We start from the raw sequence: 230,686 nt of genomic DNA on the forward strand, positions 1-230,686 counted from the left end.
TATATCCATTAAAACTATGTCTACATGTGTTTTTGAGATAAATAAAGCTCCCTTTTCACCATCACTTGCCTCATAAATATTATCTATTTCTAAGTCACTTAATTCTAATGTTTTAATAACACTTTTTCTTATCAAATCTTCATCATCGATTACTAATATATCCATTTTCCCCTCTTATTTAATTGTTGCCATTACTTGTTTAATAAAGCTTTCACTAAGAGCTCCTGGTACTACTTTTTCTATTTCTCCATCGCTATTGATAAATACATTTGTTGGGTAAGCTCTAACTCTTACTTTTCTTGCTATATATGCATGATTATCTAATAAAACAGTCATATTAGAATATTCATTTTCTAGACCTTCCCACCAAGTCTTAAACCTTTCCTTATTTAATTCTCCTAAATATGATGGAGATACAATAGTTAATACATTAAAATCTAAATTTTTCTCTCCTGATAACTCATTTACGTCTTTTAATGTATTTAAACAAATAGGACACCAAGAAGCCCACATTTTAATATATGTTTTTTTACCTTTTAATTTATCTATACTTACTATTTCATTAGTTTTTACATTTTGTAGTATAGAAGAATCTATCTTTGTTCCCGCTAATGATATTATAGCAAAAAAACTCATTATTATTAATATTATTTTTTTCATTTTATCACCCACTTATGCTATTAAAAAATGCTACGATTAGTGCTAATTTATCAAATATTAAAGCTACCCCCATTAGAATAACTAGTATAGCACTTAATTTCTTTATTGTTTCTAAATTTCTTTTTATAAAGTTTAATCTATGTTTTACTTTATCATAAAAAATAGTAAACGCTAAAAATGGTGTTACAAAACCTAATACAAAGATAGCTAATAAGAAGGCTCCATAAGTAGCTAACGCACTATCTGTTGCTGTTAATATTATTGCAGCTAGTATTGGTCCTATACACGGTGTCCACCCTAAAGAAAAACTTAATCCTAAAACAAACGATTCTAATGCTGGACTTTCAAATTTTCTTTTTATATTTATTACTTTTGATTTGTTTAAACTCTTTATTTCAAATACTCCATATTGTTGCAATCCTAGTAGAATTATTATTATCCCTGATATAAATCTAAGCTTTGGTGAATATATTAAGGATCCCAATGTCCCTAAGCTAAATCCTAAAGCTATAAATGTTAATGATAATCCTAGAATAAATAAGAAAGTATTTAATACTTTCTTACCATCTTTTTCTAGTATTGCTAAATAAACTGGGAGTATTGGAAATATACATGGTGAAAAAAACATAAACATTCCACCTAAATATGCTGAAATTAACATATATACTCTCCTTCTCTTTTTTATTTTACAAGTTTTTTAAGATATGAATATCCTCTTTGATCCATTTTATCATATGGTATAAATTCAAGCGCTGCACTATTTATACAGTATCTTAGCCCACCTCTATCAACTGGTCCATCATCAAATACATGTCCTAAATGTGCTTTTGCTGATCTACTTATTACTTCTATTCTTTTCATATTAAAACTTAAATCTTCTTTATACTCTACAACATCTGCTACGATAGGTTTTGTAAAGCTAGGCCAACCACAAAAAGATCTAAATTTATCTTTTGAAGAAAATAAAGGTTCTCCGCTTGTAATATCTACATATATTCCATCTTCAAAAAAGTCCCAATATTCATTTCCAAAAGCTAATTCTGTATCCTTATTTTGTGTTACTGAATACTGTTTTTTCGATAATGTTTTTAATTTTTCTTCGCTATACTTAGGATAATCGTCTTTATTTACAATAACCTCATCTGCTAACGAAATATCAATATGACAATATCCGTTTGGATTTTTCTTTAAATAATCTTGATGGTATTCTTCAGCTACTACAAAATTTCTTAGTTTTTCAAATTCTATTTGAATTTTTTCACCTTCATATTTTTTTTGTAATTCATTTAATGAATTTTCAATTATACTAATATCATTAGAATCAGTATAATATATTCCTGTTCTATACTGTCTTCCTACGTCATGACCTTGTTTGTTAATGCTTAATGGATTTATTATTCTGTAATAGTAATCTAGTAATCTAGCTAAACTTATTTCTTTTGGATTATAGCTTATCTTTACTGTCTCAGCATGATCTGTTAATGATAATACACCATATCTTGTCTTTTCAGTTTTACCATTAGCATATCCTGAAATTACATCTTTTACACCATCTACTCTCTCAAAATATGCCTCAACTCCCCAAAAACATCCTCCAGCTAAATATATTTCTTTAAGCTCGGTACTACTATTATTATCAACTACTTTTACCCTGTCTTCACCATAACAAGCAACACTTAAAAGTGACATAAAAAGTGTTAATATTATTTTTTTCATAAATAACCCCTATTTTTTCATCATGTCCTTTTCTTTTTCCATCATTTCTTTTCCTTGTTCCATCATCATGTGAGCTTTTTCCATCATCATATCATGAGCCTCTTTATCGATTTTTTTACTCATCATCATATCATGAGCTTTTTCCATCATTTCTTTTCCCTGTTCCATCATCATGTGAGCTTTTTCCATCATCATGTCCTTTTCTTTTTCCATCATTTCTTTTCCTTGTTCCATCATCATGTGTTCTTTTGGCATATTATTTTTTTCCATCATTCCCATTTTTGACCCACTTGCACATGACACTGCTACTATTGCAAATAAACTTGATAATACTAATTTTTTTAACATAAATTTTACCTCTTTCCTTTTTCTTATGTATACATTCTAACTTTTTTTAAAATATTTTAAAATTTATTATTATTATGAAAAAATATATTTTAATTATGTTTAAAAAAAAATACCACCTTATTTAGTGGTACATGCATTCTTTATATTTTTGCTCTAAATTTGTTGCTTAGGACATTTTCCTTTTAAAATATACACTTAAATCATATTAAGATTCTTTACTAGTATCTATATTAAGATAAATTATACTAATTACTAACACTATTGAGAAAAATATTTGTATTGGTAGTAATAATCTTTTGTACACAATAGCTTCAATTACAACCGAACCTAAGGGATACATAAGCTCTGATATAGTAGCTCTTGTTGCTGTTGTTGTTTTCATACCTATATAGTATAGCGAAAGTGATGTTAAACTAAATAGTGCTATTATTATAGTTAATTTATATAGATTGCTATTTGATATATATAAATTAAGGGATTTAATACTATCTTTTGTAAATATTAGTATCACTAAAGTTATTATACTTGTGAAGAAGTATCTATAAAATATTGTTGTTAAAAACGAATGATTCGATACTATCTTTTTTCCAAATACTGTCGAGCTTCCAAATGAAAAAGCTGCTATTAAAGAGTACATTGCTGCTCTTAAGTTATTTTCTTCCAATAATTTAGGACTGTTAAGACCAAAGATTATAAAGTATAATGAAACTAGAGATATAATAAGAACCGCATAAAATTTCTTTTTAGGCTTTTCATGCAGTATTATATATGCAAGTATTACTGCAAATATAGGTTGCATTTTTTGTATAACTGTTATTAAACTTAAACTAAATTTACTTAACATTAAAGCCTTAACAATAGCTAGAGTTCCTATTGTCCCTCCAAATAAAGAAATTAAAAAGTAATATATATAGTCTTCCTTTTTAAAAGTCTTTATTATCTTATACTGTCCAAAAAATAGTATTGATAGTATTATAAGTGGCAATAGATGCGATATAAAAACGATAAACTTAACATCATAAAATCCGTTAGAAAAATATTGCGGAGTTAGCAATACACCATCTAATCCCCAAATAAATGCTGCTATTGAAATTAATATCCATCCATTTTTATTTTGCTTCATCATCTTGCTCCTTGTCTATCATATTTGCTATTCCATAGAATTTTTTTGTTATTTTTTCACTTGTTGTATCTAACTCCTTAAAATCTTTTTCTAAATTTTTAAAATCTGTTTTTAATTTTTCCCATCTTTTACTGAATCTTTCAAATTCAACTGAAAAATCATTTAAATTTTTTAATATTATTTCAGAATTTTTATTCTTTCTATAATTTAAAGTTGTTAAATTTAAGGTTGTAATATATATCATTAAACTTTTAGGCGATACTATCCATACCTTTTTATCGTAAGCATAGTTTAATATATCCTCATAAAACTCGCTATATATTTCCATATAGATAGACTCACTAGGTATAAACATTAGAGCAACATTTAAAGTAACCCCTTTTATTATATATTTATTTGATATATCATCTATATGCTTTTTTATATCTTGTATAAAGCTTTTTCTATTTATTTCATTTGGATCTTCAACAAATTTCAAATAATTTTCAAGCGGAAATTTAGAATCTATACATAATATATTTTCCTTATCATTTATATGAACTACAGCATCAACGATTTTACCATTTCCAAATTTATATTGTCTTTCATATACCGAAGAATCTCCATAAACTCTATTTAAAACTTGCTCTAATATCATCTCCCCAAATGATCCACGAGCCTTTTTATCTTTAAAAATTTCTTTAAATGATTCTATTTTTTCTGATAAAACCATTATATTTTTTTGTGCTTCATCTACAACTACTAATTTATTTAACAATTCCTTATATGTTCTTTCAGTTTTTTCAAAACCATCATTTAATCTTTGATTTACAATCTCACTTAGATCAAGAACTTTTTTATTTATTCCATTTAATACATTTTCTTTAAATTCAGATAAAGTTTCAACGGTCTTTTTATCTAACATGTTACTTTCTCTTAGCTTTTCTTCAACTTTTAAAACTAGATTTTCAACATCTTTATTTATACTACTTTTTATACCATCTTTAAATTCCTGTATATTTTTACCATTTAACTTAAAGTTATCGTCTAAATTTTTTATAATATTAGATATATTTTCATTTGCTGTTTTTGTTATACTTTCTTTAAAATTAACTAAATTTTCGTTACCTTCATTGTAAATCTTATTAGATTGTATAAGTTTTTCATCTAATTTTAAAACTAACTTATCTATATCGCTATTTAAACTACCTTTTATTCCCTCTTTAAATGTATTTAATTCAGAGATAATACTAGAACTTGTTTTAAAATTTTCATCTTTCACTATATTATTTAATTCAAACTTAAAATTTTCATCTTTTTTATTATTCTTTAAATCTCTTACTGTATAAATTAAAAACAAAACTAATATAATTAAAATAGATAAAAGTATATATACTAAACTGTTCATTTTTTCCTCCTTTTTTTTATTAAAAAAGTGATATGTTCTATCACTTTAATATATATCGACCTTGTTCGCCTTTTTCAATTTTATCTATTAAAAAATAGTAAATTTTTTTTATATTTTCTGTATCTGTATCATTGTTTATGTATATATATTCAATATTTACTGTATTTTTTAATCTTCTTTCAATTGATGTTTTTTCCTCCATTATTTCAATATTTCCAAATATTAAGCTTCTTCCATTTTTACTCTTTATATCGAAACTTGTAGAAAATATATTATTATTTTTTACAATTATATCCATAACATAAATTTTATTATTTTCATTAAGAGTAGCTCTATAATTTCCATCATAAAGTGTCTCGCTAAAAATTATTAAACTAAATAATATAGATATAGCAACTAATAACTTTTTCATATCCTATCCCTTTTATTTCTTAGAATCCTTATTTTTCATTTCTTCTAATACTTCGTTTATAATATCATTATCTTTTTTCATTTCTTTTTTTACAACAAAGTACATGTATATACTTGCTAATATATATAGAATACTTCCTAAAATTAATATTGTACCTAGTATTAAATTTAATCTTGTTGTTTCACTGAAATAAATAAGTTTTGCTATATAAATATCAACTATGATATTTATTGCAAGAACAACTAATTTTTGATACATTTGTACCCCCCTTATAAGTATTTTAGTGGGTCAACTAAATTAACACCACTCCTTGTTTCAAAATAAAGATTTGTTTCTTTTGTTGATGAATCTCTTCCTAATGTACCTATAACTTCACCTTTTTTTACATTTTGACCTTTTTTTACACGACGAGTAGCTAAGTTTCCATACACTGTTATTATACCACTATGATTAATTATTACAATACCACCTAGGGAACCTAAATTCCCTGAGTGTATTACAGTACCAGTGTCCGCTGCTTTTACATCTTGCCCTAGTCTTCCTCTAATTTCTATACCATTACTTTTTAATCCTTCAACTTTTTCTTGATTAAACGTAACTACAACAGGCCCTTTTATTGGCATAGCCAAAATTCCTGTTCCTTTAATTACAACAATAGGTTTTTGATTTTTATCAAGTTTTTTTCTATTTTCTTCAGCTATAATTCTTGAAATTTGTGCTTCTAATTTATTCTTTTCTCTTATTAACTGACTCGTTTTATCTTGAATCTTTTTATTTTGTTGTCCTAAAGTTCTTTGTAAATTTTTTAATTCACTTACCTTTTTATCTTTTTGTTTTTTAAAATTATTTAGCTCTGTTTTTTTCTTTGCTAATTCTAGTCTTGCTCTTTTAATATTTACAGCTTCATTTAAATTTCTTTCTTTAATTTTTTCAACATTATGTTTGCTTTCTTCCACTGTTTTTTTATAGTATTTAATACTATTTATATTAACTTCCTGTAATTCTAATAATTTTTTTGCATCATATTTTTTCTTTGTTTCAAAAACAGTCTCAAATAAGTTAGTCTTTTTTATTAGTCTTGATCTTCTTAGTTGATCTAGAAGTTTTACTCTATTTGCGTATTGTTCTTCTCTTTCTTCTATAATATCATTACTATTTTCTATTTTTTTAATACTGCTTCTTATTTCTGCTTCATTTCTACCTATACTTTTTTCTAAGGCTATGTATTTTCTTTCTAGAGAGTTATACTCTTTTTGTAAAGAATAAATCTTATCATTTAAAACTCTTATTTCTGTTTCTACTTTTTTTTCATCTTTTTTTGCACTAGAAATCTTATTTGAATTTGTAATTATCTTCTTTTTATTAGAATTCAATTCTTTATTTATTTCTGTTATTCTATTTTTATTTTCATCTATTTTTGAACTTGCATATGCATTAAACGCTAAAGAAAAAGCTAATAATATGCTTATAATTTTCTTATTCGCTAACATTAGAATCTCCTATTGTTTTTTTGAAATATCTATGCATAGATATATAGTTTATAAAGGCTGCTAAAACTATACTTATTACATATATCAATATGATAACCATAACTTCTTTAAATTGTGAAACCTGTAAATTATATGTAGGTATAATTAAATTTATATTATCAATTACTCTTAATTTTATGTTTCCATATAGGACTATTGCAAGAATAAAAGATATTGTAATTTGTATAAATTCCTCTATAAAGAAAAATCTTTTTAATGTACTTACCTTTGTATTCGAATTTATTGCTTTTATTATCTCATCGTTTTTAGATTTAATAGAAAATTTAATTATATTATATATCATAAGTATCGTAAATAAAGCCATTACTATAGTAGCATTTCTCACAAAGCTACTCATATCTTCATTAAACTTAAGACCATTTTGTATAGCATTTGTTCTAAAATCAAAAGCACTAATTTCAGTCATATTAACTAAACTTTCTTTTAAATGATCTAAATTAACATCTTTTTTTAAATACACATAAAACGCATCATTTAAAGGGTTCTCATTTTCTGATAAATTAATTCCTAATTCTAATATTAAAGCTTTTATAGCTAATTCTTTTGATTCATAACGAATTGATGAAATACCAGGTAACTCTAATAGTTTCTTACTAAAATCTTTTTTTTCATTTGCATCTAAATCATTTAAATAAATGATTATTTGATTTCTGTTTTCTGCCTGTGTATTATATTCTTTTAAACTTAATATACCAAAAACAGATGCAAATGTTAAAGTAAAGACAATTGTTAATGTAATTAAAGCTGATATTAAGGTGCTAAAATTACTTATTAAGTTTGTATATCTAAATTTATTTTGCATCTTTTTCTCCTATTTATAGTTATCAAGAACTAGTTTTGCAATATCATTTGCTCTTAAATGATATTCATCTAACATAGTATCACCATCTGCACTTTGTCCAAACACATCATTTATTCCATGTTTTATAACTAATGTTGGTCTAACTGATGATAAAAAGTCAGATACAGCACTTCCAAGACCACCAATTACTGAGTGTTCTTCACTTGTAACTATGAATTTACATTCATTAGCTGCTTTTAAAACTGCATCATTATCTAATGGTTTTATAGTAGACATATTTATAACTCTTGCTGATATTCCTTTTTCTTTTAATATTTCAGAGGCTTTTATAGCTTCTGCTACCATTAATCCTGTTGCAATTATAGCTACATCATTACCTTCTTTTAATTCTACTGCTTTTCCTATTTTAAATTCATAAGATTCATCAAATAAAATAGGTACATTTAATCTTCCTAGTCTAATATACATAGGTCCTTCATATTTTGCAGCTTCTAGTATCATTTGTCTAGTTTCAGTAGCATCTGCTGGACTTAATACAACCATTCCTGGTATAGTTCTCATTAGTGCTATATCTTCTATTGATTGATGTGATCCTCCATCTTCTCCTACTGATATTCCAGCATGTGTTGGACATATTTTAACATTTAATTTTGGATAAGCAATACTATTTCTTATTTGTTCAAAAGCACGTCCTGCTGCAAATATTGCAAATGTTGATACAAAAGGAATTTTCCCTGTTGAAGCTATACCTGCTGCTGTTGCCATCATATTTGCTTCTGCTATTCCCATGTTTAAATGTCTATTTGGAAATTCTTTTTGAAAGAATGTTGTCATTGTAGATTTTGTTAAATCAGCATCTAATACAACTACATTTTCATTTATCTTACCTAATTCTACTAAACTTTCTCCGAATGCTAGTCTTGTTGCCTTTTTTTCCATCATTTTCCTCCTACATTAACTCTTCCATTGCTTTTTCATATTCTTCTTTATTTGGTGCTTTACCATGCCATCCTGGATTATTTTCCATGAATGATACACCTTTACCTTTTACTGTATTACATATAACTGCTGTTGGTTTACCTTTTGTTTCTTTTGCATTAGCTAATGAAGCTTTTATTTCATCAACATCATGCCCGTTAATTTCTAATACATTAAATCCAAAGGCTGTAAATTTATCTTTAAGCATTCCTAAACTCATTACTTTTTCTACTTCACCATCTATTTGTAATCCATTTTTATCTATAAACACAGTTAAATTATCTAATTTATAATGATTTGCGGCCATAAATGCTTCATAACATTGACCTTCTTGTAATTCTCCATCTCCCATTATAGAGTATACTCTATAAGAGTCATTTGATATTTTAGCTGATATTGCCATTCCAACAGCAGCACTTATACCTTGTCCAAGTGATCCTGTTGACATATCTATACCAGGTAATTTTTTCATATCTGGGTGACCTTGTAATGGGCTTTTAAATTTTCTAAGAGTTGTTATTAAGTTTTTATCAACAATTCCTTTTTCCATTAAAGCTGCATATAAAGCTGGAACTGCGTGTCCTTTACTTAATACCAATCTATCTCTATTTTCCATTCTAGGATTTTTAGGATCTATATTCATTTCATCAAAATATAGAACTGTTAATATGTCTGCTATAGATAATGATCCACCTGGATGTCCTGATTTTGCATGATATATCATTTCAATAATATCTTTTCTAATTTCTTTAGAAATTAATTCTAATTCTTTTTTTTCCATTTGTGTCCTCCATATATTTTTACTTTGTTATTTATTAATTAATTTAATTATACAATAGACTTATTTATTTGTCTATATTTAAGACTTTCCTATTCTTTTTTTAAGCTATAAAATACAACTGATAAAACAAATAGAATTATAGCACATAATAAAGTTAATATTACCCCACTAGGAGTTGCAGATTGTGTCCCATTCTCTCCTAAGTTAGATTTATATACTATTGTATTTATTGATATAATAGCTTTAGTCATGAATGCTAACTTTAAGAAAAATCCTTGTATTCCAAATAATAATCCCTCAACAGCTACCTTGCTTTCATTTGATACTTTTGTAGCAATTTCTGATAGCATTGCTGGTGGGAATATAAATCCAGCTCCACTAATACCTGCCCCTATTATTGCTATAGCTAAATAAACCATATATATTATATAGTTATACTCACTAGTAAAGTTAGTTAAACTATGCAATTTAAGACCAAAGAATATCATTATTAAAATTCCTATAATTATAGATACTAAATCTATTATCATTACTTTTTTAAATCCTAATTTTTTAGTAGCTATGCTTGTTACTGGGAAAAATACAGCTGAAGCTATAAACAGTAGTGTTGATAATCTTGACACCATAGCTCCCCCATTATATGCTTCTGGCATAAGTAAAGTTACGAAATACGATAATACCATTTGTATTATATTAAATCCTGTAAAGAATAAGAAAAGTCCAATAAAGTATAGTATAACTTCTCTATTCATAATATATTTAATTGTCTTTCTAAAACTAGCACCTTTTATTTTTGTTTCATTTCTTGTTATCTTTGTTTCATTTAAGAAAAATACACAGAAATATATACCAATAGCTGCTATTATAGAAAATATTATAACCATTTTTCTAAAACCTTCTACTGAATACTTAGACCCTACTGGACTAAATTTTGCTATTAAAAGTCCTGATAATATCATAGGAAGTGCAGAAAAAATTAATCTAAATACTGACTGTACAGTTGATATATTTATCCTCTCTTCTTTTGTATGAGTTAAATCAGCTACTAGTGCATTATATGGTCCCCCAACTAAAGTATATGATACAAAAAATATTGATCCTACAATTACAAAGTATATAAAGGTCGCTGTTTGACTAGTAGTTATTGGGTAGAAAAATAGTACCATTGATAAACATAGTGGAATTCCACCTATCATCATAAAAAATGACCTTTTTCCATATCTACTCTTACTATGATCTGATAGATAGCCTACAACTGGATCTGCTATTGCATCTACTAATCTTATTAAAACAAAACCTAAGGTTAATAATCTTACTGTTAAAAGAGCATTAAGCCCTGAATTTTCAGGTGGTAAATAGAAATAATTTAACCACTGAACAAAAATTCTATCTAAGATGAAATATGAAACTCCCATACCATAAATATAGTAAGTTTTTTTACTTAACTTATTCATTTTCTTCTCCTTCTAAAAAATCTTTTATTTCTTTAGTATATTCTTCCTTATATTGAAGATATATCCTTACATGTTGTCCTTTTCTAAAAGCTTTAAATTTAGTTTTACTTTTACTATACTCATCTAATTTATTATATTCGTAAATTAACATTTCATACGGTGTTACTTCATCTTTTTCAGATTGAATAATTAAAGTATCTACCCTCCCTAAAGTTTTAGATAATCTTAAAATTTCTAACTTGTTATCAATAAATCTATTAAATTGGTTAATAGCTGCAATTATTAAAAAATACGGTAACCTAATTTTCCCTATATACGAATTTTTTATTATTAATTTTCTAACATTTGATACAGGGCTATCTAATATCATTTTTTCTATTATTATTTTTTCTTCCTCTAATTCATTTTCAAATAGGGTTGGGACTAAACTAGCCCCCATAGCTCCTTGTGAAAAACCATACAGTGTAAAATTATTATATCCATATTCATCCTTTAAATATTTTAAACTAGAATAGATATCATATGAGAAAAAATAACCAAGAGCTGTTTTTGAAACTTCTGACATACCGGAATTTCTTAAATCAGGCAATAAAATATTATATTTTTCATTTAATTTTGTTTCAACAAAAATTCTTAAAAATTTAAGTAAAAATATTCTATTATTAAATCTACCATGACATAAAACTATCGTTTTCTTTGCATTCTCATTTTTTATTAACCATGCATAAAGTTTCTTACCATCTATACTTTTGTATTCTACTTCTTCATAATCTAGTGAAAATACTGCTGGTGAATAAATTCCTGCTATCATTCTATTTTTACTTTTCATTACATCACGAAGAGATTTTTTTAAACTTACTCTAGTATAATTTACTATTCTTTTTATTAATATCATAAGTCCTCCCTATATATACTGTTTCTTAAAGTTTTTTTTACTTTAAGGTAATTTAAAAACTCCTCGTATTTCACATCTTCTTTTATATGTTTATAGTTAACATAACAAAAATCCAAATTTTTAATATATTTTGCCCCTTTTTTATTTATTCCTAAAACTTTTATGTATTCTATTTCTTTTACGCTCACATCTTTTATATTTAATATTACATTTAACATTATTCTTTTTATTCTATTTATAGATATATTTCTATTTTTTGATATTTCTAGAAACTCTTCATAGTTTTTTGCTTTTCTTATTCTATTTGATATATAGTTTTTAAGTTCATCTGACAAGTCATAAATACTATCTATATCCCCTCTTAAAAAGATATATTTAAATAAGTCAAATATCATATCCTCTTTTTCCAGAATATATGTTAGCTTACTGCTTTTATATGGAACTAAGTTTTCGTAATTTTTGCCATTTTTTATTAAATTTCTAATATTAGTTGCAGAGGATATATTATTTGAAATAGTTTCATCATTATACCCACTAGCTACTCTTTTTATTATTTTTTGTGATAGATCTAAGTTGTATTTTTTCTTTGCTCTTATATATTCTAATGCTAGAATATTATTTGATGTATAGTATTTAGATAAACCATATTTTTCTAGCACCATAAAACAGGCTTTATTGTATGAATGACCAAGACTTGTATATTTTTTTATATCTTCATCTTTTAACTTATCTATTAAATCATCTAATATATTAATATCCTCTGTTTCTGCACCAAAGACTTGTATATTACAACCTATTTTATCTAAAATTCTAACTGAATTTTCACAATACACTTCTGCATTTTGTATTGAAATTTGTGGTGGTATTTCTATTACTATATCATAGCCCATACTAAGAGCTATATTTACTTTATCTTCTTCATTTAAAATAGATAGTTCTGCTCTTTGAACAAAATTATTTGATATTAGAGCTATTAAAATATCCGGATTATATAGTTTTTTTATCATTTCTACTTGGTACTTATGTCCATTATGAAAAGGATTAAATTCTGCAACTACTCCTATTACATTCATTATATTTTCTCTAATTCTATAATATTTTTATATCTTTCTTTTGTACGCATTATTACACTGCCTTTAATTTTATTAATCCCTTTTATTTGTATTAAATCATCATAACTTGCACTTAAAATACTATTTATGTTTGTAAATCTTTGTATTATATTTTCAACATCTCTTTTATTTAATTTATTTATTCCATTTAATAATCTATATCCCTTTGCAATTAAAACATCTTCTAGGTTATCTTGCTTAGGATCATATCCTAATAGTTTTATTATATTATTTTCATCGGTAATATCTATATTTGATATTTTTTCAACTATTTTTTCAGGATTTGTTTTCTTTTCATTTGCATCGTTATAATAATCTCTTATTAAATTCAAGAAATTATTTCTTTGACCTAACATAACTTCCGCTCTTTGAACTTGAAGCGTTGTTGCTTCAGTTCCAAGTTCACGAATATAGTATTCAACATTATCATCTGTTTTAAATAAAAGAGTAAATATTCTAATTCCTGCTATTATATCTTCTAATGTAACTAATTTTTCATATTCTAAATAGTTTAAATTTGTTAAATAACTTGTTGTAAGGCTCGCATATTTTTCTAAACTCATTACTGATTGAGATGATTTTATAAGTAAATCTGCTATAGAATCTAGGGTATATTTAAAATCCCCTTTATATACTGTTACCTTATTTCTTCTTTCTGAAATTGTAATTACCATATTAGCCGTTTGTTTTGCTATTCTATGAGCTGTTCTATGTCTTGTTCCACTTTCATCTGTTTGAATATTATGGTTAGGTTGTAAGTGTAAATTTGCACCATAAATTTTAGTGACTTCTCTATTTACTATTATTCCACCATCCATTTTAGCTAATTCATATAGTTTTTGTGGAGAAAATTCTGTATCTAATTTAAATCCACCTTCCATAAGATAAGTTATTTCTTCTGGTTCAGTTAAAATTATTAAAGCACCTAGACTTGCTTCTCTTATTCTATCAACAGCATTTCTTAAAGGTTTACCTGGTGCTAATACGGCAAATATTTCATCTAATATCTTATTTTGGTCCTTTTCCACCATTAATTTATCCTTTCTACTAATTCCTCTATATTATTTATATAGTTTAGTTTAATATTTAATTTTTCATTTTCCAATTCTTCTTTATTTGCATAAGGTAAATATACTCCTGTAAATCCTAGTTTTACTAATTCATTTACCCTTTTTTTAATAAAAGGTGTTGCTCTTAGTTCTCCACGAAGACCTATTTCTCCAATTACTGCTATTTTTGCACTTATTGGTATTTTTTTTATTGAAGATATTAGAGAAAATATTAACGCAAGATCACTCGATCTTTCTTTTATCTCAACTCCACCAGGTATATTTACATATATGTCACTTAAGTTTAAGTCCATTTTCATAAATTTAGATAAAATAGCTAATAGTATTTCAATTCTATTTTTATCATAACCTTCTATTATTCTTTTAGGATACCCATAAGAAGTTTTAGAAACAAGCGTTTGTATTTCAAAAAGTATCACACGACTTCCTTCTATACTAGGCACTATTATACTCCCAACATTTTTTTCAGATCTTGTTGATATGAAAAATTCTGATGGATTTTTAACTTCTTCTATGCCGTCTTCTTTCATGCTAAATATTGAAATTTCATTTGTTGATCCATATCTATTTTTAGTACTTCTTACTATTCTGAAATAGTTATTCTCATCACCTTCAAAAGAGATTACACAGTCTACCATATGTTCTAGTAACTTAGGTCCTGCTAATTTACCATCTTTTGTTACGTGACCGACTATAAAAAAGCAAATATCTTTTTGCTTCGCAAGTTCTATTAGCTTTAAACTACATTCCCTTATTTGAGATACACTAGCTGGTAAACTAGCAATATTACTTGAAAAAATTGTTTGAATAGAGTCAATAACTACAACTTCTGGTTTTTTTTCTTCTATATTTGCAAGTATCTGCTCTAGTCTTGTTTCGTTTAGTATAAATAGATTTTCAGAATTTACTTTTATTCTTGTTGCTCTTTCTTTGATTTGTCTTTTTGATTCTTCTCCAGATATATATAAGCAAGTATCTTTTTGACTGTATTCATTTAATAAACTAAGTAAAAATGTTGATTTTCCTATACCAGGAGATCCTGTTATTAAAACAACTGATGCTTTTGCAAGTCCTCCACCTAATACTCTATCAAATTCTTTATATGATGTTTGTAATCTAAATTCTTTTTCTATCTCTATATCTTTTAATAAACTTGCTTTGGTTAAATTTTCATCTTTTGTTAGTATAATACTGTCCATTTTAACTTCTTCATCCATAGTTCCCCAAGAACTACAGTTAGGACATCTTCCTAGCCATTTTGTTTGTGTGAACCCACATTCACTACAAATATATCTATTATTTAGCTTTGCCATTAATTTTTCTTACTCTATCCTCCATTTTTTTTCTAACATTATCTGTGACAAAAAATTTAAGCTCTCCATTATTTATGCAAACTTCTTTAACTACGCTAGAACTTAAATAAAGGTATTTTCTTGAAGCATTTAAAAATATTGTTTCAAACTTTTTCTTCGCTAATAATTCATTAGTTAAATTCAGTTGTACTTCATATTCATAATCACTAACAGCTCTTAATCCTCTTATTAGTAAATCTATGTTTTCTTTTTCGATTAAATCTACCAAAAGACCATTAAAAGATATAATTTTTATGTTTTCTAAACTTATTCCTGCTTCTATTAAACTTTCTTTTATTAATTCAATTCTTTCTTCTACACTAAACCAATAATTTGATTTATTAGCGTTGTATAAGACACCAATTACGAGTTCTTTTGTTAAATTTTTTGCTCTTTTTATTATATCTATATGACCTAGTGTTATAGGGTCAAAACTTCCTGGGTATATTGCTTTATTTATCATAATAACCTAATTTCTCTAAAGCTTCTTTAGCTGCTTTTTTTTCTGCTCTTTTTTTAGATTTTGCAATTCCTATTGCTAAAACCTTGTCATTTACTACAACATTTACCTTAAATATCTTATCATGGTCAGGCCCTTTTGTTTCTAATAAATTATATACTGGAGTAACTTTATACATTGCTTGTATATATTCTTGTAATTTTGTTTTGTAATCTCCTACGCCTTCTATTTCATCTAAGTGATTAATCTTCTTTATTAAAAATGATAAAGCAATATCTTTTACTGTATAATAATCTGAATCTAAATAAATTGCTCCCATTAACGCTTCAAAAGCATCACCTAGTATTGATTGTCTATATTTTCCACCAGATAAATGTTCTCCTTTACTTAGATAAAGGTAATTACCTAATCCTATATCATTTGATATTGATGAAAATACCGTTTCGCTTATTATTTGACTTTTTATTTTAGATAGTTCCCCTTCTTTTAATTTAGAAAACTTATCTACTATATATGAAGTTGTAACTAAATTAAGTACAGAATCTCCTAAAAATTCTAATTTTTCATTGTCTTTTTTATTAAGGTCTGGATTTTCATTTACAAATGATCTATGCATAAGCGCTGTTAGTATTAGATTTTTATCTTTAAATGTATATTTAATTTTTTCCTCTAATTTCTGTATTTTTATAAGTTCATCTTTACTTATCATTTTTTCTTCTTTCCACATATTCCTTTATTTCTTTTATCGTATGTAGTTTTACTACGTCTTCTTTTAATATTTCTATATCATACTTATTTTCAATAGCATTTAATATTTCAACAACATCTAATGAATCTGCTCCTAAATCATCAACTATTCTTGAATTTTCATTTAATTCTTCTTCATTTACATCTAATTGTTCTAATATTATTTCTTTTATTTCTTCTAACATTTTTTCCTCCATTATTTAAACATATACCCAACTTGTCTATACCATAAAATTAAATCTAATCTATCCATTGGTATAGATACAAAATTAGAGTACTTTCTCATTTTTTCTTCTATTTCTAAATATATCTTATAACTTAATGTTTTTGGTATTTCACTAATTACATTAAGTTCTTTTAAAACTCTTAAGATATGTCTATCTAATATTGCTATATTTTCTCCAAATCCAACATTACGAAGAAAATGACTGGCCTCTTTTAGTCCCATTCCATTAACATTTTCTACTAACCATCTTCTTATTTCAAAAATATCATCTGTAAAAAATATTACTTTTTTAGGTTCTAATCCAACTAACTCTCTTAATAAAACTAATCTTTTAGCTTTTGTATTTTTAAATCTAATTGTATTTAAATAGTCTACTAACTCTAACTCATCACCAGTATACAAAAGTCTATTTTCACTTATTTTTTCTATTATATCCCACGCATTTAAAGCTTTTGATTGTGGAGTTAATATACAAAAAGCTAGTTCTTTAAAAAACTTCTCATCATCAAAATGATATGCTTCTTTATATGATTTTATCTTTAAATCTAATTCGTCTTTTAATTTTTTGTTTAATTCTAAAATTTCGTTATTTAATTTCTCATTTATTTTCACACAAATCACCATTATTATTATACCACATTTAAAAGTAAAATTTCTATTCTCTTTATGTTTTTTTCGAGGTATAATTTAATATATCTTTAAAGAAGGTGAATATAATGAAAAAGTTAATTATCTTAAGTGTTTTAACTACTTGTTTATCTTGCACAAATACACAAAAATTAGATAACTTAATTACAGCGAGAATAAACAACGACAAATCTTTTATTTTAAATTTTGATAAAACAACAAATTACAAAATTAAAAAAATTGATGAACTTTTTTTAGATGTTCTAAAAACAGATAAGCAATTAATACCAAAATATTGTAATTACTTAGTTATTACCGGTGTTAAAAATGCGGAATTTGATTTAGCAAAAAATGATATTAGACTATCAATACTCGCTAATTCTACTGTTAATCCAAACTTTTACATATATATTGATAATAAGCAAGAAGCATTTGATAAAATTACTAATTTATTAAAAAATGAAAAAAATGTAATAACATATTCTAATGAATCTGAACTTATTCAAAATATTTATGAAAAGAAAAATAATAATGATAAGTTAAATTATAGGAGAATATTGCTTTTAACATCATCTACAAATATGAGGATATATTATTCGAAATTAATAAATGTATTAGAAGACAATAAGCAAGATATGATAATAGATAACTTTGCATATTTATATAACACAACGCGGGAAGAATACGAACATCCTTCAAAAGAGGAGATAAAAAATTCATATAGTCAAATAAAAAATAATTAATATTCAGGAGGAATTATGAAAAAATCACTATTTTTAGCTATACTGCCTTTTTTAGCGTCAGTAAGCTTTTCAAGTAAACCACTAGATCTTAATATACTACATATTAACGATCACCATTCACATTTAGAACCTATTGAACTAGATTTCAAAATTGAGGGTAAGAAAACAAGAGTTAAAATCGGAGGTTACCCTGAAGTTGTTAGTATTATTAAAAATCTTAAAAAAGAACATAAAAACACTCTAGTTCTTCACGCTGGAGATGCTATAACTGGTACTTTATACTTCACTTTATTTAGAGGTTCTGCAGATGCTAAACTTATGAATTTAACTGGTTTTGATTACTTCACACTAGGAAATCATGAATTTGATGCAGGAAATGAAGGATTAAAAAAATTCCTAGATTATTTAGATGTCCCTGTTTTATCAGCAAACGTATTACCACAAAAAGGTAGTATCCTAGAAAATTATTGGAAGCCTTACGCAATAAAAGAAATAGACGGTGAAAAAGTGGGAATAATAGGTCTTGATGTAGTTAAAAAGACTAAAGAGTCATCAAGTCCTGGAAAAGACATTGTATTTACTGATGAAATAGAAACTTCGCAAAAATATGCCGATATTTTAAAAGAAAAAGGAGTTAATAAGATTATTCTATTATCTCATGGTGGGGCTTATAAAAATTTTGAGATAGCTCAAAAAGTTTCTGGAATAGATGTAATAATAACTGGGGATACTCACCATCTATTTGGGAACGATGAAATGAGAAACTTTAATTTACCAGTTGTATCTGAATATCCAACTAAATTTACATCTTTATCAGGTGAACCTGTTTATGTTGTAGAAGCTTGGGAATACTCTAAATTAGTAGGAGATTTATTTGTTAAATTTAATAAAGATGGTATAGTTGAAAAAGTAGAAGCTAAGCCTGTTATTCCTTATCACTTAGATTCTTCATTTAGAAGAAAAGATGAAAATGGTAAAAAATATATACCAGAAGGTGCTGAAAGAGAAAATATATTAAAAATTTTAAATAGCACAAAAACATTTAAAGTAGCTAAGGCTGATAAAGAAGCTAAAGAAATTCTTGAAAAATACCAAAAAGAAAAAGAAGTTTTAGGTGGACAAGTTGTTGGAGTTATAAAAGGAAGTGTTATGCCAGGAGGATCTGCTAACAGAATACCAAATTCTGCAAACGAAAAAGGATCTGTTGCTACTAGATTTGTTGCTGAAACTATGTTAACTCAAATGAGAAGTTTTGGTGAAAACGCTAAAATAGATTTAACTATACAAAATTCTGGTGGAGTTAGACAAGATATAACGCCAGGTGAAATGACATTTAATGATGCATACACACTATTACCATTTGGAAATACTTTATTTATGTTTGACATGAGTGGAGAAGAAGTTAAACAAGTTCTAGAAGACGCGTTAGAATTTGCTTTAGTTGGTGGATCTACTGGAGCATTCCCATATGGAGCTGGTATTAGATATGAAGCTAATCAATATAAAGATAAAAATGGTAAAAGATTAGTTAAAGTTGAAGTACAAGATGCTAAAACTGGTGTATGGAATGAAATAGTTGACAACAAAATGTATAAAGTGGGTACAAATGCTTATGTAGCAGGAGGAAAAGACGGTTATACTACATTTGGAAGAATACAAAAAGAACGTGGTGGAGAAGATACTTACTTACCAGATGCTGAAAGCTTAATTAAATTCATACAACTTAATAAAGATTTCAAAACATATACTGATTCAAATGTAATATTCCACTTTGATATAAATAACGAAGTTAAGAAAAAATAGAATATTATCAAGACTTTTACACAAAAGAAAAAATGCCTAGACCCCTTATTTTAAAGGGCTAGGCTTTATTTATTTTAATTTAAACTGCTAATAACTTTTTTATTAAAGTCAATTAATTAAACTATATCATATTTTCTATAATTTCAAATATTATTTCACACCTTATTTCCAATTATTTCTTATGTAAAAGGTCAAAATTATTGACACCTTTTTTAGAAATAATATCTTGGCTTTTTTCATTATTGATATTTAATAAAAACTTCATTAAGATTAGATGGTTCTTTTTAATATACATAAGGTAAAAGAATATGACTAAAGATGTTATGAAGATTACAAACCTTAATATTTTGGTGAGATTGTTGAAACTGATGCTTCAATACATCTTTTAGTTCAATGGCTATTATACAGCATTTAAACAGGTACTCATTAACTACGGCATACCTTATCAATTAAAAACTGTATTTAAGTACAATGAAGATTCTGAAAAGAAAACTAATTTTGCAATTATGTGTAATTTCTTAGGAATTGATTTAGTTACTACTTCAGTAGCACAAGCAAAAGGAACTGTAGAAAGATGCTTTAAAACATTGCAATCTAGACTAGCATCAGAACTTAATTTTTATGGAATTAAGACTATTGATGAAGCTAATAATTATCTTGCCGGATTTTTAAAAGATTACAATTCAAAGCTTCTTTCTAAATTAGATGATATAGGAAAAAGGTTTATTAGTCAAGAATATGATGAGGTTGAATTAAATAAAATATTATCTGTATTTAATAAAAGAATAGTATCAGGTCATTGTATATCTTATGAAAAAAAGAAATATATACCCTTAAATCATAAAGGTGAGAATATGTATTTACATAACAAAACAAAGGTTGTGGTGATAAAATCACTAGTAAATACGCTACATATACTGATAGAAAATCAAATATATGACTTAGTTGAAGTTAAAGATTATGAAGAGTTTTCTGAAAACTTTAATATATACCTCCATTAGATCATCCGTGGAGAAAATTCTTTAAATTTTTATTTTTTGAATTAACAAGTCGTAAAAAAATGAGTCATAATCATGGCTCATTTTTAATAATATTTTCTTCAAAAAGGTGTCATAATTTTGACCTTTCACATAAAAATACGATTTTTTTATTAAATTTTATAAAATTTGACTTCTAATGAATTTAATATATAATAAAAGTGCTATAATATCATAAGATAGGAGGAAATATGAATTATATAAATGATTTAAATTTTAATTTTTCAAAAGTGACAATAAAAAAGGATTTATTAACTGATATTGAGAATATGCTTAAAAACTCTAAAAGCTATATATATATTAACTCACCGTACATTTCAATTTCAACGACTGAAAAGCTTCTTAATATATTAGAAAAAAACAAATTAGATAAAGAAAATGTGAAACTAATATTTCACGATACATATAATACAAAAAATACAGTTGTTGATGATAACTTAAAAAGCATACTAAAAGAATTAATTGACTTAGAGTGGAAAATCGACTCTGAAAAAGAAAAAGAAGTAAATGATAAAATAGAATCAAAAAAAGCAGAGAAAACAATTGTTATTGGTAAAATAAAGAAAACTTTTGCTATATTACTGATGTTTTTAATATTTGTTTTTTTATCTTTTTATAATCAATGGTTTATAATTTCAACATTACCTCTTTTTATTAGTTTTATCATACTAGTTAAGCTTATATTAAAAAATACAAATATAAATAAAGAGATCCGTAAGTTTGGAAATGAGTGCATTTACTACCCTGTAATTTCAAAAAAATTAAACTTTAAAATTATTAATAGTCAAAACAATCCACTTCACCATTTTAAATTATACCTTTTTGATACTAATAATAATTACCCAGCTTCAATTTTAGGTTCGATGAATTTTACCTACAATGGTACCAAAGAAAATTTTGAATCAATCATAGTATCAACAGATTCGAATGCTCATAATACTCTAAAGGATTTTTTCGAAAAAAATTTTGAAAAAAATAAAAATGAGAAAAATAGTTATGTTTATCATAATTTAGAGTGGATTGCAAGTTTGGTTTTTAAAGATGAATATAGACAAAAAAACTATATCTATAAATTTAAAAGCATTTAAATAAAAAAAATGTAAAAGGTCAAAATTATTGACACCTTTTTTAGAAATAATATCTTGGCTTTTTTCATTATTGATATTTAATAAAAACTTCATTAAGATTAAATTTATGAACCATTAATAATATATGGTTCTTTTTAATATACAGGAGGTAAAAGAATATGACTAAAGATGTTATGAAGATTACAAACCTTCATAAATCTACAGTAATGAGGATTAATGCTAGTGTAAATAAAGATATAGTTTCAGAAGAAAAAGTTGGTAGGAAAAGAAAGTTAGCAATAGATGAAGAAAATACTATTATTGATTTCTATCTTAAAGAGGCTTACTATTTTAACTTTAAGCACTTGAACAAATGTGGTTTAATATACCCTATTCTACTCTTAAAAGATTATTTAGAGAAAGAAATATACCTAGCCCTTTATCAAGAGCATACAAGAAAAAAGGTGATAATAAAGTTAAGGCAGTAACTGAAGATGAATGTAGTAATTTTGATATAAAATTAAAATATACTATAGCTCAAAATTATGCTCACCCATATATACCAGAACCTAAATATTTTGGTGAGATTGTTGAAACTGATGCTTCAATACATCTTTTAGTTCAATGGCTATTATACAGCATTTAAACAGGTACTCATTAACTACGGCATACCTTATCAATTAAAAACTGTATTTAAGTACAATGAAGATTCTGAAAAGAAAACTAATTTTGCAATTATGTGTAATTTCTTAGGAATTGATTTAGTTACTACTTCAGTAGCACAAGCAAAAGGAACTGTAGAAAGATGCTTTAAAACATTGCAATCTAGACTAGCATCAGAACTTAATTTTTATGGAATTAAGACTATTCTTGAGTTTAGCAGTTTAAATTAAAATAAATAAAGCCTAGCCCTTTAAAAATAAGGGGTCTAGGCATTTTTTCTTTTGTGTAAAAGTCTGGACAATATCAAAATATTTTAAATTTTTTTAATATTTCCTATTAAGCTTCTTAAATCATTTCCATCGTATAATGTGTTATTTATTTTTAAGTTTAATGCTAATTGTATTTCAGCTATGACATTAGTTATTTTACTTATTTGGTAATAATTATTATTTCTTAGTTTATGTAGTTTAAAGTCTAATAAATTTTCTTGTATTTTTTCTATTGAGTATTTTCTTTTCAATAATAATTGTATTATTCTTAAAAATGACAATGCTAGAAAGCCAATTAAAAAATGTCCTTCTATTCTACAATCTTTTTTTAAATAAATATTATCAATATCTAAGTCTGTTTTTAAATGTCTGAATGATTCTTCTATTAAATACTGTTGTCTGTAGTTTTCTATTATTTCATCATCTTTTGTATTTAATTTATTTGTGATTAATAATGAATAACCTGAAGTAGTTTCGTACTTATCTAGTTTTTTCTCATCTAATTTTGCTTTTGCTTCTTTAGTGTCAGTTTTAACAAGTCCTGATGCAATGTTTTTGAATAAGTCTTTAAGTTTTTTTGGCTCTTTTATATACTTTTCAGCATTTTCTAATTCTTCCATTCTAATATGTTTTGAACGTTCATCATATTTCTTTGAGTACATAAATATATATTTTTGAGTTATAGATACTTTTGTGTTTTCTCCTTTAGTGTTTTTAACTGTTAAAGTTATATCTAATGGAATACTGAAGTAGCATCCTTTTAGATTTTCATTTGCTTTCATTATTTTTTCAATTTCAGGTTTAACAATTTTTTCAAATGTAGAATAAACATCTTTATTTACACGAAGAAGACTTTCTTTAAAGATGTAATTATTTTTGCTAAGTAATATCTTAACAATATTATCATTTGATACAAGTCCAGCATCAGCTACAATAGTAGTCTTTTTAATATTGAATTTTTTCTTTTGATCATCTAAAAACTCAACTAAAGTAGAAACATCATTTCTATTTCCACTAAAAAGCTTGTAATTAATAGGTAGACCCTTAGAATCAGTTAAAAGAGCCATTTGTATTGTAGGAAGACCATTCTTAACTTTACTATATCCTGGATTTATCAGTACAGTAGTATCATCTGTATATACAAAGTAATTAGTTAAATCATAATGAGTGCATGATAAATCATAGGGTATTAGTTTTTTTATATTTTTGTTTAAGTTTACAATTAATTCATCTTTATTTTTATTTAATAATTCTAACCCTCTATAAATATCATCTTTAGTTAAACTAAAAACGTCAGCAAGTTTATCTTGATGATTAAAATCAGATAATTTTGAAGAAGGATAAAGTATTCTACAAATTATTGATAGTTGAAGTAGTTTAGTAAGATTAATTTTACTTCTTTGACCTGCAGATATTTTTTTTGATAACTTATCAAATCCAAGTTGGTGATAAATACTTTGAATAATTAAACTACCTATATTTTTTTCTAACTTTTCATCAACTAAAGATAATGAGGATAAATCAGTAAGATTTATTTCTTCGTCAATAAAATCTAAAGATAAGACATTTTTCTTTTTATTAGTGAGTTTTTGAGTTCTATCCTTTTCAAATTCTTCTTTGTAGTATGCTATAGGATCAGCGTGTATTTTTTTTAGTTCTTCAAGTGTACCTAAAAGTTCTCTAACTTTTTTATATTTATTTTTCCCAACTCTAACATTTTCAGTTTTATATAGATAAGTAGCATAAGGTAATTTCCTAATATCAAGATACATGTTCAACACCTCTTTTTTATTTACATTATATCATATTTATTAAATATTGTCTATACTCTTTTTGAAAAAACTTGACAAAAAAAGCTAATATTTTCATAGCTTACATATCATTTTATGATTTTTAAACTGCTAAACTCCCGGTATTTAAATTTATTAATTAAATTATTGAAAATTATACTTTAAAATGCTACTATTACTATTATGAATATGATTAACGATGATATGCTTAAAAGGGTAGAAAAAGAAAAAGATAGAGCTGCAAATGCCCTGGCTGAAAAGAATAGTTTTCTTGGTATATATAGAGAGAGGGTAATCCTTGTTTTAACTAAAGAAGAAGTTGAAGAAAAAATAATATACGAAGAAGTAATAAATGCTATTAAAGATAAAAGAGCTAGTTTAATGTCTATGTCAAGAAGTGTAGATCTTAAATTTTTAAAAAAATATATGAAACTAGCTGAAGATAACGGTATAAACTGTAAATTAGTTGACGCTATTTCTTTTGTTGGTGATGTTGGACTTGTAATATCTGCTGATGATGCTATAAATGATAATAGCGATGTTGTAATTCCAAGTATTAAAGAAAGATTAAAAGAAGCTAATTTAAGTGATAGTTTTTATGATGCAATAAATACAAAGATTTCTAAAAAACACTATAAAGAAATACAAGAAAAATGTCCTAGTATTTTAAGATATTATAGCGAAATGAGTTCTATTGCACGATTTTTTGGTGTAAAAGATATTATTGATGAAAAAGGGGATAAATAATGGTAGATGGTTTCGTTATAACTGGTGGAAAAGAATTAAATGGTGAAATAAAGGTTAGTGGTGCTAAAAATGCAGCCCTTCCAATAATTATTGCTTGTTTAATTGAAAAAGGAAAATACACATTAAAAAATGTTCCTAATTTATCTGATATTCGTGTCTTATTTACCCTACTAGAAGATTTAGGTTTAAAGGTTAATAAAATAGAAGACGAGGCATATGAGATCATAAATGATGGGATAAAAAAAAATAAGGCAGAATATGATATTGTAAAAAAAATGAGAGCATCATTTTTAGTAATGGGTCCTATGATAGCTAATTTAGATGAAGCTATAGTATCACTGCCTGGTGGTTGTTCTATTGGTAGTAGACCAGTAGATTTACATCTACTTGGTTTTGAAAAACTAGGTGTTCAAATTTCACAAAGTCAAGGATACATATATGCAAAATCAAGTGATTTAAAAGGTAATGATATAAACTTAAGTTTTCCTAGTGTTGGGGCTACTCAGAATCTTTTAATTGCTAGTACAAAGATAAAAGGAACTACTAGAATAATAAATGCAGCAAAAGAACCTGAAGTAGTTGATTTAGGTAAGTTTTTAATTAAAATGGGAGCTAAAATCAAAGGACTTGGAACTGATATAATAGAAATAGAAGGTGTTAGTAAATTAAATCCTTGTGAATATAGTGTAATGCCAGATAGAATAGAATCTGGAACTTATGTAATAGCATCAATTCTTGCAAAAGGTAAATTTAGTATAGTTGATTCTAACATAGAAGAACTTGGGAACTTTAAAGAAACACTAGAATTTATGGGAGTTAAGTTTGAATATGACAAAAACAGATTAAATGTAATAGCTGATATAGAAAAATTAAAACCAGTTGATATTAAAACTATGCCACATCCAGGATTCCCTACAGATATGCAAGCACAAATGACTCTTTTATTATCGCTAGTAAAAGGTAAAAGTAGCATAGAAGAAACTGTTTTTGAAAACAGGTTTATGCATGTTCAAGAACTTAACAGAATGGGAGCAAACATTTCTATTAAGCACTCACATGCTGAAATTAATGGAGTTAGCTTTTTAGATGGTGCAGAAGTTATGGCATCTGATCTAAGAGCAGGTGCTTGTTTAGTAATAGCAGGCCTTATTGCAAAAGGTGAAACTAGACTTAGTAGAGTTTATCATATTGATAGAGGATATGATAAATTAGAAGAAAAATTAATAAAATTAGGTGCTAATATTAAAAGAGAAAAATTCGAGGTATAAGATGGCTAAAATAATAGGAATAAATCCAGTATATGAAGCAATAAAAAGTGGTAAAGAAATAGAAAAATTAGAAATATTTAAAGGTATAAGAAAAGAAAATATAAAAGAAATATTAAGACTTGCAACAGTTCGTAATATTAAGGTTATATATAAAGATAAAAGAGAAGATAATAATCAAGGGGTTAGTGCTATAGTTTCTGATTATGATGATAACTATATAACACTTGATGAATTATTAGAAAAAGAGTTAGTTAAAAAATATTCAACTATAGTAATTTTAGATCAAGTTCAAGATCCAAGAAATTTTGGAGCTATTATTAGATCTAGCGAATGTTTTGGCGTAAAAGGAATAATAATTCAAGATAGAAATAATGCTAAATTAAGTGAAACTGTTTATAAGACAGCTGCTGGTGCATTAGAATATGTTGATATAGTAAAAGTTACAAACATTTCTGATACTATAGATAAACTTAAAAAATATGGATACTTTGTTTACGGTTCTTCATCTCACTTAACTACTACGCTATATGATGAAGTTAGTTATCCTGAAAAAGTTGCCTTAGTTGTTGGTAATGAAGGTAATGGAATGAGAAAAAAAGTTAGTGAACATTGCGACATGAATGTAAAGATTAATTTACATGGTGAAATAAATTCATTAAATGTTTCAGTAGCTACTGGAATATTATTGGCAGAAATAAGTAAAAATAGAAAATAATAGAAAAATCCTCTTTATAGGGGATTTTTATTTTTCAATATATTAATTTACATATATTTCAAAGTATTGTATTATTTGTATGTAATAAAAAAAGGAGCAAATTAAAATGAAAGATATATGTTCGTGGGCATTAGAAAGTGATGAATTATTAAATTATCATAATAAAGAATGGTGTAATATAGTTAAAGATGATACTAAGATTTTTGAATTATTAGTATTAGAATTTATGCAAGCAGGACTTAGTTGGAATATTATATTAAAAAAAAGAGAATTTATGAGAAAAGAATTTGATAACTTTGATTATATGAAAATTTCTGAATATAGCGAAGATAAAATAATTGAAATGCTAAGTAATAAAAATATTATAAGAAATAGATTAAAAATAAAAGCTCTAATAAATAATGCGAAAAAATTTATGGAAATTCAAAAAAAATATCATTCATTCTATAACTATATCTGGACTTATACAGATTTTAAAGTTATAAAAAACACATATAATTTAGATGAAGAAAGAAAAAGTGAAAGTTATTTATCAAAAATGATTAGTAAAGATTTAAAGAAAAGAGGGTTTAAATTTTTAGGAAGTAAAGTAGTCTATTCATTTTTAGAAGCAATTGGTGTATATAATAGTCATATGCAGTATTGCAAATATTCTAAAATTTCTAATCTTAATTGATACATGCTCTTAGATGATTTTTTAAGCCCACTTTTTATTTACTCTAATTAACATTTTATGATATAATAAAAATAGTATATAAAAAGAAGTGAAAGGAATAAATATGTTTCAAAAATTAGACGATGTTGTTAAAAAACATGAAGAATTAAATCAACTACTAATGACTGAAGAAGTTATATCTAACCCAACAAAATTAATGGAATACAATAAAGCTTTAGCAAGTATAAATGAAATAGTTGAAAAATATAAAGAATATCAAGAAATAAAGGGAGAATATGAAACTCTAAAAGAGGATTTAAAATCAGAAAAAGAACACGAATTAAAAGAAATGATGTTAGAAGAAATTTCTGAATTAGAAGAAAAAATACCACACCTTGAAGAAGAACTTAAAATATTACTTCTTCCAAAAGATCCAAATGATGAAAAAAATGTAATAGTAGAAATTAGAGCTGCTGCTGGTGGAGATGAAGCTGCACTTTTTGCTGCTGACGTATTTAGAATGTATACAAGATATGCTGAAAGAAGTAAGTATAAGGTTGAAATCATAGATAAAAACGAAACTGGTATAAACGGATTAAAAGAAATAACTTTCTTAATAAAAGGTAATGGTGCTTACTCAAGACTTAAATACGAAAGTGGAGTTCACCGTGTACAAAGAGTTCCTGATACAGAATCAAGTGGAAGAATACATACTTCTACTATAACTGTTGCAGTTTTACCAGAGTTAGAAGATATAGCACAAGTTGAAATTAACCAAAGTGACTTAAAAATAGATACATATAGATCAAGTGGTGCAGGTGGTCAGCACGTTAATACAACAGATTCAGCAGTTAGAATTACACATAAACCAACTGGAATTGTAGTAACCAGTCAAGATGGAAGATCACAATTAAAAAATAAAGAAGCTGCTATGAAGGTTTTAGCATCTAAACTATATGAAATGGAATTAGAAGCTCAAAGATCATCAGTTGAAAGTGAAAGAAAATCTCAAGTAGGAATGGGAGATAGATCAGAAAAAATTAGAACATATAACTTCCCACAAGGTAGAATAACAGATCACAGAATAAAACTTACATTACATAAATTAGAAACTTACTTAGATGGTGACTTAGATGAAATGATAGATGCACTAATTGCATATAACCAAGCAGAATTACTTAAAAATGTTGGAGATGAAATATAATAATGGAAAAACTTATTGATCTTTTAAATAAGACAGTAAAATTTTTTGAGAAAAAAAATTATGATAAGCCTAGACTAGAAGCAGAGAAACTATTTTCAAAAGCGCTTAATATGGATAGGCTTATGCTTTATACAAATCATGATAAAATTTTAACTGATTCTGAAAAAGAAAAAATCAGAAATCTTTTATCTTATGATAAAGATGAAATTAAAGAAGATAATTTAAAAAGCTTTTTAGATTCCTCTATTGTATATTTAAATAAACATAATATAAAAGAAGCAAGACTAATATCCGAATTAGTTTTTTCTAAGATTTTAAATATAAATCAAATGATGCTTTTTTTAGAGTACTCTAGAAAACTTAATGAGGATGAAATAGCTAAAATTAGAAACTCTTTAAAAAAGATTGCTATTGATAAGCTTCCTTACCAGTATATATTTAATGAACAAAACTTTTACGGTAGAAATTTCTTTGTTGATAAAAGCGTTTTAATCCCAAGATATGATACAGAAAATCTTGTAGAAAAAGTTATAGAAATTTCAAAAGAAAAAGATATAATTTTAGATATAGGTACAGGTAGTGGAGCAATTGCAATAACTCTTGCAATTGAAATAAAAGATTCTAAAGTATTGGCAATTGATATATCTGATGCTGCAATAAATATAGCTAATAAAAATATAGAACTTCTTAATGCTAAAAATGTAAAAGTTATTAAATCAGACCTATTTCAAAATGTAAGCTATAATAAATTTAATATAATTGTGTCAAACCCTCCATATATTTCAAATAATGAAATAGTTGAAATGGGGCTTGATACGTACATACATGAACCTCATGAAGCTTTATTTGCAGAGTCAAATGGACTATACTTCTACTATGAAATCGCAAAAAAAGCAAAAGATTATTTACTACCTGGAGGGTATTTAGCTTTTGAAATTGGATATAAGCAAAAAAATGCTATAAATAAAATATTAGAAGAATTTTCTTATGTAGATATTAAAAACTACAAAGACTTAAATGGATTAGATAGAGTAATTATTGCAAGAAAGGATATAAATGAACATAAATGAATTTGACTTTGATTTGCCAGAAAGACTAATAGCTCAAAGTGCAATAGAACCACGTGATCACTCAAAACTACTAGCAGTTAATAAAACAAACTCAAATATATCACATAAAAAATTCTATGATATATTAGATTACCTTAATGAGAGTGATATTTTAGTATTAAATAGAACAAAAGTTATACCTGCTAGACTTTTTGGACATAAAAAAAATGGGGTTGTAATAGAATGTTTACTTTTAAAAAGATTGAGCTTAAATACTTGGGAAGTTTTATTAAAACCAGCTAAAAGACTAAAAATAGGGGATGAGTTAATTTTCCTTGAGGATAAGTTAAAACTAAGATTATTAGAAATTAAAGAAGATGGAAATAGAATTGTTGAATTTATATATGACGGAGTATTTGAAGAAATATTAGATGAACTAGGTGAACTACCACTTCCACCATATATACATGAAAAATTAGAAGACAAGAATAGATACCAGACAGTTTATGCTAAAAGTGGTGAATCTGTTGCAGCACCTACTGCAGGGCTTCACTTTACTAATGAATTATTAGAAAAAATTAAAGCTAAAGGAGTTACTATAGTAGATGTTTATTTAACTGTTGGACTTGGAACATTTAGACCTGTTAAAGTAGATGATATTAAAGATCATATAATGCACAAGGAAGAATATTTTATTCCAGATGAAACTGCTAGGATTATAAACAAAGCAAAAAAAGAAGGTCGTAGAATTGTAGCTGTTGGAACAACTTCAGTTAGAACTCTTGAATCAAGCGTTGATGAAAATGGTAATTTATTAGCAAAAAAAGATGAAACTGCTATATTTATATATGGTGACTATAAGTTTAAAATAGTAGATGCACTAATTACAAACTTTCACTTACCAAAATCTACTTTAGTAATGTTAGTATCTTCATTTATGGGTTCTACTAAAAAAGCACTAGATAGCTATAAAATAGCAATAGATAATGATTATAGATTTTTCTCATTAGGAGATAGTATGTATATAGGTGATAATGTATGAGAATAACAGCAGGAAAATTAAAAAATAGAGTAATATTATCAAGAGAAGGCCAAAAAACAAGACCTACACAAGAAAGAATAAAAGAATCTATTTTCAGTATAATTTATGATAAAATTGATGATGCTAAATTTTTAGATCTTTTTGCAGGAACTGGTAATATGAGCTTTGAAGCCTTAAGTCGTGGTGCTAAAAGAGCTATCATGATAGAAAGCGACCATGAAGCATTAAATGTAATTATAGACAATGTTGAGAAATTAGATTTATCTAAGTATTGTCGTGCATATAAAAATGAGGTATTAAGGGCTATAAAAATATTAAAGAACAAAAATGAAAAATTTGATATAATATTTATGGACCCGCCATATAAAGAAAATCACACAGAAAAAACTTTACTTGAATTATCTAAGTTTGACATATTAGATGATAATGGTATAATAATTTGTGAACACGCTAATTATGAAAAATTAGATAATGTTATTGGAATTTTTACAAAATTTGATGAAAGAGAATATAAAAAAAAGGTAATCTCGTTCTTTAAAAAAGGAGAAAACAATGAGTGAAAATAGTTTTGAATCAAAATTAGAAAAAATAAAAGAATATATAGCTATTCTTGAAAAAGATGAAATTAGTTTAGATGAAGCAATAAAAATATATGAAAGCTGTCAAAAATTAATAAAAGAAGCGACAATTACATTAGATGAAGCAGACTCTAAGGTAAGAAAAATTATAGAAAAAATGGGTAATATAGAAATTACAGAATTAGAGGATTAATGTTATCATATTTTGAATCTGAACTACAAAAGTATATAAAGTCTTATGATAAAAATAAGTTTTCTGAAGCTATAGACTATATACTATCTAATGGTGGAAAAAGAATAAGACCACAACTAATCCTAAATCTTGCAAAAAGCCTTAATAAAAACTATAAAGAAGTTATAGATTTAGCAATAGCAATTGAGCTTATACATACTTATTCTTTAATACATGACGATTTACCTTGTATGGATAATGATGATTATAGAAGAGGTAAATTAACTCTTCATAAAAAGTATAATGAATATACAGCTCTTTTAGTTGGTTGTGCCTTATTAACAGATGCTTTTAATGTTATAGCAAAGTCTAAAACATTAAAAAATAAAGATAAGATAATATCATTTATTAGTGAAAAAATAGGTGCTAAGGGTATGATAATGGGTCAATTTCTTGATATGGAATATGAAAATAAAGAAATTGATGAAAAAACACTTAAAATTATACATAAAAAAAAGACAGCTGAGCTAATTAAAGCTTCACTTATTGCGACTCTAATAAACTTTGATATTTATAATGAAAAATATGAAAAAATTGCAGAAAATCTAGGTCTTATTTACCAAATACAAGATGATATATTTGATTATGATACATTTGATAACTCAAATTATGCTAGAATAATTGGACTAGATAAGGCAAAAAAAGAAATTTTAGATTTAAAAGAGGAAATATACTATTTATTAAGTGATAATAAAGAATTTTTAGAATATATAGATAAAATAATAAATCGTTCATATTAATACCTACCTTGCTTCAAGAGGAGGTAAAATGAATATATTAGAAAATTATGAAAATCTTGATTTTCAAAATTTGGATGAAAAAGATATTTTAAAGCTACTTATCTACATTTCTGGATATAAAAATGTTGATAAAAAATTAAAAGAATTACTTGAATACTATGATAATTATGAAAATATTTTTAAATTAAAAATTAACTTAAATAAAAAAGTTAATAAAAGATTTATATATCTATTAAAACTCTTAAATGATGTTAGCTATAACTATATTCACGATAAAATAAAAATTGAAAAAAATATTTTAAATGAATCTAGGTTAGTTGCTGAATTTTTTAGAAGGAAAATAGGAACTAATGCAAGTGAGGAATTTAATATTTTACTTTTAAATAATAGCTATCAATACTTAAATTCCTTCGTTTTAGCAAAAGGGAGCATAGATAGAACTCACATATATATAAGAGATGTAATATACCCAATACTTGAATGTAATGCTAAATATGTTATTATTTGTCATAATCACCCTTCTGGTAATTTAAATCCATCAGAGGAAGATGAGTATGTAACAAGAAGAGTTTCAAAATTATTAAAGTCCATAGATGTTAGTTTAATAGACCACATAATAGTTACAAAGGATAACTATTACAGTTTTGCTGAAAGGAGAAAAATTTGAAAATACTAAGTATTAGATTTAGAAAAACAAAAAAAGTTTATCCTTTCGTCATAAAAGACGAAGAAAAATATAAAATAGGTGATACTGTTATTGTTGAAACAATAAGAGGAGCACAAATAGGTACAGTTATTCATAAAAAAGAAATTAGTGAAGAAAATGAAGATAATAATGATATAAAAATCAGAGAAATTTCTCGTAAATTAACAGAAGAAGAAATAGAATCTCTTATTGAATTAGATAAAAAGGCAGATGAAGCATATTTTAAATGTAAAAAGATCATTAAAAGGGTTTTACCTAAAATGAATCTGGTAATTGGAGAATATACATTTAACGAAGAAAAATTAATTTTCTACTTTACTGCTAGCGATAGACTAGATTTTAGAGAATTAGTAAGAGAAGTTAATAAAGAATTCAATAGACGTGTTGAATTTTATCAAATAAAACCAAATGATGAGGGTAAAATTTTAAATGTCTTTGGTAAATATGGAAAAGAAATATATTGGTAGGAAAAATGACAAAAAAAGAATTTATAACTGAATATGAAAAATATTTAAATTCTATTTTTATGATAGATGATGATATTAAATTTACAATATTAAAACAAGATTTAGATAATCTTGTAGATGATAATAATGCTCAATTTATAGATATGATACTTAAAAGCCTTGATAGATGCTTTATGAAAAAAAATCCTGAAGCTGGTTTTTGCTTTATAGTATTTGATTTTGGACACTTAAACTACGTTCTTGAATTAAGTCTTAAAGATGATAAACTTTATCATTTTACAGATTTTTTTGTAGATTATAAAAAGGAATAAGATGTATATTGAAAAAATTGATGATTTAGATATCTTAATTGATAGATGCTTTCCTATAACATTTGATGCTATAAGTCTAGTTGAATATATTTTAAATGATAATCTTAGTGAGAATCTTTCTATGTGCGAGATAGGTACAGGTAGTGGCTATATATCACTAAAATTAAAAAATTTTTTTAATAATATTGTAGCTGTTGATATAAATAAAGAAGCTATTACTATTCTAAATGAAAATTTAAAAAATAATAATATAGAAAATATTAAAGCAATAAATTCTGATATTACTAAATTTAATGGTTCTTTTGATGTAATTGTATCAAATCCTCCTTTTTTTAAAATGAATGAAGGAAAATTACCAAGTGATGAAATTAAGCTTATTTCTAAATTTGAGTATAAGCTAAATCTAGGTCAGTTAATAGAAAAAACATTTAACTTACTAAAAAAAGAAGGTATCTTTTATTTTATATACCCTCTTTCACGTAAGGAAGAATTGATATCTAATATTTCTAATTATGATGTAGAAATACTAGACATTAAGTTATTTAATAAACGAATTATATTGAAAGCAAAGAAGAATTAATCATTCTTCTTTTTTTCATATTCATTTAATTTATTTATTGACTCATTTGATAATGGTAAGATTAATAATATGTTTAAAATTGTCATTAGTCCTAATCCAAAGTCAGCTAGTGACCAAATAAATTCATTTTTTATCATAGCACCCATATATACCATTAATACGATAAATATTCCATAAAAAATTTCTATTTTTTTACTTTCTTTAATAAAATATAGTGCATTTTTACCATAATATGCTACCGCTAGTATTGTACTTAGCGAGAAGAAAAACATTAGTATCACACCAACTATTTCTCCTATAGTTCCTAAGTGGTATCTCATTACATGATTAAATAATTCCATTCCAGAAAGTTCTGTTTTTGGCGCTAATAAAATGATGAATGCAGTAGCAGAACAAATAACAAGGGTATCAATAAAAACTCCTATTACTTGTATAAATCCTTGTTTTACAGGGTCTGTGTTTGTTACTATACTAGCTGCATAATTTGCATTTCCCGATCCTGCTTCATTTGAAAATAATCCTCTTCTAATACCATACATTAAGGCTGTCCCAAATGTCCCACCAAATACTTCTCTTACTCCAAATGCACCTTCAATAATTTCTTTAAATACAGGAATAATACTTTTGTAGTTATATACTAAAATAAATATAACTATAGCTGTATAAAGTATTGCCATAAAAGGAACTATCTTATTTATAGCACTTATTATACTATCTTTTTTCTTATTCTTTGAAAATAATATTAAAGCTACTAGAATAACTAAAGCTATACTTATATATCTTTTAAAATTTGCTAAATCGTACATATCAGTAATAGAACCTACAATTGAATAAGACATTACTTGTGTAACTCCTAAATAGCAAATTATAGAAAATATAGCGTACATTAGTCCAATGGATTTTAAATTTAACCTATTTTTGTATATATATGGCGTTCCTCCTATATATGTATTGTCATTTTTTTTCTCTCTATACATAACTGCTAAACTTGATTCTACAAAGGCTGTTGCTGAACCAAGTATTGCTATTATCCACATCCAAAATATTGAACCAGCTCCACCGACTGATATTGCACCTATAACACCTACAATATTTCCAGCACCTACTCTACTTGCGGTAGATAAAAACAAACTTTCAATAGAACTTATCCCACCTTTTTTAGATTTTTCATTCTCTGTTAAACTTCTAATCATTGAAGGAAATAATCTTATTTGTGCAAACCTTGTCCTTATTGTTAAATATATTGCTGCTACTAATAGAAGAAAAACTAAAATATTTTTCCCCCATAAAAATTCATTTACAATATTTATTGTTATATATATTATATCCATTTATTTCCCCTTAAAAAATTTGTTAATTAATAATACCATATATAGATAAAATGGTAAAATATATTTTACTTATGTAAGCATTAATATTATTAATATTAAAAATTTTAATAAAATATACCCATTTTTTATAATTTGACCACTGAAATTTAGGAGGTATTCAACATGAAATTTTTAAAAAAATTTTTTACAATTTTTATTTTATTTACAGTCATTGTTTCTTGTACTCATGATAAAGATTATTATAAATCTCACCCCAAAAAAGCTAAAGCAAAGTTACAACAATGCGCTACTTTAGGATTAACTCAAATTTTAAGCGAAAGTGAGTATATAGAATGTCGTGATGCGCTTGATGGATTATACGAATATACGTATGAGAAAAATATGAAAAAATCCCTTGATGAATTAGATGAAGCTATTAAAACTAGTAGAGGTTCTGGTTTATTCAATCCTGAGATTAGTGCTTTATATAATTTGAGATCACAAAAATTCAAAGAAATTAAACCTTTAATAGAAAAAGAAGCCCTTGATTATTTTAACGCTCTAAAAGCTAAAGGATATATGGCTATAGAAGAAGATGCTAGAAAAAATAGCTATGAAACTTGCTTTGATGAAGATTCTGACAAAACTTGCTTATTTACTTCTAGATACAAGGAAATTCTTGAAAAAAATATAGATTCTCTTATAAAAGCTGAATATTCTAATAAATCTTATACTTATTTAAAAAATGAGCTAAAGAAAAAGGAAAATAGCTATGACTATTGGCTTAAAGAAGACGGTAATGGAAATAAATTAAATAATTTAACTATTGAATTATTAAAATCAAAAACTAAAATTATAGAGGACTTAATTATAGAAAAATTTCCTCAAGAAAAAAGAGCAAGCTATAATAAGACTAACTATTAAAAGTCAATAATAAAATTTAAATAATTATCTTAAAATTTATGCACAACAAAAATAACTATACTAATATAGAATTTTTTGAAATATTTATTTTAGTTCTACATAAGGTTCATTCTTTTTTAGAACAGCATAAATAATATGGCACATTTTACGAGCAACAGCATTAACAGCTACTAAATGATGTTTACCTTCAGAACGTTTTTTATCATAAAACTCTTTGAAAACAGTATCGTTAGTACATGCAATAAATGCAGCTTGAAATAAGGCTTTTCTTAGGTGTGTTGAGCCACGTTTACTTAAATGTCCATTTGTACCGTTAGATTCTCCTGATTGGGTAACAGTTGAATCTAAACCAGCATAAGCAACAATTTTCTTATCACTAGAAAATTTGTTAATATCACCTAATTCTGCAAGTATGGTAGCACCTGTTACAGGTCCTATACCAGGAATTGTTAGAATTGGAGTATTTAGGTCTTTGACTATTGACTCTATTTCAGATTCAAGAAGATCAATTTGTTCTTCAATAACTTTAATTTGTTCAATTAAACATTTAATTTGAATAGAGTAAGAATCAAGAGCAAAATTAATACCAAAGGAAGTTTTAGCTGCTTTTTTTAGATTGTTTAATTTTACTTTCGCAGAATTTTTAAGAGTAACATTTTTCAATACTTTTTTAAAATCGTTTGCTTTAAGTTTTTTAAAGTCTTCTGCAGTATTAAAATTAAGAAGTATTTCTTTAGAAGTTTGTCCAAAAATATCACTAAAATGTGATGAATATTCAGGGAATACTTGATCTAAGTTAGCTATAATTTTTCTTTTTAAATCACTTGTTTGCTCAATTAAATAATGTCTAAATCTAGTCATATTACGTAGATTTAAGTATTTTTCATCAGCAAGTGAAGTTGTTTCAAAATTGCCGTATCTAATAAAATCAGCAATCATAATAGAATCGATAATATCTGTTTTACGTTTTCTGATTTCAGTAGCACGACGCCAACCATCAGTTTGAATAGGGTTAATTACAATAATATTAAAACCTTTTTCTATTAGATATGAATATACTGATAGCCAATAATGACCAGTAGCTTCCATACCTACTAGAATATCATTTATTGAATATTTTTCTAATTTTTCAATTAAAGAATCAGTACCTTTAATAGAATTGGAAAAAGAATGAGCTTTAAAGATTGTATTACCATTATCATCAAGCAATGAAGCAACATGAGTATTTTTAGCAATATCAATACCTAAATAAAACATAAAATCACCTACCATTAATATATTTATAGATAGAAGTCCTCAAAGGCTGATAAAAGTCACTACCTTGTTCTAAATGCGAAGTACACTAATATGTCAACATCTAACTAATTCGTAAACACTTTATCAGAAGAGGCATCACTCTTAATAAACGAAGTCAAGCTACAAGGAGTAAACGATGTCACTCTATCTAATTAAGTATATTATATATATAAAACAATATATAAACAATATTATATAAATAAAATTTAACATATAGATTATCTAATTTTAGATAACTATATTATACAAGGGAGTAAGTGACTTTATTAATAAAGACGACGCTGAAATAAAAAAATATCTAGAAAATAATACTTACAAAGATAACTATTTAGGTGAAACTTGTTACAAAGTAGATGGCGAATCATTTTATGGAGAAGATTGCTCAATTAAAATACAATACATTAAAGGGGTTGAAAAAATTTATTTGGATAGATTAGATGAAAGCTATAAGAAAAAATATGCAAATTATACTTTTGAACAATTAAGAAAAGTATTCAAAGCATTTTCAGATAAACACCGTATTGAAAGAAGAGAAAATGACGAAAAAAAAGAAATTTTAGTTTGTGATTATTTTGCAGAAAAAAAATGTGATGAATCTATTTATGAAATGAATTTTATTTATAACAAGTTACAAGATGAAGCTAGTAAACTTACAGATAAACACTATAAAGAACTAAGCGAAAAATATAAGGATAAAAGTTGGCAAGTATATTTATCTCAATATTTATCACTTGTGCCAGATAAATATTTCTATGATTACCGTCACATGAAAATGAATCGTGTTTCTTCATCAAAATATTACGAGTACTTATTTAATCCTTTAGTAAGAGCAGCTACAATATTATATATTGAAAAAAGAACTTTAGCAGAAAATGAGCTAAAAAATCTTAACGCATTAGATTTATATAATAAATTTAAAGAAATTAACCGTGACAAAAGAGAATATACAGCTTATAGTGTATTTTCAGCTGAGTTTGAATCTAGAAGATACGATAACGAAAAGACAAAAGAAGAATTAAAAGATGTATCTATAGAAAAGCTTTATGAAATGGCTGACATTGTATTTCCAAATAAATGGTTACATGAAACAATTTCTGACAGATTGCTAGAAATTTCAAAAGATTATGATGCTAAACAAATTTATGATTTCTATAGTGAAAAATGTCGTAAGAGTTCTTTTTATGAAATTTCTTCAGTTTGTAAAAAATTAAAAAAAGCTAAAGATAGAAAATTTGACGAGGCTGTACTAACTTATGTAAATAACTTTGACTTATTAAAAAAAGAAGCAAATACTTGTATAAAGAAAGCTAAAAATGGTAAAAGATGTAATATTAACAATTTTCCATATAATTTAATAAGTAGGGCATTACGTGATCTTGGTTCATATAACTATTACCAAATTGAATTATCTAGTAATGCAGAATATATAAAATGATAAAAAAATTGAGTAAGGACTAAATGCCTTACTCTTTTTATAATTGATATCCTAAATATACATTAAACATTAAATTTACTGATTTTGACATATCACCTTTTACTTTAAGTTCTGGATTAATCATGAATTTATCCACTTTATATTTAGCACCTAATTTTAAAGCATAATCAAAATAACTTCTTTTAACTGGCTTCTCTTTTTTTTCTTTTACTATTTTTTGATCATTATATGCAAATATAAATACTGGTGTTGCATATATGTCTAAATTACTAAGTGCTTTATATGATAATTTAGTTGCTATTGTAAAATCAATTCCAAATCTATGATTTAAGTATACATTTTCTCCTAGATTTACTTTACTTGAATATGTACCGTAAGCTGATACTATTGGTTCTACATTAAATTTATCAAAGTTAAATACATATGAATATTTAGCGTATATATCTAAGTTGTGATTTTTATATAAAACATTATCAAATTTTTTGAACGCAAATCTATATCTAACAAATCCTAAAAAGTTATCATACATAGTTGTAAATCCTAAAGCTATATTATGTGCATTTGATTTATCATATTGAATAAATCCTCCAAGATTTAATTTAATATCTTCTAACATATAGCTTCCACCTAATGTTAATCCACCTAGAGTATTTTTACCTTTATTTAGTTCTTGATCTAATTTAACATCTACAAACATATTATCTTTTAACTTATCAAATACATTATCATTTTTGTAGTAGAATGCATCTGCATATTTAGAATAGTCTTCTAGTTTCTCATCTTTAGTTGGTTTATCTATACGTATATTAAGTTCTTCTAGCATAAAACTTTTAGTATTTTCTAAATCAACAGTTTCAAATGTCTCAGTTGAAATATTTTCTAAATTTTCATCATATATATCTACGTAATTTTTTTTTAATTCCTCTTTTTTACTATTATCAATATCTAGATTTTCTATAAACTTTAATAATTCTTTTTTTGTATTTCTATTTGTATTTATTATATTTAAATTTTCTTCTATTTGTTTTAACTCTAATATATTTTTACTGCTTTGTGTTTTATCTTTTATTATTTCTTTGTCTTCTGCTTTTATTTTTTCATACTCTTTTATTTTTTCAATAATTTGTTCTCTTTTTCTAGCTTTTTTTTCTTCAGTATTTTCTTTTTCATATTTTTCTTCTAATTGATTTTTAAAATTTTCATATGATAATTTCAACTCATCAACTCTATTTAAATCTAATTCACTATATACTCTAATTTTATTAGGTAATTTTACATACTCAGATTGTTTTAATTCTATATTTTTAATAGCATCTTCACCTAAATCCTTATATATTAACCTATATCTAGATTTTGAATTTTCAAGTTCTGTATATTTTTTTTCTACTTCACTCATTTTTTCATCTAAGGATTTTATGAGTTCTTCTATGTTCTTAAAACCTTCTTTACTAGTTTCATTTTCAATTTTTTTGCTAATTAACTTTTTTTGATTATCAGTTAATTTTTGTGAATTAGCTAGATTAGTTTGTTGATACGCTCTATGTTCTTCTATTGTCTGCGGTTCACGAGTTGCTATACCAAAACCAGATTCTGCTCCTGGTGCTACACCTTCTATTGAATAAGCAACAAAATTAATTGTAAAAACAAGCAGTAATATTTTTATAACTTTCTTCATTATTCTTCACCTTCCAATATATGCTAACATACTTTATGTGAAAAATAAATGATTATTAATTTACTTTATTTATATACTTTTTGTAGAATTCATCTACATATATAGCAATTGCATTATCTCCAGACACATTTATAGCTGTACCAAAACTATCTTGTGTTATATATAGAGCAATTAATAATGTAGAGAGTGCTCCATTTGAACTAATTCCTACCATATATAGAAATGGTAATGCACTCATAACAGCTCCTCCTGGTGCTCCTGGTGCTGCAACCATAGCTATTCCTAGCATGCATATAAATGGTATTATTATACCAAATGAATGTGGCATACCCATCATAAGAAGTATTCCCATTATACAACTTGTAAGAGTTATCATACTACCTGATAAATGAATTGTAGCACATAGTGGTATAACAAAATTTGCAACTTCTTTTGAAACGCCATTTTTAAGTGCAACTTCCGCATTTACTGGAATTGTTGCTGCTGATGATTGTGTTCCAACAGCTGTTAAGTATGCTGGTATTTGATTTTTCATAAGTTTAAAAGGATTTTTCTTACTAACAGATCCTGCTATAAAGTACATAACTAACATATAGATGTAGTGGATTATAAATATACATAGATATATTTTTATAAATATAGATATAATACTAAATACTTGTCCTGTATAAGCTAATTCTGAGAATATCCCCAGTATATGAATTGGAAGTAGTGGAATTATAAACTTAGATAATACTAATTTTATAACTTTTTCATATTCATCAAAGACATTAAATAAACTACTTTCCTTATTTTTAGATTTAATGTAGCTTATTGTAAGCCCTAACATAAACGCTAATACTATAGCCGCTGTTACATCCATAAAAGCTTTTAAAGGTATCGTGAAATAAGGATTTACTAAAACTTTACCATCAGATATTTTAGATTGTAATACTTCAACTAATGATGAGTTTATTAATCTTGGGTATACATTTGCAGCTACTGTATAAGAGAATAATCCTGCAATTATTGTTGAAATATATGATATACCAGTTGTTAATCCTAATAACTTTCCTGCTCCACTAGATAGTCTTGCTATACCCATTACAACAAATCCAACTATCATAAGTGGTATAAAAAATGATAAGAAACTTCCAAAAAATACACTGAAAGTTTTAAATAGTCTAACTACATACAATGGTGTATATTTTCCGATTAAAATACCCAGTACTATAGCTACTAATAATTTTGATACTAGTCCAAGTTTTAACTTCATAAGTCCCTCCAAATATTTATATTTACAACCATTGTAGCATAATACAAATAAAAAAAGTAGGTGTTTTCCTACTTTAATATTTTTCCTCCGCCAATTAACTCTTCGTTTAAGTAAAAAACTATATGTTGCCCTTTAGCATTTTCATGGTTTTTATCTTCATATTTAAATATTAACTCATTATTTTTTTGTTTTAATATTCCATATCTTCCTTTAGAGCTTGACCTTGGTCTTGCAAAAAGTCTTTTTTCTAATATATCTTCTAATTTTTTATGAAAAATATAGTCTGAAATTTCTACTTCATCTACCATTAATTCTTCAAAATCTCCTAAGTATATTATATTTTTTTCTTCATCTATTTTAGTTATAAAGACTGGGTGAGGTAATTTTACATTAAGACCTCTTCTTTGCCCTATAGTATATAAAGCATATCCTTCATGTTGTGCAATTACTTTGTCTTTATATATAAAATCGCCCTTTTTTAAATTTAAATTTTCTTTTAAAAATTTATCATAGCCATCTGGTGCAAAACAAATTCCTTGGCTATCTAATTTATCATGGGTTTGAATTCCATTTTCTTTAGCAATTTCTCTAACTAAGCTTTTTTTCATATCGCTTAACGGAAATAGCATCATATCTAAATCTTCTTTGGTAAGTCTATATAACATATAGCTTTGATCTTTACTATAGTTGGTATAAAGTAGATATCCATCTTCACTTTTTCTTGCATAATGCCCTGTTGCAACATATGAAAAGCCAAGGTTTTTAGCCATATCAATTAAAGTTTTAATTTTTACCTTTTCATTACAAATTACACAAGGATTTGGTGTTAATCCCTTTTTATAGTCACTTATAAATTCTTTTATTATTTCTTTTTTAAATTCTTTTTCTACATTTATAACATAATGAGGTATACCTAACTTATAGCATACTATTTTAGCATCATTTATATCATCTAACGAACAGCAAGTTTTATTATTATTTCTATTAAATTCGTCAGATAAATGCTTTATACTTACACCAATAACCTCATATCCTTCATTTTTTAGTAATAGCGCTGTAACTGAGCTATCTATTCCTCCACTCATTCCTACTATTACCTTTTTATTTTTTATCATACTAAAAACCTAATAGCAATTGGTGCTATAAATATTACAAATACTCCTGTAATTACAATTGAAAGCCCTGCTATTGCTCCTGCTCTTTCACTATATTCAATTGCTCTTGATGTACCTATTGCATGTGATGAACTCCCCAGTGCTACACCTATTGAAACTTCATCATCTACTCTTAATAGTTTTAATATAAACGGACCAAATATTGCTCCTGATATTCCAGTTAAAATAACTAAAACAACAGTTATTGGTAATATTCCTCCTAAACTTTTTGTTACTCCTACTGCTATTGCTGTTGTGATGGCTTTTGGTAAAAATGAAATTGTCATCTCTGTACTATATGATAACGCTTTTGTTAAAAATATTATATTAAGTATATTTATTGTGTTTCCAATTATAATTCCAGCTAATATTGACACATAATTTTTTATAAGTAAATCAAAATTTTTATATAATGGTATAGCTAATGCCACAGTTGCTGGACCTATTAAAGCATTTAATATACTTCCTCCAATATAGTAAGTGCTATACTCTATTCTTAAAACCTTTAATATTATTATAATTGCAATAACTGATGTTAATAGTGGATTAAATAAGGCAAAATTAATTTTTCCTCTTATATTTTTTGCTATACTAAATATTATAATTGTTAAAACTATTCCAAAAAAAGGATCTGTTGCTATATTACTTTGCATTTTTTTTTGCCTCTTTTCTTGCTTCTCTTTTTCTTTTAATAACTTGTGTTGTTTTTCCTATTATGGCTATTGATATAATTGTTGAAATTACACAGATAAGTAAAAAACTTACTATCTTATCTTCAATCAAATCATATTTAGTCATAATTCCTACTCCCGCCGCAACAAATAAAATAGGTAAATTATTTACTAAAAAATTTCCTACTGTTTCTATTTTTTCTAGCTTTAAAAAATTAAATTGTAGTGATAAAAATAGTAATATCATTCCTATAACACTACCTGGTATAGGTAAGCCAAAAGCTTTACTTATACTATCTCCTGCTAATGAAAATGCCATTAAATACATAAGTTGTATAAAAATTTCCATGTTATTCTCCCAATAAAACTTCATTTACTGAATTTATAAACTCACTTACAGTAAAAGGTTTACATATACAAGCCTTTGCTCCTCTTTGTATACCTTCTGCTATATATACATCTAAAAACATCATTGAGCTACATATTAATATTTTAGCGTCCTTATCATATTCTAAAATACTTTTTATAGCACCAAAACCATCTAATAAAGGCATATTTATGTCCATAGTTACTAATGTTGGTTTTACCCTTTTATATTCATATATTGCTTCTAGACCATTTTTTGCTTCAACTACTTCAAAATTATACTCTTCTAAAATATTTTTTATTGAACTTCTAAAATAATTACTATCATCTACAACTAAAGCTAACTTTTTCATAAATTAAATACCTCTTTTACTTTTCTTGCTACACTATCCGTATGTGAATTTTCAATTACCTCTTTATTAGGTAATTTCTCTTTTAACTCCACTAACGCATTGTCCATCACAAAGGATTTTTCAAATCCATTTAACATTTCATAATCATTTAATCCATCTCCAAAAGAAATAACTTCTGATTCTTTTATATTATCTCTTTTTAAAAGATACTTTGCTGCATTTAACTTTGTTGCACTTTTATCATAAACTTCTAAACTTCTTTTACTTACAAAAGCAATATTAGCTGTATCTGATATTCTTTCTTCTAAATAAGTTCTTAATTTTTTTAAATTTTCAAATTCCCCTACAAAATATATTTTATTATATCTTTTAGACTTAAATTCTTTCTCGCTTATTAAATCTGGATAATATTTTTTGTCTATTCTCCTTTTAAAATATTCATCTAGTTTAGAATCATCAACAACATACCAATTATCTGCTTCATAACCGTTTATAAATATTTCTTCTCCAAAGCTTCTATAATCTACACTTGTTAAAATGTCATTTGTTTTTTTATCTAAAAATATTGAAAATAGTTCCTCATTATTTTCATCTAAAACTCTTGCACCATTTGTCGTTATAATTGGTATATTTTTACTTATCTTATCTGCAACAAATCTTGCTCCTTTTTCATTTCTTCCAGTTGCAATATATAGCTTATATCCTTTTTCTAAAAACTTTTGCATCATTTCTTTAGTATATTCACTTAAAAAATGATCTTTATCTAGTAAAGTTCCATCTAAATCCGTAACTACTGCCTTATACATTAAATCTCCTATCTACCATACATGAAAAACACTATCATCTTGCATCTTCTCCACATATATTTCTACTTTATTATCTAAATAATCCTTTATTAAATCAATACTAGGACTTTCACTTTCATGATGACCAAAATCTATTAAGCTAATTCCTTTTTCCATAGTATCTAGTGCTATATGATGAGTTAAATCTGCTGTTATTATTAAATCCACTTTATTTATAAATAAAGGAATAAAACTAGACCCACTTCCAGTTACTATTGCTATTTTTTTTATATATTCATCATTATAGTACGAATTATATGTAACTTTCAATCTTTTTATATTAAGCCCTTTTTTTACACTCTCAACTATATCAAATATGCTAGTCCTTTTATTTAGTTCTATCATTCTATATGGTTTATTTAGTGTTTCTTCATAAGATAAATATCTAAAATCTAAATTCATCTTATCTAAAACATATTCATTTAAACCTTCCTTTGCACTATCTAAATTTGTATGCATTGCTATTATATTTACATTATTTTGTATAGCTTCTATTATTTTATAACCCAAAACATCTTCTTTTTCTATTCTTTTTAGTGGGTGAAATATCATTGGGTGATGAGTTATAATTAGATCAAAATTATTATTTACAGCATAATCTATCACCTTATATGTTACCTCTAATGCAACTAATATTTTTTCAACATTTGCATCTTTTTCACCAACTAATAAGCCTACATTATCCCAAGGTTCAGCTATATTAAAAGGGTATTTTTCATTTAATATATCTAGTATTTCTTCTACTTTCATAATACTCCTATATTTCGAATTCAGAAATTCTTTTTAATAAATTTATTATTTCTTTTTCATCACCTTTTAAATTTGATTTAACTCCTGATAATTCTAAGTAATCTATTAAAAGTGCACTATCTATATAGTCAAATAAGAACGAGTTATATAAAAATTCAAATTCTTTACTTATTTCACTAGCTTTTTTTTCATAATCTTGATCTAAATCAATTTCATAATTTTCATAATGATTTTCTAGTAAGTTATAGTACTCTTTTGATATGTTTTTTTCACTTAAAATAGTATCTAAACTCTTTTTTAAAGCTAACTCTTTTTGTATCATTGCATAAAGTAAAATACCCATAGAATTATAATATTCTTCTTTTATTTTCTTATTTTGTACTTGAAGTTGCATAATACTAACATATACATCAAATACACTAAATACATATTTTTTATCTATTGTGTTAAAGAATTTATTATAAAATTCAATAACTATTAAGTTAGTTTCTGCTATTAAATCACTTAAAGAAAATTCTACTTTAATATTTTCTATTGCCTTTGATATTCCTCTATTTATTAATTGAACTAAGTTAATATCTTCTATTCCTTCAATATTCCTTTTTTCCTTAATTTCTTCTAAAGTAAATAATAAATTTTCACTTATTTCTCTTTCTTCTCCAATATTTTGAACCTCATATGCTTCTCTTATTATAGACTTTGAATTTTCTACTATATATCTTGATATAAATAAAGCATTATTTTCATCTAATGATATATCTTTAATTTCTTTATTTAAATCAATACTGTCTTTTTTATCTAATTTTTTTAATAATTCTAACATATTTTAGCCTTTTATTAATATTTCTAATACTATATCATTTTGCTTTATACTATCTACAACTTCTTGATCAATTTCATTTTCTACTTCTCCAAAAATTGTGTGATGGTAATTAAGCCATGGTGTTTTAACGTGTGTTATAAAGAATTGTGATCCGTTTGTATTAGGTCCTGCATTTGCCATAGCTAGTAAACCCTTTCTATCAAAAATAACACCTTCTACAAATTCATCTTCAAAAGTATAACCAGGTCCTCCCATACCAGTCCCTGTTGGATCTCCACCTTGTATCATAAAATCTTCTATAACCCTGTGAAATTTTGTATTGTTATAAAATTTCTTATTTGCTAAATCTACAAAGTTTTTTACTGTTTTTGGAGCAATATCATTAAATAAATTTAAATTTATATCTCCTTTATTTGTTTTAATTACCGCTTTTATCATTTTTTTCTCCTATCATTTCTATAAAATATTTGTGTACTTCTAACTCATCTGTTAATTCTGGATGAAAAGATGTAACTAACATATTTTTTTCTCTTGCAGCCACTATCTTATTATCCACTAATGATAATATTGAAACATCTTTTCCTACATTATCTATATATGGACCACGAATAAATACCATATCAATCATTTTATTATTAAATTTTTCTTTTGTTATAAAGCTTCCTAATTGTCTTCCATATGCATTTCTTTTAACTACTATATCCATTAAACCCATATTATGATTATCTTTTCCAATAATTTCTTTTGCTAGTAAAATAAGTCCTGCACAAGTACCAAAAACAAAAAGACCATTTTTTATTCTTCCATATATAGTATCATACATATCAAACTCTTTTAAAAGTTTTGATATAACCGTTGATTCTCCTCCAGGTATTATCAATCCATCAATTTCTATTTTTAAATCTTCCTTATTTCTTAACTCGACATATTCTACATTTAGTTTTTCTAACTTCTTTTCATGCTCTATAAATGCACCTTGCAGAGCTAACACACCTATTTTCATATTTCTATTATCCTTTTTACTAATTTGTCATTTTCATAAATTGTCTTTATCATAAAAGGTGAATAGTCATTATTAACTATTTTTTCGAGAAAATATCTATCTCCTTCCCAAATATTAAGACTCATTATTTTATCTTTTTTTACCCATTCTAATGTTCCTTCGTTACAAACTATTTCATTCCCACTAAAATCACTACTTGTAAAAATAAATATATATTGTATATCATCATTATTAGATATGAAAGATAAAAGCCCTCTGTACTCTAAACTATTTACAGTATATCCTGTTTCTTCTTTTACTTCTCTTATTGCTCCTTCATAAGGTGTTTCTGTTTTTTCAATTTTTCCACCAACACCTATATATTTACCTTCATTTATATCGTTTTTCTTTTTATTTCTTAATAACATTAAAACTTCATCATTTTTTTCTAAGTAAACTACAGTATCACATCTTATCATAATTACCTCTTTATACTAAATATAGGAGGTATAAAACCTCCTATTTTCTATTGTATTTTTTCTATTTTTTCTTTCAAATAGTCAATTTTTTCCTTTAAACCATCATCTGACTTATCTAATTCATATGCTGCTAAATATTCTTTATACGCCTTTTTATGTCTTCCCATATGTTCGTATTTTCTACCAAAATCAATATGTGCTGTTAAAATATCAAAATCTAAAAATATTGCCTTTTCATAATAGTTTATTGCATCTATAATTTTACCTTGTCTACTTACAGTATTTCCTAGTAAAAATAGTACAAATGGTTCTTTTTCATAAAGCTCTAAGGCTTTTAATAGATATTTTTTGGCATTGTCTAAATCGTTGTTTTCGTAATATAAATAACCTAAAAACGCTAAAACTTCGTTATCGTTATAAAGAATTTTAGATAATTTTTCATACATTAAAACTGCTTCACTATTTTTTTTATGTGCATGATAAATGTTAGCTAGTTCTTTTAATGACTCAATATCATTTTCATTTTGATTTATATTTTCTTTTAATTTTTCAATACGATTATCAATATTTTTATCATATCTGTATTCTCTAAATACTAAAGTTTGTAACATCTTCTTTTCCCCTTTTTTTATATATTCCAATTATATCATAGCACTAAATATTTTTCAATAAAAAGTAAACTTTGAATCATATATTTGTGAAAAAATAGGCTTTAGAACAGATTATAAATTAATTGATAATAAAAAATTAAAAAAAATTTTTAAAATTTCTAAAAGCTAAAACATTACGAAAGAGTGAAAAGGTTACAACCCTAATATTTTAAATGGCTGTAAAACTTATGTTTATATCTCTTTCCTATGTCCTATTTCAAGGATAACTATTATTAATTTATAATCTTGAATTTCACTTCCTTTTATTGACATTTATAATATATTCCTAATTCTTCAAACACCGATTCTGCTGAATATTTTTTTGATTTTTACTATCTTGCCAAACTTTATAAATTCTCTTTTCTTTCATCGTATATTTTATCTAAAATCAAACTTCTGACGAACGATATATTATTTATTATAGTATATTCTTTTACTAATAAAAAATAGTATCTATTGATACTACTTTTCATATATATATTTTTTATCATCGCTATAATAAATTTCAATTTCCTTTTCTTTAAAGAAATTATTAATTATTTCTATAACTTCCTTATTATCCCTAGCTTCATTTTCAATAACCGTTGCATTACAAGCATCTCTATAATGTAATTTTGTAGGGATTAAACTTTGTAATTCTAAAAACATGTCTATCGTAATTTTACTTCTTCTTGCCATTTTCCCTCCTTGTATATAAAAAAATGGCGTCCTTGGTTGGATTCGAACCAACGACCCTCTGGTTAACAGCCAGATGCTCTAACCGACTGAGCTACAAAGACATCCAATTTTAATTTGGCAACTACCTATTTTCCCGCTTACGAAGTATCTTCGGCGTTCACGTGCTTAACTGCTAGGTTCGATATGTTACTAGGTGTATCCACGTGGCTATTATCACCAAATTTATTGTTCTAGGACAATTAGAAATAAATAGTAGTAGTAAAATATTACAGTAGTAAAGCTTTCGATATATTAGTACTAGTCAGCTAAATGTATTACTACACTTACACCCCTAGCCTATCTCCTCCTAGTCTCGAAGGTATCTTTGAATACTTATCTTGAAGTCGGCTTCTCACTTAGATGCTTTCAGCGATTATCCGTTCCAAACGTGACTACTCTGCCATGCCACTGGCGTGACAACAGATACATCAGCGGTTTGTCCATCCCGGTCCTCTCGTACTAAGGACAGATCTTCTCAATATTCTACGCCTGCAGTGGATAGGGACCGAACTGTCTCACGACGTTCTGAACCCAGCTCGCGTGCCTCTTTAATGGGCGAACAGCCCAACCCTTGGGACCTTCTCCAGCCCCAGGATGAGACGAGCCGACATCGAGGTGCCAAACACTTCCGTCGATATGGACTCTTGGGAAGTATCAGCCTGTTATCCCCGGGGTAGCTTTTATCCGTTGAGCGATGGCCTTTCCATTCAGTACCACCGGATCACTAAGTCCTACTTTCGTACCTGCTCGATCCGTCAATCTCGCAGTCAAGCTCCCTTTTGCCTTTACACTCTTTGGTTGATTTCCATCCAACCTGAGGGAACCTTTGAACACCTCCGTTACTCTTTTGGAGGTGACCGCCCCAGTCAAACTGCCCATCTAGCACTGTCTCATTTTATTGATTAGAATTTCAACAATATATGGTTGGTATTCCAACATTGACTCCATATTTACTAGCGTAATTACTTCTTAGTCTCCCAACTATCCTATACACACATTGCCAAAACCCAATGCCAAACTACAGTAAAGCTCCACGGGGTCTTTCCGTCCTACTGCAGGTAAGCGGTATCTTCACCGCTATTACAACTTCACCAGGTCTCCAGCCAAGACAGCTCCCAAATCATTGCACCATTCGTGCAGGTCAGAACTTACCTGACAAGGAATTTCGCTACCTTAGGACCGTTATAGTTACGGCCGCCGTTCACCGGGGCTTCAATTCGAATCTCTCAATCCTCCTCTTAACCTTCCGGCACTGGGCAGGTGTCAGCCCATATACGTCGCCTTCCGGCTTAGCATAGACCTGTGTTTTTGGTAAACAGTTGCTTGGGACTCTTCACTGCGGCCTATCTCAGCTTCGAAGTACTTATCTTCTCACTTACCATAGGCACCCCTTCTCCCGAAGTTACGGGGCTATTTTGCAGAGTTCCTTAGCTAGAGTTATCCTGTCGGCCTTAGGTTTCTCACCCTGTCCACCTGTGTCGGTTTACGGTACGGGCACTTAATCTCCTCAGTAGAAGTTTTTCTCGGCAGTGTAGGATCTGTGACTTACACTTATTGTGCTTACCCATCACCTTTCACGTTTAATTATACGGATTTGCCTATATAATCACGCTATTGGCTTAGAATAACTATTCCGTCAGTTATCTCACATACCTTCCTGCGTCACTCCATCCCTTCAATCGTTGATTTAGTGGTATAGGAATATTAACCTATTTTCCATTCGCTATGACATCCCTGTCTTCACTTAGGTCCCGACTCCCCCACGGCTGACAAACATTGCCGTGGAATCCTTGGACTTCCGGCCAGTATGATTCTCACATACTTTCTCGCTACTCATTCCTGCATTCTCACTTCTGATACCTCCAGATCGTCTTTCAACTCTCCTTCTACAGCTTACAGAACGCTCTCCTACCAACATATTTACATATGTTCCAAAGCTTCGGTTTATGTCTTAGCCCCGTTAAATCTTCGGCGCAGATACTCTCGACCAGTGAGCTGTTACGCACTCTTTCAAGGTATGGCTGCTTCTAAGCCAACCTCCTGGTTGTTTCTGAATATCCACCTCCTTTCCCACTTAGACATAATTTGGGACCTTAGCTGTTGGTCTGGGCTTTTCCCCTCTCGACCATGGACCTTATCATCCATAGTCTCACTCCTAATTATTAATATATGGTATTCGTAGTTTGCATGACTTCACTAAGCTATACGCCCGCTAGGTCAAACAGTGCTCTACCCCCACATATCTTCTATTAAGGCTGCACCTAAATGCATTTCGGAGAGAACGAGCTATCTCCTAGTTCGATTGGCTTTTCACCCCTATACCTAACTCATCTCCCATCATTTCAACGGCGGTGAGTTCAGTCCTCCACAAAGTCTTACCTTTGCTTCAACTTGGTCAGGCATAGATCACTAGGTTTCGCGTCTATAACATACGACTATCGCCCTTTTAAGACTCGGTTTCCCTTCGGCTCCGCTTTACTTAACCTCGCCATATATCATAACTCGCAGGATGATTAACCAAAATCCACGCAGTCACCCCTTAGGGCTCCTACCGCTTGTAAGCGTACGGTTTCAAATTCTATTTCACTCCCTTACTCAGGGTTCTTTTCACCTTTCCCTCACGGTACTCTCCACTATCGCTTAGTAAAAGTATTTAGCCTTATGTGATATGGTCCACACTGATTCACACCAAATTCCTCGTGCTTGATGCTACTCGGGTTATATATATACTCATATACTATTTACGCCCTACAGGACTATCACCTTCTTTGGTCTAACTTTCCAGTTATGTTCTGCTTCGTAGTATACTCATACTGTCTTATGGTAATTGACTAATATATACCCTCTACCCCATAATAGCAACGATACCCTCTTGGCACTACTATGGTTTAGGCTCTTTCCCGTTCGCTCGCCGCTACTTAGAAAATCGTTTTTACTTTCTTTTCCTCCTGTTACTTAGATGTTTCAGTTCACAGGCTTACCTCTTTCGTGTATATTCTTCTAATATACAGGTTCTCCCATTCGGATATCTTAGGATCTATGTCTATATGCGACTCCCCTAAGCTTTTCGCAGCTTATCACGTCCTTCTTCGGCTTTTACTAGCTAGGCATCCTCCGTACGCCCTTATTTAGCTTTCTCTTTCTCTTTTTAACTCTATCTATCTCTTTTGTTAAAGTTGTAATATTTTACCTACTATTCATTTCTCATTGTCCTAATAATTTTATGGTGGAGATAAGCAGGATCGAACTGCTGACCTCCGCAGTGCAAGTGCGGCGCTCTCCCAGCTGAGCTATATCCCCATAATTTTCTTTTTTGGTGGGCATGAGTGGACTCGAACCACTGACCCCTGCGTTATCAGCACAGTGCTCTAACCGCCTGAGCTACACGCCCTTATTCAAAGATAATTTGCAAACAAGATAAGAAGTCTTTTCATTTCTCCTTAGAAAGGAGGTGATCCATCCGCACCTTCCGGTACGGATACCTTGTTACGACTTCACCCCAATCACTATTCACACCTTAGGTACTTCCCTCTTTACAGTTAGGCCAGTAACTTCAGGTGCAAACAACTCTCGTGGTGTGACGGGCGGTGTGTACAAGGCCCGAGAACGTATTCACCGTGATATTGCTGATTCACGATTACTAGTGATTCCAACTTCATGGAGTCGAGTTGCAGACTCCAATCCGAACTAAGAGTAGCTTTTGAGTTTTGCTTAATGTCGCCATCTTGCTTCTCATTGTACTACCCATTGTAGCACGTGTGTAGCCCAGATCATAAGGGGCATGATGACTTGACGTCATCCCCACCTTCCTCTAGCTCTTCGCTAGCAGTTTCATTAGAGTCCCCAACTTAATGATGGCAACTAATGATAGGGGTTTCGCTCGTTGCGGGACTTAACCCAACATCTCACAACACGAGCTGTCGACAGCCATGCACCACCTGTCTTACGGTTCCTATAAGGCACAACAAAGTCTCCTTTGTCTTCCGTAGATGTCAAGATCTGGTAAGGTTCCTCGCGTAGCGTCGAATTAAACCACATGCTCCACCACTTGTGCGGGCCCCCGTCAATTCCTTTGAGTTTCATTCTTGCGAACGTACTCCCCAGGCGGATCACTTATCGCTTTTGCTTCGGCACAGAGATTTGACTCCCCACACCCAGTGATCATCGTTTACAGCTAGGACTACCAGGGTATCTAATCCTGTTTGCTCCCCTAGCTTTCGCACTTCAGCGTCAGTTTCTGTCCAGTGAGTTATCTTCATCATCGGCATTCCTACACATATCTACGAATTTCACCTCTACTCGTGTAGTTCCACCCACCTTTCCAGTACTCTAGCATTACAGTTTTGTAGGCAAGACTATGGTTGAGCCACAGCTTTTCACCTTCAACTTGTTTTGCCGCCTAGATGCCCTTTAAGCCCAATAATTCCGGATAACGCTAGCGACATACGTATTACCGCGGCTGCTGGCACGTATTTAGCCGTCGCTTCTTCTGTTGGTACCGTCATTTTTTTCTTCCCAACTAAAAGTGCTTTACAATCCGAAGACCGTCATCGCACACACAGAATTGCTGGATCAGAGTTACCTCCATTGTCCAATATTCCCCACTGCTGCCTCCCGTAGGAGTAAGGGCCGTATCTCAGTCCCCTTGTGGCCGTTCACCCTCTCAGGCCGGCTACCTATCATCGCCTTGGTAGGCCTTTACCCCACCAACTAGCTAATAGGACGCAAAGCTCTCCACTAGTAATCTCTTTTTCATTTGCAGTAGATGCCTACTACTAACTTATCCGGTTTTATCAGAAATTTCTCTCTGTTATCCCAGTCTAGTGGGTAAGTTCTTTACGCGTTACTCACCCGTCCGCCATGTGCCTTGTAAGCAAGCTTACTTAGCTCATCGACTTGCATGTGTTAAGCATTCTGTCAGCGTTTATCCTGAGCCAGGATCAAACTCTTCATTCAATTTATTTTTCCTTGTTTTTTTTCACCTTATTGTCTTTTATCTTAACTTGTTTGCATTTGTTTTTATTATCTTTTCATTGTTCTTATCAAGCTTTCTTTCCCGCTTGACAAGATATATACTAACAAATTTTTAGGTACCTTGTCAAGAAAAATTTGATTTTTTTTTGAAATTTTTTCAAACCCTTTATTTTTTAAGCTTTTCTTAATTTATACATATCTAATTTTAAAAAACTAGGGCTCTTATTTTACCCTAGTGTTATTTAGATTAATTTTTAAAAAAGACAATATTTTTTTACTTTATTTCATCAAACCTACTCCATTTAGTAGTTTTCCCAAACCAACCAAGTGGATCTATGTAACCTTTAACAGACAATATATTTTCATTTTCTAGCCACATATATACATAGTAAGTTTTTCCATCTTTTGGGTTATATATATTTCCTTTATCGTAGTAATCTCTATCTTTATTATAGTATAAATCATCAACTATCTTAAGACCTACTAACTTTCTAGTTCTTAAACTTTTGTCTTCGTTATATAAATCCATTTTATCCTTACCTTTATTTTCTCCTTCTTCATATGTAGGATTTTTCATTTCTATAATATAGACACTATATTTTTCATTTTCATCTTTTTTTATTTCAAGTATTGCGTCATAGTCATTCTTATCTACGGCATTATACCATTTCCCAACTATATCACTAGAAAAACTAAAAAAAGACATTAAAATACTGATTAATAAAATTTTTCTCACGTTCCCTCCTTTTGTTTACTAAGTAAACTAATTCTAGCACAACAAAAAGTTTTTTGTCAAGGTTTTTATATTCTTAATTTTGTTGTATTATTGAATAAAGTATAATATAATATTTCTATAAATATATTGTGTTCTGTAATTGAAAATTTAATATTCTTATGTTATCATAAAAGTAAGAAAAAAATATATCAATGAAAGGAAATTTAAGTGATAGAAAATTTTACAAATTCTACAAATTATGCAAGGAAATTTTTTAAAGATGATAAAAATTTGTTAGAAATAAAAGATTATGCAATAAGTAATAAGGTACCTATAATAACAGATGAAGTTTTATCTTTTATGCTTTTTTTGGCTAACAATAAAGACTATAAAAAAGGATTAGAAATAGGTACAGCCATTGGTTATAGTACACTTTATCTTTCTAAATTTTTAGAAATGACTACTATTGAAATAGATGAAAATAGGTATTTAGTAGCAAAAGAAAATTTTGAAAAATATAATAAAAATATTAACTTAATAAATGACGATGCATTAAACGTAATAGAAAATTTAAATGATAATTTTGATTTTATATTTATCGATGCAGCAAAAGGTCAATATAAAAGATTTTTTGATCTTTGCTATGGCAAATTAAATAAAGGTGGGTTAATATTTATAGATAATATTTTATTTAGATCTTATGTCGGATCAAATGAGTATCCTAAAAAATTTAAAACAATTGTAAATAGGTTAGATGAATTTATAACTTATCTAAGTGATAACTATAATTTTACTCTTATACCTTTTGGTGACGGAGTAGGGCTAGTTAAAAGGGAGGAAAAATGAAAATAAGAAATATTTTAGCTGGTATTGGGCTTTTAGCTTTTATAGCTTCTTGTACTAATACTCATAAATTAGTTGAATATGATAAAAATAGTTATACAAGAACTGAAATAACAACAAAAACAAATGATGAAATTTTAGAAAATAACGAATTTAAAGAAACTGTTTTTAATAGAACTCATAGAAAAGTAAATAAAGATATGAAAGGTGTTTGGATAGCAACAGCTTGGTCTATTGATTTTCCTAAAACAAGAAATGAATTTTCTCAAAAGAAAGAAATTGATGAAATTATAAAAAATGTTAAAAATTGGGGATTCAATAGCATTTTCTTCCAAGTAAAACCTGATGCAGGAGTATTTTTTAAATCAAATAGACTTCCTTGGTCTAGTTACTTAACTGGTAAAGAAGATAGAACTCCTTCATATGATCCACTAAAATACTTTATAGAAGAGGCTCATAGAAATGGTTTAGAATTTCATGCTTGGATTAATCCATATAGAGTTTCTCTAAAAGATAATTTATCAGGGGCTTCTGAGAGAAATATCGGGGTGATTCACCCAGAATGGTTATTTAGATACAAGGGACAACTTTATTTAGATCCTAGTAAAATAGGGGTTGTTGAATACCTATATAGAACAATCGAAGAAATTGTATATAATTACGATGTAGATGGTATTCATTTAGATGATTACTTCTATCCTTATCCTGATAAAGAAAATAGAGTTAAGTTATCTGAATTTGATAAAGAAGCATACAATAAAGAAAAATATAAATATAGCAATATTGGAGATTTTAGAAGAGCAAAAGTTAATGAACTTATTAAAAACTTATCTGTTTCTATACATAAAATAAAACCAAATATTTCATTTGGTGTTGCTCCTTTTGGAATATGGAGAAATATATCATCTGATTATCGTGGTTCTAAAACATACGGAACAGAGTCTTATGATAAACTTTATGCAGATACTTTAACTTGGATGCAAGAAAAATGGATTGACTATGTAGCTCCCCAAGTTTATTGGAAAATATCTAGACAAGAGGCTCCATATAAAACTCTTGTTGAATGGTGGAACCAAAAAGCAAAAGAAACAAATACACCATTATACATAGGAGAAGGCGTTTACAAAATGGATGATAAGAAAACTTGGAATTGGCCAGATAACGAAGTTAGACTCCACTCTATAATTAGAAGAGTTAACTCTAATGTTAATGGATATATCATATATGGTTACCAAACTTTATTAAAAAATCCTAGTTTAGTAAATGATATAAAATAATGAAATTTAAATTAGAATCAAAATTTAAGCCAACAGGTGATCAACCTAAAGCTATTAAAACTATAGTAGAAAATATAAAAAACAATGTAGCTAATCAAATCTTATTAGGTGTTACAGGTAGTGGTAAAACTTTTACCGTTGCTAATATAATAAACGAAGTAAATAGACCTAGCTTAATTATAGCTCCTAATAAGACTTTAGCTGCTCAGCTATACAATGAATATAAGAATTTTTTCCCAAATAATGCTGTCGAGTATTTTGTTTCATACTATGATTATTACCAACCAGAGGCATACATACCAGCAACTGACACATATATAGAAAAAGATTCTAGCATAAATGATGAAATAGATAAATTAAGACACGCGGCAACAGCCGCTCTTTTAACAAGAAAAGATGTAATAATAATAGCATCTGTTTCTGCTATTTATGGTCTTGGGAGTAAAAAAGCATACAGCGAAAATGCATTAGCTATTGATATAGACTACCCTATAACCCGAAAAGAGCTTTTAAAAAAGCTAATTGATCTTAGATATGAAAGAAATGATATTGAATTTTCTCGTGGAAAATTTAGAATTAAAGGGGACATAATAGATGTAAGGCCTACATATATGGAAAATGCGTATAGATTCAAATTTTGGGATGAAGATTTAGAAGAAATTGTTGAAATTGACTCACTTAGTTCAAAAAAAATAAGATCTATCAAAAGAACATCTATTCTACCAGCTACACACTATTTATCAACCCAAACAAATTTAAAAATGTTTGAAGATATAAAAAAAGAGATGATTGAATCTATTAAATCTTTTGAAGCTAATGAAAAATTAATAGAAGCCCAAAGAATAAAGCAAAGAACAGAATATGATATAGAAATGATAAGAGAAATTGGGTATTGTAAAGGTATAGAAAACTATTCTAGATATTTATCCGGTAAAAAAGAAGGAGAGGCTCCTGATACTTTACTTGATTACTTTCCAGATGATATGTTAGTTTTTATAGATGAATCTCATATAACTGTATCACAAATAGCAGGAATGTATAATGGAGACCATGCAAGAAAAAAAACTCTAATTGAAAATGGCTTTAGGCTACCTAGCGCTTATGATAATAGACCTTTAAAAAGAGAAGAGTTTTTTTCAAAAGTTAATCAAGTTGTGTATATAAGTGCAACTCCTAGTGATTTTGAATTAACTGTTTCTAATGACTATATAGTTGAACAACTTATCCGTCCAACAGGTATTTTAGAACCAGAAATTATTATCAAGAAAACTTCTAATCAAATAGAAGATCTATTAAAAGAAATTAAAATTCGCGTAGAAAATAAAGAAAGAGTTTTAATTACAACCTTAACTAAAAAAATGGCAGAAGAGTTAACTGATTACTATCTTGATTTTGGAGTTAAAATAAAATATATGCATTCAGATATTGATACAATAAAAAGAGTAGAAATAATAAAAGAATTAAGAGCTGGTGTTTTTGATGTATTAGTAGGAATAAACTTACTAAGAGAAGGTCTTGATATACCAGAAGTCAGTTTAGTTGCTATATTAGAAGCTGATAAAGAAGGATTTTTAAGATCAAGAAGATCTTTAATACAAACAATGGGGCGTGCTGCTAGAAATATAAATGGTAAGGTAATACTTTATGCAGATAAAAAAACTAATGCAATAGAAGAATCTATAAACGAGGTTAATAGACGTAGAATTTATCAAGAAAAATATAACCTTGAAAATAACATTGTTCCTAAAAATACATATAATAATAAGGTTGACTCTTTAGTTTCATTTGACCTTGAAAATGATGAAAACAGTACTCTTAATTTTAATTCTACTAAAGAATTAAACGATAAAATAACAAAGCTAGAAAAAAAACTTTCAATTGCTGTTTCAAATCTAGATTTTGAAAAAGCAATTACACTAAGAGATGAAATTAAGGCACTTAAAAAAGTGCTTATGGAGGTATTATAATGCAAATATTAAAAATTGCCGAATTAAATACAATGATAAAAGAGTATCTCGAATCAAATTCTCTTTTGAGATTCATTTGTGTTGAAGGAGAAGCAAGTAATGTAAAATATCAACAAAGACATCTTTATTTTACTCTAAAAGATAAAGATGCTAGCATTAACTGTGCTGCTTTTAATTACTCTATAAATAATATTCCTTTAGATATAAAAGAAGGAGATAAAATAAAAGTTTTCGGTAATGTAAATGTATATAAAGCAAATGCAAGTGTTCAAATAGTTTCAAATAAAATAGAAAAAGCAAATAAGTTAGGAGATCTTTATGTTAAAAGAGAAGAACTTATAAAACTTTATGAAAAAAAAGGCTACTTTGATAAAAGTATTAAAAAAACTTTACCTTTATTACCACAAACAATAGGAATAGTTAGTTCTCATACAGGTGCAGCTATACATGATATAATAAATACAACTCATAAAAGAAATCCAAATGTAACAATTTATATTTATTCAGCAAAAGTGCAAGGCGATGGTGCTAGCACTGAAATTGCTAACGGTATTAGATACTTTAATAGTTCTAACTTAAATATAGACTGTATTATAGTTGGTCGTGGTGGAGGAAGTATCGAAGATTTATGGGCTTTTAATGAAGTTGAGGTTATTGAAGCTATACATGAATCTAATATACCCATTATTTCTGCTGTTGGACATGAGGTTGATATACTAATTTCTGATTATGTAGCAGATGTTAGAGCTTCTACTCCAACACAGGCTGCAGAGATTTTAGTACCTCTTAAATCAAGTTTAATCGATAATTTAAATAATTTAAAAAGTAAGTGCAATAAAGCTCTTTTAAATACTGTAGATAAAAATAAATACAAGCTTAACTTACTTAAAGAAAATTATCAATTAAAGCAATTTTATTCTATACAAATACTTGAAAAAATTAATTTGTTAGAAAAATTAAAACTGGATTTAAAAAAGGAGTTAGTTCATAAATTAAGCACCAAAGATAAGAGAATGGAATTGGCTTTATTAAATAATAAATTTAATACTTTTATTAATTTAAAACTTCAAAATTCAAAAAATACACTTAATAACCTAGCTACTAAACTAGAAAAATTTGATAATTCAGATATATTAAATAGAGGATATACTATTACATTAAAAGATGGTAAAATAATTAAAAATGCCGATATAAAAAAAGGAGATAAGTTAAAAACTATTTACTCGGGTAATAAAACTATTGAAAGCGTGGTAGAATAATGGAAAAAAGATTAGAATACATTTCTTGGGAAGAATATTTTATGGGAGTTGCTTTTTTATCAGCTCAAAGAAGTAAAGATCCAACAACACAAGTTGGAGCTTGTATTGTAAAAGATAACAAAGTTATTGGCATGGGCTATAACGGATTTCCTAAAGGCTCTGATGATGATTTTATGTCTTGGGAAAGAGAAGGAGATATATTAAATACAAAATATCCTTATGTTGTTCATGCAGAATTAAATGCTATTTTAAACTCTATAAAATCACTAGATAATTCTACTATTTATGTAACTCATTTCCCTTGCAATGAATGCTCAAAAGCAATTATTCAATCAGGAATTAGTGAAATTATATATTTTTCTGATAAACATAAAGGCTCTGACTCTACTAAAGCGTCTGAACTTATTTTAAAAAATGCTAATGTATCTTATAGAAAATATGAGGGTAATAAGCTAAAATTAGAAGTCTTATTTAAAGACTAAATCTTGAGTTAGTAGCCTAAAGGAGAGGCGGCAGTCTTCGAAACTGTTTAATGTAGGTTCGATTCCTATCTAACTCGCCATTTAAAATAAAATTATTTATATACATAAGAAAAAAGGATGACATCAAAATCATCCTTTTTTATCCAATTATTTCTATATAGTTTTCTATATCTTCTTTTTTTAAATTTTTATCAGGAACTTCTATAACTTTTACTTTTATACTCTTATCGTATATTTTTGTTTCTATTATATCTCCTTTTTTTACACTATATGATGGCTTTTTCTCTATATTATTTACCAAAACTCTTCCAGCATCGCTAACTTCATTAGCAACCGTTCTTCTTTTTATTATTCTGCAAACCTTTAAAAATTTATCTAATCTCATTATCTTAACTTTCTATTTTTTGCTACTCTATCTATAGCTATAATAAATGATCTTGTTCTTAATTCTTTAATCATTTCATGAATTTCTTGCAATACCTTTGTAGAACTTATACCTGGTTCTTGTTCTTTTCTTATAATATAGATTAACTCTTTTGTTTTTAACTCCATTATTTCATATGATTCTAAAGTCTCATAATGTTTTTTTATTAAATTAAGAATTTTTTTATCACTAGATGTTAATCTTATACTTTCATAATCTTCTCTTGTATATTTAGGTAAAATCTTTTCGCTTTCAACTACAACTTCTTGTAATTTTTTCTCTACTTTTTTAACTACTGGTTTTACTACTTTTTTCTCTTCTACTACAACCGGTATTATCTTTACTTTTTCTTCTACCCTTACTTTTGGTTTTTCGCTAGATATTACTACTTCACCAGATTTTATTTCTATATTTTTATAATTACTAGGATTTGTTTCCTTTGGTTTTTCTAATAAAACTTCACTATTAGGTCCATATAATCTATAATATTCTTCTCTTTCTTCTTTAGTTAAAGTAGATAAAAAATCATCTATTTTTTCATCTTCCTTTTTTGAATCTTTTATTTCAACAATTTCAACTTCTTGCTTAGTATATGTTTTTTCTTCGTAAGTATTTTTTAAATTTTCTTTTTTTTCTGTTTCTATAATTTCTCTACTTATATAACTTCTACCATATGGATCAGTATGTGTTGTGCTACAAGAGATTATAAACATAGAAAATGTAGCTGCTATTATTACTTTATTTTTCATTCTTCCACCTTCTTTAAAAATTCCTCTTTATTTAATTCTAGCATAGTTTCATTATTTTTTAAATGATTTTTATGCCTTTTTATAATTACCTTATTCTTTTTTTCATAAATTCTTTCTATGAAATTTTCTTTTGCGAATATTTTTATTTTAACATAAGAAAATAGTTCCTTAGTCTTTATTGGCATCTTACCAAATCTATCCATTAACTCTTTTTCTATTTCTTTTATTTCTTCTATTGATTCAGCATTGTATATTCTTTTATATATTCTTATTCTTTCATTTTCTTTTATATATTCATTTGGAATATATCCATTATTATATATTTCAACACTTACATTTTCTAGAACTTCTTTTTTATTTTCTTTAGTTTTTGCTATTTCCTCTTTTAACATTTTTAAATAAAGGTCATAGCCAAAACTTTCTATTACACCACTTTGTTTTTCCCCTAGAATCTCTCCTGCTCCTCTTATATTCATATCTTCTACTGCAATTTGATAACCACCTTGAGTTATATCCTCTATTGTTTTCATACTAAGTTCTTTGTCTTTTGCCTTACTTGATATATTAGAATCTCTTAGTAAATAGCAGTATGCTTTTTTCTCTGCTCTTCCTACTCTTCCTCTTAACTGATAAATTTGTGATAAACCTAGTTTTGTAAAATTATCTATTATTATCGTATTAGCATTTGGTATATCAATTCCATTTTCGATAATAGTTGATGCTATTAAAACTTCAAATTTTTCATCTTCAAAGTCCTTTATTTTTTTTCTTATTTCTTTTGGATTTAATTGACCATTTATATACTCAACTTTAATATAACTAGGAAGTATTCTTTTTATTTCTTTTTTTAGCTCTTCCATTTTTTTTACATCATTTGAAACATAATATACTTGGCCTTCTCTTGCTATTTCTTTTAAAATAATCTCTCTTAATCTTTCACTTGTGATATTTTCAATAACTTCTGTTTTTATAGGCTGTTTTTTTTCAGGAGGTGTTGCAATTATTGAAATATCTCTTATACCTAACAAAGCTAAATTTAATGTTCTTGGTATCGGGGTTGCTGTTAATGTTAAAACTTCTAATTTTTCTTTTTTCTGTTTTAATTTCTCTTTATGTTTTACACCAAATTTTTGTTCCTCATCTATTATTAATAAACCTAAGTTTAAAAATTCAAGCTTATCACTTAATATTTTATGAGTTCCTATTAAAATATTTGTTTTTCCGTTTTCTACGTTTTCTAATATTTTTTTATTTGAATTTAGTCTTGAATATACTTCAACTTCTAATGGATAATCTTCAAATCTTTTTTTAAAGTTTTTGTAATGTTGCATAGCAAGTATAGTAGTTGGTGCTAAAACTGCTACTTGATACCCATTCATAGCCGCTATGAAAGCTGCTCTTATTGCAACCTCTGTTTTACCATATCCAACATCTCCACAAATTATTCTATCCATCATTTTAGGGCTTCTCATGTCTTCTTTCACATCATTTATAGCCTTTAATTGGTCTATTGTTTCTATGTATTCAAATTTTTCTTCAAACTCATTTATAAATACATCCTCTGTAGAAAAAATTATACCTTTATTTTCATTTCTTTTTGCTTGAACTTCTATTAATTTTTTAGCAACTTTTTCTATATCTTCTTTGTATTTTAATTTTCTTTTTTCAAATCCTCTTGTACCTAATTTATACAAAGATGGTTCTTCGTTAGATAGATTTATATATTTTTCAAGTCTTGAAATACTTTCAATAGGTATATATAGTTTATCTCTATCTTTATAGCTTACACTTAATACTTCTTTATTATTTATTATTTCTAAACCATTATATTTACCTACTCCATGAACTATATGTATAACATAATCTCCTTTATTTAACTCATTTACATCTTTATATTTTGTTACCCTTCTTCTTTTGTTCGAGTAAAGTTTATCATATTCTGTTTTATAGTTTCTATTTTCACTTATACTTACATTTAATAATTTTGATTTACTAAGTAATTCTTTATATCTTTGTATGAATACATCTTTATTTTCTGGCTCTACTAAACATAGAGTTTCTACGTGATAAGAAATTAGTTCTTCATTTTCTAGTAATATTTCAACATCATTTTTTAGATATTTTTCTAAAAGTGTTGTCATTAAAATAGCGTCCCCTTGTAATTTTGTAGAAAATATTCTAATTGAATCTCGATTTTCAAATGATTTTTGAGTTTCTAAATCAAAATACTTAATTTTTTCTAGTTCTATATCAAAAAAATCAAGTCTTATAGGGAAATCTTGCCCGTAAGAAAATATATCTATTATATCTCCTCTTACTGAATATTTTCCTATTTCATCAATTATATATTCTTTTTCATAAGAAAATTCTAGTAATTTTTCTTCTATTTTTTTTAAACTATACTCTTTACCTTTTTCTAGGATAAAATAATCTAATTTATCAAAAAAAACTTTCATAGCTAAATTTATATCACAAAAAATATACTTTTTCTCATCTTTTTCTAAACACTCTATCAATTTTATGTTAAAATCTAGACTTTCTTTTTCATCTGAATTTTCTATTTTAAATAAATATGCGTTTTTATTCTCCAATATTGCCTTGTTATAATAATACTCTAAATTTTTTATTGATGAACTTATGTATATTTTATTATTTTTATTTATCTTTTCTAAATATTCTATTACATTTTCTTTTAATAAGTTAGTCATTTTTTCTCCGATTAATAAACATCCACTGTTTTTTCATATATTTTTTTTATATTTTCTTTAATTCTAGCTTTTGCTCTTTTTTTAAATGAATCCTTTATATCTTCATCATCTGAATTGATATAGTATGATGCATATTTATCTAATTCAGAATCTAAATTAATTTCTGTTTTTCTCTCAATTCTTATTGTCTCATCTATTTTAATATATATCATTTGCATTAATTCATCTAGTATTTCTGCTTTTGCTTTTTCATAAGATGTTTCACTTATATTATATATTTTTTTTGCATATTCTTTAGTTAAAAGATTATCTTTATATATTTTAGACTTTATATATGAGAGTTCTTCTTTGTACCTTCTATTTTCACATAAAATACATTCTTTTTCATCTTCTACTGGTAAAAAGTATTCACTACAGACATTACATAGAATTGCATTTTTTGATTTCATTATATATTTAGTTATCTTAGCCTGTGTTTTATATGCTACATATATATTTTTTAAATTTTCATCTTCTATTTTTTCATACTCTTTTAAAGATTCTTCGTAAAACTTTAAAATTTTTAATTTATCTATTTTATTTTCTGAGTTTTTTTTAATTTCTTTTTTAAAATCCTCTGGCTTTTTTATTTTTTCTCTTACTTTTACTATTTCAAGTTCTCTTATATCTGGTATCTCTTTTTTTATGCTATCTAATAAAATTGATTTATACTCTATTAGTACATTTTCTATTGTATTATCATTTACATAAACTATTATCTTACTATCTTGTAATTTTATATTTGTATTTTTATATATTATTGGCTTTTTTTCATTTATTTTTTTCCATACTTTATCTACGCTATAGATTTCAGCGTATTCATTTATTTTTTTTATTCCATCCATTAAATATCCCTATCTAAGATTATATACTTTGCATTTTTCACATCGATTTTTTCTGTAGATGTAAAAAAACATTGTGTATTTTCTTTATTTAAATAATCTAACACACTATATTTTCTAAATTCATCAAAATATGCACTTATATCATCAAATAAATATATTGCCTTTTTGTTATATTTTCTTTTTATATATTCCCCTTGTGCTAATTTTATTGCCAGTAGTATTGATTTTTTCTCTCCTGTTGAAGCGTATGATTTTGAAAGTTTATTATCTAGTAAAATACTAAAATCATCTTTTTGAGGACCACTTATTGAATATCCATAAATTCTTTCTTTTTCTTCTCTTTGTAATAAATAGTTTTTGAAAAATTTTTTCATTTCATTTTTATCTTCAATAAATGCCATAAATGAGTTATATACTATCTCAACACTTTTTTCTCCAAGAAATAGATTTTGATATATTTCATTTACAATTTTAGATAATTCTTTTATATACCTATATTTTATTACCATTAATTCTACTGATAAATCTATAAATTTTTCTGTATATACTAAAAAAATTTCTGAATTCATATTATTTTCTTTTATTAACTTGTTTCTAATTTTTAAAATTTTTTGAAAATCTAGTAAAAGCTTTAAATAGTTCGCATCTACTTGTGAAATTTCGTAGTTAAAAACTCTTCTTCTAACATCAGGACTTCCTGCTATTAGTTCTACATCTTCTGGAGAAAAAGATATGGCTAAAATATTTCCTAAATATTCTTTATACTGTATTTTTTCACCATTTTTATAGAATTCTCTTTTTTCTTTATTAAGTCTTATACTATATTTTTCACCGTCTTTTATTCCAAAAACTATAGCTTCTGTTTCCTTATTTTTTATTTGTTCTATTACTTTTCTTGTTCTAAAACTTTTACCACTTGCTAAAAAATACACAGATTCTATCAAACTAGTTTTCCCCTGTGCATTTTTTCCGTATATTAAATTAAAGTTTTTACTAAATTCATATTCTTTATTTTCTAAGTTTCTAAAATTGCTAAGTAATATTTTTTCTATATACATTATTTTACTACTATAGTCTCCCCATTAAATTCAACTTTATCGTTTTCTCTTATTTTTTTCCCTCTTCTTAGCTCAACTTCTCCATTTACTTTAACAAGTCCTTCATTTATTACTATCTTAGCTTCTCCGCCACTTTCAACAAGATTAGTAAACTTTAAAAGTTGTTCTAATTTTATATATTCATCTCTTATTTTTACTTCCATTTTTAATCCTTTATGTTTCTATTTAATTCTTCTAATTCTTTAACAAAATCTCTGTCAATTTCTAATTGAGTTTCTATTTTTTTTATAGCATTCATTACTGTTGTATGATCACGATCAAATATTTTACCTATAGCATCATAAGTTATCATTAAATTTGTTTTTATTAGATACATCGCTATTTGTCTTGGCATTAGTATAGTTTTTTGTCTTTTTTGTGACTTTATTTCTTCAACGGATATTTCATAATTCTTAGCTATCTTTTTAACTATACTTTCTGCTGTCATTTTTGATTTAATAATAGTTTTTCTTCTTTCTAAAACTTCTTTTACTAAATCAATATCTATAGGTTTATCCAATAACTCCGATGATACTATAACTCCTTTTAATGTTCCTTGTAGTTCACGAACTGAATCGTCAACATGAGTTGCTATATATTCCAATGCTCTATCATTTACTTTTTTATTATTTTCCTCACAGTATTTTTTTAGTATTGCTATTCTTGTTGAAAAATCCGGTCTTTGCATTTCTACAATAACACCTTCACCTATTCTTGTTTTTATACGCTCTTGCATATTTTTAATATCTGCTGGATTTCTATCACTTATAAATACTATTTGTTTTTTTTCTAAATAGAGTGTATTAAATGTATTGAAAAACTCTTCTTCGACACTTCCTGTTCCTCTATTAAAAACTCTTTCAAAAAACTGTATATCATCTATTATTATTAAATCTAATTGCCTATATTTTTGTCTAAAGCTACCACTTCTATCTCTACTATCACTATCTTTAAAATTTCCTCTTCTAATAGCTTCTAAAAATTCATTATTAAAATCTTCTGCTGTTAAATACTTAACCTTTTTATCTGGTCTTTTTGCAAGTACTGCATTTCCTATAGCTTGACCTAAATGTGTTTTTCCAAGTCCAGATGCACCATATATTAAATAAGGAGTTATAACATTTTTTTTGTCATTTACTATTATATCGATTACTTGATTAGCCACAATATATGCAAACTCTGGATCTTTTCCAGCTACAAAGTTTTCCATTGTAAATTCTTCTTTTAATCCAGTATCAAAGCTTTCTTCTTCAATATATTCATTGTTATTATCTATGTATCTTATCTCGTAATCTTTTTCTTCTCTTGTTATTACAATGTCCTCTATTTTTATATCCGAAATTAAAAGAACGTTATTTAAAATTGCTAAAAATTTTTCTTTTACTTCTTCAAATTCATTTGCTACAACTACATTTTTAGTATGTAAATAGCAAATATTATTTTTTATTTCCTCTATACTTAATTGATTTAACATCGTTTCATAACTATTTCCATAGCTTGATTTAAACATCATAGACACTATACTAAAAATATTAGCTAGTTTTTCCTTATTCATAACACACCTACTTTTAAAACTTATATACACCAATTATACATATAAAAGGGGGAATTAGCAAATTTTTGATTTTTCCACTTTTCCACATTTTAAAAGCTTTATAAAGCCTTTAGTTTATTTGAAAAACGGTGTTTTCCACAATTTTTATTACTTTTGCACATTTGCCTATAATAACTGATTTAATTATGCAAAATTTTCTTTTTCCACAATGAAAAAATTTTTTTATCCACAAAATATTTTAAAGTCTATACCTTGAATTTATTGACTTTTTTCTATTTTTCAACAAGATCATTCTATTTTCCACAAATTATAAATTAGCATTCCTTATTTTTTTATCCATTTTTGTTCTTTTAATTTTTCAACAAAATTTTATTCTATTTTTATCACTAAAACCATATATTTTTTGCAGTTTTCAACAAAATTCAAAAGTTTTACACATTCTCTGTATCCCTTTATTTTCAACACTTTTATTTATTTTTGCACATTCAATATTTTTCAATATGTGGAAAAGTTTTCAACATTTAATAAACATGGTATTAAGGTAGTTTTCAACAAAGATTTTATACTTTTTCCCTTTATTTTACTGCCTTTACACTTTTACACATCACTTAATATTACTATTACTTAAATTAATGAATATATATATATATATGTACCTATCTCTACTTTTTTTTGATTCTAACTCAAATTATATCTTTTAATTTTATCTACTAATAAATTCTAAATAAATATTTTATATCTAGCTTATATATATAATTTATAAATTAATTTTCCCTATAATTGAATCAGTTATACAGTCAGTTATTTATTTTTTTGTTCAATTTCATGTTGATTTTACTAGGTTTATAACTTTTTTTAGTTTCAGTTACAAATTCAGTTGTTGACAACTTATATTTTTTGTGGTAATATTGGTTATAAAGAAAAAACGAAACAATTAGGAGGAATTATTATGAAAAAGAATTGTACTTGTAAAAAATCTGTTTGTTGTAAAGATAAAGGTTGTAACTGTACTTGTTGCGAATAAGAAATTTATTTAAAGATACTGTAAAAGGTATCTTTTTTTGTATATAACAACTCTAATAAAATAGCTATAAAAAGCCCCACAAGCCTTATAGAACGTTTTTATAGTGTTTAGGCTAACCTTTATTGCTTTATTTTGATTTTGAGGTAAAATTTAGTGAATAAAGAGAAAAGGAGATATTGGTTATGAATATTTTAGTTTTAAATAGTGGAAGTTCATCAATTAAATATCAATTGATAGATACTGCTAAAAAAGAAGTTTTAATAAAAGGAAAATTTGAAAAAATTGGATACTGTGATTCTATGTATTCTATTAAAGATAAAATAACAGGAGAAAATGTAAAAGAAGAAAAAAAAGAATTTTTAACACATAAACTAGCACTAGAATTTATATTATCTAAAATAGATCTTAATTTAATTGATGCAATAGGTCACAGAGTTGTTCATGGGGGAGAAAAATTTTGTAAAGCCACTGTAATGACAAAAGAATTAGTATCAGAATTAGAAAAAATAAATGATTTAGCACCACTACATAATCCAGCAAATATAAAAGGAATAAAGCTTTGTATGGAACTAATGCCTGATAAAAAAAATGTAGCGGTTTTTGATACAAGTTTTCATAATACAATAGAAAAGCCTAAATATATATATCCAATACCATATAAATTTTATGAAAAATATGGAATTAGAAAATATGGTTTTCATGGAACTAGTGTTAAATATGTAAGTCAAGTTGTAAATGGTTTATTAAATAAAGAAGATAGTAAAATAATAGTATGCCACCTAGGAAATGGTGCTAGTATAACTGCTGTTAGAAATAATAAGTCAGTAGATACTTCAATGGGATTTACACCATTATCAGGAATTCCTATGGGGACTCGTTGTGGAAGTATAGATCCATCTATAGTTAAGTATTTATTTGAAAAGGGATATAATACACAAGAATTATTTGAAATTTTAAATGAAGAATCAGGAATGAAGGGAATTTGTGGAATATCAGATAATAGAGAAATGACAGAAGCTATGCAAAATAAAGATAAAATGGCTGAACTTGCTTTTAATGTTTATTCTAATAGAGTTTCTACTTTTATAGGTTCATATTTTGTAGAATTAGAAGGAGTAGATGCAATTGTATTTACCGGAGGAATTGGAGAAAATTCTAAAGAAACAAGAAAAAGAATTTGTTCTAAATTAAAAGCATTAAATATTCATTTAGATGAAGAAAAAAACAATAGTATAAAAGAAGATGGACTTATATCTTGCGAAGATTCAAGCGTTAAGTTATATATGATAAAAACTGATGAAGAAATGATGATAGCAAAAGATACAGAAGAAATATTAATATAAAAAGAGCTACCTCAATTGTGAGGTAGCTTAAATTTTAATTTTCAAATTTATATATATCTGAACTATATAGTTTAAATACTTTAGTAAATAAGAAATGTGTTATTATTGCAACTCCAAATGGAACTATTAAGTAAGCAATTACTAATCTTACTAATGCTAAACTTGTTCCCATAGATACAAATTGGTTATATGCTTCAATTGGACCAACTAATCCAACTATACCAAATCCTGCAGATGCTTTATTACCTAGTATACCTACTACTCTAACAGTGATACCACTTGCAATTGAAGTTACAATTATAGGTAAGTACATAATAGGGTTTTCAACTATATTTGGGAAAAACATTTTCATGGCTCCAAATAATGCAGCTAATGTTATACCTGATTTATTTTTAGCAGCAATTGAACCTACAACTAATACAGCTGCAGTTACAGTAACTCCCATATTAGCAGCTCCTGATGATAATCCAGTTAAACCTATTGCATAAGCTATTGCAACTGTTGAAATAGGTGAGATTATGATAATTGCAAATGATATAGTAATTAAAATTGACATCATTAGTGGTTGTAAATTAGTAAAGTATAAGATTAAATCTCCTATAGATTTTGTTATTTGAGCTACATAAGGAAGAGCTAATAATCCTAAAAATCCTACACCCGCTCCAACTATAATTGGTTGGAATATTATTGTAAGAGATCCTAATTTGTTATCTAAATACATAGTTACTAAAACAGCAACTGCAGCAAATAGAGTAACATTGATTAAATCTCCAATACCGGCCATTTTATACATACCAGCTTGTGCATTAAAACTAATAACACCTGATGATATAAATGTAGCAGCACCAATTATTGTTGATTTCATCGGATTAAATCCAAATTGTAATCCTACTAACAATCCAACTAATGCAGCACATAAACCTTGCATTATTACCATTGAATCAATAAATAATTTAATATATGCGTTAGCAGCATAAGGTTTTAAAATAGCTCCTAATACTGCATTTGGAATTAGTGCAACTACTATAGCTAATGCTAATCCATCTAAAACTTTTTTAATAAATAATTTTTTACTCATTTTACACTCCTAATATTTTTTCTTTACCGTGAACAAATTCAGTTATTAATTCACAGTAGAAAGCTTCTTTTCCAGCTTCTTTTGCTTTTTTAGCAACATAACCATTTAAGAAATCAATTTCTGTTTTTCTGTGATTATTAATTAAATCTTGATACATTGATGGATAGTGTTTAACACCTTGGAATTCGCTAGTTGTAAACCAACAAACTAAATCTGTCATTTCTTTAACATCTAATGTAGTTCCTTGTTCTTTTGCAACCATTGCAAACTCAGTAACTATTTGTCCTAATAAATGTCTTAAATTAGGTATAGTTCCTAATTGTTCCATATTACATTGTAAGATAGTACAACAAGCATTCATAGTACCGTTTATACATGCTTTTCTCCAGATAGAGTACATAATATCTTCTGAATAAACTGTAGGTAGTCCTGAATTATTTATAGTTTCTACTACTTTTTTAGCACCTTCTATAGCTTCTTTATCATCAACTATATTTTGGATTTCTGTTTTTCCGTAATTAGAAACTTTAAATGAACCAGCACCTTGCATTGAAGCTGTTAATACAGTTACACCCATAAGTATATTTTTAGGATCTACAAATCTTTTTAAAGTATCTGTGTGACCTAAACCATTTAATAAACATAATACACGAGTATTAGCACCAAAAAGGTGTTTAACGCTTTCTAACATGTTAGATAATTGCATTGATTTTGTAAATACAATAACTAAGTCTGGAATATCTGTGAATTCACTTGGTTTACATGCTTGAATAGGAATAACTTCATCTGTTCCTAAATTATTGAACTTACAACCATATTGATTTATTGAATCGATATTATCTTGCCAAGAATCTAAAAATACAACTTGATTTCCTGCTTTTGCTAACATAGAACCATAAGTAGCTCCCATAGCTCCAGAACCTGCTATAACAATTTTCATAAGAAAATCCTCCTTTAAAATATATTTTTCATGTAAGATTATATAATGAAATGTCTATTTTGTAAATAAAAATGAGAAAATATTAGTTTGACAACAAGTAAAAGAAGAGGTAAAATCATATAAAAATTTAGGGGGGAAGTATATGCTTGTATTTTTTTTATTGATTTTATTAGTTTATGTAGTATCTATGTGGAAAATTTTTACAAAAGCTGGTTATGCAGGGTGGCTTTCAATAATCCCATTTGTTAATTTGTACCTAGACTTTAAAATAGTTTACGGAAAAGGATGGTATTTTTTATTTATGTTTATACCTATAATGAATATAGTTGTAGGAATAAAAATGGCTTTTGATAGAGCTAAAATATTTGGAAAAGGAATAGGATTTGGATTTGGAGTTTTATTCTTACCATATATATTTATCCCAATATTAGCCTTCTCTGATGCAGAGTATAAAGGAACAACAACTTTATTTTAAAAAAAGCTAGAAGCGTAATTGTTTCTAGCTTTTTACTAATACAAGTGTAGATAAAGCATTAAGTTTTACTTTGTTATCTACAATATTTATAGTATCTAATCCACTAAGTTTTGCTTTGTGATTATTTACTAATACAGTATATTTACCATTATTAATATCAAAATCAAATTCAAAATAGTTCGCATTATGTACTATTATTAAATCTTTAATTTCGTATGCAATTATATAATTATCATCTTTTAAAACTTTTGAACACTTTTTAATTTTTTCAAAATCATTTAAAGTAAATATATTAAAATATTTTCTAATTTTAACTAATTCTTTAAAGTAATCTACATATTCACTAAATTCATATGCTCTTTTATAATCTATCATATTTATATCATCGCTTGACTTATATGAATTTTCATCACCCATTTTAGTTCTTAAAAATTCTTGTCCTGAATGTATAAATGGTATTCCAAATGAAAAAAGAATTATACTTGTCCCTAGAAGATGTCTTTTTATTATATCGTTTTCATCCTCATAAGGCATCGTAAGTTTTAGTTGGTCATATAGTGTAAGGTTATCGTGAGCCTCAACATATTGAATTAATTGGCTTGGTTTAGTATAGGGCATTATTTCATAGCCAGATAATATATTTTTTAATATATTTTTTTCGTTATTTTCTACTCTACTTATATATCCACAACCGATATTTTCAAAAGTTGAGCCTTTTATTAAGTCTCTTATACTATCGTTGAAAAATGCAATATTAGGTATTTTATCTGCATTTTTTTGATTAGCTCTTTTTTCTTTTTCAAGACTTGGCATATCCCACCCTTCACCTAAAATTAAGATGTTTTTATTTATCCTACTTAATTTGTCATAAATTTCTGCCATTGTGTCTAAATCAAGTATTCCCATTAAATCAAATCTAAATCCATCAAATTTGTATTTACTTAACCAAAAAATTAAAGAGTCTACTATATATCTTCTAACCATAGAATGCTCACTTGCTACATCATTTGAACATCCAGTAGCTGCAATATATTTATTGTTTTCATCTAATCTGAAGTAATAGTTAGGGACTATAAGGTCAAAAGAGTGCTTTTTTGCATCAAAAACATGATTGTAAACAACGTCCATAATAACTGATATAGAATTATTATGTAAAACTTTTATTAAATTTTGTAATTCTAAAATACGTGAGTTTGGATCATGAGGATTTGCAGAATAGCTACCTTCTACTACGTTATAGTTTACAGGATCATATCCCCAGTTATATTTAGAAAACTGATTAAGTTCATCAACTGAATCTGATGAAAAATCAAATATAGGTAAAAATTGAATATAGTTAATACCTAAGTCTTTTATGTAATCGAGTCCGACTTTTTGCCCAAAGGAAGTAGCTTTATTTTCTTCGGTTAATCCTAAAAATTTTGCCTTATTTTCAATATTGGAGTCTTTAAAAAAAGTAAGATCTCTAATACTTGCTTCATATATTATCTTGTTTTCGTGATTTAAAAAATTAGTATTATTTTCTTTAATATCTACAACTACTGAATATTTTTCATTTGCACTACTTGAAATAGCATAAGGATCAGTTGATATATTTTTTTTATCTTTAAAAATAACTTCATAAAGATATTTTTGATTTAAAAGATCTTTATCTATTTTTATCTCAAATACAGCGTTTTCTTTTCTAGACATAGGGTATTTAGTGTTATCATCAACTAAAATTAAGTTAATTTCTTTAGCTAGAGGACTCCATACTTTAAATATAGTATGAGTATTAGTATAAAGAGCCCCTAATTTTTCTTCTGTATAATAAAGATTATCAAATTCTTTTGTTTTAAATAGTTTAGTTAATAAAAGTTCTTTATTTTCATTAAATATCTTTATTTCCGGTAAATCATTAATTAAAAGATTTTTATCAAGAATAAGTGTATAAATATTATCTTTAACAAAAAATTCTAATATATTAAATCCAGTAATTAAAATATCTTCTTTATTTATTTTTCTATCTGTTTTTATCTCTAATTCATTAAATTTTACTACATGTATTATCATATTATGCACCACCTTTTCACGATATATTAACTTAAAAAAATTCAAAAATCAATAGTAATTAAAACAGTATTTTGGTAGAATAAAAATAAAAGGAAAAGTGATAGTATGAGAAGATTAGGAATATCTATATACCCCGAAAAAACTACAAAAGATAAAATATTTAACTATTTAGAAAAAACAAGTAAAATTGGATTTAAAAGAATATTTTCTTGTTTATTATCTTGTAATAAGCCAAAAGATGAAATTATATCTGAATTTAGAGAAATTAATGAATATGCTCACAAATTAGGATTTGAAGTTATTGTTGATGTTTCACCTAAAGTATTTAAAGATTTAGGGATTTCATATACTGACTTAAAATTTTTTAGTGATATAAAAGCGGATGGATTAAGATTAGACGAAGGATTTAGTGGGAATGAAGAGAGTTTAATGACATATAATCCTTATGGGTTAATAATTGAAATAAATATGTCAAATAACACTCATAAAATAGATACAATAATGGACTATATGCCAAACAAATATAAGTTATATGGATGTCATAATTTTTACCCACATAGATACACTGGACTTGGAGTTGATTATTTTATAGCATCTACAGAAAGATTTAATAAATATGGAATAAGAACTGCTGCTTTTGTAAGTAGTCAAGAAAAAGATACTTTTGGACCATGGCCAGTAACTGATGGCCTTATAACTTTAGAAGAAGATAGAGATAAAAGTATAGATGTACAAATAAAACACTTAATAGCACTAGGAATAGATGATATAATAATATCTAATTGTTATCCAAGTGAAACTGAGCTTGAAAAAATAAAGGATATGGATTTATCTTTAATTTCGTTTAAAGCTGATTTAGAAAAAGATTTAGATGAAATAGAAGAAAAGATAATACTAGAAGAACTTCATTTTAATAGAGGTGATATAAATCCATACATGATAAGATCTACCATGCCAAGAGTTAAGTATAAAGAAAATGAATTTAAGGCTCATAATACAAGAGATATTAAAAAAGGTGATATCATAATAGAAAGTAGCCTTTATGGACACTATAAAGGAGAAATGCAAATAGCATTAAAGGATATGGAAAACAGTAAAAGAAGCTCTGTTGTAGGAAGAATCTCTGAAGAAGAGATATATTTATTAGACTATATAAAACCATGGCAAAAATTTAAAATAATAAAAAATAATAGTTAATATTTATTTTACTTTATGATATACTAAGTCTAAGAAATGGAGGGATAAGATGACACTAAAAATATTACTTATAGTAATAGCAATATTAGGACTATATTTTTTCTATTATTTAGTAAAAGATAGTTTAAATAATAAAGAAGAATATAGAGATAGCAAAATAAATAATTTTTGGCTTGCCATATTATCTATTATTATTTTCTTTTTTTCAACCTTCGGAATATCTGATTTTGCATTAAGCACAGTTATATATACAAGGTTAAAATGGTTAAAATTAAAAGATTTAATTGGAACAATAAATATAGACAGTATGATACCTACTATACTAATGGCTTTAATTTATTTAAGTTCAGTAGAAGTTGGTACTAAAACATTAATTGTTTGTATAGTAGCTCAAATAATAGGAGGATATATTGGACCAAATATTGCATTTGTTTTAAATGAAGAGATTATTAAAAAAATAATAGGGGTAGGATTAATTATAGTTTCTATAATAGTTTTATTAGGTCAGTTAGGATATATAAATGCAACAGGAAGTTTAAAAGAATTAGATGGAGTAAGATTAATAATTGCTGCAATTTGCTTATTTATTTATGGAGTACTTAATAATGTTGGTATAGGATCGTTTTCTTTAACTATGGTAACTATGTATTTACTGGGATTAGATCCAAGAGCAGCATTTCCAATTATGATGGCAGCAACAACATTCTCTGTTTTTGTTGGTAGTTTAAGATTTATTAAAAAAGGAGTATATAATAGAAAGATAGCTATTTATTCATCAACTTATGGTTTAATAGGTGTCTTTATAGCTGCATATATAGTAAAAAGCTTAGATACATATTACATAAAATGGATAGTATTATTCGTATTTTTACTAACAAGCTATACTCTGCTTAGCAAGAAATTTAAAGATAGTATAAGTTAATTAAAAGGCGCTATGCCTTTTTCTTTTAGAAAGAAGGATTTTATGAAAAGACAAATAAAATCTCCAAGTAAATATATACAAGGAGAAGGAGAAATAAGAAAGTTAAAAGAATACTCAGATATTTTATCAGAAAAAAGAGTGTATATTTTAGTTGATAAATTTGTATATGATAATTATAAAGAAGATATAGAGTTTAGCTATAAAAATGATTTATCAAAATGTCATATAGAAGTTTTTACTGCAAATTCCACAAAAAAAGAAATAGGTATTAGAGTAAATATGTTAAAAGAAAAAGATTTCGGAGTAATAATAGGAATAGGTGGAGGGAAAATAACAGATGTAGCAAAAGCTATTTCATATTACTCTAATCTACCCATAATTATAGCTTCAACGGTAGCGTCAACTGATGCTCCTTGTTCTAGTTTATCTGTGTTGTATGATGAAAATGGAAAGTTTTTACAATATTTACATCTAAAAGAAAATCCTAATATTGTTTTAATGGATACAAAAATAATAGTAAATGCACCAGCAAGATTTTTAGTTTCGGGTATGGGAGATGCATTATCTACTTACTATGAAGCAAAGGCTTGTTACGATAGAGGTGTTAAAAATTCTAAAGTAGCTTTAGCTTTAGCTAAATTATGTCTAGATACAATAATTGAAAAAGGATATTTAGCAAAATTAGCTAATGAAAAAAAAGAAATAAGTGAAGAATTTGAAGATGTAGTAGAAGCTAATACATATTTAAGTGGAATAGGTTTTGAAAGTGGAGGAGAAGCACTAGCTCATGCACTTCATAATGGATTTACAATTTTAGAAGAAATAAAGGGTAAATTACACGGTGAAATAGTTGCTTTTTCAACTATAGTTCAAATGCTTATAGAAAATAGAGAAAAAGAAGAAATAGATAAAGTTATTAAGTTTTGTAAAAAAGTAGGGCTACCTACGAATTTTAAAGATTTAGGTATAGAAAATTGTAATCTAGAAAATGTTATAAAAAAGACATTAGAAGATGAAACAGTAAATAATATGCCATTTAAAATAACAAAAGAGAATTTATTAGAATCAATAATAAAAGCAAATGAATTAGGTAAATAAAAAAGGCTATTAGAACATGAACCAATAAACTAGACAAATTAGATTATGGATATTTTATGAAGGGAGGCGCATGTTCTAGTGCCTATTTTTTATTACCAACTATAAACTAGTGATACATTTGATTTTATATCAGCAGAAAGAAATTCTATTCCTTTTTTATTTCCGTTATAATCTGTTGGGTAATTAAAGTTAAATCCAGCAGAAAAATCAGCTTTTAGAGTTAAATCTTTTAAAATATCATATTTTAAGTCATATTTACGAACAACTTCAAATTTAGTATTATTAAAAATAGATTTTTTAACTTTATCATATTTAATTATATCTACAGAAACTATAGTATTTAAATGAGATGATAAAGTTAATTTATCTGTTAGGTGAAGATCATATTTTGCACCAAGGTCAACTTTTAAATAAGCAAAAGAATCTTTAAGTTTTTCTTCTATTATTTTAGACGGAAACAACTTTTGTTCTCTAGCGATATCTGTGATAAATATATTATAGAACTTACCATTAGCACTAAGAGTTAGATTTTTAATGCTTCTATTTTCTTCATTTATTTCAAAACCTAACTCTGAATAAGTATCATTAATAGATAAAGAAATAGTATCTTTTGGTGTAAATATTTTTATATTATTCAAAAGAACTTTAAAGCTAAAATCATTATTTTTAAATTTCTTGTGCTTTGATTCAAGGCTTAATCTAGTAAATATCGAAGAATTACTGTAAGGAACTTCTTTATCGTTGTATTTTTTAAATTTTATCTTCCCAACATGATTATGTTGAAGTGAAAGATTACCTATAAGATCGAATTCTTTTAAACCATCAAAATTTGCACTAGCTTCTACTTTTACATATTCAATACCTTTATCACCCCAATAATGTTTAAGACTAAGTTCTGATTTAAAATCTTTAAACATAGCTAATCTATCTTTTTTTAAAGAAAGGCTATGAATTGATTCAAAATCATCTATATTAGTTTTAGTTATTATTTTTCTATATCCAGGTGTTTTGAATGCAGGAAATGCTATATCGTGTAATTTTGTCTTATTCTTAGTATTAAAATTCCAAATATAGTCATAATAGTTGTATTCAGTATTAAATTCAATTTCTCCAAATACTTTATTTCTTAAATATGGTTGATAAGTACCACGAGAAAGCTCATCTTCTATAGTAAGTTTTACATAAGATTCAATATTTTCTTTTTTAGGGAAAGTATATTTTAACCAAACATTTCCTTTAGGGTTGAAATCTAAAAGAATGATCTTTTTTAAACGAACGTTGTCTATTGAAATATTTTTTGCTTCATATTCTAAACCAAAATCAAGTCTTAAATCCTTATCGCTTAAATCTAATTTAACTTTAGGAGATAGTGGAAATTCTTCTAATTTTTCTTTATAGTTTTTTTTGTTTAAATTTAGTTCTATATTATTTGAAATTTCAAAATTACCATTTAATTTTGAGTAAGAAATAATTGTGCATAAAATGCTTAGTATTGTTAGTGTTTTTTTCATGTTTTTCGCCCTTTCTTTTTGTTAGGTGTTCATTATATACAGCGCAAAAAATTAAATCAATAGCACTATTTCAGTTATTAATAAGATGAAAAGATAAAAAAAATATTAATGGCTTGAAAAATAAGAGGGGAAGAAAAAAATATTTTTTAGTTATTTTTTGGATATTTTAAAAAAATTAACAATCACTAAACTTTTGAAAAAATATAGGGTGTTTTTGGTGAAAAATTACAAAAAACACCTGCATTTACTCATAATTATTAAGAAAAAAACTAAGAGGTATGAAAAAGTTAGATATTTTTCGGATATATTTTGATTGTATGTGTATTTCTATTAAATTTACTTGATTAAAAGCAAAAAAAATAAAACAGTTAATTTTCGGTTATATAAAAAAAGTAAAAATCAAAAACCCTACAAGCCTTTAATTTAGAGGTTTATAGAAAAAACTGAAAAAATTTCAAAATTTGACACAAATAATCTTTTAGGTATATATTCAGTACAAACCAAAATTAAAGAACGGAGAATATAATGAAAAAAAACTATAAATATCATTTGTATTTTTTATTATTAGCAGTAACAATTTCTTGTAGTAATAATCAAACAAATAGTCAGTTAAGTAGTCATTCAGGTAGTAATAGAAAACCTAGAATTCCAGCTTCTTATACAGAAATAACAGATCCAAACCAAAAAGCTAATTTATCTAATTTCTATAAATTCAATATAACAGGAGAAGACAATATAACAAAAAGTTATATTGAAAAAGAAAATGTAGTAGAAAATGGTAATGAAGAAGCTGAAATTGATATAAGGGAAAATAAGGTATTTATATCAGAATATGAATATATGAGAACAGACTACTATAAGAATAAAGAAGAATTTAAAAATATTAAAATATTTGGTAAGACGAATGATAATGTGAATACATTAGAATTAGGACATGGGGAAGAGGTTTTAAAAGCATTTTTAGACTCTAATTATGATGGATATAAAAATGAAAAAAAAAATACCTTAGATGAAAATGCCTATTTGAATATGTCTGACTACATACAGTTTGAAAAAAATAAAAAAGATTATTCTGGAATAGTTAATATGAGTTATGGAAGTACAACATATGTAAGTGCTTTGAACAAATTAAATCCAAATTCAAAATACATTGATAAATCTAATACAAAGTATTTTAGTAAAATACCAGAATATTTTTCAGATCTAGTTCAAAACCCTGAATATAAGAAAAATAAGTGGCTTAAAGTAATATCTCTAGGAAATAAAAATGATATTAAGGTTAAAGGAAAATGGTATTCGTCTATTCTATTATCTAAATATCAAAATTTATCTGAAGAATTACAAAAAGCAGCAAGAAGTGAAGTCATTTTAGTAAAAAATAGCTTCTATAAAAATGATTATCAAGACAAGGCTTTAGTTCATGAATTTCAAACTACAAAAAGTGGTAAAAAAGTTGTAGAGGTATATGATGAAGTATATGCATATGGAGATAATGAAAATTCAAGATACGATGCAAGTGCACTAGCTCTTAGATCAATGACAATAGGAGCTTTAGGTGTAAACTACAGTAATGGTTTTGAAAGAAAAGGATCTAGTTTTTCTTCTCCTCGTATTACAAGATTAGCTTATGAAGTGAAAAATAAATTCCCTTATCTTACACTTCATCAAGTAAAGGAAGTAATTTTTGGAACAGCAGATCATGATGAAAGCGGATATTTAAATGATATAAATGGTTGGGGTCAAGTAAATTACAAAAAAGCAATGAATGGGCCGAGTGATTTTAATGCAGGATTAATTGATGAAACTAAGTTTTTTGATGGTTGGTATTCAAAAACATTTGACAATGAAGGTAATAGATATTTTTATGTAGACACAAAAGGTATTGATTCTGAGTGGAGTAATGATATAACTAGTGGATTAAAAGGTGATGGAAATACAAAAAAATATAGAATTTATCCAATTATAGATGCAAAAGAGAAAATATTTAACTATAGATTAGCTAAAGTATTAGATAGTGAAAGACTTTTTTATTCTAATGTAGCAACAGCTGGACTTAGAAAAGATGGAAATGGAGATTTAATACTATCTGGTAGACAGCTATATAATGATAAGATTCAAGTATTAGGTGGGAGTTTAACTTTAAAAAATTCTGCAAACTCAAAAGAAATAGATGTTTTTAATGAAGCTACATTAAACTTAGATGGAAAAAGTAAAATAGAAATAAATGATATAGTATCAGATGGTAGAGTAAACTTTAAAACAAATGTTGATATGAAAGATTATAGAGCGAGTACAAGTTCAAATACAATATTAAATCCAGGAGTAAATATAAAAGCGAAGAGCTTTAAAGTAAATGGAAAATATAGCATAGGTGAAATTAAAACATTAGATGAATTAAAAAAACACATAACTATAGAATCAGGTGATGTTTTATTAAATTCGGATACAACAAGCATATATTTAAATCCAGTAATTACAAATGATAATAGAAGAGTAAAAATTGAATTTGCTACAGAAACACCAAATTATAGAAAATTAAAAGATTTAACAGAGATTGAAAAAAGAAATATACCTTCATACAGTATAAATGAAGCAAAGTTTTTTGAAGGGTATGAAAGTTTAGTAGAAGATAATGAAGAAGCTAAAAAAGCAAAATTAGCTTTAGTAAACTTATCTAGTGATAATAAGGAAATGTTAAAATCACAAGTTTTTACCGATAACTATGCAACATATGCAAAAAATTTATTTGAGTCAAATGAAAACTTTGAAAACGATAGATTTAATGAATATTTCAAATCACAAACAAGAAAAAATAGAGTAACAGTAAATACATATAAAAGCAAAAACTTTATGTCAGGAGAAAACTTTACAAGTTTTTCAAAGGATTTTTCTTCGCATAACTTAAAATACAATCATAAATTTAATGATAAATTAGAAGTAGGTCTTATGGGAAGTATTTTGAATTCAAACTTTGAGTTTGTAAATAAAGCTAATTTTAAAAATAATGCAGTATCATTAGGTCTTAATACTAATGTTAAGACAAAATATGTAGACTTTATTCTGGAAAATTTTGTAACATATAATAGTACAAAAATAAGAAGAAGTATAAAAGATGAAGAAGTTTTTTCTAATTTAAAATCAATTTTATTTGAAAATTCACTTATGTTAAAAAAGGATTTTGAATTTAAAAATAATATTTTATCGACATTTATTGGAAATAATTTACAAATTTTAAGTGTATTAGAAAATGATGGAGAAAATTCGGATTATTCTACACAAGTATTAACAACTAATTTAGTAAATAATAAGATATTTTCTGGTGTAGATATGATAACAAAAATAACAAATAAATTTATGCTAGAAAACAGAATAAAATTAGATTTTAATTTCCATAAAAATTTAAATTTAAATGTAAAAACTATGGGAGTTAAACAAAAATCAAAAGGTCAAGATTTAGATGTATTTAATGCAGTATATAATATGAATTTAAAATATAGAGTAACACAAAATTTAAATTTAAATACTAATTTAAGCTTAAATTTAAAGGGGAATTTTGGAATTGGGTTATCTTTTGACTACGAATTTTAATAATATAAGGCTTTGCAAAATAGCATAGCCTTTTTAAGTCTTAAAAATATTTTTAAAAAAATATGAATATATGATATAATTTTAATATATAAAACGAGGTGATAGTAATGTATAAATCAAAAACAACAGTATCAGAGGAATTTTTAGTGAAATCTGTAATAGATGGAGGTGAATACAAGGCAAGTTTAAATAGAAAGGAAAGTACAACGCCTATGGGAATATTAAATGTAGCCTTATCAGCTTGCATCATAATGTGTGTTAGAGGATACTATATTAAAAATAGAATAAAAGGTGTTAAAATAGAAATAGAAAATGAGTATGAGTACACAGAAAATAAATATGATATAGAAATTTTAGTATCAAAAAAAATAGATGAAAAAGAAATACAAGGAATAAAAGAATATATAAAAGAAAAATGTAGTGTTTCTAAAATGTTAAAAGAAGAAATTAAGTTAAATATAGATATAAAAGGGGTTGAGTAAAATTAATAATAAAGTAGCTGTAGTTGCAGCAAAAAGAAGCCCTATTGGAGTATTTAAAAAAACATATAAAGATGTGGATTTAGTAAGTTTATCTAGTGAATTAATAGATAAAATGTTAAAAGAAATTAAACTTGATAAAGATTTAATAGATGAAGTAATAGTAGGTACAGTATTACAAGGTGGAAGAGGACAAAATATAGCAAGACAGATAGAAATAAATGCAAAAATTTCCAATGAAAAACCAGCATATACAGTAGATATGGTATGTGGAAGTAGTATGAAAGCTATTAATCTAGCTAAAAACTCTATTTTAGTAGGAGAATCAAAGGTCATATTAGTTGGTGGAGTAGAATTTATGAGCGATGCTAACTTTATGTATGAAGATGGACTTTTTTGTTCTTTTAGTAATGCAAGCATGGGAATAACAGCTGAAAATATTGTAGAAAAATATAAGTTAAAAAGATCTGAATTAGATAAATTTTCTTTAAATAGTACAAAAAAAGCAATAGAAGCGCAAGAAAAAGAACGTTTTAAAGATGAAATAGTAGAGATTTTTGGAGTATCAAAAGATGAATTTGTAAGACTTGACCAAAGTATAGAAAAACTAGGAAAATTAAAACCTGTATTTAAAGAGGACGGAATAGTAACTGCTGGAAATAGTACAGGCTTAAATGATGGTGCTTCTTTTTTAGTTTTAATGGAGGAAAGTTATGCTAAAAAAATGGGCTTTGAAATTTTAGCGTATATTGATGATGTTGTTTCGGTAGGATTAGATCCAAACTACATGGGATTAGGTCCAATATATGCAATAGATAAGTTAATAAAGAAAAATAATATAGATATTTCATCTATTGATTTATTTGAAATTAATGAAGCATTTGCAGCTCAGGCATTAGTTTGTATAAATGAATTAGATATAGATGAAAAAAAGGTAAATGTTAATGGAGGAGCAATAGCTCTAGGTCACCCTTTAGGAGCTACAGGAGCTAGAATTGTAACAACATTAATATATGAAATGAGAAGAAGAAAGGTTAATAAGGGGATTGCTAGTCTATGTATAGGTGGAGGACAGGGAATGGCTTTATTAGTTGGTAGAGATTAAATGAGTGTAGGTATAGACAAGATAGGAGTATATATTCCTAAATATTTTTTAGATATAAGGTGTTTGGCAAAAGCAAGAAATGTAGAAGAAGAAAAGTATACAAAAGGACTTATGCATGATAAGATGGCAATAAGTCCTGTAAGTCAAGATATAGTAAGTATGGGAACAATGGCAAGTCTTAAAATTTTAAATGAAGAAGATAAGAAAAATATAGGTTTAGTAATATTTGCAACAGAAAGTTCATTTGATAAAAGTAAAGCTGCAAGTACATATATACATAGTTTATTAGATTTAAATCCGTATTGTAGAACTGTTGAAATGAAGCAAGCTTGTTTTTCAGCAACTGCAGGAATACTTATGGCAAGAGATTATGTAAAATTAAATAAAAATAAAAAAGCGCTAGTAATTGCAAGTGATATAGCAAAATATGAAATGAAAAGTCCAGGAGAATCCACTCAAGGATCTGGAAGCGTTGCAATTCTAATTTCAGAAAATCCCAAAATTGCTGAAATAGAAGAAAATAGCGTGAGTTATACAAAAGATGTAATGGATTTTTACAGACCCTCACAATATGAGTATCCTAAAGTTGATGGTAAATTAAGTAATGAAATGTATTTACATCACTTAGAGGTTACATACAATGCTTATGTTAAAGAAAAAAATGATACTAATTTTTCTAACATTTGTTTTCATGTGCCATATCCTAAATTAGCTCTAAAAGCAGTTAAAATGGTAAATAAAAATTTAGAAGATAGATATTATGATACTGTAAAATTAAATAGCCAAGTAGGTAATATTTATACAGGATCACTTTATTTAAGTCTTTACTCTTTACTATCTAATGCAGACTATTTAAAAGAAAATGATAGAATAGCAATGTATAGCTATGGTAGTGGTTCTGTTTCAGAGTTTTTTGTACTTAAATTAAAAAAAGATTTTAAAAAGGAAAAGTTAGATTTAGAAAATAGGATAGAACTTAGCATAGAAGAGTATGAAAAAATATTTTATGAAAAAGAAGTTGAAGATAAAGAATATGAAAATTGTACAGATGAAAAAGTGTATTTAAAAGGAATATTTGATTCTAAAAGGAAGTATGTAATAAATGGAAAATAAATTTGGTGGATATTATAAAAAGTCCAGAGAAGAGAGAATAAAAATATTAAAAGACTTAGAATATATTGATGAAAAAATGTATAACTATTTAATTGAAGAAAAAAGCTTAGAAAACTATAAAGCTGATAAAATGATAGAAAATGAGTTAGGAATTTTTGGTATTCCATTTGGAATTGCTACTAATTTTTTAATAAATGGTAAAGAATATATAGTCCCAATGGCAACTGAAGAACCTAGTGTAATAGCAGCAGCAAGTAATGGGGCAAAAATTATAGCAAAAAATGGTGGAATTACATCAAAAGTTCAAGAAAATAGACAAATGATAGGACAAATTTGTTTATATGATATAGATGATTTTTCTAAAAGTTTAAAAATATTAGAAGAAAACAAGGAAAAATTAATAAATCTAGCAAATAAATATCACGAAGGTATAAATAACTTAGGTGGTGGAGCAAAGGATATTAAGTTTTTAAAAAAAGGACAATTTATAATCATATACCTTTATGTAGATACATTAGATGCTATGGGAGCTAATATATTAAATACTATGCTAGAAGGTATAAGTTTTGAAATAGAAAATTTAATAAATGCTAAAAAGTTAATGGCAATAATTTCAAACTATAGCTTAAATACAATAGTTAAAGCAAGTTGTAAATTAAAAGTAGATAGCGAATACGGAAATAAGATGATGTTAGCTTATGAGTTTGCAAAAGAAGATGTATATAGAGCAGTTACTAATAATAAAGGGGTATTAAATGGAATAAGTGCTCTTACTTTAGTTACTGGAAATGACACAAGAGCAATAGAAGCTTGTATTCATTCTTATGCATCTAAAGATGGAAAATATATGCCTTTAACTAAATGGGAATACAAAGAGGGGTATTTACATGGAAGTATAGAAATTCCTATTCCAATAGCAACTGTAGGAGGAAGTATAGGTTTAAATGAAACAACAAAAATAGCCTTAAATATATTAAAAAATCCAAACGCAAAAAAGTTAAGTGAGATAGCAGCAGCTCTAGGTTTAGTTCAAAACTTTGCAGCACTAAATGCACTTGTAACTGATGGTATTCAAAAAGGTCATCTAAAGCTACATGCTAAAACAATTATGGAGTTTTTAAAAGCAAATGAAAAAGAATCAAATATAGTTATAGAAAAAATGATAAAAGAAAATAAGATAGAAATAGAATATGCAAAAAAAATATTGGGAGAAATAAGAAATGAGTACAAGCTCTAAGATAATTTTAATAGGCGAGCATAGTGTTGTATATGGTAAAAAAGCTATTGCAATACCTATAAAAAATTTAAGTTTAAGTGTTTCTTTAATAGATGAATATATTTTTGAAAGTGAGCATGTAAAGTATATCAAAAGTTTAATAGAAGAAAATTTTGATGTTCCTAAAAAATATATAAAAATAGAATCTAATATACCTAAAAGTGCAGGTATGGGATCTTCTGCTAGTTTAGCTATAGAAATAGCAAGAGCATACAATGTAGATGAAAATTTTGTTGTATTAAACGCAGAAAAGAAAAAACACGGTAATCCAAGTGGTATAGATAGTACAGTAATATTAAATGAAAAAGCAATAATATACCAAAAAAACGAAAAAATAGAGTTTTTATCTAAATTAAATGCTTTTATAGTAATTGCCAATACAAGAGAGTATGGAAATACTAAAAAAGCTATTGAAATAGTAAAAGAAAAAAATAGACCTGATTTAATAGACGATTTAGGAAAAATTACAGAATTAGCTATAGTGTATTATAAAAATAAAAGTTTAGTAAATTTAGGAAAAACCTTTGAATTAGCTCAAAATATTTTAAAACAACTAGGTGTAAGTTCAGAAAAAATAGAAGAAATAGTAGAATTATCAAAACCATATTCTCTAGGAACTAAGTTAAGTGGTGGAGGACTTGGTGGAGTTACAATTAGTTTATGTAACGGTTTAGATAATGCTAGAGAACTAAGAAAAGTATTAAGAAAAAACAAAATAAAAGATGTATTTATTGTAAGAATATAGGGGGGTAAAGTGTGGACATGATAGAGTTAAAATTCTTTTTAAAAGAAGAACTAGACGAAATAAAAATAGTGAATAAGCAACACATTGATATAATAAATGATTTTTTTTCAAATTCAAAAAAAATAAATAGATAAAGGAGAATTACTTATGCAAGTATATTTAGATAATGCAGCAACAACAAACTTAAGAAAAGAAGTTTTAGAAAAAATTACAGAAATATATGAAAAAACTTATGCTAACCCCTCATCTGTTCATAGTTTTGGTAGAGAAAGTAGAGCTCTTTTAGAAAATGCAAGAAACAGAGTAGCTAAAAATCTAAATATATTAGCTAAAGATATTATTTTTACTTCAGGAGCTACTGAATCAAACAATTTAGCTATAAGAGGGATTGTAAATGCTAAAGGTAAAGATAAAGAAATAATATGCTCTAGTATAGAACATTCAAGTATATTAAATCTTGTAAAACAATTAGAATTAGAGGGGTATATAGTAAAATATATAAGAGTAAATGAAAACGGAATAATTGATTTAGAGCATTTAAAAAGCTTAATTAATGAAAATACTGGATTAATAACTGTTATGGCTGTAAATAATGAAATAGGTTCAATTCAACCAATAGAGAAAATTTCTGATATGATTAAGGGTAAAAACATACATTTTCATGTAGATGCTGTTCAAATGATAGGGAAAAAAGAATTAAAACCTTATGAATTAGGTATAGATAGTATGAGTATTTCGTTTCATAAACTATATGGACCAAAAGGTGTTGGTGTTTTATATATTAAAGATAATATAGAAATAAAAAAAGCCTTTTATGGAGGAGAGCAAGAAAGAAATAAAAGACCGGGTACTGAAAACTTGCATTCAATATTATTAGCTGATATTGCCTTAGACTATGCTATAAATAATATGGAAAAAGAAAGCAAGTATGTAAAAGAATTAATGGACTATTTAGTAGATAATATTAAGGATTTAGAAAATATTAAGATACACGGAGAAAATAGAATAGATAACATATTAAATATCTCAATTAAGGGTAAAAATATACAAATGCTACTACCAATACTAGATATGAGAGGTATTTATGTTAGTGGCGGAAGTGCTTGTATGTCAGGAAGCGTTAGTGGTTCATATGTATTAAAAAATATGGGACTTAGTGAAGATGAGGTAATGTCATCTATAAGAATAAGTTTAGGAATACACAACACAAAAGAAGAAATTGATTATTTAATTAGTGTTATTAAAGGAATATGATAAGAGATAGAGGGTTTTATCTCTTTTTTATTTTTAATAAAAAAACCGTACCTAATTAAAAGTACGGTTAAAAATATTAGAGGTTATATCTTGCTTATATCAACTGAACCATAAGGACGGATAGAAACCTTATAGCATTTATCATCAATATAATTTTCAATATAATTAATGTAATTATCACTGTCTTTTTTCTCTAAGACTACCATTATAACTCCAGCGAATCCACCTCCGTGAACTCTTGTGGCTGCATTTAATTTATTATCGTGTATATACATTTCTGTTAAGTTAAGTGCTATTGGAATTGGTTGTTCTTCAGGTTTTTTAGCAACATAAACATTTTGTAAATATCTAAATGAAGATAATCCAGATTCACGAACAACTTCTAAGAATTTATCATAGTTTTCATTTTTTAAGGCAGGTATTAATTCATCAACTTTTTCATTTTCGTTAAAGAAATGGAACGCTCTTAAAATTGCACGATCAGATAAATTTTTTCTTAATTCCTTAAAGTTATCCATTATATATTTTTTATCTATGTATCTTAATTCCTTAGAAGCTATACTTTTCATTTCACTAGGGATGCTTGAATACTCCTCTCCTAAATCTTCATGACTTCCTCCAGTTGGAACTAGTACTATATCGTATAAATCTTCTAGTTTAGAAGAATTTAATTTTTCTAATGTTGGATTTTTAATGTCTTTAAAATCAATAGCTATCATACCACCATGACTACAAGCTATTTGATCTAAAAGACCAGATTTTTTATCCCAATAGAAGTTTTCTGAATATTGTCCAGCTTTAGCAAGACTTACTATATCTAATTTAGAATCATTATAGAATGAATTTAATATAGTAGTTATAAGCATTTCAAATGAAGCTGATGAGCTTACTCCGCTAGAAGGGATAACATCAGAAGTTACAACTATATTTGCCCCTCCAATTTTACCGATATTGCTTACACCTTTTAATATTCCTTTAATTAAAAGAGTAGACCATGAATCAGACTCTTTTTTTTCTAAATCATTGATGTCTATTATATATTCTTCTTTAAAATCAAGGCTTTTTAGCTTAAATAAGTTAGAATCCTCTTTTGTAGCAACTGCTATTGTATCTAAATCAATACTAGCACAAACAACTTTACCAAAATTATGGTCAGTATGGTTTCCTATTATTTCTGTTCTACCAGAAGAAGAAAATAGCTCGTATTCTTCTGTATCTTTGTATGTCTTTTTAAATTCTTTTATTAAATCCTCAAATCTTTTGATTTTTCCTTCATTATTTTTATATAGTTTTTTTACTTGTTCTAAATATCTCATATCAAAAGTCCTCCTTTAATATATTTTATTATGTAAAAATAAAAAAGCAAAAAAATAAAGTATAAAAATGAGTGAGTTTTTTAACTCAGTTTAGTAAAACTTACTAGAAGTCTTAAAAATAAAGAAAAAATTTAATTAACTCAAAAGTTTATTTAAACTTTCATTAACTGAAAATGCAATTAATTCTAGATTAAGTAAAAAAAAAATAATTAACAAAATAATTGTTGTTGGTTAATTAAGTATTTTGTGGTATACTATATTAAAATATTAGATAATTATACAAAATTTTGTTATAGGTTAAAAAAGTACAAAAAAAAATTAAGAAAAAAAATTGAAATGTAAAAAAATAAAGTTAAAATGTATTAGGTAGGAAAAATTATGACAGAAAATGAGTATAAGGTGCTTGATTTAATTCTTCATAATGAAGATATAACAAGTGTAGAGCTTTCAGAAAAGTTAAAAGTATCTAAAGTTGCAATATTTAAAATTCTAGAAAAACTAGAGAAAAATAACTATATTGAATTTAGAGATGAGGTTAAGCCTGTTAAAATAGGAAGACCTAGAAAACTTATGGCAATAAAAAAAAATAGAAATATAATAATTGGTGTTAATTTTGGTGCTGATTTTATAGAAATATCTGTTTGGAATATTGATAGAAGTTTAATTGAAACAAATATAAGACATAATAAGAGTAAGATTAATGATTCTGTATTACAACTTATTATAGATGGCCTTGATAGTATTTTAGAAAAATATAAAGAGTACAGTGTTGTTGCTGTTGGAATATCACTACACGGAATAGTTGATAGTGATAAAAAGATATCGATTTTCTCTCCACATTTTAAGTGGGAAAATTACGAAATAGGACAAATACTAGAAAAAAGATATAAAATACCCGTTATGATAGATAATGATGTTAGATCTATGCTAAATGCTGAAATAAAAAATGGAGTAGCAATAGGTAAAAAAAATCTTTTATACATCTATATGAAAAATGGAATTGGATCATCTTATATGATAAATGGGAAAATTTTTGAAGGAGATAATAACTCAGCTGGAGAAATTGGACATTATATTGTAAATTATAATTCAAAGTACACTTGTAAATGTGGAAAAAAAGGCTGCCTTGAAACAGAGTTTTCTGAAAATTCAATAAAATTAATTATCCAAAATGAATATGAGGAAAAAGGCTTAAGCTATAATCCAAACATAAATGCAAAAAAAATATATGACATGGCATTAGATGGTGATGAGATTATAGTAGACACCGTAAAAAAAATATCCTACAACTTTGGAATAGTTATTGGAAATATATTAAATATATTAGATATAGAAAATATAGTAATAAGCGGAGATATTCTTCATGCTAAAAATATATTTATAGACTCATTTAAACTAGGAATTGAAAAGAGTTTAAATAAAAAATTTCAACAAACTTACCAGGTATATGAAACAACTTTTGGTGATGATGCTCCAAAATACGGTGCACTATCATTAGTAACAAACAACTTATTTGCTAATTTAAAATTAATTAAATAAATATTATTAGGAGGAATTATGAAAAAATTTTTATCAGTCGTAGCTTTAGGTATGGCAATTATTTCATGTGGATCTAAAAAAGAAGAAGGTCCAAAAAAAGTAAGAATAGGTGTTACTATTTACAAATTTGATGATAACTTTATGTCAACTTTAAGAGATGATTTAAAAGTATTCGCAGAACAAAACGGTGGAGTAGAATTATTCTTAAATGATTCACAAAACCAACAAGGTATACAAAATGACCAAATAGACACTATGATTTCAAAAGGTGTAGACGTTTTAGCTATAAACTTAGTTGACCCACAAGCAGGAGCAACAGTTGTTCAAAAAGCTAAAAACGCAAATATACCTATCGTATTATTCAATAAAGATCCAGGATTTGAAGTATTAAATAGTTATGATAAAGCATACTATGTAGGAAATAACCCTGAAGAATCAGGAGTATTCCAAGGAGAAACTGCTGTTAAACAATGGATGGCAGATCCTTCATTAGATAAAAATGGTGATGGAATAATTCAATATGCTATGTTAAAAGGAGAACCAGGACACCCAGATGCAGAAGCAAGAACATTATTCTCAATTAAAACAATAAATGAAAAAGGAATAAAAACAGAAAAATTATTTGAAGATACAGGAATGTGGGATGCTGCATTAGCTAAAGATAAAGTAGATGCATGGTTATCTTCACCTAAAGGACAAACAATAGAAATGATTTTAGCTAACAATGACGGAATGGCATTAGGAGCAATAGAAGCAACTAAAGCACACAATATTAAATTACCTATCTATGGAGTAGATGCTATACAAGAAGCATTATTAAAAATAGAAAATGGTGAATTAGCAGGAACTGTATTAAACGATGGTACAAACCAAGCAAAAGCAGTTTTAGATTTATCATTAAACTTAGCTAATAAAAAAGGTCCTATACAAGATACTAACTGGAAATTAGATAAAAAAGCAGTAAGAGTACCTTATGTAGGTGTAGATAAAGACAACTTAAGTAAGTTTAAAAAATAATTAAACCATTTATAGAAAGCTATCTCTTAAAAGTGGGATAGCTTTTTAAAAAAATAAGGAGTTAAAATATGTCAGAATATGTATTAGAAATGGAAAATATTTCTAAAGAATTTCCAGGAGTTAAAGCATTAGATAGCGTACAGTTAAAAATTAGACCTGGTAGTGTTCATGCACTAATGGGAGAAAATGGTGCTGGTAAGTCAACACTTATGAAATGTTTATTTGGAATATATATTAAGGATACTGGTACTATAAAATTAGAAGGAAATGAAGTAGCATTTAAAAATTCAAAAGATGCCCTAGAAAACGGAGTTTCTATGGTTCACCAAGAATTAAATCAAGTCGTTCAAAGAAATGTAATGGATAACATTTGGCTTGGAAGATATCCACTAAAAAATGGGCTAGTAAATGAAAAGAAAATGTATAATGATACTTTAGAAATCTTTAAAGAACTAGATATCAAAATAGATCCAAGAGAAAAAGTACACAAACTAAGTGTTTCACAAATGCAAATGTTAGAAATTGCAAAAGCAGTTTCATATAATTCAAAAGTTTTAATTTTAGATGAACCAACATCTTCATTAACAGAAAATGAAGTTGGGCATTTATTCAAGATAGTAAAAAAACTACAAAGTAAAAATATAGGGATAGTATATATTTCACATAAAATGGAAGAAATAAAGACAATTTGTGATGAAATAACAATATTAAGAGATGGAAAATGGATAGATACAAGAAAAGTATCTGATTTAAGTACAGATGATATTATAAACTTAATGGTAGGTCGTGAACTTACAAGTAGATTCCCTAAAAAAGATAATGAACCAAAAGATGTTATATTAGAAGTTAATAATATAAATTCTAAGTTCTTAAAAGATATTAATTTTTCACTAAAAAAAGGGGAAATACTAGGTATTGCTGGTTTAGTTGGAGCTAAAAGAACTGAATTAGTTGAAACAATATTTGGTATATTACCTAAAGATACTGGAGAAGTAATATTACATGGAGAAAAAATAGAAATTAAAGAGCCAAAAGATGCTATTAAAAATGGTATTGCGCTGATTACAGAAGATAGAAGAAAAACAGGTATATTTTCAATGCTTAGTGTACAATTTAATTCAATTTTAGCAAATGTTAAGTCATATAAAAATAAATTTGGATTATTAGATAATAGCACAACAACTAAAGATACGGCTTGGGTAATAGATAGTATGAAAGTTAAAACTCCATCACAAAAAACTAATATTGGAAGCTTATCTGGTGGAAACCAACAAAAAGTAATTATAGGAAGATGGCTATTAACAAACCCAGAAGTTCTACTTATGGATGAACCAACAAGAGGAATAGATGTTGGGGCTAAATTTGAGATATATCAACTTATGATAAATCTAGCTAAACAAGATAAAGGTGTAGTTATGATATCATCTGAAATGCCAGAATTATTAGGTGTTACAGATAGAATTATAGTTATGAGTAATGGTAGAATAGCAGGTATAGTAGATACTAACAATACTTCACAAGAAGAAATTTTAAGATTAACAGCTAAGTATTTGTAGGAGGATAAAATGAATAATAAGAAAATAAAACAAATGCTATTAGACAGTGGTATATATATAGTTTTAGCATTATTAATACTTTCGATAATAGTTAAAGAACCAACGTTTTTAGCATTACATAATTTAAAAAATATTTTAATGCAATCATCAGTTAGAATGATATTAGCCTTAGGGGTTGCAGGTATAATAGTAACACAAGGTACTGACTTATCAGCAGGTAGACAAGTAGGTCTTGGTGCAGTTATAGCAGGATCATTATTACAAAAAACAGGGGTAACAACAAAGGTATATCCTAATTTAGAAACATTAAATCCGTTATTAGTTATTTTAATAGTAGTTGTAATAGGAGCTTTAGTTGGATTTTTCAATGGTATTATAGTTGCTAAGTTAAATGTTGTTCCATTTGTTACAACTATGGGTACTATGACAATAGTTTATGGTATAAATTCACTATATTATGAATATATAGGAAATAGACCAGTTGCTTCATTTGATCAATCTTACACAGATGTTGTTGGATTTATAAACCTAGGAGGAATTGGTATACCTAAATTAATAATATATGCTTTAATTTCAATAGTATTTATGTGGGTATTATGGAATAAAACAGTATTTGGTAAAAACTTATTTGCTGTTGGTGGAAACCCAGAAGCAGCTACAGTTTCAGGAGTTAATGTAGTAACTACATTAGTATTAGTTTATGTATTATCAGGAATGATGTACGGTGTAGGTGGATTTTTAGAAGCTGCCCGTGTAGGATCTGTTACTAATAATATGGGATTCATGTATGAAATGGATGCTATTGGAGCCTGTGTTATAGGAGGAGTATCATTTAGTGGTGGGGTTGGTAAAATCTCAGGAGTAGTTTTAGGTGTTATTATATTCACAGTTATTAACTACGGTTTAACATATATAGGAGTAAATCCTTACTGGCAATATATAATAAAAGGGTTAATAATAATCTTTGCAGTAACAATAGATATGTTAAAATATAAAAAAGGAAGATAGAAATGATAACAGAGTTTAATTTAGGAAACGAAGTAAAAAGATTTATCTTAAAAAAAGATAATAATTTTGAAGTACATATATTAAACTACGGTTGTATCATAGAAAGAATTATATATAAAGGTCAGAATATGGTTTTATCATATTCTGACTTTAACTTATATAAGAATAATTCTTCATTTGCAGGTGCAATCGTTGGTAGAAGTTCAGGAAGAATGAAAGATCATAAATATGTATTAAATGGAAAAGAATATATTTTAGATTTAACAGAAGAAGATAGAAATACAAATTTACATGGTGGTAGCGAAGGGTACTCTAATAAAATATTTGATTCTAAAATAGAAGGGAATAAATTAATACTAACTTATGTTGATGATAATAAGATATATGAAAATAAAGCATATATTAAAGCAACATACTATTTAGATGAAAACTTAGATAGACTAAATGTCATATATGAAGCAAATACTGAAAAAGATGGATATATAAACATGACAAATCATAGCTATTTTAATCTAGGTAATGAAGAAGATATTAAAAATCATGAAATAGAACTTAATGCTAATTATTACTGGGATTTAGAAAAAAACATGACCCCATTAAAAAGAACTAATGTAGAAAATACAATATTTGATTTTAGAAAATCTAAAAACTTATTAGAATCTACAAACGAAGTACATGAACAATTTGATATTACATATTATTATGACCACCCATTTGAATTAAATAAGGAAAAAGAGTATGATTTAATCTTAAGAAATACTAAAAATAATATAAGTATGGAACTTAGAACAAATCAAAAATGTGTTGTAATGTATACAGGAAACTTTTTACATCAAGTACCTACTTTTTCAGGGTATAGTGAAAACAAAAGATTCCAAGGTGTTGCATTAGAACCACAAAACTTACCAAATGGTATAAATATATCAAAAGATTATTATGAAATAACAAACAAAGAAAATCCATACATAGAAAAGATTTCATATACATTTAAAGGGGGTAATATATAATGAAAAATGTTTTAGTTATAGGTGGAGCAGGGTATATTGGATCTCATGTAGTTAAATTATTAAGCGAGACTAAAAATTTTAAACCAGTAATATATGATAATTTAAGTAAAGGTCATAAAGAGGTTAGCGAAATATTAAATGTACCTTTAATTGTAGGTGATTTAGGTGATAAAGACCTATTAAAAAAAGTATTTGAAGAATACAAAATAGATGTTGTAATGCACTTTGCTGCATTTATAGAAGTTGGAGAATCTGTGTCAAATCCAGGGAAATATTATGAAAATAATGTAGGAAAGGTGATAAATTTACTAAATCAAATGAACGAATCAAACATTAAAAACTTTGTATTTAGTAGTACAGCTGCAACTTTTGGAGAACCTAAAGAAGAAAAAATAAATGAATTACATCCACAAAACCCAATAAATCCTTATGGTATGAGTAAGTTAATGGTAGAAAAAATATTAGCTGACTTTGATAAGGCATATGACTTTAAAAGTGTAATATTAAGATACTTTAACGCAGCAGGTGCTGATATGGATGGATTATTAGGGGAATCTCATAGTCCAGAATCACACTTAATACCTTTAGTTTTAAGTGCTGCAAGTCATAAAAGAGATAATATTAAAATATTTGGAACAGACTATGAAACGTTTGATGGAACTTGTATAAGAGACTACATACATGTTTATGACCTAGCTAAGGCTCATATATTAGCTATGGAAAAGATGATAGAAGAAAATACCTCACTTAACTATAACCTAGGGAATGGAACAGGATATTCAGTAAGAGAAATAATAGAAACTGTAAAAAAAGTTTCAAATGAAGAATTTAAGGTTGTAGAAACAGATAGAAGAGCAGGAGACCCAGCTATATTAATAGCAGATCCAGAAAAGATAAATAAAGAAACTACTTATAAGGCAGAATATTCACTAGAGGATATAGTTAAAAGTGCATGGACATGGGAAAATAATAAAAAATATTAAGGATAAAAAGATGATAGATATAAATTATGAAATACAAAAATTAATTGAATACAGTATATACAATAATCTTATAACAAAAGAAGATGAGATATTTATTAGAAACCAGATATTAGAAGTAATAGGATTAGATGACTTTGTAGAACAAAAAGTAGATATAAATGAAATAAAGGATTTAGAATTTCCTTGTGAAATTCTAGATAGAATAACTAAATATGCAGCTGAAAATAACTTATTAAAAGAAAATATATTAGTTTATGAAGATATTTTAAATGCAACTATTATGGGTAGAATAATAAATAGACCGAGTATTATAAGAAAAGAGTTTTGGGAAAAATATAGACAAAATAAAGAACTAGCAACAGAGTATTTTTATGATTTATCAAGAAAATCAAACTATATTAGAACAGATAGAATAGCTAAGAATATTTCATATAAATATGAAACAAAATACGGAGAATTAGATATAACAATAAATTTATCTAAACCAGAAAAAGATCCAAAAGAAATTGCTTTAGCTAGAAATCAAAAAAGTTCTTCATATCCTAAAAACCTTTTAACAAAAGAAAATGAAGGTTATTATGGAAGAATAAATCATCCAGCAAGAGCAAATCATAGAATAATAGAACTAGAGTTAAATAATGAACCTTGGTTTTTCCAATACTCACCATATAGCTACTATAATGAACACTCAATAGTATTTAGTGGTGAAATAAGACCAATGAAAATAGATAGATCAAGTTTTGTAAAACTTCTTGATTTTGTTACAGTATTTCCACATTACTTTATAGGATCTAATGCAGATTTACCTATAGTTGGTGGATCAATATTATCTCACGACCATTTCCAAGCAGGAAGATATACTTTTGCTATGGAAACAGCTTTAAAAACATTTGTTAGAAAAATAAAAGATGTTGAAGTAAGTGTAGTTAAGTGGCCTATGAGTGTTATTAGATTAAATTCAACTAATAAAGATAATATGATAGATTTAGCTAGTGAAATATTGGATAAATGGATAATGTATAGCCAAAATGGTATAGTATCACATACTGATGGTGTAAGACATAATACAATAACACCAATAGCTAGACAAAAAGATGGTGTGTATGAACTTGATTTAGTTTTAAGAAATAACTTAACAAGTGATGAGTATCCATTAGGAATTTATCATCCACACAGTGAATATCATAATATAAAAAAAGAAAATATAGGTTTAATTGAGGTAATGGGACTAGCGGTTCTACCAAGTAGATTAAAAGATGAAATGCATAAACTAGATACTATCATTAAATCATCAACAAATCTTAATGAAATACTTAATAAAATAGATGAAGACAATGACTTATTAAAACATAAAGAATGGATACAAAGATATGTAAATGATGAAAATATTAAAATCTCAAATGTTTATGACTTTGTAGGCGATACATTCTCACATGTTTTAGAAGATTGTTCTGTATTAAATGAAGATAAGATAAAAGAGTTTATTGAAAGATTATAATTTTAAATAGCATACAGTTTGACAATGTCTATTCTGCTATGCTATTTTTTATATATACAATAATTGAAAGGGGAAATGATTTTGGAAAATCAACAATTAACAACAAAAAAGTTCATATTTAAAGTATTAAATGGACTTAGTCTAGGGATAGTGGTAAGCTTAATACCTAATGCTTTATTAGGAGAATTATCGAAAGCACTAATACCTACAATGCCTGTATTTAAAACAGTTCTTATAATAACAGCGTTAGCTGTAAGCTTACTTCCTGTAGCTATTGGGATAGGGGTTTCTATGGAATTTAAATTAACTCCAATACAAACAGCATCAGTAGCTATAGCTACATTAGTAGGATCTGGTGTAGCTAGATTTCATGAGGGAGCTTTTTTATTTAAAGGTACAGGAGATGTGGTAAATGCATGGTTAACTGTATCAATAGCTGTATTAATAGTACTAATTTTAGGAAATAAACTAAAAGCATACACAATATTAGTTATACCAGCAGTTGTAATAGTAATAGCTGGAGGAATAGGAATATTTACATTGCCGTATGTACAAAAAATAACAGAAGCTATAGGAATATTTGTATTACAAGTAACAACATTACAACCACTAATAATGGGGGCATTACTTGCTGTGATTTTTGCGATATTAATAGTATCACCAATTTCAACAGTAGGAATTGCTATTGCAATATCATTAAGTGGAATAGGATCAGGAGCAGCTAACTTAGGAATAACATCAACAGCAATTGCTTTTGCAATAGCGGGTATGAAGTCTAACTCATTAGGAGTATTTGTAGCTCACTTAATGGGATCGCCTAAAATGCAACTAGCTAACTTTATAAAAAAACCAATAATGATGGCACCAGCAGTTTGTACTGCATTTATAGTTGGTATATTTGGAGCAATATTAAATATAAATGGAACAGCATTTAGTGCTGGATTTGGGATATCTGGTTTAATAGGTCCAGTAAATGCATTAAACTTAGCAAAAGGTGGATGGACAAATATAAATATGTTAAAAGTATTATTTGTCTTTGTAATATTACCATTTATTTTAGCTATAATATTTGATTATGTATTTAAAAAAGTTTTAAAAATAACAAGTGATGATGATTATAAATTAAATTTCAACTAGAAAGAGGTAGTAGAAATGAGAATAAAAGTTTTTGCAGCAAGGCCAGATGAATTTGAAGCTTTTTCTAAATATGAGAAGAAATATGGACATGAATTATCATTAGAAAGTGTTTCATTAAAACCAGAGACAGTACATCTAGCAAAAGGTTACGAAGGTGTAGCATTTCTAGGTAATTGTACAGTAAATAGAGAAGTTTTAAAAAAATTAAGTGAATATAATATAAAGTATATAGCAAGTAGATCAGCTGGAGTTAATAATATAGACTTTTCGGCAGCTAATGAATTTGGTATTAAAGTATCTAATGTATCAGCATACTCACCAAACTCAGTTTCTGAATTTGCTGTACTATCAGCGCTTTCTTTACTTAGAAATTTACCCAAATCTCTAAAAAGGTCTAATATAAATGATTATTCATTACCAGGACTTATAGGAAGAGAAATGAGAAATCAAACTGTCGGAATAATAGGGACTGGAAATATAGGGATAATGGCAGCTAAAGCATATAAAGGATTTGGCGCAAAAGTCATAGCTTATGATTTGTATCCAAAAGAAAATATAGATGATTTATTAACATATCATAGCTTAGATTATGTTTTAAAAAATTCTGACATAATATCACTACACTGTCCTTTAACAGAAGCGAATCATTATATGATAAATAAGGAAAGTATAAAAAACATGAAAGATAATGTTGTAATAATAAATACAGCAAGAGGCGGACTTATAAATACACGTGATTTAATAGATGGTATTTATGATGGTAAAATATTAGCTGCAGCATTAGATGTTTATGAAAATGAAGTGGGTATTTTACATGTAGATCATAAGAATAAAATGATAAAAGATAGTTTATTTAATGAATTAAAATCGCTATCAAATGTAATTGTAACACCACACTATGCCTTTTATACTGATGAAGCAGTATCTAATATGGTTGAATACTCATTAGATAGTCTAAAACAATTTGAAAAAACTAAAAAAAGTTCGTATCAAGTTAATAAATAAAAAAAATAGTATAGATTAAAAACTAGTCTATACTATTTTATTATAAAAAAAAAAGTATATAGCTTAACTATATACACTAATAATCTTTAGTGGTGCCCAGACACGGAATCGAACCATGGACACAAGGAGCTTCAATCCTTTGCTCTACCAACTGAGCTATCTGGGCATAATGGCGGAAGTGACGAGACTCGAACTCGCGACATCTTGCGTGACAGGCAAGCACTCTAACCATCTGAGCTACACCTCCAAAATTAAATGGTGGTCACAACTGGGCTCGAACCAGTGACCCCCTGCTTGTAAGGCAGGTGCTCTCCCAACTGAGCTATGCGACCAACAAAATAATTTTACTAAAATAGTTTGGCTTTGTCAAGGGGGAAAATGAAAAATTGTACTTTAAAGTTTGATATGCAACACTTTGGGATTTTTTATTGCTATTTTTATTATTTAGTTTATAATCATTTAGAGGTTGTATTTAGTGGTAATAAAACAACTTCACAAGAATTATATACCCTTAATGATAGTTTCAATAAACATTTCATTAGGGGTTTTATTTTCTTTAAACTAAAATTTTCTTGCGTTACATTTTTATTTTTCTAAGTCTGTTTTATTGGTAAATGCTCTCTTTTTTGTATAATTTAAAAAAAGACACACGGGTAAACATTGTTTTTAGTTGACAAAGAAAAAATTATAGTGTAATATGTCATAGTACAGCAAAGGTTGTAAGTTTTTAGTATGTCGAAATTTATTGTAATATAGGCCAATACTTATTTATTGGTTTTTGGAATATATTTGCAAAAGAACGTATGCAAGTATATGTAAAAGTCAATAAATGTTGGTACTAGATAACCCAAATAAATTTTGCCGTATAAATGAATAAAATAAATTTAGGAGGAGGAAACATGCCTACAATTAATCAATTGGTAAGATTTGGAAGAAAATCAGCAGAAAAGAAAAAGAAATCACCAGCATTAAAAGGTAATCCACAAAAAAGAGGAGTTTGTGTAAGAGTTTACACTACAACACCTAAGAAACCAAACTCAGCGTTAAGAAAAGTTGCCAGAGTTAAATTAGTAAATGGAATCGAAGTAACAGCTTATATCCCAGGTATAGGACATAACCTACAAGAACACTCAATCGTTTTATTAAGAGGGGGAAGAACAAAGGATTTACCAGGGGTTAGATATAAAGTTATAAGAGGAGCTCTAGATACAGCAGGAGTTGTAAATAGAAAACAAGCAAGATCAAGATACGGTACAAAGAGACCTAAATAAGAAAATTAGGAGGAAAAAATGTCAAGAAGAAATAGTGCTAAAAAAAGAGATGTTTTACCTGATTCAAGATATAGTGATATAGTGGTAACTAAATTCATAAATGGTCTTATGTTAGATGGTAAAAAATCAATAGCAGAATCAATATTTTATAGTGCGTTAAACGAAATAGAAAAAGAAACTGGAGAATCAGGAATAGAAGTTTTCAGATTAGCAATGGAAAATGTTAGACCACAATTAGAAGTTAGAAGTAGAAGAATTGGGGGAGCTACATACCAAGTTCCAGTAGAAGTTAGAAAAGAAAGACAACAAACATTAGCTATAAGATGGTTAGTAAATTATACTAGACAAAGAAAAGAATATGGTATGATTGAAAAATTAAAAAAAGAATTAATAGCAGCATCTCGTAATGAAGGTGGAGCAGTTAAGAAAAAAGACGATACATATAAAGCAGCAGAAGCAAATAGAGCGTTTGCGCATTATAAATGGTAATTAGGAGGAAATAAATGGCAAGAAAAGTAGCTCTTAAAGATACAAGAAATATAGGTATAATGGCCCATATAGATGCAGGTAAGACAACTACTACAGAAAGAATCTTATTTTATACAGGAGTAACTCATAAAATAGGAGAAGTTCATGATGGTGCAGCTACAATGGACTGGATGGAACAAGAGCAAGAAAGAGGAATTACAATAACTTCAGCTGCCACAACTTGTTTCTGGAAAAACCATAGAATAAACATCATAGATACTCCAGGGCACGTTGACTTCACAGTGGAAGTTGAAAGATCACTAAGAGTATTAGATGGAGCAGTTGCAGTATTCTCAGCAGTTGATGGTGTTCAACCACAATCAGAAACTGTTTGGAGACAAGCAGATAAATATAATGTTCCAAGATTAGCGTTCTTTAATAAAATGGATAGAACAGGTGCTAATTTTGAAATGTGTGTAAACGACATTAAAGAAAAATTAGGTGGAAATGGTGTACCAATTCAATTACCAATTGGAGCAGAAGAAAACTTTGAAGGAATAATAGATTTAATCGAATTTAAAGAATACTTATTCAAAGATGAAACAATGGGTGCAGATTATGAAGTTGTTGACATCAGACCAGCTTTATTAGAAGAAGCAGAAATAGCTAGACATAACTTAATCGAATCAGTTGTTGAAACTGATGAAGAATTAATGGAAAAATTCTTTGCTGACGAACCAATCTCAGTAGAAGAAATAAAAAGAGCATTAAGAAAAGCAACACTAGCATCAATAGTAGTTCCAGTAACATGTGGAACAGCATTTAAAAATAAAGGTATACAACCATTATTAGACGCAGTTGTAAACTACTTACCTTCACCAGTTGATATTGAAGCAATAAAAGGAATTAATCCTAAAACTGAAAAAGAAGAAATAAGAAAACCAGCAGATGAAGAAGAATTCAGTGCGTTAGCATTTAAGATAGTTACAGATCCATTTGTAGGAAGATTAGCATTCTTCAGAGTTTATTCAGGAGTATTAGAAAAAGGTTCTTATGTATTAAACTCAACTAAAGGTAAAAAAGAAAGAATGGGAAGATTACTTCAAATGCATTCTAACAAAAGAGAAGAAATTGATATAGTTTATGCTGGAGATATAGCAGCTGTAGTAGGGTTAAAAGATACAGGTACAGGAGATACTTTATGTAGCGAAGATGCACCTATTATCTTAGAAAATATGGAATTCCCTGAACCAGTTATATCAGTAGCAGTAGAACCAAAAACAAAAGCTGACCAAGAAAAAATGGGAACAGCATTAGCTAAATTAGCTGAAGAAGATCCAACATTCGTTGTTATGTCTGACCAAGAAACTGGACAAACAATAATAAAAGGAATGGGAGAATTACACTTAGAAATAATCGTAGACAGAATGAAAAGAGAATTTAAAGTTGAATGTAACGTAGGTAAACCACAAGTTGCTTATAGAGAAACAATTTTAGGTTCATCAGATGTTGAAGAAAAATACATTAAACAATCAGGTGGACGTGGACAATATGGACATGTTAAGATTAAAGTTGAAGCAAATCCAGATAAAGGTTATGAATTTGTAAACCAAATTACAGGAGGGGTAATTCCAAGAGAATATATACCTGCTGTTGATAAAGGAATACAAGAATCTCTAGAAGCTGGGGTTGTAGCAGGATATCCAACACAAGATATTAAAGTTACTTTATATGACGGATCATACCATGAAGTCGATTCATCAGAAATGGCATTTAAAATAGCAGGATCAATGGCTATTAAAAAAGCTTTAAGAGCAGCAGATCCAATATTATTAGAACCAATATTTAAGGTAGAAGTAACTACTCCAGATGAATATTTAGGAGATGTTATAGGAGACTTAAATTCAAGAAGAGGACAAGTTTCTGGAATGTTTGATAGAAATAATGCTCAAATAGTTAATGCACACGTACCATTATCAGAAATGTTTGGTTATGCAACAGATTTAAGATCTAAAACTCAAGGAAGAGCAAATTATTCTATGGAATTTGAAAAATATGAACAAGTACCTAAGAATTTAGCTGAAAAAGTAATAGCTGAAAGACAAGGAAAATAATAGGAGGAAAATAAAAATGGCAAAACAAAAGTTCGAAAGAGTAAAAGAACACGTTAACGTTGGAACAATAGGACACGTAGATCACGGTAAGACAACAACAACAGCAGCGATCTCAAAAGTATTATCTGAAAGAGGATTAGCACAAAAAGTTGATTTTGAAAATATCGACCAAGCTCCAGAAGAAAGAGAAAGAGGGATAACAATCAACACAGCACACATTGAGTATGAATCAGAAAAAAGACACTACGCACACGTAGACTGTCCAGGCCATGCTGACTATGTTAAAAACATGATAACAGGAGCAGCACAAATGGATGGAGCTATCTTAGTAGTATCAGCAGCTGATGGACCAATGCCACAAACAAGAGAACACATACTATTAGCAAGACAAGTAGGAGTACCTTACATAGTAGTATACTTAAACAAATCTGATATGGTTGATGATGAAGAATTATTAGACTTAGTAGAAATGGAAGTAAGAGAATTATTAAACGAATATGATTTCCCAGGAGATGACGTACCAGTAATAAGAGGGTCAAGCTTAGGAGCATTAAATGGAGAAAAAGTATGGGAAGAAAAAATCTTAGAATTAATAGATGCAGTAGATGAATACATACCAACACCAGAAAGACCAATTAACTTACCATTCTTAATGCCAATTGAAGACGTAATGACAATAACAGGACGTGGAACAGTTGTAACAGGAAGAGTAGAAAGAGGATTAGTAAAAGTTGGAGAAGAAGTAGAAATAGTAGGAATCAAACCAACAGTAAAATCTACAGTAACTGGAGTAGAAATGTTCAGAAAATTATTAGACCAAGGACAAGCAGGGGATAATATAGGAGCATTATTAAGAGGAATCAAGAAAGAAGAAGTAGAAAGAGGACAAGTATTAGCTAAGATAGGATCAATCAAACCTCATACAGAATTCATGGGAGAAATCTACGTATTAACAAAAGAAGAAGGTGGAAGACATACTCCATTCTTTACAGGATACAAACCACAATTCTATTTCAGAACAACTGACATAACAGGAGAAGTACAATTACCAGAAGGTGTAGAAATGGTAATGCCTGGAGATAACGTAAAAGTAGAAGTTAAATTAATACACCCAATCGCAATGGAACCAGGATTAAGATTCGCAATCCGTGAAGGTGGAAGAACAGTAGCTTCTGGAGTAGTTTCTGAAGTAAGAAAATAAGGACAATAAATTTTTTGAAAACATAGCTAAGTAGGCTTATGCCTACTTAGACATCAAATTAGGGAGGAAAGAATTTTGGAAAATAAATTAAGAATACAACTTCAATCTTATGATCACAAGTTATTAGATCAAGCTGCTAAAAAAATTGCTGAAGTTGCATTAAAAGCTGGTTCAAAAGTTGTAGGACCAATGCCTTTACCAACTAAGGTTAAAAAATATACAGTATTAAGATCTGTACACGTAAATAAAGATTCAAGAGAACAATTTGAAATGAGAATCCACAGAAGATTCATCGAAATAAATGATTCTAATACTAACATTATAAAAGAATTAAGCTCACTTAGCTTACCATCAGGTGTTGGTGTAGAAATTAAACAAAAATAAGTAAATTGTGTTTAAAAACACTTTGATACAAGTTGGTTAAATCCAACCAATATATTAAGGAGGAATAAGAATGTTATTAGGAAAAAAAGTAGGAATGACACAAATATTTGAAAACGAAAAGTTAATACCGGTTACAGTTATAGAAGTGCAACCAAACTTTGTTACTCAAATAAAGACAGTAGAAAAAGAAGGATATAATGCAGTAGCATTATCAGCTTTCGAAAAAAGAGAAAAATTAGTTAATAAACCTGAAATGGGTGTTTTCAAAAAAGCAGGAATTAGTCCTAAAAGAAAAACTCACGAATTTCATGTTGATTTAGTTGATTCATATGAATTAGGTCAAGAAATAAATGTATCTTCATTAGAAGGTGTAGAATTTGTTGATATTCAAGGTATCTCAAAAGGTAAAGGTACTGCAGGGGTTATGAAAAGACATAACTTCGGAGGAAATAGAGCTACTCACGGGGTTTCAAGAAACCACAGATTAGGAGGATCTAATGCAGGGGGAGCAGCATCTAACTCTAACGTACCAAAAGGTAAGAGAATGGCTGGAAGATTAGGAAATGAAAATGTTACAGTTCAAAATCTTAGATTAGTAAAAGCAGATGTTGAAAACAACTTAATTTTAGTAAAAGGATCAGTTCCTGGGGCTAAAAAGGGATATCTAGTAATTAAAAAATCAATTAAAAAATAAGTGAAAGGAGTAGAAAATGTCATTAGATTTAAACGTATATAAATTAGATGGTTCTAGTAATGGAACAGTATCTGTAAACGAAGCATTATTTGGTATTACACCAAATGAAAATGTTATGCACGAAGTTTTAGTAGCAGAACTTGCTGAATTAAGACAAGGAAGTGCTTCAACAAAATCTCGTGGAGAAGTTTCTGGTGGTGGAAGAAAACCTTTCAGACAAAAAGGAACTGGACGTGCTAGACAAGGGTCAACAAGAGCACCTCACATGGTTGGTGGAGGGGTTGTACACGGACCTAAACCAAGAAGTTATGATAAAAAAGTAAATAAAAAAGTTAGAAAATTAGCATTAAGATCAGCTATAGCTACAAGAATTGCTGCTGGTAATATATTAGTATTAGATGACTTTACTATGGAAGCTCCTAAAACTAAATCTTTTGTTGAATTTAGCAAAAAATTAAGTTTTGATGGAGAAAAGAAATTATACATAGTAAATGATTTCATAAATGATAACGAATATAATTTATACTTATCAGTAAGAAATATAAAAGATACATTTATATTATTACCAAATGAAATAAGCGTATACTGGTTATTAAAGAGTGAAAAAATTGTTATAACTAGAGAAGCTTTAAAAGCCTTAGAGGAGGTGCTAGCATAATGAGTATGAGATTATATGATGTTATAAAAAAACCTGTATTAAATACAGAAAAAGCTCGTGACTTAATGCAAAACAATGAATTCGTTTTTATAGTTGATAGAAGAGCGAATAAAATTGAAATAAAAAAAGCAGTTGAAGAATTATTTGAAGTAAAAGTTAAAAGTGTTAATGTTTTAAATGTTAAAGCAAAAACAGCAAGATCAAGAATGACTATGTACACTATACCTTCTTACAAAAAAGCAATTGTTAAATTAGCTGAAGGTCAAGTTATAAAAGCTTTTGAACAAAACTAAAAATAAAAAAAATTAAAAATAAGGTAGATTAGATTTTTTTCTAGTCTACCAAATATTTTACTAGATTTTTTTAGATTATTATGTTATAATCTATTTTGTTGTGGGAAAAATGCAACAAAAATAATAATAAGGACACACGAGATAATATATGTGTGTATAGGTTTGAAAATTAGAGGAGGAAAGTTATATGCCTATTAGAAAATTAAAGCCAGTTACTAGTGGGACTCGGCATATGTCTATACTAGTTAACGCAGAACTAGACAAAGTTAGACCTGAAAAATCATTAGTAGAACCGTTAAATTCAGCTTATGGAATTGACAACTACGGACACAGAACAGGAAGAAATAGAAGCAAAGGACACAAGAGATTATACAGAGTTATAGATTGGAAAAGAGATAAAGTTGGAATACCTGCTAAGGTTGCAACAATAGAATATGATCCAAACAGAACTGCAAACATTGCACTATTATTCTATGTAGATGGAGAAAAAAGATACATATTAGCACCAAATGGTCTTAAAAAAGGTGATATAGTATTAGCTGGGCAAGAAGCAGAAATCAAACCAGGGAATGCTTTAAAATTAAAAGATTTACCAGTTGGTACACAAATTCACAACTTAGAATTAATACCAGGTAGAGGTGGACAATTAGCAAGATCTGCTGGAACTTCTGCAAGATTAGTTGCTAAAGAAGGAACTTACTGCCACGTTGAATTACCTTCAGGAGAATTAAGATTAATTCACAAAGAATGTATGGCAACTGTTGGAGAAGTAGGAAATCAAGAACACTCATTAGTTTCATTAGGTAAAGCTGGAAGAAATAGACATAAAGGTGTTAAACCTCATGTAAGAGGATCAGTAATGAACCCTGTGGATCACCCACACGGAGGAGGAGAAGGAAGATCTCCAATCGGTAGAAAATCACCAGTTACACCTTGGGGTAAACCAGCTCTTGGTAAGAAAACTCGTGGTAAGAAAAATAGCGATAAGTTCATAGTAAGAAAGAGAAAAAAATAACAGATAGATAATGAAATATAAGGAGGAAAAATGGCTCGTTCATTAAAAAAAGGACCTTTTGTTGATACTCACTTAATGAAAAAAGTAGAAGCAATGGGTGAAAAAAAACAAGTTATTAAGACATGGTCTAGAAGATCAACTATATTCCCTCAATTCATTGGGTTTACATTTGCAGTATATAACGGTAAAAAACATATACCTGTATACGTAACAGATGAAATGATTGGGCATAAATTAGGTGAGTTCGCACCAACAAGAACTTACAATGGTCACGGAAAAGATAAAAAAGGTAAAAAATAATAAGTATCTGAAAGGAGAATAATATGGCAGCATATGCTAAATTAACATACCAAAGATTAAGCCCGCAAAAAGCTAGACTAGTTGCAGACATAGTTAGAGGTAAAAATGCAGAAGAAGCATTAAATATTTTAAGATTTACAAACAAAAAAGCCGCTCCATTAATAGAAAAAGTATTAAAATCAGCAATAGCTAACGCAGAACATAATTTTGGTATGGATGTAAACAAATTATATGTATCAAAAATTATGATTGATAAAGGACCGGTTTTAAAAAGAATGAATCCAAGAGCGATGGGAAGAGCAGATGTAATAAGAAAACCATTAGCACACATAACTGTAGAAGTTGACGAAAGAAAAGATGTATAGGAGGTAGACTGTGGGACAAAAAGTAGATCCTAGAGGACTAAGAATTGGAATAGTAAAAACATGGAATTCTAACTGGTTTGCTGAAGGTAAAGATTATTTAGAAAACTTCCATGAAGACTTAAGAATAAAAGAATATATAAAGAAAAATTACTATCACGCAGGTATTTCTAATATCTTAATTGAAAGAAATTCAAAAACTGAAATAACTGTAATAATAGAAACAGCAAAAGCTGGTATATTAATCGGTAGAAAAGGTCAAGAAATTGAAGCATTAAGAGCTAAATTAGAAAAAATGACTAATAAAAAAGTAAATGCAAAAGCAACAGAAGTAAAAAAACCAAATAAAGATGCTCAATTAGTTGCTGAAAGTATAGCTACTGCAATTGAAAAACGTGTGGCTTACAAAAGAGCAGTTCAACAAGCAATACAAAGAGCTGAAAAAGACGGTGTTAAAGGAATCAAGGTAATGGTTTCAGGAAGATTAAATGGAGCAGAAATAGCTAGATCTGAATGGACTTTATCAGGAAGAGTACCTTTACATACATTAAGAGCAGACATTGATTATGCAACAGCTACTGCACAAACAACATACGGTGCATTAGGAATAAAGGTTTGGATATTTAATGGTGAAGTACTTCCTAAAAAAGAAGGAGGGAATGAATAATGTTAATACCTAAAAGAACTAAATACAGAAAACAATTTAGAGGAAAAATGAACGGTATAGCAACAAAAGGTAATAAAGTTGATTTTGGAGATTATGGAATCGCAGCTAAAGAATTTGGTTGGATAACTTCAAGACAAATAGAAGCTTGCCGTGTTACTATAAACAGAACTTTTAAAAGAGAAGGTAAAATTTGGATAAGAATATTCCCTGACAAACCATATACTAAAAGACCTGAAGGAACAAGAATGGGTAAAGGTAAAGGTAACACTGAAGGTTGGGTAGCAGTAGTTAAAACTGGTAAAATCTTATTTGAAGTTGGTGGAGTACCAGAAGAAAAAGCAAAAGAAGCTTTAAGAAAAGCTGGACACAAATTACCTATCAAAACTAAGTTCGTAAGAAGAGAAGAAATAGGTGGTGAAAAATAATGACATCTAAAGATATAAGAAGTTTATCAGTTGAGGAATTAACTGCTAAAGAAAAAGAATTAAAGTTAGAATTATTCAATTTAAAACTACAAAAAACATTAGGTCAATTACAAGACACTGCGAAAATAAGAACAGTGAGAAGAGATATTGCTAGAATAAAAACAATATTAACAGAAATGAAATAGGGAGGTTTCGTTGTGGAAAGAAACGAAAGAAAAATCAGAGAAGGTGTAGTTGTTTCTGATAAAATGGACAAAACTATAGTAGTAGTTGAAGAAACAATGAAACTGCATAAATTATATAAGAAAAGAGTGAAATTCACTAAGAAATTTAAAGCTCATGATGAAAATAATGAATGCAAAATTGGAGATAAAGTTAGAATTATGGAAACAAGACCTTTAAGTAAAGATAAAACTTGGAGATTAGTTAAAATAATTGAAAAAGCTAAGTAGAATATAAAGGAGGGACTGTAGTGGTTCAACAACAATCAATACTTAATGTTGCCGATAACACAGGAGCTAAAAAGATAATGGTTATAAGAGTGCTAGGTGGATCAAGAAGAAGATTCGGAAGAATTGGAGACATAGTAGTTGCATCTGTTAAAGAAGCTATCCCTAATGGAAGTGTTAAAAAAGGGGACGTTGTTAAAGCGGTAATCGTAAGAACAAGAAAAGAAACAAAGAGACAAGACGGTTCATATATAAAATTTGATGATAATGCAGCAGTTATATTAAATTCTGCGTTAGAAATTAAAGGAACAAGAATTTTTGGACCTGTAGCAAGAGAATTAAGAGCTAAAAACTTTATGAAAATAGTTTCATTAGCTCCAGAAGTACTTTAATAAGGGAGGCTTATACAAATGATTAAATCAAAAATTAAGTCAGTTCCAAGAAAAATGCACGTTAAAACTGGAGATACAGTTGTTGTAATATCTGGTAGATTAAATACTGAAAAAAGAAGTGACAAATCTAATGAAATGGGAGATAAAGGTAAAGTAGCTAAAGTATTAAAAGTTTTCCCTAAAACAGGAAAAATAATAGTTGAAGGTGTAAATGTTAAGAAAAGACATTTAAAACCAACTCAAATGAATACTACTGGTGAAATAGTAGAAAAAGAAATGCCTATCTTCTCATCAAAAGTTATGTTATGGGACGAAAGTGTTAAAAAAGGAACAAGAGTTAGATATGAAGTTAAAGATGGGAAAAAAGTAAGAATTTCTGTAGCTTCAGGAAAAGAAATATAGGAAGGAGGATACTAAATGTCAGAAAAATATATTCCAAGATTAGAAAAGAAATATAAAGAAGAAATAAAATTAAACTTACAAAAAGAATTAGGATTAGCTAACGTTATGGAAGTACCATATATAGAAAAAATAGTTGTAAATATGGGAATTGGAGAAGCAGTTAACAATTCTAAATTAATAGAAACAGCTTTAAAAGAAATGGAACAAATAACAGGGCAAAAAGCAATGCCTAGAGAAGCTAGACGTTCAGAAGCTGGATTTAAATTAAGAGAAGGACAAAAAATTGGTGTTAGCGTAACATTAAGAAAAGAAAAAATGTATGAATTTTTAGATAGATTAATTAGTGTTGCTCTACCTAGAGTTAGAGACTTTGAAGGAGTTTCTAAAAAAGCCTTTGACGGAAGAGGAAATTATACTTTAGGAATAAAAGAACAAATAGTATTCCCTGAAATAGAAATTGACAAGGTTGATAAAGTTTTAGGATTAGGTATAACTATTGTTACATCAGCAAGAACTGATGAACAAAGTAAAGCATTACTTAAAGCATTTGGAATGCCGTTTGTAAAATAATTGGGAGGTATAATTAATGGCTAAAGTAGCTATGGTTCAAAAGAACTTAAAAAGAGAAAGAATAGTTGATAAATACGCTGCTAAAAGAGCAGAACTAAAAGCTAGAGCAAAAAAGGGTGACAGAGAAGCAATTCTTGAGTTACAAAAATTACCAAGAAATGCATCACCAGTAAGACTTAGAAATAGATGTCAAGTAAATGGTAGACCAAGAGGATATATGAGAGAATTTGGTATATCAAGAGTAATGTTTAGAAAGCTTGCTGGAGAAGGTGTTATACCTGGTGTAAGAAAGTCAAGCTGGTAGAATAAATAAAGGAGGACAAGATGAACTTAACTGATCCTATTGCAGATATGCTTACAAGAATTAGAAATGCGAATTCAGCAAAACACAGTGTTGTTTCTATTCCGTTTTCTAAAATAAAAGAAAGCATAGCAAACATTTTAAAAAATGAAGGTTACATAGTAGATTATAGTATAGAGGAAGAAGGTAGCAAAAAGAATATAGTTGTTACTTTAAAATATGTTGAAGGTGAAACTGTTATAAAAGGGTTAAGAAGAATATCTAAACCTGGGAGAAGAGTATATAGCTCTTTAGAAAACTTACCTAAAGTATTAGGTGGATTAGGAATTGCAATAGTTTCTACACCTAAGGGAGTTATAACAGATAAAGAATGCAGAAAGCACAGTGTTGGTGGAGAAGTTATTTGTTACGTTTGGTAATAAAAAACTAATAGCCTAACATTGCGGAAATAAACGCTAAGGAGGAAAAATGTCAAGAGTAGGTAAAAAACCTATAGTTATTCCAGCAGGTGTTGAAATAACTAACGAAGGAAATGTTTACACAGTTAAAGGACCAAAAGGTACATTAACAAGAGAATTTCCAAAAGAAATATCAATAAAAATTGAAGGAAATGAAATAGTTTTAGAAAGAGAATCAGAAGAAAAAGTAGTAAGATCTTTACATGGAACTACAAGAGCTAACTTAAATAACATGGTTGTTGGTGTTAGTGAAGGTTTCTCTAAAAAATTAGAATTAGTTGGGGTAGGGTATAGAGTCCAAGCAAATGGTAAAGGATTAACATTATCATTAGGATACTCACACCCAGTTGAAATAGCTCCAATAGACGGTATAACTTTTGTTGTTGAAGGAAATACTAAATTAAAAGTTGAAGGAATAGATAGACAATTAGTTGGACAAATTTCAGCAAATATAAGAGCAAAAAGACCGCCTGAACCATATAAAGGAAAAGGTGTTAAATATTCTGATGAAGTTATTAGAAGAAAAGAAGGAAAGAAAGGATAGGAGGTTAGCTTAATATGTTTAAAAAAGTAGATAGACAAGAATTAAGAATAAAAAAACATAAAAGTATTAGAAATAAAATAAATGGTACTGCCGAAAGACCTAGACTTTCAATTTATAGAAGTTTAAATAATATGTTTGCTCAATTAATAGATGACACTAATGGTGTTACTTTAGTATCTGCATCAACAATAGAAAAAGGTAATAAGGTAGAAGCTGGTTCAAACTTAGAAGCTGCTAAAATAGTTGGAAGTAGAATAGCAAAAAAAGCTCTAGAAAAAGGAATAGAAAATGTTGTTTTTGATAGAAGTGGATATGTATATACAGGTAGAGTTAAGGCTTTAGCTGATGCTGCAAGAGAAGCAGGATTAAAATTCTAAAAGTGAGGAGGATTTATTTTGGCTAAGGAAGTTAAGACTAATGAATATAAAGAAAGTCTTTTAAGAATAAGTAGAGTATCAAAAACAGTTAAAGGAGGAAGAAGAATTTCATTCTCTGTATTAGCAGCTGTTGGAGATAACAATGGAAAAGTTGGTATAGGATTAGGAAAAGCTAATGGTGTACCAGATGCAATAAAAAAAGCAATAGCAAGTGCTAAAAAGAATATGGTAACTGTTTCACTTAAAGGAGGAACTTTACCACACGAACAAATAGGTAAATTTAATGCTACATCTGTATTATTAAAACCAGCTACAGAAGGTACTGGGGTAATTGCAGGTTCAGCAGCAAGAGAAATCCTAGAATTAGTTGGTGTTAAAGATGTACTAACTAAAATAAGAGGTTCAAGAAATAAAGATAATATAGCAAGAGCAACAATAGACGGTTTATCTAAATTAAGATCAGTAGAAGAAGTAGCTAGATTAAGAGGAAAAACTGTAGAAGAAATAATAAGATAAGGCTAGGAGGAAATATTAATGTCTAGAGTAAAGATTACGCTTGTAAGAGGAATTAATGGAAGAAAACCTGCCCATATCGCAACTGTAAAATCATTAGGTTTAAGAAAATTAAACCAAAGTGTTGAACATAATTTAACAGATGATATACAAGGAAAAATAAAATTAGTTTCTTATTTAGTAAAAGTAGAGGAGGTTTAATAAGATGAATTTAAACGAATTAACATCTTCTAATGTTAGAAAAAGCAAAAAAAGAATAGGTAGAGGTCACGGAACTGGTTGGGGAAAAACAGCTGGTAAAGGAAGTAATGGTCAAAAGCAAAGATCTGGTAAAAATTTATCTGCTGCTTTTGAAGGTGGACAAATGCCTTTAATTAGAAGAATACCTAAAAGAGGATTCTCTAATTCTCCATTCAAAAAAGATTTTATCATATTAAACTTAAGAGATATAGTTGGTAAATTTGAAGATGGTGAAGAAGTTTCTTTATCTACTTTAGTTGAAAAAAATGTAGTAAAAAACCCAGGATTTATATTAAATGAAAATAAAGAAGGTGGAAGAGAATATAAAGCTTTATTAAAAGTTATTGGTGAATATGAATTAACTAAAAAATTAAACTTTAAGCTTGAAAAAATCTCAAAAACTACTAAAGAAATAATAGAAAAAGCTGGAGGAACAGTAGAATTATTAGAAATAAGATCATATGCAAATGTTGCTTCTAATAATAAAAAAGAAGATTAGGATATAAGTAAGTATCTACTTACTTTTTTCCTGTATTTAAGGAGTGATTATATTGACGTTATCTGAAGCAATTAAAACTAGATTACATTCAATAATGACTATTAGAGAACTAAAAAGAAGAGTTACTTTTACATTGTTAATGTTTCTAGTAGCAAGAATTGGGGTTCAAATAGCAGTTCCTGGAATAAATATGGCTTTATTTAGAGAGTTTACAAATAATCCGTTAGCTCAATTTTTAGACCTATTTTCAGGAGGAGCTATACAAAGAGCTTCAATATTCTCACTTGGTATTACACCTATGATTAACGCATCAATAGTATTTCAATTATTAGGAGTTTTATATCCTAAATTTGAAGAGATGCAAAGAGAAGGTGGAAAACAAAGAGAAAAAATAACGCAATGGACTAGATATTTAGCTATTGCAATTTCTGTTGTTCAATCAGTAGGTATAGCATTTTTATTACAATCACAAAATATAGTAATAGAACCAGGATTAAGCTTTGTTATTTCAACAGCAGCACTTATGACTGGTGGAGCGGCCTTTTTAATGTGGATAGCAGAAAGAATTTCTATAAAAGGTATAGGAAATGGAACATCAATGTTAATTTTCCTAAATATAGTTTCTAATTTACCAAATGTTGGATTTAATATGGTTAATGCACTTAAAAACTCACTTAGAGGAGATTTAATGTTATCATTGTCATTATTATTATTTATATTTATTATAGTAGTAATGGTAATAATTCAATTAGGTGAAAGAAGAGTTTCTATACAATATGTAGGAAAATCAAGCCGTGGATTTGGACAAGGTGTAAGTACAGTTGGTAAAAAAACATTCTTGCCTGTAAAAATTAATACAGCAGGAGTTATGCCAATAATCTTTGCATCAATGTTAATGGCAGTTCCAGGGCTTATAATAACTCTAATAAAAGATCCAGCTAAAAGAGCATATTGGAATTCTTTATTAGGACAAACTGGTTGGTTATACTTACTAATTTCAGCATTCCTAATAATAGTATTTTCATTCTTCTACACTGCTATAGTTTTTGACCCAGATAAAATTGCTGACAGTCTAAAACAAACAGGTGGTACAATACCAAATACAAGAGCAGGTAAAGAAACAGCAGATTATTTAGAATATATAGTAACAACAATAACTTATGGAACAGCAGTATTTTTAGCAATACTAGGAATACTTCCTAATATATGGTTTGGATATGTAATAGGAATGCCAGTTCTAATTGGAGGTACTAGTTTAATAATCTTAGTTGGGGTTGCAGTAGAATTATTACAACAAATAGATTCTCATTTAGCAGTTAGAACATATAGAGGATTTAATAATAGTCAAAGAAGACAAAGAAAAATAGAAATGTAATATATAGAAGGTGTACTAAAGAAATTTAGTGCATTTTCTTTATTTACAGAATATAAATGAAGAAAAAACTGGTATTAGATTTGTAAGTCATCAAATGAAATGTACAATAGAAAAAGAAAGTAATATTTATTATTTCAATAATAATAAATTTAGAACTATTCAAATAAATAAAAATAGAGATATATAAATATCAAGTTTAATAATAATTATAAGGATTATTTTTAGCTTCTTTAATATCGTTTATTTATGGAAAAACTTCAGAATCTATTATTGATAAAATATTATTAGTGAGTAAAAAATTATATTTAGCTTATACATCTGATATATTTGTTTCAAGAAAAGTTATTATTAATTTTTATTAGATGGAGAAATTAATATAGAAGATATAAAAAAATTACAGAGGAGAAAATAAAAAATGGGGATATTAAAGTTTAATAAGAATTTTAGAAATTTATGGTTAGGGAGATTATTTAGTAATGCGGGAGATAGTGTATATTATGTAGTTTTATCTTGGTATTTGATTACAACAACAAAAGATCCTTTTTGGGTAGGATTTATAAATTTCGCAATATTTATTCCTAATATTTTTTCATTTCTTATAGGGCATATAATAGATAATTATAATAAGAAACACATATTAATAATATTAGAGATAGGACAAGCATTTTTTTTATGTATTCTAATAATAGCAATATATTTTAATTTTGATAACCCATATATAATAAGTTTAATAGCGTTCTTAATAGCTTTTTTTGGACAAAATACATATGCAGTACAAGATGCCATAATACCAATATTAGTTGAAGAAAAAGATTTAGAAAGTGCAAATAAATATATGTCAGCCGCATATAATACCTCAGATTATTTATTTAATGCAATAAGTGGAATTATTATAAAATTAATGTCAACTGTTTATATATTGTTATTAGATTTACTATCTTTTGTATTATCTATTATAAGTTTTAGTAAAATAGAATATAAGGAAAAAGAATCATTAAATGAAGATAAAGGTGATTTTTGGTCAGGTTTTAAATTAATATATGAAGATAAATCGTTAGTCTATTTAACTTTTACATCAGGATATTTAAATATGTTATTTGGAGGATTAGGAGTTTATCAAGTTATAATTGCTAATGAATTTGAAAGTTCAGTATATTATGGGATTTTATTAGGAATTTTATCGTTAGGTGTAGTAATAGGAAATTCTTATGGAGTTACAGTAATTTTAAAAAAATTAAAACTTGGGTTAGCTATAATAACTAATGAAATACTAAAAGGTATACCCCTAGTATTATTATTTTTCACATCAGATAAATACTTAATATTAGTATTCTTTTTTGTATTTGGAATATTTTTAGGAATTACACATGTTATTATGGCAACATATTTCCAAAAGGCTATACCAAGTAATAAATTAGGAAGATTTTATTCTGCAACTTATACATTGACAGTTTCAGCGTTCCCATTAGGAGCATTATTATTTGGATATGTTGCTAAATATATGTCGTATAATTATTTTATGTTATTATTTGGAGTAAATTTTATAATTATAGGAATAAGCATGAGTAAATTTAGAAAAATTAAAAATTTTGAATAAGATGATATTAAAATAGAGATAGGTCTATTTTAATATTTAGCGTATTATAGACCTATAGGACAAGGGCATTGCCCCTTGACACATTTTTATTCTAGGTATGAATACTAGAACTAAAAATTTAAAAAATTATGAATTGGTACATAGATAATTTTAAGTCGTATCCCTGACTTAAATTTACCTATATACCAAGTACTGCCTTTCGGCAGATCCTTATTTATAAAATTTTAAAATGTGGGATTGTATATTTTTTATAAATAAAAAAGAGAGGCGGTCAACTCTCTCTAAAAAAACTTATTTGTGCGAACACATATAAATGTCAATTTAAGATTTTTCACTTTATTTTAATTCATCTTATTTCTCTAGCAAATGATTCTTTATTAAGAAGTCTTTTGCAACGGTATTAGCGTCTTTTTTATTTACATCTACATCATAGTTCATTTGTATCATTTCTTCCTCTGTAATAAGTCCTGATAGTTTTTCTAGCACATCTTTTATTATAGGGTACTTAATGATTAAATCTTCTCTTAATAAAGGTGATGCTTGATATGGTGGGAATAAGTGTTTATCATCTTTAAGCCCTACTAAGTTATATCTTTTAATCTCGCTATCAGTTGAGTAAGCATCCATCATATCTATATCACCAGCCAGAATTGCTGTATATCTTAATGCTGGTTCCATTGTTTTTACCTTAAGATTAATACCATATAGTTTTTTAATTCCAGGATATCCATCTTCTCTGTCATTAAATTCTAATGTAAATCCTGCAGTAACTAGGTTTTCTACTTTCTTTAAATCAGAAATATTTTTTAGATTATATTTATTTGCAAAATCTTTTTTAAGAGTTAATGCATATGTATTTTGGAATTGCATTGGTTTTAATAAAACTAGTTTATCATTATCGTATAACTTTTGTTTTGCTAAGTTATACACTTCTTCACTATCAGTTGAAATTTCACTAGCATCTGTTTTTACAAGTGATGTTAGAACAGTTCCAGTATATTCAGTATAAATATCAATATCTTTTGATTTTAGTGCTTCGTATAAAAAGACAGTCTTACCAAAGTGTGGTTTTAACTCAACTTCTAAATCAGTATTTGCTTCTATTAATTCTTTATACATATTCATAATAATTTCAGGCTCAGCTCCAAATTTACTAGCAATTATTATTTTATCATTACCCATTATAGTAGATGGAAGTAATGAAATTATTAGTGCAAATGTAGTAATTATGAATGTTAGGAATATATATTTAATTTTTGTTTTTTCTAGTATCTTAATTGCAAAGTTGAAAATTATTGCAAGTAAGGCAGATAGTACAGCACCTATTAAAATTAAAGTACCATTATTTCTATCAATTCCTAGCAGTATAAAACTTCCTAATCCACCAGCAGCAATTAAAGCAGCAAGCGTAGCTGTTCCTATTATCATAACAGCAGAAGTTCTGATACCTGCCATTATTACAGGCATAGCAAGTGCTAATTCGAATTTTTTTAGTTTTTCAAATCTAGTCATACCAAATGCATCTGCAGCTTCTTCTAAATAAGGGTCTATTTCATTTAGTGCTGTTATTGTATTTTGTAATATTGGAAATATTGCATAAATAACTAAAGCTGTTACAGCAGGGACTATTCCTATTCCTAGTATTGGTATAAATAAACCAAGTAGAGCTAGTGACGGAATTGTTTGCATAACGCTTGTTATATTTAAAAATAAAAAGGAAAGTTTTTTGTTTCTACTTATTATTATTGCAAGTGGTAATGCTACCAATATAGCTATAATTAGAGATAATAAAGAAATTTGTATATGTTCTAGTAATGCTTTTGTTACACTTAAATTATTCATTTTTATCACCTACTGTAAATAGAGTTTTAACATAATCATTTTTTGGATTATTCTGTATTTCTTCTCTTGTACCAACTTGTACTATTTTACCAGCTTCCATAACACATATTCTATCACCTAATTTTAAAGCTTCATTCATATCATGTGTAACAAAAATTGTTGTTATTTTAAACTCATCATGAATTTTTTTAATAAGATCTTGTAAGTTATTTCTAGATATTGGATCTAGTGCACTAAATGGTTCATCCATTAATAAAATTTTAGGTGAAGTAATTATAGCTCTTAGTATGCCAACTCTTTGTCTTTGACCTCCTGATATTTGATGAGGGTATTTATTTAAATATGTTTTAGGGTCAAGACCAACTAATTCAAGTAAACGCTTAACCTCTTCTAATATTTTAGATTTTTTCCATTTTTTCATTTCAGCTATTAATGCTATATTTTGACAAACTGTAAGATTTGGAAATAGTGTATCTTTTTGAAGTACATACCCTATATTTAACCTTAGTTCTCTTAAATTATATGTTGATATATCTTTATCATCAATACATATTTCACCTTCTGATTGAACTAGGAGTCTATTTATTGTTTTAATAAGAGTTGTTTTACCACTTCCACTAGCACCGACTATAACGAAAAATTCGCTTTTTTTAATTTCTAAAGTTATGTTATCTAAAACTGTTGTGCTATTACATATTTTAGAAATATTTTTAAGTTTTATCATAAATTTCCTTTCTTTTAAATTTTATAGAATCTATATACCGATTCAGTAGAGTATTTTTCACTATATGAAAAATTATCAAGATCAATAAGTTTAATTTTTTCCTTATCAAAAATATTCTCATTTAAAATATGACTTGTAAACTTAGCTCTCATTATTTTTGAATTTGTAGATTGTATTGTATAAACGCCTTTTTTATTCTTAATATAGAACTCTATTGTAATCATATTTTTATTATTTACCATTTTTGAATACTCACTAGATGCAAGGTTAATAATAAAGTCTTCATCAATAAAGAAGTCATAAATATTTTCCCAAAATTCATACATATTTTTATATTCATTTTTTACTATATTATTATTCATATCTAGCCTATAATTAGATATATTGTCATTAGGTCTTAAAATACCATAGTAAGCTGATAATATGTATAATTTATCCATATTTTTTTTAATGTTAAGATTTTTAAAAACTAAACCAGAATATGCAAGAATTGCTTTTGTTTTAACATTAGATGTGTAGTCTAGTTCACCTACTTTTTCATATTTTAAAAGGGCTTTCAAATCACTTTTATTCATATTTGTTAATATATTTTCTAAATACTTATTTTTTTCTTGATATATAATGTCACTACCAAGAGAAATTGTATCAAATTTTTTTGTTTTACTGGGTGATATTATTATTTTCATATTTCTCCTTTTCAACTATAATTATACAGCTTAATTTTTTTTGTTGCAAGATTTAGGCATTATGTTGATACTTTAATTTATGAGATTTATTATTAAAGCAAATAAGTTTCAATATATACAACTTTAATATTTTGTTTTTAAAAAATTTGGTGTATAATAAAAAAAGAAGGGAAGGATAATTATGGATAGTTTAAGAGCGGGAGAATATATAAGTAATTTATCTGGAAAACTTGAATACAAATCGTATAGACCAGCAAAATTACCTATTGAGATTGAATATGATAATGAGTTAGAAGATTTAATAAAAAAAGCTTATGAGAAATTAGAAAAATTAAACGAATTAGAAATCGATATTGTATTAGAAGGTCAGATTATAAAAAAAGAAGTATTTTTCTCTACAAAAATAGAAAGTGAAAAAACTAATGATGATATTTTTGATAAGCACTATGTTCAAGCAATAAGATATGCTATACAAAGGATAAAAACTTTTCCATTATCAAATAGACTTATACAAGAAATAAATGCAGTGCTACTAAATAATAAAAAATATTCTGGAGAGTTTAGAAAAAGTCAAAATTGGGTAGGAGATGCAAAAAGTACAATAAAAACAGCAATATATATACCACCTAACGCTTTTGATATGACAGAAGCTATGAATAATCTAGAAATTTATATAAATGATGAAGAGTTAAAAGAAGACAATTTAGTAAAATTAGCCCTTATTCATTATCAACTAGATGCTATAAATCCTTTTGTTGAAGGAAATAGTAAAATAGTTAGAATGATTAGTACACTATTTTTAATAGATAAAAAAATAATAACTAATTTCTGTATTCCATTTTCATATTATATAGATAGAGAAATAACACAGTATTATGGAAGAATGAGAATGATAAAAGAAACAGGAGATTTTGAACAATTTATAAAATTTTTCATAAGAATGTTAATAAATGCAATAGATGAAACTTTAGATACTGTAAAAACTATTAGTAAAATAAAAGAAAAAAATATGAAAATAATAGAAGAAGATGAAGCTCTAAAAAGAGCATATAGAAGATTTGAAAAAGAGCTTGTAATAAAAAGTGATGAAACTGATGAAATAAAAAAATTAGAAGAATTAGGAATAATAAAAAAACTAGATGAAAATATGTATTCGCTAGAAAATTATATGGATGAACTAAAAATTTGGTTATAAAAAAGCTAGAAGCATTTATTGAAAATGTTTCTAGCTAAATTTTTATTTTAACATTATTATCATAAATCTAACTAAAATATATATAACTGGGATTACAAATAGGCTAGAATCAAATCTATCTAAAAAACCACCATGTCCTAATAAAAGATTACTAGAATCTTTTGTATTAAATTCTCTTTTTATTTTTGATTCGAATAAATCTCCTAAAACAGCTATCATTGTAATAAATAAAGATAAGCCAAAAAGTTTTATTGAGAATGAATTAAAAACTTCTACATAACGAGGATATATATTTAAAATTTTAATGTGTGAAAATAGGTAAGTTATAAAATATATTATATATCCAAAGTATCTTAGTGTTAAAAGAACTCCAATAAATGCACCTACTAAACCTTCTATTGATTTTTTAGGGGATATTATAGAAAATTTATGTTTTCCTATAAGCATTCCAAATAGATACGCAAAACTGTCAGCTGACCAAATTAAAATAAATGACAATATAATTAGTTCATTTCCGTAATTTAAATTTTGTAATTTCAGTATATAAGAAAATAAAATTGAAATATATACAAAATTAAAGAAAGTAAATGAACTTCTATAAGAAGAATCTTTTATATTTACAAATAATATTTCAGGTATTGTGATAAATAAAAAACTACAAATTAGATATGAGCTAATATCAAGTAAATTAAAGTAAAATACTATAGGTGTTAAAAACGCTAGAACAATAGCCCTAATAAAGTATACCTTATCATTTTTTTTAGCCATCATATATAGCTCAATAGTTGAAATTAAAATAACGACCTCACTAAATACAAGTAAAGGTAAATTTCCCATTAGAAATATAAATAGTAAGAGCACTATACCAAATGTGCCGATTATTAATCTACTTAACATCTAAACCTCCAAATCTTCTTTTTCTACTATAAAAGCTATCAATAGCTTTTTTTAAATCATCTTTATTAAAATCTGGCCAAAGAGTATCTGTAAAATACAGTTCTGAATAACTTGATTGCCAAATTAAAAAATTACTAAGCCTATAATCTCCGCCAGTTCGTATTATTAAATCAGGATCTTTTAAAGATGAATATAAATTACTAGAAATATCTAGTTCATTAATTTCACTTTTTCCCTCATTTATTAATTTATTTACAGCTTTAACTATTTCATCCCTTCCACCATAGTTAAAACATATATTTAATGTAAATTTAGTATTATCTTTTAAAAAATCTTCTGTGTTTTTAATTTGTTCAATTAAACTATTCGATAAATTAGACCTAGAACCAGAGATTATAAGTTTTATGCCATTTTTATTGAGTTCAGCTTTTTTTTGAATTAAATAATTCTCAAACATTTTCATAAGAGTATTTACTTCTAATTTAGGTCTTTTCCAATTTTCTGTTGAAAAAGCATAGACAGATAATATTTTAATATCAAACTCCATACAGTTTTTTATACATTCTTCAAGACTTATTACACCTTGCTTGTGGCCTTTTATCCTAGAATTAAAATTTTTAATTCCCCATCGACCATTTCCATCCATTATTATTGCTAAATGTTCTAACATTATTTCACCTTTTCTAGTTTTTCTAAAATTATTTTTGCTTTTTCTAGTTTTTGCTCATCTTCTTTAAATATACCATATGAATTTATACTATTAAAGATTATTTCTATTTTTTCTAAAACCTCTTTTAAGTCATATTCTTTTGTAAATCCAGGAAAAGTTTTGTCTATTATAATATTACCATGAGCTAATCTATTTCTAAGTTCTTTTAGTAGTTTTATAGTTAATCTAAATTCTTTTTTAGATAATTTATAGGTATTACAAAGTTGGTCAACAATATCATCGTTTGTAAATTCAATTAGTTCAACTAAGTCCCCTAAGGCAATATATTCAACTAAATGTATAATAGGAATACTATTTAAATCATATTTTTCGAAAAACTCTATATTTATATCATGTAGTTTTGATTCTTTTAAAAATAATTTCTTTGCCCTTGAAAAAATACTTTTATCTATTCTTTTTCTCTCGTTTTTGTTTTTTAACCACTCATATTTTAGGTATTCTGTTGGAGAGTTTTTGCTAAGAAGTCTTGCAAAATTTACTTCAATAGAATCTTCTATACGAGATATTACATACAGTAAATATGCTGATAGATTTTTTGATAACTCAATTCTATCTAGTATATCAGTAAAATATGAATTATCTTTATACATTTTATTTTCGTCTAAAAATATATCAGAATATTCTTTGAAATTATAGTAACTTGTATGTTTTAAGTACTCTATTGCTTTTTTCTCATCTTTGAATTTAAGATTTTTGGTCTTTAAAAAGGCTACTAGCTGCTCTTCTGTTAGAACATTTTTATCATATATTTCTTTTGATAGAAATATTTTATCTTTAAATGCCCAAATGTTATTCATTATTGCTGATATCATAGTATCTTCTGAAACTATTTTTTCATTTTCTTTATACCTGTAGTATTTTTTGCAAAGAGATCTATACTCAGGTAAATTTATTTTCTTACTAGTTTCTATAAATAATAAAAATTTATTATTATCTAAAGACTCAAAATAAAAGCAGACCTTTTTATAATTAGGGCTTAAAACTTCTTTTCTTTCATTAAAAGACTCTAGTACCATGTTAATATCAACGCATTCAATATCACCAATAATATTTTCTAAATTTAATTTACCTTTACTATTAGGAGTATAGATAGCACTAACCAAAAAATGACTATTTTTAGAAACATTTTCTTCGTTAAAGAGTCTATATTTTTCCTTTATATCTAACTCACTATATATTATTTCTTTAAGCTTCGTCATTTATATTCTCCAATTCATCTGACATTTTTTCCCACTCTTCTAGTATAGTAAGTTCTTCTTCATCAAGCTTTGTTATTTTATCTTGTAGTTCATTAAGACGAGTTAAGTTGTGAGAATTATTACTATCGAACATAAGTTTATTAAGTTTTTCTTTTTCTTCATTTATTTTTTTAACTCTGTTTTCAAAATCAGAAATAGATTTTTTTAATTTTGAAATTTTTTTTAGATTTTCTTTTTGTTTTATATAATTATCACGACCTACAGAATTTTTAGTATCCTCTTTTTCTCTTTCCAAGGATTTTTTGTACTCATCATAATTTCCCTTAAATTCTGTAAGACCATTCTCATCTAATACATATATTGTGTTACAAATAGAATCTATAAAATGTCTATTGTGAGATACTAATAAAATACTGCCACTAAATTCTTCGAGTGCATTTTCTAGTATTTCAATAGAATATATATCTAAATGGTTTGTAGGTTCATCTAAAATTAAAAAATTAGCCTCCTGTTGTAGCATTTTAATTAAACTAATTCTTACTTTTTCTCCACCGCTTAAGCTAGATATTTTTTTCTCTATATCTTCAGCACTAAATAAAAAGGCAGCTAAAAGTCTTCTTAAATCTTCTTCAATATAGTTTATACTAGTATTTATTTCTTCTATTAAGTTATTATTATTATTTAAGCTTTCATTATTTTGACTAAAATATGACATGATAACTCTATTACCAAGTTTAATTTCCCCACTGTCTTTTTTTAGTTTATCAGCTATTATTTTAAGCAGTGTTGATTTACCACTACCGTTTTTACCAATAATTCCAACTTTTTCACCTTTATATAGTTTAAATGATATGTCATTTAAAATTTTTTCATTATCAAAAGATTTAGAAATATGAGCTACTTCTAAAACATTTTCGTTAGAATCGTATTTAGGATTAAATCTTAACTTCATTCTTTTAATATTAAAAATAGGGTCATCTAGTCTATCTATTCTATTTAGTATTTTTTCACGACCTTTTGCTTGAGCAGCCATTCTACCAGCTCTATTTCTTTCTATATACTCTTCTAATTTTTTTATTCTATCTTGTTCTTTTTCAAATGCCTTTAGCTTCCCTTTTATAATCATTTCTTTTTGGATTATAAAGTCTGAAAAATTTCCTTTGTATTTAATAAGTTCTTTGTTTTCTATTTCCATAATACTAGAACAAACATTATCTAAAAATACTCTATCATGTGAAATTAGCAATACAGCACCATTGAATTTAGATAAAAATCCTTCTAACCACTCTATAGATGCTAAATCTAAATGGTTTGTAGGTTCATCTAATATAAGGAGGTCTTTTTCTGTTAAAAGAAGTTTAGCAAGACTTAGCCTTGTTTTCTCTCCACCACTTAAATTAGAGATTATACTAGATTTTAATGAATCTAATTGTAATCCCATAATTACTTTATTTATCTTTGTTTCAAGGTTATACCCATCAACTGCTAAAAAAGCGTTGTTTAGTTTTTCTAATTCAGAATAAAGGCTTTCATCTTTTTTTATTTCTATTAGGGCATTTAATTCCTGTATTCTATTTAATACTGAATATTCATAAGAAAAAACAGTTTTAATTTCTTCATAAACTGTATTATTTTCATCAGAAAAAGAATGTTCTTGATCAAGATAAGCAATATTTTTTTTATTATTTACAAAAACAGAGCCACTATCTATTCTTTCTATTCCTTTTAATATATTTATAAGTGTAGATTTACCTACACCATTTAATCCAACTAAACCAACTTTTTCTTTCTCACTAATGTTAAAACTAATATTTCTTAATATAGTTTTATCTAAAAAACTTTTGTTTACATTATTAAATTGAACTATATCCATATTTTCTCTTTTCTTTTTCTTCTAGTATACCATTTTTTGCAATATATGACTACAAAAAAACAACAAAATAAGGGTCTAATCTATAATTTTATAAATTATAAACATAAGTTAATTATTATAGGATAGATAGAGATTTTTTATAAAATTTGATTCACTATATGAAGTATCTAGTTAGATATATCAGGTTTTTAATAAAAATTAAAATTTTATTTAGATTTTAGCTTGTATATATTGCCAAAAACAAAGAACAGGTATAAAATTAAAATATAGGAGAAATAATAAAAAAAATTAGAATAAAGGAGGGAAAATACTGTGAAAAAAGGATTTATGACAGGACTATTCTCAATATTAACAGCTAATTTAATGATTTCAAATTTTACTTATGCAAATATACAGGACAACGAAATTAAATTAAAGCATCTATCGAAAGAAGTAACCGATTTCATCGACAAAACCGACAAAAATAATGGAGGGGTAGCAAGTTTAGTAGCACAAGCTAATATTCCACAGGTTGCAGGAGATAAGAAGTTTAGCGTTGGAGCGGGTGTTTCTTACTACGATAAAAATGGAGGAGTGGCATTAGGACTTAGTGGACAAGATAAAAATCGTAGAGTTATATACAAAGCAACAGCAGGAGTTAGTTTTAATGGTTCATTTAGTATTGGGGCTGGTATAAACTATAACTTTGGAAAAACAAATGAAGAAAAAACAGATGAACTAGAAGATGTATACGCAAAATTAAATGCTATGGGTGACGAAGTTAAAAAAATAGAAGCTGAAAACGTAGAACTAAGCAAGAAACTACCTAAAAAAGAAATTAAGTATATAATTTCGGACTTTGATTTAGATAAATCAGATGTAAAGAAAATGCAAAAAGAAAAACTAGAAAGTGTTGTTGAGCTTATAAACACAAACTATGCTGATGGAACTGTTGAAATAACCGGATTTACAGATAGAGCCTATTACGAACAATACAATTTAGACCTAGGGTTAAGAAGAGCTAAAAATGCAAAGGAAATGTTAATGAATTTAGGTTTAAGTAAGGATGCTAAAATTTTAATAAGATCAAAAGCATTTAACGAAATAAGTGATGGGACACCAGCAGACTTAAGAAGAGTAGAAATCAAGATAAGCGATACAATAATATATTAGAAATGATTAATTTTTAAAAAAAAGGAGGTAAGAAACCTTGAAAAATAAAATAAAAAGATGGTCAGTATTAATATTATCAATATTAATAACACTAGCATCATCTATCTTAGTTTATGGGGAGGCACAAGATAGTACACCATCACCATCAGCACCACCAGGACCACCACCAGCACCACCAGGACCACCACCAGCACCAGAAGATGAAGAAGATGAAGAAGATGAAAATGAAGATGGAGATGAAGGATCAGGAACTGATACAACACCACCAACTCCTGAGGATCCAAAAAAACCAGGAGGAACAACTCCTGAGGATCCAACAACACCAGGAGGACCAAATCCTGAGAATCCAAAAAAACCAGGAGGAACAACTCCTGAGGGTCCAAAAAAACCAGGAGGAACAACTCCTGAGGATCCAAACACAGGAGGAACAACTCCTGAGGATCCAAAAAAACCAGGAGGAACAACTCCTGAGGATCCAAACACAGGAGGATCAACTCCTGAGGATCCAAAAAAACCAGGAGGAACAACTCCTGAGGATCCAAACACAGGAGGAACAACTCCTGAGGATCCAACAACACCTGTTACCGCTTCTATATTAACTGGAACAGATCTTCCAGAGGGTAAAGTTATGTTGAAGCACTTGGCTAAGGAAGTTAAAGATCGTATAGAAAAAAGTGAGAAAAATAGTGGTGGAATAACAAGTTCTATTGCTGTTGCAAATATACCTCAAGTTTCTATGGATAGAAGATTTAGCGTTGGTGCAGGAGTTTCGTACTATGATAGAAATGGAGCTATAGCAGTTGGTATAAGTGGACAAGATAAAGACCATATTGTAATATACAAAGCTGCGGTAGGTACAAGCTTTAAAGGTGACTTTAATGTTGGAGCAGGTTTAAATGTTAACTTTGGTAAAATTGGAAATAAAAAGGATGATTTAAAAGCTTTATATGCTAAAATAAATAGTGTGGGAGATAAGATTAATAATTTAAAAATAAAGAATAGAGAATTAAAATTAAGATTATCTAAAAAGGCAATAAAATACATAATTTCTAATTTTGATTTAGACCATTCAGAATTAAAAGGTTTAGTTGAGCTTATAAATACAAATTATGCTAATGGTACAGTTGAAATAACTGGATTTACAGATAGAGCATATACTGAGGAGTATAACTTAGATCTAGGATTAAAAAGAGCTAAAACTGTTAAAGAAATGCTAATGAATTTAGGTTTAAGTAAAGATATTAAAATCTTAATAAGATCTGATGCATTTAATGAAATAACTGATGGAAATGCTAGTGATTTAAGAAGAGTAGAAATTAAGATAAGTGATACAGTGATATATTAAGAAAAAAGGGTGAATAGTGTTACTAAATAACATAAAATCACTCTTTTTTTTTATTTTATTGCTTAGATTTTGTTTAATATGTAGTTTTTATTGATAAATTTGTCTAAAAGTGATAAGATAATAAATAAACAGTCAGGAGGTAGAAATGCTAAAAATAGTACCAAAAGAGATAAGAAAATATTTTATAACTGTCTTTTGTATGGGTATAGTAGCATTTTTTTTAGGTCTACTTTTTGATAACAAGTATATTTATATAGCCTATGCTAGTGGAGTTTTTGTTTCATTTTTTATGAATCTATACCTTTTATATATTACATACAAGGTAGTGTATGAGTATAAAGGAGTATCTTTAATGAGTTTAAGGTATATAACTTCATTTATAATATATGCAATATCAATATACTTAATAAGTTTGGTGATAGAAGATAAATATGCAATTTTAGCTAATGCTTTAGGATTAATAAGCTTTAGACTTGTTATTTATTTTTATCTATTAGTGAATAAAATAATAAGAAAGTGAGGTGTAAGTCTTAATGTTAAAAAAGCCTTTTGTTAGGATAAGTATGATTTTTATAGGAGTTACTATATTAGTTAATGGAATATTAGCATTAATTTCTACATATTTACCAATAAGTTTTTTAAAGCCAAAAGACATTATTGAAGGTCCTAAAATATTTGCAAAATTCAATTTATTAGGAATAAATATATATATAAATCAGACTATATTAAATACATGGATATTAATGCTTTTAATGATAGTTATTTTATATCTTGGAACAAGAAAACTAAGTGTAGAAAAACCAGGTGTTATGCAGTTAATTTTAGAGGAACTTTATAATTTTATAGATGAACAATTCCTAGCAAATTTTAAAAATTATAAAAAGACCTTTATGCCACTGTTTTCAGCCTTATTCTCTTTTTTATTGTTAGCTAACTTATCGAGTTTTTTATTCCCTTTTATATGGATGAAAGAAACTCATGGAAACATAACAAAGATAGTTCCATTTTTTAGAACCCCAACAGCAGATATAAATACAACAGTTGGATTAGCTTTAATAGTAACAATTACTTTTATTGGATGTGGCATATACAAAAATGGAGTTATAGGAATAATAAGAGATTTATCAAAACCTTTTGTATTAATGTTTCCAATTAACTTAATAGGAGAATTAGCAAAGCCAATTAACATTTCTATGCGTTTATTTGGAAATATGTTCGCAGGGATTGTTATTGTAGGATTATTATATGGAATAAGTTTAAATAACATTTTATCTAGTTGGACTGGTAATATGCTAAATGGAAGTTTCTCATTTGCTGTAATGTGGCCAGGATTCTTACAACTATATTTAGATTTATTCATAGGTGCTTTACAAGCATTCGTATTTACAGTATTATCATCAGTTTATGTGCAACAAGCATTACTAGGTGATGAAGACGACGAAAATTAGGGAGGTAAAAAATATGTCAGTAGAATTAGTACAAGCAGCAGCATTATTAGGAGCAGGTATTGCAGCATTAGGAGGAGTTGGAGCTGGATTAGGACAAGGTATTGCAACAGCTTATGCAGTTGAAGCAGTATCTAGACAACCAGAAGCAAGATCTTCAATTATGAATACTTTATTCATAGGGTGTGCTATAACAGAATCAACAGGTATTTACGCTTTAGTTATATCTTTATTATTAATATTATTAAAAGGTTAGTTAATTATAAGGGGGAAACATGGAACAAAATAGTTTAATAACAATAGATTTTTCTATGGTTATTCAAATGATAAACTTTTTAATCATGGTCTATGTTTTTTACAAACTTTTCAGTAAGAAAATCGGTGGAATAATAGAACAAAGAAGAAATATTGCTACTCAAGATTTAGAAAAAGTAAAAATCGAACAAGAAAAATTAGAAGAACAAAAGAAAATTGTTGATAAATTAAGAAGAGAATCTAAAAAAAGAGCAAACGATATCATTATTAAAGCTGAAATTCAAGCAGATAATAGAAAAGAGCAAATTATAAATAACGCTAACATATCTAAAGAAAGAATGATGGCAAATGCTGAAAATGAAATAATTAAAATGAGAGCAAAAGCCGAATTAGAACTTCAAAAGGAAGTTGGAGAAATAGCTATAAAAATTGCAGAAAAGATAATAAAGGAAAATGTATCAGAAAATCAAGACTTGCAAGTTAAAAGTGTAGATAATTTTATAAATGAAATTGGTGAATAATATGGAGAATATAAAATTAAGTAAGATATATGCTAATGCAATTTTTGAAATAGCTAGTGAAAATGATAGTGTGAGTCAAATACTAGAACTATTAAATGAATTAGTATCTAAAATAGAAGAAGATACAGAGTTTAAGAAGTTTTTATCTAATCCAATAGTGGATAAGTCTAGTAAAATAGAACTATTAAATAAGCTGTTAGTAAATAATAGTGAGATAGAAAAAAACATTTTAAACTATTTAGTAGAAAAAAATAGAATAAAAGCTTTATCTGGTATTAAAAAGGCTTATTTAGAAATTTATCATGAAACTAAAAATGAGTTAATTGTAACTGGAATATTTCCAACTGAATTATCTGAAACACAAAAAGAAAAATTAGTAAAAAAATTAGAAAAATTAAAAAGTAAAAAAATAATACTTGATATAAAAGTTGATAAAACTTTAGTAACAGGTGGAATAATAAAAATAAATGACGAAGTAATAGATGGTTCGCTAAAAAGTCAACTTGAAAAAATTAAAGAGTCATTTTAGGAGGTGATACATTTGAATATTAGACCAGAAGAAGTTAGCAAAATTATTAAAGACGAAATAAATAACTATAAAAAGAATATAGATATATCAAATGTTGGAACAGTTGTAAAAATAGGTGATGGTATTGCTAGAATCTATGGATTAACTAATGTAATGTTAGGAGAACTTATTGAATTTTCTAACGGTTCAGAAGGTATGGCATTAAACTTAGAAGAAGATAATGTAGGTGCTATAGTTTTTGGTTCAACTGTTGGTATAAAAGAAGGAGATATAGTAAAAGCTACTGGTAAGGTAACAAGTGTTAAAGTAGGAGATAGCTTACTTGGACGTGTTGTTGATGCACTAGGGAATCCAATAGATGGTAAGGGAGAAATAGAATCAAACGAATACAGAGAAGTAGAAAAAGTTGCTTCAGGTATTATAGATAGATCTCCAGTTAATGAGCCATTACAAACAGGTATAAAATCAATAGATGGACTTGTTCCAATAGGACGTGGACAAAGAGAGTTAATAATAGGAGATAGACAAATAGGTAAAACTGCTATTGCAATAGATACAATAATTAATCAAAAAGATACTAATGTAAAATGTATTTATGTAGCAATAGGTCAAAAAAGATCAACTGTTGTTAATATAGTTAATAAATTAGAAGAAGCAGGAGTTATGCATAAAACAATAGTAGTAGCAGCTACTGCTAGTGAATCAGCATCACTACAATACTTAGCACCTTACTCAGGTGTAACTATGGCTGAGTATTTTATGTATAATGGTGAAGATGTACTAATAGTTTATGATGATTTATCAAAACATGCAGTAGCATATAGAGAAATGTCATTACTATTACACAGACCACCTGGGCGTGAAGCTTATCCAGGAGATGTTTTCTACTTACATTCAAGACTATTAGAAAGAGCAGCTAAATTAAGTAGTGAATTAGGTGGAGGAAGTATAACAGCACTCCCAATAATAGAAACACAAGCAGGAGATATTTCTGCATATATTCCAACAAATGTAATTTCAATTACAGATGGACAAATATTCTTAGAAGCAGACTTATTTAATGCAGGATTTAGACCAGCAATAAATGCGGGATTATCTGTTTCTCGTGTTGGAGGATCAGCACAAATAAAAGCAATGAAACAAGTAGCAGCAAGTATTAAGCTAGAATTAGCTCAATATAATGAATTATTAGCGTTTGCTCAATTCGGATCAGACCTTGATAAAGCTACAAGAGATCAATTAAATCGTGGGGAACGTATAATGGAAGTTTTAAAACAACCACAATACAAACCATATAAAGTAGAAGATCAAGTTTTAGTATTCTATTCAGTAACTCATGGTTACTTAGATGATATTGATATAGAAGATGTAAAAAGCTTTGAAAAAGAAATGTTAGAAACTGCTAGAAATACAAGTGACATATTAGATAATATATTAGAGAAAAAAGCTCTTGATGAAGAATTGATAGCTAAGATAGAGAAATTCTTAACTACATTTAAAAAGGATTTTGTCCATTAGAAAAAGGAGAATATTGTGGCTTCAAATACAAAAGAAATTAAAGAAAGAATTGGTAGTATAAAAAATTCAAGACAAATTACAAGTGCCATGAATGTTGTATCTACTACTAAATTCAAGAAGTATCAAGCTCTAACTCTAAAATCAAGAGCATATAGTAAAGCTCTAGATGATGCATTTGAAAATATAATTGGAAGTGTAAGTGCTAAAAGTCACGTTCTATTTTCTGGTAAAAAAGAAGTGAAAAAAGTAGGTTTAATTGTTATGACTTCTGATAGAGGATTATGTGGAAGTTTTAATTCTAATACCTTAAAAAAAATGGAAAAATATATAAACAGATTTTCTAAAAAAGGTGTAAAAGTTTCAGTAATAACTATTGGAAAAAAAGCAAGAGATTATTGCAGTGAAAGAGGTATATTTGTTGATAGTGAATATACTCAATTAATACCAGAAACTATGTTTGAAAAAGCAAAAACAATAAGTGAAGACATAGTTAATAACTATTTAGAAGATAAATATGATGAAGTTTATTTAATATATTCTAAATTTGTTTCAGTTATACAGTATGATTTATTAGATGAAAAAATACTTCCTTTTGAAAGAGATTTAGAAGATAAATCATATACATATATATTTGAACCAACAGAAGAAGATGTTTTAGTAGAATTTATACCTAAAATGTTAAATATTAAACTTTATCAAGCATTACTTGAAAATACAGCAAGTGAACATTCTGCTAGAATGACTGCAATGAAAAATGCAAGTGATAATGCAGATGATTTAATCAAAAAACTAACATTACAATATAATAGAGTTAGACAAGCAAAAATAACACAAGAAATAAACGAAATAGTTGCAGGAGCAACTGCCCAAACAGGAAGAGATTAATATAAGGAGGTGAACTCTTTTATGAATAAAGGTAAAATAGTACAAATAGTTGGACCAGTTATAGATGTTGAATTCAAAGAAACATTACCTAATATATATAATGCATTAGAAATATATTTAGACGGTAAAAAAATAGTTGCAGAAGTGCACTCTGATACTGGAAATAATGTAGTAAGAGCCATTGCATTATCTAGTACAGAAGGATTAAAAAGAGGTTTAGAAGTAATAGATACAGGAGAACCTATAAAAGTTCCAGTAGGGAATGCTACGCTAGGTAGAATTTTCAATGTTTTAGGTGAAACAGTTGATGGTAAAGACCAAGTACCAGCTGATGTGGAAAGAGAATCTATACACAAAGAAGCACCAACATTTGAAGAACAAGAACCAAGTAAAGAAATATTAGAAACAGGAATAAAAGTAGTTGATTTATTAGCACCTTACTTAAAAGGTGGAAAAATAGGTCTATTTGGAGGTGCTGGAGTAGGAAAGACAGTACTTATACAAGAATTAATAAATAACATAGCAAAAGGTCATGGAGGATTATCAGTATTTGCTGGAGTTGGAGAACGTACAAGAGAAGGTCGTGACTTATACAACGAAATGACTGAAAGTGGTGTTATAAAAAATACAGCATTAGTATTCGGACAAATGAATGAGCCAAGTGGAGCTAGATTAAGAGTAGGATTAACAGCACTTACTATGGCAGAACATTTTAGAGATAAAAAAGGACAAAATGTTTTACTATTCATAGATAATATATTTAGATTTACTCAAGCAGGAGCAGAAGTTTCAGCAGTTTTAGGAAGATTACCATCAGCAGTTGGATATCAACCAAACTTAGCTACTGAAATGGGAACATTACAAGAAAGAATTACAACAACAAAAACAGGATCAATTACATCAGTACAAGCAGTATATGTACCAGCAGATGACTTAACTGACCCTGCACCAGCTACAACATTTAACTTCTTAGATGCTACAACAGTTTTAAGTAGACAAATAGCATCACTAGGAATTTATCCAGCAGTTGACCCACTAGATTCAACTTCAAGAATACTAGAACCAGAAATAGTTGGAAATGAACACTATAAAGTAGCCCGTGAAACACAAAGAGTATTACAAAGATATAAAGAATTACAAGATATAATTGCTATACTAGGTATGGATGAATTATCAGATGAAGATAAGGTAACAGTTAACCGTGCAAGAAAAATCCAAAGATTCTTCTCACAACCGTTCTCTGTTGCAGAACAATTTACAGGTATGGAAGGTAAATATGTACCTTTAAAAGAAACAGTAAGAGGATTTAAAGAAATTTTAGAAGGAAAACACGATAATCTTCCAGAACAAGCCTTCTTATACGTAGGAACTATTGATGAGGTAGTAGAAAAAGCTAAAAAAATGGCAGGTGAATAGAAATGAAAGATAAAAAAAGTGTACTTTCTATTGAAGTTGTATCGCCTATGGGATCAGTTTTTAGCTCTTCTGATGTAGTATTTGTTAAAGTTAAAGGAAGTCGTGGAGATGTTGGAATACTTCCAAATCATACTAATTATGTTACAAGTCTAGGGGCTGGACAAATGTTAGTTAGATTTTCTGATAAAAAAGAAGAGTCATACTTTGTTGATGGTGGATTTTTAGAAATAAGAGATAACAGAATAATAGTTATAGCAGAAGATATATATGAATCATCTAAAGAGGAAATCATTAAAAAAGAAAGAAAAGAAGCAATCGAAAGAGCAACTCGTGAAAAATTATCTGAAGATAGAGATGTTCTTGGAACTAAAAAAAGAATTCAAGACAGCTTAAGAAATTAAAAATAACATGTACCAATGTGTGCATGTTTTTTTATATTAGTTTAGTTAAAATATATAAAACGGGAAAATAAAGGGTATTATTTAGATTTTCTTGCCAAAGTCTTTAAAAAAAGGTATAATTTATTGATAAAAATAAATTTAAGGAGAAATATGACAAAACAGGAGAGAAAAATATATAGTTTAATAAAAGAAAATCCTTCAATTTCTCAAAAGGAAATAGCAGAAATTTTAAATTTGACAAGAGCAGCAGTAGCAGTTCATATTAGTCATATTACAGAAAAAGGATATATTTTAGGAAGACAATATATTGTAAAGAAAAATAAGCAAGTACTAGTTATAGGAGCTTGTAATGTGGATATGCAGGGTTTTGCAAATGATAATTTTGAGTTATATAATTCTAACATGGGAAAAATAAAAATTACTTTTGGTGGAGTTGGAAGAAATATAGCAGTAAATTTAAATAAGTTATGCAAAAATACAAAAATGTTGACGGTTTTAAGCAAGGATAAAAATGGTATTGAAGTATTAAATGATTTAATAAGAAATCAAATAAATGTAGAAGATATTTTAACTGTAAATGAAAATATGTCTACATATCTTTCAATCTTTAATACTAATTCAGAAATGATAGCAGCAATATCTGATATGGGTATAATTAAAAATTTATCGGTAGAATATTTAAAAACAAAAGAAGATTTAATAAAAAAAGCAGAGATTATAGTAATTGATACTAATATACCAAAAGATAGTATTGAATACATTGCATCTAAAATAAATAGTAAAGCTAAATTAATAGTAGATACTGTTTCTATTGAAAAAGCTAGCAAAATTAATGGTATATTAGATAAGATAACTGTACTTAAAACAAATAAACTAGAGTTAGAAGCTATAGCTGGTGTAAGTTTAAATAAAGTAACAGATATAAAAAAGGCAGCAATTGAATTACTAAAAAAAGGTGTAAAAAAAATATTTGTAACATTAGGTCCCGATGGTTTAGTTTATGGGGATATAAATAAATTAGTTAAAATTTCATCGCCTAAAAAAATAGAAGTTGTTGATGTTAATGGAGCTGGTGATATATTTACTTCAGCTTTAATTTATGCTGAAAATTTAAATTTATCACTAGGGAAAATGGCTAAATTTGCACAATCAGCTGCAATATTTAAGCTATCAAAATTAGGGACAAGCCCAGAGGATTTTTCATTAAATAGTATAAAAGAGGTTGCTAAAAAGCACTTCCCAGAGATAAGTAAAGGAGATTTTTTTTATGAATAATAAATATGTAGAAATTAGTAAAGAGGTAGCTTTAGCTATAGAAAAGGGACTACCAGTAATAGCATTAGAATCAACAATAATATCACATGGGATGCCTTATCCTAAAAATAAGGAAACTGCATTAAATGTAGAAAAAATAGTAAGAGAAAATGGTTGTATTCCAGCTACTATAGGAATAATAAATGGTAAAATAAAAGTAGGATTAAGTAATGAAGAAATAGATTTACTAGCAATAGAAGGTCTAAAAGTAGCAAAAGTAAGTAGAAGAGATTTAGCTTATGTAATTTCTAATAAATTAAATGGAGCTACAACAGTTGCTACAACTATGATAGGTGCAAGTTTAGCTGGAATCAAAATATTTGCAACAGGTGGAATAGGTGGAGTTCATAGAGATGGACAAAATACTATGGATATATCAGCAGATTTAGAAGAATTAGCTAAAACGAATGTTGCAGTAGTTTGTGCAGGAGCAAAATCAATACTAGATTTAGGATTAACACTAGAATATCTTGAAACAAAAGGTGTTCCAGTTTTAGGGTATAAGACAAAAATATTACCAGCTTTTTATACTTCAACATCTAATTTTGAATTAGACTATAATATGAATTCAAGTAAAGAAATAGCAGACTTATTAAAAGCTAAATGGGAACTAGGTTTAAATGGAGGAGTAGTTATTGCTAACCCAATACCTAAAGAATATGAAATGCCTCGTGAATTAATTGATTCTGTTATAGAAAAAGCAGTTAATAAGGCAAATGAATTAGGAGTAAAAGGTAAAAATATAACACCATTTTTATTAGATGAAATTCAAAAAGTGACAAGTGGTAAATCATTAGATTCTAATATAGAGTTAGTATATAATAACGTAAAATTAGCTTGTAAGATAGCTAAGAATATGTAATGTTAGTATATATTTCTCCAATGTCTGGCTATACTGATTTTAGCTATAGACAGATAATGAAAAAATTTGGTCCAGATTTAATGTACACAGAAATGGTTAATTCTAATTTATTAAGTCAAAAAAATTCAAATACATTAGAAAAAATAATGAGAATTAGTAATGATGAAAATACAGGAATACAATTATTTGGATCTGATATAGAAAATTTATATAATAACTTCATATATTTAAATGAATTAGGTTACCACGATTTACTTTTAAATATGGGCTGTCCACAACCAAAAATATTAAAAAATGGTAGTGGTGCTAATATGTTAGAAAGATATGATGAAATACAATATCTTTTAAGTTCTTTAAAAGAAAAAAATATATCAGTATCTATTAAAATTAGGGATTCTATAAATACCATGAAATATTTTAATCTGGCTAATAAGCTAAATATTCCTTATCTATGCTTACATCCAAGAACAAAAGAACAAGGATTTAATGGATTTGCTAATCATAATATAACAAAAAAATTATCAAGTTTAGATAGAAATTTTAAACTAATAGCAAATGGAGATATTTTTAGTTTAGAAGATTATAGAAAAATAAGTAAGTATAATATTGATGGCGTTATGTTAGCAAGGGGTATTATATCAAATCCATATTTAATAAAAGAAATTAAAGAGGACAAAAAAATAATAAGAAGTTTAGAAGAAGATAAAAACTTAATAATAGAACATATAAACCTATTAGTTGAAGATAAGGGTGAGAAAAAAGCCCTTTTAGAAATAAATAAGTTTTTAATAGAGTATTTTAAGTTTTTAAATAAAGAAGATATGAAAAGTATACTGGTTGAAAAAGACTATAATAGAAAAATAAAGTTAATAAAAGAAGTAAAACTTCCATGAAATTAAAAATCAAGGAAGTTTTTTTTACTAAATTTATTTAATTAACTTAATCAAAAAAAAAATTATTTTAAATTATTTCTAATTGTTACTACAAAAAAAATATTTTGTTCACCTTATTTACTACACTAAAGTTTTTGAATTTAGTATTTCAAAAAAAATTTTTTAGTCATATACTCACACTGAAGCAAGGTAGAAAAAATAGGAGGTAAAATGAATGATTTAATCAGTACAAATAGAGTAATATTATTTGAGAAAATAAATGAAGAAAAATTAAATCTTCTAACTTTAATATCAGAAGAAATAGATATTAAAAGTTTATCAGATGATAAGATAGAAGAAATAAACAAGAATTTAGTTGTTAGTAGCTTTAGCGAGTTTTTAGAAAAGTTTAAGCCTAAAATATATAGTTATTTTGATAAAGATAAAAATACTATAGCATATAGTTTGGAAAAGCCAAATATAAAAAGTGAGTTAATATCTGAAATTAATCTAGATAAAGAAAATACCTTTTTAAATATGTTAATTTCTTTAATAGAAACAAGAGAAAAAAATAAGGTAAAGACAATAAACTTTAATTATGAGGATATACTAGATTATTTGTCACCTAAAAAAATTATGAAAGATTTAAAACAATTAAGATCTGAAATAGCTTACTTATATGATAAATATGAAAAAGTTGATGATAAGGATCCATTAAAATTAGAAATAGCAGATAAGCTAAACTATAATTTTCATAATGCATCTAAAAACTATAACAACGTTTTAGCTATGTTACCACTAGCTATAAATGATATAGAAAAAAGACTTTTTATTACAGATAATAAAGTTTCTAAAAATACGATAAATAAAATAAGTGCAGGAAAGCTTAGTATTGGTGCAAATGGAGAACTAGAAATTATTAGTATAAATACTAATGAAACTAAGTTACTAGAAGGGACTAATATAGAAAATCAAGAAAAATTAGCGCTAGAGTTTAGAAAAGACTATAACGAAAATTCAGAAGAGAAAAATCCATATATAGAAAATTTAATAACAAGGACTTTTGCACCAGTAAATGATGAAATTGTAAATATTGAAGTAGAAAAAGAGATTGTAAACTACAATAACTATGTAACAATGTATAAAATGGCACAGGAAAATTTTATTGAAGTAGCAAAAGAGTTAATAAAAAAAATAATAGGTGTAAAGCTATTTTTTTCTCAGTATGACGTTAAAAATTCACTAATGAAACCAAAGTTACTAATCACTAATATTGATACAGATGAATTAGTAAGTGCTAAAAATCTAGATAAACTAGAAGTATTTTTAAATACTGTAAATAATAAGAATGATTTTTCTAATACCATATGGTTTTCAATAATACCTAATATTGAATTTAATGTAAATGAAGAAAAAAATATTAAAAAAAGATTTAGAGGAAGTGAAAAAAATAAAGAAAATACTAATAGTTTAAACACTTTAATAAGCTTAACAAGTGTATTATCTAAGTATAAGATACAAAGTTTTTTCAATTTTGAAGCAAATTATAAAACAGATTTTAAAACAGTTTCTTTAAATGGAATAGATGAGTATATAGAAAAATGTAAGTTACTTGAAAATAAAGAATATTCAGAATATTTAATAGCGTGTATACCAAATTTCACTTTAATACCTAAAAATATGTCTAAGGTAAATATAGCAAGTGAAATAAGGTATGAAAATGAAAAGATCGAAAAATCAAATGAAGTAAGTTTTTATATAAATGGAATTTATATAGATTCATCATATATAGCAGCAGGAATAACTGCAAGTATGCAATGTCCTAATTATTTAAGTGAAAGATACACTAATGTATTAAAAGAAACGCCTGGAGTTAGAATAAATATAGAAGCAAAAGATAATGCTTTTAGAATTAAGACTAATTTAGCAAAAGAAATTTCAGGTTATACAAAGGATATTAAAAATAGGATAAATGAATTAAATTTTGGGTATATATTTACATCAGATGAAATAGTTCATGATAATAAGTTAATAGATAATATAATGGTGTATAAGGCAAGAAGTTTATCAAAAAATACACAAGGTACATATGAACCTATATATAAAACAACAACAACTACATATATTGAAAGAGTATTAAGATATATGACTGCAGATTTTAAAGAAGAAAAATTAGATGAGTTTTTCAGTAATAATCCAAATAGTGTTAAATCAAAATGGTTATCAAATACCAATATGATAAATTCAATCTTAAAATTAGAAGATGATATAAGTATAGAAAAGTTTTCTAATTCAAATACTTTTAGCTTAAATTTAAAGCTATCAGGAGAAGTAAGGCATCTTAAATTATTAATAAATGGTAAGGAATAGGGGGTGAAATAAATGGGAATGAGATTAGTTATAAAAGGGCAAAATGATGAGATTATACTTGAAAAAGATAATATAAGCTCTGTAAAGTATTTATCAGATACACCAAATGACTCTAACGCAAGAGCAACAGAGTTGCAAGTAAGTGTTGAAGTTATTGGTAAAATAATAAGTCAAACAGATGATATTACTAAAAAATTAAGTCTTTGGTCTTTAATTCCAGCAGAATCGCAAGACGCATATAGAGAACTTACTTTAGAGGTAATATCAGCTGGAATTGTACAAAGGAAAATCGTAATGCCTAATAGTTTTTTAATAGATTATAGTGAAGACTTTAATAGTTTGTCTGGAACAGGAAGTTTTAGATTACTAGCAAAACAAAAAAAAGAAAAAATAAGTGAAATTAAAATAGAGGGTGGTTACGATGCAAAGTAAAAGAACAATAAAACTACCTATATATAGAAAGTTTCAAAATTTAACTAGTGAATCTTTAAATTCTATTGTTAATTCATATAAAAAGTATATAGGGTCTAAGTATATAGATTATAGTGATGGTATTATAGAAGGTCTTTTTATTAAGGTTATAGATAATAATCTATTTGAAATATCCGAAGGAATTTTTAAATTAAACTCAAATGTATATTTATTAGATGATAAAATATATATAAAAAGGCCAGAATTAGAAGGAAGGTATGCTCTTATTCTAAATGTTGAAAAACTTGCAAATAAGGAATATGACGAATTTGAAATAAGTGTATTTTTTAAAGAAACTACTCTTGTATCAGATGATGACTTTGTCTTATTTAACATAATTTTAAGAGATGGAGCTAATATATATAGTAATTCAACAGAATTTGTAGAGTATGAAAAAGAATTTAATGTAATAGATTTAACTAATCAAAAGTACTCTATAAAAGATGAATTATACACAGTAAATCCGTATATTTTAACTAAGTTTTGTGAAGAAATGGAAAAATTTAATTTAAATGATTTTGACTTTAGTATGTGTATGCTATTTAAAAATGCTAGCGTAAAAAAAGAAGTTCTGATTTCATATATAAATAGAAAATTAAATATGAAAGAAAAAATCCTCTCAAATAAACAAATTAGAAATTATCTTTTTAAAATATTAAAAGATATAGAAAGTAATAGAATTGTTAAAGAGAATATTAATAAAGATCTTGAACCTTTCAGTATCATATAAAAGTAAAACTAGTAAAAAAATAGTAAAAAGAAGTTTTAATTATGATTTAATATATATTATTGTGACTATAATTTTATCACTTCTTTATTATATTACCTATAATAGAATAGAAAAAGCTTTAATATTACTATGTTTAATGTTAGCTATTTATTCTACTTACAATATATATCTTAAAAAAAGTCTTTTTAATATTAAAATTGAAAATATGTTTGAAAATGAATTAAAAAAAAGAAAAATAGAAGAATTAGAAGAAATAAAAAGAAAAGATAATATAAATAGGATAATAATAATAGACGATAAAGATAATGAAATAGGTCTTGTAGAGATAAAAAAAAATAACTACAAGATAGGTAAAAAAAATAATAAAAATGATGTTGATATTGACTTAAAAGATGTAAAAGAATCAGAGTTAATAAGTAAAGAACATGCAATTATTTCAAAAATTAAAGATACTTGGTATCTAATAGATTTGAATTCAACAAACGGTACCACTTTAATTAAAACTAATAATAGAAAAATCATATTAAAAAATGAAAAAGAACATATACAAATAGGTGATATCATTAAATTAAATAATAAAATTAGTATTTTAATAAATTAGGAGTAATATGGAATTTAGAAAATGTGATATGGGACATATAATAAGTTATGAAAAAAAAGAATGTCCTTATTGTAAACTAGTCCCAAAAAATGAAGAAGAAAATATACAAGATGATGATATTTTAAAAACAAAGCTAATAGTAATAAACAATATAAAAGCAGTTGTTGCTTGGCTTGTTAATATATCAGGACTTGAAAAAGGTATGGACTATAAATTAAAAGACGGTAGAAATTTTATTGGGAAAAGTGAATCAGCTGATGTTTGCATACTAGGTGATGAAAATATAGATGAAACAAATCACTTTAGTATAAATTACAACAAAAAGCAAAGAAACTTTGTTATAACTCCAGGAAAATCTCAAAGTATAGTCTATGTTAATAAAAAAGCTCTATATGAAACAAAGCCTATTGAAAATTTTAGTTTAATAGAAGTATCAAATACAAAGCTAGTTTTTGTAAAATTTGTAGGTGATAATTTTAGTTGGGAAGCAAATGTATAGATATTATGATATAGATTTTAAGAATAGCAAAAATACATATTTTGGATATTTAGAAAAAAATGGCATAATCTTATTTATCTTCATGCAAAAAGAAGGAGATCTAGAAACAAATACTAATGAAATTTTAGTTAACTTTATCGTTACAGAGTTTCTAGAAAAACAGGAGTTTAGTAGTAAATTTTTAAAAAATTTAATCATAAGGACAAACGACTTATTTAATGAAAAGAAAACTTGCGAGTTGGGTCTAAAGTTTTTATCAAGTTCAATTATGTTAGTTTTATCTAATAAAAGTAAGTATTTAATAGCATCTTCTGGAAATATACAAGCAAGTGTATTTGATAAAGATGAAAAATTAAAACTAAGAACAAGATTAGATAATATAGCATATGAACTTTATGAGAATAAAGAAATTACCTTTGATATGATAGCAGAGAATAAGTATCGCAAGGAGGTGACTAATTGTCTTGGGGGTTTAAAACAATTAGCTATAAATATGACTGGGGAATTAGAGTTAGAACTTATGGATACAATTTTAATAGAAGGTATAAACTCATGGGATAATACAAATAAAGAAATTGATTTTGCAAAAATTAAGATAAAAAAAATAGAAAAAAAAGAAAAAGGTAGAAAAAATTCGTTTTTAATAATCGGTATAATTATATTATTTAGCATATTCACACTGTTTATCTTAAATAATAAAAGAATCAAGGTCTATGAAGATAAAATAAATGAAGTTAAAGAAAATATTAAAATATATGAGAAAAATAAAGTCTATAAAAATATAGGAACAATGCTTTTAGAACTTGAAAATATATATAAAGATTTATATAAAGCTAAAGCTATATATATTCCTAGAAAACTAGAAATAGAATATGTAAAAGATACTGAATATATAAAAAGGGTAAGAGAAGATATAATTACATATAATGAAATAGAAAAAGAAATAAGTCAATCTAAGTTAGATATTAAAAATAATGAATATATTGTGGCATATAACAAGCTAGACAAGATAAAAAATAATAAATTAAAGTATAAATTAGATACAATAAATACTTTAATAATAGAATCAAATGATTTACAAAAAGCATATAATAATTTAGAAAAAATCGATGATTTATTAGAAAATGAAAAATATGAAGATTTAAAACTTCTTTTATCTGATACTAAAAAAATATATATGAAGTATAAAAGAGCGGATTTAATTAATACATTTTTAGAACCAGTATATGAAAAGATGAATGATAAAATAGAAAGTTTAAAAGCTATTATAGAAAAAACAATTGAAAGCTATAAAACTATGGAAAATAAAAATTTAGCATTAGTTAAATTAGATGATGCCTTTAATTTAGCTAAAAGGGTAGGTGATAATGATTTATTAGATAGAATTGAAAATGATAGAAAACTTTTAGATTCTGAAATAAAAAATTTAAAAGAAGAAATAGAAGTTTTAAAATTAGAAGCAAAGCAATATATGAATGAAAAAAAGTATAGAGTAAGCTTAGAGGCTTTTTTAGAAGTAAATAAAAAATTAAAAAAATTAGATCTAATAAGTGAAATAAATGAAAATAATAAAACGATTAGAAAAATTAAAGAACTAATACGAAAAGAAAAAAAACCAACAATAATAAAAAATAAAAAAAATGAGGTGGAAGGTGAAATTATAAAAAGTATTTATTTAAGTATTGAAAAGGGAGATGAGTATATATCTAATAACGAATTTAAAAATGCTTATGAAGAATATAAAAGGGCCTTAGATTTATCAAATAAAGTAAAAATTCCAAATATAACAATAAAAAAACTTAAAGATAAAATGAAATATTCGTACGAAAAAATAAATTCAGCGTGGTGGTAATGAGAGTTTTAATGAGAAATAAGATATTAAACATCAATAAGCTTATAAGCTATAAAACATTTATTGTAAAAAGGTATATAATATTAAATGAAAATATAAGAAAAATTGCAATAAACGAAATAAGAATAAATGAATACCTAATTGAAAATCAATTTAACTATTCACCTAAAATGATAAAAGTGTTAATAAGTAGAAAATATATTGATATATATTTTGAAAAAATAAATACTACAAAATTAAATAGAAAGCCTTTGATAAAAAAAAGGCTTTCTCATATTTTAAAAAAGTTACATAGTATAAATGTATGTCATAATGATTTAAATTTATCAAATATACTAAGTGATGGCAAAAATATTTATTTAATTGATTTTGCTCTAGCTAGTATATCTAGTGAATACGATTACGACTATATTAAGTTAAAAAAAATAGAAAGTTGGATTGATAATGGGACTATATTCTAAAAAAGAACTGATTATAAAAAGTAGAAAAGAATTATTAAATATTGCTTTTAATGAAAAGTTAGTAGATATTATTACATCTGATGAGTTAAGTAAAAAAGAACTTATAAATCTGATATTAAAGTATAGAAAAGATAATACGATATATAAGCTTTATCAATATAATGAGATTTCTTTTTTTAGATTACAAGAAGTATTAGATGAAAAATTATCAAAATTTAGTATAACAAAAAATGATATTGAAATAGTTAGAAGTATAAGAATATACGAAAATACTAAATATATGGAAAATGATAATTACTATATTTTAATTGATAAACAATTAGAAATAGATACAAGTATAGTTTTATTAACTGGAAATAATAGATATATTTATGGAATTATAAATTTAGAATTAGACACTAAATATATTGATATAAGATATCACAGATATAGTATTTCATATATAATAAATAGAATAGATGATAATTTTAAAAATAACGAAAAAATGCATTTAGTTTTTTTTGATAATTTTGGAGTTGAGTTAATATATAAAATATATAATAACATTCATATAGAAACTATTCCAGAAAGAATAAATTGTTATGAAGAAAATATAATAGAGTTTAGTTATCAGAAACTAGAAAAAACAAAAAATTCTTGCCCAGTTTTAATTTTAGAAAATAAAGTTACTACTAAATATTTTTCTGAAAATTTCATGATATATATAGAAAAAATAGAAAAAGATACTATAAAATACATATATTCAAAAAAAGCTTTAGTTAAAATAAAAAGCAAGGGCTATAAATTAAATAATACAGTAATACTAGATATAAATTATTTACTTGAAAATAAAGAAGAATATATAAAAATTTATGATGAAATTTTAAATTTTAGGCTTATAAAAAAAGAAGAGATACTAGAAAAGTTTTTTGAATACATCAAAGAAAAGATAATAAGCTATAGTAAAAAAATGTATAAGAACTTTAATTTGATAGGTATAGATTATGAGAAAGAGGATTTGAAAAAGCTAGATATTAAAAATATCTTAAATTATAGTATTTTAAAAAATATAAAAGATAGTATAAAACCATATTTAGTAATAAATACAACTAATAATATGCTAGAGATTTCTATAAATAAATATAAAAAAGTAGAAAAAGAAATTAACTACGAATTTAATATATTAACTAATATTGTATATAAAAAGCAGCTATCAAAAATAAAAATAATAAATAGAATATTTATGTATTTAAAGTATAGAATCTGTGATATTAAATATTTAAATTATAGTAAAAAAGAGATTATCAATAAGATAAATAAAAATGAATATAAAAATATTATAGAAGAAATTGAAAAAAATTATGAGATTCTAGAAGAAAAATTTATTACAGATTACATAAAATATAAAACTGAAATAAATGATATGTATATAAAAAGCTATAAAAATCATCTTATTTTATTTGAAATAAGTGAGTATATATTTGAAAACTATATAAATTCTATAAAAAAAGACTTTAGTTTAAATGAAATATTAGAAACTTTAAATATACATGAACTAGAAGTAAATGATTTTACTATTACAAATAATGATATAGAGATGATTTTTTTAGTGGAGATGTATTATTTAATATATACATATTTTAATAATATAGATATGATAGAAATATTAAAAAATTATCAAGGAATAAATATAGGTGGTAGGATTATAAAAATTGACGTTTTTTATAATCTTTTAAAAGAATATATACCTGGTAGACTAATTAGTTTTGAAAAAGATAATGTTAATTCATATAATTTTTTAATTGATATTGCATATAAGATGGATATGGATATAAATTTTGGTAGAGTGAAAATCAATAGCAAAGTAATGAGAAAAAAAGAAAATATTTCTATATACATAAAAGATTTTAAAAAAGAATATAAATTAGTATTAAATACAGACAAAAAAGATAAGAGCTACATAGATAGATTAGAAAGTGTTAATAATTTAGATATAAAAATAGTATATGAAGATGAGAATAATGAAAAAGTATTTACTTATCATATTGAAAAGGATTTTATTGAAAAAGATGAGATAAAATCAGAGTTTTCTCAAGAACAATTAAATGATATAGATAATAATATATTAAGAATATTTATGCAGCTAGACGATAAAATAAAAATATCATATATATTAAGAAAAGACGATCAAATATATGTATCTAAAAAAACGTATTTTATTGATATTTATTAAACTTGCAATAGGTAAAAAAAACCATTAAAATAAAAAAAAGAAAAAAAGTTAGAGAGATATATTATGATAAGAAAAATTTTAATTGCACCAGATTCTTTTAAAGATTCAATGAGTGCTAAAACTGTATGCGATACTATAGAAAAAGCAATACTAGAAGTAGATTCTAAGTATATTATAGAAAAAGTAGCTATGGCAGATGGAGGAGAAGGAACAATTGAATCCTTAAAACAAAATTTAAATGGGAAAATAGTTAAATTAAATGTTAAAGGGCCTCTTTTAGAAAATGTAGAAGCTGAATATATTTTAGATGAAAAATCTAAAACAGCTTTTATTGAAATGGCTAGTGCTAGTGGATTAGAGTTAGTTCCTATAGATAAAAGAAATCCATATTACACTAGTTCTTATGGAACAGGAGAACTTATTTTACATGCTGTAAATAAAGGTGCAAAAAATATAATAATAGCTATTGGAGGAAGTGCAACTGTAGATGCAGGTGTAGGGATGCTAATGGCTTTAGGAGCTAAAATACTAGATAAAGATAAAAAGAGTATTAAATTAGGAGGAAAGTATCTAAGCGATATAGAAAGTATAGATATTAGTGCTATACCAGATATAAATATTACAGTAGCACGTGATGTAGAAAATACTTTAACAGGAATAAATGGTGCTAGTTATGTTTTTGGACCACAAAAAGGTGCAAAACCAGAAATGTTAGAAATGTTAGATAATAATTTAAAACATTTTGCTAAAATAGTAAGAAAGCAACATAAAAAAGAAGTAGAAAATATAAAAGGAGCAGGGGCAGCTGGTGGTTTAGGTGCAGCTTTACTACTAATAGGAGCAAAACTTGAAAAAGGCATAGATATTGTAATGAAGTTAAATAAACTAGAGGAAAAAATTATTAAATCGGATTTAATAATAACAGGAGAAGGTAAACTAGATAGTCAAACAATACTAGGTAAAACTTGCTATGGAGTTGCAAAACTATCTAAAAAACACAATAAGCCAGTAATTGCATTTTCAGGTATTTTATCAGAAGATAGTGAAATTTTATCTAATTATGGAATAGATGCAATGTTTAGTATAGTAAATAGTGTAGAAAGTTTAGAAAATGCACTTAATAATGCTGATAAAAATCTATATAAAACAGTTAAAAATGTATTTAGGTTGATAGGCATTAAAGAATAAACTAGAAAAAAATATATCACGTTATTTAGATTGTAAGCCTTGTAATTACAGCGTTATGTGATATTTTTGTTTGGAAACTCGGGTTATATATATAAAAAATAGAGATAAGCTAAAGAGGATTCTTTAAACTTATCTCACAAATTTACTTAATATTCATATTCCAAAGTGTAAATGCGTAAATGTCAGTATATTGTTCTATTAATTTAGAAATAGGAGTACCTGCACCATGGCCTGCATTTTTTTCTATTCTAATTAATAGTGGGTTTTTGTTTTCAATATTTTCTTGTAAATTAGCTGCAAATTTAAAACTATGTGCGGGAACAACTCTGTCATCATGATCTGATGTAGTTATTAGTGTTGCAGGGTAATTAGTATAATTTTTAACATTATGTACAGGAGAATAAGCTTTTAGATATTCATACATTTTCTTATTATCATCACTTGTACCGTAGTCGTAAGCCCAACCAGCCCCAGCTGTAAATTTATGGTATCTTAACATATCTAATACACCAACAGCAGGTAGTGCTACTTTAAATAAATTTGGTTCTTGTAGCATAGTTGCTCCAACTAGTAAACCACCATTAGATCCACCTCTAATAGCTAAAAAATTGCTACTAGTATAATTTTTTTTAATTAAGTATTTTGCGGCATATATAAAGTCGTCAAAAACATTTTGTTTGTTTAATTTTATACCAGCTAGGTGCCAGTTTTTACCGTATTCTCCACCACCACGAAGATTAGCTACGGCATAGATATATCCTTTTTTTAGCCAAGCAGCTATAAATGGACTGAAACTAGGATTAAGGCTAATATTAAATCCACCATATCCATATAAGATGGTAGGATTAGAAGAATCAAGTTTTATTCCCTTCTTGTATGTAATAATTAAAGGTATTTTTGTTTTGTCTTTTGATTCATAAAATACTTGTTCGCTAATATATTCATCTTCATTAAAGTTTAAATTAGGTTTCCACCATAAATCATAATCTAGTGTCTCTAAATTAAGTTTATAAATTCTTGAAGCAGTAGTATAATTTTGGAAACTAAAGTATGTATAAAGGCTATCTTTTTTTGCAAAAAAACCAAGCATAGTTCCCTTTTTATCTAGCTTTATCTCTTTTATAATATTTCCCTTGTAGTCATAACAAACTATGTAAGAAAGTGCATCTTTTGTATAATTAGCAAAGAAATATTTTGATGCTGTAGTTACATTTAATTTATTTTCAGACTCAGCTATAACAGTTTCCCATTTAGTATATGTAGGCTCACTTATTTTAGCTTTTACTAGTTTTGAGTTAGCTGCCATATAGTTAGTTAAAAGGTATAAATACTCATTATCGCTATCTATTAATTCTATATCATAATCATATGTATCAATTAGTTCTATAACCGAATTATCTATTAAATTTTTTAGATATAGCTTATTACCAGATGTTGAGTTAGCTGAAGATATAAGTAAAAAATTAGTATTTTTAATTAGACTTGCAGATACATATCTGTGTTTAGTATTATCATCTGGAAATATTAACTTATCTTCTTTTTTACTGGTATTTAATTTATGATAATAAACTCTATGCTCGTCTGTTTTTTCTGATAACTCACTTTTTTTAGGTTTTTCATAAGTTGAATAGAAAAATCCATCGTTATTATCCCATGAAATATTAGAGAATTTAATGTCATCTAGTTCTTCTATAATTTTTTTTGTTTTTGTATCCATTACATATATTTTTTGCCAATCAGAACCCGCAAGAGATACAGAAAAAGCTAAGAAATTACCATTTTCACTAAATTCTAGTAGTGATATAGAGTTAGTACCATCAGATGATAAAGTGTTAGGATCTATAAAAAGTTCTTCTTTATTATCATCATTATGTACTCTATATAGTAATGATTGATTTTGAAGTCCATCATTTTTAAAATAGTAAGTATAATCACCTGATGTAAAAGGAATTGACCTTTTTTCATAGTTTATAAGGCTTCTAATTTCTTCTTTAATTTCTTCTCTATAAGGTATCTTACTTAAATAATTGTATGTTAAATCATTTTGGCTATCTATCCAATCTTTAGTGTCTATACTTTTATCATCTTCTAGCCATTGATAGTTATCAATTACGGAATCACCAAAGTAATTATCGATCACTTCAACTTTTTTTGTATTTGGGTATTTAATCATTTTTTCTCCTTTTTTTGATTTAATTTAAGATATATTTGTAGGACATATTTACTTAAATCTTTTTCTACTAGCTTATTTAAAGCTAATTTAGGGTTAAATGGATGAGATATTTCTAAGCTTTCAAGGTATTTTAATTTTTCATCAATTATTGATATATCAAAATCCAGCTGATTTTTAATTACTTGCGTTCTAACAAGATTTAGTATTAGAAAATATCTGTATAAAGTTAAGTTATATACTTCAGTTTGATTACTTTCTTTTAATAATCTTAATTTTTCGTCGTAAAGATCAACCATAGATGTTTTACTTAATGTAAAAGGACTATTTACATAACTTCCAGTTCTTTGGACATAGTAGTATAAAGGTTCGTTATAGTAGGCTATTTTACCAGCTTTTAAATATAGCTTGTATGTTGTGTAAATATCCTCAACAAATTTTCCTAAGGGGTATCTAATATCACTGTAAAGTTCTTTTTTTGTTAAAGATGCCCATACAGTAGTAAAAGAAACTGTTTTTTTAGAATAACTGAATATATTTTTTAATGCCTTATCTTTTTCTAGTATTCTTGTTTTAAAAGGCATTATATTCTTTATTTTAATGTTTCTATAATTTTTTTCAAAAATATAGTCAAACTTACATACCGAAATATCAGCATTATTTTCTTTTAACACCTTATATAGCTTTTCTATATATGTTAAATCAACATAGTCATCAGAATCAACAAGTGCAATGTACTCTCCAGTAGCTTTATCTAGACCGAAGTTTCTAGCGGCACTAACACCACCATTTTCATTATGAAAAACTATAACTCTGCTGTCATTTTTTGCATATTCATCTGCAATTTTTCCGGATTTATCTGTACTTCCATCATCTATTAGAAGTATTTCTAAATTTTTGTAAGTTTGATTAACGATGCTATCTAAACATTTTCTTAAGTAGTTTTCTACATTGTATATAGGTATAATAATGCTTATTTTTTCGTTCATAAAATCCCCTTCTTTTAATTTGTTTTTCTTGTATTTTATCACAAAGGTATTTAGTTTACAAATAAAAATGCCCTATTGCTAGAGCATTTAAAATATATTATCTATTTTTTCATGTCAATTACTAAACGACCTGTTATAGTACCTTTTTCCATTCTATCAAAGATTTCATAAGCATCATCTATAGGTCTAGTTTCTACAACTGGAACAACTAATCCTTCAGCACCAAATTGGAATGCTTCTTCTAGGTCTTTTCTAGTTCCAACTAATGATCCTATTATTTCTATACCGTCTAATACACATTTAACTATAGAAACGTCCATTGTTTCACTAGGTAATCCAACTGCAACAACTTTACCAGCTGCTCTTACTGAATCTATAGCATTATTGAATGCTACTTTAGAAACTGCTGTAACTACTGCTGAGTGAGCCCCTCCAACATTTTCTTGTATCCATTTAGGAGCGTCTACATTTTTAGCGTTTAATACAACATCTGCACCAACTTTTTTAGCTAAATCAAGCTTATCATCATTTATATCTATTGCTATAACATGAGCACCAAATACTTTTTTAGCATATTGAACTGCTAAGTTTCCAAGTCCACCTGCACCGTATAAAGCAATCCATTGACCAGGTTTTAGGTTAGCTGCTTTTATAGCTGCATAAGTAGTAACTCCTGCACATGTAATTGAACTTGCTTGTGCTGGGTCTAATCCTTCTGGAACTTTTACTGCATAATCAGCTGTAACTATACATTCTTGTGCCATACCACCATCAACTGAGTATCCTGCATTTTTAACTTTTCTACATAAAGTTTCACGACCTGTATTACAATATTCACAAGATCCACATCCTTCAAAGAACCATGCTATAGAAACTCTATCTCCTATTTTTAATGATTTAACACCAGGACCTAATTCTTTAACTACTCCTATTCCTTCGTGCCCTAATACTCTACCAGCTACATTTCCAAAATCACTTTTAGCAACGTGTAAGTCAGTATGACAAACACCACAAAATTCAACATCAACTAATGCTTCACCATATTCTAATGGTCTTACTGTTTTTTCAGTAACTTCAATACCTGTTCCTTCTTTGTTTACAACAACTGCTCTCATAAAATTATCCCCCTATTCAATTAGTTATTTTTTTAACTAATCAATTCTACCCCTATTTTTACTGATTGTCAATAGTTTTTTTTGAATCAGGTATAAATTCAGTTATATCATTTGAAAAGGGGTATATTTTTTTGATATAATAAATTTAAGGGGTGATAATATGAAAACAGATATCGAGATAGCAAAAGAAATCAAGTTAGAAAATATTAAAAACATAGCATATAAGCTAGGAATATTTGATGATGAGTTAGAAGAATATGGTAAATATAAGGCAAAAATAGATTTATCAATTCTAAAAAGATTAGAAACAAAAGCTAATGGGCATTTAGTTTTAGTAACAGCAGTTACACCAACTAAAAAAGGTGAAGGAAAATCAACAGTTACAATCGGACTAACTCAGGCATTTAATAAGTTAGATATTAGTTCTATTGCCGCTTTAAGAGAACCGAGTATGGGACCTGTTTTTGGTCTAAAAGGGGGAGCGGCTGGCGGTGGATATAGCCAAGTGTTACCTATGGAAGATATTAACTTACATTTTACTGGAGATTTTCATGCAATAACAGCAGCAACAAATTTAATTTCAGCCTGTGTGGATAACCATATTTACTGGGGAAATGAATTAAATATAGACAAAGAAAATATATATATAAAAAGAGTAATAGATACAAATGATAGGGCATTACGAAGAATACAATTAGATGGTTTAAAATACGAAAGATCTGCATCATTTCAAATAACGGTAGCTAGTGAAATAATGGCAATATTATGTTTAGCTACTTCTATAAAAGATTTAAAAAATAGAATATCAAAAATAGTAGTTGCCAAAAATTTAGATGGTGGTATTGTAAGAGTAGAAGACTTAAAAATACAAGGTGCGGTTTCTGCAATATTAAAAGATGCAATAAAACCAAATATTGTTCAAACTACAGAAAATACACCTGCGATTATACACGGAGGACCTTTTGCAAATATAGCACATGGATGTAATTCAATAATTGCAACTAAACTTGCTTTAAAATTATGTGATTATACAATAACAGAAGCTGGATTTGCAGCAGATTTAGGAGCTGAAAAGTTTTTTGATATTACTTGTAGAAAAGCAGGTGTTACGCCTGATATAGCTGTATTAGTAGTTACAACAAGAGCATTAAAAGAAAACGGTATGGAAAATTTAGGAGTTCATATAGAGAACTTAAAGAAATTTAATATACCTGTAGTTATAGCTATAAACGAATTTGAGGGTGATACAAAAGAAGACTTTGATAATATAAGAGAATATGCAAAACAATATGACGTAGATGTGAAAATAAGTCAAGGCTTTTCTAAAGGTGGTATAGGTTGTGTTGATTTAGCTAACAAGATAAAAGAAATATGTGATAAAAAAGATAATGAAGAACATATTGAAATTGAAGATAAAAATGTTGAAAACTTTAATTTCCTGTATGACTTAGATTTAACAGTTGAAGAAAAAATTGAAAAGTTAGCAAAAGAAATATATCGTGCAAAAGATGTAGAATATACAAATGAAGCAAAAGAAAAATTAGAGTTTTTCAAAGATAAAGGAATAGATAAAATGCCTATTTGTATGTCTAAAACCCCATTATCTATAACAGATAATCCTGAAATTAAAGGTAGACCAGGGGAATATACATTTAAGATAAGTGATATAAGACCATCATTTGGAGCAGATTTTCTTGTTGTAATGTCAGGAAATGTTTTAGATATGCCAGGACTTCCTAAAGTGCCAGCAGCAGAGAATATAGACATAACTGATGAAGGAGAAATAATAGGTTTATTTTAATAAAAATTGGAGGAAAATGAAAAAAATAGTAAAAAGAGTACTTTTTAGTAGACACGGTATAAGATACCCTCTATTTAAAAACGAAAAGATGATAGAAAAGTATGGAAAAGATATAGTTGACTGGGATTTTGATAAAAAAGAAATGGGAGTATTAACTAAAAAGGGAATGTTAATTGAAAACTTATTTGGTCAAAACCTAAGAGATATCATGCAAATAAATGATAATGATGATATTAAATTCTATTGTAATACAACAGAAAGAACTTATACAACATCAAGAGCGTTATCACTTGCAATGACACCATATAAAGAACAAAAAATAAATAGAGCAGCAAATGATTTTAAAAGCTTGGATAAAAGGTTTAATACTTTAGTATTTGATGAAAATTTATTAAATCATGAATTAATAAAAGAGATTGACAAATCTTTAATGCCTGTTTATGAAAGAATAGAAAAACTTTATGACCTTAAAGATGGGACATTAAAAAATAATTCTACTAAATTATCTGTTGATAAAAGGGGATATATAGTAGTAAAAGGAGCTTTAATGGAAGCAACAGACTTAGCTGATGTTGCAGTTTTAAAATACTATGAAGGAGTAGATTTAGATAAAATATTTAAAATAGAAGTAGAAGATGTTGTAGATGAAATAAAGTACATATCAATAGCAAAAGATATGTTTTTAGATGCTATTTTTGCTGATAGAAGATATATTGAATCTTCAGACGATAATGTATACAAGATGTTATTAGAAGAACTAAATAGTGGTGATAGATTAACTTGTCTTGTAGGGCATGATTCAAATATTGCAACAATTACAAAAATGTTTAATGTAGATTTAAGAATAGATAGTAGATGTATGATAGAAAAATATCCGATAGGAGCAAAACTATTATTTAATATATATGATGACAATACATATGAAATGCTATATATTTTCTATCATTATGAAGATATTAGAAATATAGGTTTTAATAAACCAATTATAAAAAGATTAAAAGTTGGAGAATTAGATGAAAAAAATAATTTTAGCAACAACTAATAAAGGTAAATTAGCTGAATTTAATGAATTAGTAAAAGGGCTTGGTGTAGAATTCATTTTACCAGTAATGCCTGAAATAGAAGAAGATGGTCTTACATTTTCTGAAAATGCACTAAAAAAAGCAAGTGTAGTAGCAAAGTTAAATAATATGACAACATTATCAGATGATTCTGGCTTATGTGTAGAAGCTTTAGATAATGGACCAGGAATATATACAGCTAGATATAAAAGTGAGTTAGGTTCTTATGAAAATAGACAAAAGGCTTTAATAGAAGAGTTAAATAGTAAAAACAAGGAAAATAGAAAAGCTAAGTTTGTATGTGTTTTATGTTTATGCGAACCAAATGGAGAATATATGACATTTGAAGGAATTGTAGAAGGTGAAATAACAGAAAAAATAGAAGGTACAAACGGGCATGGATATGATCCAATCTTTTACAATAAAGAAATTGGAAAAAGTTTTGGAAATGCAACAGAGAAAGAAAAAAATACAGTAAGTCATAGAGCAAAAGCTTTTGAAAAATTTAAAAAGTATCTAAAGACTGAGATGGGTATAAATGAGTAAATATAATCTTTTATTTTCTTCATTAGAAGATATTAAATTAAAGTCTATGACAAAGGCTAATATTAAAAATCTAAAAAAACTAGGTATAAATAGTCTATATGATTTATTTTACTATTTCCCAAAATCTTATGAAAATAGTGCTGTTTATAAAAAAATAATAGATCTTAGAAATAATGATTCTGCTATTGTAAAAGGTAAAATAATATCAGTAAATAGAAAGTATCTTTTTAATAAAAAACTAATGGTTACAATGAATTTAGTAGATGATACTGGCATATTAGAACTTATTTGGTTTAATAATAAATATATATTTTCAAGCATAAAAGTAGGCGATGAAATTATAGTAAGTTCAAAGGCAAAGGTAAGTAGTAGAATACAAATGGTAAATCCTAGTTACAAAAAGACAAAAGATGAGAGCATACTAAATAAAAAAATGAGTTTAGAACCAATTTATCCACTAACTAAGGGAATAAATCAAAATAAATTAAGAAGCCTTATAAAAGATTCAATAGATAAGTTTGGTTATTTACTTCAAGAAAATATACCACTAGATTTTTTGTATGATAATAAAATAATATCAAGAAATAAAGCAATAACAAATATACATTTTCCTGAAAATGATGATTTATTAAATTTATCAATAAGAAGATTTACTTATGAAGAAATTATAGTTTTAGAGGCTAATATACTAAAAAATAAGTTTTTAGTAAATAAAAACAATAAAAAGCTATATTTCACAGAGGATAATAAAAAATTAGTAAAAGAGTATTTAGCTAGTTTAAGTTTTGAACTAACAAATGCGCAAAAAAAAGTAATTACAACTATATATAAGGAAATAAGAAATGGTAAGATAATAAATAGACTTATACAAGGTGATGTTGGAAGTGGGAAAACTATTGTAGCCCTTATTATGATGCTATATATGGCTGAAAATAACTATCAAACATGTATGATGGCACCAACAGAAATACTAGCTATTCAACACTATAATAATATTATAAACGAATTTTTAAAGTTAAATATAAGAGTAGAGCTTTTAACAAGTTCAACTAAATCAAAAAAAAGAAAAGAAATTTTAAATGATTTAAAAGATGGTAAAATTGATATTTTAATAGGAACGCATTCTTTAATTAATGATGATATAGTTTTTTCTAATCTAGCACTAACTATAATAGACGAACAACATAGATTTGGGGTTGAGCAAAGAAATAAGCTAAGAGAAAAATCTCAAATATCAAATGTAATATATATGAGTGCAACTCCTATACCAAGATCACTTGCTCTAACTATATATGGAGATTTAGATGTTAGTATTATAGATGAATTACCATCTGGAAGAAAAAAAATAAAAACAAAATACATTAAAGATGAAGAAGATATATTAAAAATGAATAAATTTTGCAAAACTAAGTTAAAAGAAGGAACTCAAATGTATGTGGTTGCTCCACTAATTGAAAAAAGTGAAAAACTAGCTGCAAAGTCAAGTGAGGAAATATTTGAAGAAATAAAAGAAGATTTTCCAGAATTTAAAGTAGCACTATTACATGGTAAAATAAAAAATAGTGAAAAGGATGAGATAATAAATGCTTTTAAGGATAAAAAATATGATATTTTAGTATCAACTAGTGTAATTGAAGTTGGAATAAATATCCCAAATGCAAATATTATGATAATAAAAAGTGCAGAAAGATTTGGACTCTCTTCACTTCATCAATTAAGAGGTCGTGTTGGAAGATCAAATCAAAATGGATATTGTTTCCTAGAAGCTACTAATAATAATGAAATAACAGAAAAAAGATTATCTATATTAGAAAAAACAACAGATGGATTTGTAATTTCTGAAGAAGATTTAAAGTTAAGAAATTCTGGTGAGATATTTGGGACAAGACAAAGTGGAATTTCTGATTTAGTGTTATTAGACATTGTTGAAAATATTAAAGAAATTACTGAAGTTAAAGATTTTATACAAAAGTATTTAGAAGAAAAAAATGGAAATATTGAAAATGAATATCTTTTATTTGATATGGAATATAAGAAGAATAAAAAAGAAGGCTAGTAACCTTCTTATTTTATTATTCATTTAAAAGATTAAATTTATCAAATAAGTAGAATAGTAAACTTATAATCATTGCAACTATTGATGCTAGAACCATTCCTTTTAACTCTATTCCAAAGATATTTACTGTAAGTCCACTAAGTCCTGCTACAAAGACTACTGAAGTTAGTATTAAGTTACTTGATTTATTATAATCGACTTTTTTCTCAACTAATAATCTAATACCAGAAGTCCCTATCATACCGTATAATAAGAATGTAACCCCTCCTATTACATTTCCTGGTATTGAGTTGATAAGTGCTGCAAATGGGCCTATAAATGCCATTAGAATCGATATAACGGCAGCTCCCGCTATAACTCTAACACTATATACCTTTGTTATTGCCATTACCCCTATATTTTCACCATAAGTTGTTGTAGGAACTCCTCCAAAAAAACCACTTAAAGCTGTTGAGAAGTTATCTGCAAATAATGTTTTATGTAATCCTGGATCTTCTAATAAATTAACTCCTACAATGCTACTTGTAACCGCTTGGTGGCTTACATGTTCACTTAAAATTACGAATATAACGGGAAGTATTGTAAGTATTGGAATGGCACTAAATTTAGCTAATTGAAATTGTGGTATAGTAAATAAGCTTGCTTGTTTAATTAGTTCAATATCTACCATGCCAAAGTAAATTGATGTTATATAACCTACTATCATAGCTATTAAAATAGGGATAGTAGCAAAGAATTTTCTAAATAATACTGAACCTAGTATTGCTGTTACAAGGGTAACTCCAAATACTATTCTACCTTGAGGATTAGATAAATCAGCTCCTATTTTACCAGGTGTTATAGTTATAAAAGCAAGTTCAAAACCTATTAGAGAAACAACAGCTCCCATAGCTGCAGGTGGTAGTATAATATCTATAAATGATATTCCATATTTTTTTATAATAAATGATAATAAACAACCAACAAGACCTACTATTACAAATCCTCCTAATGCGTAAGGATAACCATAAGCACTATTATTAATAATAAGAGCAGCAGGGCCTAAAAAGGCAAAGCTAGAACCAAGATAAGCTGGTGCTTTTGCTTTTGTTATAAGAATAAATAGTAATGTTCCAATTCCATTCATAAACAGTACGATAGATGGGCTAATTCCAAAAATAATTGGTACTAATACAGAAGCTCCAAACATGGCAAATGTATGTTGCAAACTAAGTGGTAAAAGTTTTCCAAAAGGTACTTTATCTTGAATACCTATGATTTTTCTTTCTTGTTTCATCATTCCTCCTAAATTTTTACAAAAAAAAATAACTAAAATAGTTATTTTAAAATTTTAAATTATAAAATGAAATGTTTTTAATGATATTTTTAGGTTTTAATCTAGTATATTTTTTCATAAAAATCACTCCATTTCTTAATCATTTTTAATATATTAGCAAAAATTTTATTTGATGTCAAATATTTTTTTAAAAATTTTAAATAAATGTAAAGTTATAGTTTTTTGGCTTTGTAAACCCTATATCCTTTATCTTTATTTATACAAACAACTTCATCAAATATATTTAGAAGTTCTTTTTCTGTTGATTTAGCACCATGTTTTGTCATTATAACAACATAAAGGTATGAGTTTTTGTTAAGATGTTCGTAACTTTTTTTATACATTTCAAAAATAGTTTCTTTACCAGCTCTTATTGGAGGATTTAGTAAAATAACATCAAAAGTATCATCTGCATTTGATAAAATATCGCTTTGCACTAAATTAACTTTGTTTTTAATTTTATTTAATTTTATATTTTCAGCCGCTAAGTCAAGAGCTCTATTATTAATATCTAAAAATGTTATTTTTGAATTTTCATAAAATTTAGCAACAATTATACCAACAGCGCCATAAGCACAACCAAAATCTAAAAAAGAAAATTTGTCTAGGTCATTGTATTTTAGAAAAGATTTAATTAAAATTTCAGTACCAGTATCTACATGTGCTTTTGAAAAAACGCCATTATCTGTTATAAATTTAAAATTTATATTATTAAAGTTATATGATATTTCTCTTTTTTTAGATATTACATCTGGATTTTCTGTAAAGTAATGTTCCATAATTCCCCTTATATATTTTTTACCATCAGGTATCTATTTTCGTTATCAAAATATTCATTATCAAGTGTTTCAAAAATTTTAAAGCCAAATTTTTTGTACAATTTAATAGCATTTTCATTATCTTTTGAAACTGTAAGTTCTATTGATTTTATATTTTTATTCTTAAAATCCTCTAGTACAAAATTAATTAATTTTGTCGCAAAACCAAGATGTCTATATTTTAAATTAGTAGAAACCCCATAAAAATATGCAATATTATTTAAAGAATATATAACTTCAACAACAGATATTATATCAGCTTCATTATATATTACATAACAATTTCCATATTTTGCAAAGGGAACTATATTATATTGTCCAACGGCAGCACTTTTAAATATATCTTCTTCATATTTATATATTTTTTCTAATAGATCTCTATCTTTTTTTGCATCTAATTTTTTTATTATATTAGTCATAAATCACCTCTTTTAAATATAGTCCATAAGGACTTACTATTTTTTTTGGAATACTTTCTAATTCTAGGTTTAATCTTTTTCTTATTTTTTCTTCGTCTTCAAATATGCAAGAAGCCATCATAAGTCTTATTTGAGATTTTAAAAATCCACTACCTTCAATTATAGCTATATAGGTATTGTTTTCAATATAGCAGTATGCATTATATATTTCACGAACAAATAAGTTTTGGTCTTTATCAAATTTTGAAAAAGATTTAAAGTTATGTATGCCTATAAAGATAGAAAGATTTTTATTTATTTTTTCTAAATCAAGTTTATTTTTATAGCTTATAGCACTTATATATCTTGCTTCAAAAGGACTTATATCATCAATAAATTTAAATCTGTATTCATAAACTCTTTTTTTTGCGTGAAATCTTGGGTGAAAATCATTAACTTCTTTTATATCGATTACTCTAATTTTACCAAATAAAGAAGAGTTTAGTTGCCTTTTAATAGCTTCTAGTGGTATATTTTTTTTTATTGTAAAACTAGAAACTTGAGCTAGGGCGTGTACATGTCTATCTGTTCTTCCCGATGATATTAGATGAATATCTTCATTAAATACAGATTTTAAAACTTTTTCAATTTCACCTTGAACTGTTATTTTATTTTTTTGCCTTTGCATACCATGAAAGTGACTTCCATCGTATGAATATGTAATTTTTATTTCCATTTATCTACCAAGCCATTCTTTTTAGGGATACCTTTATGTTTTTCTCCATTTTTATTTATATAAAATTTATTTATAGAAAGATCATATAAAGGAAGATCAGATAAAGAATCAGAGTAAAAGCTTAACATTTTATATTCTTTAAATACTTCATTTAATCTATTTACTTTTTCAACTCCTTTACAGTTTTCTCCTATAATATGGTAATTTTTATCGTATCTTGTTGATATTAACACATCAAAACCTAATTTTTTATATATTTTATTTAGTAAAAAATCAGGAGAAGCAGAAATTAAAACTAAATAATCGGCTTCTTTTTTATTTTCTTTTATTTCTTCAAAAAAATATGGAAAGAAAAATTTATCTTGAGACTGCCAGAAATCTTTAATGTCTTTGTCTATATTTTTGTTGTTTTTTATAAATTCAAAAAAAATATTTTTTACATTTTTTAATGAGAATTTATTAAATAGAAAAGATATTTTAATTAAAGATTTAAGTATTAAAAAAATACTCAGAGGGTGTTTTTTTATATAGAAAAATAAAAAAGAAAGGCTTGTTTCTTTTTTGTATATGGTTTTATCAAAATCATAAACTATTATATTTTTCAATTAGATCTTCCTCCATTTCTTTAAAATTTAATTTTTTTAAATTTTTTATAATATCTATTTTATGTGTATTATTTTTAAAAATACTTTTTATCTCATCATCAAAAGGAAGTATTTCCTTTACTAAAAGACGATTTTTAATCTTTTTATTATCGATTTTAGTTAATAATTTTTGTGCGCTAATTAGGATTATAGAGTCTAGAAGTAGATATTTTTTTATACCCATATCTATTAGTCTATTAAAGGCACTAATAGTATCGTTAGTATGTAGTGTTGAAATTACTAAATGACCAGTTAGAGAAGCTCTTATGGCTATGCTAGCTGTTATTTCGTCTCTTATTTCAGATAAAATGATAACATCTGGATCTAACCTTAAAACAGATCTTAATATTTTATTAAAACTGAGTCCTATGTCCTCATTAACTTCAATTTGAGAAATGCTATCCAACTTATTTTCAACGGGATCTTCAATTGAAATTATTTTCCTGTGACTTTCTATCATCTTTGTTAAGGATAATAAGGTGGTTGTTTTACCACTACCTGTGGGACCACATATTAGAATAAGACCGTTTTTTTTGAGTAGGGCTTTTTTTATAATAATTTCATCTTCATGGCTATAACCTAGACTTATTAAATTAGTATCTTCTAAAAGAGAATTAAGTATTCTAATTACTATAAACTCGCCTAGTATACTAGGCATTGAAGATACTCTTAAATCATAATTTTTATAACTTATTCTACCATCTTGTGGCAGCCTTTTTTCAGCAACATTCATCTTAGCTAATATTTTTATTCTTGCTATAATTTGTAATACATTATACTCGTTATCGTCTTGTTTTTCTAGAAGTCCAGCTATTCTATATGAAATATGGCATACACCTTCTTTATCACTTATATGTATATCACTTGCTTTTTTTAAAATAGCTTCATCTATTATACTATTTACTATATCTATTATATTCAATTTTTAACTGTCTTGGGTAAATATATATTAACATATACCAAAGAAAAAAGCCACATTTTAGTGGCTTGACTGTGTATTAACAGCTATATGCAAAATCTTTGCATTAAAAAGTGTATTCAATTGTTTTCTAGCTAGATGTAGATATAAAAAAGGATTCTATCAGAAGCTATTTTAAAGTTGATTCCAAATATATCTTCTTTTTTATGATCTAATAATACCTCGTCTAAAGGTATTACTTTTTCTATATTCTCTAATAGTACATTTTCGTTAAATAGTTTTTCTTTTTTCATTACATTCATTATTCTATTAAACGCTGTTCCTTTATAACATACTATCATAGAACTATAAAAACTCATTGCACCCCCTTTTCTAAAAGATCTATAAATGTGCTAATACGATTAGAAACAAAACTTTTTTGATTATATATACTTTTTTTATCCGAAATTACTAGATGTTTAGTGTTCTTTGATAAAAATAATATATTAGGATTGGTTGATAATAAGGAATATAAATCCTTGTGTAAATTTTTAATTGATAAAATATGCCTATTCTCATTTAACCATTCTCCATATGTAATTATAGAAGAATCGTAGGTTAGAAAAATATTTATAGTAGATTCATCATATTTTGTTAACTTATAAATATCTTTACTAATTGATATTTTAAATTTGTGATTTTTAAAAATTACTGAAATTATCTTAAATAAATATTCTAGTTCGTCAATTTCTAAATCTAAAACGATAATGTTTAAATCCGCATTCTTTTTCTTTCTAACATTAAATTTAATATTTGATTTTAATTTCCTATTATACTTAAATTTAATTAAATTTTTTTGGTTCACGTATTTTATACACCTGAAATTTTCATTTGCTTGCCTTTTGTTTTTAAAAAATATAGTATATTTTTCCTTATTTATCTTAGGACTTGATAAAATTATATTATCAAAAATAGTATTAAATTTATCTTCATCAGAAAGATTATTAAAATTACTTATAGAAAAATTTTTAAATGATGTATATTTAATTTTGAAGCCCTTTTTTGAATTGCATGGTATAATTTTGTGATTTTTTGAATTAAAAGTAGTCAAAATTTCCATGTTTTTCTCAAAAAGGGAGACTAGATCTGTAATTCTAAAATTTACTTTTCTTTTTTCTAATTCCTTTTTTAGTTTAAAAAATATAAATTTGCTACTAATATGCAAATAATTTTTATTTTTTCTATCAAATTCTATAAAGTAGTTTTCGATAGAACTGTAGTTGTTAATGTTTAGGTTAGTCTTTTTCATTTCATTAAAATTATATACAAAAATATATTTTAAATTTTTTTATTTTTCTTATTAAATAGCTATAAAAACCATAAAAACAAGGCTCAAACTTATATAAATCAAAGCTTTATCATGTTTTAATCTATTTTACTAAAAAAAAGCAAAAAAAGCTTGAAAAATAAGGAAATTTAGAAAATATAAAAAAATTCTAAAAAAAGTGTTGACAAAGGCCTTAAATTAGTGTAAAATTGTTTTTGTTCATGAGAAATGTGCCTTGGTGGCGAAATCGGTAGACGCACAGGACTTAAAATCCTGTGGAGCATATCCGTGCCGGTTCAAGTCCGGCCCAAGGTACCATTATCGCGGAGTAGAGCAGCTTGGTAGCTCGTCGGGCTCATAACCCGAAGGTCATTGGTTCAAATCCAGTCTCCGCAACCAAAAAAACACTTTATGCGGGAATAACTCAGTTGGTAGAGTGTCAGCCTTCCAAGCTGAATGTCGCGAGTTCGACCCTCGTTTCCCGCTCCAAAGTGAGCCATTAGCTCAGTCGGTAGAGCACTTGACTTTTAATCAAGGTGTCACTGGTTCGATTCCAGTATGGCTCACCATTTAATTATTATCTTTAAAATAGGTGTGTGCCTGTAGCTCAGTAGGATAGAGCAACAGCCTTCTAAGCTGTGGGCCAGGAGTTCGAATCTCTTCAGGCACGCCATATGGATCCGTAGCTCAGTCTGGTTAGAGCACGCGGCTCATAACCGTGAGGTCACTGGTTCGATCCCAGTCGGATCCACCATAAATATTTTAAGGGCTCTTCGTCTAGTGGTTAGGACATCGGGTTTTCATCCCGGAAACAGGAGTTCAATTCTCCTAGAGCCTACCAAACACTTAATTGTGTTTTTTTTTCAGAAATAAAAGGGTTATTGTCCGAACTGGCTAAGGAACCGGTCTTGAAAACCGGCGAAGGTGTAACAGCCGTCTGGGTTCGAATCCCAGGTAACCCGCCATTTTATGCCCAGATAGCTCAGTTGGTAGAGCAAAGGATTGAAGCTCCTTGTGTCCATGGTTCGATTCCGTGTCTGGGCACCACTAAAAAATTAAATATTAGATGCCTTGGTGGCGAAATCGGTAGACGCACAGGACTTAAAATCCTGTGGAGCATATCCGTGCCGGTTCAAGTCCGGCCCAAGGTACCATTATCGCGGAGTAGAGCAGCTTGGTAGCTCGTCGGGCTCATAACCCGAAGGTCATTGGTTCAAATCCAGTCTCCGCAACCAAAAAAACACTTTATGCGGGAATAACTCAGTTGGTAGAGTGTCAGCCTTCCAAGCTGAATGTCGCGAGTTCGACCCTCGTTTCCCGCTCCAAAGTGAGCCATTAGCTCAGTCGGTAGAGCACTTGACTTTTAATCAAGGTGTCACTGGTTCGATTCCAGTATGGCTCACCATTTATTTTATATGGGTTATTAGCTCAGTCGGTAGAGCACTTGACTCTTAATCAAGGTGTCACTGGTTCGATCCCAGTATAACCCACCACTTAAAAAATATATAAAACGTGTGCCTGTAGCTCAGTAGGATAGAGCAACAGCCTTCTAAGCTGTGGGCCAGGAGTTCGAATCTCTTCAGGCACGCCATATGGATCCGTAGCTCAGTCTGGTTAGAGCACGCGGCTCATAACCGTGAGGTCACTGGTTCGATCCCAGTCGGATCCACCATAAATATTTTAAGGGCTCTTCGTCTAGTGGTTAGGACATCGGGTTTTCATCCCGGAAACAGGAGTTCAATTCTCCTAGAGCCTACCAAACACTTAATTGTGTTTTTTTTTATTAAAATATTGTGAAAGTGTTGTAATTTTTACAATATTATGCTAGTATATCTAGTAGACCGAGGTGTTCCGCTAGTATAAGTATATATATATGAACACTTTATAAAGAAGGGAGTGTAATTTCTTGAAAGAAAAATTAATCGAATTAGTAGAAAAATCTTATTTAGTAAAAGATTTACCTAAATTTAAATCTGGAGACACTATTTCTGTTAGCTATAAAGTTAAAGAAGGAAATAAAGAAAGAATCCAAGTATTTGAAGGTGTAGTAATTAGAATTTCTGGAGAAGGAATCTCAAAGAATTTCACTGTAAGAAAAGTTTCTTCTGGTGTAGGAGTTGAAAGAATAATACCATTTAATTCACCACTTGTAGATAAAATAGAAGTTAAGAGAATTGGTAAAGTAAGAAGATCTAGATTATATTATCTAAGAGAACTTTCTGGTAAAGCAGCTCGTATTAAAGAAATAAGAAAGTAAGAATCTAAAATACAGCAAAATCAATATTGGGGCTGTTGCAAATAGGTAGTTTTTAAACTACTTATTGCAAAGCCTTTTTATTTTAATTTATGCAAAAAAAAAGATAAATGAGAGTGCTGTAAAAAGTCTGTAATTTTCCATTAAAATTTTTGAAAAATTACAATTTGCTTTTTAATGCTCTTATGATATATTTTATTTTGATTGTACTAAATTTGTGTACAGAAAATATGAGGTAAGTTTATTAGCTTATCTCTATTTTTTATACAGTTAAAAATTTTAAGATTCTAATCTTTCTCTTCCAAATATTGCTATCATTTCTAAATAGTATTTACCCCAATTTGATATTGGACTTCTCCATTTTTTAGTTATTTGTTCTGTTGATAAATATAGTGCTTTAAATAATGATTCTTTACTTGGAAATACTGTTCTTGATTTATTTAATCTCTTATATTGAGAATTTAGTGATTCTATTGCATTTGTTGTATATACAATCTTTCTAAATCCTTCGCTATATGAAAACATTGGTGCTATATTATCCCAATTATTATACCAGCCATCCATACATCCTTTATATTTACTATCCCATTTATCCTTTACAATATCTAAATTTTTTAATCCTTCTTCTTCTGTATTTGAATTATATATTGTTTTTAAATCTTTTGTAAATTCTTTAAGATCTTTATAACTTACATACTTTACTGTGTTTCTTATCATATGTACTATGCAGCCTTGCCAGTCTGTATTAGGATATACAGCCTCTATCGCTTCTTTAATACCTGTAAGCCTATCTGAACAAAGTACAAGTATATCTTTAACTCCACGAGCCTTTAATGTATTTAAAACTCCAAACCAAAATTTAGAACTTTCGCTATCTCCTATTTCTATTGAAAGTACATCTTTATACCCTTCTTTATCTATCCCCATTATTACATAGGCTGCTTTTTTACTTACTTTTCCTTCGTGTCTTACACTAAATACTGTAGCATCTATAAATATTACTGGATAAACACTATTTAATGGTCTTATTTTCCATTCTTCGGCTATAGGAAGAATTTTATCTGTTACTCTCGATACAAAAGTATCATCTACATCAAATCCGTACATTTCCTCTATTGTTTCAGATATATCTCTTGTTGAATTTCCTCTTGCATAAAGTTTTATTATTAAATCCTCAACTCTAGATATGTCTTTTTTCCTTTTTGGAACTATTACTGGTTCAAAAGTTGAGTTTCTATCTTGTGGAACTTCTACATCAAATTCTCCATATGAGCTTCTTACTTTTTTTGATCTATAACCATTACGATAATTATCTCTATTATCATCTTGTTTATTTTTTTCGTAACCAATATGTTCATCCATTTCAGATTCCATCATTTCTTTTAAAGTGTTTCCTAATAAATCTTTAAGTGCATCTTCTATATCTTTAACACTTGAAATATCATAATTATTAAGTAGTGCTTTTACTACTTCTCTTTTTCCTTCTGTAGGCACTATTTTATGTACCTCTTTTTTTGTTCTTCCCATAACAAAAATCCTCCTTGATATAAGAACATGTCCCGATAAACTAGACACAAAAATGAGAGAAATTTTGTGAAAGGTAAGGTGCATGTTTTTTTATGGGTAGAAAAGCAAAATTAAGTAAAGAAGAAAAAATACAATTATGTAAAGATAGAGAAAAAGGAATGAAACTAAGTGAATTGGCTATTAAATATGATGTTAATAGCACTACTGTAAAACAATGTATTAATCTATATAAAAAACATGGTTGTTCTGTATTTGAAGAAAAGGTAAGAAATTCTACATACACTAAGGAATTTAAACAAAAAATTTTATGTGAATATTTATCTGGTAAAAGTAAAAATGAGATAATCATAGAATATAATATTAATAAAACTGTTTTAAATAATTGTATAAAATTGTATAATAGTAATAAAGAACTTACGGATTATGATCCAAAAGGAGAATTTTATACTATGAAATCTAAAAAATATACTAAACAAGAAAAATATAATATAACTAAAGAATGCATTGAAAATAATAAAAACTATAAAGAAATTTGCAAGAAATATTATGTTAGTTATCCTACAATTTATCGTTGGGTAAATAATTTTGAGAAGAGTTTAGAAGATAAACTAAAAGATAATAATACTAGTGTTGAAGCTAAACACGAAATCCTTCTTAAATTAAAAGATATTGAAATTGAAAGATTAAAGGCAGAATTAGAAATATTAAAAAAAAACGAAGAAATTATGGACGAGTTAGAAAAAATGGGAAGATAAGTAAATGTTTAACAATAGAGGCATTGAAGCATAAATATGATATTAAGTATATGTGTGAAGTACTAGAATTAAATAGATCAACTTATTACAACTTTTTAAAGTATAATGCTAAAGATGAAAAAGATAAGGAATTAAAAGAAACTATTAAGCAAATAGATAAAGAAGTCTTTTCTACATACGGAAGAAATAGAATGACTATAGAAGTAAATAAAAGACTAAATTCAAACTATAATTCTAAAAAAATTAGAAGAATTATGAAAGAGTTAAATATAGAATGTGTAATAAGGGTTAAAAAGAAAAGATTTAAGAAAACAGCTGCTGAATATACAGCAGAGAATTTAATGAATAGAGATTTTACAGTAGAAGCAGAAAATCAAAAATGGTCTACTGATGTAACTGAGGTAAAAACAGCGGAAGGAAAGATATATATAAGTGGAATAATTGATATACATTCAAAAAAATTATTGGGTTATTCAATTAGAAATACAAATGATAATGAATTAGTATTTACTAACTTAAAAGATGTTATAGAAAAAGAAAATATAGATATAGATAATAATAATTTGATGATACAAACTGATAGAGGATATCAATATACTTCATATGGATTTAAACATATTAGAGGAAATATTAAGCATAGTATGTCAAGACCAGGTCACTGTCCTGATAATTCTCCTATTGAAAGTTTTTGGGGAATATTTAAGTCAGAATTTGTGTATAATCCAATATGTAAAGAATATTTTAAAACTAAGGAGCTAGCAATTAAAGAGATTGAAAACTATTTTAAATTTTATAATGAAACTAGAATAACATTAAAGGGAACTACTCCTAATATTATTAGAAATAATTCCCTTATATAATTAATAAATTTGATTTTTCACTTTTGTGTCTAGTTTATTGGTACATGTTCTTATTTAATTATATACCATAAGAGGATTTATTCAAATGTTATTTTTTTTATTTTCTAAATTACAGACTTTTTACAGCACTCTCCATTGAATTTATTACTACTTCTGGATTAGGTATTTTATTATTGCCATTTTTAGTTTTTGAAAATACTAAACCATTCGGACAAAAAGTTTTTTCTGCTGTTATCGCTGCAGGTGCTAAATTATTGGTTGCACTTGTATTAAGTGGGGTAACAATACAACTTTTAGAAACAGTTAAATTTACAGCTAATAAAGTAATTTATGTTGGAGATGGATTTATTTATATTTTTCAATTAGGTTTAGGAGCATTTTTAATTTCACAAAGTAGAGAAATTGGAGCTGCATTAGCAAATGGAACTTTTGCAAATAGATCTGGTAGTGGTGCAATGACAGGAGCTATAAAAGGTGGATTATCTGCTAAAGCTGGAGGAGTAAAAAACTTTAAAGGTATTGTAAATTCAATGAAAGAAGGTGCTAGTAAAGGGGCTAATGCTGTTAGAAGCACAAGAATTTCTAAATTAGGAAGTAAAATTGGTGGTGGAATAAGAAATACTACAAATTTTGCAACAGGAGAACAAAATATCTTTGATTTAGGTAAAAATACTGTTACTGGTGCTTTTAATACAGCTAAAGAGCAATTATCTCATGATAAAAATGAAGTTAAAGATAATTTTAAATCATTAAATGAAGATAGAGTAACAAAAGAAAGTGATTATATAAAAAATAATACTGCAAAAGATATATATAGTGCTTATAAAAATGCTAAAAATGAAAATGGGACTTTTGATATGAGTAAATTTAATGAAATTAGAAAAAATCAAAAGATGGAAAACTTAAAAAAAGCTAAAGAATCTATGCAAAAACATGAAGAAGCAGATACTCTTTATAAGAAAGATAAAAAGAATAAGGCTGATGGTAAATATTCAGATTATGTAAAAGGGAAAAATATATAAAAACCTAATAAAATAAAGGGTTATAGCTAATAAAAAAGTTGAAAAAAAATAGGATTTTATGGTATAATTTATATATAAATTAAATGCCACTCTATATTTAATATAGAGTGGTAAAGGAGAATAAAAATGAATAATTTAAATAAATTATTAACAGAAGAATATTTTCAAGATTTATTAGTTAGAATGGCACATAATTCTACAGCAATTGAAGGTAATACATTAACACAAGCAGAAACAATTTCAATATTATTGCATAAAGTTATACCCAAAACCATGAATGAAAGAGAATATTATGAAGTTAAAAATTATGAAAAGACATTTAATTATATTTTTAATAATAAAGATGAATTTTCAATTGAAAAAATAAAGAAATTTCATTATTTAATAATGGATAATATAAGAGATGATAATGGTAAATTTAAAAAGTCTAATAATAGTATAATAGGAGCAACATTTGAAACTACACCAGCTTATCAAATTCCATATGTTTTAAAAGAATGGTTAGATAATTATAATTATAGAATAAAAATAGCTAAAACAAATACTGAAAAACTTGAAATTATTTTAAAATCACATATAGATTTTGAAAGAATACATCCTTTTTCTGATGGGAATGGAAGAACAGGAAGAATTATTATGATAGAGCAATGTATTCAAGAAAATTTAGATTTTTTTGTTATTCCTGTAAATGATAAATGGAAATATATTAATTTTTTACAAAATGAGAATGGAAAAGATTTTGCTAAATGGTGTATAGAATTACAAAAAATTGAAAATGAAAGAATAAAAAATTTCTATAATAATTTTAAAGAAAATCATGATAGATAATATAGAAAGAGAGTGGTATATATGAAAAAATTTTTAGTATCAATGTTATTGATTGCTTCTACAATAGGATTAGCAGCTAATCCTAAATATATTGAAAGTAAGTTATATGATTATGATACACCAACAATATACAGTCAAAGAAATGAAGATATAACTAAAGTAATTCCTGAATATAAAAAATTAGTAAAAAAGATAAAATTAGATTTGATAATATTTTAATTTCTTATTATAGAATTACATATATTTATAAAGTTGATGAGGAATTTGTTCCTAAGAAAAAACAAGGAGATAGAATAATACAAGAAAATATAGATTATTTAACAACACAAGAAGCTGAAGAAAAATTTGTATATTCATATAAACAATTTTTAAAACAAGCAGAAACACCAGATGAGTATAGAAGAGCTATTGTAGAAATGCAAGAAGATGTACATTATTTATGGTTAACACCATATGAATGGAGAAATGGTACAGGAATACCAGTAAAATAAAAAATATTAACAATTGAATAAAAGTTTTTTATACTAGCTATTTTTTAACATAAAACGAAAATAGATTTATCTAAAAAAATAAAATAATGAATAAAAAGTTATTTTAAGATTCAAAAAAGGAGTATAGAGAACTGAACCTTTTAAAAAATAAAAGGGATATTAAATAAAATTTATACTTAATAAAACGGTAGAAAGAGATTTTATTTGTCAGCCAGCGAGCTGATGAGTAGGGTCTCTTTTTCTTTTTTTAGAAAGGAGGTTTATATGACAAATATAAAGAAAATAATTATATTTTTGTGTTTATTTATTAATATAATATCTTTTTCTGTTGAAAGAAACAAAGATAACATAAAAAATGAAGTTAAAACTCAAATAATAAATGCAGATGAATATACTAAACAAGTTAAAGAATTAGAAAATAATTGGAGAGATAATCACCCAACCATTGTTTTTGAAGCTAGTAAAAAAGTAAATTTTGATACTGTTGCCGATGACTATTCTAATACAATTAGATCTTCTATTGATAAATCTAATTTAGGAACAACTATAATAACTATAATGATTTTAGTTGCAACAATACAAATGACTTTAGAAATTGCATTTGCATATGCAAATGGAAGAGTATTAATAGATATAGTAAAAATACTAATTAAAAATTTTTTAACATTTACAATTTATGTTTTGACTGTAAGATTAATATTTAATGGGAAATTAATAAAAGAATCTCTTAATATTGCTTATGCAATAGTAAAAGCATTTACAGGAAATGATACATTAGAGCCTTTAACTGGAATATGGACATATTCACAAGAAATTATTGCATATATTTGGGATATGGTAGGTAAAGTATGGTATTTTAATTTATGGCACCCATTAATAACTATTAAAAGCTTTGGAACTGGACTAGCAGCCACAATATTTCTTTTAATATTAATTTTAATGGTGTTAATAGCATTTTTTGCTATTATGTTTGATATTTTTAAATTATTATTAACATTTATTGTAGCAATAAGTTTATCAACTATTTTACTACCATTAGGATTGGCAGATCAAACAAAACCTATTTATAGTATAAGTAAAATATTATCATTGTTAGTTAATTTTATAATTAAAATATCTAGTATTAATATATTTCTTATTTTAGGAATGGTAGCTTTGAAAAGAAGTAGGACATTAGAAGTTTTTGAAACAATGAATGAAAATGGAATTACCATTACTGATATATTAAATTCAAATTTTATAGTATTTTGTATTTTAATATGGGTAGTATTAGATTTAATTAGAAAAATTAATATAGAGTTTTAATTGAAAGGATAAAAAATACAATGTTAAAAAAATTAAGAAATATTACTATTTATATTTTTTTAGGATTAGCTATTATTTTTTATAAATTTAGAATTAATGTAAGTAATAGTGTTCCTGTTGGAATTTATTACATTATTAATTTTGATAAAGAATATAAATTAGAAGATTATGTTGTTTTAAAAGAACCTAAAGAATATAAAAAATATGAACCTGATAATTTGAAAGAGTTATTATCTTTAAAAAAAATTAAAGGTGTTAAGGGAGATATTATAGAAATAAAAAATAGTAAAGTTTATATAAATAATAAACTAATTAATAATATTATTTATGATATTCCAGTAAAAATTAAAGGTAAATATACTTTAAAAGATAATGAATATTTTGTTTTAGGTGAAAATGATACATCTTTAGATAGTAGATATTATGGAGTAATAAATAAAAAAGACATTGTATATAAAGCTAAAAGTGTATGGAAATATGAATAAAAATTTAGAAAAATTATATATAAAAATTTTAAAAGCTAAAAGAAAAGCTTTATTAGAAAAAGAAAATATTAAAAAGCAAAATAAAAAAGAAAGAGATCATGCATTAATTGTTAAAGGTACAATTTTTGAAAGATTAGATTTAATGGAAGAAAGTGAAGAATTTTTAATAGGATTAATTATTTCATCTACACCATTTAATTTAACACAAGAGCAAAAAAACAAATTAATTAAAATTGGAGAAAATTTTATTAAATTAAGAAATGAAGAATTAAAAAAATAGGAGGATTTTATGGATAATGGACAAAATACAATAGATATAAATTATGCTGGTGGAAATTTACAAGGGCTTAATAGACAAGAAAAAGCTGAAGAATATTTTATTAAAAGATTAGATAGTAAAATAAAGCAATTAGATCAAGCATTAGAAAAATTAAAAACATCAAGAAATACACTTTTTTCTGAAGATAAAGAAAAAGAAGAATTAATTAAATCAATTAATGAAGTAAAAGAATTTTTTTCTGATTTAAAAAGTAATAAAGAATTTTTAAATAAAATTGTTATTCCAAATAATAAAGAAATTGAATTAGATAAAGATTATGATAATGATGGAATGAGTAATAGAGAAGAAATAAAAAAAGGTAGAGATATTTATAAACCTGACATGACAGAAAAAAAAGAAAGCCCTTTTATAAAAAAAGTAGCTAAAGATCAGGAAAATTCTGAATATGAATTATTTAAATAATATATACCACTCTATATTTAATATAGAGTGGGAAAGAAGGAGAAATGAAATTAATAATAGCAGAAAAACCAGAATTAGGGCAAGCAATTGCTGAAGCATTATCACAAAGAGATAATAAAAATATAAATAAAATTACAGGGGGAGTAGAAGTTGGAGAATACACTATAACATGGGTATTTGGACATATGTTAAGATTAAAAGATCCTGAAGAGTATAATGAAAATTTAAAAAAATGGAGTTTAGAAGATTTACCTATATATTTTGAAAATTGGGAGCATGTAGAAGATAGTCAAGATTATAAAAAAAATAGACTAAAACAAATAAAGCAATTTTTAAAACAAGCTGATGAGGTTATAAATGCAGGAGATCCTGATGATGAAGGACAGTATTTAATTGATGAAATTTTAGAATATTTTAATTATAAAGGTAAAGAATTAAGAGTTTTAATAAATGATAATAATGCAGAATACATAATAAAAGCATTTAATAAGCTAGAAGATAATAAAAACTATAAAGCTATTGGAAAGAGTGCTTATGCAAGAGCTGTTGCTGATTATACATTTGGGATAAATTTAAGTAGATTTTTTACTCTAAAAGGTGGAACAAAAATTACTGTTGGAAGAGTGCAAACTCCAACTTTAGGACTTGTAATTAATAGAGATTTGGAAATAGAAAATCATAAAAAAATATTTTATTATAATTTTGAAATTGATAATAGTGAAAATATTAAATTATCATTTAATCCTAAAGAAAAAATTGAAGATGAAAATATAGCTGAAAACATTAAAAATGAAGTTTTAAATAATTTTAGTGAATTTAATGTGTATGTAAAAAAAGAAATTATAAAAGAATATGCACCATTACCATTTAATTTAGCAGAGCTACAAAGTGAAGCTAATAAAATTTTAGGGTATTCACCAAAAGAAACAATGGAAATTACACAAAATTTAAGAGAAAAATACAAGGCTATAACATATAATAGATCAGATTGTCAATATTTAGGTGAAGAAAATTTTACTGAAGCACCTGAAATAATTGAAATTGTAAAAAGAAAATTAAATATAAATACATCTTGTATTAATCTATCTATCAAATCTAAAGCATTTGATGATAGTAAAATTACAGCACATCATGGGATAATACCAACAAAATCAAATTTTGATTTTAATAAATTAAGTGAAAAAGAAAAAGATATATATAAAATGATTACTAATAGATATTTAATGTAATTTACAGAAGCTGCAGAGTACATACAAACTAAATTAGAGAGTGAAGAGTATAAAACTGCTATAATAGATGAATTAATCAAATTTACAGCAAATAATAAGAAATTAGTTAAATTAGGGTATAAAGAATTAGAAAATTCTAAATTAGATGATAATAAAGAAATTGATAACATAGAAAATGATTTTATTTATAAAATAAAAAATTTAGAATTGAAGAAAAATGAATCAAAGCCTAAACCTAGATATACACCAGGAACACTTTTGAAAGATATGACATCAGTTGCAAAATATGTACAAGATGAAAATATAAAAAAATTAATGAAAGAAAAAGATAAAGATAAAAAAGGGGAAAATGGGAGTATAGGAACTCCTGCCACTAGAGATAGTATCATTGACAATTTAATTAATTCAGGTTACCTTGAATTAAATGGTAAAAATATTATTTCAACAGCAAAAGCAAGAGAATTTTATAGTAAATTACCATATGAAGCAAAGTCTATTGATAATACAGCTTTATGGTATGTTATCCAAGAAGATATAAAAGAAAATAAAAAAGAAGCTAAAGATTTAACTAATGAAGTATTAAATAATATAAGAAATATAATTAGTCAATCACAAAATTTTAAAATGAAAGAAATTGAAAAAAAAGAATTATTACCAGGAGAAGTAGTAGAAATAAATTCTAAAAATGGTGTTTTTTTTAAAGGAATATTTGAAAATGAAAGTAGAATACTTTCTAAAAAATATCAGTATTTTGATCAAGAAATTAATATAACTAAAAAACAGGCTGAAAATTTATTTAAAGGAAAATCAATAGATATTAAATTAAAAAGTAAATCAGGACAAGAATATAAAGCTAAATTTAAATTGATTTTAAATGGTAAATGGCTAAATTTAGCTAAAGAAAAATAAATGAATTAAAAAAAGTAAATTTTAGGTTAATGTTAAAAAATGAAAAGAGCTATAAACCTTGAAAACATTAGGTTTTATTATATGAAAATCTTGAAAAAAACTCGTAAAAATGCTACACTAAATACAGTTAGAGAATGGATTTGATGTTAATTAGGATACAAAGGAGAGAAGGTATGTTAGACTATAAAATAACATTAGAAAAAGAAGTTTTAAGAGAAAAAAGTTCAGGTATATTAGCTGATTTTTATAGATTTTTTCTGGAAAATGAAATAAGTGAAACAAATAAAAAGATACTTTTAATTTTAGATGATGAAGTTACGAAAATATATAGAAATATATTTGGTTCTGAATATGATTCTTTTGAAAAATTACATGAAGCTAATGGGAAATTAGATTTAGCTTCTAGTGTTTTAAAAAGAATTGAAGATGAAAAATATGTATGATATTAAAGAAGAAGTATATAAAAATGTAAAGTATGATTAAAGTAAATTATATGAATTTGCAACACCTACTTTGTATAATGATTCAAATACTGATGAAGATTCTAAAATATGGATAGGTGTTAGAGAATATTTAACATTATTGGAAGAAATTGATGAAAAGTTTAATGAAAATCTAGAACAAATAATTTCAAAAGAAAATAAATTAAGATATGATAACATAGCTTTAACATATTTTGGAGTATATTATGTAAATCAAGTTAGAGAATATTATAAAAATATTGATGAAGCTGATGAAATTATACAAAAAAAATTTAAAGCTTATAGTTAAAGCAGGTTGGATATGAGCATTTACTTATTCATATAAACAATACATTAAAGAGGCAAAAACACCAGCAGAATATAGAATATTGATAAAACCATTTGAATGGATTCAAGGTCAAGCTGTACCTATTGAGAGTATATTAGATAGATATGTGCCAAATCAAAGATAACAAAAAGACAATTAAATATAAGGAATAGCCCTTGGCTATTTTAAATATGATAAATTTAAAATTGTAAATTCTATTGACAAAGCCTTTACATTAGGTTTATAATAATTAAAGAGCCTTTCCCACAAAGGACCGTTATTCACAAAAAAAATTTAGGAGGATTAAACGTGAATAAATACACATTTATACAAAAAAAAGAAGAAGTTAAAAGAGACTGGTATGAAGTTGATGCTACTGGAAAAGTATTAGGAAAATTAGCTGTTGAGATAGCTGTTAAATTAATGGGTAAAGATAAAGCTACTTACACTCCACACGTTGACGGAGGAGATTATGTAGTTGTTACTAACGTTGATAAAATAGCTGTAACAGGTAAAAAAATGACTGATAAAAAATATTACAGACACAGCGGATACCCTGGTGGATTAAAAGTTAGAAGCTTAGAAGAAATGTTAGATAAGAAGCCTACTGAGGTTTTAAGAAAAGCTGTTCAAAGAATGTTACCTAAGAATAAATTAGGAAATCAACAAATAACTAGATTAAAATTATTTGTTGGTGAAAATCATGATCACGCTGCACAAAAACCAGAAAAATTAGACAAATAGTAGGAGGGAAATTTAATGAGTAAAATACAATATTTAGGAACAGGTAGAAGAAAAACATCTGTTGCAAGAGTAAGATTAATACCAGGGGAAACAGGAATTGAAATTAATGGTCAAGATATGAGAAACTATTTTGAAGGAAGAGAAATCTTAGCTAAAATAGTTGAACAACCATTAGAATTAACAGAAACATTAGGTAAATTTAAAGTTATAGTTAATGTTTTTGGTGGTGGAAATAGTGGACAAGCAGGAGCTATTAGACACGGAGTATCAAGAGCATTATTAGAAGCTGATGTTGAATACAGAGCAGCATTAAAAGAAGCTGGATTCTTAACAAGAGATTCAAGAATGGTAGAAAGAAAGAAATACGGGAAGAGAAAAGCAAGAAGAAGCCCACAATTCTCAAAGAGATAGAATTTTTACTATCAGTAAAATTAAATTTCTATCATACAAAACAAAATTATATGAAAATTTGTATAAAGAAAATATATGCTCTAAGCCTTATAAAACAAGGTTTAGAGCATTTTTTTAGTTTTTAAAAGATTGTAAATTTTTTTATTATTAGTAAAACATATAATTTTCAAAAATGATAGTGTTGCCTACAAACTCCCTACAAATGGGTTACAAACTCCCTACAAACTCCCTACAAATGGGTTACAGAAATGGATAAATTTTATAAAATAAAAATAGCCGTTTTAACGACTATTCTAGTAAATCTACTGCATTTATAAATTCTGTTATTTCTTTATGTGTATAGATCTTTTCTGTTATTTCATAAGAACTATGTCCCATCATTTTTCTTATAGATGCTGTATTTGCATCAGCATTTGATAGTAGTGTTGCAAAAGTATGTCTTGTATCATGTGGTAAATGATTAAGACCAAGTGATAGCATTATATTACCAAATATTTCATTTAACTTACTATATTTGATTTCTTTGTTATTTATTAATACTAATTTTCCTTTTTCTCTATCACCTATTCTGTTTTTAATAAGAGGGAGTATTTTATTACTGATTGCTATATATCTATCTGTTCCAGCCTTAGTTTTTCCACCACCAATTAATATTCTTTTTTCTAAATCTATATTTTCAATTTCAATATTTAAAAATTCAGTAGACCTTAAACCTGTATAAATCATAATGATTACTAAATCTATATTTTCAATTATTCCTAAATTATCAAAAAGTAATTGTATTTCTTCTTTTTTAAATGCTTTTCTTTTATTGGATTTTATATTTTTACCAATATTTAATAGCCTAGAATTATCTAAAACATTAATTTGATTTATTAATGCAAATTTATATAAATGTGAAATAACATTTTTTATTTGTTTTTTTGTAGAATATGATTTATCACAATTATTTAAAATATTTTGAAGCTGCATAAATGTTAAATCCTCTAGCCTGGAATTATGAAATTCTTTTAGATAATTAAAACTGTATTTATATGAATCTAAAGTAGATTTAGATATGCTATCTTTTTTGTACTTTATAAATTCTTCAAATAAATATTTTAGTTTTGTTATTAACTTAGGAGTATATGGATGTTCTAAATTATATTTATCTAAGTAGTCCTTAGCTTCAATTTTAGTTTCAAAATATCCTAAATACTCTCTTATAGGCTTACCATCTTCATCATATCCGATAGTAACCCTAACTGCAAATTTTTTTCTTCTATTTCCTGCTAAAGTATATATTGAGCCTTTTCCATTTATTCCTCTCATTAAATTTCACCATCCAACTTATCTATAGCACTTATTAAATCAGATATTTCTTTATGAGTATAAGTGTTTATTGTTATTAAACTAGATTTATGACCTACAATTTTTGATAACAATGCATCATTAATATCTAATCTATTAATCATAGATATAAATGTATGTCTGGTTTCATGAGGATTATGTTCTAATCCTATAAAAAATAAAGATTTTTTAAAATGATCTCTTACAAAATTATCATTTTTCATTTTTTTATTTCTATTATTAGATATAAAATATTCATTTTCATTCATAATATCCTTAACTAGAGGGAGAATTTTTTTTGATATAGGAACTAATCTATTTTCTCCACTTTCGGTTTTTGAAACTTCAATTCTCATTGTTCTATTTTCTAAATCAATATGATGATTTTTTAAATTTAATAATTCAGTTGTTCTTATTCCAGTATAGAGCATTATAAGGATCACTTTTAAGAAAGGTATACTATCTTTTTTACTCCAGATTAAATCAATTTCAGATTTAGTAAATAACTTAATTTTTCTTCTAGTATCTTCAAATTTATTTTTATCAAAAGATATTAATTCAGCATAATTAACTTTTAATAAACCTTCTAAAATACATAAATCATACATTTGTTTTAAAAGTGCTCTACATTTTAGAGAAACACTATATGTTAGTTTTTGTTTTTTAAATTCTGTAATAATATCATTAACTGATAATTCAGAAAAAATCATATCTTTCATACTTATTATTGCATTATATGAAGATAAATAGCTTTTTTGTGTTTTTTCGGCTAAAGTAGAAAATTTATATTTTTTGTAATTTTCAAAAACCTCTTCAACAGTAGAACTAATGTCAAATTTTAATTCTTTATTTAATTTTTTAACTTGAGTTAATTCTGTTTTATGAGTTTTTAATTTATCTAAATTTTTTTGGATAATTGAGTTTCTGTAATTTATATCCGTATTATATTTTTCTAAACATGTTTTTGCTTCACTTTTAGTAGAAAAATAATCTATATAAAAAGAATAGAAGGTATTATTTACTAGAATTTTTTCGGTTCTAGCGGCATAAGGATTTCTTCTATTCCCACTTAGTTTTGTTATTGTTCCATAACCGTTGGGATTTCTCATTTTCTTTCACTCCTAAATTTATAGTTTAATACACATGAATATTCGATCTCAACGTTTTTTAATTGCGTTCTGCAATATTTTATAATCCTCTATTTGCGAGGTTATTTATTATTTTTTCAATATTTTTTTCAATATTAGGATTTTCATTATAAAAATCTTCTAATATGTTTTCATCTTGCTTTAATAATAATTTATAAGCAAAATAATTAGCTCTAGTTTCACTCACACAACTTTCTTGTGAAAAAGGTTTAATTTGATATGGATAATCATTTTTGAAATCAATGAGTGCATGATAAAGTTCATGTGCTAGTGTAAAAAATTTATCTAAAGTATCTAAATTCTCTCTAATAGATATATAGGTACAATCTCCTGGTATTTTAACACAAACACCTTTAAATGAATCAAAGTGGTAAATAACCTGTATATTATTCCTCTTGATAATATCAATTGGATTTACAGTCCCATTTTCTATAATAAGTTTATCAATCAAATTGTCAATTTGTTTTTTTGTCATTAAAATCAACTCACTATCTATTCATATTATTTATTAGCTTCTTTTTTTCTCCTTCTCTTAATAGAAGTTATAAATATATTTTGAAGAACAGATTCTAAATCTTCAGCATCTTTTTCACTAATATCTCCAGCTTCAAATAGAAGAGTAGGCATTTTAGCCATTTTTTTTAATTGTTCTAATTCAATTATTTCTTCTCTATTTAATGAAAAAAACTTAATTAATTCGTCATCTGTATAAATTTTTCTTATAGAGTTAGAATCATTTTTATTTTTATGTCCTAACAGTTCATCTGTAGAATAGTCTAAAACTTCAGCTATTTTTATTAGATTATCTAATGGAATAGCCTTATTTTTACCATTTTCATATTTCCAAAGAGAATTATAGCCTATACCTGTTTTATTTTCTAAATCATACAGTGTTAGACCTCGTTTTTCTCTAAGTTGTTTAATTTTATTTTCCATAATTTACCTGCCTTAATTATAATTTTAAATATTCCTTGCAATATTATTATAACATAATAAGATAAAATTGCAAGGTATTTTTTTACTGATAGTAAAATTTTCTGTTGACAATAAAAAAAAATAAAAGTATACTAAAAATATCTAAGTGATAAAATTTTTATTTTACCCTTGTAAATATTGAAGTTTTAAATTTGATTGGCGTTTTATTTAATGTGGATTTATTTATTTAGGAGTTTCAAAAAATCTTTTATTGATTTGCATATTTTTGACGTTTAATAAAACGGAGGATATATGATAAAACAAATTTTAAAAGAAAATTCTATAAATTTAAGAAAGGAGAATAGCTTAAGATTTATCTTGAGTAGATATAAAATTATAAGATTAGTCCAACAAATTTCCCACGTAATCTTAGGAATTTTAAAATATACTCAAATTAAATTATATAAAAATAAAGAACAGTATAAAGTGAATACTCAAAGAGTTTCATCTTTTAAAGGAGGTGAAATTCTTGAATACAAGAATAAGTGTTAAAGAAACAGCATATATTCTTAACTCAACAGAACAATTTGTAAGAATAGAACTTCAAAGAGAACTATTACCTATAGGAATATGCCTAAAAGGTGGAAAATCAAATAGATTTACTTATTATATTTATTTAAGTAAATTAGAAGAATATTTAGATAAAAAAATAGACATAGTAGATTTAAGAAAAAAATTATATTCAAAAGGTTTTTATAGTGAAAAAGAGTGGTGCAAAATTGGCGAAGAGATATAAATGGCTAAAATTGCAAGATGATTTTTTTGATAGAATATCTACAAAAAAAATTTTAAAAGAAGAAAATTCTTATGAATTGTTAATAACGTACATAATGTTACAAGTGCGATATATAAAAACAGAAGGAGTTATTAATAAAATTACAAATTATGATTTTTATGATGAAATAGCACTTAGTATTGACTGTGATGTAGGGGTATTAAAACAATTATTTAATATACTTGAAGAAACAAATGTAATTGAAATTAATACAAATAGTGAAAACGAGAGCATCACATTATTAGAAGTAGTTAGTAGTATTGGCAGTGAATCAGAATCTGCTGAAAGAGTTAGAAAACATAGGCAAAATAAAAAAGAAATATCTTTATGTAACACTATGTAACTAAATGTAACGTAGAGAAAGATAAAGATAAAGATATTCTTTAACAAAATAAGGAGGAGATATGTTTATATTATACTGTAGTAAATATGATAAAATATATAATTTAATAAAAAGTAAAAATACTGATATAAATATAGTATTAGAAGAAGAAATGGAACAAGATGAATTAAAAGAGTTGAAATATAAGCTGCCAGTATTGGTTGAAAGAAAAACTAAAAAAAATATAGTAGTAGCTATAGGAAACAAAAGAATTAAGGACAAGATGGATAGATAGGAGAGTGGGATATTTGTTTGAATTTAAGTTTGTAGTTGAAGATGATAATGTATATTTTTTTGCTAGAAAGATAAAAAGTTATTCTCAAAATTATGAAGAATGGAGTAGAATAGTAACAAAATTAAAAAAAGATAAAACACAGTCTAAGGAAAGACTAATAGATATGTTAAAAATGAGAAAAATAGGATTTGATATGGGTGTAGATAAAATGTTTAAACTTGATATGTATATGAATCATAAATATGTATTTGTAGATGTAAAAAAAGGTGAAAATTATGGTGAGCCAACAGGAAATGATATTGAAGGCGAAGTTATAGAATCAGCAGAAACATCAACTAATATATATGCTATTTATAAATTAAGTGAGGCTTAAACTTGGCTATTTATAGATTACATTTAAAAAATGGCTATACTCCAATATCTCATTTATCTTATATAAACAGAAAAGAAAAATATAGTGCAAGGAAGGATTTAGTTTCAATAGGAGAAGGTAACCTTCCTACTGAATTTAAAAATATAGAGCATTTTTGGGAATCGGCTGTAAAAAATAAAAGAGCCAATGCAAGAATTTATAAAGAATTTGAAATATCCTTACCAAAGGAATTTTCTGATAAGGAAAATATAGAGCTTACAGAAAAATTTACTAGGATGGTTTTTAAGAATAAATTTGTATATAATTATGCAATACATAATCCTAAAGGAATTCAACCTCATGCACACATAATGTTTTGTGATAGAGAATTAGATGGGATTAAAAGAAATGAAAATATGTTTTTTGTAAGGCATAATTCTAAAAATCCTATGTTAGGAGGTGTAAAAAAAAATAGATTTATAAATACAAATAATTATTTATTAGAAATAAGAAAATTATGGGAGGATATATTAAATGAAAAGCTTTTAGAAAAAGGATTAGATGTTGTTTCATGTAAAACTTTAGAAGAACAAAAAGAAGAGGCTATAAAAAATAAAGATTATGAAAAAGCAAAAACATTTAATAGAAATCCAAGAAAGAAAATAAATATTAGAGATAAATCAAAAAAAGAATTATATGATGAATTAAAAGAATCTAAAGATATTTCAGAAGAAAGATATAAGGTAGTTAATAAAATTAGGATATTAAGACTTATAGATGAAAATATAAAACAGGGATATAAAGATTTTGAAAGTTTAATAAGTAAAAAAGAAAAAATACTAAACGAAATTGAAAAACTTGATAAAAAATCTAAATCAAATAGACTAGTTAAAATTGCATATAATCAAGTATCTAAGGGAGAATATTTTAAATTATTAAATGAAAGAAAAAAAGAAAATAAAGTGAAATTAAAAGCAATAGAAAATGAATATAATGTAGATAAATTAGTTTTAAGTATGAGAGTAAAATATTTAAAAAAAATTAATGAAGAAAAAGAAAATTTAAAAATAATAGAAGCTTCATTAATTGCTTTAGAAAAGAAAATGGAAGATAAACCTATTTATTCATTAGAAAAGCTTTATTATAAAACTAAAAAGAGTAAAAATATTAATAAGTTAAAAGAAATTAATAAAATGGATCAAAGAAATCAAAAAATTAATTTGAAAAGAATTATGTATGATATTAAAAGATTAGAAAGAATAAAATCTAAAGAAAATAATTATTTACCAGAAGGATATATAGATTTAGATGAGTATAGATATATTAATTTAGATGATAATTTTTCTGTTGATTTAGAATTATAAAATTATTTTGAACTTGATATTTTTCAAGGTATAATGTTATTAGATAAAATACAAAAGGAGATGCCAATTATGGAATATGAATTAATTAGTACAGTTATAAATATGTCTAATAATAAAGAATGGTATTTAGCTGTTCATGAATGGAATATTATTGGATTCTATGATGATGAAGAATGTGAATCCGAATGTGTTTGTGGTAAAAAAGGGATAAGGTATTTATATAAAATAGTGAATAGGTATAACAAAAATATTTTATATCCAATCGGAAGTAGTTGCATAAGAAAATTTGCACGTGAAGATATGAATGAGGATATATCATTGTATGAACAATTACTTAGATTGACTTCAGAATACAGTAGAACTGGAAAAGTTTTGTTAGACTCAGAATTCTTTTCAAGAAGATTAATAAATTATTTTTATGATAAGGGATGCTTTGGTAATAATGATAATGCTGAAAAAAATAGAGATTTTTTAATTAATATGTTTAATAAGAGAAATCAACCAACAGAAAATCAAGAAAAATATATATGGTCATTATTGAATAAAAATATAAAACCATATTTAGATAAAGTAATTAAAGAGAATAAAGTGAGAAAAAACAACTAAATATATAAATTTTAATTGCAATTTATAAATATATATTATATAATATTGTGACTTTTAGGAGGTGATATTGATATGCTTAATTCAAGTAATAGACATTTAGAAATTCTAAGTTGGTTAAATACTAAAAAGGATATAACTCAATACACACATTTACAATTAGAAAAATTTTTATATTTTTATGAAATGTTTAATATGGTTGATAATAAAACATATAATATAAAAGGATTAAAAGCTTATGAAAATGGTCCAGTATACAGCAATGTATATGGTGATTATGTTTATAATAGAGAAGAATTATTTAATAGAATTAGATCTATTAATTCAGATAGTAATTTAGATAGTAATGATAATTTAGTAAAATCTAGATTTTTAATTGAAACATTAAATGATAATGATTTGTCGTATTTAACTCATCAATTAGATATGTGGAAATGTAAAGAAAAAGAAATAAAAATGGGAGTTAAACAAATTCCTATATATGAAAGAGATATAACAATTAATGATAAAAAAATGTTAGAACAAATAAAAAGTGGATGTATGGATGTTAGCAATTATGAAGTAATAAATATATTGGATAAAAGATTTTTAATAGATAAAAATATTTTTTCTAATTTTAAACGAGAACATTATCAAACATTAGAAAAATTAAGTAATGTTGAAGATCTTGATAACCCTGTTTATATCGATATGAGTGAAGAGGGGGTATTATTAGTTGATTAAAGAAAAAGATGTTGTTACTCTTTATATGCCTTTTCCTAGCATTAATTCAAATTTAGCAGTTAAGGCACACATGTATATTTGTTATAAAGCTTTAAATAAAAATAAAAAATTATTAAAAGTTCAAACAAATAAGGCAAAAGTATTAAAAAAATTTGTAAATTATCATATAGAAAATAATGACATTAATAGAAATCCATTTTTAAGACCTTCAATAATAGATTTAGATAAGTTGTTTATAATTGATAATATTGTTATACCTATTTCTTTAAAAACAAAATCAAGAGGAGATATTAGCCAAGATTTATATGAAGAATTAAATTCCAAAATGAAGAGTTCAATAAAAATAGAAAATGTTAATGAAACAGAATTTTTAAAAATTAATAAAAAGTGTTTTAAATAAAAAGTAGAGTTATAAACTCTATTTTTTATTAAAAAATTATAGTGAAAGGAGTTAAGTTTTGGAGAAAAATAAAATTAAAATAATATTTGATTGGAATATTATTAAAAGTATAGAATTAGGTAATGAAAAATTAATAAAAAAAATATATGAGTTTAAATTAGAGAATAACATAGATATATTTATGCTAGATTTATATTTTCAAGATTTAAATAATGATATTGTTTATAAATATAATTATAAGATAGAAAAAGATTTAAAATTCATATATAATTTTTTTAAAGGAAATTATTATAGTACATATTTAGACAAAATAAAAAAAATAAAAGATATAAAAGAATTAAAAGATGAATATAAAATAATATTTTTAGAATATAAGAAAAATTTAGAAAATATAATTAAGCAAGTACAATGTTTAATAAATTTACCTAATTTAGATAAAGTTTTATCTTCTGATGAAATAAAAAAAATAAGTGAATTAAAAGATAAAAAAAATTGTGAAAAAATAATAAAAAAAATTCTTCTATATTTTAGGGAAAGAACATGTACCAATAAACTAGACACAAAAGTGAAAAATCAAATTTATTAATTATATAAGGGAATTATTTCTAATAATATTAGGAGTAGTTCCCTTTAATGTTATTCTAGTTTCATTATAAAATTTAAAATAGTTTTCAATCTCTTTAATTGCTAGCTCCTTAGTTTTAAAATATTCTTTACATATTGGATTATACACAAATTCTGACTTAAATATTCCCCAAAAACTTTCAATAGGAGAATTATCAGGACAGTGACCTGGTCTTGACATACTATGCTTAATATTTCCTCTAATATGTTTAAATCCATATGAAGTATATTGATATCCTCTATCAGTTTGTATCATCAAATTATTATTATCTATATCTATATTTTCTTTTTCTATAACATCTTTTAAGTTAGTAAATACTAATTCATTATCATTTGTATTTCTAATTGAATAACCCAATAATTTTTTTGAATGTATATCAATTATTCCACTTATATATATCTTTCCTTCCGCTGTTTTTACCTCAGTTACATCAGTAGACCATTTTTGATTTTCTGCTTCTACTGTAAAATCTCTATTCATTAAATTCTCTGCTGTATATTCAGCAGCTGTTTTCTTAAATCTTTTCTTTTTAACCCTTATTACACATTCTATATTTAACTCTTTCATAATTCTTCTAATTTTTTTAGAATTATAGTTTGAATTTAGTCTTTTATTTACTTCTATAGTCATTCTATTTCTTCCGTATGTAGAAAAGACTTCTTTATCTATTTGCTTAATAGTTTCTTTTAATTCCTTATCTTTTTCATCTTTAGCATTATACTTTAAAAAGTTGTAATAAGTTGATCTATTTAATTCTAGTACTTCACACATATACTTAATATCATATTTATGCTTCAATGCCTCTATTGTTAAACATTTACTTATCTTCCCATTTTTTCTAACTCGTCCATAATTTCTTCGTTTTTTTTTAATATTTCTAATTCTGCCTTTAATCTTTCAATTTCAATATCTTTTAATTTAAGAAGGATTTCGTGTTTAGCTTCAACACTAGTATTATTATCTTTTAGTTTATCTTCTAAACTCTTCTCAAAATTATTTACCCAACGATAAATTGTAGGATAACTAACATAATATTTCTTGCAAATTTCTTTATAGTTTTTATTATTTTCAATGCATTCTTTAGTTATATTATATTTTTCTTGTTTAGTATATTTTTTAGATTTCATAGTATAAAATTCTCCTTTTGGATCATAATCCGTAAGTTCTTTATTACTATTATACAATTTTATACAATTATTTAAAACAGTTTTATTAATATTATATTCTATGATTATCTCATTTTTACTTTTACCAGATAAATATTCACATAAAATTTTTTGTTTAAATTCCTTAGTGTATGTAGAATTTCTTACCTTTTCTTCAAATACAGAACAACCATGTTTTTTATATAGATTAATACATTGTTTTACAGTAGTGCTATTAACATCATATTTAATAGCCAATTCACTTAGTTTCATTCCTTTTTCTCTATCTTTACATAATTGTATTTTTTCTTCTTTACTTAATTTTGCTTTTCTACCCATAAAAAAACATGCACCTTACCTTTCACAAAATTTCTCTCATTTTTGTGTCTAGTTTATCGGGACATGTTCTTATTTAATTATATACCATAAGAGGATTTATTCAAATGTTATTTTTTTTATTTTCTAAATTACAGACTTTTTACAGCACTCTCATTTTTTTAGTTTTTAAAAGATTGTAAATTTTTTTATTATTAGTAAAACATATAATTTTCAAAAATGATGGTGTTGCCTACAAATTCCCTACAAATTCCCTGCAAATTCCCTGCAAATTCCCTACAAATTCCCTACAAATGAGTTACAGAAATGGATAAATTTTATAAAATAAAAATAGCCGTTTTAACGACTATTCCAATAGATCTACAGCATTTATAAATTCTGTTATTTCTTTATGTGTATATATCTTTTCTGTTATTTCATAAGAACTATGTCCCATCATTTTTCTTATAGATGCTGTATTTGCATCAGCATTTGATAGTAGTGTTGCAAAAGTATGTCTTGTATCGTGTGGTAAATGATTAAGACCAAGTGATAGCATTATATTACCAAATATTTCATTTAACTTACTGTATTTAATTTCTTTGTTATTTATTAATACTAATTTTCCTTTTTTCATATCACCTATTCTATTTTTAATAAGAGGTAGTATTTTATTACTAATTGCTATATATCTATCTGTACCAGCTTCAGTTTTTCCACCACCAATTAATATTCTTTTTTCTAAATCTATATTTTCTTTATCAGAAATAAATTCATGGCAAGAATATGTATATGTATTTGATGGAGGAGAATGGTATGCCTGTGATGAGCCAAAAAAGATATCTGAAAAAACACTATATGAAATATGTTGGAAACCAAGAAGCCTAGAAAAAGTAAAAAAAGATAAGAGTATAGAAAAAGAATTAGGTGATTAGTTGGATAAATATAATTTAAAAAATGAAGATATTGAAAAGATAATTTCTGAAGCAAAAAAGTCTCTTTATTATAAAAAAGAAGATGTGATTCAAATTAATAGTTCAAATAAATTTATGGAGTATGCTAGGGATAAATTTAATCCTGAAAAAGATTTAACTATAATAGGGGTAAGTAATGATAATACCCCTTTATATATAAAGCAATATAATAATGATACAAGAAGTTATAAAAGAATTTTAAAAGATTTATTAAATAAACATGCTAATAATTGTTTTGCTATTTATAATAATAAAAAAAAACTTAGTAAATTATATAGTGTCTTAGAAGTAGCAGAGATAAATGTTTTAGATAGAATATCATTTGAAAAGGTAAATGATAAATATAAATGTTATGTAGAGGAATCAAGAGAATATTTTGAAATAGATGAATTAGATGTAAAAAAAGAAAATATAGAAATTAAATCTAAAGAATATAAAATGAGTAATCTTTTAGAAGAAATTGTTAATAGAAATATTGAGGGTTCTTATTTTATTTTAGATAATGAATCTATAGAAAAAAATTTACAACTTAAATATCAAAATATAGATAGAGAAGTATTTGGATTGATTATGCTTGATAAAAATAATAAGGTAATAAAATATACAGAACCTTTTGTAGGTACATTAGATAAAGCGTATGTATATATGAGAGAAGTTGTTAAAGACATTATAAATACACAAGGAGTAAAAAATGTAGTTATGCATCATAATCATCCATCTGGTAATTTAAAAAGTTCAGATCATGATATTTCTATGACATTTAAAGTTGCGAAAGCATTAAGTAATTTAAACATTGGATTAGTAGACCATTTAATAATTAGTAAAAACGGCATAAATAAATTATCTAAAGAGATAGATGAAATAAATTTTAATAAAATATATAAAAGTAATAAAGAAAATGAATTAGAAGAAATAACAGAAAGAAATTATGAAATATTTCCAAGAAGTAGAAATTTCATAGATGGAATAGTGATTGATAAAGAAAGGTGAAAATAAATGAATTAATTGATTTGTAGTAAAACAAAACAATATTATCGAAATTATAAATCATAGTATTTAATAAGATTTTGCATGTTAAAGTCTGATATGAATCACTAAATTGAAATATTATATAAAAAAATATATAATGTTAGTGAATATTTATATAGAAAAATTTGAAACTGAAAGAGATGGTTCATTTGAAAGAATATATTTTGAGTTTAGAAAAAGAATTCTCTTTGATAGAAAATGGCTTTAAATTGCAAGAAAAAAGAGCCTTTGTTGATTATAAATCTAATAATAATGAGCATAGAAAAAAAATTGGCATTTTTAGATTATAAGTCCAATGTATATCAAGTTAGAATGTATAGCATATTTCTCTTTGGATATTTATCATCAGATGAAGAAATTTTAATATTTATGAGAGATGAAGTTTCTAAAGACGATAATTGTAGAGTTCAAAAAGTATTAGCAAAGGCATTTGATGAATTTTGTAAGAAAATAGGATATGAAAATGCACTTTTGATTATTGATGAATGTTTACAAAATAGCAATCCAAATACAAGAAGATCAGTTACAAAGGGTTTGAGAATATGGACAAGTAGACCTTATTTCAAGGAAAATCCGAATGAAGCTATTGAAAGAATTATAAACTTAAAAGAAGATGAAAGCGAATATGTAAGAAATTCCCAGAGTTGATAAAAATTGAACTTGATAGTTGGTATCTAGAAAGTAAAGAAATAAAACAAGTATACAAGCTGGCGAGTAAGTTGATTGAATAATAACTTCAAGTTTCTTGGACTAACAATTTAATAAAAGATAATACAAGAACAGTAAATTTGAAAAAGATTTACTGTTTTTTCATTGATAAAAATTAGAAATAGAGGAACAAGAAAATGAAAAACATAGAAGAAAAATATTTTATTGTGACGCAGGAACACCAACACAAAAACCATTTATAGAGAATATACATAGATTAGTTAGAAGAGTATATCCTAAAGGTACAAGTTTTGAAAATGTATCACAAAATGAATTGTATGATGTTGTAAGTAATATAAATAGTTTGAAAAAAGAAAAGTATAATAATAAAACCCCTAACTAAATGTTTATTGAAAATTTTAATAAGTCTTTATTAAACAAATTATCGTTAAAGGAATGTAAATATCATGAAGTTGTTTTAAAGAAAACAACTTGTGATTAGATTATAAATTATTAGTAGAAAAAAATCAAATTTTAATGTGTAAGTGGTGCAAATCAAATTTAAATCTGCAAATAAAAATATTTGATTTTTTAAAAAATGAGAGGTATAAATTTAATGAGGAGTATATGTTTTTATAATAATATGCTCGTTAAATATGTTTTATAATTAATTATACAAGGAGAAATAAAATGGACTCGATTAGATTAAAAAATGTTACAAAAATATATGGGGATTTTTGTGCAATAAATAATTTGTCTTTTAATATAAAAAAAGGTGATATTGTTGGGATAGTTGGTGCAAATGGTGCAGGGAAAACAACTTTGTTAGAAATGATGATGGGAATAAGAAAACCAACAAAAGGGAAAATAGAATTACTAGGAATTGATTTTAAAAATAATTCTAAAAAAGTTAAAAATAATATAGGGGTTTTATTACAAGAACAATGTGTATATAAAGATGCTAAAATTATTGAATTATTTAATTTTTTTCATGATTTATACCCATTTTCATTAAATGTTGAAGAAGTTATAGAAATTGTAAATTTAGGTAAATATATAAATGTAAAATTCAAAAATTTATCTGGTGGATTAAAACAAAGGACTTTATTAGGTTTAGCAATAATAAATAATCCTGAAATTATTTTTTTAGATGAACCAACTACAGGTTTAGATCCAGATGCAAGGAGAGCTTTATGGAAATCAATACTTAAGTTTAAAAAAGAAAATAAAACAATTATATTATCATCACATTATATGGATGAAGTGCAAAAATATTGTGATGAAGTAATTATAATAAAAAATGGGAATATAGTAAAAAAAGATAAGCCTATTAATTTAATAAATTCTGTAGTTAAAGCAAAAACTTTAGAAGATGCATATTTTTATTATGCAATGGGAGAGGAGTTATAATATATGAATAAATCAATTTTAGCGTATTTAAAGATAGAAATAAAATTATTTTTTAGAGAACCATTACAAATCGTTTTCTCGTTTTTCTTTCCTGCAGTGATGTTTGCAATATTTGCATCAGTTTTTTCTGGAAATTTATCAAATAGTAAGGATTATTTTGCAGTATATATACCAGGATATTTCACAACAGTTATATATATTGTAGCTACCTTTATGATTGGTTATAGAATGGTTGAAGATAAAGCTTCAGGTATATATAAAAGGTTAAAAGTGACTCCATTTAGTATGAAGGATATTTATAAATCTATGATTATAAAATCATTTATATTATGTACAATTGGGGTAATAGAAATATTAATATTATCAAAGTATTTATATAAGGTATCTTTAACATCATATTGGATACAATTTATAATATCCTTTATAATAGCTAATATATTTGCTGTCGCAGCAGGATTTGTAATATTTTCATTATGTTCTAATGGGAAACAAGCGATGAGTTTAATAATTATTACATTTTATCCACTTATGATGTTAGGTGATAATGCATTTCCTTTAAAAATGATGCCTATATTTCTTCAAAAGATTGCACCAATTATAAATCCATTATATCATTTAAATCAAATTATGAGGGCTTCTTGGAAAGGAAATTTATTTGAAACAAAAACAAGTTTAATTTATATTACAATTACAATATTATTATTTTGTTATATATCATATAAATATGATAGAAATATAGATAATTTTTAATATAAGAACATATACCAGTAAACTAGATAAAAAAATGAAAAGAATTTTAAAAAGTATAGATTTAGAAAAATAAATATTAGTAATAGATAAGAAAAAGTAATATTAAATGTAGCAGATGTAGGATCAAGATTTATACTTTATGTTATAATGATGATTAATTAATTATTGCTAAAATAATAGATGGAAAACAAATGAAAGTAAACTATATTAATAGGAGGTATGAAGTGATAATAAGAGGAGATTTGTATGGAAATAAATGATTTATTTTTAAAAATAGATCCGAATGATTGGGAATTATTTGCAGAAGATTTTTTTAGTAATTTTGGATATAAAATATTGTCAAGAGCAGCAGTAGGTCAAGATGGAGGTAAAGATTTAATTATAGAAAAAGATGGTGATAAAATTTTGGTTAGTTGTAAAAGATATTCTAAATCTGTTGGTTTAAAAGATGAGATTAATATAATAGATAGAATGGAACAACATGATTGTAATGTTTTCTTAGGATTTTATTCATCAAATGTATCACAAGGTTTACACGATAGAATTAATAGTATGAATTCCAATAATAGGCAAATTAACTATTTAAACGGTTCAAATATTTATGATTATATGAAAAAAATGCCAGCAGATGTTTTAGAAAAATATTTTGAAGAACCTCATAAACTTTCAAAAGAGTTTGGTGAAATATTTAGTAATGCTGAATTATTATGTGAAGGGTGCCATGGTAATATATTAGAAGTTAATATGAGATATTCATCTGAAATTGGATTTGATATTAATTATGATGAAAAAGAAATAAAAATTTTATGGGGTCATAAAAAATGTATTCCAAAATTATCTTTAAGTTTAACTATTACTGAATTAATGTATACAGAAGAAAGGCAGAAATTTGATGAGTACATAAAATCGTTACTAGATGATGGATTTAAAGTTGATTATTCAAAATTATATAAAATAAAAAGAGAATTTGAAAAAATTCAAATCCCACCTTATTGGGGAACATATATATAAAATTATAAAATAGGGGGTTTATTTATAGATACAAATATATGGTTATCTTTATATCATTTATCTTCAAATGATTTAGAACAATTTAAAAAAATAAAAGAATTATATTCTAAAAAATAAAGTTAATAATAACAAGTCAAGTGTATAATGAATTTTATAGAAATAGAGAATCTAAAATAAATGATGCATTGTCAAAATTTAAATACCAAAAAATCCAATTTCCTAATTTTATAAAAAGTTACGAAAATGAATATTTTGAAATAAAAAAAATATCTAATGAATTAGAAGAAAAAATGAAAAACATAACGGAAAAGGTTAAGTTGGAAATTAATAATTTTAAAATACCAGTTGATGAAATTTTACTAAATTTTTTTGATAGTGATAGAATAGAAGTTATCGATGATTATATAATTGATAAAGCAATTAGAAGGTTTGATTTAGGGAATCCTCCAGGGAAGGATAAAAGTTATGGAGATGCAATAAATTGGGTATATTTATTAAAAAAAATTCCTGTAGAGAATAATTTATATTTTATAAGTGATGACAAAGATTTTGCATCTTTAGTTGATAAAAATAAGTTTAGTGTTTTTTTATCTAACGAATGGGAAAAAGAAAAAAATAAAAAGTAAATCTTTGATAATTTGAAAAAAACTTTAAAAATGTTAAAATATATATAAGTTTTGTAGAAGGAGAATTAAAGATATATACAATTTAAAGAGTTATGATTATCTTACGTTGAATAACGTCAGACGATGTTGAATCACAAAAATTTTTAAAAATTTTTTCAAAAAAAATTAAATAAAAAATAAAAAAAATTAAAAAAACTTAAATGAGATTGCCTACACGTTGCCTACAACTTGTTGAAAGTATTGGGTTACAGAGTAATCTTTCCAGTCAAAGAGATAGTTTTTTCTACGATTTATTACAGAAATATATTATTTTGTATAATAAGAATAAGCCTTATAAACCAAAAGTTTATAGGGCTTTTGTTTTATGTATAGTTTTAGATAAAGTTGTTTTGGACATTTCTAATTTCTATTTCCATAATCAAAAATTGAACTTAAGGTATTTCAATGGTATAATAAGGCTATAAAAGAAAGTGAGATTATGATTGTATATTTAGTTTTTTAAAACTATAGAATACTCTTTAGATAAAAATAAAGAATAAAATTAATAATGAAAATATCAGAAAATATTAATTAATGTTTTTGTTAATATAAAAGTGAAAGGTTTTAATAACATTTTGTTAATATAAAAATGAAATATATTGTATAATATTACTTTAATAAACTAATAAGACTAACTATTAAAAGTCAATAATAAAATTTAAATAATTATCTTAAAATTTATGCACAACAAAAATAACTATACTAATATAGAATTTTTTGAAATATTTATTTTAGTTCTACATAAGGTTCATTCTTTTTTAGAACAGCATAAATAATATGGCACATTTTACGAGCAACAGCATTAACAGCTACTAAATGATGTTTACCTTCAGAACGTTTTTTATCATAAAACTCTTTGAAAACAGTATCGTTAGTACATGCAATAAATGCAGCTTGAAATAAGGCTTTTCTTAGGTGTGTTGAGCCACGTTTACTTAAATGTCCATTTGTACCGTTAGATTCTCCTGATTGGGTAACAGTTGAATCTAAACCAGCATAAGCAACAATTTTCTTATCACTAGAAAATTTGTTAATATCACCTAATTCTGCAAGTATGGTAGCACCTGTTACAGGTCCTATACCAGGAATTGTTAGAATTGGAGTATTTAGGTCTTTGACTATTGACTCTATTTCAGATTCAAGAAGATCAATTTGTTCTTCAATAACTTTAATTTGTTCAATTAAACATTTAATTTGAATAGAGTAAGAATCAAGAGCAAAATTAATACCAAAGGAAGTTTTAGCTGCTTTTTTTAGATTGTTTAATTTTACTTTCGCAGAATTTTTAAGAGTAACATTTTTCAATACTTTTTTAAAATCGTTTGCTTTAAGTTTTTTAAAGTCTTCTGCAGTATTAAAATTAAGAAGTATTTCTTTAGAAGTTTGTCCAAAAATATCACTAAAATGTGATGAATATTCAGGGAATACTTGATCTAAGTTAGCTATAATTTTTCTTTTTAAATCACTTGTTTGCTCAATTAAATAATGTCTAAATCTAGTCATATTACGTAGATTTAAGTATTTTTCATCAGCAAGTGAAGTTGTTTCAAAATTGCCGTATCTAATAAAATCAGCAATCATAATAGAATCGATAATATCTGTTTTACGTTTTCTGATTTCAGTAGCACGACGCCAACCATCAGTTTGAATAGGGTTAATTACAATAATATTAAAACCTTTTTCTATTAGATATGAATATACTGATAGCCAATAATGACCAGTAGCTTCCATACCTACTAGAATATCATTTATTGAATATTTTTCTAATTTTTCAATTAAAGAATCAGTACCTTTAATAGAATTGGAAAAAGAATGAGCTTTAAAGATTGTATTACCATTATCATCAAGCAATGAAGCAACATGAGTATTTTTAGCAATATCAATACCTAAATAAAACATAAAATCACCTACCATTAATATATTTATAGATAGAAGTCCTCAAAGGCTGATAAAAGTCACTACCTTGTTCTAAATGCGAAGTACACTAATATGTCAACATCTAACTAATTCGTAAACACTTTATCAGAAGAGGCATCACTCTTAATAAACGAAGTCAAGCTACAAGGAGTAAACGATGTCACTCTATCTAATTAAGTATATTATATATATAAAACAATATATAAACAATATTATATAAATAAAATTTAACATATAGATTATCTAATTTTAGATAACTATATTATACAAGGAGTTAAGGTAATATGTATAAAGGAAAATTTAATAAAACTGTATATATTTAGATTAAAATAGATAATAATAAAATTAATTGTCCTATTGAATCTTATGATGAAATAGTAAAATTAGGTGAGGTGATTAATATAAATAATGTAAAAATAAATAAAGCTAAACTTTGTAGAGACTTGAAAATATCCTATAATACTTTAAATAAAAGAATTAAAAATATACCATTAAAAGAAACTAGAAACAAGCCATCTATGATAGATCAATATAAAAGTGAAATTGTAAAATTATTAGAATATTAACTGAAGTAGTAAATAATATATGTGAAACTTCATTTAAAGAAAGTACTATGAAATATTGGGTTAATAATAATAAAGATGTTTTAGACCTTTTTAAAATATCTAAACACGGTAATAATAAATACTCCTCAAGAGCTGTTGTTAGGTTCGAAACAGAACCTGGACAACAAGCACAATTTGATTTCAAAGAATCCGTTAAAATTAAAATGATAGATGGTAAAGAGATGAGCGTATATATTGCATGTCTTTTATTCTCTTACTCAAGATTTAGGTTATACGTTCTAATGCCAGATTTAACTACTGAATCAGTTATACAAGCCCTTGCTATGATGTTTGAAAAAGCAGGTTGTGTACCTAAAGAAATTCTATTTGATAATGCTAAAGCTATTATGATTGAAGCTAGAACTTCTAAAAATGAAGGTAAAGTTAATCCAAAACTAAGTGCTTTTGCTAAAGATATGGGCTTTGAAATTAAACCTTGCGTTGCTAGAAGACCACAAACCAAAGGAAAGGTTGAGTCGCAAATGAAAGTTCTTGATGATCTTTATGCATATAGTGGTGATTTAGATTTTGATTCTTTAGTAAAACAAATAGAAAAAATAGAAACTAGAGAAAATTACAAATTTCATTCTAATTATCAAAAAGTGCCAACTTTAAATTTAAATAAAGAAAAAGAAGCCCTTCCTGCTTTAAACGAAGAACTTCTTAAATCATATTTACCTCAAAATTTTGAGCGTATAATTGATAAGTCAGGTATGATTAAATACGAAAACAATAATTACTCAGTTGATAACAATTACATTAATAAAAAATGTAATGTTTCCATATTCGGAAATTACCTGATAATTAAGTATAGCACAAATAAATTTGTAAGTCATTTGATTTCTGATAAAATTTTTAATTATTCACAAGAATTTTATCAAAATGCCTTATCTAAAGCTACAAATTTACCTTTAAATGATTCTAAATTAAATAAATGATTCTAAATTAAAGGAAATGGCAAAAAATAACTTGAATATATTTAATCAACAAATAATAAAAGACAATACGTTTAACAACAAATGGAAGGAATGATAAATATGACTAATTATCAAAAACTTATGAATAATTTTGAAGTACTCAAATTAAATAGTATGATAACAAACTTTAAAACTGTGCAAGATAAAATAATTGAAAATAAAGTATCTATAGTTGATTCAATGCTTGAATTAACAAATTTACAAATAGAATTCTCTAATTTAAAAAGAAAAGACACAATGGTTAAAATAGGAGCTTTCCCTCATAAAAAAAGATTAACTGATTTTGATTTTAACTTTCAGCCTGATTTAAATAAAAATAAACTTTTAGAATTTGAATCACTTGCATTTATTGAAAATAAAGAAAATATTGTTTTTTACGGTAACAGTGGTGTTGGTAAAACTCATTTATCGGTATCAATAGGTATTAGTGCTGCAGAAAAAGGAATAAAAACATATTTTATCAAATGTAATGATTTAATACAAAATTTAAAGAAAGCTAAGTTAGAAAATGTTTTGGAAAAGAAATTAAAAAATTATAGTAGATATAAACTATTAATAATAGATGAAGTAGGATATTTACCGATAGATAAAGAAGATAGTAAATTGCTTTTCCAATTAATAGATATGAGATATGAAGAAAAAAGCACAATAATAACAACAAATATACATTTTTCAAAATGGAATGAGATATTTAGAGACGAAATGTTAGCAAGTGCAATATTGGATAGAATACTACATCATGCTCATGTAGTAAGTATATCAGGAAACTCTTATAGATTAAAAAATCACGTTGTAAAAGATTAACATTTTATATTGCCAAAAATGTTAAAAACATTTCATTTTTATATTGACATTTACAATTAACAAATCTATAGTGGAAAAGGAGTTAGAATGGCAAGTTTAGTAGCTAAAGAGTATAAAAGCTTTGAAGAAATAAAACAAATTGGAGAAGATGGCGTAGAATTTTGGAGTGCAAGAGATCTTTCAGAAGTTTTAGAATATACACAGTGGAGAAATTTTGAGAAGGTTATAGGAAGAGCAATATTATCATGTGAGAATAGTGGTCGTAATGTTTCTGACAATTTTGCTGAGGTCAGCAAAATTGTAAAAACAGGAGTTTCAACGAAAAAAATTAAGGATTATAGTCTTACAAGATATGCATGTTATTTAATAGTTCAAAATGGTGATCCAAGAAAGGAAGTTATAGCATTAGGTCAAACATATTTTGCAATACAAACATATAGACAAGAAGTAGCAGATCACTTTAATGAATTAACTGAAGATAGAAAAAGATTAGTTATTCGTGGAGACATTAAACAATGGAATCAACTCCTTGTTGAGACTGCTCATGAAGCAGGAGTAATAACAAATGATGAATTTGCAATTTTTCAAAATGCAGGATATATGGGATTATATGGGGGTTTAGATGTTGAAGATATACATGAAAGAAAAGGATTAACTGCCAAACAAAAAATATTAGATTACATGGGAAGTACAGAGTTAATTGCAAATTTATTTAGAATATCTCAAACAGAAGAAAAATTAAGAAAAGACAATATATCTAATGCTAAAGATGCTACTAATATACATTATTCAGTAGGAGCAGAAGTAAGAAAAGCAATTGAAAAAATTGGTGGAACAATGCCCGAAGATTTACCCACACCAACTAAGAGTATAAAAGAAATAGAAAAAGAGCAATTGAAACGTTTGAAAGATAAATCCAAAAAAGGGCAATTAATGTTAGATGAATAAAAATTAGAAAGGAACTATTTTTATATAGGATATATATTTATTCAATCACTGCTATAGGAAAGGGTAGAAATTAAACTGTTTCTTAAGTAAAATCCATAAAGTTGATTAGGTAATGTTATATAAATAAATTTAAGATATAAATTATATGATTTTAGATAAGTATATATTGAAAGATAAATTACAAAAAAGTATAGGTGAAAATATGTATATAAAAATTCTAAATTGATTTGAAGTTGAAGTATATACAAAAGATTTTGAAAATGATTTTATAAGCCTTACTGATATTGCTAAGTATAAAAATGAAGATGATCCTAGATTTGTAATTCAAAATTGGCTAAGGAATAGAAATACATTAGAGTTCATTGGACTTTGGGAAATAATAAATAATCCGAATTTTAACCGTGTGCAATTCGATACGTTTAGAAATGAATCAGGACTAAATAGATTCACTATGACGCCTACAAAATGGGTAGATTCAACAAATGCTATAGGTATAATTTCCAAAAGTGGTAGATATGGAGGGACTTATGCTCATAGTGATATAGCATTAGAATTTGCTTCTTGGATTTCTGCAGAATTTAAATTATATTTAATGCAAGATTATAAGAGACTTAAATTAGATGAAAATTCAAAATTATCATTAACTTGGAATTTACATAGAGAAATTTCAAAAATAAATTATAAAATACATACAGATGCAAAAAAAATATTTAACAGAAGAATTAACTAATGAACAATTATCTTGTAAATATGCAAATGAAGCTGATATGTTAAATGTTGTAATATTTAATAAAATAGCAAAAGAATGGAGAAAAGAAAATCCAAATTTAAAAGGTAATTTAAGAGATTACTTAAGTATAAATGAGTTGCTTGTTTTGGCAAATATGGAAAATTATAATGCAATAATGATAGAAAAAAATATAAGTCAAAAAAATAGAATGATAGAGATAAGAAATCAAGCTAGATCACAATTACTATCGCTTGAAGAATTAAATAATAGAAGTATTAAAAGACTTGATAATAAATAATAATATTTGAATAAATAAGTTCTTGAATATTGTTAGTAAAATTTGCTATAATTGACACGTGATATCACCCTTTCTTGGTTGTGTTTAGCGATTCAATTATACAGGAAAATGGGAGGTATCACAATTTTTTTAAAAAAGTGGTATAACCCAATGAAATCAATATATAAATTAAAATATATACATATAAAAAGTACTGTATACTTTACAGTACCAGTATTTGAAAGAGGATAAATTATGGAAAAAGGAATAATATATATAATGACTACTGTTATTAAAGGGCTTATAAAAATTGGAAAGACTAAAACAGATCAATTTGAAAATAGAATGAAGCACCTAGAAAATAATGGATATGCTAATACAACTGGATTAAAAAGAGAGTTTGCTATAGAGGTAGAAGGATATGATGCTAAGGAAAAATTAATTCATAATATATTTAGTAAGAGTAGAATTGGTGAATCTGAACTATTTGCTTTAGATCTTGAAATTGCAAAATCTTTATTCTCGTCATTAGATGGAAAACAAATTTATCCAGTTGATAAAAGTAAAAAAGAAATATTTAAAGAAGCTACAGAAGAATTAGAAATTAAATGTATTCCAGATGGAGAATATATTCTAAAACGTACAGTAAGAGGCTTTGGAGAAATTAATGGAAAAGCTTTTGTTGAAGATGGAGTATTCACACTAAAAAAGGGTAGCATTTGTGCTAATCCTAGTAAAGGTCATATGCCATCAATTATTAAAAGAGCAAAAATGAAAAATAATGTTTTACAAGAAGATATAATATGTAGTAGCCCTTCAACTGCAGGTTGGATAGTTATTGGTAAATCTAATAATGGTTGGACAGAATGGAAGGATTTAGATGGGAATCCGATTCAAAAATATAGAAAAAATGTGAATGATAAAGATTAATTAAAAAACAGGTAATAAATAAGGGAATTATTTCTAATAACATTAGAATTAGCTCCCTTTTATTTTAGCAAAAATTAGATTTAAGGGTATAATAGATAAAAAGGGTTATGGGTGATTAAATTGGAAGATAAAATAAAAAAAGGTACTTTAAGATTTTTAGGGGCAAAGCACAATTTTTAATGTGTTCTGCCTTTTTATCTTAAATTACTATTATTTCACTTTATCCTATTTTATTAATCTTATGTTTTACTAACAAGAATGTTCTCTTTGTATTTTTAAAACCGTATGCTAATTTTTTCATTCTCTTTAATGATGTATTAATTCTTTCTGATCTTCCTATAAATGTCAATTTAAGATTCCCCACTTTTTAAAATTTAAGATTCCTCACTTTTATGTTTAATTTTCAATTTATCTTTTATTCTATATGATGGTCCTGTAATATTAAATAAATATGAATGGTGTAATAATCTGTAGGGTACTAAAATAGAAAAATATACTATAAAAGATATTATAGAAATTGAAAATTATATGAATAATTATCCAAGAAAAGTTTTAAATGGTAAATCATCAAAAGAAATTTATTTTAAGGAAGAAAAAACAGCATAGTTTAAATTTTATTTCTTCTATGCTGCATAAAACTTAATTTTTTTCAATTTTGGACATTTATAATTTCCACTTACAGTAAAACTTTAAAGTACAGACATTATTACTTTCATTTGACGCTCAAAATAAAACATGTTATAATAATATCGAAAATAAATGTTTGCCGTTTTCTAATAACGGGGTATTAAGTAATTAGATTTATAAATTTCCACTTGCCGATGGTGTGGGATATAAATAATTCGGTTTGTTAATGTTTGCCACTTGCTATATAAGTGGGGTAAAAATAATATAGTGTGTAAATCCCCTTTCTAATATAATGTGAGGGGATTTTTTTGGAGGAATTAAAATGAAAATTATTGAAGGGTATTCTTATCATATAAAAGATAAATTTTTTAATGATATAGCAGATAAGTATTTAATGAAAAATAAAGAAAATGGAAATTATAGACCACATTATTATGCTATAAAAGATATGAAAGACCCTAGTATTTTATGGATGATACCTATTAGTTCAAAGGTAAAAAAATATGAAAAAATTATTAAAAATAAAAAAGGGAAATATGGTAAATGTAATACTATAGTAATTGGAATATTTGCAGGAAACAAAAGTGTTTTCTTATTACAAAATGCTTTTCCAATATTACCAAAATACTTAGATCATATTCATACAGTACAGGGAAAAGAAATCCAAGTACATAAACTTTTAAAAAGAGAGTTAGAAGTTAATTTGAAAACACTTATTGCACTTAAAAATAGAAAAATAAATTTATTTTTTTCAAATATTGATGAAATTTATAAATTTATAAAAAATAAATATTAAGTAGGAAAAGCTTGAGAATAATGAGGATATTATCATTTTTAAAAAAATGATTTTATTAAGAATTCGGAGAATTGAATAAGAATATATAAATGATAAAATAAGAATACCCAATAATGATAATTTAAGATTCCTCATTTAGAGAAAATTTAGTAACAGAGAATATGAAGTAATAACAATAAGAAGTAAATGAAAAAGAGAAAGAAATACTAAAATGGATATTATTAAATTATGAAGCATTACACGATAAATAAATTGAAAATGTATTTACGTTATAATTATCTTATGTTGAATAATGTCAGACGATGTTGAATTACAAAAATTTTTTCAAAAAAATTAAATAAAAAAAATTTTAAAAAAGAGATGATTATTTTACCTACACATTACCTACAACTTATTGAAAGTATTGGACTACAGAGTTGTGAGAGTGCTGTAAAAAGTCTGTAATTTAGAAAATAAAAAAAATAACATTTGAATAAATCCTCTTATGGTATATAATTAAATATATCAAGGAGGATTTTTGTTATGGGAAGAACAAAAAAAGAGGTACATAAAATAGTGCCTACAGAAGGAAAAAGAGAAGTAGTAAAAGCACTACTTAATAATTATGATATTTCAAGTGTTAAAGATATAGAAGATGCACTTAAAGATTTATTAGGAAACACTTTAAAAGAAATGATGGAATCTGAAATGGATGAACATATTGGTTACGAAAAAAATAAACAAGATGATAATAGAGATAATTATCGTAATGGTTATAGATCAAAAAAAGTAAGAAGCTCATATGGAGAATTTGATGTAGAAGTTCCACAAGATAGAAACTCAACTTTTGAACCAGTAATAGTTCCAAAAAGGAAAAAAGACATATCTAGAGTTGAGGATTTAATAATAAAACTTTATGCAAGAGGAAATTCAACAAGAGATATATCTGAAACAATAGAGGAAATGTACGGATTTGATGTAGATGATACTTTTGTATCGAGAGTAACAGATAAAATTCTTCCTATAGCCGAAGAATGGAAAATAAGACCATTAAATAGTGTTTATCCAGTAATATTTATAGATGCTACAGTATTTAGTGTAAGACACGAAGGAAAAGTAAGTAAAAAAGCAGCCTATGTAATAATGGGGATAGATAAAGAAGGGTATAAAGATGTACTTTCAATAGAAATAGGAGATAGCGAAAGTTCTAAATTTTGGTTTGGAGTTTTAAATACATTAAAGGCTCGTGGAGTTAAAGATATACTTGTACTTTGTTCAGATAGGCTTACAGGTATTAAAGAAGCGATAGAGGCTGTATATCCTAATACAGACTGGCAAGGCTGCATAGTACATATGATAAGAAACACAGTAAAGTATGTAAGTTATAAAGATCTTAAAGAATTTACAAAAGATTTAAAAACAATATATAATTCAAATACAGAAGAAGAAGGATTAAAAAATTTAGATATTGTAAAGGATAAATGGGATAGTAAATATAAAGGATGTATGGATGGCTGGTATAATAATTGGGATAATATAGCACCAATGTTTTCATATAGCGAAGGATTTAGAAAGATTGTATATACAACAAATGCAATAGAATCACTAAATTCTCAATATAAGAGATTAAATAAATCAAGAACAGTATTTCCAAGTAAAGAATCATTATTTAAAGCACTATATTTATCAACAGAACAAATAACTAAAAAATGGAGAAGTCCAATATCAAATTGGGGTAAATACTATTTAGAAATGATAGCAATATTTGGAAGAGAAAGATTAGAATCTTAAAATTTTTAACTGTATAAAAAATAGAGATAAGCTAATAAACTTACCTCATATTTTCTGTACACAAATTTAGTACAATCAAAATAAAATATATCATAAGAGCATTAAAAAGCAAATTGTAATTTTTCAAAAATTTTAATGGAAAATTACAGACTTTTTACAGCACTCTCGAGTTGTCTTTCCAGTCAAAGAGAAAGTATTTTTACTATCAGTAAAATTAGATTTCTTCAATATCTGTTCTATCTTTTTCTATATTTTTTTAATTCTCTTTTAGTCTACATCAATTTCTTCTTTAAAAACTGATAAATTTTCTATTGTTTGTTCTTTTAAAATTTTTTCATTAAAATCTTTTACAAGGGATTCTAATTTTTCTCTTACTATATTAAATCTAAAATCATTTGTACATTGAATTTTAAGGTTACTGCATATTAGATTAAAAATATTACTTTCTATATTGTCATCGATGACAAGAATCTGATTTTGATTTATATATTTTTTAAATAAGTTTTCAATATTATTTTTTAGATTATAGTTATATTGATTTAGTGTATTCAAATAGTTAAAATTTTTTAAATTTTGTTTATAGTTATTAATTAAAATGTTCTCTTTTAGTTTATTAAATGAAAATGGAATTGGTATATTATTTTTTAATTCATAAATTGATTTAATATTATAATTAATATTAGAATTTTTAAAGTATTTATCCGAACTTTCTATTATAAAAGTTTCTAAAAAATATCCAGTTGATAAATTATTAGCAATACCTAATTCTAAAAAATTGTTATTTTCAATTTGTACTACTAAATAAATTGATTTTAAGCCTGTTTTTTTAGTTTTACTTACAATAAAACTATTTTCTAAATTATTAAAAAAATCATCAATTTTATTAATTCTAGATTTGACACTTTTAAGATTATTTGCGTTATTAGTTTTTATGTTATTAAATATTTGACTATCTTTTAGATTTTTTTTCATGATATTTGTTCCAACAATACTAGCTGGGGATTTACCTGGTAATGCATAATGCAGTCCCATTAAGTGACAAAAAGTACCAAAATCTAGTGTGAAATCTATTTTAAAATTATTTGTAGTCTCAATTCTATATTCTCTATTAAAATATTCGTTATATTTTAATAATAAATTTTTAATTTTATAGTCGCTCATACTTCCTACTTTCAAAATAAAAAGACTAGATCATCTAGTCTAAAACTTTTTGTTTCATCTCCACTTCAGTATAAAAGTTTCAAAAATCCCACATACACTTATAACTTCAACATATATTATAAGCTGTCGCTCCTATTTCCAACCCCGAAGTTTACTGGGTACACAGGTATGTACTGTGTAAGCCTTATTTGCTTATCAATTTAATATATAATACCATACTTTTTTAATTTTGTAAATATTTTATATTTCTATTTCCATTTCTTTTTCTAACTTTTTATTAATTATTTCAAATTTACTATCTATATATTTTTCAATATTATCTTTCCATGTTATAGGTTTCATTTCCTCTTGTACTCTTACATCGCTTGTATAACCTGTAAATTCTTTGTTTTTAAGAGTGTCAGTAACTTTTAAATTAACTGGTTTAACACCTATTGTAGCAGTATCTACATTTCCTATAATGCTTACTGTATATCTATTATCATTTAAAATTTCATTACTAGGGACTATTGTTTCATAAACTTGATTTGGTACAACAGTTGAATTTATAACAGCTGTTCTTATTTGTTTATAAGTTAAATTAGGCTTATCTACTACCATAGCTGTACCTTGTATTTTACGAGTAGAACCATTTACTCTAGCTGTAATTTCATATTTACTTTCTCCTGTTCTAGATGTGCTAGGTTGTTTTGTAATTCTTATATTATTTTCATTATTTAATTTAATAATATCATTTACTGTTAAAGTATCATTTTTATATACTATTGCATAAGAATTTAATTTATTTATTACATCAACTAAAGAAGTGTCACCAGGATTTATATTTTCCCAATGCGAATTATCACGAGTACAAGTTCCAGTGTAACTATAACTTTCATCATCGCAGTCTTCATATTCTTCTGTTCTATATCTTGTTCTAGTATCACATTCTTCATGCGAACCAGTTCTAACTCTAGTTGTTGAACATTCTCTTCTTGTTCCACCACCTGTACATTCTTCATGCGAACCAGTTCTAACTCTAGTTGTTGAACATTCTTCTCTTGTTCCACCACCTGTACATTCTTCATGAGAACCAGTTCTAACTCTAGTTGTTGTACAACTTTCTTTATCTTCATAGTCATCTACACTGTGACATTCTCTTGGTATATCAACATCATGGCATACACTCACTGTTTCATCGTCCCATTTTTGACATACATCTCTTCCTGGTCCTGTAGATGCCATACCAGAAGAACTTCCCCATACCCTACAAACTTGATGTGTCTCATCTGAACATTCTTCTCTTGTTCCACCACCTGTACATTCTTCATGCGAACCAGTTCTAACTCTAGTTGTTGTACAGCTTTCTCTATCTTCATAATCATCTACCGTACGACAATCTTTTGGTATATTAACATCATGGCAAGTTTCTTTATCTTCATAGTCATCTACACTATGACAATTATATTCTTCTGTTCCATCTTCAACTTCTCTTGTTCTAGTTTCACAAACTTCTCTTGTATCCCATTTGGTACAAGAATATTCTTCACTGCTTGTTTTCCAAACCTTGAAATTTTGTAAATTAGTTTCTGTATTTGTATTAGAAAATACTAATATACTATTTATACAAAAAAACATTAAACTTATTAGGCTTAATGTTTTATGGAATAATTTCTTTCTCATTTTAAACATCTCCTTTACTTATAAAAGTAAAGAGAAATTAACTTATTGTTTACCAAGTGAATTTTTATTAAATCCAATTATTTTAGGTTTTGTATTTTCATTTTTTAATAATTCGCTTTTTGAAAATTTAGCATTTCTGATCTTTTCGTAATACTCAATAGCTTCTTTACTCATTTTGGTAGACATAATATATTCTTTTGGAGGAAATAAATTTTCGTTATCATAGTTATTATTATTTATTAAATAAATTAATTGCTCCATATAATTATCATCAAAATTTTCATCAATTAGGTAATTAAAATTTATTGTCCCACTTAAAATATCATTGAAACCAGATATGTTATTATCAATATATATAGGAAAATCTATATTAGGATATTTTTCATTAATATAACTTATCAATTTAGCTGGATTACTATTAAAATCTTCTATATACATTTTTTTAGATACACTTAATCTATACTCTACATTATTGCTTAAAAGTTCTTTTACTTTTAAAATGTTTTTTAAATTTTTTTCTTGTAATCTTGCATATTCTTTAGGACTTTTATTATTTAATATGCCATAAGTATTATCATAAGGGAAACCAACTACTATTATGTTTTTTTTAAAAGTTTCACTAACTTTATTACCGTATAAGTCGCTATAATCATCTAGATTATATTTAAAATAAGGTTCATGTTTTATTTTATTTTTCCATTTATTTTTTTCAGATTTAGTAGGTTTTTTTTCAACATTGACTTCTTTACTAACTTCTAATGATTTTTGAATATAATTTCTTACTAATTTATCTTCTTCATCTTTTTGTTTTTGTTTTGTTTCTTTATATTTTGAATAAAGATTTAATACTCCAACTTTATTCATATCCCCATAAATATACAGTATAGATGAAGCCCCTAATAAAAAACCTAATATTAAATAAAATAATCTTTTTAACATACTAATCTACTCCCTTTTCCATAAAGTTTATGATCTTTATTCCTTTTTCTGATACTTGATACTTACCTCTTAAATCTTTATATACTATAACATAATTTTGTTCTCTTAATACCTGTAGCATTTTAAATACTTTAGTTTGATTAAATCCTACTATTTTACCAATTTCTGTTTGGGATAAAGGGCAGTATTTAACTTCTCCTACTTGTATTTCGTTGTCTTTCAGTGTTTTTAATAGCTTATAATAATCGTTTAAAAATAAATTAATTCCCATAATATCACTCCTTTTATTTTTATCTACTTACATTATTATTATAGCCTTAAAACAAAGTTAAGTCAATATGTTTTTATATGCTAAATATTTTTATTTTACGAATTAATAATTCTTGCATTAAAATGTATATGCTTAAAACCATTTATTTTTAATATGTATAACCTATTTTTTTAATTTCTCTTTACTTGTCATTGTCCTTTTTAATAATATTGTTTTTCACAATATTATTTCTTGTTATATAATAACAACACTATAATTAATTTTTTCAGTATATGCTGTATTTTTATTTAATACACTCTTTTTTTAAAACGGAAATTCATCTTCAGTTTGTTCAATATAGTCGTTATCATTAGTTGTATAATTTTCTTTTAAATTAGATGTATCTACTTCATTTTTCTTACTATCAGCAAAATCAACCTTATTAATTAAAACATTAGTATAGAATTTTTTTATATTATCTACTTCATATGTACCACTAATCAATTCACCTTTTAAAGCAATTTTTCTACCTTTATCAAAATATCTAGTTATAAATTCAGCTAATTTACCCCAAGCTTCACAATTTATAAAAGTAGCTTCATTGATTACTTCTCCATTTTCTTTTTTTATAGGTTTATTTATACCAATACCAAATTTAACATAAGCTTTTCCAGATCTTGTGTATTTCATTTCTAAATTTTTGGTTATAAAACCAATTAAAAAAACTTCATTCATTTATATTCTCCATTTCTGGTTATAATGTCGCAACTTGCGACATTATAGCCTTATATTTTCTGTTCTAAATTTTCTATTTCTTTATTAATTTCTTGTTTAAATTCTTTAGCTAAATCTTCTTTCCCTAAATCAGAAGCTAAGTCTTTTTTAATTTCTAATATACCTAATTTAGTTAAATTATCATATTCATCAATCAAGTTTTTATTTTCTATATTAGAGTTTTCTAAATAATTTCTAATAACTTTATCTATTCCTGCTTCTAATAATCTCCATTCAGTTCGTGGATAATCAATTTCTTTTTCCTTTGTTAAATATATTTCATACAAAACAAAATTATATGAAAATTTGTATAAAGAAAACACATACTCTAAGCCTTGTAAAACAAGGTTTAGGGTATTTTTTATTTCAAGTTTTGTATAAAGAATAGTTAAATTTTGGAAATAAAAGTTTTTAGTGATATAATATTTATATAAGTAATGATTTTATGATTATCTGGATAATAATAGCAATAACTTTTATATATTTTTTTGGAAGTATTTTACTTTCATTATTAAGATGTTTATTTATAGTTTTTATGTTAGCATTTGATTTTATAACAAAAAAGTATTTATATAATGATTAAAATCTAGAAAATTAAAAATTTAAGATTTCTACTTATTAATATTAATAAAAGTATAATGGAGAAAATATGGAAAAAAATTTAGAACTACAAACTGAAAATATAAAAAACTTAATATATGAAATTAGAGGGAAACAAGTAATGTTAGATAGTGATTTAGCTAAACTATACCAAGTAGAAACCAAAAGATTAATGAGTCTGTTAAAAGAAATATAAGTAGATTCCCAGAAAAATTTATGTTTCAATTAACAGATAAAGAGGTTGAAATCTTGAGGTCGCAAATTGCGACCTCAAGTTTAGAAGATACATGGGGAGGTAGAAGATATAATCCAAATGTATTTACAGAGCAAGGAATAGCAATGCTTTCAGCTGTTTTAAAAAGTGATATAGCAATTAGTGTTAGTATTTCAATAATGGATACATTTGTTGAAATGAGAAAATTTGTAAATTCTAATATATTAATGTTTGAAAAAATTAATTTATTAGAAAAAGAAACTAAAGAAACTAGAAAGTTATTAGAATCTACATCTAAAAAGTTAAATGAGGAGATAAATTTAACTAATGAATTAACATTAGAAAATAAAGAAAGAATAGAAGAAATATTTAAAATATTCAAACCAGAAGAATCTAAAAATAAATATATTTTCTATAAAGGACAAATATATGATGCATTTAAGCTGTTAGTTGAATTAATAAAAGATGCTAAAGATAAAATAGTATTAGTTGATAATTATATAGATATAGAAACTCTTAATATACTATGTAAGAAAAATATTAATGTAGAAGTTATTATATTTGGATCAAATAAATTAAAATTAAGTAAAATAGATATAAATAAATTTAATAAACAGTATCCAAAATTAGAGTTAAGATTAACAGATGATTTCTATGATAGATTTTTAGTTATAGACGATGAAATTGTATACCATATAGGAGCATCAGTTAAAGATGCAGGAAGAAAAACATTTGCAATATCTAAATGGGAAGATAAGGACATAATAGATACATTAATAAATAAATTAAAATAAACATAGGTTCAGCTAACACTGAAAATATGATAAAAGACGAAAAACAAATGAAGTTATGAAATAAGAATAAGCCTTATAAACCAAAAGTTTATAGGGCTTTTGATTTATGTATAGTTTATATTAAGTTGTTTTGGACATTTATAATTTCCACTTACATTACATACATTTTTAAAAAATTTTATTTACCAAAATAAAAAATATAGTTATAATTAATTTAAGGTGATTAAATTGGAAGATAAAATAAAAAAATTACAAGAAATGTATGACAAAAGTAATAATATAGTATTTTTGGGAGGGGCTGGTGTTTCAACAGAAAGTGGAATACCAGATTTTAGAGGTGTAGATGGCTTATATAATAAAAAGTATGACTATCCACCAGAAACTATATTATCTAATAGTTTTTTTAAAAAATTTACTAAAGAATTTTTTAAATTCTATCGGGAAAAATTAATAATACATGGAGTTTTACCAAATGATGCGCATAAAACTCTAGCTAAAATGGAAGAAAAAGGTAAATTAAAATATATAGTAACTCAAAATATAGATGGACTACATCAATTAGCAGGCAGTAAAAATGTATTAGAGCTTCATGGTAGTATTCAAAGAAATTATTGCTTGTTATGTGGTGAATTTTATAATTTATCATATATTGATAATTCAAAAGAAATTCCAAAATGTAATAAATGTGATGGTATTGTAAAACCTGATGTAACATTATATGAAGAAGCACTTAATGAAGATGTAGTTTACAAAGCAATAAAAGCAATAAGTAAAGCAGATATGTTAATAGTAGCAGGGACATCTTTATTAGTATATCCAGCAGCATCGTTTATTAGATATTTTAAAGGGCCGTACTTAGTTATTATAAATACAAGTAAAACTTCTAGTGATATTTATGCTAATCTTATAATTAGAGATAAAGTAGCTAAGGTATTGAGTAAATTAAATGTGTAATGCATAAAATTAAAAAGAAATGGAGAAAATTATGATAGAATATAAAACGAAGGTTTATGAAAAAATAGCACGAGATTCTACTAATTATAAACATATGACTTCAAATAAGAAAAGGTATGAAGAGGACCTAATGCAGTTTTCTATAAAAAAAAGAGGTGGATATACGTATATTGTATCAAAAATTGTTGGCATATATGATGTTGAATCTAAAGTAATATTAGATGAAAAATATAATCTTTATGAGGTACAATGCGAATGTCCATATAATAGAAAAACTGCACCTTGTGCTCACGTTATATTTAACTATTTTTATGCTATGAATAAAAAACTTCAAATAGGATATGAATTCCCTAGCAAAGAAGAACTAGGTGATATGGACATATATGAGTATTATAGAGTTAAAAGTTATGCTACGTTAGCAGATTTTAAAATAAAAAACTTAATTTATGATGTAACCAAATCCGAGCTTCATAGTAGTGAAGAAAAGGCTAAACTTATTCCAATCATTGATGAATCTAGCATAAGTTTTAAAATTGGGATGGATAAGCTATATTCTATTAAAAACATAACTAAAAATCTATTAACACCAGTGTTGAATGGTGAAATGATAACATTTGGTAAGAATTTAACCTTAAATATGTCAGAAGGGAATTTTGATGAATTTTCACAAAAACTTATATCTCTATTATTTAAATACCCTTCTTGTATAAAAGGGCAATATTTTATAATAAATAAGGACACCTTTGACGATATATTAGACCTATTTTTAGAAACAGAATATGATGTATTTGAGAAAAAAGAAAATAATTTAGTACTTAATACAGAAAAAAAAGGTAAAAACCTTAGTAGAATATATATATCTTCTGATTTTAAAGCAAGACCATACGTGTCTAAAAGAAATGCTTATGCCTTCAAAGGAAATAAAATACTATATACTAATATAACGGAATTTGAGAGTAGACTAATAAGAGAAATTCAGGATTTCTATATTGAAAATGAGAAGTTACCACAGTTTATAGAATATTTAGGTGAAAATTTAGAAAATATACAAATAAAAGATGTGGAAAAGTATGTTAGTGATTCTAAAGTTAGTATATATTGTGATATAGACGATAATGATAATATACTTATAAAGATAACAAAAGATTCAGACGAGATAGTAAAGATATCTAAAATAGAGAGTATATTTAAAATATTAGATATTACAGCTCTATATGATTTTGAATTTGATAAAGAGTATATAATTGATAAAAATAAGGAAAAAGAAATTTTCCTTGAAAAAGCTTTAGTTGAAATTTCAAAAGTTGCAGATGTATATTTAAGTGAATTTATGAGAAATTTCAAAAGAACCAGAAAGATTAATTTAAGTGTTGGAGTTAAGCCAAGCTCTGGGTTACTTGAATTGAAATTTAGTTCAGATGAGATATCGGATGATGAAATATTAAATATATTAAATGAGTATAGATTAGGTAAAAAATACTATAAGTTAAAAAATGGAGAAAGATTTTTAATAGATGTAAATCAATTCCAAAAGATTGACGAAGTATTAAAAGATTTTGGGTATGAAAAGGCTGATAAATCAAAAAGTTCTAAAATAAAAGTACCTTTATTTAGAATGTATCAACTAGATAGTCTAGATTCGGATGCTATGGCTTATGAAAAAAATCGTGAAATAGACAAACTATTTATAACAGAAGCAGAAAAAATGGCGGAAAGATTTAATGATATACTAAGAGATTACCAAAAAGATGGAGTAAATTGGTTACTAGAATTAAGAGCTAAAAAACTTGCTGGAATATTAGCAGATGATATGGGATTAGGTAAAACTCTACAAATTATTGCTTATCTTGAAAGTATTAAAAGAAGAAGACCTTGCATTATAGTTACACCAGCTTCACTTTTATTAAACTGGGTAAATGAATTTAAAAAATTCAATTCAGAACTTGAAATTTTACCAATATATGGTCAAGTTTCTGAAAGGGAAGAAGCGATATCTAAAATAAAGAATCAAGTAGTTATAACAACCTATGATTATTTAAAAAAAGACATTAAAAAATATGAAAAAAAATCGTTTGATACAATAATATTAGATGAGGCTCAATATATTAAGAATCATAAGACTTTAAGTTCAAATAGTGTTAAGCAAATAGAGGTTGACTATAAAATTGCACTAACGGGAACACCTATTGAAAATTCTTTATCTGAGATTTGGTCAATCTTTGATTTTCTAATGCCAGGATATCTATTTAACTATTCATATTTTTCTAGAAACTATGAAAAACCAATAGTTTTAGAAGCTGATGAAAAAGTTTCGAATAGACTTTTAAAAATGGTAAAACCATTTATACTAAGAAGACTTAAGAAAAATGTATTACTAGAACTACCCGAGAAAATAGAAGAAAATTTCTATGTAGATATGGAAAAAGAACAAACAAAACTGTATAAGGCGAATGCAATAGATGCTGTTAAGAAAATTTCTACTTTATCTAGTAAAGATAAAATGCAAGTTTTAGCCTATATAACAAGACTAAGACAAATTTGTATTGATCCAAAACTTGTTTATGATAATATTTTTGAAGTATCTCCTAAAATAAAAACAACTATAGAAATTATTAAAAAGAGCATTGAAAACAATAGAAAAGTTGTAGTCTTTTCAAGTTTTACAAAGGTACTAGACTTAGTTATCGAAGAATGTGAAAAAGAAAAAATTTCATATCATTTATTAACAGGTGAAACAACAAAAGTAAATAGAGCAAAATTAGTAGAAAGCTTTGATACGGATGATGTACCACTGTTTTTAATATCACTAAAAGCAGGTGGAACAGGTTTAAATCTAACTAGGGCAAGTGTTGTTGTGCATTTAGATCCTTGGTGGAATATATCATCTCAAAATCAGGCTACAGATAGAACCCATAGAATAGGTCAAAAAGAAGTTGTACAAGTATTTAATATTATTACTAAAAACAGTATAGAAGAAAAAATACAAAAACTGCAAGAAAAGAAAAAGGAGTTAAGTGATACCTTTGTTGAAAACTCAGATGGAAGTTTTGCAAGTATGAGTAAAGAAGATTTAATAGAATTATTTAAAGTATAGAAAAAAAGCTTAGACCGAGAGTTTAAGCTTTTTAAGTTTTAACCTTTTACAGCACCTGATGTTATTCCTTTAATTATTTGCTTTTGTGCAAAGAAATAGAATATTATAACAGGTATTATTGCAAGTGTAAGTCCAGCTAATGCTAGATGCCATTGTTTTGTATATTCTCCAAAGAAGAAGAACATTTTTAAAGGTATAGTTTCATACCCTTTTTTATTTATTACTAATGAAGGTAGTAAGTAGTCGTTCCATATCCAAATAGTATTTAGTATAGCTACAGTAACTGTCATAGGTTTTAACATTGGAAATATTATATACCAGAATACTTGAAATCTATTACAACCATCTATTATAGCGGCTTCATCTAAATCCTTAGGTATTGAATTTATTGCTCCTTGGTATAAAAAGATTGCAAGACTTGAACCAAATCCAAGATACATAAACATTATTCCAGGTCTACTTAACATATGTAATTTTCCAAAAAAAGCAACTAATGGAATCATAACTGCTTGAAATGGTATTAACATAGCAGATATAAAAAGAAATAAAACAAAGGTACTAAGCTTATTTCTTACTCTTGATATTGCATATGCTGCCATACTTGAAAAAATAATTATAATAACAACACTGAAAAATGTTATAAACAAAGAATTTGTAAAAGTCTTAATAAAATTTAATTTGTCAGATGCAATAATATAGTTTTCTAAATTTAATCCTTTAGGAAAACTAAGAGAAGAAGAGAAAATCTCTTTTTTAGTTTTAAAAGAATTAGCTATCATTAGATAAAACGGGCTAAGCCATGTTATACCTAATATAACAGTTAAAACATAAAGATAATTTTTTTTATTAAACACTAATAATCAACCTCTTTTCTTCTGTTATACCATACTTGAGTTAATGATATTACTGTAATTATTATAAAAAATACTATAGCTTTGCTTTGAGCATAAGCCATCTTATTTTCAGCAAAAGCTGTATTATATATATTCATAGCTACCATTTGTGTAGAGTTATATGGACCACCATTTGTTAATGATAAGTTTTGATCATATAGCTTAAATGAATTAGATAATGTTAAAAACATACTAACAGTAAAAGCAGGTGCTACTAATGGGAAAGTTACATTTCTAAATTTTTGCCAAGAATTAGCTCCATCTATTTCAGCTGCTTCTAGTAAGTCTTTAGGAACAGTTTCAAGGTAAGCTATATATATTATCATTATATATCCCGCCATTTGCCATGAGGTTAGAATTATAAGTCCCCAAAACCCTGTTTTAGTTGTAGATAACCAAGCTTTTAAAAATTCAAACCCTATTTTTTCACCCACACCATAAAAAACTTCTATGAATATGAATTGCCAAATAAATCCTAATATTAATCCACCGATTAAGTTCGGCATAAAAAATATTGTTCTAAGTAAGTTAGTGCCTTTAAATTCTTGAGTAACTAATAAGGCTAAACTTAGTCCTAAAAAGTTTATTATTATAACAGATAATACTGCAAATTTAGTTGTAAACCACAAAGAGTTTAAAAATTCTTTATCCGAAAAAACCTTAATGTAGTTTCCGAGCCCTATAAAAGAAGGAGTAGTTATACCATTCCAACTTGTAAAAGAGTAATAAACTCCATAGATAAGAGGGATAACTACTACCATCGTTAAACTAACTACACAAGGTAATATGAATAGATAAAAGAAAAGATTTTTGCTTTTAATTTTTTTCATATTAACTTCACTTTCTTTTTTTATTTTCTGTCAGATGACCATGCATTTTGTGCTTCTTTTATAACCTCATCAAATGTTGCATTTCCAGTAACATATTTTTGTATTTGAGCACCTAAAACATTCATTCCCCAGCTTGAAGGGTAACCCATAAATACCCAGTTTAAAGTATCTCCTTTATTAGAATATTTGTATACTTCCATTGATAATGGATCAACTATTTTTTCGTTTTCATATCCTTTGTAAGCTGGTATAAATTTAAATTCATTTACAACATATTTTTTACCTTCTTTAGATGAGTACATCCAGTTTAAAAAGTCTTTTGCAGCGTCTTTTTCTTTAGCATTTTTTTCTTTATTAACTGCCCAGTACATAGGAACACCAACAGCTAATTTACCTTCAGCAACACCTTTTACAGGGATAGGTAACATTCCTATATTTTTAGCAAGTTCGCTATCAACACCATTTATAGAACCAAATGCCCAGTTTCCTTGTTGTATCATTGCAACTTTACCTAAAGAGAATAATTTTTCTACTTGTTGAGAGTAGTCTAGACTTGCTGTAGGTTGCACTGAGTAGTTATTTTGTAAGTCAAGCACATTTTTAAATTGATCTTTATATTTAAATTCTATATTTTTTGCTTCAAATGTCTTCATTATATCTCCACCAAATTCTTCAGTGATAAATACATTTGATAAATGTAATCCTGTTACCCAAGTTTCTTTAGCAGGGAATGCGAATACTGCATTTAGTCCTAATTCATCTTTTTTGCTATCAAGTAATTTAACAGCTTTTAAAAGTTCGTCATAAGTTTTAACCTTACTAGCATCTATTCCAGCTTTTTTAAATATTTCTTTATTGTATATTAGACCATAACCTTCTTGGTTGTATGGAACACCATAGATTGAACCATTAAGTGTTACACCTTTTAATAAACTAGGTATTGCTAATTTTGCAACACTAGCTTCTTTTAAGTCTTCTAATTTACTTTCCCAATCTTTAACATCTTGTGGACCACCGATATTAAATATTGTTGGCTCATCACCAGAAACAAATTTAGCTTTTAGTGCTGCACCATAATCTGCTCCTCCACCGACTGTTGTTATGTTAATGTTTACATTTTCATGAGTTTTCATATACTCTTTAGCAAGGTCTGTAAATTGATCCTTGAATTCTACTTTAAATTGGAATATTTCCACATTTACTTTTTCTGATTCCATAGAAGAATCTGACTTTCCACAAGAAACTAATAATCCTGCAGATAAAACTGTTAATAGTGCGAATAATTTTTTCTTCATTCTACTTCTCCTTTATATCTATATTTAATCTTTTATAAACTCTATTAAATTCCCTTATCTCTTTAGCTAATTCATCTGTTAAGTCATCTTTACTCATTCTATAACTCCAGTTTCCTAAAGTAGATGGAATATTCATCCTATAATCATTATCTAATTTTAAAAAGTCTTGCATTTGAGTTATCGCTATATTTGCAACACTACTCCAAGCACCTCTTAAAAAACCTTGTAAATAACCTTCTTCTTTAGTTAAATTAAGGTATTTTTTACAAAATTCAAAATGTTTAGTACCTTCGTTTGATTTTATCCAACCTAGAATTGTATCACTATCATGAGTACTTGGGTAAACAGCACAATTTCTAATATGTTCATGTGGTATAGAATCGGAATTACCACTAGGATCCCAAGCAAATTGCATCATTTTCATTCCAGGGAAACCAGTATACTCCCTAAAATCTACAACTTCTTTGGTTGTATATCCAAGATCTTCTGCTATAACGTCAATATCTCCTAATTTTTCTTTTATTGCATCAAATAATTCATAACCAGTACCTAAAAGCCATTTACCATCTCTTGCTGTAGTAGAAGTTTTAGGTATAGCCCAGTAAGACTCAAAGCCTCTAAAGTGATCTATTCTTATTACATCATAAAGACTGTATACTCCTTTAAGTCTGTTTATCCACCAAGAAAAATTATCTTTTTTCATATATTCATAGTCATAACAAGGATTTCCCCAAAGTTGCCCTTCAGAAGAAAAATCATCAGGTGGACAACCACCAACTAAATCCATCGAAAAGTTCTTTCTATCAACCCAGACATCACTAGAATCAAATGAACAATAAATAGGAATATCTCCAACTATTTTAATATTTTTAGAATTAGTGTATTCTTTTAGTTTTTTGTATTGTTCAAAGAACTTAAACTGCATAAAGTATATGAAATTTATTTCGTATTCAAATTCTTTTTTGTATTTTTGCATAAGTGCTTCGTCTTTGTTTTTTTCTTTTTCTTCCCAATTGTCCCAAGCTAAACCATTATTTTTATTCTTTATAACCATAAATAAGGCATAATCTTCTAACCAGGATTTCTTTTCAATAATAAAACTTTTAAATTCTTTTAAGTTAGTATCAAATTTTTCATAGGCTTTTCTTAAAACAACATATCTATTTTGATATAGCTTACCATAATCCACCCTTAATGGATTTTGCCCGAAATCTATATTTTCATAATCGGATTTTTCAAGTAAGCCCTCGTCACATAAAATATCTAAGTCTATAAAATATGGATTTCCTGCAAACGTACTAGGTGATTGATAAGGTGAATCACCATAACTTGTTGGGCCTAGAGGCAATATTTGCCAATAGTGAAATCCTGCCTTAGATAAAAAGTCTACAAAGTCATAACTAGCCTTTCCAAAAGTACCTATACCATAATTACTTGCAAGTGAACTTATATGTAAAATAACCCCACTTTTTCTATTTTCGTTTAATCTCGTATAATTGAAATCTTTTTCCACTGTAATCCCTCTCATTTTGTAACCGTTTTCATTGTTAGTATATCTTGATTTTTTAATTTGTCAAATGATATTGAGTAAGATTATTTAACTTTTTTTGTCCAATTTATGGGAAATACTTCTCTTTTTATTGACAAAATGGTTGGGGGGGGGGTATACTTATATAGACAGCTTTAAAAAAGGGAGTGGAATATGGCATATAGGAATATATTGTTTTATTATGGTTCAACTTTTACTAAACTAGATGGTGGGATAACACAGTTAATAAATAAAGTTAAGATGTTTGAAAATATGGGTAAATATAACCTAGTGATAATGAATAATAGTTATGACCCAGAGAGTAAGTCAAGATTTATTAACATAACAAAATTTAGAGAAGTAGATATAAAAACTAAATTTTTTAATGAGATAGATGTTTTACTTGGAAGAGATAATATTACTAAAGATAATGACCAAAGTTTAAATCATTTACCAAATTTAAAATATGTTAAAGATGTTAATTCTTTTGATAAAATGGGAGCAATAAATAAAAGGAAAAATGCTATAGATCATATAGTTACCTATGATGAAATAAGTGGAAGAATAAAAGAAATAGCCTATTATGAAAAGATAAATGGCAAAATGCTTGAAATAAAAAAAGATGCATATGATTCATATGGGTATATATACTCAAGTACATATATGAATTTAAATACTACTTTTATTGAAAGAAAAGTTTTCTATAATAAAGATGGAAAAATAAAAGTTGAAATGTTTTATAAAAGAGTAGGTGAAGAAAACAAACAGTATAAAATAATAGTGTATAACGATAATTTCATGCCTGAAAATATATTTGATGACTTAGAGGATTTCAATATATATTTAAGAAACCTAATTTTTAGCAAATATAATGTAAAAGAAACCCTAGTAATAAATGATAATATTAGTCTATATTCGGAGTTAAAAAAAATAAATGGCTTAAGAATAGTAAATCAATTACATAATATACATTTATTATCTGATAATATAAATTCAGCTTTCTATGATAATATAGCAGATATTTCAAATGATTTAAGAAATGATAAAAATACTTTTTTAGTAACACTAACAGAAGCTCAAAAAAAAGATATAGAAAGTAGAATTGGAAAACAAAATAACATAAAAGTTATACCAAATGCTATTAGTATAAATGAAGAAACAAATTACAATAGACCAAATAATAAATTAGTAGTGATGGCAAGGTTAGATGATATAAAAAGAGTTGATTTAGCAATAAAAGTATTTAAACTTTTACATGAAAAAGATGAAAAATTAGAATTAGAGATTTATGGTGTTGGAGTTAATAGAAATAAGCTCTTGAATTTAATTTCGGAGTTAAGATTAGAAAAAAGTGTACATATGAAAGGTTTTTGTACTAACCCCAATGAAGTATTAAGTAATAGTACATTATTGATTAATACAAGTTCGTTTGAAGCATACCCTATGCTTTTAATTGAAAGTATTAACAATGGTTGTCCTGTTGTAAGTTTTGATATCCATTATGGGATAAGAGAAATTATTTCAGATAAACAAACTGGAATAATTGTAGAGAATAATAATTTAGAAAAAATGGCGGAAGAAATTTATTTATTATTGCAAAACAAAAAAAGATACGAAGAAATGATAGATAGCTGTTATACAAAAAGACACGACTTTACATTTGACAAAGTAATTGTTAAATGGGAAGAGTTATTAAAGAATATGGAGTGAAAATGAGAGAAGAAAATAAAAGATGGTTAAAAAGAAGTTTAAAAAACAAAGTTAGAATAACAGCTGGAGTTATTATAGGATTTATGATTACAGGAGGACTTAGTTTTGCAGAAAAAATCACAGTAGAAGAATTAGAACATAAAGAAAATTCAATTGAATTTGCTAAAAGTCCATATGATGCTACCGATAAACAAAAATGGAACCACAAATTATTTACAATAACTAATGGGAAACATCCTGGAAAAGTTTACTTAAACTACTCTAAACTTGTATGCGACTCTAAAGCTGTATGCGAAAAAAAAGAATTTAAAAAATTTGATAGTTTAGATTTAAGTGAATTAAAAAGAATTGACGAAACAATTTTAGTTCAAGAAGGCTATTGCTATTCTATACCTATAAAAGATGAGTTAATATTAAAAGATTTAACAATAAATGGTGATTTAAACTTATCTGGTTTAAAAGAAATAAATTCTGTTGAAGACTTAAAAAAAAAGTATGCTGAATCAGATTATGTTGAAAAAAATACAATGAACTACGAGCAATATAAGAAAGATAAGGCTGAGAATTTTGGTAAGATAATGCGTTCTGAAAACGATATGAGCATAAATAATAACACTGTAAGTGGAAATATAGTTATAGGAGTAGAAGAATTAGATAGAAGGCTAGATTTATCAAACAATAAAGTAGGAGGGAAGATAAATTTAGACAAACTAACTAGTGCTGCTTCTATGAATAATAGTTTTGAAAATACTGAAGCAGGGAAGGTTGATTTATCTAATTTAAAGACAATAAAGAACGCTAAAAAAACTTTTTTAAATTCAAAAATAAAAGAAATTGATATGTCTAAATTAGATATTTCTTTAGCAGATGGTTATGTTGATTTAAGCATGATGTTAGATAATGCGGAATCAGATAAAGTTAGTTTTGGTAAAATAACAAATGAAAATGTTTATAAAGCTGAAGGCGAAGATAATAATACGTTAGGAGATATTAGTAAAATCAAAGATTTTAACTTTATTTATAACGACGTAAATGGAGAATCAATATTAGATTTAATAGAATATAAAGAAAAAAAATATTTTGTTGTACCTTATGATAAATATGTTAATAATAGTTGGAAGAGTGAAAATAATGCTAATTTAAGAGAAAATAATTATGCTAAATTAAATCCATATGCATTTAATAACCGTTTGTATGATAGAATATATTACAAAAATCAATATGAAAGTGGTAAAGAAAAATTAATAGAAGATACTAGATACATAATATTAGAATCTCCATTATACGAGGATAAAAGAAAAGTTACAGTTCAAGATTTAATTGATATGGGCAAATTAATAGGCATTAATTTAAATGAAGATCACACTGGACTTAAGCTAGACCCTAAAGCTGCAGCAGGTAAATTAAGTGAGGGTGCTGATATAAATAATCCTAAGGGTATATTGGTAACAGATACTAAAGTAAAAGAGGCGTTAGAGAATATAAGTTCTGGTGGCTCAAATTCAAAAAGTATAGAGAATAACAAAGCTGGAATAGCTAATGCAATGGCTGTAGCTAATATTCCACAAGTTTCAGCAGATAAATTATTAAGTATTGGAGTTGGTGCTGGTTACTATAATAAACAAGGAGCTATAGCGGTTGGTATATCTGGTCAAGATAGAGGGAAAAATGTAGTTTTCAAAGTTTCAAGTGGAGTTGACTTTAAGGGTAATTTTAGTGTTGGTGCTGGAATAAATTACTCATTTATGGAAAATAAAAAAGAAGTAAATAATATTAATCCTGATTTGAGAAAAACTATTGAAAAACAAGATGAAAAAACTAAAAAAGCTATAGAAGAAGCTCTAGCTAAGCAAGAAAAAAGACATAGAAAAGAAATGCAACAACTAATATATCAGTTTAAAAATGGTGATATTAATAACTATAATCCAGGTTATGAAATATATAGCGTATTAGGATTTAGATTTGATAAATTTAATTTAACAAATGAATTAGTAATGCAATTAAATTCTATTTTATCTAAAGCAAATATAAGTAGTGATAGTAAAATAGAAGTTATAGGATTTACAGATTTAAATGGTTCAGATAAATATAATTTAAAACTTGGTTTAAATAGAGCTATGAGTGTAAAAAAATACTTAATTAGTATGGGTGTACCTAGTGATATAATTGAAATTAAATCTCGTGGTATAAATGAAATTAATGGATTAGAATCTGTTAAATTAAGAAGAGTAGATATAATTATAAAATAAAAAAAGATGAGAAAGTAAGTATAAGAAGTTAGTTTAACTTAAAAAACTTACTTTTTTATTTCTTAAAAAGCATAAAAACTTGCACTTTTTGAGTGTGAAATTTGCAAGTTAAAGTTTGATGTGCAACACATAAAAAACATGACAAACATCAGTAAAATCAATAGGTTTAGAGATTTTGATAAAAAAATTTAAACCTATTTTTTTTTGATAATTCGCTAGAACTTAATAAATTCAAGTGTTCTAAACAATAAAAATTTGATATTATTAAAGTTGATATGCAACACCCTTTTTTAAAGTTGATATGCAACACTTTGGTATTCAAGAAAGGGTAAAAATGAAATTAAAAGATAGAATAGAAATAGAAATTAGATTAAGAGAAAATACTGGTATTAGAGAAATAGCAAGATTATTAAATGTTAATCCTTCAACAGTATCAAGGGAAATTAAAAAGAATAGAATGGTATGTAGAAATAAAAAAGTAATAGAATTAAATTATAGAGATAATGAGGAAATATTAGAAACACATCCATGTGAATTGCTAACTAAAAGCCCAAATGTCTGCAATGGATGTCCTAGATATATAAATAATCATTGCTACTATCACTATGTAATATACAATGCAGAACAAGCAGATAATAATTATCTTAAGTTAAAATCAGAAAGTAATTCTAAAATTAAAAATGAAGTAGTACAAATAGAGTTAAAAAAAGATATACAAAAACTGTTAAATTTAGGACAACCTATCTCACACATACATATATCATTAAAAGAAATATATAAAGACGACATGGTATCTATTCAAACAATATATGACTGGATAAGTAAAGGTATTGTTAAATATACTAAAAAGAAAATAAAGACTAGAGCAACTAATTTAAGTAAAGATAAAATAGAATATAAGAAAAGATTAGAGTTTTTAAAGAATAAGGAATTTCAAGATTTCGTAGAATATACTAAAGGCAAGAACTTAAATATAGTTGAAATGGATTTGGTATGTGGACCTTTAGGGAGTAATGGATACATACTAACAATATTTATTCCTAGAATACAGTTTTTAATGGCATATAAATTAAAATATAAAACGCCTTACGAAGTACTAAGAGTACTAGATGATATTGAAAATAAGATAGGGTATTCTATGTTTAAAAAGCTATTTGGAGTAATATTAACAGATAGGGGATCTGAGTTTTTAAAATTTAATGAAATAGAAATTAGCAAGAAAACTCTTAAAAATAGAACGAAAATATTTTACTGCGATGCAGGAACACCAACACAAAAACCATTTATAGAGAATATTCATAGATTATTAAGAAAAGTGTACCCAAAAGGTGTAAGTTTAGAGAATGTATCACAAGAAGATTTATACGAAGTAGTAAGTAATATAAATAGTTTAAAGAAAAAAGCATACAA

236 protein-coding genes, 24 tRNA genes, 3 rRNA genes and 3 pseudogenes (1 of these 266 cut by a window edge) are annotated in these 230,686 nt (G+C 26.3%); 167 read left to right on the forward strand and 99 right to left on the reverse strand.

Annotated elements, in window-relative coordinates; translation table 11 throughout:
* Nucleotides 1-174 precede the first annotated feature (174 nt).
* From OMES3154_RS00010 to OMES3154_RS00110, 21 genes are all read right to left on the reverse strand, one after another.
* Complete coding sequence (locus OMES3154_RS00010) at nucleotides 175-660, reverse strand: redoxin family protein (RefSeq protein WP_156682811.1); 486 nt, start codon at nucleotides 658-660, stop codon at nucleotides 175-177.
* A gap of 4 nt (nucleotides 661-664) precedes the next feature.
* Complete coding sequence (locus tag OMES3154_RS00015) at nucleotides 665-1,321, reverse strand: cytochrome c biogenesis CcdA family protein (protein ID WP_156682812.1); 657 nt, start codon at nucleotides 1,319-1,321, stop codon at nucleotides 665-667.
* 20 nt (nucleotides 1,322-1,341) lie between these two features.
* Nucleotides 1,342-2,376, reverse strand: a complete 1,035-nt coding sequence (gene msrB / locus OMES3154_RS00020) for a peptide-methionine (R)-S-oxide reductase MsrB (RefSeq protein ID WP_156682813.1) — start codon at nucleotides 2,374-2,376, stop codon at nucleotides 1,342-1,344.
* A 9-nt stretch (nucleotides 2,377-2,385) separates the two neighbouring features.
* Nucleotides 2,386-2,724 (reverse strand): hypothetical protein, encoded by a 339-nt coding sequence (locus OMES3154_RS00025; RefSeq protein WP_156682814.1) that lies wholly within the window; start codon nucleotides 2,722-2,724, stop codon nucleotides 2,386-2,388.
* 205 nt (nucleotides 2,725-2,929) lie between these two features.
* Complete coding sequence (locus OMES3154_RS00030; RefSeq protein WP_156683927.1) at nucleotides 2,930-3,847, reverse strand: DMT family transporter; 918 nt, start codon at nucleotides 3,845-3,847, stop codon at nucleotides 2,930-2,932.
* Nucleotides 3,834-5,234, reverse strand: a complete 1,401-nt coding sequence (locus OMES3154_RS00035; RefSeq protein ID WP_156682815.1) for a DNA recombination protein RmuC — start codon at nucleotides 5,232-5,234, stop codon at nucleotides 3,834-3,836. Before OMES3154_RS00035 ends, OMES3154_RS00030 begins: the two co-directional genes overlap by 14 nt.
* Before the next feature lie 40 nt (nucleotides 5,235-5,274).
* The gene (locus OMES3154_RS00040) at nucleotides 5,275-5,646 is read right to left on the reverse strand and encodes a hypothetical protein (RefSeq protein WP_156682816.1); all 372 of its coding nucleotides are present in this window, start codon (nucleotides 5,644-5,646) and stop codon (nucleotides 5,275-5,277) included.
* Nucleotides 5,647-5,658: 12 nt separating this feature from the next.
* Nucleotides 5,659-5,904 carry a DUF202 domain-containing protein gene (locus OMES3154_RS00045; protein ID WP_156682817.1) on the reverse strand — a complete coding sequence of 82 codons (246 nt, stop codon included), beginning with the start codon at nucleotides 5,902-5,904 and terminating at the stop codon, nucleotides 5,659-5,661.
* An 11-nt stretch (nucleotides 5,905-5,915) separates the two neighbouring features.
* Nucleotides 5,916-7,136: a murein hydrolase activator EnvC family protein gene (locus OMES3154_RS00050; protein WP_156682818.1), complete on the reverse strand. Its 1,221-nt coding sequence runs from the start codon at nucleotides 7,134-7,136 to the stop codon at nucleotides 5,916-5,918.
* Complete coding sequence (locus tag OMES3154_RS00055; protein WP_156682819.1) at nucleotides 7,123-7,998, reverse strand: cell division protein FtsX; 876 nt, start codon at nucleotides 7,996-7,998, stop codon at nucleotides 7,123-7,125. The genes OMES3154_RS00050 and OMES3154_RS00055 overlap by 14 nt, the downstream gene beginning before the upstream one ends.
* A 9-nt stretch (nucleotides 7,999-8,007) precedes the next feature.
* Nucleotides 8,008-8,937, reverse strand: coding sequence for a transketolase family protein (locus OMES3154_RS00060; RefSeq protein ID WP_156683928.1), 930 nt, complete (start codon nucleotides 8,935-8,937; stop codon nucleotides 8,008-8,010).
* 10 nt (nucleotides 8,938-8,947) lie between these two features.
* Nucleotides 8,948-9,757, reverse strand: a complete 810-nt coding sequence (locus tag OMES3154_RS00065; RefSeq protein WP_156682820.1) for a transketolase — start codon at nucleotides 9,755-9,757, stop codon at nucleotides 8,948-8,950.
* An 89-nt stretch (nucleotides 9,758-9,846) separates the two neighbouring features.
* The gene (locus tag OMES3154_RS00070) at nucleotides 9,847-11,211 is read right to left on the reverse strand and encodes an MFS transporter (RefSeq protein WP_156682821.1); all 1,365 of its coding nucleotides are present in this window, start codon (nucleotides 11,209-11,211) and stop codon (nucleotides 9,847-9,849) included.
* Nucleotides 11,204-12,106 (reverse strand): alpha/beta hydrolase, encoded by a 903-nt coding sequence (locus OMES3154_RS00075; RefSeq protein WP_156682822.1) that lies wholly within the window; start codon nucleotides 12,104-12,106, stop codon nucleotides 11,204-11,206. The genes OMES3154_RS00070 and OMES3154_RS00075 overlap by 8 nt, the downstream gene beginning before the upstream one ends.
* Entirely contained in the window at nucleotides 12,103-13,179 is a 1,077-nt protein-coding gene (locus OMES3154_RS00080; RefSeq protein ID WP_156682823.1) for a nucleotidyltransferase family protein, read from the reverse strand. The genes OMES3154_RS00075 and OMES3154_RS00080 overlap by 4 nt, the downstream gene beginning before the upstream one ends.
* On the reverse strand, nucleotides 13,179-14,249 hold the full coding sequence (gene disA / locus OMES3154_RS00085) for a DNA integrity scanning diadenylate cyclase DisA (protein ID WP_156682824.1): 1,071 nt from the start codon (nucleotides 14,247-14,249) through the stop codon (nucleotides 13,179-13,181). Before disA ends, OMES3154_RS00080 begins: the two co-directional genes overlap by 1 nt.
* Nucleotides 14,249-15,601 carry a DNA repair protein RadA gene (gene radA, locus OMES3154_RS00090; RefSeq protein ID WP_156682825.1) on the reverse strand — a complete coding sequence of 451 codons (1,353 nt, stop codon included), beginning with the start codon at nucleotides 15,599-15,601 and terminating at the stop codon, nucleotides 14,249-14,251. The genes disA and radA overlap by 1 nt, the downstream gene beginning before the upstream one ends.
* Nucleotides 15,585-16,103, reverse strand: a complete 519-nt coding sequence (coaD, locus tag OMES3154_RS00095) for a pantetheine-phosphate adenylyltransferase (protein ID WP_156682826.1) — start codon at nucleotides 16,101-16,103, stop codon at nucleotides 15,585-15,587. The genes radA and coaD overlap by 17 nt, the downstream gene beginning before the upstream one ends.
* Nucleotides 16,093-16,809 carry a ribonuclease III gene (rnc, locus tag OMES3154_RS00100; protein WP_156682827.1) on the reverse strand — a complete coding sequence of 239 codons (717 nt, stop codon included), beginning with the start codon at nucleotides 16,807-16,809 and terminating at the stop codon, nucleotides 16,093-16,095. The genes coaD and rnc overlap by 11 nt, the downstream gene beginning before the upstream one ends.
* Nucleotides 16,799-17,032 (reverse strand): acyl carrier protein, encoded by a 234-nt coding sequence (locus tag OMES3154_RS00105; protein ID WP_156682828.1) that lies wholly within the window; start codon nucleotides 17,030-17,032, stop codon nucleotides 16,799-16,801. The genes rnc and OMES3154_RS00105 overlap by 11 nt, the downstream gene beginning before the upstream one ends.
* Nucleotides 17,033-17,043: 11 nt before the next feature.
* Nucleotides 17,044-17,685 (reverse strand): N-glycosylase/DNA lyase, encoded by a 642-nt coding sequence (locus OMES3154_RS00110; protein ID WP_156682829.1) that lies wholly within the window; start codon nucleotides 17,683-17,685, stop codon nucleotides 17,044-17,046.
* 104 nt (nucleotides 17,686-17,789) lie between these two features.
* Between OMES3154_RS00110 and OMES3154_RS00115 the strand changes: the two genes are divergently transcribed.
* The 6 genes from OMES3154_RS00115 (at nucleotide 17,790) to OMES3154_RS00140 (ending at nucleotide 23,243) form a co-directional block, all read left to right on the forward strand.
* The gene (locus OMES3154_RS00115) at nucleotides 17,790-18,443 is read left to right on the forward strand and encodes a hypothetical protein (protein WP_156682830.1); all 654 of its coding nucleotides are present in this window, start codon (nucleotides 17,790-17,792) and stop codon (nucleotides 18,441-18,443) included.
* A gap of 15 nt (nucleotides 18,444-18,458) precedes the next feature.
* Complete coding sequence (nadN, locus tag OMES3154_RS00120; protein ID WP_156682831.1) at nucleotides 18,459-20,246, forward strand: NAD nucleotidase; 1,788 nt, start codon at nucleotides 18,459-18,461, stop codon at nucleotides 20,244-20,246.
* 506 nt (nucleotides 20,247-20,752) lie between these two features.
* The gene (locus OMES3154_RS00125) at nucleotides 20,753-21,247 is read left to right on the forward strand and encodes a hypothetical protein (RefSeq protein WP_156682832.1); all 495 of its coding nucleotides are present in this window, start codon (nucleotides 20,753-20,755) and stop codon (nucleotides 21,245-21,247) included.
* Between the two features lie 227 nt (nucleotides 21,248-21,474).
* Nucleotides 21,475-22,371: a phospholipase D-like domain-containing protein gene (locus OMES3154_RS00130; RefSeq protein ID WP_156682833.1), complete on the forward strand. Its 897-nt coding sequence runs from the start codon at nucleotides 21,475-21,477 to the stop codon at nucleotides 22,369-22,371.
* 352 nt (nucleotides 22,372-22,723) lie between these two features.
* On the forward strand, nucleotides 22,724-22,996 hold the full coding sequence (locus tag OMES3154_RS06500; protein ID WP_156682834.1) for a hypothetical protein: 273 nt from the start codon (nucleotides 22,724-22,726) through the stop codon (nucleotides 22,994-22,996).
* A 91-nt stretch (nucleotides 22,997-23,087) separates the two neighbouring features.
* Entirely contained in the window at nucleotides 23,088-23,243 is a 156-nt protein-coding gene (locus tag OMES3154_RS00140; protein ID WP_156682835.1) for a hypothetical protein, read from the forward strand.
* Nucleotides 23,244-23,326: 83 nt separating this feature from the next.
* Here the strand turns inward: OMES3154_RS00140 and OMES3154_RS00145 are convergent, their stop codons facing one another.
* On the reverse strand, nucleotides 23,327-25,054 hold the full coding sequence (locus OMES3154_RS00145; protein WP_156682836.1) for an IS1634 family transposase: 1,728 nt from the start codon (nucleotides 25,052-25,054) through the stop codon (nucleotides 23,327-23,329).
* Between the two features lie 201 nt (nucleotides 25,055-25,255).
* On the opposite strand from OMES3154_RS00145, the gene OMES3154_RS00150 reads away from it, so the two are divergent.
* The 14 genes from OMES3154_RS00150 to OMES3154_RS00215 all read left to right on the forward strand — a co-directional run bounded on the left by OMES3154_RS00150 (nucleotide 25,256) and on the right by OMES3154_RS00215 (nucleotide 35,366).
* Nucleotides 25,256-25,819, forward strand: coding sequence for a DUF1694 domain-containing protein (locus OMES3154_RS00150; RefSeq protein WP_156682837.1), 564 nt, complete (start codon nucleotides 25,256-25,258; stop codon nucleotides 25,817-25,819).
* Entirely contained in the window at nucleotides 25,819-27,087 is a 1,269-nt protein-coding gene (gene murA / locus OMES3154_RS00155) for a UDP-N-acetylglucosamine 1-carboxyvinyltransferase (RefSeq protein WP_156682838.1), read from the forward strand. The genes OMES3154_RS00150 and murA overlap by 1 nt, the downstream gene beginning before the upstream one ends.
* A 1-nt stretch (nucleotide 27,088) precedes the next feature.
* Nucleotides 27,089-27,802, forward strand: coding sequence for a 23S rRNA (guanosine(2251)-2'-O)-methyltransferase RlmB (gene rlmB, locus OMES3154_RS00160; protein WP_156682839.1), 714 nt, complete (start codon nucleotides 27,089-27,091; stop codon nucleotides 27,800-27,802).
* Between the two features lie 106 nt (nucleotides 27,803-27,908).
* Nucleotides 27,909-28,478, forward strand: a complete 570-nt coding sequence (locus OMES3154_RS00165; RefSeq protein WP_156682840.1) for a DNA-3-methyladenine glycosylase I — start codon at nucleotides 27,909-27,911, stop codon at nucleotides 28,476-28,478.
* A 103-nt stretch (nucleotides 28,479-28,581) separates the two neighbouring features.
* Entirely contained in the window at nucleotides 28,582-29,661 is a 1,080-nt protein-coding gene (prfA, locus tag OMES3154_RS00170; protein WP_156682841.1) for a peptide chain release factor 1, read from the forward strand.
* Nucleotides 29,662-29,663: 2 nt separating this feature from the next.
* Nucleotides 29,664-30,731 carry a peptide chain release factor N(5)-glutamine methyltransferase gene (prmC, locus tag OMES3154_RS00175; RefSeq protein WP_156682842.1) on the forward strand — a complete coding sequence of 356 codons (1,068 nt, stop codon included), beginning with the start codon at nucleotides 29,664-29,666 and terminating at the stop codon, nucleotides 30,729-30,731.
* Nucleotides 30,718-31,752, forward strand: coding sequence for a tRNA preQ1(34) S-adenosylmethionine ribosyltransferase-isomerase QueA (queA, locus tag OMES3154_RS00180; protein WP_156682843.1), 1,035 nt, complete (start codon nucleotides 30,718-30,720; stop codon nucleotides 31,750-31,752). Before prmC ends, queA begins: the two co-directional genes overlap by 14 nt.
* Nucleotides 31,749-32,312 carry a 16S rRNA (guanine(966)-N(2))-methyltransferase RsmD gene (rsmD, locus tag OMES3154_RS00185; RefSeq protein ID WP_156682844.1) on the forward strand — a complete coding sequence of 188 codons (564 nt, stop codon included), beginning with the start codon at nucleotides 31,749-31,751 and terminating at the stop codon, nucleotides 32,310-32,312. Before queA ends, rsmD begins: the two co-directional genes overlap by 4 nt.
* Nucleotides 32,305-32,523 (forward strand): exodeoxyribonuclease VII small subunit, encoded by a 219-nt coding sequence (gene xseB, locus OMES3154_RS00190; RefSeq protein WP_156682845.1) that lies wholly within the window; start codon nucleotides 32,305-32,307, stop codon nucleotides 32,521-32,523. The genes rsmD and xseB overlap by 8 nt, the downstream gene beginning before the upstream one ends.
* The gene (locus OMES3154_RS00195; RefSeq protein WP_156682846.1) at nucleotides 32,523-33,302 is read left to right on the forward strand and encodes a polyprenyl synthetase family protein; all 780 of its coding nucleotides are present in this window, start codon (nucleotides 32,523-32,525) and stop codon (nucleotides 33,300-33,302) included. Before xseB ends, OMES3154_RS00195 begins: the two co-directional genes overlap by 1 nt.
* 28 nt (nucleotides 33,303-33,330) lie before the next feature.
* Nucleotides 33,331-33,969 (forward strand): JAB domain-containing protein, encoded by a 639-nt coding sequence (locus OMES3154_RS00200; protein ID WP_156682847.1) that lies wholly within the window; start codon nucleotides 33,331-33,333, stop codon nucleotides 33,967-33,969.
* Complete coding sequence (ricT, locus tag OMES3154_RS00205; RefSeq protein WP_156682848.1) at nucleotides 33,966-34,475, forward strand: regulatory iron-sulfur-containing complex subunit RicT; 510 nt, start codon at nucleotides 33,966-33,968, stop codon at nucleotides 34,473-34,475. Before OMES3154_RS00200 ends, ricT begins: the two co-directional genes overlap by 4 nt.
* A gap of 5 nt (nucleotides 34,476-34,480) precedes the next feature.
* Nucleotides 34,481-34,786 carry a hypothetical protein gene (locus tag OMES3154_RS00210; protein WP_156682849.1) on the forward strand — a complete coding sequence of 102 codons (306 nt, stop codon included), beginning with the start codon at nucleotides 34,481-34,483 and terminating at the stop codon, nucleotides 34,784-34,786.
* Nucleotide 34,787: 1 nt separating this feature from the next.
* Nucleotides 34,788-35,366: a methyltransferase domain-containing protein gene (locus tag OMES3154_RS00215; protein ID WP_156682850.1), complete on the forward strand. Its 579-nt coding sequence runs from the start codon at nucleotides 34,788-34,790 to the stop codon at nucleotides 35,364-35,366.
* Here the strand turns inward: OMES3154_RS00215 and OMES3154_RS00220 are convergent.
* The gene (locus tag OMES3154_RS00220) at nucleotides 35,363-36,697 is read right to left on the reverse strand and encodes an alanine/glycine:cation symporter family protein (protein WP_156682851.1); all 1,335 of its coding nucleotides are present in this window, start codon (nucleotides 36,695-36,697) and stop codon (nucleotides 35,363-35,365) included. The genes OMES3154_RS00215 and OMES3154_RS00220 overlap by 4 nt on opposite strands.
* A gap of 162 nt (nucleotides 36,698-36,859) precedes the next feature.
* On the opposite strand from OMES3154_RS00220, the gene OMES3154_RS00225 reads away from it, so the two are divergent.
* Entirely contained in the window at nucleotides 36,860-37,600 is a 741-nt protein-coding gene (locus OMES3154_RS00225; RefSeq protein ID WP_156682852.1) for a P-loop NTPase family protein, read from the forward strand.
* Between the two features lie 84 nt (nucleotides 37,601-37,684).
* Here the strand turns inward: OMES3154_RS00225 and OMES3154_RS00230 are convergent, their stop codons facing one another.
* On the reverse strand, nucleotides 37,685-38,857 hold the full coding sequence (locus OMES3154_RS00230) for an IS110 family RNA-guided transposase (RefSeq protein ID WP_156683929.1): 1,173 nt from the start codon (nucleotides 38,855-38,857) through the stop codon (nucleotides 37,685-37,687).
* Nucleotides 38,858-39,320: 463 nt separating this feature from the next.
* Here OMES3154_RS00230 and OMES3154_RS00235 point away from each other — a divergent pair, with 463 nt between their 5' ends.
* Nucleotides 39,321-40,331, forward strand: coding sequence for a hypothetical protein (locus OMES3154_RS00235; RefSeq protein ID WP_156682853.1), 1,011 nt, complete (start codon nucleotides 39,321-39,323; stop codon nucleotides 40,329-40,331).
* 37 nt (nucleotides 40,332-40,368) lie between these two features.
* On the opposite strand, the gene OMES3154_RS00240 is transcribed toward OMES3154_RS00235, so the two are convergent.
* The 22 genes and pseudogenes from OMES3154_RS00240 to OMES3154_RS00345 all read right to left on the reverse strand — a co-directional run bounded on the left by OMES3154_RS00240 (nucleotide 40,369) and on the right by OMES3154_RS00345 (nucleotide 56,761).
* Entirely contained in the window at nucleotides 40,369-42,006 is a 1,638-nt protein-coding gene (locus OMES3154_RS00240) for a hypothetical protein (protein ID WP_156682854.1), read from the reverse strand.
* 55 nt (nucleotides 42,007-42,061) lie between these two features.
* A complete protein-coding gene (locus tag OMES3154_RS00245) occupies nucleotides 42,062-43,261 on the reverse strand; it encodes a dicarboxylate/amino acid:cation symporter (RefSeq protein ID WP_156682855.1) in 1,200 nt (399 codons plus the stop codon).
* Nucleotides 43,262-43,329: 68 nt separating this feature from the next.
* Nucleotides 43,330-44,376 (reverse strand): tRNA 2-thiouridine(34) synthase MnmA, encoded by a 1,047-nt coding sequence (gene mnmA / locus OMES3154_RS00250; protein WP_156682856.1) that lies wholly within the window; start codon nucleotides 44,374-44,376, stop codon nucleotides 43,330-43,332.
* Nucleotides 44,373-45,068, reverse strand: coding sequence for an LrgB family protein (locus OMES3154_RS00255; protein ID WP_156682857.1), 696 nt, complete (start codon nucleotides 45,066-45,068; stop codon nucleotides 44,373-44,375). The genes mnmA and OMES3154_RS00255 overlap by 4 nt, the downstream gene beginning before the upstream one ends.
* The gene (locus OMES3154_RS00260) at nucleotides 45,058-45,435 is read right to left on the reverse strand and encodes a CidA/LrgA family protein (RefSeq protein WP_156682858.1); all 378 of its coding nucleotides are present in this window, start codon (nucleotides 45,433-45,435) and stop codon (nucleotides 45,058-45,060) included. The genes OMES3154_RS00255 and OMES3154_RS00260 overlap by 11 nt, the downstream gene beginning before the upstream one ends.
* 1 nt (nucleotide 45,436) lies before the next feature.
* Nucleotides 45,437-45,805, reverse strand: a complete 369-nt coding sequence (locus tag OMES3154_RS00265; protein WP_156682859.1) for a response regulator — start codon at nucleotides 45,803-45,805, stop codon at nucleotides 45,437-45,439.
* Nucleotides 45,802-46,611: an HAD family hydrolase gene (locus OMES3154_RS00270; protein ID WP_156682860.1), complete on the reverse strand. Its 810-nt coding sequence runs from the start codon at nucleotides 46,609-46,611 to the stop codon at nucleotides 45,802-45,804. Before OMES3154_RS00270 ends, OMES3154_RS00265 begins: the two co-directional genes overlap by 4 nt.
* 12 nt (nucleotides 46,612-46,623) lie before the next feature.
* Nucleotides 46,624-47,400 (reverse strand): Nif3-like dinuclear metal center hexameric protein, encoded by a 777-nt coding sequence (locus OMES3154_RS00275; protein ID WP_156682861.1) that lies wholly within the window; start codon nucleotides 47,398-47,400, stop codon nucleotides 46,624-46,626.
* 7 nt (nucleotides 47,401-47,407) lie between these two features.
* Nucleotides 47,408-48,223, reverse strand: coding sequence for a hypothetical protein (locus tag OMES3154_RS00280; protein WP_156682862.1), 816 nt, complete (start codon nucleotides 48,221-48,223; stop codon nucleotides 47,408-47,410).
* Between the two features lie 6 nt (nucleotides 48,224-48,229).
* Nucleotides 48,230-48,661 (reverse strand): annotated as a pseudogene (locus tag OMES3154_RS00285) (peptidylprolyl isomerase); the annotation flags it as partial.
* Nucleotides 48,642-49,226 (reverse strand): pyridoxal 5'-phosphate synthase glutaminase subunit PdxT, encoded by a 585-nt coding sequence (pdxT, locus tag OMES3154_RS00290; protein ID WP_156682864.1) that lies wholly within the window; start codon nucleotides 49,224-49,226, stop codon nucleotides 48,642-48,644. The gene pdxT and the pseudogene OMES3154_RS00285, both read right to left, overlap by 20 nt.
* On the reverse strand, nucleotides 49,223-49,684 hold the full coding sequence (locus tag OMES3154_RS00295; protein ID WP_156682865.1) for an NUDIX hydrolase: 462 nt from the start codon (nucleotides 49,682-49,684) through the stop codon (nucleotides 49,223-49,225). Before OMES3154_RS00295 ends, pdxT begins: the two co-directional genes overlap by 4 nt.
* Nucleotides 49,685-49,731: 47 nt before the next feature.
* Nucleotides 49,732-50,295, reverse strand: a complete 564-nt coding sequence (locus OMES3154_RS00300; protein ID WP_156682866.1) for a tetratricopeptide repeat protein — start codon at nucleotides 50,293-50,295, stop codon at nucleotides 49,732-49,734.
* A gap of 386 nt (nucleotides 50,296-50,681) precedes the next feature.
* Entirely contained in the window at nucleotides 50,682-50,807 is a 126-nt protein-coding gene (locus tag OMES3154_RS06570) for a hypothetical protein (RefSeq protein ID WP_269432394.1), read from the reverse strand.
* Nucleotides 50,797-51,012, reverse strand: a complete 216-nt coding sequence (locus OMES3154_RS00310; protein ID WP_156682867.1) for an RDAC family protein — start codon at nucleotides 51,010-51,012, stop codon at nucleotides 50,797-50,799. Before OMES3154_RS00310 ends, OMES3154_RS06570 begins: the two co-directional genes overlap by 11 nt.
* 24 nt (nucleotides 51,013-51,036) lie before the next feature.
* A tRNA-Asn gene (locus OMES3154_RS00315) sits at nucleotides 51,037-51,113 on the reverse strand.
* An 11-nt stretch (nucleotides 51,114-51,124) separates the two neighbouring features.
* Nucleotides 51,125-51,233, reverse strand: a 5S ribosomal RNA gene (rrf, locus tag OMES3154_RS00320).
* A 50-nt stretch (nucleotides 51,234-51,283) separates the two neighbouring features.
* A 23S ribosomal RNA gene (locus OMES3154_RS00325) occupies nucleotides 51,284-54,189 on the reverse strand.
* An 86-nt stretch (nucleotides 54,190-54,275) separates the two neighbouring features.
* Nucleotides 54,276-54,351, reverse strand: a tRNA-Ala gene (locus OMES3154_RS00330).
* 14 nt (nucleotides 54,352-54,365) lie between these two features.
* Nucleotides 54,366-54,442 (reverse strand) — tRNA-Ile (locus OMES3154_RS00335).
* A gap of 53 nt (nucleotides 54,443-54,495) precedes the next feature.
* Nucleotides 54,496-56,007, reverse strand: a 16S ribosomal RNA gene (locus OMES3154_RS00340).
* The 16S, 23S and 5S rRNA genes sit together here with 3 tRNA genes alongside, the layout of an rRNA operon.
* A gap of 292 nt (nucleotides 56,008-56,299) precedes the next feature.
* A complete protein-coding gene (locus OMES3154_RS00345; RefSeq protein ID WP_156682868.1) occupies nucleotides 56,300-56,761 on the reverse strand; it encodes a DUF2147 domain-containing protein in 462 nt (153 codons plus the stop codon).
* 207 nt (nucleotides 56,762-56,968) lie between these two features.
* Between OMES3154_RS00345 and OMES3154_RS00350 the strand changes: the two genes are divergently transcribed.
* From OMES3154_RS00350 to OMES3154_RS00375, 6 genes are all read left to right on the forward strand, one after another.
* Nucleotides 56,969-57,586 carry an O-methyltransferase gene (locus tag OMES3154_RS00350; protein WP_156682869.1) on the forward strand — a complete coding sequence of 206 codons (618 nt, stop codon included), beginning with the start codon at nucleotides 56,969-56,971 and terminating at the stop codon, nucleotides 57,584-57,586.
* Nucleotides 57,583-58,860, forward strand: a complete 1,278-nt coding sequence (locus tag OMES3154_RS00355; protein ID WP_156682870.1) for a glycoside hydrolase family 10 protein — start codon at nucleotides 57,583-57,585, stop codon at nucleotides 58,858-58,860. Before OMES3154_RS00350 ends, OMES3154_RS00355 begins: the two co-directional genes overlap by 4 nt.
* On the forward strand, nucleotides 58,860-60,827 hold the full coding sequence (gene uvrB / locus OMES3154_RS00360) for an excinuclease ABC subunit UvrB (protein ID WP_156682871.1): 1,968 nt from the start codon (nucleotides 58,860-58,862) through the stop codon (nucleotides 60,825-60,827). Before OMES3154_RS00355 ends, uvrB begins: the two co-directional genes overlap by 1 nt.
* Nucleotides 60,827-62,086 carry an exodeoxyribonuclease VII large subunit gene (gene xseA / locus OMES3154_RS00365; RefSeq protein ID WP_156682872.1) on the forward strand — a complete coding sequence of 420 codons (1,260 nt, stop codon included), beginning with the start codon at nucleotides 60,827-60,829 and terminating at the stop codon, nucleotides 62,084-62,086. Before uvrB ends, xseA begins: the two co-directional genes overlap by 1 nt.
* Nucleotides 62,086-62,568: a deoxycytidylate deaminase gene (locus OMES3154_RS00370; protein WP_156682873.1), complete on the forward strand. Its 483-nt coding sequence runs from the start codon at nucleotides 62,086-62,088 to the stop codon at nucleotides 62,566-62,568. Before xseA ends, OMES3154_RS00370 begins: the two co-directional genes overlap by 1 nt.
* A gap of 5 nt (nucleotides 62,569-62,573) precedes the next feature.
* Nucleotides 62,574-62,648, forward strand: a tRNA-Arg gene (locus OMES3154_RS00375).
* Nucleotides 62,649-62,707: 59 nt separating this feature from the next.
* On the opposite strand, the gene OMES3154_RS00380 is transcribed toward OMES3154_RS00375, so the two are convergent.
* From OMES3154_RS00380 to dnaA, 7 genes are read right to left on the reverse strand one after another with little or no spacing between them, the layout of a single operon-like run.
* Complete coding sequence (locus tag OMES3154_RS00380) at nucleotides 62,708-62,953, reverse strand: S4 domain-containing protein (RefSeq protein ID WP_156682874.1); 246 nt, start codon at nucleotides 62,951-62,953, stop codon at nucleotides 62,708-62,710.
* Nucleotides 62,953-63,741, reverse strand: coding sequence for a hypothetical protein (locus tag OMES3154_RS00385; RefSeq protein ID WP_156682875.1), 789 nt, complete (start codon nucleotides 63,739-63,741; stop codon nucleotides 62,953-62,955). The genes OMES3154_RS00380 and OMES3154_RS00385 overlap by 1 nt, the downstream gene beginning before the upstream one ends.
* On the reverse strand, nucleotides 63,738-66,449 hold the full coding sequence (locus OMES3154_RS00390; RefSeq protein WP_156682876.1) for a DEAD/DEAH box helicase: 2,712 nt from the start codon (nucleotides 66,447-66,449) through the stop codon (nucleotides 63,738-63,740). Before OMES3154_RS00390 ends, OMES3154_RS00385 begins: the two co-directional genes overlap by 4 nt.
* A gap of 11 nt (nucleotides 66,450-66,460) precedes the next feature.
* Nucleotides 66,461-67,333 (reverse strand): hypothetical protein, encoded by an 873-nt coding sequence (locus OMES3154_RS00395; protein ID WP_156682877.1) that lies wholly within the window; start codon nucleotides 67,331-67,333, stop codon nucleotides 66,461-66,463.
* Nucleotides 67,333-68,391: a DNA replication/repair protein RecF gene (gene recF / locus OMES3154_RS00400; RefSeq protein ID WP_156682878.1), complete on the reverse strand. Its 1,059-nt coding sequence runs from the start codon at nucleotides 68,389-68,391 to the stop codon at nucleotides 67,333-67,335. Before recF ends, OMES3154_RS00395 begins: the two co-directional genes overlap by 1 nt.
* Nucleotides 68,391-68,594, reverse strand: coding sequence for an RNA-binding S4 domain-containing protein (locus tag OMES3154_RS00405; protein ID WP_156682879.1), 204 nt, complete (start codon nucleotides 68,592-68,594; stop codon nucleotides 68,391-68,393). Before OMES3154_RS00405 ends, recF begins: the two co-directional genes overlap by 1 nt.
* Before the next feature lie 2 nt (nucleotides 68,595-68,596).
* On the reverse strand, nucleotides 68,597-69,985 hold the full coding sequence (gene dnaA / locus OMES3154_RS00410; RefSeq protein ID WP_156682880.1) for a chromosomal replication initiator protein DnaA: 1,389 nt from the start codon (nucleotides 69,983-69,985) through the stop codon (nucleotides 68,597-68,599).
* Nucleotides 69,986-71,191: 1,206 nt separating this feature from the next.
* Between dnaA and OMES3154_RS00415 the strand changes: the two genes are divergently transcribed.
* Nucleotides 71,192-72,352 carry an acetate/propionate family kinase gene (locus OMES3154_RS00415; protein ID WP_156682881.1) on the forward strand — a complete coding sequence of 387 codons (1,161 nt, stop codon included), beginning with the start codon at nucleotides 71,192-71,194 and terminating at the stop codon, nucleotides 72,350-72,352.
* 34 nt (nucleotides 72,353-72,386) lie between these two features.
* Here OMES3154_RS00415 and OMES3154_RS00420 read toward each other — a convergent pair whose 3' ends face one another.
* Nucleotides 72,387-73,430: a PTS sugar transporter subunit IIC gene (locus tag OMES3154_RS00420; RefSeq protein ID WP_156682882.1), complete on the reverse strand. Its 1,044-nt coding sequence runs from the start codon at nucleotides 73,428-73,430 to the stop codon at nucleotides 72,387-72,389.
* A 1-nt stretch (nucleotide 73,431) separates the two neighbouring features.
* Complete coding sequence (locus tag OMES3154_RS00425) at nucleotides 73,432-74,370, reverse strand: 2-dehydropantoate 2-reductase (protein WP_156682883.1); 939 nt, start codon at nucleotides 74,368-74,370, stop codon at nucleotides 73,432-73,434.
* Nucleotides 74,371-74,512: 142 nt separating this feature from the next.
* Here OMES3154_RS00425 and OMES3154_RS00430 point away from each other — a divergent pair, with 142 nt between their 5' ends.
* Nucleotides 74,513-74,845, forward strand: a complete 333-nt coding sequence (locus OMES3154_RS00430) for a DUF5684 domain-containing protein (protein ID WP_156682884.1) — start codon at nucleotides 74,513-74,515, stop codon at nucleotides 74,843-74,845.
* A 24-nt stretch (nucleotides 74,846-74,869) separates the two neighbouring features.
* Here OMES3154_RS00430 and pulA read toward each other — a convergent pair whose 3' ends face one another.
* Nucleotides 74,870-76,897, reverse strand: a complete 2,028-nt coding sequence (gene pulA, locus OMES3154_RS00435) for a type I pullulanase (RefSeq protein WP_156682885.1) — start codon at nucleotides 76,895-76,897, stop codon at nucleotides 74,870-74,872.
* A gap of 105 nt (nucleotides 76,898-77,002) precedes the next feature.
* Between pulA and OMES3154_RS00440 the strand changes: the two genes are divergently transcribed.
* Genes OMES3154_RS00440 through OMES3154_RS00450 form a run of 3 tightly spaced genes read left to right on the forward strand, consistent with a single transcriptional unit; the run spans nucleotide 77,003 to nucleotide 80,114 of the window.
* Nucleotides 77,003-78,094 carry a DUF871 domain-containing protein gene (locus OMES3154_RS00440; protein ID WP_156682886.1) on the forward strand — a complete coding sequence of 364 codons (1,092 nt, stop codon included), beginning with the start codon at nucleotides 77,003-77,005 and terminating at the stop codon, nucleotides 78,092-78,094.
* Between the two features lie 49 nt (nucleotides 78,095-78,143).
* On the forward strand, nucleotides 78,144-79,016 hold the full coding sequence (locus tag OMES3154_RS00445) for a sulfite exporter TauE/SafE family protein (RefSeq protein WP_156682887.1): 873 nt from the start codon (nucleotides 78,144-78,146) through the stop codon (nucleotides 79,014-79,016).
* 42 nt (nucleotides 79,017-79,058) lie between these two features.
* The gene (locus OMES3154_RS00450) at nucleotides 79,059-80,114 is read left to right on the forward strand and encodes a glycerol dehydrogenase (RefSeq protein ID WP_156682888.1); all 1,056 of its coding nucleotides are present in this window, start codon (nucleotides 79,059-79,061) and stop codon (nucleotides 80,112-80,114) included.
* 92 nt (nucleotides 80,115-80,206) lie between these two features.
* On the opposite strand, the gene OMES3154_RS00455 is transcribed toward OMES3154_RS00450, so the two are convergent.
* A complete protein-coding gene (locus OMES3154_RS00455; RefSeq protein WP_156682889.1) occupies nucleotides 80,207-81,625 on the reverse strand; it encodes a hypothetical protein in 1,419 nt (472 codons plus the stop codon).
* A gap of 525 nt (nucleotides 81,626-82,150) precedes the next feature.
* Between OMES3154_RS00455 and OMES3154_RS00460 the strand changes: the two genes are divergently transcribed.
* The 8 genes from OMES3154_RS00460 to OMES3154_RS00490 all read left to right on the forward strand — a co-directional run bounded on the left by OMES3154_RS00460 (nucleotide 82,151) and on the right by OMES3154_RS00490 (nucleotide 91,185).
* Entirely contained in the window at nucleotides 82,151-85,213 is a 3,063-nt protein-coding gene (locus OMES3154_RS00460) for a S8 family serine peptidase (RefSeq protein ID WP_156682890.1), read from the forward strand.
* A gap of 107 nt (nucleotides 85,214-85,320) precedes the next feature.
* Complete coding sequence (locus tag OMES3154_RS00465) at nucleotides 85,321-85,695, forward strand: OsmC family protein (RefSeq protein WP_156682891.1); 375 nt, start codon at nucleotides 85,321-85,323, stop codon at nucleotides 85,693-85,695.
* A complete protein-coding gene (locus tag OMES3154_RS00470) occupies nucleotides 85,688-86,797 on the forward strand; it encodes a thiolase family protein (protein ID WP_231679233.1) in 1,110 nt (369 codons plus the stop codon). The genes OMES3154_RS00465 and OMES3154_RS00470 overlap by 8 nt, the downstream gene beginning before the upstream one ends.
* Nucleotides 86,798-87,910, forward strand: coding sequence for a hydroxymethylglutaryl-CoA synthase (locus OMES3154_RS00475; RefSeq protein ID WP_156682892.1), 1,113 nt, complete (start codon nucleotides 86,798-86,800; stop codon nucleotides 87,908-87,910).
* Nucleotides 87,900-89,147 (forward strand): hydroxymethylglutaryl-CoA reductase, degradative, encoded by a 1,248-nt coding sequence (locus OMES3154_RS00480; protein WP_156682893.1) that lies wholly within the window; start codon nucleotides 87,900-87,902, stop codon nucleotides 89,145-89,147. Before OMES3154_RS00475 ends, OMES3154_RS00480 begins: the two co-directional genes overlap by 11 nt.
* Nucleotides 89,131-89,931: a mevalonate kinase family protein gene (locus OMES3154_RS00485; RefSeq protein WP_156682894.1), complete on the forward strand. Its 801-nt coding sequence runs from the start codon at nucleotides 89,131-89,133 to the stop codon at nucleotides 89,929-89,931. Before OMES3154_RS00480 ends, OMES3154_RS00485 begins: the two co-directional genes overlap by 17 nt.
* Before the next feature lie 11 nt (nucleotides 89,932-89,942).
* Nucleotides 89,943-90,065, forward strand: coding sequence for a hypothetical protein (locus tag OMES3154_RS06575; protein ID WP_269432396.1), 123 nt, complete (start codon nucleotides 89,943-89,945; stop codon nucleotides 90,063-90,065).
* A gap of 13 nt (nucleotides 90,066-90,078) precedes the next feature.
* Nucleotides 90,079-91,185 carry a cysteine desulfurase family protein gene (locus tag OMES3154_RS00490; protein WP_156682895.1) on the forward strand — a complete coding sequence of 369 codons (1,107 nt, stop codon included), beginning with the start codon at nucleotides 90,079-90,081 and terminating at the stop codon, nucleotides 91,183-91,185.
* An 83-nt stretch (nucleotides 91,186-91,268) separates the two neighbouring features.
* Here the strand turns inward: OMES3154_RS00490 and OMES3154_RS00495 are convergent, their stop codons facing one another.
* On the reverse strand, nucleotides 91,269-92,501 hold the full coding sequence (locus OMES3154_RS00495) for a galactokinase (RefSeq protein ID WP_156682896.1): 1,233 nt from the start codon (nucleotides 92,499-92,501) through the stop codon (nucleotides 91,269-91,271).
* Nucleotides 92,502-92,879: 378 nt separating this feature from the next.
* On the opposite strand from OMES3154_RS00495, the gene OMES3154_RS00500 reads away from it, so the two are divergent.
* From OMES3154_RS00500 to OMES3154_RS00540, 9 genes are all read left to right on the forward strand, one after another.
* Nucleotides 92,880-94,040, forward strand: coding sequence for an ROK family transcriptional regulator (locus OMES3154_RS00500; RefSeq protein ID WP_156682897.1), 1,161 nt, complete (start codon nucleotides 92,880-92,882; stop codon nucleotides 94,038-94,040).
* Nucleotides 94,041-94,058: 18 nt separating this feature from the next.
* Nucleotides 94,059-95,057: a galactose/glucose ABC transporter substrate-binding protein MglB gene (mglB, locus tag OMES3154_RS00505; protein WP_156682898.1), complete on the forward strand. Its 999-nt coding sequence runs from the start codon at nucleotides 94,059-94,061 to the stop codon at nucleotides 95,055-95,057.
* 68 nt (nucleotides 95,058-95,125) lie between these two features.
* Nucleotides 95,126-96,613 (forward strand): galactose/methyl galactoside ABC transporter ATP-binding protein MglA, encoded by a 1,488-nt coding sequence (mglA, locus tag OMES3154_RS00510; protein ID WP_156682899.1) that lies wholly within the window; start codon nucleotides 95,126-95,128, stop codon nucleotides 96,611-96,613.
* Between the two features lie 9 nt (nucleotides 96,614-96,622).
* Nucleotides 96,623-97,621, forward strand: a complete 999-nt coding sequence (gene mglC, locus OMES3154_RS00515; protein WP_156682900.1) for a galactose/methyl galactoside ABC transporter permease MglC — start codon at nucleotides 96,623-96,625, stop codon at nucleotides 97,619-97,621.
* 2 nt (nucleotides 97,622-97,623) lie between these two features.
* Nucleotides 97,624-98,628, forward strand: coding sequence for an aldose epimerase family protein (locus OMES3154_RS00520; protein ID WP_156682901.1), 1,005 nt, complete (start codon nucleotides 97,624-97,626; stop codon nucleotides 98,626-98,628).
* Nucleotides 98,628-99,611, forward strand: coding sequence for a UDP-glucose 4-epimerase GalE (gene galE, locus OMES3154_RS00525; RefSeq protein WP_156682902.1), 984 nt, complete (start codon nucleotides 98,628-98,630; stop codon nucleotides 99,609-99,611). The genes OMES3154_RS00520 and galE overlap by 1 nt, the downstream gene beginning before the upstream one ends.
* A gap of 10 nt (nucleotides 99,612-99,621) precedes the next feature.
* On the forward strand, nucleotides 99,622-101,109 hold the full coding sequence (locus OMES3154_RS00530; protein WP_231679234.1) for a UDP-glucose--hexose-1-phosphate uridylyltransferase: 1,488 nt from the start codon (nucleotides 99,622-99,624) through the stop codon (nucleotides 101,107-101,109).
* An 81-nt stretch (nucleotides 101,110-101,190) separates the two neighbouring features.
* Nucleotides 101,191-102,246 carry a PTS transporter subunit IIC gene (locus tag OMES3154_RS00535; RefSeq protein WP_231679235.1) on the forward strand — a complete coding sequence of 352 codons (1,056 nt, stop codon included), beginning with the start codon at nucleotides 101,191-101,193 and terminating at the stop codon, nucleotides 102,244-102,246.
* Between the two features lie 15 nt (nucleotides 102,247-102,261).
* A complete protein-coding gene (locus OMES3154_RS00540) occupies nucleotides 102,262-103,251 on the forward strand; it encodes an NAD(P)-dependent oxidoreductase (protein ID WP_156682904.1) in 990 nt (329 codons plus the stop codon).
* A 90-nt stretch (nucleotides 103,252-103,341) separates the two neighbouring features.
* Here OMES3154_RS00540 and OMES3154_RS00545 read toward each other — a convergent pair.
* The 3 genes from OMES3154_RS00545 to OMES3154_RS00555 form a co-directional block, all read right to left on the reverse strand.
* Nucleotides 103,342-103,417, reverse strand: a tRNA-Phe gene (locus OMES3154_RS00545).
* A gap of 4 nt (nucleotides 103,418-103,421) precedes the next feature.
* Nucleotides 103,422-103,498 (reverse strand) — tRNA-Asp (locus OMES3154_RS00550).
* Between the two features lie 9 nt (nucleotides 103,499-103,507).
* Nucleotides 103,508-103,583 (reverse strand) — tRNA-Val (locus OMES3154_RS00555).
* A 567-nt stretch (nucleotides 103,584-104,150) separates the two neighbouring features.
* On the opposite strand from OMES3154_RS00555, the gene rpsL reads away from it, so the two are divergent.
* From rpsL to OMES3154_RS00690, 27 genes are all read left to right on the forward strand, one after another.
* The gene (gene rpsL / locus OMES3154_RS00560; RefSeq protein ID WP_156683932.1) at nucleotides 104,151-104,522 is read left to right on the forward strand and encodes a 30S ribosomal protein S12; all 372 of its coding nucleotides are present in this window, start codon (nucleotides 104,151-104,153) and stop codon (nucleotides 104,520-104,522) included.
* Nucleotides 104,523-104,540: 18 nt separating this feature from the next.
* Entirely contained in the window at nucleotides 104,541-105,011 is a 471-nt protein-coding gene (gene rpsG / locus OMES3154_RS00565; RefSeq protein WP_156682905.1) for a 30S ribosomal protein S7, read from the forward strand.
* Between the two features lie 14 nt (nucleotides 105,012-105,025).
* The gene (fusA, locus tag OMES3154_RS00570) at nucleotides 105,026-107,104 is read left to right on the forward strand and encodes an elongation factor G (protein WP_156682906.1); all 2,079 of its coding nucleotides are present in this window, start codon (nucleotides 105,026-105,028) and stop codon (nucleotides 107,102-107,104) included.
* A gap of 16 nt (nucleotides 107,105-107,120) precedes the next feature.
* Nucleotides 107,121-108,305 carry an elongation factor Tu gene (gene tuf, locus OMES3154_RS00575; protein ID WP_156682907.1) on the forward strand — a complete coding sequence of 395 codons (1,185 nt, stop codon included), beginning with the start codon at nucleotides 107,121-107,123 and terminating at the stop codon, nucleotides 108,303-108,305.
* 72 nt (nucleotides 108,306-108,377) lie between these two features.
* Nucleotides 108,378-108,689, forward strand: a complete 312-nt coding sequence (gene rpsJ, locus OMES3154_RS00580; protein ID WP_156682908.1) for a 30S ribosomal protein S10 — start codon at nucleotides 108,378-108,380, stop codon at nucleotides 108,687-108,689.
* A 64-nt stretch (nucleotides 108,690-108,753) separates the two neighbouring features.
* Nucleotides 108,754-109,383 (forward strand): 50S ribosomal protein L3, encoded by a 630-nt coding sequence (gene rplC, locus OMES3154_RS00585; protein WP_231679277.1) that lies wholly within the window; start codon nucleotides 108,754-108,756, stop codon nucleotides 109,381-109,383.
* A gap of 16 nt (nucleotides 109,384-109,399) precedes the next feature.
* The gene (rplD, locus tag OMES3154_RS00590; protein WP_156682910.1) at nucleotides 109,400-110,041 is read left to right on the forward strand and encodes a 50S ribosomal protein L4; all 642 of its coding nucleotides are present in this window, start codon (nucleotides 109,400-109,402) and stop codon (nucleotides 110,039-110,041) included.
* A 5-nt stretch (nucleotides 110,042-110,046) separates the two neighbouring features.
* Nucleotides 110,047-110,334 (forward strand): 50S ribosomal protein L23, encoded by a 288-nt coding sequence (gene rplW, locus OMES3154_RS00595; protein WP_156683933.1) that lies wholly within the window; start codon nucleotides 110,047-110,049, stop codon nucleotides 110,332-110,334.
* 187 nt (nucleotides 110,335-110,521) lie between these two features.
* Nucleotides 110,522-111,349 carry a 50S ribosomal protein L2 gene (rplB, locus tag OMES3154_RS00600; protein ID WP_156682911.1) on the forward strand — a complete coding sequence of 276 codons (828 nt, stop codon included), beginning with the start codon at nucleotides 110,522-110,524 and terminating at the stop codon, nucleotides 111,347-111,349.
* A gap of 30 nt (nucleotides 111,350-111,379) precedes the next feature.
* On the forward strand, nucleotides 111,380-111,649 hold the full coding sequence (rpsS, locus tag OMES3154_RS00605; protein WP_156682912.1) for a 30S ribosomal protein S19: 270 nt from the start codon (nucleotides 111,380-111,382) through the stop codon (nucleotides 111,647-111,649).
* A 23-nt stretch (nucleotides 111,650-111,672) separates the two neighbouring features.
* The gene (gene rplV / locus OMES3154_RS00610; RefSeq protein ID WP_156682913.1) at nucleotides 111,673-112,014 is read left to right on the forward strand and encodes a 50S ribosomal protein L22; all 342 of its coding nucleotides are present in this window, start codon (nucleotides 111,673-111,675) and stop codon (nucleotides 112,012-112,014) included.
* A gap of 10 nt (nucleotides 112,015-112,024) precedes the next feature.
* Entirely contained in the window at nucleotides 112,025-112,678 is a 654-nt protein-coding gene (rpsC, locus tag OMES3154_RS00615) for a 30S ribosomal protein S3 (protein ID WP_156682914.1), read from the forward strand.
* Complete coding sequence (gene rplP / locus OMES3154_RS00620; RefSeq protein WP_156682915.1) at nucleotides 112,678-113,103, forward strand: 50S ribosomal protein L16; 426 nt, start codon at nucleotides 112,678-112,680, stop codon at nucleotides 113,101-113,103. The genes rpsC and rplP overlap by 1 nt, the downstream gene beginning before the upstream one ends.
* Nucleotides 113,103-113,288, forward strand: coding sequence for a 50S ribosomal protein L29 (rpmC, locus tag OMES3154_RS00625; RefSeq protein WP_156682916.1), 186 nt, complete (start codon nucleotides 113,103-113,105; stop codon nucleotides 113,286-113,288). Before rplP ends, rpmC begins: the two co-directional genes overlap by 1 nt.
* 12 nt (nucleotides 113,289-113,300) lie before the next feature.
* Complete coding sequence (gene rpsQ / locus OMES3154_RS00630; protein WP_197271445.1) at nucleotides 113,301-113,555, forward strand: 30S ribosomal protein S17; 255 nt, start codon at nucleotides 113,301-113,303, stop codon at nucleotides 113,553-113,555.
* A gap of 20 nt (nucleotides 113,556-113,575) precedes the next feature.
* The gene (rplN, locus tag OMES3154_RS00635; RefSeq protein WP_156682917.1) at nucleotides 113,576-113,944 is read left to right on the forward strand and encodes a 50S ribosomal protein L14; all 369 of its coding nucleotides are present in this window, start codon (nucleotides 113,576-113,578) and stop codon (nucleotides 113,942-113,944) included.
* An 18-nt stretch (nucleotides 113,945-113,962) separates the two neighbouring features.
* Nucleotides 113,963-114,346 carry a 50S ribosomal protein L24 gene (rplX, locus tag OMES3154_RS00640; protein WP_156682918.1) on the forward strand — a complete coding sequence of 128 codons (384 nt, stop codon included), beginning with the start codon at nucleotides 113,963-113,965 and terminating at the stop codon, nucleotides 114,344-114,346.
* Nucleotides 114,347-114,361: 15 nt separating this feature from the next.
* The gene (gene rplE, locus OMES3154_RS00645) at nucleotides 114,362-114,916 is read left to right on the forward strand and encodes a 50S ribosomal protein L5 (protein WP_156682919.1); all 555 of its coding nucleotides are present in this window, start codon (nucleotides 114,362-114,364) and stop codon (nucleotides 114,914-114,916) included.
* A gap of 16 nt (nucleotides 114,917-114,932) precedes the next feature.
* Complete coding sequence (rpsN, locus tag OMES3154_RS00650) at nucleotides 114,933-115,220, forward strand: 30S ribosomal protein S14 (protein ID WP_156682920.1); 288 nt, start codon at nucleotides 114,933-114,935, stop codon at nucleotides 115,218-115,220.
* Between the two features lie 20 nt (nucleotides 115,221-115,240).
* Nucleotides 115,241-115,636 (forward strand): 30S ribosomal protein S8, encoded by a 396-nt coding sequence (gene rpsH, locus OMES3154_RS00655; RefSeq protein WP_156682921.1) that lies wholly within the window; start codon nucleotides 115,241-115,243, stop codon nucleotides 115,634-115,636.
* A gap of 49 nt (nucleotides 115,637-115,685) precedes the next feature.
* Nucleotides 115,686-116,219: a 50S ribosomal protein L6 gene (rplF, locus tag OMES3154_RS00660; protein ID WP_156682922.1), complete on the forward strand. Its 534-nt coding sequence runs from the start codon at nucleotides 115,686-115,688 to the stop codon at nucleotides 116,217-116,219.
* A 14-nt stretch (nucleotides 116,220-116,233) separates the two neighbouring features.
* A complete protein-coding gene (rplR, locus tag OMES3154_RS00665) occupies nucleotides 116,234-116,596 on the forward strand; it encodes a 50S ribosomal protein L18 (protein ID WP_156682923.1) in 363 nt (120 codons plus the stop codon).
* An 18-nt stretch (nucleotides 116,597-116,614) separates the two neighbouring features.
* On the forward strand, nucleotides 116,615-117,112 hold the full coding sequence (rpsE, locus tag OMES3154_RS00670; protein ID WP_156682924.1) for a 30S ribosomal protein S5: 498 nt from the start codon (nucleotides 116,615-116,617) through the stop codon (nucleotides 117,110-117,112).
* Nucleotides 117,113-117,130: 18 nt separating this feature from the next.
* On the forward strand, nucleotides 117,131-117,310 hold the full coding sequence (rpmD, locus tag OMES3154_RS00675) for a 50S ribosomal protein L30 (RefSeq protein WP_156682925.1): 180 nt from the start codon (nucleotides 117,131-117,133) through the stop codon (nucleotides 117,308-117,310).
* A 4-nt stretch (nucleotides 117,311-117,314) separates the two neighbouring features.
* Entirely contained in the window at nucleotides 117,315-117,848 is a 534-nt protein-coding gene (gene rplO / locus OMES3154_RS00680; RefSeq protein WP_156682926.1) for a 50S ribosomal protein L15, read from the forward strand.
* Nucleotides 117,849-117,891: 43 nt separating this feature from the next.
* Nucleotides 117,892-119,223, forward strand: coding sequence for a preprotein translocase subunit SecY (gene secY / locus OMES3154_RS00685; RefSeq protein ID WP_407938948.1), 1,332 nt, complete (start codon nucleotides 117,892-117,894; stop codon nucleotides 119,221-119,223).
* A 415-nt stretch (nucleotides 119,224-119,638) separates the two neighbouring features.
* The gene (locus OMES3154_RS00690; protein WP_156682928.1) at nucleotides 119,639-120,820 is read left to right on the forward strand and encodes an MFS transporter; all 1,182 of its coding nucleotides are present in this window, start codon (nucleotides 119,639-119,641) and stop codon (nucleotides 120,818-120,820) included.
* A gap of 351 nt (nucleotides 120,821-121,171) precedes the next feature.
* On the opposite strand, the gene OMES3154_RS00695 is transcribed toward OMES3154_RS00690, so the two are convergent.
* Genes OMES3154_RS00695 through OMES3154_RS00705 form a run of 3 tightly spaced genes read right to left on the reverse strand, consistent with a single transcriptional unit; the run spans nucleotide 121,172 to nucleotide 124,072 of the window.
* Nucleotides 121,172-122,662 (reverse strand): ABC transporter permease/substrate-binding protein, encoded by a 1,491-nt coding sequence (locus OMES3154_RS00695; protein ID WP_156682929.1) that lies wholly within the window; start codon nucleotides 122,660-122,662, stop codon nucleotides 121,172-121,174.
* Nucleotides 122,655-123,386: an ATP-binding cassette domain-containing protein gene (locus tag OMES3154_RS00700; protein ID WP_156682930.1), complete on the reverse strand. Its 732-nt coding sequence runs from the start codon at nucleotides 123,384-123,386 to the stop codon at nucleotides 122,655-122,657. Before OMES3154_RS00700 ends, OMES3154_RS00695 begins: the two co-directional genes overlap by 8 nt.
* A gap of 14 nt (nucleotides 123,387-123,400) precedes the next feature.
* A complete protein-coding gene (locus OMES3154_RS00705) occupies nucleotides 123,401-124,072 on the reverse strand; it encodes a YaaA family protein (protein ID WP_156682931.1) in 672 nt (223 codons plus the stop codon).
* Nucleotides 124,073-124,253: 181 nt separating this feature from the next.
* Here OMES3154_RS00705 and OMES3154_RS00710 point away from each other — a divergent pair, with 181 nt between their 5' ends.
* A complete protein-coding gene (locus tag OMES3154_RS00710; protein WP_156682932.1) occupies nucleotides 124,254-125,267 on the forward strand; it encodes a Fic family protein in 1,014 nt (337 codons plus the stop codon).
* A gap of 42 nt (nucleotides 125,268-125,309) precedes the next feature.
* Here the strand turns inward: OMES3154_RS00710 and OMES3154_RS00715 are convergent, their stop codons facing one another.
* The 4 genes from OMES3154_RS00715 to OMES3154_RS00730 are packed head-to-tail and all read right to left on the reverse strand — an operon-like array spanning nucleotide 125,310 to nucleotide 129,966.
* Complete coding sequence (locus OMES3154_RS00715; protein WP_156682933.1) at nucleotides 125,310-126,164, reverse strand: phosphatidate cytidylyltransferase; 855 nt, start codon at nucleotides 126,162-126,164, stop codon at nucleotides 125,310-125,312.
* A complete protein-coding gene (gene uppS / locus OMES3154_RS00720; protein WP_156682934.1) occupies nucleotides 126,154-126,834 on the reverse strand; it encodes a polyprenyl diphosphate synthase in 681 nt (226 codons plus the stop codon). Before uppS ends, OMES3154_RS00715 begins: the two co-directional genes overlap by 11 nt.
* Entirely contained in the window at nucleotides 126,834-128,093 is a 1,260-nt protein-coding gene (locus OMES3154_RS00725; RefSeq protein WP_156682935.1) for an Abi family protein, read from the reverse strand. The genes uppS and OMES3154_RS00725 overlap by 1 nt, the downstream gene beginning before the upstream one ends.
* Nucleotides 128,080-129,966: an ABC-F family ATP-binding cassette domain-containing protein gene (locus OMES3154_RS00730; protein WP_156682936.1), complete on the reverse strand. Its 1,887-nt coding sequence runs from the start codon at nucleotides 129,964-129,966 to the stop codon at nucleotides 128,080-128,082. The genes OMES3154_RS00725 and OMES3154_RS00730 overlap by 14 nt, the downstream gene beginning before the upstream one ends.
* Before the next feature lie 312 nt (nucleotides 129,967-130,278).
* On the opposite strand from OMES3154_RS00730, the gene OMES3154_RS00735 reads away from it, so the two are divergent.
* From OMES3154_RS00735 to OMES3154_RS00845, 23 genes are all read left to right on the forward strand, one after another.
* Nucleotides 130,279-131,118 carry an OmpA family protein gene (locus tag OMES3154_RS00735; protein ID WP_156682937.1) on the forward strand — a complete coding sequence of 280 codons (840 nt, stop codon included), beginning with the start codon at nucleotides 130,279-130,281 and terminating at the stop codon, nucleotides 131,116-131,118.
* A 37-nt stretch (nucleotides 131,119-131,155) separates the two neighbouring features.
* The gene (locus OMES3154_RS00740; RefSeq protein ID WP_156682938.1) at nucleotides 131,156-132,463 is read left to right on the forward strand and encodes an OmpA family protein; all 1,308 of its coding nucleotides are present in this window, start codon (nucleotides 131,156-131,158) and stop codon (nucleotides 132,461-132,463) included.
* A gap of 145 nt (nucleotides 132,464-132,608) precedes the next feature.
* Entirely contained in the window at nucleotides 132,609-132,983 is a 375-nt protein-coding gene (locus OMES3154_RS00745) for a hypothetical protein (protein WP_156682939.1), read from the forward strand.
* Nucleotides 132,984-133,026: 43 nt separating this feature from the next.
* Nucleotides 133,027-133,911, forward strand: a complete 885-nt coding sequence (atpB, locus tag OMES3154_RS00750) for a F0F1 ATP synthase subunit A (protein ID WP_231679236.1) — start codon at nucleotides 133,027-133,029, stop codon at nucleotides 133,909-133,911.
* Between the two features lie 13 nt (nucleotides 133,912-133,924).
* A complete protein-coding gene (atpE, locus tag OMES3154_RS00755) occupies nucleotides 133,925-134,164 on the forward strand; it encodes an ATP synthase F0 subunit C (protein ID WP_156682941.1) in 240 nt (79 codons plus the stop codon).
* A 19-nt stretch (nucleotides 134,165-134,183) separates the two neighbouring features.
* Nucleotides 134,184-134,684, forward strand: coding sequence for a F0F1 ATP synthase subunit B (gene atpF, locus OMES3154_RS00760; protein WP_156682942.1), 501 nt, complete (start codon nucleotides 134,184-134,186; stop codon nucleotides 134,682-134,684).
* Nucleotide 134,685: 1 nt separating this feature from the next.
* Nucleotides 134,686-135,213: an ATP synthase F1 subunit delta gene (gene atpH, locus OMES3154_RS00765; protein ID WP_197271446.1), complete on the forward strand. Its 528-nt coding sequence runs from the start codon at nucleotides 134,686-134,688 to the stop codon at nucleotides 135,211-135,213.
* A 12-nt stretch (nucleotides 135,214-135,225) separates the two neighbouring features.
* Complete coding sequence (atpA, locus tag OMES3154_RS00770) at nucleotides 135,226-136,731, forward strand: F0F1 ATP synthase subunit alpha (RefSeq protein ID WP_156682944.1); 1,506 nt, start codon at nucleotides 135,226-135,228, stop codon at nucleotides 136,729-136,731.
* 15 nt (nucleotides 136,732-136,746) lie between these two features.
* Nucleotides 136,747-137,616, forward strand: coding sequence for an ATP synthase F1 subunit gamma (gene atpG, locus OMES3154_RS00775; RefSeq protein ID WP_156682945.1), 870 nt, complete (start codon nucleotides 136,747-136,749; stop codon nucleotides 137,614-137,616).
* A 21-nt stretch (nucleotides 137,617-137,637) separates the two neighbouring features.
* The gene (gene atpD / locus OMES3154_RS00780; protein ID WP_156682946.1) at nucleotides 137,638-139,032 is read left to right on the forward strand and encodes a F0F1 ATP synthase subunit beta; all 1,395 of its coding nucleotides are present in this window, start codon (nucleotides 137,638-137,640) and stop codon (nucleotides 139,030-139,032) included.
* Between the two features lie 2 nt (nucleotides 139,033-139,034).
* Nucleotides 139,035-139,433, forward strand: coding sequence for an ATP synthase F1 subunit epsilon (gene atpC, locus OMES3154_RS00785; RefSeq protein ID WP_156682947.1), 399 nt, complete (start codon nucleotides 139,035-139,037; stop codon nucleotides 139,431-139,433).
* 150 nt (nucleotides 139,434-139,583) lie between these two features.
* Nucleotides 139,584-140,708 carry a carbohydrate kinase gene (locus tag OMES3154_RS00790; protein WP_156682948.1) on the forward strand — a complete coding sequence of 375 codons (1,125 nt, stop codon included), beginning with the start codon at nucleotides 139,584-139,586 and terminating at the stop codon, nucleotides 140,706-140,708.
* Nucleotides 140,701-141,609 (forward strand): pseudouridine-5'-phosphate glycosidase, encoded by a 909-nt coding sequence (locus OMES3154_RS00795; RefSeq protein WP_156682949.1) that lies wholly within the window; start codon nucleotides 140,701-140,703, stop codon nucleotides 141,607-141,609. Before OMES3154_RS00790 ends, OMES3154_RS00795 begins: the two co-directional genes overlap by 8 nt.
* A 20-nt stretch (nucleotides 141,610-141,629) precedes the next feature.
* Complete coding sequence (locus OMES3154_RS00800) at nucleotides 141,630-142,502, forward strand: tRNA dihydrouridine synthase (protein ID WP_269432426.1); 873 nt, start codon at nucleotides 141,630-141,632, stop codon at nucleotides 142,500-142,502.
* Nucleotides 142,503-142,712: 210 nt separating this feature from the next.
* Entirely contained in the window at nucleotides 142,713-144,851 is a 2,139-nt protein-coding gene (locus OMES3154_RS00805; RefSeq protein ID WP_156682951.1) for a transcriptional regulator, read from the forward strand.
* 12 nt (nucleotides 144,852-144,863) lie between these two features.
* A complete protein-coding gene (locus OMES3154_RS00810) occupies nucleotides 144,864-145,283 on the forward strand; it encodes a membrane-associated protease 1 (RefSeq protein ID WP_156682952.1) in 420 nt (139 codons plus the stop codon).
* Nucleotides 145,273-146,052 carry a hypothetical protein gene (locus OMES3154_RS00815; protein ID WP_156682953.1) on the forward strand — a complete coding sequence of 260 codons (780 nt, stop codon included), beginning with the start codon at nucleotides 145,273-145,275 and terminating at the stop codon, nucleotides 146,050-146,052. Before OMES3154_RS00810 ends, OMES3154_RS00815 begins: the two co-directional genes overlap by 11 nt.
* Nucleotides 146,053-146,113: 61 nt before the next feature.
* A complete protein-coding gene (locus OMES3154_RS00820) occupies nucleotides 146,114-146,653 on the forward strand; it encodes an FHA domain-containing protein (RefSeq protein ID WP_156682954.1) in 540 nt (179 codons plus the stop codon).
* A gap of 7 nt (nucleotides 146,654-146,660) precedes the next feature.
* Nucleotides 146,661-147,152 carry an FHA domain-containing protein gene (locus OMES3154_RS00825; protein ID WP_156682955.1) on the forward strand — a complete coding sequence of 164 codons (492 nt, stop codon included), beginning with the start codon at nucleotides 146,661-146,663 and terminating at the stop codon, nucleotides 147,150-147,152.
* Nucleotides 147,145-149,004, forward strand: coding sequence for a coiled-coil domain-containing protein (locus OMES3154_RS00830; protein ID WP_156682956.1), 1,860 nt, complete (start codon nucleotides 147,145-147,147; stop codon nucleotides 149,002-149,004). Before OMES3154_RS00825 ends, OMES3154_RS00830 begins: the two co-directional genes overlap by 8 nt.
* 11 nt (nucleotides 149,005-149,015) lie before the next feature.
* The gene (locus OMES3154_RS00835) at nucleotides 149,016-149,465 is read left to right on the forward strand and encodes a lipopolysaccharide kinase InaA family protein (RefSeq protein WP_231679238.1); all 450 of its coding nucleotides are present in this window, start codon (nucleotides 149,016-149,018) and stop codon (nucleotides 149,463-149,465) included.
* Entirely contained in the window at nucleotides 149,449-151,677 is a 2,229-nt protein-coding gene (locus OMES3154_RS00840) for a hypothetical protein (RefSeq protein WP_156682958.1), read from the forward strand. Before OMES3154_RS00835 ends, OMES3154_RS00840 begins: the two co-directional genes overlap by 17 nt.
* Nucleotides 151,678-151,740: 63 nt before the next feature.
* Complete coding sequence (locus OMES3154_RS00845; protein ID WP_156682959.1) at nucleotides 151,741-152,865, forward strand: glycerate kinase; 1,125 nt, start codon at nucleotides 151,741-151,743, stop codon at nucleotides 152,863-152,865.
* Nucleotides 152,866-153,007: 142 nt separating this feature from the next.
* On the opposite strand, the gene OMES3154_RS00850 is transcribed toward OMES3154_RS00845, so the two are convergent.
* From OMES3154_RS00850 to adhP, 3 genes are all read right to left on the reverse strand, one after another.
* Nucleotides 153,008-155,038, reverse strand: coding sequence for a prolyl oligopeptidase family serine peptidase (locus tag OMES3154_RS00850; RefSeq protein ID WP_156682960.1), 2,031 nt, complete (start codon nucleotides 155,036-155,038; stop codon nucleotides 153,008-153,010).
* On the reverse strand, nucleotides 155,035-156,024 hold the full coding sequence (locus OMES3154_RS00855; protein ID WP_156682961.1) for a glycosyltransferase family 2 protein: 990 nt from the start codon (nucleotides 156,022-156,024) through the stop codon (nucleotides 155,035-155,037). The genes OMES3154_RS00850 and OMES3154_RS00855 overlap by 4 nt, the downstream gene beginning before the upstream one ends.
* Nucleotides 156,025-156,125: 101 nt before the next feature.
* The gene (gene adhP, locus OMES3154_RS00860) at nucleotides 156,126-157,139 is read right to left on the reverse strand and encodes an alcohol dehydrogenase AdhP (protein ID WP_156682962.1); all 1,014 of its coding nucleotides are present in this window, start codon (nucleotides 157,137-157,139) and stop codon (nucleotides 156,126-156,128) included.
* 160 nt (nucleotides 157,140-157,299) lie between these two features.
* On the opposite strand from adhP, the gene OMES3154_RS00865 reads away from it, so the two are divergent.
* From OMES3154_RS00865 to recG, 4 genes are read left to right on the forward strand one after another with little or no spacing between them, the layout of a single operon-like run.
* Nucleotides 157,300-158,940: a formate--tetrahydrofolate ligase gene (locus OMES3154_RS00865; RefSeq protein WP_156682963.1), complete on the forward strand. Its 1,641-nt coding sequence runs from the start codon at nucleotides 157,300-157,302 to the stop codon at nucleotides 158,938-158,940.
* Nucleotides 158,941-158,956: 16 nt separating this feature from the next.
* The gene (locus tag OMES3154_RS00870) at nucleotides 158,957-159,982 is read left to right on the forward strand and encodes a histidine phosphatase family protein (protein WP_156682964.1); all 1,026 of its coding nucleotides are present in this window, start codon (nucleotides 158,957-158,959) and stop codon (nucleotides 159,980-159,982) included.
* Complete coding sequence (rdgB, locus tag OMES3154_RS00875) at nucleotides 159,954-160,547, forward strand: RdgB/HAM1 family non-canonical purine NTP pyrophosphatase (RefSeq protein ID WP_156682965.1); 594 nt, start codon at nucleotides 159,954-159,956, stop codon at nucleotides 160,545-160,547. The genes OMES3154_RS00870 and rdgB overlap by 29 nt, the downstream gene beginning before the upstream one ends.
* On the forward strand, nucleotides 160,540-162,603 hold the full coding sequence (recG, locus tag OMES3154_RS00880) for an ATP-dependent DNA helicase RecG (RefSeq protein WP_156682966.1): 2,064 nt from the start codon (nucleotides 160,540-160,542) through the stop codon (nucleotides 162,601-162,603). Before rdgB ends, recG begins: the two co-directional genes overlap by 8 nt.
* A 16-nt stretch (nucleotides 162,604-162,619) precedes the next feature.
* Here recG and uraA read toward each other — a convergent pair whose 3' ends face one another.
* From uraA to OMES3154_RS00920, 8 genes are all read right to left on the reverse strand, one after another.
* Entirely contained in the window at nucleotides 162,620-163,879 is a 1,260-nt protein-coding gene (gene uraA / locus OMES3154_RS00885) for a uracil permease (protein WP_156682967.1), read from the reverse strand.
* A gap of 212 nt (nucleotides 163,880-164,091) precedes the next feature.
* Entirely contained in the window at nucleotides 164,092-164,697 is a 606-nt protein-coding gene (locus OMES3154_RS00890; protein WP_156682968.1) for a class I SAM-dependent methyltransferase, read from the reverse strand.
* 8 nt (nucleotides 164,698-164,705) lie between these two features.
* Nucleotides 164,706-165,155: a GNAT family N-acetyltransferase gene (locus OMES3154_RS00895; RefSeq protein WP_156682969.1), complete on the reverse strand. Its 450-nt coding sequence runs from the start codon at nucleotides 165,153-165,155 to the stop codon at nucleotides 164,706-164,708.
* Complete coding sequence (gene truA / locus OMES3154_RS00900) at nucleotides 165,148-165,870, reverse strand: tRNA pseudouridine(38-40) synthase TruA (protein ID WP_156682970.1); 723 nt, start codon at nucleotides 165,868-165,870, stop codon at nucleotides 165,148-165,150. Before truA ends, OMES3154_RS00895 begins: the two co-directional genes overlap by 8 nt.
* Nucleotides 165,861-166,475, reverse strand: a complete 615-nt coding sequence (locus OMES3154_RS00905) for an HAD-IB family phosphatase (protein ID WP_156682971.1) — start codon at nucleotides 166,473-166,475, stop codon at nucleotides 165,861-165,863. Before OMES3154_RS00905 ends, truA begins: the two co-directional genes overlap by 10 nt.
* Nucleotides 166,453-167,436 carry a GspE/PulE family protein gene (locus OMES3154_RS00910; RefSeq protein WP_156682972.1) on the reverse strand — a complete coding sequence of 328 codons (984 nt, stop codon included), beginning with the start codon at nucleotides 167,434-167,436 and terminating at the stop codon, nucleotides 166,453-166,455. Before OMES3154_RS00910 ends, OMES3154_RS00905 begins: the two co-directional genes overlap by 23 nt.
* A 131-nt stretch (nucleotides 167,437-167,567) precedes the next feature.
* Entirely contained in the window at nucleotides 167,568-167,792 is a 225-nt protein-coding gene (locus tag OMES3154_RS00915; RefSeq protein WP_156682973.1) for a hypothetical protein, read from the reverse strand.
* Nucleotides 167,789-168,721, reverse strand: a complete 933-nt coding sequence (locus OMES3154_RS00920; RefSeq protein ID WP_156682974.1) for a hypothetical protein — start codon at nucleotides 168,719-168,721, stop codon at nucleotides 167,789-167,791. The genes OMES3154_RS00915 and OMES3154_RS00920 overlap by 4 nt, the downstream gene beginning before the upstream one ends.
* Before the next feature lie 250 nt (nucleotides 168,722-168,971).
* Here OMES3154_RS00920 and OMES3154_RS00925 point away from each other — a divergent pair.
* From OMES3154_RS00925 to rplS, 18 genes are all read left to right on the forward strand, one after another.
* A tRNA-Leu gene (locus tag OMES3154_RS00925) sits at nucleotides 168,972-169,057 on the forward strand.
* Between the two features lie 4 nt (nucleotides 169,058-169,061).
* Nucleotides 169,062-169,138, forward strand: a tRNA-Met gene (locus tag OMES3154_RS00930).
* 14 nt (nucleotides 169,139-169,152) lie between these two features.
* Nucleotides 169,153-169,228 (forward strand) — tRNA-Gly (locus OMES3154_RS00935).
* Nucleotides 169,229-169,232: 4 nt separating this feature from the next.
* Nucleotides 169,233-169,308, forward strand: a tRNA-Lys gene (locus tag OMES3154_RS00940).
* Nucleotides 169,309-169,335: 27 nt separating this feature from the next.
* A tRNA-Arg gene (locus tag OMES3154_RS00945) sits at nucleotides 169,336-169,412 on the forward strand.
* A 3-nt stretch (nucleotides 169,413-169,415) separates the two neighbouring features.
* Nucleotides 169,416-169,493 (forward strand) — tRNA-Met (locus tag OMES3154_RS00950).
* A gap of 12 nt (nucleotides 169,494-169,505) precedes the next feature.
* Nucleotides 169,506-169,580: transfer RNA gene (locus OMES3154_RS00955), tRNA-Glu, on the forward strand.
* A 34-nt stretch (nucleotides 169,581-169,614) separates the two neighbouring features.
* A tRNA-Ser gene (locus tag OMES3154_RS00960) sits at nucleotides 169,615-169,704 on the forward strand.
* A gap of 6 nt (nucleotides 169,705-169,710) precedes the next feature.
* Nucleotides 169,711-169,786, forward strand: a tRNA-Phe gene (locus OMES3154_RS00965).
* A 21-nt stretch (nucleotides 169,787-169,807) separates the two neighbouring features.
* Nucleotides 169,808-169,893: transfer RNA gene (locus OMES3154_RS00970), tRNA-Leu, on the forward strand.
* A 4-nt stretch (nucleotides 169,894-169,897) separates the two neighbouring features.
* Nucleotides 169,898-169,974, forward strand: a tRNA-Met gene (locus OMES3154_RS00975).
* Between the two features lie 14 nt (nucleotides 169,975-169,988).
* A tRNA-Gly gene (locus OMES3154_RS00980) sits at nucleotides 169,989-170,064 on the forward strand.
* A gap of 4 nt (nucleotides 170,065-170,068) precedes the next feature.
* Nucleotides 170,069-170,144: transfer RNA gene (locus OMES3154_RS00985), tRNA-Lys, on the forward strand.
* Between the two features lie 12 nt (nucleotides 170,145-170,156).
* A tRNA-Lys gene (locus tag OMES3154_RS00990) sits at nucleotides 170,157-170,232 on the forward strand.
* Between the two features lie 21 nt (nucleotides 170,233-170,253).
* Nucleotides 170,254-170,330, forward strand: a tRNA-Arg gene (locus OMES3154_RS00995).
* 3 nt (nucleotides 170,331-170,333) lie between these two features.
* A tRNA-Met gene (locus OMES3154_RS01000) sits at nucleotides 170,334-170,411 on the forward strand.
* Between the two features lie 12 nt (nucleotides 170,412-170,423).
* Nucleotides 170,424-170,498: transfer RNA gene (locus tag OMES3154_RS01005), tRNA-Glu, on the forward strand.
* 147 nt (nucleotides 170,499-170,645) lie between these two features.
* Nucleotides 170,646-170,996 (forward strand): 50S ribosomal protein L19, encoded by a 351-nt coding sequence (rplS, locus tag OMES3154_RS01010; protein ID WP_156682975.1) that lies wholly within the window; start codon nucleotides 170,646-170,648, stop codon nucleotides 170,994-170,996.
* A gap of 276 nt (nucleotides 170,997-171,272) precedes the next feature.
* Here the strand turns inward: rplS and OMES3154_RS01015 are convergent, their stop codons facing one another.
* A complete protein-coding gene (locus OMES3154_RS01015) occupies nucleotides 171,273-172,520 on the reverse strand; it encodes an IS256 family transposase (protein ID WP_156682976.1) in 1,248 nt (415 codons plus the stop codon).
* 92 nt (nucleotides 172,521-172,612) lie between these two features.
* Here OMES3154_RS01015 and OMES3154_RS01020 point away from each other — a divergent pair, with 92 nt between their 5' ends.
* From OMES3154_RS01020 to rpsI, 14 genes and pseudogenes are all read left to right on the forward strand, one after another.
* The gene (locus tag OMES3154_RS01020) at nucleotides 172,613-173,275 is read left to right on the forward strand and encodes a transposase (RefSeq protein ID WP_156682977.1); all 663 of its coding nucleotides are present in this window, start codon (nucleotides 172,613-172,615) and stop codon (nucleotides 173,273-173,275) included.
* Nucleotides 173,272-174,135 carry an IS3 family transposase gene (locus OMES3154_RS01025; RefSeq protein WP_231679278.1) on the forward strand — a complete coding sequence of 288 codons (864 nt, stop codon included), beginning with the start codon at nucleotides 173,272-173,274 and terminating at the stop codon, nucleotides 174,133-174,135. Before OMES3154_RS01020 ends, OMES3154_RS01025 begins: the two co-directional genes overlap by 4 nt.
* A gap of 134 nt (nucleotides 174,136-174,269) precedes the next feature.
* Nucleotides 174,270-175,157, forward strand: a complete 888-nt coding sequence (locus OMES3154_RS01030) for a type IV secretion system protein (RefSeq protein ID WP_156682979.1) — start codon at nucleotides 174,270-174,272, stop codon at nucleotides 175,155-175,157.
* A gap of 126 nt (nucleotides 175,158-175,283) precedes the next feature.
* Complete coding sequence (locus tag OMES3154_RS01035) at nucleotides 175,284-175,985, forward strand: Fic family protein (protein ID WP_156682980.1); 702 nt, start codon at nucleotides 175,284-175,286, stop codon at nucleotides 175,983-175,985.
* 21 nt (nucleotides 175,986-176,006) lie between these two features.
* Nucleotides 176,007-176,204, forward strand: coding sequence for a hypothetical protein (locus OMES3154_RS01040; RefSeq protein WP_156682981.1), 198 nt, complete (start codon nucleotides 176,007-176,009; stop codon nucleotides 176,202-176,204).
* Nucleotides 176,205-176,740: 536 nt separating this feature from the next.
* Nucleotides 176,741-177,781: a hypothetical protein gene (locus tag OMES3154_RS01045; RefSeq protein ID WP_156682982.1), complete on the forward strand. Its 1,041-nt coding sequence runs from the start codon at nucleotides 176,741-176,743 to the stop codon at nucleotides 177,779-177,781.
* Between the two features lie 20 nt (nucleotides 177,782-177,801).
* Nucleotides 177,802-178,266, forward strand: coding sequence for a signal peptidase I (gene lepB / locus OMES3154_RS01050; protein ID WP_156682983.1), 465 nt, complete (start codon nucleotides 177,802-177,804; stop codon nucleotides 178,264-178,266).
* Complete coding sequence (locus OMES3154_RS01055; RefSeq protein ID WP_156682984.1) at nucleotides 178,259-178,546, forward strand: hypothetical protein; 288 nt, start codon at nucleotides 178,259-178,261, stop codon at nucleotides 178,544-178,546. Before lepB ends, OMES3154_RS01055 begins: the two co-directional genes overlap by 8 nt.
* Before the next feature lie 9 nt (nucleotides 178,547-178,555).
* On the forward strand, nucleotides 178,556-179,008 hold the full coding sequence (locus tag OMES3154_RS01060) for a hypothetical protein (protein ID WP_156682985.1): 453 nt from the start codon (nucleotides 178,556-178,558) through the stop codon (nucleotides 179,006-179,008).
* A 44-nt stretch (nucleotides 179,009-179,052) separates the two neighbouring features.
* Nucleotides 179,053-181,146, forward strand: a pseudogene (locus OMES3154_RS06505) (DNA topoisomerase).
* Between the two features lie 173 nt (nucleotides 181,147-181,319).
* Complete coding sequence (locus tag OMES3154_RS01075; RefSeq protein ID WP_156682988.1) at nucleotides 181,320-181,589, forward strand: hypothetical protein; 270 nt, start codon at nucleotides 181,320-181,322, stop codon at nucleotides 181,587-181,589.
* 70 nt (nucleotides 181,590-181,659) lie between these two features.
* Nucleotides 181,660-181,917, forward strand: coding sequence for a hypothetical protein (locus OMES3154_RS01080; protein ID WP_156682989.1), 258 nt, complete (start codon nucleotides 181,660-181,662; stop codon nucleotides 181,915-181,917).
* A gap of 327 nt (nucleotides 181,918-182,244) precedes the next feature.
* Nucleotides 182,245-182,679 (forward strand): 50S ribosomal protein L13, encoded by a 435-nt coding sequence (gene rplM / locus OMES3154_RS01085; protein WP_156682990.1) that lies wholly within the window; start codon nucleotides 182,245-182,247, stop codon nucleotides 182,677-182,679.
* A gap of 15 nt (nucleotides 182,680-182,694) precedes the next feature.
* Complete coding sequence (gene rpsI, locus OMES3154_RS01090) at nucleotides 182,695-183,090, forward strand: 30S ribosomal protein S9 (protein WP_156682991.1); 396 nt, start codon at nucleotides 182,695-182,697, stop codon at nucleotides 183,088-183,090.
* Between the two features lie 288 nt (nucleotides 183,091-183,378).
* Here the strand turns inward: rpsI and OMES3154_RS01095 are convergent, their stop codons facing one another.
* The 4 genes from OMES3154_RS01095 to OMES3154_RS01110 form a co-directional block, all read right to left on the reverse strand.
* Nucleotides 183,379-184,401 (reverse strand): tyrosine-type recombinase/integrase, encoded by a 1,023-nt coding sequence (locus OMES3154_RS01095; RefSeq protein WP_156682992.1) that lies wholly within the window; start codon nucleotides 184,399-184,401, stop codon nucleotides 183,379-183,381.
* A complete protein-coding gene (locus OMES3154_RS01100; RefSeq protein ID WP_156682993.1) occupies nucleotides 184,401-185,528 on the reverse strand; it encodes a tyrosine-type recombinase/integrase in 1,128 nt (375 codons plus the stop codon). Before OMES3154_RS01100 ends, OMES3154_RS01095 begins: the two co-directional genes overlap by 1 nt.
* A gap of 79 nt (nucleotides 185,529-185,607) precedes the next feature.
* Nucleotides 185,608-186,042, reverse strand: coding sequence for an ImmA/IrrE family metallo-endopeptidase (locus OMES3154_RS01105; RefSeq protein ID WP_156682994.1), 435 nt, complete (start codon nucleotides 186,040-186,042; stop codon nucleotides 185,608-185,610).
* 26 nt (nucleotides 186,043-186,068) lie between these two features.
* On the reverse strand, nucleotides 186,069-186,503 hold the full coding sequence (locus OMES3154_RS01110; protein WP_156682995.1) for a helix-turn-helix domain-containing protein: 435 nt from the start codon (nucleotides 186,501-186,503) through the stop codon (nucleotides 186,069-186,071).
* A 508-nt stretch (nucleotides 186,504-187,011) separates the two neighbouring features.
* Between OMES3154_RS01110 and OMES3154_RS01115 the strand changes: the two genes are divergently transcribed.
* From OMES3154_RS01115 to OMES3154_RS01155, 9 genes are all read left to right on the forward strand, one after another.
* Nucleotides 187,012-187,278 (forward strand): hypothetical protein, encoded by a 267-nt coding sequence (locus tag OMES3154_RS01115; RefSeq protein WP_156682996.1) that lies wholly within the window; start codon nucleotides 187,012-187,014, stop codon nucleotides 187,276-187,278.
* Entirely contained in the window at nucleotides 187,262-187,660 is a 399-nt protein-coding gene (locus tag OMES3154_RS01120; protein WP_197271449.1) for a phage replisome organizer N-terminal domain-containing protein, read from the forward strand. The genes OMES3154_RS01115 and OMES3154_RS01120 overlap by 17 nt, the downstream gene beginning before the upstream one ends.
* 61 nt (nucleotides 187,661-187,721) lie before the next feature.
* Nucleotides 187,722-187,934: a hypothetical protein gene (locus tag OMES3154_RS01125; protein WP_156682998.1), complete on the forward strand. Its 213-nt coding sequence runs from the start codon at nucleotides 187,722-187,724 to the stop codon at nucleotides 187,932-187,934.
* Nucleotides 187,935-187,947: 13 nt separating this feature from the next.
* Nucleotides 187,948-188,307: a phospholipase D-like domain-containing protein gene (locus tag OMES3154_RS01130; protein ID WP_156682999.1), complete on the forward strand. Its 360-nt coding sequence runs from the start codon at nucleotides 187,948-187,950 to the stop codon at nucleotides 188,305-188,307.
* A gap of 2 nt (nucleotides 188,308-188,309) precedes the next feature.
* On the forward strand, nucleotides 188,310-189,650 hold the full coding sequence (locus tag OMES3154_RS01135; RefSeq protein ID WP_156683000.1) for a MobA/MobL family protein: 1,341 nt from the start codon (nucleotides 188,310-188,312) through the stop codon (nucleotides 189,648-189,650).
* Nucleotides 189,651-189,719: 69 nt separating this feature from the next.
* Nucleotides 189,720-190,256 carry a hypothetical protein gene (locus OMES3154_RS01140; RefSeq protein ID WP_156683001.1) on the forward strand — a complete coding sequence of 179 codons (537 nt, stop codon included), beginning with the start codon at nucleotides 189,720-189,722 and terminating at the stop codon, nucleotides 190,254-190,256.
* Between the two features lie 72 nt (nucleotides 190,257-190,328).
* The gene (locus OMES3154_RS01145) at nucleotides 190,329-190,976 is read left to right on the forward strand and encodes a hypothetical protein (protein ID WP_156683002.1); all 648 of its coding nucleotides are present in this window, start codon (nucleotides 190,329-190,331) and stop codon (nucleotides 190,974-190,976) included.
* Nucleotides 190,969-191,376, forward strand: coding sequence for a hypothetical protein (locus tag OMES3154_RS01150; protein WP_156683003.1), 408 nt, complete (start codon nucleotides 190,969-190,971; stop codon nucleotides 191,374-191,376). Before OMES3154_RS01145 ends, OMES3154_RS01150 begins: the two co-directional genes overlap by 8 nt.
* A gap of 58 nt (nucleotides 191,377-191,434) precedes the next feature.
* Nucleotides 191,435-191,962, forward strand: a complete 528-nt coding sequence (locus tag OMES3154_RS01155; protein ID WP_156683004.1) for a hypothetical protein — start codon at nucleotides 191,435-191,437, stop codon at nucleotides 191,960-191,962.
* Here the strand turns inward: OMES3154_RS01155 and OMES3154_RS01160 are convergent, their stop codons facing one another.
* The 3 genes from OMES3154_RS01160 to OMES3154_RS01170 all read right to left on the reverse strand — a co-directional run bounded on the left by OMES3154_RS01160 (nucleotide 191,963) and on the right by OMES3154_RS01170 (nucleotide 194,188).
* The gene (locus OMES3154_RS01160) at nucleotides 191,963-192,895 is read right to left on the reverse strand and encodes an IS3 family transposase (RefSeq protein ID WP_156682978.1); all 933 of its coding nucleotides are present in this window, start codon (nucleotides 192,893-192,895) and stop codon (nucleotides 191,963-191,965) included.
* Nucleotides 192,823-193,485, reverse strand: coding sequence for a transposase (locus OMES3154_RS01165; protein ID WP_156682977.1), 663 nt, complete (start codon nucleotides 193,483-193,485; stop codon nucleotides 192,823-192,825). The genes OMES3154_RS01160 and OMES3154_RS01165 overlap by 73 nt, the downstream gene beginning before the upstream one ends.
* A 343-nt stretch (nucleotides 193,486-193,828) precedes the next feature.
* Nucleotides 193,829-194,188, reverse strand: coding sequence for a tyrosine-type recombinase/integrase (locus OMES3154_RS01170; protein ID WP_231679279.1), 360 nt, complete (start codon nucleotides 194,186-194,188; stop codon nucleotides 193,829-193,831).
* 208 nt (nucleotides 194,189-194,396) lie between these two features.
* On the opposite strand from OMES3154_RS01170, the gene OMES3154_RS01175 reads away from it, so the two are divergent.
* The 6 genes from OMES3154_RS01175 to OMES3154_RS01200 all read left to right on the forward strand — a co-directional run bounded on the left by OMES3154_RS01175 (nucleotide 194,397) and on the right by OMES3154_RS01200 (nucleotide 199,909).
* Nucleotides 194,397-195,425, forward strand: a complete 1,029-nt coding sequence (locus OMES3154_RS01175) for a JAB domain-containing protein (RefSeq protein ID WP_156683006.1) — start codon at nucleotides 194,397-194,399, stop codon at nucleotides 195,423-195,425.
* A gap of 237 nt (nucleotides 195,426-195,662) precedes the next feature.
* Nucleotides 195,663-196,112 carry a hypothetical protein gene (locus tag OMES3154_RS06425; protein ID WP_231679240.1) on the forward strand — a complete coding sequence of 150 codons (450 nt, stop codon included), beginning with the start codon at nucleotides 195,663-195,665 and terminating at the stop codon, nucleotides 196,110-196,112.
* A 690-nt stretch (nucleotides 196,113-196,802) separates the two neighbouring features.
* On the forward strand, nucleotides 196,803-197,522 hold the full coding sequence (locus tag OMES3154_RS01185) for an ABC transporter ATP-binding protein (protein WP_156683007.1): 720 nt from the start codon (nucleotides 196,803-196,805) through the stop codon (nucleotides 197,520-197,522).
* A 3-nt stretch (nucleotides 197,523-197,525) separates the two neighbouring features.
* Nucleotides 197,526-198,272 (forward strand): ABC transporter permease, encoded by a 747-nt coding sequence (locus OMES3154_RS01190; RefSeq protein ID WP_156683008.1) that lies wholly within the window; start codon nucleotides 197,526-197,528, stop codon nucleotides 198,270-198,272.
* Nucleotides 198,273-198,518: 246 nt separating this feature from the next.
* Nucleotides 198,519-199,283, forward strand: coding sequence for a restriction endonuclease (locus OMES3154_RS01195; RefSeq protein WP_156683009.1), 765 nt, complete (start codon nucleotides 198,519-198,521; stop codon nucleotides 199,281-199,283).
* Between the two features lie 122 nt (nucleotides 199,284-199,405).
* A complete protein-coding gene (locus OMES3154_RS01200; protein ID WP_331458794.1) occupies nucleotides 199,406-199,909 on the forward strand; it encodes a PIN domain-containing protein in 504 nt (167 codons plus the stop codon).
* Between the two features lie 765 nt (nucleotides 199,910-200,674).
* On the opposite strand, the gene OMES3154_RS01205 is transcribed toward OMES3154_RS01200, so the two are convergent.
* Nucleotides 200,675-201,847: an IS110 family RNA-guided transposase gene (locus OMES3154_RS01205; RefSeq protein WP_156683929.1), complete on the reverse strand. Its 1,173-nt coding sequence runs from the start codon at nucleotides 201,845-201,847 to the stop codon at nucleotides 200,675-200,677.
* Nucleotides 201,848-202,257: 410 nt separating this feature from the next.
* Here OMES3154_RS01205 and OMES3154_RS01210 point away from each other — a divergent pair, with 410 nt between their 5' ends.
* The 7 genes from OMES3154_RS01210 to OMES3154_RS01235 all read left to right on the forward strand — a co-directional run bounded on the left by OMES3154_RS01210 (nucleotide 202,258) and on the right by OMES3154_RS01235 (nucleotide 207,136).
* Entirely contained in the window at nucleotides 202,258-202,431 is a 174-nt protein-coding gene (locus OMES3154_RS01210; protein WP_156683011.1) for a hypothetical protein, read from the forward strand.
* A 47-nt stretch (nucleotides 202,432-202,478) separates the two neighbouring features.
* Entirely contained in the window at nucleotides 202,479-203,408 is a 930-nt protein-coding gene (locus OMES3154_RS01215; RefSeq protein WP_156683012.1) for a DDE-type integrase/transposase/recombinase, read from the forward strand.
* An 81-nt stretch (nucleotides 203,409-203,489) separates the two neighbouring features.
* Nucleotides 203,490-204,251 carry an IS21-like element helper ATPase IstB gene (istB, locus tag OMES3154_RS01220; protein WP_269432402.1) on the forward strand — a complete coding sequence of 254 codons (762 nt, stop codon included), beginning with the start codon at nucleotides 203,490-203,492 and terminating at the stop codon, nucleotides 204,249-204,251.
* Nucleotides 204,252-204,338: 87 nt separating this feature from the next.
* A complete protein-coding gene (gene dinD, locus OMES3154_RS01225; protein ID WP_156683013.1) occupies nucleotides 204,339-205,199 on the forward strand; it encodes a DNA damage-inducible protein D in 861 nt (286 codons plus the stop codon).
* Between the two features lie 283 nt (nucleotides 205,200-205,482).
* Nucleotides 205,483-205,929, forward strand: a complete 447-nt coding sequence (locus tag OMES3154_RS06665; protein ID WP_231679280.1) for a KilA-N domain-containing protein — start codon at nucleotides 205,483-205,485, stop codon at nucleotides 205,927-205,929.
* Nucleotides 205,895-206,227, forward strand: a complete 333-nt coding sequence (locus tag OMES3154_RS06670; RefSeq protein ID WP_231679241.1) for a hypothetical protein — start codon at nucleotides 205,895-205,897, stop codon at nucleotides 206,225-206,227. The genes OMES3154_RS06665 and OMES3154_RS06670 overlap by 35 nt, the downstream gene beginning before the upstream one ends.
* A 234-nt stretch (nucleotides 206,228-206,461) precedes the next feature.
* Nucleotides 206,462-207,136 (forward strand): DUF4357 domain-containing protein, encoded by a 675-nt coding sequence (locus OMES3154_RS01235; protein WP_156683014.1) that lies wholly within the window; start codon nucleotides 206,462-206,464, stop codon nucleotides 207,134-207,136.
* Between the two features lie 220 nt (nucleotides 207,137-207,356).
* Here the strand turns inward: OMES3154_RS01235 and OMES3154_RS06580 are convergent, their stop codons facing one another.
* Complete coding sequence (locus OMES3154_RS06580; RefSeq protein ID WP_269432403.1) at nucleotides 207,357-207,485, reverse strand: hypothetical protein; 129 nt, start codon at nucleotides 207,483-207,485, stop codon at nucleotides 207,357-207,359.
* Nucleotides 207,486-208,085: 600 nt separating this feature from the next.
* On the opposite strand from OMES3154_RS06580, the gene cptIN reads away from it, so the two are divergent.
* Together cptIN and OMES3154_RS01245 are read left to right on the forward strand one after the other, a co-directional pair.
* Nucleotides 208,086-208,559 (forward strand): type III toxin-antitoxin system CptIN family toxin, encoded by a 474-nt coding sequence (gene cptIN, locus OMES3154_RS01240; protein WP_156683015.1) that lies wholly within the window; start codon nucleotides 208,086-208,088, stop codon nucleotides 208,557-208,559.
* Between the two features lie 522 nt (nucleotides 208,560-209,081).
* Nucleotides 209,082-210,329 carry an IS256 family transposase gene (locus OMES3154_RS01245; RefSeq protein WP_156682976.1) on the forward strand — a complete coding sequence of 416 codons (1,248 nt, stop codon included), beginning with the start codon at nucleotides 209,082-209,084 and terminating at the stop codon, nucleotides 210,327-210,329.
* A gap of 267 nt (nucleotides 210,330-210,596) precedes the next feature.
* On the opposite strand, the gene OMES3154_RS01250 is transcribed toward OMES3154_RS01245, so the two are convergent.
* From OMES3154_RS01250 to OMES3154_RS01275, 6 genes are all read right to left on the reverse strand, one after another.
* Complete coding sequence (locus tag OMES3154_RS01250) at nucleotides 210,597-211,490, reverse strand: hypothetical protein (protein ID WP_197271452.1); 894 nt, start codon at nucleotides 211,488-211,490, stop codon at nucleotides 210,597-210,599.
* Nucleotides 211,491-211,730: 240 nt separating this feature from the next.
* The gene (locus OMES3154_RS01255; RefSeq protein WP_156683017.1) at nucleotides 211,731-213,152 is read right to left on the reverse strand and encodes a hypothetical protein; all 1,422 of its coding nucleotides are present in this window, start codon (nucleotides 213,150-213,152) and stop codon (nucleotides 211,731-211,733) included.
* 42 nt (nucleotides 213,153-213,194) lie between these two features.
* Nucleotides 213,195-214,091, reverse strand: coding sequence for a hypothetical protein (locus OMES3154_RS01260; protein ID WP_156683018.1), 897 nt, complete (start codon nucleotides 214,089-214,091; stop codon nucleotides 213,195-213,197).
* A gap of 1 nt (nucleotide 214,092) precedes the next feature.
* Complete coding sequence (locus OMES3154_RS01265; protein ID WP_156683019.1) at nucleotides 214,093-214,362, reverse strand: helix-turn-helix domain-containing protein; 270 nt, start codon at nucleotides 214,360-214,362, stop codon at nucleotides 214,093-214,095.
* Nucleotides 214,363-214,665: 303 nt separating this feature from the next.
* A complete protein-coding gene (locus OMES3154_RS01270; protein WP_156683020.1) occupies nucleotides 214,666-215,076 on the reverse strand; it encodes a single-stranded DNA-binding protein in 411 nt (136 codons plus the stop codon).
* A gap of 50 nt (nucleotides 215,077-215,126) precedes the next feature.
* Nucleotides 215,127-215,402 (reverse strand): TroA family protein, encoded by a 276-nt coding sequence (locus OMES3154_RS01275; protein WP_156683021.1) that lies wholly within the window; start codon nucleotides 215,400-215,402, stop codon nucleotides 215,127-215,129.
* A 434-nt stretch (nucleotides 215,403-215,836) separates the two neighbouring features.
* Between OMES3154_RS01275 and OMES3154_RS01280 the strand changes: the two are divergent.
* From OMES3154_RS01280 to OMES3154_RS01290, 3 genes and pseudogenes are all read left to right on the forward strand, one after another.
* Nucleotides 215,837-216,723: pseudogene (locus OMES3154_RS01280) on the forward strand (ORF6N domain-containing protein).
* 228 nt (nucleotides 216,724-216,951) lie between these two features.
* Nucleotides 216,952-217,677 (forward strand): NAD-dependent protein deacylase, encoded by a 726-nt coding sequence (locus OMES3154_RS01285; RefSeq protein ID WP_156683022.1) that lies wholly within the window; start codon nucleotides 216,952-216,954, stop codon nucleotides 217,675-217,677.
* Between the two features lie 31 nt (nucleotides 217,678-217,708).
* Nucleotides 217,709-220,771: a DEAD/DEAH box helicase gene (locus OMES3154_RS01290; RefSeq protein ID WP_197271454.1), complete on the forward strand. Its 3,063-nt coding sequence runs from the start codon at nucleotides 217,709-217,711 to the stop codon at nucleotides 220,769-220,771.
* Nucleotides 220,772-220,809: 38 nt separating this feature from the next.
* Here OMES3154_RS01290 and OMES3154_RS01295 read toward each other — a convergent pair whose 3' ends face one another.
* From OMES3154_RS01295 to malQ, 4 genes are read right to left on the reverse strand one after another with little or no spacing between them, the layout of a single operon-like run.
* Nucleotides 220,810-221,625 (reverse strand): carbohydrate ABC transporter permease, encoded by an 816-nt coding sequence (locus OMES3154_RS01295; RefSeq protein ID WP_197271455.1) that lies wholly within the window; start codon nucleotides 221,623-221,625, stop codon nucleotides 220,810-220,812.
* Nucleotides 221,625-222,494, reverse strand: coding sequence for a carbohydrate ABC transporter permease (locus tag OMES3154_RS01300; RefSeq protein WP_156683024.1), 870 nt, complete (start codon nucleotides 222,492-222,494; stop codon nucleotides 221,625-221,627). The genes OMES3154_RS01295 and OMES3154_RS01300 overlap by 1 nt, the downstream gene beginning before the upstream one ends.
* 20 nt (nucleotides 222,495-222,514) lie before the next feature.
* Nucleotides 222,515-223,789 carry an ABC transporter substrate-binding protein gene (locus OMES3154_RS01305; protein WP_156683025.1) on the reverse strand — a complete coding sequence of 425 codons (1,275 nt, stop codon included), beginning with the start codon at nucleotides 223,787-223,789 and terminating at the stop codon, nucleotides 222,515-222,517.
* A gap of 1 nt (nucleotide 223,790) precedes the next feature.
* Nucleotides 223,791-225,359, reverse strand: coding sequence for a 4-alpha-glucanotransferase (gene malQ, locus OMES3154_RS01310; protein ID WP_269432428.1), 1,569 nt, complete (start codon nucleotides 225,357-225,359; stop codon nucleotides 223,791-223,793).
* Between the two features lie 132 nt (nucleotides 225,360-225,491).
* On the opposite strand from malQ, the gene OMES3154_RS01315 reads away from it, so the two are divergent.
* The 3 genes from OMES3154_RS01315 to OMES3154_RS01325 form a co-directional block, all read left to right on the forward strand.
* Nucleotides 225,492-227,027, forward strand: coding sequence for a glycosyltransferase (locus OMES3154_RS01315; RefSeq protein WP_156683027.1), 1,536 nt, complete (start codon nucleotides 225,492-225,494; stop codon nucleotides 227,025-227,027).
* On the forward strand, nucleotides 226,997-229,276 hold the full coding sequence (locus OMES3154_RS01320; RefSeq protein WP_156683028.1) for an OmpA family protein: 2,280 nt from the start codon (nucleotides 226,997-226,999) through the stop codon (nucleotides 229,274-229,276). Before OMES3154_RS01315 ends, OMES3154_RS01320 begins: the two co-directional genes overlap by 31 nt.
* 301 nt (nucleotides 229,277-229,577) lie before the next feature.
* Nucleotides 229,578-230,686 carry the 5' portion of an IS30 family transposase gene (locus OMES3154_RS01325; RefSeq protein ID WP_156683029.1) on the forward strand. It continues 124 nt past the right edge of the window, so 1,109 of the gene's 1,233 nt are visible here — the first part of the coding sequence; it begins with the start codon at nucleotides 229,578-229,580; its stop codon lies beyond the right edge, outside the window.

This window comes from Oceanivirga miroungae (assembly GCF_902505095.1).
Classification (GTDB): domain Bacteria; phylum Fusobacteriota; class Fusobacteriia; order Fusobacteriales; family Leptotrichiaceae; genus Oceanivirga; species Oceanivirga miroungae.

Excerpts from the sequence above, each read along its gene's own strand:
- OMES3154_RS00310 (WP_156682867.1), bottom strand. The coding sequence starts at position 51,012 with ATGGCAAGAAGAAGTAAAATTACGATAGACATGTTTTTAGAATTACAA.
- OMES3154_RS01270 (WP_156683020.1), bottom strand. The coding sequence starts at position 215,076 with ATGAATGAAGTTTTTTTAATTGGTTTTATAACCAAAAATTTAGAAATG.
- OMES3154_RS01015 (WP_156682976.1), bottom strand. The coding sequence starts at position 172,520 with ATGGGAAGAACAAAAAAAGAGGTACATAAAATAGTGCCTACAGAAGGA.
- OMES3154_RS00355 (WP_156682870.1), top strand. The coding sequence starts at position 57,583 with ATGAAAATAAGAAATATTTTAGCTGGTATTGGGCTTTTAGCTTTTATA.
- OMES3154_RS00715 (WP_156682933.1), bottom strand. The coding sequence starts at position 126,164 with ATGTTAAGTAGATTAATAATCGGCACATTTGGTATAGTGCTCTTACTA.
- rplD (WP_156682910.1), top strand. The coding sequence starts at position 109,400 with ATGTCATTAGATTTAAACGTATATAAATTAGATGGTTCTAGTAATGGA.
- OMES3154_RS00065 (WP_156682820.1), bottom strand. The coding sequence starts at position 9,757 with ATGGAAAAAAAAGAATTAGAATTAATTTCTAAAGAAATTAGAAAAGAT.
- OMES3154_RS00895 (WP_156682969.1), bottom strand. The coding sequence starts at position 165,155 with ATGACTAATATAATAAAAAAATTAGATGCAAAAAAAGATAGAGATCTA.
- OMES3154_RS01265 (WP_156683019.1), bottom strand. The coding sequence starts at position 214,362 with ATGGGAATTAATTTATTTTTAAACGATTATTATAAGCTATTAAAAACA.
- OMES3154_RS00490 (WP_156682895.1), top strand. The coding sequence starts at position 90,079 with ATGCAAGTATATTTAGATAATGCAGCAACAACAAACTTAAGAAAAGAA.
- OMES3154_RS00045 (WP_156682817.1), bottom strand. The coding sequence starts at position 5,904 with ATGTATCAAAAATTAGTTGTTCTTGCAATAAATATCATAGTTGATATT.
- OMES3154_RS00300 (WP_156682866.1), bottom strand. The coding sequence starts at position 50,295 with ATGTTACAAACTTTAGTATTTAGAGAATACAGATATGATAAAAATATT.
- OMES3154_RS01100 (WP_156682993.1), bottom strand. The coding sequence starts at position 185,528 with ATGAGAAATCCCAACGGTTATGGAACAATAACAAAACTAAGTGGGAAT.
- mglB (WP_156682898.1), top strand. The coding sequence starts at position 94,059 with ATGAAAAAATTTTTATCAGTCGTAGCTTTAGGTATGGCAATTATTTCA.
- OMES3154_RS01060 (WP_156682985.1), top strand. The coding sequence starts at position 178,556 with ATGGATAATGGACAAAATACAATAGATATAAATTATGCTGGTGGAAAT.
- OMES3154_RS00040 (WP_156682816.1), bottom strand. The coding sequence starts at position 5,646 with ATGAAAAAGTTATTAGTTGCTATATCTATATTATTTAGTTTAATAATT.
- OMES3154_RS01215 (WP_156683012.1), top strand. The coding sequence starts at position 202,479 with ATGAAATATTGGGTTAATAATAATAAAGATGTTTTAGACCTTTTTAAA.
- OMES3154_RS01075 (WP_156682988.1), top strand. The coding sequence starts at position 181,320 with ATGTTAGACTATAAAATAACATTAGAAAAAGAAGTTTTAAGAGAAAAA.
- prmC (WP_156682842.1), top strand. The coding sequence starts at position 29,664 with ATGGAAAAACTTATTGATCTTTTAAATAAGACAGTAAAATTTTTTGAG.
- rpsL (WP_156683932.1), top strand. The coding sequence starts at position 104,151 with ATGCCTACAATTAATCAATTGGTAAGATTTGGAAGAAAATCAGCAGAA.
- radA (WP_156682825.1), bottom strand. The coding sequence starts at position 15,601 with ATGGCAAAGCTAAATAATAGATATATTTGTAGTGAATGTGGGTTCACA.
- truA (WP_156682970.1), bottom strand. The coding sequence starts at position 165,870 with ATGGAAATAAAAATTACATATTCATACGATGGAAGTCACTTTCATGGT.
- OMES3154_RS00440 (WP_156682886.1), top strand. The coding sequence starts at position 77,003 with ATGAGAAGATTAGGAATATCTATATACCCCGAAAAAACTACAAAAGAT.
- rplO (WP_156682926.1), top strand. The coding sequence starts at position 117,315 with ATGAATTTAAACGAATTAACATCTTCTAATGTTAGAAAAAGCAAAAAA.
- cptIN (WP_156683015.1), top strand. The coding sequence starts at position 208,086 with ATGAAAATTATTGAAGGGTATTCTTATCATATAAAAGATAAATTTTTT.
- OMES3154_RS06425 (WP_231679240.1), top strand. The coding sequence starts at position 195,663 with ATGGCTTTAAATTGCAAGAAAAAAGAGCCTTTGTTGATTATAAATCTA.
- lepB (WP_156682983.1), top strand. The coding sequence starts at position 177,802 with ATGTTAAAAAAATTAAGAAATATTACTATTTATATTTTTTTAGGATTA.
- OMES3154_RS00265 (WP_156682859.1), bottom strand. The coding sequence starts at position 45,805 with ATGAAAAAGTTAGCTTTAGTTGTAGATGATAGTAATTATTTTAGAAGT.
- OMES3154_RS00385 (WP_156682875.1), bottom strand. The coding sequence starts at position 63,741 with ATGAAAAATAAAGTAATAATAGCAGCTACATTTTCTATGTTTATAATC.
- OMES3154_RS00125 (WP_156682832.1), top strand. The coding sequence starts at position 20,753 with ATGTGTAATTTCTTAGGAATTGATTTAGTTACTACTTCAGTAGCACAA.
- OMES3154_RS00805 (WP_156682951.1), top strand. The coding sequence starts at position 142,713 with ATGAATGATTTAATCAGTACAAATAGAGTAATATTATTTGAGAAAATA.
- tuf (WP_156682907.1), top strand. The coding sequence starts at position 107,121 with ATGGCAAAACAAAAGTTCGAAAGAGTAAAAGAACACGTTAACGTTGGA.
- OMES3154_RS00165 (WP_156682840.1), top strand. The coding sequence starts at position 27,909 with ATGAAAGATATATGTTCGTGGGCATTAGAAAGTGATGAATTATTAAAT.
- OMES3154_RS00255 (WP_156682857.1), bottom strand. The coding sequence starts at position 45,068 with ATGCAAAGTAATATAGCAACAGATCCTTTTTTTGGAATAGTTTTAACA.
- OMES3154_RS00915 (WP_156682973.1), bottom strand. The coding sequence starts at position 167,792 with ATGAGTTTTTATAGTTCTATGATAGTATGTTATAAAGGAACAGCGTTT.
- uppS (WP_156682934.1), bottom strand. The coding sequence starts at position 126,834 with ATGTTAGAACATTTAGCAATAATAATGGATGGAAATGGTCGATGGGGA.
- OMES3154_RS06500 (WP_156682834.1), top strand. The coding sequence starts at position 22,724 with ATGTGGTTTAATATACCCTATTCTACTCTTAAAAGATTATTTAGAGAA.
- rpmC (WP_156682916.1), top strand. The coding sequence starts at position 113,103 with ATGACATCTAAAGATATAAGAAGTTTATCAGTTGAGGAATTAACTGCT.
- OMES3154_RS00415 (WP_156682881.1), top strand. The coding sequence starts at position 71,192 with ATGAATATTTTAGTTTTAAATAGTGGAAGTTCATCAATTAAATATCAA.
- rplE (WP_156682919.1), top strand. The coding sequence starts at position 114,362 with ATGTCAGAAAAATATATTCCAAGATTAGAAAAGAAATATAAAGAAGAA.
- OMES3154_RS00425 (WP_156682883.1), bottom strand. The coding sequence starts at position 74,370 with ATGAAAATTGTTATAGCAGGTTCTGGAGCTATGGGAGCTACTTATGGT.
- atpD (WP_156682946.1), top strand. The coding sequence starts at position 137,638 with ATGAATAAAGGTAAAATAGTACAAATAGTTGGACCAGTTATAGATGTT.
- OMES3154_RS00080 (WP_156682823.1), bottom strand. The coding sequence starts at position 13,179 with ATGAATGTAATAGGAGTAGTTGCAGAATTTAATCCTTTTCATAATGGA.
- OMES3154_RS00825 (WP_156682955.1), top strand. The coding sequence starts at position 146,661 with ATGGAATTTAGAAAATGTGATATGGGACATATAATAAGTTATGAAAAA.
- OMES3154_RS01110 (WP_156682995.1), bottom strand. The coding sequence starts at position 186,503 with ATGGAAAATAAAATTAAACAACTTAGAGAAAAACGAGGTCTAACACTG.
- OMES3154_RS00420 (WP_156682882.1), bottom strand. The coding sequence starts at position 73,430 with ATGAGTAAAAAATTATTTATTAAAAAAGTTTTAGATGGATTAGCATTA.
- rdgB (WP_156682965.1), top strand. The coding sequence starts at position 159,954 with ATGAAAAAAATAATTTTAGCAACAACTAATAAAGGTAAATTAGCTGAA.
- OMES3154_RS00050 (WP_156682818.1), bottom strand. The coding sequence starts at position 7,136 with ATGTTAGCGAATAAGAAAATTATAAGCATATTATTAGCTTTTTCTTTA.
- OMES3154_RS00540 (WP_156682904.1), top strand. The coding sequence starts at position 102,262 with ATGAGAATAAAAGTTTTTGCAGCAAGGCCAGATGAATTTGAAGCTTTT.
- OMES3154_RS01260 (WP_156683018.1), bottom strand. The coding sequence starts at position 214,091 with ATGTTAAAAAGATTATTTTATTTAATATTAGGTTTTTTATTAGGGGCT.
- OMES3154_RS00845 (WP_156682959.1), top strand. The coding sequence starts at position 151,741 with ATGATAAGAAAAATTTTAATTGCACCAGATTCTTTTAAAGATTCAATG.
- uraA (WP_156682967.1), bottom strand. The coding sequence starts at position 163,879 with ATGAAACAAGAAAGAAAAATCATAGGTATTCAAGATAAAGTACCTTTT.
- OMES3154_RS01250 (WP_197271452.1), bottom strand. The coding sequence starts at position 211,490 with ATGAGCGACTATAAAATTAAAAATTTATTATTAAAATATAACGAATAT.
- OMES3154_RS00520 (WP_156682901.1), top strand. The coding sequence starts at position 97,624 with ATGATAACAGAGTTTAATTTAGGAAACGAAGTAAAAAGATTTATCTTA.
- OMES3154_RS00230 (WP_156683929.1), bottom strand. The coding sequence starts at position 38,857 with ATGTTTTATTTAGGTATTGATATTGCTAAAAATACTCATGTTGCTTCA.
- OMES3154_RS00115 (WP_156682830.1), top strand. The coding sequence starts at position 17,790 with ATGAAAAAGTTAATTATCTTAAGTGTTTTAACTACTTGTTTATCTTGC.
- OMES3154_RS00790 (WP_156682948.1), top strand. The coding sequence starts at position 139,584 with ATGACAAAACAGGAGAGAAAAATATATAGTTTAATAAAAGAAAATCCT.
- OMES3154_RS00700 (WP_156682930.1), bottom strand. The coding sequence starts at position 123,386 with ATGATAAAACTTAAAAATATTTCTAAAATATGTAATAGCACAACAGTT.
- rplW (WP_156683933.1), top strand. The coding sequence starts at position 110,047 with ATGAGATTATATGATGTTATAAAAAAACCTGTATTAAATACAGAAAAA.
- OMES3154_RS00840 (WP_156682958.1), top strand. The coding sequence starts at position 149,449 with ATGGGACTATATTCTAAAAAAGAACTGATTATAAAAAGTAGAAAAGAA.
- OMES3154_RS00405 (WP_156682879.1), bottom strand. The coding sequence starts at position 68,594 with ATGGAAGTAAAAATAAGAGATGAATATATAAAATTAGAACAACTTTTA.
- OMES3154_RS00485 (WP_156682894.1), top strand. The coding sequence starts at position 89,131 with ATGAGTACAAGCTCTAAGATAATTTTAATAGGCGAGCATAGTGTTGTA.
- OMES3154_RS01055 (WP_156682984.1), top strand. The coding sequence starts at position 178,259 with ATGAATAAAAATTTAGAAAAATTATATATAAAAATTTTAAAAGCTAAA.
- OMES3154_RS00710 (WP_156682932.1), top strand. The coding sequence starts at position 124,254 with ATGGATAGTTTAAGAGCGGGAGAATATATAAGTAATTTATCTGGAAAA.
- OMES3154_RS00920 (WP_156682974.1), bottom strand. The coding sequence starts at position 168,721 with ATGAAAAAGACTAACCTAAACATTAACAACTACAGTTCTATCGAAAAC.
- rnc (WP_156682827.1), bottom strand. The coding sequence starts at position 16,809 with ATGATAAGTAAAGATGAACTTATAAAAATACAGAAATTAGAGGAAAAA.
- OMES3154_RS01095 (WP_156682992.1), bottom strand. The coding sequence starts at position 184,401 with ATGAGAGGAATAAATGGAAAAGGCTCAATATATACTTTAGCAGGAAAT.
- OMES3154_RS00225 (WP_156682852.1), top strand. The coding sequence starts at position 36,860 with ATGAAATTTTTAAAAAAATTTTTTACAATTTTTATTTTATTTACAGTC.
- pulA (WP_156682885.1), bottom strand. The coding sequence starts at position 76,897 with ATGATAATACATGTAGTAAAATTTAATGAATTAGAGATAAAAACAGAT.
- OMES3154_RS00450 (WP_156682888.1), top strand. The coding sequence starts at position 79,059 with ATGAAAAGACAAATAAAATCTCCAAGTAAATATATACAAGGAGAAGGA.
- OMES3154_RS00745 (WP_156682939.1), top strand. The coding sequence starts at position 132,609 with ATGCTAAAAATAGTACCAAAAGAGATAAGAAAATATTTTATAACTGTC.
- OMES3154_RS00810 (WP_156682952.1), top strand. The coding sequence starts at position 144,864 with ATGGGAATGAGATTAGTTATAAAAGGGCAAAATGATGAGATTATACTT.
- OMES3154_RS00475 (WP_156682892.1), top strand. The coding sequence starts at position 86,798 with ATGAGTGTAGGTATAGACAAGATAGGAGTATATATTCCTAAATATTTT.
- rpmD (WP_156682925.1), top strand. The coding sequence starts at position 117,131 with ATGTCTAGAGTAAAGATTACGCTTGTAAGAGGAATTAATGGAAGAAAA.
- coaD (WP_156682826.1), bottom strand. The coding sequence starts at position 16,103 with ATGATAAATAAAGCAATATACCCAGGAAGTTTTGACCCTATAACACTA.
- OMES3154_RS00690 (WP_156682928.1), top strand. The coding sequence starts at position 119,639 with ATGGGGATATTAAAGTTTAATAAGAATTTTAGAAATTTATGGTTAGGG.
- murA (WP_156682838.1), top strand. The coding sequence starts at position 25,819 with ATGGTAGATGGTTTCGTTATAACTGGTGGAAAAGAATTAAATGGTGAA.
- OMES3154_RS00105 (WP_156682828.1), bottom strand. The coding sequence starts at position 17,032 with ATGTTAGAAGAAATAAAAGAAATAATATTAGAACAATTAGATGTAAAT.
- fusA (WP_156682906.1), top strand. The coding sequence starts at position 105,026 with ATGGCAAGAAAAGTAGCTCTTAAAGATACAAGAAATATAGGTATAATG.
- OMES3154_RS00725 (WP_156682935.1), bottom strand. The coding sequence starts at position 128,093 with ATGACGAAGCTTAAAGAAATAATATATAGTGAGTTAGATATAAAGGAA.
- mnmA (WP_156682856.1), bottom strand. The coding sequence starts at position 44,376 with ATGATAAAAAATAAAAAGGTAATAGTAGGAATGAGTGGAGGAATAGAT.
- OMES3154_RS01300 (WP_156683024.1), bottom strand. The coding sequence starts at position 222,494 with ATGAAAAAAATTAAAAGCAAAAATCTTTTCTTTTATCTATTCATATTA.
- istB (WP_269432402.1), top strand. The coding sequence starts at position 203,490 with ATGGAAGGAATGATAAATATGACTAATTATCAAAAACTTATGAATAAT.
- atpB (WP_231679236.1), top strand. The coding sequence starts at position 133,027 with ATGATTTTTATAGGAGTTACTATATTAGTTAATGGAATATTAGCATTA.
- mglC (WP_156682900.1), top strand. The coding sequence starts at position 96,623 with ATGAATAATAAGAAAATAAAACAAATGCTATTAGACAGTGGTATATAT.
- OMES3154_RS00890 (WP_156682968.1), bottom strand. The coding sequence starts at position 164,697 with ATGGAACATTACTTTACAGAAAATCCAGATGTAATATCTAAAAAAAGA.
- OMES3154_RS00370 (WP_156682873.1), top strand. The coding sequence starts at position 62,086 with ATGGAAAAAAGATTAGAATACATTTCTTGGGAAGAATATTTTATGGGA.
- xseB (WP_156682845.1), top strand. The coding sequence starts at position 32,305 with ATGAGTGAAAATAGTTTTGAATCAAAATTAGAAAAAATAAAAGAATAT.
- prfA (WP_156682841.1), top strand. The coding sequence starts at position 28,582 with ATGTTTCAAAAATTAGACGATGTTGTTAAAAAACATGAAGAATTAAAT.
- OMES3154_RS00380 (WP_156682874.1), bottom strand. The coding sequence starts at position 62,953 with ATGAGATTAGATAAATTTTTAAAGGTTTGCAGAATAATAAAAAGAAGA.
- rplF (WP_156682922.1), top strand. The coding sequence starts at position 115,686 with ATGTCAAGAGTAGGTAAAAAACCTATAGTTATTCCAGCAGGTGTTGAA.
- dinD (WP_156683013.1), top strand. The coding sequence starts at position 204,339 with ATGGCAAGTTTAGTAGCTAAAGAGTATAAAAGCTTTGAAGAAATAAAA.
- OMES3154_RS00220 (WP_156682851.1), bottom strand. The coding sequence starts at position 36,697 with ATGGATATAATATATATAACAATAAATATTGTAAATGAATTTTTATGG.
- OMES3154_RS00195 (WP_156682846.1), top strand. The coding sequence starts at position 32,523 with ATGTTATCATATTTTGAATCTGAACTACAAAAGTATATAAAGTCTTAT.
- OMES3154_RS00150 (WP_156682837.1), top strand. The coding sequence starts at position 25,256 with ATGAATATGATTAACGATGATATGCTTAAAAGGGTAGAAAAAGAAAAA.
- OMES3154_RS00695 (WP_156682929.1), bottom strand. The coding sequence starts at position 122,662 with ATGAATAATTTAAGTGTAACAAAAGCATTACTAGAACATATACAAATT.
- OMES3154_RS00855 (WP_156682961.1), bottom strand. The coding sequence starts at position 156,024 with ATGAACGAAAAAATAAGCATTATTATACCTATATACAATGTAGAAAAC.
- OMES3154_RS00445 (WP_156682887.1), top strand. The coding sequence starts at position 78,144 with ATGACACTAAAAATATTACTTATAGTAATAGCAATATTAGGACTATAT.
- rpsI (WP_156682991.1), top strand. The coding sequence starts at position 182,695 with ATGAGTAAAATACAATATTTAGGAACAGGTAGAAGAAAAACATCTGTT.
- rpsG (WP_156682905.1), top strand. The coding sequence starts at position 104,541 with ATGTCAAGAAGAAATAGTGCTAAAAAAAGAGATGTTTTACCTGATTCA.
- OMES3154_RS06670 (WP_231679241.1), top strand. The coding sequence starts at position 205,895 with ATGCAAAAAAAATATTTAACAGAAGAATTAACTAATGAACAATTATCT.
- OMES3154_RS00070 (WP_156682821.1), bottom strand. The coding sequence starts at position 11,211 with ATGAATAAGTTAAGTAAAAAAACTTACTATATTTATGGTATGGGAGTT.
- OMES3154_RS00800 (WP_269432426.1), top strand. The coding sequence starts at position 141,630 with ATGTCTGGCTATACTGATTTTAGCTATAGACAGATAATGAAAAAATTT.
- OMES3154_RS01205 (WP_156683929.1), bottom strand. The coding sequence starts at position 201,847 with ATGTTTTATTTAGGTATTGATATTGCTAAAAATACTCATGTTGCTTCA.
- OMES3154_RS01255 (WP_156683017.1), bottom strand. The coding sequence starts at position 213,152 with ATGAGAAAGAAATTATTCCATAAAACATTAAGCCTAATAAGTTTAATG.
- OMES3154_RS00035 (WP_156682815.1), bottom strand. The coding sequence starts at position 5,234 with ATGAACAGTTTAGTATATATACTTTTATCTATTTTAATTATATTAGTT.
- OMES3154_RS00830 (WP_156682956.1), top strand. The coding sequence starts at position 147,145 with ATGTATAGATATTATGATATAGATTTTAAGAATAGCAAAAATACATAT.
- OMES3154_RS00460 (WP_156682890.1), top strand. The coding sequence starts at position 82,151 with ATGAAAAAAAACTATAAATATCATTTGTATTTTTTATTATTAGCAGTA.
- rplX (WP_156682918.1), top strand. The coding sequence starts at position 113,963 with ATGATTAAATCAAAAATTAAGTCAGTTCCAAGAAAAATGCACGTTAAA.
- OMES3154_RS00835 (WP_231679238.1), top strand. The coding sequence starts at position 149,016 with ATGAGAAATAAGATATTAAACATCAATAAGCTTATAAGCTATAAAACA.
- OMES3154_RS01290 (WP_197271454.1), top strand. The coding sequence starts at position 217,709 with ATGATAGAATATAAAACGAAGGTTTATGAAAAAATAGCACGAGATTCT.
- OMES3154_RS00395 (WP_156682877.1), bottom strand. The coding sequence starts at position 67,333 with ATGGATGGAATAAAAAAAATAAATGAATACGCTGAAATCTATAGCGTA.
- OMES3154_RS00240 (WP_156682854.1), bottom strand. The coding sequence starts at position 42,006 with ATGAAGAAAGTTATAAAAATATTACTGCTTGTTTTTACAATTAATTTT.
- atpF (WP_156682942.1), top strand. The coding sequence starts at position 134,184 with ATGGAACAAAATAGTTTAATAACAATAGATTTTTCTATGGTTATTCAA.
- OMES3154_RS00815 (WP_156682953.1), top strand. The coding sequence starts at position 145,273 with ATGCAAAGTAAAAGAACAATAAAACTACCTATATATAGAAAGTTTCAA.
- uvrB (WP_156682871.1), top strand. The coding sequence starts at position 58,860 with ATGAAATTTAAATTAGAATCAAAATTTAAGCCAACAGGTGATCAACCT.
- atpE (WP_156682941.1), top strand. The coding sequence starts at position 133,925 with ATGTCAGTAGAATTAGTACAAGCAGCAGCATTATTAGGAGCAGGTATT.
- rplB (WP_156682911.1), top strand. The coding sequence starts at position 110,522 with ATGCCTATTAGAAAATTAAAGCCAGTTACTAGTGGGACTCGGCATATG.
- mglA (WP_156682899.1), top strand. The coding sequence starts at position 95,126 with ATGTCAGAATATGTATTAGAAATGGAAAATATTTCTAAAGAATTTCCA.
- OMES3154_RS00705 (WP_156682931.1), bottom strand. The coding sequence starts at position 124,072 with ATGAAAATAATAATATCACCCAGTAAAACAAAAAAATTTGATACAATT.
- OMES3154_RS00730 (WP_156682936.1), bottom strand. The coding sequence starts at position 129,966 with ATGGATATAGTTCAATTTAATAATGTAAACAAAAGTTTTTTAGATAAA.
- OMES3154_RS00140 (WP_156682835.1), top strand. The coding sequence starts at position 23,088 with ATGTGTAATTTCTTAGGAATTGATTTAGTTACTACTTCAGTAGCACAA.
- galE (WP_156682902.1), top strand. The coding sequence starts at position 98,628 with ATGAAAAATGTTTTAGTTATAGGTGGAGCAGGGTATATTGGATCTCAT.
- atpH (WP_197271446.1), top strand. The coding sequence starts at position 134,686 with ATGGAGAATATAAAATTAAGTAAGATATATGCTAATGCAATTTTTGAA.
- rplP (WP_156682915.1), top strand. The coding sequence starts at position 112,678 with ATGTTAATACCTAAAAGAACTAAATACAGAAAACAATTTAGAGGAAAA.
- atpC (WP_156682947.1), top strand. The coding sequence starts at position 139,035 with ATGAAAGATAAAAAAAGTGTACTTTCTATTGAAGTTGTATCGCCTATG.
- OMES3154_RS00795 (WP_156682949.1), top strand. The coding sequence starts at position 140,701 with ATGAATAATAAATATGTAGAAATTAGTAAAGAGGTAGCTTTAGCTATA.
- rlmB (WP_156682839.1), top strand. The coding sequence starts at position 27,089 with ATGGCTAAAATAATAGGAATAAATCCAGTATATGAAGCAATAAAAAGT.
- disA (WP_156682824.1), bottom strand. The coding sequence starts at position 14,249 with ATGGTGGAAAAGGACCAAAATAAGATATTAGATGAAATATTTGCCGTA.
- OMES3154_RS00865 (WP_156682963.1), top strand. The coding sequence starts at position 157,300 with ATGAAAACAGATATCGAGATAGCAAAAGAAATCAAGTTAGAAAATATT.
- OMES3154_RS00480 (WP_156682893.1), top strand. The coding sequence starts at position 87,900 with ATGGAAAATAAATTTGGTGGATATTATAAAAAGTCCAGAGAAGAGAGA.
- rplR (WP_156682923.1), top strand. The coding sequence starts at position 116,234 with ATGTTTAAAAAAGTAGATAGACAAGAATTAAGAATAAAAAAACATAAA.
- recG (WP_156682966.1), top strand. The coding sequence starts at position 160,540 with ATGAGTAAATATAATCTTTTATTTTCTTCATTAGAAGATATTAAATTA.
- dnaA (WP_156682880.1), bottom strand. The coding sequence starts at position 69,985 with ATGAATAAGGAAAAACTAGCTAATATTTTTAGTATAGTGTCTATGATG.
- OMES3154_RS00075 (WP_156682822.1), bottom strand. The coding sequence starts at position 12,106 with ATGATATTAATAAAAAGAATAGTAAATTATACTAGAGTAAGTTTAAAA.
- OMES3154_RS01140 (WP_156683001.1), top strand. The coding sequence starts at position 189,720 with ATGGAATATGAATTAATTAGTACAGTTATAAATATGTCTAATAATAAA.
- OMES3154_RS00870 (WP_156682964.1), top strand. The coding sequence starts at position 158,957 with ATGAAAAAAATAGTAAAAAGAGTACTTTTTAGTAGACACGGTATAAGA.
- OMES3154_RS00210 (WP_156682849.1), top strand. The coding sequence starts at position 34,481 with ATGACAAAAAAAGAATTTATAACTGAATATGAAAAATATTTAAATTCT.
- OMES3154_RS01125 (WP_156682998.1), top strand. The coding sequence starts at position 187,722 with ATGTTTATATTATACTGTAGTAAATATGATAAAATATATAATTTAATA.
- OMES3154_RS01195 (WP_156683009.1), top strand. The coding sequence starts at position 198,519 with ATGGAAATAAATGATTTATTTTTAAAAATAGATCCGAATGATTGGGAA.
- OMES3154_RS06570 (WP_269432394.1), bottom strand. The coding sequence starts at position 50,807 with ATGAAAAGTAGTATCAATAGATACTATTTTTTATTAGTAAAAGAATAT.
- OMES3154_RS00055 (WP_156682819.1), bottom strand. The coding sequence starts at position 7,998 with ATGCAAAATAAATTTAGATATACAAACTTAATAAGTAATTTTAGCACC.
- OMES3154_RS01035 (WP_156682980.1), top strand. The coding sequence starts at position 175,284 with ATGAATAATTTAAATAAATTATTAACAGAAGAATATTTTCAAGATTTA.
- queA (WP_156682843.1), top strand. The coding sequence starts at position 30,718 with ATGAACATAAATGAATTTGACTTTGATTTGCCAGAAAGACTAATAGCT.
- OMES3154_RS00060 (WP_156683928.1), bottom strand. The coding sequence starts at position 8,937 with ATGGAAAAAAAGGCAACAAGACTAGCATTCGGAGAAAGTTTAGTAGAA.
- OMES3154_RS01190 (WP_156683008.1), top strand. The coding sequence starts at position 197,526 with ATGAATAAATCAATTTTAGCGTATTTAAAGATAGAAATAAAATTATTT.
- OMES3154_RS01040 (WP_156682981.1), top strand. The coding sequence starts at position 176,007 with ATGAAAAAATTTTTAGTATCAATGTTATTGATTGCTTCTACAATAGGA.
- OMES3154_RS00010 (WP_156682811.1), bottom strand. The coding sequence starts at position 660 with ATGAAAAAAATAATATTAATAATAATGAGTTTTTTTGCTATAATATCA.
- OMES3154_RS00295 (WP_156682865.1), bottom strand. The coding sequence starts at position 49,684 with ATGATAAGATGTGATACTGTAGTTTACTTAGAAAAAAATGATGAAGTT.
- OMES3154_RS00245 (WP_156682855.1), bottom strand. The coding sequence starts at position 43,261 with ATGAAGTTAAAACTTGGACTAGTATCAAAATTATTAGTAGCTATAGTA.
- msrB (WP_156682813.1), bottom strand. The coding sequence starts at position 2,376 with ATGAAAAAAATAATATTAACACTTTTTATGTCACTTTTAAGTGTTGCT.
- OMES3154_RS00130 (WP_156682833.1), top strand. The coding sequence starts at position 21,475 with ATGAATTATATAAATGATTTAAATTTTAATTTTTCAAAAGTGACAATA.
- rsmD (WP_156682844.1), top strand. The coding sequence starts at position 31,749 with ATGAGAATAACAGCAGGAAAATTAAAAAATAGAGTAATATTATCAAGA.
- OMES3154_RS00200 (WP_156682847.1), top strand. The coding sequence starts at position 33,331 with ATGAATATATTAGAAAATTATGAAAATCTTGATTTTCAAAATTTGGAT.
- OMES3154_RS00390 (WP_156682876.1), bottom strand. The coding sequence starts at position 66,449 with ATGACTAACTTATTAAAAGAAAATGTAATAGAATATTTAGAAAAGATA.
- adhP (WP_156682962.1), bottom strand. The coding sequence starts at position 157,139 with ATGAGAGCAGTTGTTGTAAACAAAGAAGGAACAGGTATTGAAGTTACT.
- OMES3154_RS01245 (WP_156682976.1), top strand. The coding sequence starts at position 209,082 with ATGGGAAGAACAAAAAAAGAGGTACATAAAATAGTGCCTACAGAAGGA.
- OMES3154_RS01020 (WP_156682977.1), top strand. The coding sequence starts at position 172,613 with ATGGGTAGAAAAGCAAAATTAAGTAAAGAAGAAAAAATACAATTATGT.
- OMES3154_RS01185 (WP_156683007.1), top strand. The coding sequence starts at position 196,803 with ATGGACTCGATTAGATTAAAAAATGTTACAAAAATATATGGGGATTTT.
- rpsS (WP_156682912.1), top strand. The coding sequence starts at position 111,380 with ATGGCTCGTTCATTAAAAAAAGGACCTTTTGTTGATACTCACTTAATG.
- rplV (WP_156682913.1), top strand. The coding sequence starts at position 111,673 with ATGGCAGCATATGCTAAATTAACATACCAAAGATTAAGCCCGCAAAAA.
- OMES3154_RS00430 (WP_156682884.1), top strand. The coding sequence starts at position 74,513 with ATGCTTGTATTTTTTTTATTGATTTTATTAGTTTATGTAGTATCTATG.
- OMES3154_RS00030 (WP_156683927.1), bottom strand. The coding sequence starts at position 3,847 with ATGAAGCAAAATAAAAATGGATGGATATTAATTTCAATAGCAGCATTT.
- OMES3154_RS00850 (WP_156682960.1), bottom strand. The coding sequence starts at position 155,038 with ATGATTAAATACCCAAATACAAAAAAAGTTGAAGTGATCGATAATTAC.
- OMES3154_RS00495 (WP_156682896.1), bottom strand. The coding sequence starts at position 92,501 with ATGAGATATTTAGAACAAGTAAAAAAACTATATAAAAATAATGAAGGA.
- OMES3154_RS01320 (WP_156683028.1), top strand. The coding sequence starts at position 226,997 with ATGGGAAGAGTTATTAAAGAATATGGAGTGAAAATGAGAGAAGAAAAT.
- nadN (WP_156682831.1), top strand. The coding sequence starts at position 18,459 with ATGAAAAAATCACTATTTTTAGCTATACTGCCTTTTTTAGCGTCAGTA.
- OMES3154_RS01235 (WP_156683014.1), top strand. The coding sequence starts at position 206,462 with ATGGAAAAAGGAATAATATATATAATGACTACTGTTATTAAAGGGCTT.
- rpsH (WP_156682921.1), top strand. The coding sequence starts at position 115,241 with ATGAACTTAACTGATCCTATTGCAGATATGCTTACAAGAATTAGAAAT.
- OMES3154_RS00465 (WP_156682891.1), top strand. The coding sequence starts at position 85,321 with ATGTATAAATCAAAAACAACAGTATCAGAGGAATTTTTAGTGAAATCT.
- OMES3154_RS01045 (WP_156682982.1), top strand. The coding sequence starts at position 176,741 with ATGACAAATATAAAGAAAATAATTATATTTTTGTGTTTATTTATTAAT.
- OMES3154_RS00270 (WP_156682860.1), bottom strand. The coding sequence starts at position 46,611 with ATGTATAAGGCAGTAGTTACGGATTTAGATGGAACTTTACTAGATAAA.
- OMES3154_RS00500 (WP_156682897.1), top strand. The coding sequence starts at position 92,880 with ATGACAGAAAATGAGTATAAGGTGCTTGATTTAATTCTTCATAATGAA.
- OMES3154_RS01165 (WP_156682977.1), bottom strand. The coding sequence starts at position 193,485 with ATGGGTAGAAAAGCAAAATTAAGTAAAGAAGAAAAAATACAATTATGT.
- OMES3154_RS01305 (WP_156683025.1), bottom strand. The coding sequence starts at position 223,789 with ATGAAGAAAAAATTATTCGCACTATTAACAGTTTTATCTGCAGGATTA.
- OMES3154_RS00530 (WP_231679234.1), top strand. The coding sequence starts at position 99,622 with ATGATAGATATAAATTATGAAATACAAAAATTAATTGAATACAGTATA.
- OMES3154_RS01105 (WP_156682994.1), bottom strand. The coding sequence starts at position 186,042 with ATGACAAAAAAACAAATTGACAATTTGATTGATAAACTTATTATAGAA.
- OMES3154_RS01315 (WP_156683027.1), top strand. The coding sequence starts at position 225,492 with ATGGCATATAGGAATATATTGTTTTATTATGGTTCAACTTTTACTAAA.
- OMES3154_RS00215 (WP_156682850.1), top strand. The coding sequence starts at position 34,788 with ATGTATATTGAAAAAATTGATGATTTAGATATCTTAATTGATAGATGC.
- OMES3154_RS00275 (WP_156682861.1), bottom strand. The coding sequence starts at position 47,400 with ATGAAAGTAGAAGAAATACTAGATATATTAAATGAAAAATACCCTTTT.
- OMES3154_RS00260 (WP_156682858.1), bottom strand. The coding sequence starts at position 45,435 with ATGGAAATTTTTATACAACTTATGTATTTAATGGCATTTTCATTAGCA.
- OMES3154_RS00015 (WP_156682812.1), bottom strand. The coding sequence starts at position 1,321 with ATGTTAATTTCAGCATATTTAGGTGGAATGTTTATGTTTTTTTCACCA.
- rpsN (WP_156682920.1), top strand. The coding sequence starts at position 114,933 with ATGGCTAAAGTAGCTATGGTTCAAAAGAACTTAAAAAGAGAAAGAATA.
- OMES3154_RS00025 (WP_156682814.1), bottom strand. The coding sequence starts at position 2,724 with ATGTTAAAAAAATTAGTATTATCAAGTTTATTTGCAATAGTAGCAGTG.
- OMES3154_RS01145 (WP_156683002.1), top strand. The coding sequence starts at position 190,329 with ATGCTTAATTCAAGTAATAGACATTTAGAAATTCTAAGTTGGTTAAAT.
- pdxT (WP_156682864.1), bottom strand. The coding sequence starts at position 49,226 with ATGAAAATAGGTGTGTTAGCTCTGCAAGGTGCATTTATAGAGCATGAA.
- OMES3154_RS00455 (WP_156682889.1), bottom strand. The coding sequence starts at position 81,625 with ATGAAAAAAACACTAACAATACTAAGCATTTTATGCACAATTATTTCT.
- OMES3154_RS00145 (WP_156682836.1), bottom strand. The coding sequence starts at position 25,054 with ATGTATCTTGATATTAGGAAATTACCTTATGCTACTTATCTATATAAA.
- OMES3154_RS00280 (WP_156682862.1), bottom strand. The coding sequence starts at position 48,223 with ATGTTAGAATTATTAAAAAAATTAGATAAAAAAGACAGTATTGATTTA.
- recF (WP_156682878.1), bottom strand. The coding sequence starts at position 68,391 with ATGTATATAGAAAAAATATTACTTAGCAATTTTAGAAACTTAGAAAAT.
- xseA (WP_156682872.1), top strand. The coding sequence starts at position 60,827 with ATGCAAATATTAAAAATTGCCGAATTAAATACAATGATAAAAGAGTAT.